The sequence below is a fragment of the Arthrobacter sp. TmtSoilC79 genome, assembly GCF_059739405.1.
Genome location: NZ_AP046051.1, coordinates 1,698,521 through 1,929,206 on the forward strand (window position 1 = coordinate 1,698,521; position 230,686 = coordinate 1,929,206).

General features: G+C 62.6%; 203 protein-coding genes, 6 tRNA genes, 1 other RNA gene and 1 riboswitch (2 of these 211 cut by a window edge). Of the genes, 141 read left to right on the forward strand and 69 right to left on the reverse strand.

Annotated features, from left to right (window positions below; genetic code table 11):
* The 7 genes from glf to AC6JA3_RS07905 all read left to right on the forward strand — a co-directional run.
* Positions 1-344 carry the final stretch of a UDP-galactopyranose mutase gene (gene glf / locus AC6JA3_RS07875; protein WP_347783182.1) on the forward strand. The gene continues 841 nt to the left of window position 1, outside the view, so 344 of the gene's 1,185 nt are visible here — the last part of the coding sequence; the start codon falls outside the window, past its left edge; it ends in the stop codon at positions 342-344.
* Entirely contained in the window at positions 341-2,344 is a 2,004-nt protein-coding gene (locus AC6JA3_RS07880; protein ID WP_026540066.1) for a glycosyltransferase, read from the forward strand. The genes glf and AC6JA3_RS07880 overlap by 4 nt, the downstream gene beginning before the upstream one ends.
* Before the next feature lie 2 nt (positions 2,345-2,346).
* Positions 2,347-3,204 carry an ABC transporter permease gene (locus tag AC6JA3_RS07885; protein WP_026540067.1) on the forward strand — a complete coding sequence of 286 codons (858 nt, stop codon included), beginning with the start codon at positions 2,347-2,349 and terminating at the stop codon, positions 3,202-3,204.
* The gene (locus tag AC6JA3_RS07890) at positions 3,205-3,936 is read left to right on the forward strand and encodes an ABC transporter ATP-binding protein (RefSeq protein ID WP_026540068.1); all 732 of its coding nucleotides are present in this window, start codon (positions 3,205-3,207) and stop codon (positions 3,934-3,936) included.
* A gap of 72 nt (positions 3,937-4,008) precedes the next feature.
* Positions 4,009-6,117 carry a DUF6541 family protein gene (locus AC6JA3_RS07895; RefSeq protein ID WP_347783184.1) on the forward strand — a complete coding sequence of 703 codons (2,109 nt, stop codon included), beginning with the start codon at positions 4,009-4,011 and terminating at the stop codon, positions 6,115-6,117.
* A 2-nt stretch (positions 6,118-6,119) separates the two neighbouring features.
* Positions 6,120-6,605 (forward strand): GtrA family protein, encoded by a 486-nt coding sequence (locus AC6JA3_RS07900; RefSeq protein WP_026540070.1) that lies wholly within the window; start codon positions 6,120-6,122, stop codon positions 6,603-6,605.
* Positions 6,606-6,608: 3 nt separating this feature from the next.
* Positions 6,609-7,565, forward strand: coding sequence for a glycosyltransferase family 2 protein (locus tag AC6JA3_RS07905; protein WP_026540071.1), 957 nt, complete (start codon positions 6,609-6,611; stop codon positions 7,563-7,565).
* 65 nt (positions 7,566-7,630) lie between these two features.
* On the opposite strand, the gene AC6JA3_RS07910 is transcribed toward AC6JA3_RS07905, so the two are convergent.
* On the reverse strand, positions 7,631-10,966 hold the full coding sequence (locus tag AC6JA3_RS07910; RefSeq protein WP_223943351.1) for a chitobiase/beta-hexosaminidase C-terminal domain-containing protein: 3,336 nt from the start codon (positions 10,964-10,966) through the stop codon (positions 7,631-7,633).
* 315 nt (positions 10,967-11,281) lie between these two features.
* On the opposite strand from AC6JA3_RS07910, the gene AC6JA3_RS07915 reads away from it, so the two are divergent.
* The 3 genes from AC6JA3_RS07915 (at position 11,282) to AC6JA3_RS07925 (ending at position 14,269) form a co-directional block, all read left to right on the forward strand.
* Positions 11,282-12,097, forward strand: coding sequence for an Rv1352/Rv1906c domain-containing protein (locus AC6JA3_RS07915; protein WP_051421467.1), 816 nt, complete (start codon positions 11,282-11,284; stop codon positions 12,095-12,097).
* Between the two features lie 185 nt (positions 12,098-12,282).
* Positions 12,283-12,726 carry a hypothetical protein gene (locus tag AC6JA3_RS07920; protein ID WP_223943350.1) on the forward strand — a complete coding sequence of 148 codons (444 nt, stop codon included), beginning with the start codon at positions 12,283-12,285 and terminating at the stop codon, positions 12,724-12,726.
* Positions 12,727-12,922: 196 nt separating this feature from the next.
* Positions 12,923-14,269 carry a hypothetical protein gene (locus AC6JA3_RS07925; RefSeq protein ID WP_026540074.1) on the forward strand — a complete coding sequence of 449 codons (1,347 nt, stop codon included), beginning with the start codon at positions 12,923-12,925 and terminating at the stop codon, positions 14,267-14,269.
* 80 nt (positions 14,270-14,349) lie between these two features.
* Here the strand turns inward: AC6JA3_RS07925 and AC6JA3_RS07930 are convergent, their stop codons facing one another.
* Positions 14,350-16,821 carry a GH25 family lysozyme gene (locus AC6JA3_RS07930; RefSeq protein ID WP_497920067.1) on the reverse strand — a complete coding sequence of 824 codons (2,472 nt, stop codon included), beginning with the start codon at positions 16,819-16,821 and terminating at the stop codon, positions 14,350-14,352.
* A 563-nt stretch (positions 16,822-17,384) separates the two neighbouring features.
* Between AC6JA3_RS07930 and AC6JA3_RS07935 the strand changes: the two genes are divergently transcribed.
* From AC6JA3_RS07935 to AC6JA3_RS08000, 14 genes are all read left to right on the forward strand, one after another.
* Positions 17,385-18,608, forward strand: a complete 1,224-nt coding sequence (locus tag AC6JA3_RS07935) for a TadA family conjugal transfer-associated ATPase (protein ID WP_026540076.1) — start codon at positions 17,385-17,387, stop codon at positions 18,606-18,608.
* The gene (locus AC6JA3_RS07940; RefSeq protein WP_026540077.1) at positions 18,608-19,462 is read left to right on the forward strand and encodes a type II secretion system F family protein; all 855 of its coding nucleotides are present in this window, start codon (positions 18,608-18,610) and stop codon (positions 19,460-19,462) included. The genes AC6JA3_RS07935 and AC6JA3_RS07940 overlap by 1 nt, the downstream gene beginning before the upstream one ends.
* Positions 19,459-20,415 (forward strand): type II secretion system F family protein, encoded by a 957-nt coding sequence (locus tag AC6JA3_RS07945; protein ID WP_026540078.1) that lies wholly within the window; start codon positions 19,459-19,461, stop codon positions 20,413-20,415. The genes AC6JA3_RS07940 and AC6JA3_RS07945 overlap by 4 nt, the downstream gene beginning before the upstream one ends.
* Before the next feature lie 67 nt (positions 20,416-20,482).
* Positions 20,483-20,722: a hypothetical protein gene (locus AC6JA3_RS07950; protein ID WP_026540079.1), complete on the forward strand. Its 240-nt coding sequence runs from the start codon at positions 20,483-20,485 to the stop codon at positions 20,720-20,722.
* A 39-nt stretch (positions 20,723-20,761) separates the two neighbouring features.
* The gene (locus tag AC6JA3_RS07955) at positions 20,762-21,151 is read left to right on the forward strand and encodes a TadE family protein (protein WP_026540080.1); all 390 of its coding nucleotides are present in this window, start codon (positions 20,762-20,764) and stop codon (positions 21,149-21,151) included.
* Positions 21,152-21,275: 124 nt separating this feature from the next.
* Positions 21,276-21,668 (forward strand): hypothetical protein, encoded by a 393-nt coding sequence (locus AC6JA3_RS07960; RefSeq protein ID WP_309803149.1) that lies wholly within the window; start codon positions 21,276-21,278, stop codon positions 21,666-21,668.
* A complete protein-coding gene (locus AC6JA3_RS07965) occupies positions 21,665-22,138 on the forward strand; it encodes a pilus assembly protein TadG-related protein (RefSeq protein WP_223943347.1) in 474 nt (157 codons plus the stop codon). The genes AC6JA3_RS07960 and AC6JA3_RS07965 overlap by 4 nt, the downstream gene beginning before the upstream one ends.
* A 63-nt stretch (positions 22,139-22,201) precedes the next feature.
* Complete coding sequence (gene prfB, locus AC6JA3_RS07970) at positions 22,202-23,320, forward strand: peptide chain release factor 2 (RefSeq protein WP_026540083.1); 1,119 nt, start codon at positions 22,202-22,204, stop codon at positions 23,318-23,320.
* A gap of 239 nt (positions 23,321-23,559) precedes the next feature.
* Positions 23,560-24,324 (forward strand): cell division ATP-binding protein FtsE, encoded by a 765-nt coding sequence (gene ftsE / locus AC6JA3_RS07975; protein WP_026540084.1) that lies wholly within the window; start codon positions 23,560-23,562, stop codon positions 24,322-24,324.
* Positions 24,321-25,235, forward strand: coding sequence for a permease-like cell division protein FtsX (gene ftsX, locus AC6JA3_RS07980; RefSeq protein ID WP_026540085.1), 915 nt, complete (start codon positions 24,321-24,323; stop codon positions 25,233-25,235). Before ftsE ends, ftsX begins: the two co-directional genes overlap by 4 nt.
* Before the next feature lie 55 nt (positions 25,236-25,290).
* Complete coding sequence (locus AC6JA3_RS07985; protein WP_026540086.1) at positions 25,291-26,706, forward strand: M23 family metallopeptidase; 1,416 nt, start codon at positions 25,291-25,293, stop codon at positions 26,704-26,706.
* Positions 26,707-26,781: 75 nt separating this feature from the next.
* On the forward strand, positions 26,782-27,252 hold the full coding sequence (gene smpB / locus AC6JA3_RS07990; RefSeq protein WP_026540087.1) for an SsrA-binding protein SmpB: 471 nt from the start codon (positions 26,782-26,784) through the stop codon (positions 27,250-27,252).
* Between the two features lie 91 nt (positions 27,253-27,343).
* Positions 27,344-27,712, forward strand: a transfer-messenger RNA (tmRNA) gene (gene ssrA / locus AC6JA3_RS07995).
* A 245-nt stretch (positions 27,713-27,957) separates the two neighbouring features.
* Complete coding sequence (locus tag AC6JA3_RS08000; protein WP_347783191.1) at positions 27,958-28,941, forward strand: S1C family serine protease; 984 nt, start codon at positions 27,958-27,960, stop codon at positions 28,939-28,941.
* An 8-nt stretch (positions 28,942-28,949) separates the two neighbouring features.
* Here AC6JA3_RS08000 and AC6JA3_RS08005 read toward each other — a convergent pair whose 3' ends face one another.
* The gene (locus AC6JA3_RS08005) at positions 28,950-29,324 is read right to left on the reverse strand and encodes a hypothetical protein (protein ID WP_223943345.1); all 375 of its coding nucleotides are present in this window, start codon (positions 29,322-29,324) and stop codon (positions 28,950-28,952) included.
* Between the two features lie 37 nt (positions 29,325-29,361).
* Between AC6JA3_RS08005 and AC6JA3_RS08010 the strand changes: the two genes are divergently transcribed.
* Positions 29,362-30,810, forward strand: a complete 1,449-nt coding sequence (locus tag AC6JA3_RS08010; RefSeq protein ID WP_347783193.1) for an MFS transporter — start codon at positions 29,362-29,364, stop codon at positions 30,808-30,810.
* A gap of 50 nt (positions 30,811-30,860) precedes the next feature.
* On the opposite strand, the gene AC6JA3_RS08015 is transcribed toward AC6JA3_RS08010, so the two are convergent.
* From AC6JA3_RS08015 to AC6JA3_RS08045, 7 genes are all read right to left on the reverse strand, one after another.
* Positions 30,861-31,574, reverse strand: coding sequence for a metal-dependent transcriptional regulator (locus AC6JA3_RS08015; protein WP_026540092.1), 714 nt, complete (start codon positions 31,572-31,574; stop codon positions 30,861-30,863).
* A gap of 9 nt (positions 31,575-31,583) precedes the next feature.
* A complete protein-coding gene (locus AC6JA3_RS08020) occupies positions 31,584-32,408 on the reverse strand; it encodes a class I SAM-dependent methyltransferase (RefSeq protein WP_347783647.1) in 825 nt (274 codons plus the stop codon).
* Positions 32,409-32,557: 149 nt separating this feature from the next.
* The gene (locus AC6JA3_RS08025; RefSeq protein WP_026540094.1) at positions 32,558-33,967 is read right to left on the reverse strand and encodes an aminotransferase class V-fold PLP-dependent enzyme; all 1,410 of its coding nucleotides are present in this window, start codon (positions 33,965-33,967) and stop codon (positions 32,558-32,560) included.
* A 31-nt stretch (positions 33,968-33,998) separates the two neighbouring features.
* A riboswitch (SAM riboswitch) is annotated at positions 33,999-34,112 on the reverse strand.
* 182 nt (positions 34,113-34,294) lie between these two features.
* On the reverse strand, positions 34,295-35,107 hold the full coding sequence (hisN, locus tag AC6JA3_RS08030; protein ID WP_026540095.1) for a histidinol-phosphatase: 813 nt from the start codon (positions 35,105-35,107) through the stop codon (positions 34,295-34,297).
* A gap of 54 nt (positions 35,108-35,161) precedes the next feature.
* Entirely contained in the window at positions 35,162-36,277 is a 1,116-nt protein-coding gene (rsgA, locus tag AC6JA3_RS08035) for a ribosome small subunit-dependent GTPase A (RefSeq protein ID WP_026540096.1), read from the reverse strand.
* Between the two features lie 2 nt (positions 36,278-36,279).
* Positions 36,280-37,659, reverse strand: coding sequence for a 3-phosphoshikimate 1-carboxyvinyltransferase (gene aroA, locus AC6JA3_RS08040; RefSeq protein ID WP_347783196.1), 1,380 nt, complete (start codon positions 37,657-37,659; stop codon positions 36,280-36,282).
* Between the two features lie 6 nt (positions 37,660-37,665).
* The gene (locus tag AC6JA3_RS08045) at positions 37,666-38,181 is read right to left on the reverse strand and encodes a DoxX family membrane protein (protein ID WP_026540098.1); all 516 of its coding nucleotides are present in this window, start codon (positions 38,179-38,181) and stop codon (positions 37,666-37,668) included.
* A gap of 181 nt (positions 38,182-38,362) precedes the next feature.
* On the opposite strand from AC6JA3_RS08045, the gene AC6JA3_RS08050 reads away from it, so the two are divergent.
* Both AC6JA3_RS08050 and rsrA read left to right on the forward strand, forming a co-directional pair.
* Positions 38,363-39,157, forward strand: a complete 795-nt coding sequence (locus AC6JA3_RS08050; RefSeq protein ID WP_026540099.1) for a sigma-70 family RNA polymerase sigma factor — start codon at positions 38,363-38,365, stop codon at positions 39,155-39,157.
* Entirely contained in the window at positions 39,154-39,414 is a 261-nt protein-coding gene (gene rsrA / locus AC6JA3_RS08055) for a mycothiol system anti-sigma-R factor (RefSeq protein WP_026540100.1), read from the forward strand. The genes AC6JA3_RS08050 and rsrA overlap by 4 nt, the downstream gene beginning before the upstream one ends.
* A gap of 121 nt (positions 39,415-39,535) precedes the next feature.
* Here rsrA and AC6JA3_RS08060 read toward each other — a convergent pair whose 3' ends face one another.
* From AC6JA3_RS08060 to AC6JA3_RS08085, 6 genes are all read right to left on the reverse strand, one after another.
* Positions 39,536-39,610 carry a 50S ribosomal protein bL37 gene (locus tag AC6JA3_RS08060; protein WP_369299106.1) on the reverse strand — a complete coding sequence of 25 codons (75 nt, stop codon included), beginning with the start codon at positions 39,608-39,610 and terminating at the stop codon, positions 39,536-39,538.
* 113 nt (positions 39,611-39,723) lie between these two features.
* The gene (locus AC6JA3_RS08065; protein ID WP_347783199.1) at positions 39,724-40,338 is read right to left on the reverse strand and encodes a PadR family transcriptional regulator; all 615 of its coding nucleotides are present in this window, start codon (positions 40,336-40,338) and stop codon (positions 39,724-39,726) included.
* Positions 40,338-41,192 (reverse strand): DUF4097 family beta strand repeat-containing protein, encoded by an 855-nt coding sequence (locus AC6JA3_RS08070; RefSeq protein ID WP_223943339.1) that lies wholly within the window; start codon positions 41,190-41,192, stop codon positions 40,338-40,340. The genes AC6JA3_RS08065 and AC6JA3_RS08070 overlap by 1 nt, the downstream gene beginning before the upstream one ends.
* A 73-nt stretch (positions 41,193-41,265) precedes the next feature.
* A complete protein-coding gene (locus tag AC6JA3_RS08075) occupies positions 41,266-42,540 on the reverse strand; it encodes a serine hydrolase domain-containing protein (RefSeq protein ID WP_347783200.1) in 1,275 nt (424 codons plus the stop codon).
* A 2-nt stretch (positions 42,541-42,542) separates the two neighbouring features.
* On the reverse strand, positions 42,543-43,142 hold the full coding sequence (locus AC6JA3_RS08080) for a GDSL-type esterase/lipase family protein (RefSeq protein WP_347783202.1): 600 nt from the start codon (positions 43,140-43,142) through the stop codon (positions 42,543-42,545).
* 139 nt (positions 43,143-43,281) lie between these two features.
* Entirely contained in the window at positions 43,282-47,094 is a 3,813-nt protein-coding gene (locus tag AC6JA3_RS08085) for a multifunctional oxoglutarate decarboxylase/oxoglutarate dehydrogenase thiamine pyrophosphate-binding subunit/dihydrolipoyllysine-residue succinyltransferase subunit (RefSeq protein WP_026540105.1), read from the reverse strand.
* A gap of 489 nt (positions 47,095-47,583) precedes the next feature.
* Between AC6JA3_RS08085 and AC6JA3_RS08090 the strand changes: the two genes are divergently transcribed.
* From AC6JA3_RS08090 to AC6JA3_RS08110, 5 genes are all read left to right on the forward strand, one after another.
* Positions 47,584-48,933, forward strand: coding sequence for a hemolysin family protein (locus AC6JA3_RS08090; RefSeq protein WP_347783204.1), 1,350 nt, complete (start codon positions 47,584-47,586; stop codon positions 48,931-48,933).
* On the forward strand, positions 48,930-50,000 hold the full coding sequence (locus AC6JA3_RS08095; RefSeq protein ID WP_026540107.1) for a hemolysin family protein: 1,071 nt from the start codon (positions 48,930-48,932) through the stop codon (positions 49,998-50,000). The genes AC6JA3_RS08090 and AC6JA3_RS08095 overlap by 4 nt, the downstream gene beginning before the upstream one ends.
* Before the next feature lie 104 nt (positions 50,001-50,104).
* Positions 50,105-51,109, forward strand: a complete 1,005-nt coding sequence (locus tag AC6JA3_RS08100; protein WP_347783206.1) for a metal ABC transporter solute-binding protein, Zn/Mn family — start codon at positions 50,105-50,107, stop codon at positions 51,107-51,109.
* Between the two features lie 135 nt (positions 51,110-51,244).
* Complete coding sequence (locus AC6JA3_RS08105) at positions 51,245-52,078, forward strand: metal ABC transporter ATP-binding protein (protein WP_175493331.1); 834 nt, start codon at positions 51,245-51,247, stop codon at positions 52,076-52,078.
* The gene (locus AC6JA3_RS08110; RefSeq protein WP_091550143.1) at positions 52,079-52,969 is read left to right on the forward strand and encodes a metal ABC transporter permease; all 891 of its coding nucleotides are present in this window, start codon (positions 52,079-52,081) and stop codon (positions 52,967-52,969) included.
* A gap of 11 nt (positions 52,970-52,980) precedes the next feature.
* Here the strand turns inward: AC6JA3_RS08110 and AC6JA3_RS08115 are convergent, their stop codons facing one another.
* Positions 52,981-53,448: a Fur family transcriptional regulator gene (locus AC6JA3_RS08115; RefSeq protein WP_026540111.1), complete on the reverse strand. Its 468-nt coding sequence runs from the start codon at positions 53,446-53,448 to the stop codon at positions 52,981-52,983.
* 94 nt (positions 53,449-53,542) lie between these two features.
* Between AC6JA3_RS08115 and AC6JA3_RS08120 the strand changes: the two genes are divergently transcribed.
* Complete coding sequence (locus tag AC6JA3_RS08120) at positions 53,543-54,196, forward strand: MBL fold metallo-hydrolase (RefSeq protein ID WP_091550145.1); 654 nt, start codon at positions 53,543-53,545, stop codon at positions 54,194-54,196.
* Here AC6JA3_RS08120 and cds1 read toward each other — a convergent pair.
* Positions 54,193-55,275: an L-cysteine desulfhydrase Cds1 gene (cds1, locus tag AC6JA3_RS08125; RefSeq protein WP_347783209.1), complete on the reverse strand. Its 1,083-nt coding sequence runs from the start codon at positions 55,273-55,275 to the stop codon at positions 54,193-54,195. The two genes, AC6JA3_RS08120 and cds1, sit on opposite strands and share 4 nt — an antisense overlap.
* A 74-nt stretch (positions 55,276-55,349) precedes the next feature.
* Here cds1 and AC6JA3_RS08130 point away from each other — a divergent pair, with 74 nt between their 5' ends.
* The 3 genes from AC6JA3_RS08130 to AC6JA3_RS08140 are packed head-to-tail and all read left to right on the forward strand — an operon-like array spanning position 55,350 to position 57,870.
* Positions 55,350-56,297 (forward strand): sulfurtransferase, encoded by a 948-nt coding sequence (locus tag AC6JA3_RS08130; RefSeq protein WP_497920068.1) that lies wholly within the window; start codon positions 55,350-55,352, stop codon positions 56,295-56,297.
* A complete protein-coding gene (locus tag AC6JA3_RS08135; RefSeq protein ID WP_026540114.1) occupies positions 56,297-57,445 on the forward strand; it encodes an NAD(P)-dependent alcohol dehydrogenase in 1,149 nt (382 codons plus the stop codon). The genes AC6JA3_RS08130 and AC6JA3_RS08135 overlap by 1 nt, the downstream gene beginning before the upstream one ends.
* Entirely contained in the window at positions 57,442-57,870 is a 429-nt protein-coding gene (locus AC6JA3_RS08140; protein ID WP_347783211.1) for an HIT family protein, read from the forward strand. The genes AC6JA3_RS08135 and AC6JA3_RS08140 overlap by 4 nt, the downstream gene beginning before the upstream one ends.
* A gap of 60 nt (positions 57,871-57,930) precedes the next feature.
* Here AC6JA3_RS08140 and hrpA read toward each other — a convergent pair whose 3' ends face one another.
* From hrpA to AC6JA3_RS08155, 3 genes are all read right to left on the reverse strand, one after another.
* A complete protein-coding gene (gene hrpA / locus AC6JA3_RS08145) occupies positions 57,931-61,884 on the reverse strand; it encodes an ATP-dependent RNA helicase HrpA (RefSeq protein WP_347783212.1) in 3,954 nt (1,317 codons plus the stop codon).
* A 13-nt stretch (positions 61,885-61,897) separates the two neighbouring features.
* Positions 61,898-62,890: a helix-turn-helix transcriptional regulator gene (locus AC6JA3_RS08150; protein ID WP_026540117.1), complete on the reverse strand. Its 993-nt coding sequence runs from the start codon at positions 62,888-62,890 to the stop codon at positions 61,898-61,900.
* Between the two features lie 155 nt (positions 62,891-63,045).
* Entirely contained in the window at positions 63,046-63,216 is a 171-nt protein-coding gene (locus AC6JA3_RS08155) for a hypothetical protein (RefSeq protein WP_167332875.1), read from the reverse strand.
* 81 nt (positions 63,217-63,297) lie between these two features.
* Here AC6JA3_RS08155 and AC6JA3_RS08160 point away from each other — a divergent pair, with 81 nt between their 5' ends.
* The gene (locus AC6JA3_RS08160) at positions 63,298-64,266 is read left to right on the forward strand and encodes a GlxA family transcriptional regulator (RefSeq protein WP_347783213.1); all 969 of its coding nucleotides are present in this window, start codon (positions 63,298-63,300) and stop codon (positions 64,264-64,266) included.
* A gap of 30 nt (positions 64,267-64,296) precedes the next feature.
* Here AC6JA3_RS08160 and AC6JA3_RS08165 read toward each other — a convergent pair whose 3' ends face one another.
* The 6 genes from AC6JA3_RS08165 to AC6JA3_RS08190 form a co-directional block, all read right to left on the reverse strand.
* Entirely contained in the window at positions 64,297-64,599 is a 303-nt protein-coding gene (locus tag AC6JA3_RS08165) for a protealysin inhibitor emfourin (RefSeq protein ID WP_026540119.1), read from the reverse strand.
* Positions 64,600-64,677: 78 nt separating this feature from the next.
* Complete coding sequence (locus AC6JA3_RS08170) at positions 64,678-65,718, reverse strand: M4 family metallopeptidase (protein WP_035760499.1); 1,041 nt, start codon at positions 65,716-65,718, stop codon at positions 64,678-64,680.
* Between the two features lie 156 nt (positions 65,719-65,874).
* Positions 65,875-65,947: transfer RNA gene (locus AC6JA3_RS08175), tRNA-Arg, on the reverse strand.
* A gap of 118 nt (positions 65,948-66,065) precedes the next feature.
* Complete coding sequence (locus AC6JA3_RS08180; protein WP_223943327.1) at positions 66,066-67,568, reverse strand: FAD-dependent oxidoreductase; 1,503 nt, start codon at positions 67,566-67,568, stop codon at positions 66,066-66,068.
* On the reverse strand, positions 67,565-68,437 hold the full coding sequence (locus AC6JA3_RS08185) for an FAD:protein FMN transferase (protein ID WP_026540122.1): 873 nt from the start codon (positions 68,435-68,437) through the stop codon (positions 67,565-67,567). Before AC6JA3_RS08185 ends, AC6JA3_RS08180 begins: the two co-directional genes overlap by 4 nt.
* Before the next feature lie 4 nt (positions 68,438-68,441).
* Positions 68,442-68,927, reverse strand: a complete 486-nt coding sequence (locus AC6JA3_RS08190; protein ID WP_026540123.1) for an FMN-binding protein — start codon at positions 68,925-68,927, stop codon at positions 68,442-68,444.
* A 217-nt stretch (positions 68,928-69,144) separates the two neighbouring features.
* Between AC6JA3_RS08190 and argS the strand changes: the two genes are divergently transcribed.
* From argS to AC6JA3_RS08315, 25 genes are all read left to right on the forward strand, one after another.
* Positions 69,145-70,809, forward strand: coding sequence for an arginine--tRNA ligase (argS, locus tag AC6JA3_RS08195; protein WP_026540124.1), 1,665 nt, complete (start codon positions 69,145-69,147; stop codon positions 70,807-70,809).
* 4 nt (positions 70,810-70,813) lie between these two features.
* Entirely contained in the window at positions 70,814-72,286 is a 1,473-nt protein-coding gene (lysA, locus tag AC6JA3_RS08200) for a diaminopimelate decarboxylase (protein ID WP_026540125.1), read from the forward strand.
* Positions 72,279-73,595 (forward strand): homoserine dehydrogenase, encoded by a 1,317-nt coding sequence (locus tag AC6JA3_RS08205; RefSeq protein WP_026540126.1) that lies wholly within the window; start codon positions 72,279-72,281, stop codon positions 73,593-73,595. Before lysA ends, AC6JA3_RS08205 begins: the two co-directional genes overlap by 8 nt.
* Positions 73,596-74,699 carry a threonine synthase gene (thrC, locus tag AC6JA3_RS08210; RefSeq protein ID WP_026540127.1) on the forward strand — a complete coding sequence of 368 codons (1,104 nt, stop codon included), beginning with the start codon at positions 73,596-73,598 and terminating at the stop codon, positions 74,697-74,699.
* Between the two features lie 2 nt (positions 74,700-74,701).
* Positions 74,702-75,676 (forward strand): homoserine kinase, encoded by a 975-nt coding sequence (gene thrB, locus AC6JA3_RS08215; protein ID WP_026540128.1) that lies wholly within the window; start codon positions 74,702-74,704, stop codon positions 75,674-75,676.
* A 304-nt stretch (positions 75,677-75,980) separates the two neighbouring features.
* The gene (gene rho, locus AC6JA3_RS08220; protein ID WP_497920070.1) at positions 75,981-78,149 is read left to right on the forward strand and encodes a transcription termination factor Rho; all 2,169 of its coding nucleotides are present in this window, start codon (positions 75,981-75,983) and stop codon (positions 78,147-78,149) included.
* 252 nt (positions 78,150-78,401) lie between these two features.
* Positions 78,402-79,475: a peptide chain release factor 1 gene (gene prfA / locus AC6JA3_RS08225; protein WP_014922181.1), complete on the forward strand. Its 1,074-nt coding sequence runs from the start codon at positions 78,402-78,404 to the stop codon at positions 79,473-79,475.
* A gap of 32 nt (positions 79,476-79,507) precedes the next feature.
* Complete coding sequence (gene prmC / locus AC6JA3_RS08230; protein ID WP_026546118.1) at positions 79,508-80,380, forward strand: peptide chain release factor N(5)-glutamine methyltransferase; 873 nt, start codon at positions 79,508-79,510, stop codon at positions 80,378-80,380.
* 12 nt (positions 80,381-80,392) lie between these two features.
* Positions 80,393-81,319 (forward strand): L-threonylcarbamoyladenylate synthase, encoded by a 927-nt coding sequence (locus AC6JA3_RS08235; protein ID WP_026540131.1) that lies wholly within the window; start codon positions 80,393-80,395, stop codon positions 81,317-81,319.
* On the forward strand, positions 81,316-82,101 hold the full coding sequence (locus AC6JA3_RS08240) for a WecB/TagA/CpsF family glycosyltransferase (protein ID WP_026540132.1): 786 nt from the start codon (positions 81,316-81,318) through the stop codon (positions 82,099-82,101). The genes AC6JA3_RS08235 and AC6JA3_RS08240 overlap by 4 nt, the downstream gene beginning before the upstream one ends.
* On the forward strand, positions 82,102-83,058 hold the full coding sequence (locus AC6JA3_RS08245) for a glycosyltransferase (protein ID WP_026540133.1): 957 nt from the start codon (positions 82,102-82,104) through the stop codon (positions 83,056-83,058).
* A gap of 282 nt (positions 83,059-83,340) precedes the next feature.
* The gene (locus AC6JA3_RS08250) at positions 83,341-84,453 is read left to right on the forward strand and encodes an MraY family glycosyltransferase (protein ID WP_026540134.1); all 1,113 of its coding nucleotides are present in this window, start codon (positions 83,341-83,343) and stop codon (positions 84,451-84,453) included.
* 119 nt (positions 84,454-84,572) lie between these two features.
* Entirely contained in the window at positions 84,573-85,064 is a 492-nt protein-coding gene (locus AC6JA3_RS08255; protein WP_026540135.1) for a Cg1360 family ATP-synthase-associated protein, read from the forward strand.
* Positions 85,051-85,386, forward strand: a complete 336-nt coding sequence (locus AC6JA3_RS08260; protein ID WP_026540136.1) for a hypothetical protein — start codon at positions 85,051-85,053, stop codon at positions 85,384-85,386. The genes AC6JA3_RS08255 and AC6JA3_RS08260 overlap by 14 nt, the downstream gene beginning before the upstream one ends.
* Positions 85,387-85,467: 81 nt before the next feature.
* Positions 85,468-86,268, forward strand: coding sequence for a F0F1 ATP synthase subunit A (gene atpB, locus AC6JA3_RS08265; protein ID WP_026540137.1), 801 nt, complete (start codon positions 85,468-85,470; stop codon positions 86,266-86,268).
* Positions 86,269-86,346: 78 nt separating this feature from the next.
* Positions 86,347-86,550: an ATP synthase F0 subunit C gene (atpE, locus tag AC6JA3_RS08270; protein WP_009356484.1), complete on the forward strand. Its 204-nt coding sequence runs from the start codon at positions 86,347-86,349 to the stop codon at positions 86,548-86,550.
* A gap of 56 nt (positions 86,551-86,606) precedes the next feature.
* Complete coding sequence (locus tag AC6JA3_RS08275) at positions 86,607-87,164, forward strand: F0F1 ATP synthase subunit B (protein ID WP_026540138.1); 558 nt, start codon at positions 86,607-86,609, stop codon at positions 87,162-87,164.
* A complete protein-coding gene (locus AC6JA3_RS08280; protein WP_026540139.1) occupies positions 87,164-87,991 on the forward strand; it encodes a F0F1 ATP synthase subunit delta in 828 nt (275 codons plus the stop codon). The genes AC6JA3_RS08275 and AC6JA3_RS08280 overlap by 1 nt, the downstream gene beginning before the upstream one ends.
* An 85-nt stretch (positions 87,992-88,076) precedes the next feature.
* The gene (gene atpA / locus AC6JA3_RS08285) at positions 88,077-89,714 is read left to right on the forward strand and encodes a F0F1 ATP synthase subunit alpha (RefSeq protein ID WP_026540140.1); all 1,638 of its coding nucleotides are present in this window, start codon (positions 88,077-88,079) and stop codon (positions 89,712-89,714) included.
* Between the two features lie 76 nt (positions 89,715-89,790).
* Positions 89,791-90,681, forward strand: coding sequence for a F0F1 ATP synthase subunit gamma (locus AC6JA3_RS08290; RefSeq protein ID WP_026540141.1), 891 nt, complete (start codon positions 89,791-89,793; stop codon positions 90,679-90,681).
* A gap of 84 nt (positions 90,682-90,765) precedes the next feature.
* Positions 90,766-92,217 carry a F0F1 ATP synthase subunit beta gene (atpD, locus tag AC6JA3_RS08295; RefSeq protein ID WP_026540142.1) on the forward strand — a complete coding sequence of 484 codons (1,452 nt, stop codon included), beginning with the start codon at positions 90,766-90,768 and terminating at the stop codon, positions 92,215-92,217.
* A 1-nt stretch (position 92,218) separates the two neighbouring features.
* Positions 92,219-92,503, forward strand: coding sequence for a F0F1 ATP synthase subunit epsilon (locus AC6JA3_RS08300; protein WP_026540143.1), 285 nt, complete (start codon positions 92,219-92,221; stop codon positions 92,501-92,503).
* A 10-nt stretch (positions 92,504-92,513) separates the two neighbouring features.
* Positions 92,514-92,945, forward strand: a complete 432-nt coding sequence (locus AC6JA3_RS08305) for a DUF2550 domain-containing protein (protein WP_026540144.1) — start codon at positions 92,514-92,516, stop codon at positions 92,943-92,945.
* A gap of 5 nt (positions 92,946-92,950) precedes the next feature.
* Positions 92,951-94,249 carry an alpha/beta hydrolase gene (locus AC6JA3_RS08310; RefSeq protein ID WP_026540145.1) on the forward strand — a complete coding sequence of 433 codons (1,299 nt, stop codon included), beginning with the start codon at positions 92,951-92,953 and terminating at the stop codon, positions 94,247-94,249.
* Positions 94,231-96,747 (forward strand): DUF2156 domain-containing protein, encoded by a 2,517-nt coding sequence (locus tag AC6JA3_RS08315; protein ID WP_026540146.1) that lies wholly within the window; start codon positions 94,231-94,233, stop codon positions 96,745-96,747. Before AC6JA3_RS08310 ends, AC6JA3_RS08315 begins: the two co-directional genes overlap by 19 nt.
* 165 nt (positions 96,748-96,912) lie before the next feature.
* Here the strand turns inward: AC6JA3_RS08315 and AC6JA3_RS08320 are convergent, their stop codons facing one another.
* The 3 genes from AC6JA3_RS08320 to nucS form a co-directional block, all read right to left on the reverse strand.
* Entirely contained in the window at positions 96,913-97,116 is a 204-nt protein-coding gene (locus AC6JA3_RS08320; RefSeq protein WP_018776337.1) for a cold-shock protein, read from the reverse strand.
* 259 nt (positions 97,117-97,375) lie between these two features.
* Positions 97,376-98,629: an N-acetylglucosamine-6-phosphate deacetylase gene (nagA, locus tag AC6JA3_RS08325; protein WP_035760500.1), complete on the reverse strand. Its 1,254-nt coding sequence runs from the start codon at positions 98,627-98,629 to the stop codon at positions 97,376-97,378.
* A 45-nt stretch (positions 98,630-98,674) separates the two neighbouring features.
* The gene (gene nucS / locus AC6JA3_RS08330) at positions 98,675-99,370 is read right to left on the reverse strand and encodes an endonuclease NucS (RefSeq protein ID WP_026540148.1); all 696 of its coding nucleotides are present in this window, start codon (positions 99,368-99,370) and stop codon (positions 98,675-98,677) included.
* 57 nt (positions 99,371-99,427) lie between these two features.
* Here nucS and AC6JA3_RS08335 point away from each other — a divergent pair, with 57 nt between their 5' ends.
* Complete coding sequence (locus tag AC6JA3_RS08335; RefSeq protein WP_026540149.1) at positions 99,428-99,760, forward strand: Rv1322 family protein; 333 nt, start codon at positions 99,428-99,430, stop codon at positions 99,758-99,760.
* An 18-nt stretch (positions 99,761-99,778) separates the two neighbouring features.
* Positions 99,779-100,573 (forward strand): alpha/beta hydrolase, encoded by a 795-nt coding sequence (locus tag AC6JA3_RS08340; RefSeq protein ID WP_026540150.1) that lies wholly within the window; start codon positions 99,779-99,781, stop codon positions 100,571-100,573.
* An 18-nt stretch (positions 100,574-100,591) separates the two neighbouring features.
* On the opposite strand, the gene AC6JA3_RS08345 is transcribed toward AC6JA3_RS08340, so the two are convergent.
* Positions 100,592-101,884, reverse strand: coding sequence for an AI-2E family transporter (locus AC6JA3_RS08345; protein WP_026540151.1), 1,293 nt, complete (start codon positions 101,882-101,884; stop codon positions 100,592-100,594).
* Positions 101,885-102,086: 202 nt separating this feature from the next.
* Here AC6JA3_RS08345 and AC6JA3_RS08350 point away from each other — a divergent pair, with 202 nt between their 5' ends.
* The 8 genes from AC6JA3_RS08350 to AC6JA3_RS08385 all read left to right on the forward strand — a co-directional run bounded on the left by AC6JA3_RS08350 (position 102,087) and on the right by AC6JA3_RS08385 (position 111,653).
* Positions 102,087-103,847, forward strand: coding sequence for a DUF8094 domain-containing protein (locus tag AC6JA3_RS08350; protein ID WP_026540152.1), 1,761 nt, complete (start codon positions 102,087-102,089; stop codon positions 103,845-103,847).
* Positions 103,848-103,884: 37 nt separating this feature from the next.
* On the forward strand, positions 103,885-104,898 hold the full coding sequence (locus AC6JA3_RS08355; RefSeq protein ID WP_026540153.1) for a tetratricopeptide repeat protein: 1,014 nt from the start codon (positions 103,885-103,887) through the stop codon (positions 104,896-104,898).
* Complete coding sequence (locus AC6JA3_RS08360; RefSeq protein WP_026540154.1) at positions 104,898-105,998, forward strand: NADH:flavin oxidoreductase/NADH oxidase; 1,101 nt, start codon at positions 104,898-104,900, stop codon at positions 105,996-105,998. Before AC6JA3_RS08355 ends, AC6JA3_RS08360 begins: the two co-directional genes overlap by 1 nt.
* 40 nt (positions 105,999-106,038) lie before the next feature.
* Entirely contained in the window at positions 106,039-106,995 is a 957-nt protein-coding gene (locus AC6JA3_RS08365) for an ABC transporter ATP-binding protein (RefSeq protein ID WP_035760501.1), read from the forward strand.
* Positions 106,977-108,548 (forward strand): hypothetical protein, encoded by a 1,572-nt coding sequence (locus tag AC6JA3_RS08370; protein WP_026540156.1) that lies wholly within the window; start codon positions 106,977-106,979, stop codon positions 108,546-108,548. The genes AC6JA3_RS08365 and AC6JA3_RS08370 overlap by 19 nt, the downstream gene beginning before the upstream one ends.
* An 87-nt stretch (positions 108,549-108,635) precedes the next feature.
* Positions 108,636-109,418, forward strand: coding sequence for a glucosamine-6-phosphate deaminase (gene nagB / locus AC6JA3_RS08375; protein ID WP_026540157.1), 783 nt, complete (start codon positions 108,636-108,638; stop codon positions 109,416-109,418).
* A gap of 8 nt (positions 109,419-109,426) precedes the next feature.
* Complete coding sequence (locus tag AC6JA3_RS08380; RefSeq protein ID WP_026540158.1) at positions 109,427-109,765, forward strand: DUF3039 domain-containing protein; 339 nt, start codon at positions 109,427-109,429, stop codon at positions 109,763-109,765.
* A 112-nt stretch (positions 109,766-109,877) separates the two neighbouring features.
* On the forward strand, positions 109,878-111,653 hold the full coding sequence (locus AC6JA3_RS08385; protein ID WP_026540159.1) for a DEAD/DEAH box helicase: 1,776 nt from the start codon (positions 109,878-109,880) through the stop codon (positions 111,651-111,653).
* 100 nt (positions 111,654-111,753) lie between these two features.
* On the opposite strand, the gene AC6JA3_RS08390 is transcribed toward AC6JA3_RS08385, so the two are convergent.
* A complete protein-coding gene (locus tag AC6JA3_RS08390; protein ID WP_026540160.1) occupies positions 111,754-112,380 on the reverse strand; it encodes an isochorismatase family protein in 627 nt (208 codons plus the stop codon).
* Positions 112,380-113,708: a nicotinate phosphoribosyltransferase gene (locus AC6JA3_RS08395; protein WP_026540161.1), complete on the reverse strand. Its 1,329-nt coding sequence runs from the start codon at positions 113,706-113,708 to the stop codon at positions 112,380-112,382. Before AC6JA3_RS08395 ends, AC6JA3_RS08390 begins: the two co-directional genes overlap by 1 nt.
* Before the next feature lie 37 nt (positions 113,709-113,745).
* On the opposite strand from AC6JA3_RS08395, the gene clpS reads away from it, so the two are divergent.
* The 6 genes from clpS (at position 113,746) to rdgB (ending at position 118,113) form a co-directional block, all read left to right on the forward strand.
* Positions 113,746-114,108 (forward strand): ATP-dependent Clp protease adapter ClpS, encoded by a 363-nt coding sequence (clpS, locus tag AC6JA3_RS08400; protein ID WP_026540162.1) that lies wholly within the window; start codon positions 113,746-113,748, stop codon positions 114,106-114,108.
* Positions 114,101-114,667 carry a DUF2017 domain-containing protein gene (locus AC6JA3_RS08405; RefSeq protein WP_026540163.1) on the forward strand — a complete coding sequence of 189 codons (567 nt, stop codon included), beginning with the start codon at positions 114,101-114,103 and terminating at the stop codon, positions 114,665-114,667. The genes clpS and AC6JA3_RS08405 overlap by 8 nt, the downstream gene beginning before the upstream one ends.
* A gap of 103 nt (positions 114,668-114,770) precedes the next feature.
* Positions 114,771-115,802, forward strand: a complete 1,032-nt coding sequence (gene murI / locus AC6JA3_RS08410) for a glutamate racemase (protein WP_397334515.1) — start codon at positions 114,771-114,773, stop codon at positions 115,800-115,802.
* The gene (locus tag AC6JA3_RS08415) at positions 115,799-116,596 is read left to right on the forward strand and encodes an MBL fold metallo-hydrolase (RefSeq protein WP_026540165.1); all 798 of its coding nucleotides are present in this window, start codon (positions 115,799-115,801) and stop codon (positions 116,594-116,596) included. Before murI ends, AC6JA3_RS08415 begins: the two co-directional genes overlap by 4 nt.
* A gap of 99 nt (positions 116,597-116,695) precedes the next feature.
* Entirely contained in the window at positions 116,696-117,454 is a 759-nt protein-coding gene (gene rph, locus AC6JA3_RS08420) for a ribonuclease PH (RefSeq protein WP_011775233.1), read from the forward strand.
* A complete protein-coding gene (rdgB, locus tag AC6JA3_RS08425; protein ID WP_347783216.1) occupies positions 117,451-118,113 on the forward strand; it encodes an RdgB/HAM1 family non-canonical purine NTP pyrophosphatase in 663 nt (220 codons plus the stop codon). The genes rph and rdgB overlap by 4 nt, the downstream gene beginning before the upstream one ends.
* A gap of 99 nt (positions 118,114-118,212) precedes the next feature.
* Here rdgB and AC6JA3_RS08430 read toward each other — a convergent pair whose 3' ends face one another.
* Entirely contained in the window at positions 118,213-118,971 is a 759-nt protein-coding gene (locus AC6JA3_RS08430; RefSeq protein ID WP_209320051.1) for a VTT domain-containing protein, read from the reverse strand.
* A gap of 131 nt (positions 118,972-119,102) precedes the next feature.
* Between AC6JA3_RS08430 and AC6JA3_RS08435 the strand changes: the two genes are divergently transcribed.
* The 5 genes from AC6JA3_RS08435 to AC6JA3_RS08455 all read left to right on the forward strand — a co-directional run bounded on the left by AC6JA3_RS08435 (position 119,103) and on the right by AC6JA3_RS08455 (position 122,878).
* Positions 119,103-119,504, forward strand: coding sequence for a GntR family transcriptional regulator (locus AC6JA3_RS08435; protein ID WP_223943312.1), 402 nt, complete (start codon positions 119,103-119,105; stop codon positions 119,502-119,504).
* Positions 119,501-120,433 (forward strand): ABC transporter ATP-binding protein, encoded by a 933-nt coding sequence (locus AC6JA3_RS08440; protein WP_026540169.1) that lies wholly within the window; start codon positions 119,501-119,503, stop codon positions 120,431-120,433. The genes AC6JA3_RS08435 and AC6JA3_RS08440 overlap by 4 nt, the downstream gene beginning before the upstream one ends.
* Positions 120,430-121,116, forward strand: a complete 687-nt coding sequence (locus tag AC6JA3_RS08445) for a hypothetical protein (protein ID WP_091550187.1) — start codon at positions 120,430-120,432, stop codon at positions 121,114-121,116. The genes AC6JA3_RS08440 and AC6JA3_RS08445 overlap by 4 nt, the downstream gene beginning before the upstream one ends.
* A gap of 97 nt (positions 121,117-121,213) precedes the next feature.
* Positions 121,214-122,224 (forward strand): 3'-5' exonuclease, encoded by a 1,011-nt coding sequence (locus AC6JA3_RS08450; RefSeq protein ID WP_347783217.1) that lies wholly within the window; start codon positions 121,214-121,216, stop codon positions 122,222-122,224.
* Between the two features lie 93 nt (positions 122,225-122,317).
* Positions 122,318-122,878, forward strand: coding sequence for a DUF4395 domain-containing protein (locus tag AC6JA3_RS08455; protein ID WP_347783218.1), 561 nt, complete (start codon positions 122,318-122,320; stop codon positions 122,876-122,878).
* Positions 122,879-122,884: 6 nt separating this feature from the next.
* On the opposite strand, the gene AC6JA3_RS08460 is transcribed toward AC6JA3_RS08455, so the two are convergent.
* Complete coding sequence (locus AC6JA3_RS08460; RefSeq protein ID WP_347783219.1) at positions 122,885-123,955, reverse strand: ADP-ribosylglycohydrolase family protein; 1,071 nt, start codon at positions 123,953-123,955, stop codon at positions 122,885-122,887.
* Between the two features lie 83 nt (positions 123,956-124,038).
* Between AC6JA3_RS08460 and AC6JA3_RS08465 the strand changes: the two genes are divergently transcribed.
* The 6 genes from AC6JA3_RS08465 to AC6JA3_RS08490 all read left to right on the forward strand — a co-directional run bounded on the left by AC6JA3_RS08465 (position 124,039) and on the right by AC6JA3_RS08490 (position 131,609).
* Positions 124,039-124,395: a YidH family protein gene (locus tag AC6JA3_RS08465; protein ID WP_026540174.1), complete on the forward strand. Its 357-nt coding sequence runs from the start codon at positions 124,039-124,041 to the stop codon at positions 124,393-124,395.
* Positions 124,396-124,408: 13 nt separating this feature from the next.
* The gene (locus AC6JA3_RS08470; protein WP_026540175.1) at positions 124,409-124,759 is read left to right on the forward strand and encodes a DUF202 domain-containing protein; all 351 of its coding nucleotides are present in this window, start codon (positions 124,409-124,411) and stop codon (positions 124,757-124,759) included.
* Positions 124,760-124,943: 184 nt separating this feature from the next.
* On the forward strand, positions 124,944-125,891 hold the full coding sequence (locus AC6JA3_RS08475) for an aquaporin (RefSeq protein ID WP_347783220.1): 948 nt from the start codon (positions 124,944-124,946) through the stop codon (positions 125,889-125,891).
* Between the two features lie 71 nt (positions 125,892-125,962).
* Positions 125,963-127,135 carry an exonuclease SbcCD subunit D gene (locus AC6JA3_RS08480; protein WP_497920071.1) on the forward strand — a complete coding sequence of 391 codons (1,173 nt, stop codon included), beginning with the start codon at positions 125,963-125,965 and terminating at the stop codon, positions 127,133-127,135.
* Complete coding sequence (locus tag AC6JA3_RS08485) at positions 127,132-130,161, forward strand: AAA family ATPase (RefSeq protein ID WP_497920072.1); 3,030 nt, start codon at positions 127,132-127,134, stop codon at positions 130,159-130,161. Before AC6JA3_RS08480 ends, AC6JA3_RS08485 begins: the two co-directional genes overlap by 4 nt.
* A gap of 86 nt (positions 130,162-130,247) precedes the next feature.
* Positions 130,248-131,609, forward strand: coding sequence for an MFS transporter (locus AC6JA3_RS08490; protein WP_091550199.1), 1,362 nt, complete (start codon positions 130,248-130,250; stop codon positions 131,607-131,609).
* A gap of 6 nt (positions 131,610-131,615) precedes the next feature.
* Here AC6JA3_RS08490 and AC6JA3_RS08495 read toward each other — a convergent pair whose 3' ends face one another.
* The gene (locus tag AC6JA3_RS08495) at positions 131,616-132,593 is read right to left on the reverse strand and encodes an AraC-like ligand-binding domain-containing protein (RefSeq protein ID WP_026540180.1); all 978 of its coding nucleotides are present in this window, start codon (positions 132,591-132,593) and stop codon (positions 131,616-131,618) included.
* A gap of 236 nt (positions 132,594-132,829) precedes the next feature.
* Between AC6JA3_RS08495 and AC6JA3_RS08500 the strand changes: the two genes are divergently transcribed.
* Positions 132,830-134,305 carry an APC family permease gene (locus AC6JA3_RS08500; protein WP_026540181.1) on the forward strand — a complete coding sequence of 492 codons (1,476 nt, stop codon included), beginning with the start codon at positions 132,830-132,832 and terminating at the stop codon, positions 134,303-134,305.
* A 76-nt stretch (positions 134,306-134,381) separates the two neighbouring features.
* Here AC6JA3_RS08500 and AC6JA3_RS08505 read toward each other — a convergent pair whose 3' ends face one another.
* A complete protein-coding gene (locus AC6JA3_RS08505) occupies positions 134,382-135,182 on the reverse strand; it encodes a MoaF C-terminal domain-containing protein (RefSeq protein WP_223943305.1) in 801 nt (266 codons plus the stop codon).
* A gap of 123 nt (positions 135,183-135,305) precedes the next feature.
* Positions 135,306-136,052, reverse strand: a complete 747-nt coding sequence (locus AC6JA3_RS08510) for an IclR family transcriptional regulator (protein ID WP_035760506.1) — start codon at positions 136,050-136,052, stop codon at positions 135,306-135,308.
* A gap of 130 nt (positions 136,053-136,182) precedes the next feature.
* On the opposite strand from AC6JA3_RS08510, the gene AC6JA3_RS08515 reads away from it, so the two are divergent.
* On the forward strand, positions 136,183-137,517 hold the full coding sequence (locus AC6JA3_RS08515; protein ID WP_223943304.1) for an MFS transporter: 1,335 nt from the start codon (positions 136,183-136,185) through the stop codon (positions 137,515-137,517).
* Positions 137,518-137,588: 71 nt separating this feature from the next.
* On the opposite strand, the gene AC6JA3_RS08520 is transcribed toward AC6JA3_RS08515, so the two are convergent.
* Entirely contained in the window at positions 137,589-138,257 is a 669-nt protein-coding gene (locus AC6JA3_RS08520; RefSeq protein WP_347783648.1) for a phosphoribosyltransferase, read from the reverse strand.
* An 86-nt stretch (positions 138,258-138,343) separates the two neighbouring features.
* On the opposite strand from AC6JA3_RS08520, the gene AC6JA3_RS08525 reads away from it, so the two are divergent.
* Positions 138,344-138,757 carry a winged helix DNA-binding protein gene (locus AC6JA3_RS08525; RefSeq protein WP_347783223.1) on the forward strand — a complete coding sequence of 138 codons (414 nt, stop codon included), beginning with the start codon at positions 138,344-138,346 and terminating at the stop codon, positions 138,755-138,757.
* 99 nt (positions 138,758-138,856) lie between these two features.
* Here the strand turns inward: AC6JA3_RS08525 and AC6JA3_RS08530 are convergent, their stop codons facing one another.
* From AC6JA3_RS08530 to AC6JA3_RS08550, 5 genes are all read right to left on the reverse strand, one after another.
* Complete coding sequence (locus AC6JA3_RS08530; RefSeq protein WP_347783224.1) at positions 138,857-139,684, reverse strand: alpha/beta fold hydrolase; 828 nt, start codon at positions 139,682-139,684, stop codon at positions 138,857-138,859.
* Between the two features lie 4 nt (positions 139,685-139,688).
* Entirely contained in the window at positions 139,689-140,018 is a 330-nt protein-coding gene (locus tag AC6JA3_RS08535; protein WP_026540188.1) for a biotin/lipoyl-containing protein, read from the reverse strand.
* The gene (locus tag AC6JA3_RS08540; protein ID WP_347783225.1) at positions 140,011-141,084 is read right to left on the reverse strand and encodes an alpha-ketoacid dehydrogenase subunit beta; all 1,074 of its coding nucleotides are present in this window, start codon (positions 141,082-141,084) and stop codon (positions 140,011-140,013) included. Before AC6JA3_RS08540 ends, AC6JA3_RS08535 begins: the two co-directional genes overlap by 8 nt.
* Entirely contained in the window at positions 141,077-142,129 is a 1,053-nt protein-coding gene (locus AC6JA3_RS08545; RefSeq protein ID WP_051420653.1) for a thiamine pyrophosphate-dependent enzyme, read from the reverse strand. Before AC6JA3_RS08545 ends, AC6JA3_RS08540 begins: the two co-directional genes overlap by 8 nt.
* 137 nt (positions 142,130-142,266) lie before the next feature.
* On the reverse strand, positions 142,267-143,652 hold the full coding sequence (locus tag AC6JA3_RS08550) for an amino acid permease (RefSeq protein WP_347783226.1): 1,386 nt from the start codon (positions 143,650-143,652) through the stop codon (positions 142,267-142,269).
* A 174-nt stretch (positions 143,653-143,826) separates the two neighbouring features.
* Here AC6JA3_RS08550 and AC6JA3_RS08555 point away from each other — a divergent pair, with 174 nt between their 5' ends.
* The 6 genes from AC6JA3_RS08555 (at position 143,827) to AC6JA3_RS08580 (ending at position 150,377) form a co-directional block, all read left to right on the forward strand.
* Positions 143,827-144,300, forward strand: coding sequence for an Lrp/AsnC family transcriptional regulator (locus AC6JA3_RS08555; protein ID WP_026540192.1), 474 nt, complete (start codon positions 143,827-143,829; stop codon positions 144,298-144,300).
* 137 nt (positions 144,301-144,437) lie between these two features.
* A complete protein-coding gene (locus tag AC6JA3_RS08560) occupies positions 144,438-145,148 on the forward strand; it encodes an NUDIX hydrolase (protein WP_026546087.1) in 711 nt (236 codons plus the stop codon).
* Positions 145,145-146,452 (forward strand): quinolinate synthase NadA, encoded by a 1,308-nt coding sequence (nadA, locus tag AC6JA3_RS08565; RefSeq protein ID WP_347783227.1) that lies wholly within the window; start codon positions 145,145-145,147, stop codon positions 146,450-146,452. The genes AC6JA3_RS08560 and nadA overlap by 4 nt, the downstream gene beginning before the upstream one ends.
* Positions 146,453-146,487: 35 nt before the next feature.
* Positions 146,488-148,335, forward strand: a complete 1,848-nt coding sequence (locus AC6JA3_RS08570; protein WP_347783228.1) for an L-aspartate oxidase — start codon at positions 146,488-146,490, stop codon at positions 148,333-148,335.
* On the forward strand, positions 148,328-149,200 hold the full coding sequence (gene nadC / locus AC6JA3_RS08575) for a carboxylating nicotinate-nucleotide diphosphorylase (protein WP_347783229.1): 873 nt from the start codon (positions 148,328-148,330) through the stop codon (positions 149,198-149,200). The genes AC6JA3_RS08570 and nadC overlap by 8 nt, the downstream gene beginning before the upstream one ends.
* Positions 149,201-149,207: 7 nt before the next feature.
* On the forward strand, positions 149,208-150,377 hold the full coding sequence (locus AC6JA3_RS08580; protein ID WP_347783230.1) for a cysteine desulfurase family protein: 1,170 nt from the start codon (positions 149,208-149,210) through the stop codon (positions 150,375-150,377).
* A gap of 54 nt (positions 150,378-150,431) precedes the next feature.
* Here AC6JA3_RS08580 and AC6JA3_RS08585 read toward each other — a convergent pair whose 3' ends face one another.
* The 3 genes from AC6JA3_RS08585 to AC6JA3_RS08595 all read right to left on the reverse strand — a co-directional run bounded on the left by AC6JA3_RS08585 (position 150,432) and on the right by AC6JA3_RS08595 (position 152,510).
* Positions 150,432-150,917 (reverse strand): GtrA family protein, encoded by a 486-nt coding sequence (locus AC6JA3_RS08585; RefSeq protein ID WP_026540198.1) that lies wholly within the window; start codon positions 150,915-150,917, stop codon positions 150,432-150,434.
* Positions 150,918-150,934: 17 nt separating this feature from the next.
* Complete coding sequence (locus AC6JA3_RS08590) at positions 150,935-151,783, reverse strand: fumarylacetoacetate hydrolase family protein (RefSeq protein ID WP_347783231.1); 849 nt, start codon at positions 151,781-151,783, stop codon at positions 150,935-150,937.
* A 121-nt stretch (positions 151,784-151,904) separates the two neighbouring features.
* A complete protein-coding gene (locus AC6JA3_RS08595) occupies positions 151,905-152,510 on the reverse strand; it encodes a DM13 domain-containing protein (RefSeq protein ID WP_347783232.1) in 606 nt (201 codons plus the stop codon).
* A 178-nt stretch (positions 152,511-152,688) separates the two neighbouring features.
* Between AC6JA3_RS08595 and AC6JA3_RS08600 the strand changes: the two genes are divergently transcribed.
* Positions 152,689-153,885: an SLC13 family permease gene (locus AC6JA3_RS08600; RefSeq protein ID WP_026546081.1), complete on the forward strand. Its 1,197-nt coding sequence runs from the start codon at positions 152,689-152,691 to the stop codon at positions 153,883-153,885.
* Here the strand turns inward: AC6JA3_RS08600 and AC6JA3_RS08605 are convergent.
* Positions 153,882-154,550: a DUF1684 domain-containing protein gene (locus tag AC6JA3_RS08605; protein ID WP_347783233.1), complete on the reverse strand. Its 669-nt coding sequence runs from the start codon at positions 154,548-154,550 to the stop codon at positions 153,882-153,884. The genes AC6JA3_RS08600 and AC6JA3_RS08605 overlap by 4 nt on opposite strands.
* A 54-nt stretch (positions 154,551-154,604) precedes the next feature.
* Between AC6JA3_RS08605 and AC6JA3_RS08610 the strand changes: the two genes are divergently transcribed.
* Both AC6JA3_RS08610 and AC6JA3_RS08615 read left to right on the forward strand, forming a co-directional pair.
* The gene (locus AC6JA3_RS08610; RefSeq protein ID WP_347783234.1) at positions 154,605-155,474 is read left to right on the forward strand and encodes a hypothetical protein; all 870 of its coding nucleotides are present in this window, start codon (positions 154,605-154,607) and stop codon (positions 155,472-155,474) included.
* Between the two features lie 71 nt (positions 155,475-155,545).
* Positions 155,546-156,352 (forward strand): transglutaminase-like domain-containing protein, encoded by an 807-nt coding sequence (locus AC6JA3_RS08615; protein WP_026540204.1) that lies wholly within the window; start codon positions 155,546-155,548, stop codon positions 156,350-156,352.
* Here the strand turns inward: AC6JA3_RS08615 and AC6JA3_RS08620 are convergent.
* The 7 genes from AC6JA3_RS08620 to bcp form a co-directional block, all read right to left on the reverse strand.
* Positions 156,349-156,816 (reverse strand): MarR family winged helix-turn-helix transcriptional regulator, encoded by a 468-nt coding sequence (locus tag AC6JA3_RS08620; RefSeq protein WP_347783235.1) that lies wholly within the window; start codon positions 156,814-156,816, stop codon positions 156,349-156,351. The two genes, AC6JA3_RS08615 and AC6JA3_RS08620, sit on opposite strands and share 4 nt — an antisense overlap.
* Positions 156,816-157,940 carry an LLM class flavin-dependent oxidoreductase gene (locus tag AC6JA3_RS08625; RefSeq protein WP_497920073.1) on the reverse strand — a complete coding sequence of 375 codons (1,125 nt, stop codon included), beginning with the start codon at positions 157,938-157,940 and terminating at the stop codon, positions 156,816-156,818. The genes AC6JA3_RS08620 and AC6JA3_RS08625 overlap by 1 nt, the downstream gene beginning before the upstream one ends.
* 148 nt (positions 157,941-158,088) lie before the next feature.
* Complete coding sequence (locus AC6JA3_RS08630) at positions 158,089-161,325, reverse strand: efflux RND transporter permease subunit (RefSeq protein ID WP_347783237.1); 3,237 nt, start codon at positions 161,323-161,325, stop codon at positions 158,089-158,091.
* A 67-nt stretch (positions 161,326-161,392) separates the two neighbouring features.
* On the reverse strand, positions 161,393-162,898 hold the full coding sequence (locus tag AC6JA3_RS08635; RefSeq protein WP_091550236.1) for a malate:quinone oxidoreductase: 1,506 nt from the start codon (positions 162,896-162,898) through the stop codon (positions 161,393-161,395).
* A 79-nt stretch (positions 162,899-162,977) separates the two neighbouring features.
* Positions 162,978-164,645, reverse strand: a complete 1,668-nt coding sequence (locus AC6JA3_RS08640) for an ABC transporter substrate-binding protein (RefSeq protein WP_497920074.1) — start codon at positions 164,643-164,645, stop codon at positions 162,978-162,980.
* 189 nt (positions 164,646-164,834) lie between these two features.
* Positions 164,835-164,916: transfer RNA gene (locus tag AC6JA3_RS08645), tRNA-Leu, on the reverse strand.
* A gap of 54 nt (positions 164,917-164,970) precedes the next feature.
* Positions 164,971-165,444 (reverse strand): thioredoxin-dependent thiol peroxidase, encoded by a 474-nt coding sequence (bcp, locus tag AC6JA3_RS08650; protein WP_347783238.1) that lies wholly within the window; start codon positions 165,442-165,444, stop codon positions 164,971-164,973.
* Between the two features lie 85 nt (positions 165,445-165,529).
* Here bcp and AC6JA3_RS08655 point away from each other — a divergent pair, with 85 nt between their 5' ends.
* The gene (locus AC6JA3_RS08655) at positions 165,530-165,997 is read left to right on the forward strand and encodes a MarR family winged helix-turn-helix transcriptional regulator (RefSeq protein WP_347783239.1); all 468 of its coding nucleotides are present in this window, start codon (positions 165,530-165,532) and stop codon (positions 165,995-165,997) included.
* Positions 165,998-166,100: 103 nt separating this feature from the next.
* Here AC6JA3_RS08655 and AC6JA3_RS08660 read toward each other — a convergent pair.
* The 4 genes from AC6JA3_RS08660 to AC6JA3_RS08675 all read right to left on the reverse strand — a co-directional run bounded on the left by AC6JA3_RS08660 (position 166,101) and on the right by AC6JA3_RS08675 (position 168,881).
* A tRNA-Lys gene (locus AC6JA3_RS08660) sits at positions 166,101-166,176 on the reverse strand.
* A 193-nt stretch (positions 166,177-166,369) separates the two neighbouring features.
* Positions 166,370-166,442, reverse strand: a tRNA-Lys gene (locus AC6JA3_RS08665).
* A 118-nt stretch (positions 166,443-166,560) separates the two neighbouring features.
* Positions 166,561-167,685, reverse strand: coding sequence for a PQQ-dependent sugar dehydrogenase (locus AC6JA3_RS08670; RefSeq protein WP_431768478.1), 1,125 nt, complete (start codon positions 167,683-167,685; stop codon positions 166,561-166,563).
* Positions 167,686-167,738: 53 nt separating this feature from the next.
* Positions 167,739-168,881 carry a sunset domain-containing protein gene (locus AC6JA3_RS08675; RefSeq protein ID WP_497920075.1) on the reverse strand — a complete coding sequence of 381 codons (1,143 nt, stop codon included), beginning with the start codon at positions 168,879-168,881 and terminating at the stop codon, positions 167,739-167,741.
* Between the two features lie 181 nt (positions 168,882-169,062).
* On the opposite strand from AC6JA3_RS08675, the gene AC6JA3_RS08680 reads away from it, so the two are divergent.
* The 9 genes from AC6JA3_RS08680 to metG all read left to right on the forward strand — a co-directional run bounded on the left by AC6JA3_RS08680 (position 169,063) and on the right by metG (position 182,902).
* On the forward strand, positions 169,063-169,995 hold the full coding sequence (locus AC6JA3_RS08680) for a LysR family transcriptional regulator (RefSeq protein ID WP_026540213.1): 933 nt from the start codon (positions 169,063-169,065) through the stop codon (positions 169,993-169,995).
* A 124-nt stretch (positions 169,996-170,119) separates the two neighbouring features.
* Complete coding sequence (gene ilvD / locus AC6JA3_RS08685) at positions 170,120-171,838, forward strand: dihydroxy-acid dehydratase (RefSeq protein WP_223943283.1); 1,719 nt, start codon at positions 170,120-170,122, stop codon at positions 171,836-171,838.
* 294 nt (positions 171,839-172,132) lie between these two features.
* Positions 172,133-174,037: an acetolactate synthase large subunit gene (locus AC6JA3_RS08690; RefSeq protein ID WP_347783242.1), complete on the forward strand. Its 1,905-nt coding sequence runs from the start codon at positions 172,133-172,135 to the stop codon at positions 174,035-174,037.
* A gap of 2 nt (positions 174,038-174,039) precedes the next feature.
* A complete protein-coding gene (ilvN, locus tag AC6JA3_RS08695; RefSeq protein ID WP_021470923.1) occupies positions 174,040-174,552 on the forward strand; it encodes an acetolactate synthase small subunit in 513 nt (170 codons plus the stop codon).
* 67 nt (positions 174,553-174,619) lie between these two features.
* Positions 174,620-175,645, forward strand: a complete 1,026-nt coding sequence (gene ilvC, locus AC6JA3_RS08700) for a ketol-acid reductoisomerase (protein WP_026540216.1) — start codon at positions 174,620-174,622, stop codon at positions 175,643-175,645.
* A 289-nt stretch (positions 175,646-175,934) separates the two neighbouring features.
* Positions 175,935-177,530 (forward strand): phosphoglycerate dehydrogenase, encoded by a 1,596-nt coding sequence (serA, locus tag AC6JA3_RS08705; RefSeq protein ID WP_026540217.1) that lies wholly within the window; start codon positions 175,935-175,937, stop codon positions 177,528-177,530.
* A gap of 215 nt (positions 177,531-177,745) precedes the next feature.
* Positions 177,746-180,556: an FtsX-like permease family protein gene (locus AC6JA3_RS08710; RefSeq protein ID WP_347783243.1), complete on the forward strand. Its 2,811-nt coding sequence runs from the start codon at positions 177,746-177,748 to the stop codon at positions 180,554-180,556.
* The gene (locus AC6JA3_RS08715) at positions 180,553-181,308 is read left to right on the forward strand and encodes an ABC transporter ATP-binding protein (RefSeq protein ID WP_026540219.1); all 756 of its coding nucleotides are present in this window, start codon (positions 180,553-180,555) and stop codon (positions 181,306-181,308) included. The genes AC6JA3_RS08710 and AC6JA3_RS08715 overlap by 4 nt, the downstream gene beginning before the upstream one ends.
* A 34-nt stretch (positions 181,309-181,342) precedes the next feature.
* The gene (metG, locus tag AC6JA3_RS08720) at positions 181,343-182,902 is read left to right on the forward strand and encodes a methionine--tRNA ligase (protein WP_347783244.1); all 1,560 of its coding nucleotides are present in this window, start codon (positions 181,343-181,345) and stop codon (positions 182,900-182,902) included.
* Positions 182,903-183,003: 101 nt separating this feature from the next.
* On the opposite strand, the gene AC6JA3_RS08725 is transcribed toward metG, so the two are convergent.
* From AC6JA3_RS08725 to AC6JA3_RS08740, 4 genes are all read right to left on the reverse strand, one after another.
* The gene (locus tag AC6JA3_RS08725) at positions 183,004-185,472 is read right to left on the reverse strand and encodes an ABC transporter permease (RefSeq protein WP_347783245.1); all 2,469 of its coding nucleotides are present in this window, start codon (positions 185,470-185,472) and stop codon (positions 183,004-183,006) included.
* Positions 185,473-185,474: 2 nt separating this feature from the next.
* Positions 185,475-186,269 (reverse strand): ABC transporter ATP-binding protein, encoded by a 795-nt coding sequence (locus AC6JA3_RS08730; RefSeq protein ID WP_347783246.1) that lies wholly within the window; start codon positions 186,267-186,269, stop codon positions 185,475-185,477.
* 88 nt (positions 186,270-186,357) lie between these two features.
* On the reverse strand, positions 186,358-187,071 hold the full coding sequence (locus tag AC6JA3_RS08735; RefSeq protein WP_497920076.1) for a response regulator: 714 nt from the start codon (positions 187,069-187,071) through the stop codon (positions 186,358-186,360).
* Positions 187,072-187,074: 3 nt separating this feature from the next.
* On the reverse strand, positions 187,075-188,259 hold the full coding sequence (locus AC6JA3_RS08740; RefSeq protein ID WP_026540224.1) for a sensor histidine kinase: 1,185 nt from the start codon (positions 188,257-188,259) through the stop codon (positions 187,075-187,077).
* 124 nt (positions 188,260-188,383) lie between these two features.
* Here AC6JA3_RS08740 and AC6JA3_RS08745 point away from each other — a divergent pair, with 124 nt between their 5' ends.
* The 10 genes from AC6JA3_RS08745 to AC6JA3_RS08790 all read left to right on the forward strand — a co-directional run bounded on the left by AC6JA3_RS08745 (position 188,384) and on the right by AC6JA3_RS08790 (position 199,000).
* Positions 188,384-189,436 carry a 3-isopropylmalate dehydrogenase gene (locus AC6JA3_RS08745; protein ID WP_223943278.1) on the forward strand — a complete coding sequence of 351 codons (1,053 nt, stop codon included), beginning with the start codon at positions 188,384-188,386 and terminating at the stop codon, positions 189,434-189,436.
* A 118-nt stretch (positions 189,437-189,554) separates the two neighbouring features.
* A complete protein-coding gene (locus AC6JA3_RS08750) occupies positions 189,555-190,667 on the forward strand; it encodes a branched-chain amino acid aminotransferase (protein ID WP_347783248.1) in 1,113 nt (370 codons plus the stop codon).
* Between the two features lie 392 nt (positions 190,668-191,059).
* Complete coding sequence (locus AC6JA3_RS08755) at positions 191,060-191,860, forward strand: MBL fold metallo-hydrolase (protein ID WP_347783649.1); 801 nt, start codon at positions 191,060-191,062, stop codon at positions 191,858-191,860.
* Positions 191,861-191,883: 23 nt separating this feature from the next.
* Positions 191,884-192,660, forward strand: a complete 777-nt coding sequence (locus AC6JA3_RS08760; protein WP_011775161.1) for a fumarylacetoacetate hydrolase family protein — start codon at positions 191,884-191,886, stop codon at positions 192,658-192,660.
* 132 nt (positions 192,661-192,792) lie between these two features.
* Complete coding sequence (gltX, locus tag AC6JA3_RS08765; protein WP_347783249.1) at positions 192,793-194,313, forward strand: glutamate--tRNA ligase; 1,521 nt, start codon at positions 192,793-192,795, stop codon at positions 194,311-194,313.
* A gap of 14 nt (positions 194,314-194,327) precedes the next feature.
* Positions 194,328-195,056, forward strand: a complete 729-nt coding sequence (locus AC6JA3_RS08770) for an HAD family hydrolase (protein WP_026546061.1) — start codon at positions 194,328-194,330, stop codon at positions 195,054-195,056.
* Between the two features lie 157 nt (positions 195,057-195,213).
* A tRNA-Gln gene (locus tag AC6JA3_RS08775) sits at positions 195,214-195,285 on the forward strand.
* Between the two features lie 126 nt (positions 195,286-195,411).
* Positions 195,412-195,487 (forward strand) — tRNA-Glu (locus AC6JA3_RS08780).
* 106 nt (positions 195,488-195,593) lie between these two features.
* Positions 195,594-197,375: a dynamin family protein gene (locus AC6JA3_RS08785; protein ID WP_026546060.1), complete on the forward strand. Its 1,782-nt coding sequence runs from the start codon at positions 195,594-195,596 to the stop codon at positions 197,373-197,375.
* Positions 197,372-199,000, forward strand: coding sequence for a GTPase (locus tag AC6JA3_RS08790; protein WP_347783250.1), 1,629 nt, complete (start codon positions 197,372-197,374; stop codon positions 198,998-199,000). Before AC6JA3_RS08785 ends, AC6JA3_RS08790 begins: the two co-directional genes overlap by 4 nt.
* A 56-nt stretch (positions 199,001-199,056) precedes the next feature.
* Here the strand turns inward: AC6JA3_RS08790 and AC6JA3_RS08795 are convergent, their stop codons facing one another.
* Together AC6JA3_RS08795 and AC6JA3_RS08800 are read right to left on the reverse strand one after the other, a co-directional pair.
* A complete protein-coding gene (locus tag AC6JA3_RS08795) occupies positions 199,057-199,593 on the reverse strand; it encodes a DUF1697 domain-containing protein (RefSeq protein ID WP_026546058.1) in 537 nt (178 codons plus the stop codon).
* A gap of 7 nt (positions 199,594-199,600) precedes the next feature.
* Positions 199,601-200,320 carry an IclR family transcriptional regulator gene (locus AC6JA3_RS08800; protein ID WP_014922101.1) on the reverse strand — a complete coding sequence of 240 codons (720 nt, stop codon included), beginning with the start codon at positions 200,318-200,320 and terminating at the stop codon, positions 199,601-199,603.
* A 122-nt stretch (positions 200,321-200,442) separates the two neighbouring features.
* Between AC6JA3_RS08800 and leuC the strand changes: the two genes are divergently transcribed.
* From leuC to AC6JA3_RS08830, 6 genes are all read left to right on the forward strand, one after another.
* Positions 200,443-201,894 (forward strand): 3-isopropylmalate dehydratase large subunit, encoded by a 1,452-nt coding sequence (gene leuC / locus AC6JA3_RS08805; RefSeq protein WP_026540233.1) that lies wholly within the window; start codon positions 200,443-200,445, stop codon positions 201,892-201,894.
* A gap of 10 nt (positions 201,895-201,904) precedes the next feature.
* Positions 201,905-202,513 carry a 3-isopropylmalate dehydratase small subunit gene (leuD, locus tag AC6JA3_RS08810; protein ID WP_026540234.1) on the forward strand — a complete coding sequence of 203 codons (609 nt, stop codon included), beginning with the start codon at positions 201,905-201,907 and terminating at the stop codon, positions 202,511-202,513.
* Positions 202,514-202,722: 209 nt separating this feature from the next.
* Positions 202,723-204,048 (forward strand): UDP-N-acetylglucosamine 1-carboxyvinyltransferase, encoded by a 1,326-nt coding sequence (murA, locus tag AC6JA3_RS08815; protein ID WP_026540235.1) that lies wholly within the window; start codon positions 202,723-202,725, stop codon positions 204,046-204,048.
* A gap of 11 nt (positions 204,049-204,059) precedes the next feature.
* Positions 204,060-204,833 carry a lysophospholipid acyltransferase family protein gene (locus tag AC6JA3_RS08820; RefSeq protein WP_026540236.1) on the forward strand — a complete coding sequence of 258 codons (774 nt, stop codon included), beginning with the start codon at positions 204,060-204,062 and terminating at the stop codon, positions 204,831-204,833.
* Positions 204,830-205,882, forward strand: coding sequence for an NAD(P)H-dependent glycerol-3-phosphate dehydrogenase (locus AC6JA3_RS08825; RefSeq protein WP_026546055.1), 1,053 nt, complete (start codon positions 204,830-204,832; stop codon positions 205,880-205,882). Before AC6JA3_RS08820 ends, AC6JA3_RS08825 begins: the two co-directional genes overlap by 4 nt.
* The gene (locus tag AC6JA3_RS08830; protein WP_026540238.1) at positions 205,882-207,018 is read left to right on the forward strand and encodes a D-alanine--D-alanine ligase family protein; all 1,137 of its coding nucleotides are present in this window, start codon (positions 205,882-205,884) and stop codon (positions 207,016-207,018) included. Before AC6JA3_RS08825 ends, AC6JA3_RS08830 begins: the two co-directional genes overlap by 1 nt.
* A 41-nt stretch (positions 207,019-207,059) precedes the next feature.
* Here the strand turns inward: AC6JA3_RS08830 and AC6JA3_RS08835 are convergent, their stop codons facing one another.
* Positions 207,060-207,569 (reverse strand): DUF3515 domain-containing protein, encoded by a 510-nt coding sequence (locus AC6JA3_RS08835; protein ID WP_091550263.1) that lies wholly within the window; start codon positions 207,567-207,569, stop codon positions 207,060-207,062.
* A gap of 122 nt (positions 207,570-207,691) precedes the next feature.
* Here AC6JA3_RS08835 and AC6JA3_RS08840 point away from each other — a divergent pair, with 122 nt between their 5' ends.
* The 4 genes from AC6JA3_RS08840 to rsmD are packed head-to-tail and all read left to right on the forward strand — an operon-like array spanning position 207,692 to position 212,649.
* Positions 207,692-208,705, forward strand: coding sequence for a thiamine-phosphate kinase (locus AC6JA3_RS08840; RefSeq protein ID WP_091550265.1), 1,014 nt, complete (start codon positions 207,692-207,694; stop codon positions 208,703-208,705).
* A gap of 22 nt (positions 208,706-208,727) precedes the next feature.
* Positions 208,728-209,786 carry a DAK2 domain-containing protein gene (locus AC6JA3_RS08845; protein ID WP_026540241.1) on the forward strand — a complete coding sequence of 353 codons (1,059 nt, stop codon included), beginning with the start codon at positions 208,728-208,730 and terminating at the stop codon, positions 209,784-209,786.
* A complete protein-coding gene (locus AC6JA3_RS08850; RefSeq protein WP_347783251.1) occupies positions 209,776-212,031 on the forward strand; it encodes an ATP-dependent DNA helicase RecG in 2,256 nt (751 codons plus the stop codon). The genes AC6JA3_RS08845 and AC6JA3_RS08850 overlap by 11 nt, the downstream gene beginning before the upstream one ends.
* 51 nt (positions 212,032-212,082) lie before the next feature.
* Positions 212,083-212,649: a 16S rRNA (guanine(966)-N(2))-methyltransferase RsmD gene (rsmD, locus tag AC6JA3_RS08855; RefSeq protein ID WP_026546051.1), complete on the forward strand. Its 567-nt coding sequence runs from the start codon at positions 212,083-212,085 to the stop codon at positions 212,647-212,649.
* Positions 212,650-212,661: 12 nt separating this feature from the next.
* On the opposite strand, the gene AC6JA3_RS08860 is transcribed toward rsmD, so the two are convergent.
* Both AC6JA3_RS08860 and AC6JA3_RS08865 read right to left on the reverse strand, forming a co-directional pair.
* A complete protein-coding gene (locus AC6JA3_RS08860) occupies positions 212,662-213,456 on the reverse strand; it encodes a spermidine synthase (RefSeq protein WP_497920629.1) in 795 nt (264 codons plus the stop codon).
* Entirely contained in the window at positions 213,453-214,718 is a 1,266-nt protein-coding gene (locus tag AC6JA3_RS08865; protein ID WP_347783253.1) for an aminotransferase class I/II-fold pyridoxal phosphate-dependent enzyme, read from the reverse strand. The genes AC6JA3_RS08860 and AC6JA3_RS08865 overlap by 4 nt, the downstream gene beginning before the upstream one ends.
* Positions 214,719-214,753: 35 nt before the next feature.
* Between AC6JA3_RS08865 and coaD the strand changes: the two genes are divergently transcribed.
* The 8 genes from coaD to AC6JA3_RS08905 all read left to right on the forward strand — a co-directional run bounded on the left by coaD (position 214,754) and on the right by AC6JA3_RS08905 (position 221,157).
* Positions 214,754-215,254, forward strand: a complete 501-nt coding sequence (gene coaD / locus AC6JA3_RS08870) for a pantetheine-phosphate adenylyltransferase (protein ID WP_026540246.1) — start codon at positions 214,754-214,756, stop codon at positions 215,252-215,254.
* 166 nt (positions 215,255-215,420) lie between these two features.
* Positions 215,421-215,948 (forward strand): YceD family protein, encoded by a 528-nt coding sequence (locus tag AC6JA3_RS08875; protein ID WP_081733237.1) that lies wholly within the window; start codon positions 215,421-215,423, stop codon positions 215,946-215,948.
* A 33-nt stretch (positions 215,949-215,981) separates the two neighbouring features.
* Positions 215,982-216,185 (forward strand): 50S ribosomal protein L32, encoded by a 204-nt coding sequence (gene rpmF, locus AC6JA3_RS08880; protein ID WP_011775139.1) that lies wholly within the window; start codon positions 215,982-215,984, stop codon positions 216,183-216,185.
* Positions 216,186-216,208: 23 nt separating this feature from the next.
* Complete coding sequence (gene rnc, locus AC6JA3_RS08885; RefSeq protein ID WP_026540247.1) at positions 216,209-216,919, forward strand: ribonuclease III; 711 nt, start codon at positions 216,209-216,211, stop codon at positions 216,917-216,919.
* Between the two features lie 6 nt (positions 216,920-216,925).
* Positions 216,926-217,909 (forward strand): bifunctional DNA-formamidopyrimidine glycosylase/DNA-(apurinic or apyrimidinic site) lyase, encoded by a 984-nt coding sequence (mutM, locus tag AC6JA3_RS08890; RefSeq protein WP_347783254.1) that lies wholly within the window; start codon positions 216,926-216,928, stop codon positions 217,907-217,909.
* Between the two features lie 195 nt (positions 217,910-218,104).
* A complete protein-coding gene (locus tag AC6JA3_RS08895) occupies positions 218,105-218,824 on the forward strand; it encodes a hypothetical protein (RefSeq protein WP_347783255.1) in 720 nt (239 codons plus the stop codon).
* A gap of 84 nt (positions 218,825-218,908) precedes the next feature.
* On the forward strand, positions 218,909-220,132 hold the full coding sequence (locus tag AC6JA3_RS08900; RefSeq protein WP_347783651.1) for an MFS transporter: 1,224 nt from the start codon (positions 218,909-218,911) through the stop codon (positions 220,130-220,132).
* Complete coding sequence (locus AC6JA3_RS08905) at positions 220,129-221,157, forward strand: hypothetical protein (protein ID WP_347783256.1); 1,029 nt, start codon at positions 220,129-220,131, stop codon at positions 221,155-221,157. The genes AC6JA3_RS08900 and AC6JA3_RS08905 overlap by 4 nt, the downstream gene beginning before the upstream one ends.
* A gap of 163 nt (positions 221,158-221,320) precedes the next feature.
* Here AC6JA3_RS08905 and AC6JA3_RS08910 read toward each other — a convergent pair whose 3' ends face one another.
* Entirely contained in the window at positions 221,321-226,204 is a 4,884-nt protein-coding gene (locus tag AC6JA3_RS08910) for a DUF4082 domain-containing protein (RefSeq protein ID WP_347783257.1), read from the reverse strand.
* A 356-nt stretch (positions 226,205-226,560) separates the two neighbouring features.
* Between AC6JA3_RS08910 and smc the strand changes: the two genes are divergently transcribed.
* Both smc and ftsY read left to right on the forward strand, forming a co-directional pair.
* A complete protein-coding gene (gene smc / locus AC6JA3_RS08915; protein ID WP_347783652.1) occupies positions 226,561-230,139 on the forward strand; it encodes a chromosome segregation protein SMC in 3,579 nt (1,192 codons plus the stop codon).
* A 20-nt stretch (positions 230,140-230,159) separates the two neighbouring features.
* On the forward strand, positions 230,160-230,686 hold the 5' portion of the coding sequence (gene ftsY, locus AC6JA3_RS08920; RefSeq protein ID WP_026540254.1) for a signal recognition particle-docking protein FtsY. Its footprint extends 679 nt past the window's final position; only the first 527 of its 1,206 coding nucleotides appear in the window; its start codon is at positions 230,160-230,162; its stop codon lies off the right edge, out of view.

The following is a 230,686-nucleotide window of genomic DNA, read 5'->3' on the forward strand; positions in this document are numbered from 1 at the left end:
ACGCTGATGCAGCTTTCACGCGCATCCACGAGTTCCGCCACTTCCACCCTGAGCGTGACTACACCAAGGACGCAACGGTCATCATGCGCGAGTTCTCACGCTTCGCTGAAAAGGGCGATGAGCCGTACTACCCGGTCAACACCTCTGATGACCGCCAGAAGCTGCTCGCCTACCGTGACCTTGCCCGCGGCGAGAAGTCCGTCCTCTTCGGCGGCCGCTTGGGAACTTACAAGTACCTCGACATGCACATGGCCATTGGCTCTGCCCTTTCCATGTACGACAACAAGATCAAGCCGCACTTCACTGGCGGCGCCAAGCTTGAAAGCGGGGGAGTGGACGCATGACGGCTACTACGAACGAAAGTCAGAAGACTGCGATGACCACCACGGATGACCTGGCACCGGCCAAGGAAAACCTGCGCATAGTTCAGCGTGTTGTTTTCCCCGCCAACCGCGACCTCGACACCCTTCCCCTGTACGTCGACCCGGACACCAGCAAGGTGAAAAAGGAAGATGGCGACAGCAGCGCCGTCGTGCAGGCCGTTGGCATGACGCGGAAGCTGCACCCCGAGGACATCCTGGGCCGTGGTTCCGTGCAGGTCCGCCGAGGCGAGCGGCTCTCCTTCGGCTCCTATTTCAACGCTTTTCCGGCCAGTTACTGGCGGAAGTGGACCGTTGCCACCAAGACAGTCCTGCACCTTGAAACAGAGGGCGAGGGGACGGTCATTGTTTACCGCTCCAACGCACGCGGCGCCTCGCAGCGTGTTGACTCCATCCTCGTTGAGGGCACGGCCAGCAATGACTTTGAGTTGACCTTGGCGCCATTCGGCGACGGTGGCTGGTACTGGTTCGACCTCATCGCCGGCGGCGACGGCATGACACTGAACAGTGCGCACTGGTCGGTTCCGGATGACGGACGCCCCCAGGGCCGCGTGACGCTGGGCGTCACCACGTTCAACCGCGCAGACTACTGCCTCGAGACGATCAAGTCGATCGACGCCGACGCCGGCTTGAGGGAGATCCTCGCCGAGCTGATCATCGTGGACCAAGGCAACAAGAAGGTCGCCGACGAAGCCGGATTCGATGCCGTCGCAGCGTCCATGGGTGACCAGCTCCGGATCATCAACCAGGGCAACCTCGGTGGCTCCGGGGGCTTCGCCCGCAACATGTACGAGATGGTCGTTTCCGACAAGAGCGACTACGTCATGCTGCTTGACGATGACATTGAGCTAGAGACCGAGGGCGTCATGCGCGCCGTGGCGTTCGCTGACCTCTGCCGCAAGCCCACCATTGTTGGTGGCCACATGTTTGACATGTACAACAAGTCAGTACTGCATGCCTACTCCGAGGTAGTGAACTTCTACCGCTTCCTGTGGGGCCCCGTAGAGGGCCTGGGCAACCATGACTTCTCATCTGCCGGCCTGCGGTCCACCCCCCAGCTGCACAGGCGCTGGGATGCTGACTACAACGGCTGGTGGATGTGCCTTATCCCCAAGACCGTGGTGGAGACCATTGGCCTCTCCCTCCCCGTCTTCATCAAGTGGGATGACGCTGAATACTCACTGCGCGCCCGGGCTGCCGGATACCCCACGGTCACTCTCCCCGGTGCAGCGGTCTGGCACGTCTCCTGGGCCGACAAGGACGATTCAGTTGACTGGCAGGCCTACTACCACGAGCGCAACAGGCTCATCGCGACGCTCCTGCACTCACCGTTCCCCAAGGGCGGACGGATCCTGCGCGAAAGCTTGAACACGGATGTCAAGCACTTGGTGTCCATGCAGTATTACCCTGAGCAGGCGCGGATCATGGCCCTGCGTGACGTCCTCGAGGGGCCAGGCAAACTGCACCAGCAGTTGCCCACCACCATGCCCAAACTGCGCGCAATGCGCGAGGAATTCCAGGACTCCCAGGTCAAGACGGATCCAGGGGCCTTCCCGGAGGTCTTCCGTAAGCGTCCGCCCAAGAAACCCCAGTCCTACAAGCAGCCCGGCGCACTTGGCCTGCTGCCCTGGGCTGTGAAGACCGTCCTGAAGCAAACCCTGGCCCCTGTGCGTGACTCCGCCAAGGAGAACCCTGAGGCGCAGGTAGCGCACCAGGATGGAAAATGGTGGAGCCTGGCGCACCTGGACAGCGCCGTCGTGTCCAACGCGGACGGCACGGGAGCTTCCTGGCACCTGCGTGACCCCAAGCTGGCCCGCCAGCTCGTGGTGGAATCGGCAAAACTGCACGCCCAGCTCTTCTCCAATTGGGAGTCCCTGCGTGCGCAGTATCGTGAAGCCCTTCCTGAGATCACGTCGATGGACTCCTGGCGGGAAACCTTTGAAAAGTCGGAGCCCGGCAAGTAGCGATGTCGAACTCCACTGATACGTATGCAGTTCCGGGGGTGGGCGCCGGACTGCTGGACGTCTACCGCCGGCGGTACCTGCTCAAACTGATTGTCCGCAAGGAGCTCCGTGTCCGCTATCGCGGCTCGGTGCTGGGTTTGGCGTGGTCCTACGTCAAGCCGCTGGTCCAGTACGTGGTCCTGTTTTTCGCCTTGGGCATCGTGTTGCGCGTTGGGGACCAAATTCCCAACTACGCGCTTTACATGTTCTCCGGCGTCATTGTGATCAACTTCTTCTCCGAGGCGTTCTCGAACGCCACCCGATCCATCGTGTCGAACGCGGCGCTGGTCAAGAAGATTTATCTTCCGCGTGAGCTGTTCCCAGTGGCCTCCGTATGGGTGGCCGCCGTGCACTTCCTGCCGCAGTTGATCGTTCTGCTGGCCGCAGCCCTCCTTAGCGGATGGCATCCGGACCTCATGCAGCTCTTTGGCGCCCTCCTGGGGTTCGTCATCGTGGCTGTCACGGCTACCGGCCTCGGACTGCTGGCCGGTGCCATCAATGTCTTTTTCCGGGACGCTGAGAACATCGTCGACATGCTGATGATGATCGTCACCTGGACATCGCCGGTTCTGTACGACTGGACCATGATCCGCCGCTTGGCAGCTCCGTGGGTCTTGACGATCTACCAGCTGAACCCCATTACCGTTGCGGTGGAACTGTTCCATTGGGCGTTTTGGTACCCCACCGTCAATCAGCCAGTCGAATTGCCCCCGCACCTCCTGGTGACCGGCTTCATCGGCCTGGGCATGGCGGCGCTGTTCCTTGTTATTGGCCAGATCGTCTTCCGACGGCTCGAGGGCCACTTTGCGCAGGAGGTCTAAATGGGTGCTGCAGTAATCGTCAAGGGCCTGAAGAAGACCTTCAATCTCCGCCATTCGCACTCCTTGAAGGAAACGCTGGTGTGGCTGGTGAAGGGGCGCAAGGGGGACCTCACCAAGAAGTTCGATGCCCTGCATGATGTCAGTTTTGAGATCCAGCCGGGCGAGACCGTGGCGTTGCTGGGCTTCAACGGTTCGGGTAAGTCCACGCTTTTGAAGCTCATTTCCGGAGTCATCCTGCCCGACCAGGGGACTGTACGAACCAAAGGCAGGGTTGCCGGCTTGATCGAGGTAGGCGCCGGTTTCCACCCGGACCTGTCCGGGCGTGAAAATGTCTACCTCAACGCCGCCATCCTGGGTATGACGGAGCAGGAGATCCAAGAGAAGTTCGACGACATCGTCGCCTTTTCCGAGATCGAACAGTTCATCGATACCGAAGTTAAGTTCTATTCCTCGGGGATGTTCCTCCGCCTCGCCTTTGCAGTGGCAGTTCACACCCAGCCGGACATTTTCCTCGTAGATGAAATCCTTGCCGTGGGTGATGAACCTTTCCAGAGGAAGTGCTTGGCGAAAATCAAGCAGCTCTCGGACGAGGGGCGCACTTTGGTTGTGGTCAGCCATGACCTCGACATGATTTCCCGGATCTGCGATCGGGGCGTGGTTTTGTCCTCTGGCACAGTCCAGTTCGAGGGCCCGGCCGATCAAGCTGTGGCGTGGCTGCGGGAACGTAACTAACCGCGTCCAATTGCAAAGAGTCGTCTGTCAACGGATGGCTGGTGGAAGCATCTAAGAAAGGCGATCGTAGGAATGGGTATCGGCCCGCTGCTGTTGTGTGTACTCCTGATCGTTGTGTTGTGGTGGGGTCCAGGCTGGATCCTGGGCGAAGCTTTGGGTGTTCGCCGCGTATTGCTCCCCGTAGTGGCACCGTTGCTGGGAATGGGCGTTTTGACCGTCATCGGTGTCATGGGCAACGCGCTGGGACTGAGCTGGCAGTTGCTTCCGGTGACTGCTGTCCTGCTGGTCCTGTCTGCGCTCCTGTTTGCTGTGAGGATTGCGCTGAGGCGCTATTTCCCGGATAAGTTCGGGGTCCCTGCCCAGCCGCCTGTCTTCGGAAAACAGGGCTTTAAGGGCTCGTGGTGGATCCTCCTCGCCGGCCTGGCCGCCGGCGGTGTTGTTGCGGCGGTCTCATGGATTGTGGGTACCGAAGGCCTCCAGGGGATCAACCAGGACTGGGATATTCCCTGGCACGCCAACATGATCCGGCTAATTTCGGTGAACCACGAATGGGATCCGAGTGTCGCCGGCAACTTTGCCTACTACGACACCACAATTCCTGAGGCTCCGATCCGGAGCTACCCGATTGCCTTCCATGCGGTGTTGTCGCTTTTCTGGCCGATGAGCGGCGTCAGCATCCCGGTATTCCTGAATGTCTTTGTCCTGGTGATGATGGCAGTTCAACTCCCCTTGAGCACCATGGCCTTGACCATGCTGGTCACCCGCCGTCCGGTTGCCCTGGCTGCAGCCGCAGCCGTTTCCGGCTGGTTTACCGTATACCCGTACGATCTCCTCTGGCGTGGGCCGCTGATTCCATTCTTTGCAGGCATGCTGCTGGTGGGCCCGTTTGCCCTGCTTGCAGTCAGAGGGGCAGTGGAACGGCAGAAGTTCTGGATCCCTGGCATAGCCTTCGGAGCGGTAGGACTGATAGCAGTTCATCCTTCGCTCGCCTTCGTGGTGCTCCCCGTACTGATTTTCTGGTTGCTTTCCGCGCTGATCCGCCGCAAGGGCAGGATCCTTGGCATCACCGTTTACCTTGCAGTCTCCGGTGTTCTGGCAGTGGTCCTTGGCTGGCCGATCATCGCCCAGATGCTGAAGGAATCAGAACGCGTCTCCAAGCAGGTTTGGGCCGCGGACACCGACCGCAACGGCGCAATCCAAAACATCATCTTCCTGAACCACGGTTCCATGGCCATGCCGATCCTGACGGCCCTTGTGGCGCTCGGCTGCCTGGCGGTAGTACTCAGAATCCGGATGTGGTGGTACTTCGGTCCTGTCCTGGCTTTCGCTTTCCTCTCGGTCTACACCATGGGAACGGACAACCCGCGCTTCATGACCCTGACAGCCCCGTTCTACGACGACCAATGGCGTATTTTCGGTATCCTCGTCATGCTCCTGGTGCCTCTTGCGGGCTTGGGAGTAGCGCAGCTTGCCGAAGGCATCGCCTGGCTGATTGGAAAGGTGCGCAGCAGGTCGGCTGGCACCACTGCGGATGGGAGCAAAGCCGGTCGCAGGCCAAGCCACGTGGTCACTGCAGTTGCCGCCGCGGCAGTGCTCCTTGTCAGTGGTATTGCGGCCATCCCTTATTTCAAGCAAAACGCCCAACGCATCAACATCAATACCAAGGTGGACGGTGCCACGCTGAGCGCGTCCGAAGTCGGGCTGCTCAGCAAGATGGACCAGTACGTGCCACAGGATGCCACCGTCCTGAACGACTCCTGCGACGGTTCAGTCTGGATGTACGCCCTGGGCAACCGCATGCCCATGATCCGCCACTTCGAAATCCTTCCCACGAACCGCCAGTTGTTGGTGCTTCAAAAGCTCCCCGAGCTTGCCACGGATTCAGAGGTGCGGGACGCAGCCGCTGAATTGGGCATTGAATGGGTGTACATTGCCGATGGCCGGATCCGGGCGTGGGACGAGCCAAAGGCGGGACTGACCCAGCCTGACACCATTCCCTACCTTCAACTTGTTGTCCGGGAAGGCAATGCTGCGCTGTACAAGATCGACTGGTCGCAGCTGCCCGGAGGCAAAGAAGCATTTGACGCCGCTGCCAAGGACCGGCTCCAACTCGATGGTGTCGCGGGGATCCTCGAGAACCGGAACCCCGATGGCATTGCACCGCTAGGAAGGATCTGCTGATTATGAAGGCATTCATCTCCAAGTTCCTGGCGTCCAGCCTGTTCAAGTTCCTCCTGATCGGCGGCCTGAGCTTCCTCCTGGACCTCGGTCTGCTGGCCCTGTGCTACCAGGTCTTCGGATGGCCGCTATGGCTGGCGACCGGCGCAGGCTTCTGGGGCAGCTTCTTCTTCAACTACTTCCTGCAGCGACACTTTGCCTTCAACGGCGGAGGAACAGCTTTGGGCGGCGTCCTCCGCTACTCAGGGCTGCTGGTTTTCAACACCCTCGCCGTGATGGGCATAGTTGAGCTGTTCCAGTTCATCGGTGCCGGATACGTGGTGGGTAAAGTGGTGGCGACCATCGTGACCATGGGATGGAACTACTTTATTTACAAGCACTGGGTCTTCCCGCAAAAGAAGCAAACGGACAGCGGCAGCGAACTCTCAGATGGCCAGTCGGATACCGACGCGCCAACACCGAAACTCACACCAAACAGCAGCGAAGGATAATCGATGTATCGAGGCGTTCGAATTGCCGCGGTAGTACCGGCCTATAAAGAAGAAAACCACATTGCACAGGTCATCGAAACGATGCCTGATTTTGTTGATGACATCGTGATCGTCGATGACTGCAGCCCGGACGATACCTCGGGGGCTGCACGTCGCGCCGACGACGGGAGGGTCACCTTGATCCGCCACGAAGTCAACCAGGGTGTTGGTGGTGCTGTCCTGACGGCGCACAAGGCCGCCATGGAACTGGGGGCCGACATCAACGTGGTAATGGCCGGTGACGCCCAGATGGATCCGGACTACCTGCCCCAGCTCCTTGACCCGGTGGTGGATGGTTACGGATTCGCCAAAGCCAATCGCTTCTTCTCAGGTGAATCATTCGCGGGGATGCCGGGTTACCGGATCTTCGGCAACATTGTGTTGTCCTTCATGACCAAGCTTGCTTCGGGCTACTGGCACATCTTCGACCCGCAGAACGGCTACACGGCCATTCGCACCGAGGTCCTGCGCCGCCTCCCCATGAATAAGGTGGCAGCTCGCTACAGCTTCGAAAACGATCTCCTGATCCACCTCAACATCCTTGATGTACCGATTGTGGACGTTCCGATTCCGGCTGTTTACGGCAACGAAGTCTCCAGCATCAAGCTCCGCAAAGTCATTCCTGAACTTCTTGCCATGCTTTTTGGCGGCTTCTGGCGCCGTATCTGGTGGAAGTACATGGTGTGGTCGTTCTCCGCAGTTGCCCTCCTGCTGATCGCCGGTATTGCCCTCATCGTCATGGGCCTTGTGGCCGGTATCTGGGTGCTTGCAGCAAGCGTTGGATCACCGACGGCGGGATCAGTGATGCTGGCTGTGGTTCCCTTTGTCCTCGGCGTCCAGATGCTGCTGGTCTCCCTGCAATTGGATATCCAGGCAAGCCCGAACAGGCCCACCATGCATCCGATGAAGGAACGAACCTAAGCATGTGCTGAATCAAGGAGGGGCCCGGACGCATAAGCGTCCGGGCCCCTCGTTGTCCCACCTCCCTACGGCAGGGAAGTGAAACCTCCCCAGCCCCAGCCCACCTGGCTGCGGGAGAGCCACCCGGACGTCCCGTTCCCTGGGTACAGGAACAGGTTGCCGCCGGCGTCACGTGCGAGGACGTCATTCTTGCCGTCTCCGTTGAAATCGCCCGGTCCGAGGATTGCGGTCATTCCACTCCAGCCGCTACCGACTTGGACCCGGCTGAGCCAGCCGCCGGTGCCGTTTCCGGGGTAGAGCCAGAGGATCCCCGAGGTGTCACGGGCCAGGACATCGGTCTTGCTGTCGCCGTTGAAGTCACCGGTGCTCAGGATGGCATTCATGGAATTCCATCCGGTGCCGATTTGGGCGCTCGAAGCGAAGCCGCCGGTGCCGTTCCCTCGGTAAAGCCACAGGATTCCGGCAGAGTCCCTGGCGATGACATCGGCCTTTCCGTCGCCGCTGAAGTCGCCCGGTGCCAGTATCAGTGTCATGCCTGCCCAGGCTGTGCCGGCCTGGACCCGGGGCTGGAGGCCTCCTGACCCATTCCCAGGGTAGAGCCACAGGACGCCGTTGGTGTCCCGTGCCAGGACGTCACTGCGTCCGTCACCATTGAAGTCCTTGGTGGGGACGATCGCATTCAATGAGTTCCAGCCTGTGCCGAGCGAGCGCTGGGTCAACCAACCTCCGGCACCGTTGCCCGGGTAGAGCCACAGGGTTCCTGCGTTGTCGCGTGCCACGACGTCGTTCTTTGTATCACCGGTGTAGTCCTTCCAGGTATTCGTCGGCGGTGCAGTCACGGTGTAGGCCTGCGTTGCGATGGCCGAACTGTTGTTCGAGGTGTCAACGGCAAAGTACTTCAGCGTCATGGCAGCGGTCAGCGTGATGGCCGTGGAGTACTTGTTGGCTGCTGTAGCCGTAGGATTCGTGCCGTTGGTAGTGAAGTAGATGCTGGCACCCGCCTCATTTGCCGTCAGGGTGATTTGCTGGTTGGCGGGGTAGCTGCCCGCAGGCGGTGCCACCGTAACCACCGGAGGTGTTGTGTCCAGCACCGTGTAGACCCGTGTGAGTAGTGCGGAGGCATTTCCGTAGGCGTCCACAGCAACGGCTTTCACTGTGGTGTTGCCGGTCAGCACGATCGGGTTGGTGTAGGCAGACGTGCTTCCCGTGGCAGATGTCGCCGGCGTGCTGCCATCGGTGGTGTAGAAGATGCTGCCCGGTTCGCTCGATGACATGGTCACTGGTTGTCCCGAGGCGTATCCTCCAGCGGCCGGCGCCACGGTCAGGGTGGGTGCAGTGTTGTCCAGCACGTAGGTCTGGGTTGCGACGGCCGAGGAGTTTCCTGCCGTATCCCTTGCAAAGTACTTAAGGGTCAGGGAGGTCAAGGGAAGAGGGCCGGAGTACACCGGACTCGACGTCGTAGGCGTCGTACCATCTGTGGTGACGTAAATGGTGGCGGCCTCATTGACGGACAACGTGATGGACTTACCAGCGCCGTAGGTGCCGGCAACCGGATCCGCAGTGACAACCGGCGGAGCCGTGTCGGCGGCAAACACGGTGACGTTCCTCGTGGCAGTAGAGGTGTTTCCTGCGTTGTCCCTTGCTTCAACCGTGAAGCTGACGGGACCGCTTGGAACGTTGGTGTAGGCCTTGGGCGAGGTGCAGGCCGTGTAGGCATTTGAGCCCAGCTTGCACCGGAATCCAGCAATGTCCGTAGCAGTTGAAGCGAAGGTGAATGAGGGCGAGATGCCCACCGTTGCTCCTTCTGCCGGCGAACTGATCGATACCTGGGGTGCGGTCAGATCGGCAGTCACGGTCACAGAGGCGACGGGGCTGACGTTGCCTGCCATGTCCGTGGCCCGAACCCGCAGCACATGTTGACCTGCTGTGGCCAGGCTCAGGACCTGTCCGTTGCTGCAGGCTGTAAAGGCCGTGGTGGAATCCACCGAGCAGGACAGGGTCGAGTCGGTATCTGAAGTGACCCCCAGGACAGGGGAGCCGTTGACGGTTGCGTTGGCAGTAGGTGAGGTGATAACCGGGGCTGCAGGAGCCGTGACGTCGACAGTGAATGCCCGTGATACCGGGAGGCCGGTTGGTGCCGCCCGCACTGAGAACGTGTAGGCCCCGTTGGCCAGAGCCGTGGACGGTGTAAACGTTCCGCCGGTGCACACCTGCCACACCGGCGTCGCGGTGCTCAACTGCAGACTGCATTCAAGCGCGCCGCCCGGAGGTGTTGAGGCTACCGTGAACGTTGGCGTGGAATCGTTGGTGAAGGCGGGGTTGGCAGCCTGGGTTCCGTTTGCCGCCGTCGGACCGCTGACGATGGATGGAACAACGCCTCCCAAGGCGAGCAGCCTGCCGCGTTCAGCGGGCTTCGCGGGGTCCAGCTGTCCCGGGTCTTCCATGACCAGGAGTTTGCCATCACGCATGGTCAGGCCACCGATCTTGCTGAAGCCGAGGGCCCATTGGTTGTTGACGGTGTCCGTGCTCAGGTCAATCCTGGTGATCGTGTCCTTGCCGGCATCAGCTGTGGTTGTTCCACCGCCGGTTCCCGTGTAGAGGACCAGGGGTGATTGCCAGTCGTAGAAGATCGCCGTCGGCTTACCGACGTTATAGAGGGGCGTCGGGACATAGTTGGTCAGGACACCGTCGTCCGGAGCCGTAAATACTGTCAGTCCGGTAGTTTCGGCGACGTACACCACAACATTCCCCGCGCTGTTGCGGTGCGTGGCCGCAAGGCTGAGGGATTTGGAGTTTACCGATGCGATGGATTCGATGCTCGGATGCAGCGCCGTGGGGTCCACGATCTTCACGATCGACCGGGCGTTGGCGAACGAGAGGTAGATATTGCCGTCCGGACCGTCGCTGACGGCGTTAGGCCGCAGGTCGCCGTCAAAGATGGTGAGGGCACCGTCGTATTTGAACAGCCCGCTGCCAGTATTCCAGAGCGCCCGTACGACGTCGGAACTTCCGACGGCGGCATCAGGAATGAATGCGATTTCGTCGCCATTGCCGTGGCTGGCAGGGGAGGGATCGATCATGGCCGGCGTACCGGCCAGGGCCGGACCATTGGCGTGACCTGGAAGTGTCCCGCCCAGGCAGGTGTTTGTTTCCAGTCCACCCGCGGTTGCACCGGATGCCTCTGTTACGCGACAGAATCCTGCGCGTGCATCGGAAACCCACAGGCGTCCGGCAGGATCCACCACAGTGCCGGCAGCATTGGTCAGACCGGTGGCCACAGTTTGCCGTGCTTGGTCCGCAAAAGCCGGGCCCGCCGTCAGCACCCCGGTAAGCGCCGCCGTTGCCAGGCTGGCCGTTGCCAGAATTGCCGTGAGCCTGTTGCGTTGCCGGCTTCCGCCCACCGGGCCTGCTGAAAGGTGACGAGGAGTTTTATGAGCGGTTCTTGAGCGACCGGCGAAGGCAAGACATGCCAAACCAAGCTGAAGAACACTGCGATTGCGCGTGTCCACCGAGGGATCCCCACTTCATTCGGATGCTCCCCAGCTCCGCATGCATTGGTTATTCGCCCCACGCCGTTTCCGGCTGCGTCTACGTACATCTTCCACCAATTTTCACATTTGTCACTACCAAAACCGGAAGATGTCCTCAGCGGGTCCCGGAACCAGTCAGTCTTGACCACGCAACGGGCGCACCCCACGATTGAGGTGGAGGCCATAATGCGCAGACTGTTCCTGATGGCGGTACCCATGGCGTTGGTGCTGGCGGCCTGCACGGTGCCTTCGGCCGGACCAACCGCAGGAACCGGGTCGTCGGCCACCAGCAGTGCAGGCGCCACCGCCGGACCCGGCCAGCCGCCGTCGTCCGCTCCGGCCAGCGGAAACGTCCAGGGCAGCGGTAAACCGCGCGGTGAGGCTCCGCCGGCGGGCGACGACGAACCGGGCCGCTTTTCCTACCGTTGCACGAGCCTTGATGCCTCGCCTGAAGTTCAATTGTCGAGTCTGGCGGAAGTCTGGGCTGCCACCAATTACACGCGATTGGATTCGTGCGAGGTCGCTTTTGCAGCAGACGGGCCCTTTGAACCCACACCCCGGGAAGCCGAAGCGATTTCAACAGCCGGCGCCCAAGGAGGGACGGCTGATGACGCGTTGGCAACCATGCTGGATGTCCTTCGCCTCTGCACCAGGATCAGTGACGAAACGGGTCCCGGGGGATTTGCCGAAGCAGGCAGGGGGCCATTGCTGGCAGCGGCGGAATTCTGTCCGGATGCTCCCCAGGGGAAGATCCTTGCTGCGTGGGCAGAAGGTGGCCGGGTGGGTGATGGATCCTATGTGGCAGGCGAAGACGTGGAGCCGGGGGAGCTGCAGTTGGTGAAACCATCCGATGCGGGCGGCGGATGCACCTGGTCCGTCACCGCTGCCGATGGGTCCGTTGTTGCCAGCGGCAGCCTCATCGAGGCCGGAACCACGGTGGAAGTGCAACCGGGCCAAAAATTCACTAGTGACAAATGCGGAATTTGGGGGAAGATGTACTAAGACGCAGCCGGAAACGGCTTGGGGCGAATAACCAATGCATGCGGAGCTGGGGAGCATCCGAATGAAGTGGGGATCCCTCGGTGAACATGCGCAGGCGCAGTGTTCTTCAACTCGGTGTGGCAAGTCTTGCCCTGGCCGGTTGTTCAGGAACCAAAGTAGATACGTCCCAACCAGCCGCACTCGATATGGCACCAGTCGTTGCGAACGACGACAAAGTTGCCGTTGAGCGTCCAGAACCCTTGATCCGGTACCAATTCACCTGCACGGCGGCCGATGGCAGCCTCATTGGCAAGTTTTCCAGCCTTGAAGAAGTGTGGGCTTCCACCCGGTACATGCACATCACCGACTGCCAAGTGGACTATGTCGGAAGCGGCCCGCACGTCCTGACGCCGGAAGAGCGGGCGGCTGTTAACGCGGCGATTGCCGCAGGAGCTCCGTCCGGACAAGAATCCGCTTTGTGCTTGCTCATCATCAAGGCCTGTACCCGAACGGACCACAGAACGCTGTCAGCTTCACTTGCCGGCTACGGCATACCTGTGGTCAAGGGGGCTTTGACCTTGGCGCCGCTGGCTCCGCAGGCTGCCCAACTCACCAGATGGCTTAAGACGGCGGCGCCTGGCCAGTCCTGAAAACCGGCAGGATCTTCCCACCCCCGGGGGGATTCGTCAGCCGGATTCAGTCCCTTCCAACCACACAAAACTGCGGGATCACATGGTCTAATGAAAGTGGTCTCACGTATTGGCTGTTCAGCGTATCCGGGAAACGAAATTCTGTTGGGAAGCCAACAAAGATTACCCGTTACGCACAATCAAGGAGTGATCTTTTATGGCGTTCAGAATTGGAACTGCAAGCGCTGACATAACGCCGTCGCTGAGCACCAATCCCTACATGGCCGGATATGGTTCAACCGACGGAGGACGGGAGGCCACCAGCAGTTCGCCCTTTGAACCGCTGTATGCGCGGGCGATTCTTATCTGGGAAGACGCCAATCCCCACATCATCATCAGCCTGGATGTCCTGGCGTTGCCACGGGCGATGCATCAACGGATCCGCGACAGGATCATTGACCTTGCTCCATGGTCCAGCAGCGACATCCTGATCCAGGCAACACATACGCACAATGGCCCGGCGCTGATTGATACGCTCCACCCATTCATGGCATATGGGCTTGCAGACCTGGGCTTGGTGCGTTCCTATAGTGCGGACCTTGAAGACACTATTGTGAACCTCGCGCAGGAAGCATTGGACGCGGATGAAACGGCCGTGACCTTCGACTACAAGGTGTCGTCCCAAAATTTCTCCGCCAACCGGGTAGGGCTGCCGTACACCGAAACGGCTGTTCCCATTCTTGTGGCCCGGAGGGGCAACGGAACTCCGGCGGCAGTGATCTTCAGCTATGGGTGCCACCCCATCAGCGCCGGGCTTCGAACACTCTTTGACGGCGACTTTGCCGCGGGAGCCTGCAATTACATCGAAAACCGGAACCCAAATTGCTTTGCGATGTTCATCCAGGGTCCCGCCGGAGACCAGGATCCAGGCGGAGTTCGCAGTTGGCAACTGCGGGACCAGCATGGGGATGCCCTGGGCGCCACCGTGCACACCAATATGCAATCCGCCGGGCGGGCCTTGAGCGGGCCCATGGTTACGCGCTACCAAGAGGTCCAGTTGCCGCTGGACATCACCCCGACAGCAGGCAACCTGGCTGCAGTCCGGGCATCCTACGTAGCCCGCCTTGCCAATCCGAACGGCCAGCCACAGTGGTATCAGCGGCATGCCCAGGTCATGATCGGCCGGATCGACAGCAACAGTTTTGATACATCCGTGCCCTCACCCTTCCAAGTGTGGAAATTCAACGGAAGCCCCCAATTGAAGATCGCCATGATTGGCGGTGAACTCGTCAGCGGGTACGCTGCATATTTCCGTGGACGGAACGGCGGTACCAACGGAATCATTGTTGGCGGATATGCAAATGAATCATGCTGCTACATTCCAAGTAATGAGTTTTTCCCGCCCTTTATGCCGCTTGGCAGTTACGAGGGCGGATGGGAACCTGATTTCCCGGGAATCGCTGGCGGCTCCATGACGGTGTACGGGCATTTGGCACATTTCAAGGCGGGCACCAACGGAGTGGAGACAACGTTGGTCAATGCCATGAATGCCTTGCTCGCCTAGGAAGTGTCTGCATTGATTGCCGAAGCCGGCCCAGGAAATTCCTGGGCCGGCTTCGGCAACTTTATTTGCAGTGCCTCCCGCTACTTGGCGGCGGGCGAGAGAATTGTCAGGCTGCTCCAGCCCGTTCCGATTCTGGTTGGCGTTCCCCAGGACCTGTTGGAGCCCACGGGGTAGTACCGCAATTCCCCGTCGGTGGTCCGGGCGATGATGCCCAATGAGCCCGCTCCTGCGAAACCGCGGATGGCGCCGAAGCCGGAAATCACGTTCCACCCGGTGCCCACAACGCCGGCAGCTTCCTGAATGAAGTTTCCGGTGCCGTTCGAGCGGTACAGCTTGAGATCGCCGGTGCTCGTTTTGGCAAGGAGGTCGGCATTGGAGTCCTTGTCGAAGTCCACCTGCGTGATCTCCATGCCTGTCCATCCGACACCTATGGATATCCCGGTGGAAACGGTTCTTCCCGTGGGGTTGTTGAAGTAGTACAAACGGCCGGTGGCGTCGTACCCGACAATCCCGGGGTGTGCGTCAGCTTTCTTCCACGTACCTACGCTCAGTGTCCAGTCTTTCCAGTTGCTCCCAAGCGAGATCGCCGATCCGAAGCCGCTGCCGTTCCTGCCGGGGTATACCGTCAAGCGGCCATCGGACCATTGCGCCACGATGTCCAGGGCTCCGTCCCCGTTCCAGTCTGTAACGAAGCCTGCTTTCAGGCCCGACCATCCCGTGCCGATGAGGTCTTCCGGCATCAGCGCAGTGGTACCGGTGCCCGGGTAGCGGTAGAGGTTGGCGTCGGGCCTGACTGCCACGATGTCCTCCGGGTCGATGCCCAGGGTCGACTCAACATCAAGTGGCGCACCGCTGATGAGGCTTGCGTCATCCCACCCAACACCGATGAGGCTGCGGGTGTCCCAGGAGCCGGAGTCGGCCGGGTAGTAGTAAAGGTCGCCATTGGATGCCCGGGCGTGGAGTCCCTGGGAATCCGCGCCCTTGAAGTTTGTTGACGAGCTCACTGCCGTCATGCCGCCCCAGCCGGAACCGATGACTCGTCCGGGCTCGCTGATGAAGCTGCCTACGCCGTTGGAGCGGAACAGCCGAAGGGTTCCATCGGTGGTGCGTGTGACGATGTCCTGGTTGCCGTCTCCGTCGAAGTCGATCTGGTTCAGTTGGTGGCCACTGAAGCCGGTCCCGATCAGGACGCCGTTCCCCAATCCGCCGCCGGCAGTGTTCGAGTACCTGTAGAGATTGCCTTGGTAGTCCTGTCCGATCACTCCGGGATAGGCGTCCTTGTAGTTCCACCAGCCCACCGTCAGGGACATTTCCTGCCAGCCGGAACCGACTTGGATGGGCGCGTAGAAAGAACCTCCGGGAGCGCCACGGAAAACCTTAAGAGTCCCATCGGACCACTGGGAGAGGATGTCCTGGACGCCGTCCTGGTTCCAGTCCACTACGTAAAGCGCCTTCGCACCGGACCAACCTGAGCCTATGTTCACTGGCCCGGTGATTCTGCCGGCTCCGTTCGCCGGGAAGGCATCCAGGCGTCCTGCCGCGCTGGTGGTCAGGATGTCCGCAGCGGACTTGATGGAGGGGTTTGAGGGATCCGGGACCCCACGGGCGAAGGTCCGCAGTTGGTCGTAGCTGCCGTTGAAGATGTTCGAATCGCCCTCGAAAGGACCGGTACTGCTGTACTGCCACATGGTGTAGTCGCCCCAACTGACCGGCATGGAGCCAGGAGAGTTGGTGGGGTTGTTCCAATAGGAAGCGATCCATAGGGGGTAGCTGCCGAAGGTGGTATTGCCAACGCACGTGTTCCACCAGTCCGTGGTGCTGTAAATGACCGGGAAGCGGCCGGTAAGGGCCTTGACGGTGTTGCCAAAGTCGGCTGCCCACTGGCCCAACTGCGCTTTGGACATGTCATAGCAGGTGTTGCCGAAGTAGAACCCATTGATGGTCCGCCCTGCGTAGGGGTTGTATTCGATGTCCAGGACAGGTGGGAGGGTGTAGCCGTCATCGGTCCAGCCTCCACCGTTGGCCACGAAATACCGGGCCTGGTCGGCACCCGAGGACCAGTTGGGGATGGCGAAGTGATAGGCGCCGCGCACCATTCCAACGTTGCGGGATCCGTTGTACTGCTGGGTGTAGTTTTCGTTGAGGTAGTAATTGCCTTCCGATGCCTTGACGTACGCCCAACGGGACCCTTGGTTCCATTGGCTTTGCCAATTCACGTTCCCTTGGTGGGCGCTGACATCCTGGCCGGCCACGCCGATGGAGGGCCGCCAGTGGCCGGGGTCCGCTGCCATGGGCACGGCGGCGCTGATGGTGGCCCCTGCTGCACGGGAGCCTGGGGCTCCAGAAGCCTCTTTGCCCTGCTTGGCCGCGAGGACACGGGGAGACCTTTGCCCCATTTCCGCTCCGCCTGCCGGGATGGCGGCACGCATCGCAGCTTTCATCGCTTCTGCGTCAGGTGCGTTGTCGGGCATGGCCTGTTTCCCGGTCGGCTGCTCCCCGGACGCGCTGCCGGATCCGGCCGCGGGAAGCGGCAGTTCAGCGGGTGAAGGCACGACGGCGGGTATCGGCTGCTGCTGCCCCGGCGCCTGTGGCGTCGTCGCGGAGGGTTCACTGCCAGGGCTGGTCGCGGGGGAGGGGCCGTTAACCGGTTGGGGTCCCTGCCCCGGACTTTCTGACTGAGCCTCCGATGGTGGAGCTGGACGCGGTCCGGGGGTCTCCGCCCAAGCCGGTGATCCCAGGCAAGAGCCTGCTGCGAGGGCGATCGTCAGCGCTATGCCGGCCCGGGCCAGCCTGGTGCGGCGGGACGGTTCACTTGAACGTCTTTTCATCTTCATATCCGGCCCTGTACCGCGGCTCAGCGGCGCATGGGGTGGCTTGCGGACAAGCTCCGGGGCGGGCGCTTGCGCATGAGACCAAAGGCCAGCTCCTAACGGGCTTTACCCTAACATCCTGAAACTGGAGTGACTAGTGGGATTGAGGTTGCTGAGGTGACTGCTGATCCTCACTTATCCACATACCTCCTCCACCGGGTTGAAGGGGTGTTGGTGCTCACTTAGCGTGGGTGAGGCGGGAGGCTCCTCTCGTTTTGGGACGCTTTGTGGTGGTTGGGGAAGAAGTGGACGCTGTAACGATTGTTGAGGGAGAAGTCCGGGAGCTTATCCGGCGCAGGGGGCTGGATCCCCTCGAACAGGCCTCGGACGTGAAACTTCTGGTGGAAGCGGCAGTCAATGACTACGACGAGCGGGCGCTGCTGGGTCCACTGCCTTCCCTGGGCCACCTCGAGACAGCCCGCCGGCATATCTTCGACGCCGTCGCCGGTTTCGGACCGCTGCAGCCGCTCCTGGACGACGCCGCCATTGAAGAGGTATGGATCAATGCGCCGCACGAGGTCTTCGTTGCCCGCAACGGCGAATCCGAACTGACAGCCATCAGCCTCACCGAGCAGCAGGTCAGGGACCTTGTGGAAAGAATGCTCAAGAGTTCAGGACGCAGGCTGGACCTGTCCTCGCCGTTCGTCGATGCCGCCCTTCCCGACGGTTCACGGTTGCACGTCGCCATCCCGGACATCACCCGGAAGCACTGGGCGGTCAATATCCGGAAGTTCATTGCACGGGCAAGCCGGCTGGAGCATCTTGTCGAACTTGGAAGCCTCACGCCCCAAGCAGCGCGCTTTCTGGGCGCAGCTGTGGCCAGCGGACTCAACATCCTCGTTTCAGGTGCCACGCAAGCAGGGAAGACAACCATGTTGAACTGCCTGGCGGCGCACATAGGTTCCCGTGAACGTGTGGTCACGGTGGAAGAGATCTTTGAATTGCAACTTCCCTTGCGCGACGTCGTTGGCTTGCAATGCCGGCAACCCAACCTGGAAGGAGAAGGGGAGATCCCACTGCGGCGGTTGGTCAAAGAAGCATTAAGGATGCGTCCGGACCGGTTGGTAGTGGGAGAGGTCCGTGAAGCGGAAAGCCTGGACATGCTCATTGCCCTCAACTCCGGCCTGCCGGGTATGTGCACTGTCCATGCCAATTCAGCCCACGATGCCGTGACCAAGATCTGCACACTCCCGCTCCTGGCGGGGGCAAACATATCCAGTGCCTTCGTGGTGCCCACAGTGGCCTCATGCATCGATCTCGTGGTTCATTGCAGCCGCCATTCAACGGGACGCAGGCAGGTGACCGAGATTCTGTCCCTCGGACGGAGGGTCGAAAACGGAATCATCGAGTCTTCCGGTGTGTTTGGCATGGTTGGTTCACAACTGCTGCCGCGGGCAAACTCCATGCCTTCCGCGGAGAAGTTTGCCCGGGCGGGCTTCGACGTCGCCGCACTGCTGGAACTGAACTGATGGGGTCCCTCCTTGGCATCCTCCTTGGCCTGGGCGTCTTCCTCGTCTGGTGGTCCGCGTGGGCCATGCCGCCGACGGCCCCCAAGGAAAGTGTTCCTGGTCGCCTGGAGCTCCTGCTCACCTCAGCGGGCATCGAAAAAGTGACGGGTGGGGGACTTCTCCTCACCTGCGCCGGCGTCGGTCTTCTGGCGCTGCTGGTCTTCTTTGTCCTCACTGGATCACCGCCGGTGGCCGCCTGCTTCGGCCTCTTTGGTTCGTGGGTTCCCTTCGCTGCGGTCCGTCGGCGGGCGCGCAAGCGCCGGGCAGCGCTCCGGCAATTGTGGCCGGACGTTGTAGACCACTTGCGCTCAGCCATCCGGGCCGGTCTTGCCCTCCCCGAAGCGCTCATCCAACTGGGCTACAAGGGACCGGAGGAACTTCGCCCGCTGTTCCTGGACTTTGGGGCGGACTACAGGTCCGGCGGACAGTTCGAAGCCGCGTTGAACAGGTTGAAAGCACGGCTTGCAGACCCTGTGGCGGACCGCATCATCGAAGCCCTCCGAATGACACGCGAAGTAGGTGGCTCGGATCTGGGGCGGATGCTGGGAACGCTCTCGGGGTTCCTGAGGGATAGTGCACGCACTCGAAGTGAACTCGAAGCCCGCCAGTCATGGACAATCAACGCCGCACGCCTTTCGGTGGCAGCACCATGGATCGTCCTGGTGGTTATGGCAAGCCGACCGGAAGCGATGCAGGCCTATAACTCGGCCACAGGGGTCGTGGTCCTGCTCGGCGGCCTGCTGGTATCAGTCCTCAGCTATTCGGTGATGCTGCGTGTTGGCGCATTGCCCGAGGACCAGCGGGTGTTTCGATGAGCACCAACACTGCGTTCGCCGTGCTCTGCGGGCTGCTTCTTGGGGCGGGCTGCTGGTTGATCCTGGTTCGGTTACCCTTCATGCGCGGGAACAGCTTCTCTGATCGGATCGAGGCCCAACTAAGGTCCAGGAACCTCGAATCGCGGCTGCTCCGTACGGCAACCCACAACCTCACACCTTTTGGGCCGCTGGAAAGGATAGTTCGCCCGATCATCGGTGACGCCGTCAGATACCTGTCGAGGTTCAACGTCGGAACCGCAGCAGTGGCCAAGAGGTTGGCGCGGTCAGGTTCTTCGAAATCCCCCTTGGACTTCCGGGCAGAGCAGCTCCTGTGGGCCGGCGCAGGCTTTGTGGCTGCCCTTGTCCTTGTAGTGGCCAGCGCCGTAGTGGCCAGCGCCGCAGCCGGCCAGTTCAGCCCGCCGTTCCTTCTGGTTTGTGTCATCTCCGGCGCAGCGGGCGGGTACTTGCTCCGCGATTACGTTTTGGGTCAACGCATCAGGAAGCGGGAATCGGCGATGCTCTCAGAATTTCCGAGCCTCGCAGAGTTGATGGCGCTCGCCGTTGCAGCAGGTGAGAGTGCCATGGGAGCAATGGACAGGGTGAGCCGCAGTTCCAGCGGGGAACTCTCTGCAGAATTTGCCTTGGTCCTCGCGGATGCCCGCTCCGGTAAGTCCCTGCCCGAGGCGCTGCAGGCTTTCTCCACCAGGTCGGAGCTGCCGCCCCTGGTCAGGTTCTTTGACGGCCTCGTGGTCGCAGTGGAGAGGGGAACGCCCCTCGCCGATGTCCTCCGGGCCCAGGCCGCGGATGTCCGCGACTCCGCCAAGCGCGAGCTCATGGAGTCGGCAGGCAAAAAGGAGATAGCCATGATGGTGCCCGTTGTGTTCGGGGTGCTCCCGCTCACGGTCATTTTTGCTGCCTTCCCGGCAATTGCCGCCTTCGAAATGATCCTTTGAACGCCCACAACCGCATCTGCCCAAACCACAAATGTATCCGCACCGCACTACTACCCGAACGGAACCCATGAATCACATTGCAGGAAGACTGTCCACAGCTTCGATCCTGGTCCTTGGCTGCATCCCGTGGCTGACGGCGATCACCCTGAGGGCGATACCCCGTCACGAAGACCGTGATCGGGGTGACGTTCCCGGTTGGGTCATGATCACACTGATGTCCGCCATTCTTGTCGCCGGACTTCTTGCCGTTGCCACACCGGCACTGAGCGGGATGTTTGAGCAGGCAATGAGCAAGGTGGGCAAGTAGGGAATGTGGTGCAGCCCCGCCGTTGCTGCATCTTTTGCCATGGATCGGCCGCCGGGAGTCCCGGAAGAGCGCGGCTCAGCCGTTGTGGACTTTGTCTTGGTCGGGGCGTTGCTGACTGTGTTCTTCATGGCGGTCATTCAGCTGACCTTGGTGCTTCATATACGCAACACGCTCATTGACGCCGCGGCTTCCGGCGCGGCTTACGGAGCGCTTGCGGACCGCACGCAGGCCGATGCCCAAGTGCGGACCACTGAACTGATTCAGACGGCGTTGAACAGCGATTACTCGCAGGACGTTTCTTCTTCCATCGTCACTGTCGAGGGCGTTCTTGCCTTGGAGGTGACGGTGAAGGCACCGCTGCCTGTAGTCGGGCTGGTGGGTCCGGGTGGAGTGCTGGAGGTGAAGGGGCATGCGGCGCTCGCGGGCTAAGGCACTCATGAGTGTGCAGGACTCCTTCCTGCGAAGGTTTCGTGAGGCAGTGTGCCGTCCCGTCCCCACGGCTGGGACGGTCTGTGACAGCTGGGCGGCTTTACAGGGACAAAGGGGCAGCGCCGTGGTGGAATTTACGTTCCTGGCGGTACTGCTCATGGTTCCGGTGGTCTACTTTGTCGTCACGGTGGGCCAGATCCAAGGAGGGGCATTTGCGGTGGTAGGGGCTGCCGACCAGGCCGCCAAGGTGTTTGTGAATCGTACGGACGCACAGAGCGCGAGGGCTGCAGCTGAAGACACGGTTCTTCTGGCCATTAAGGACTACGGTCACACAGCGGACGAAGCCGGTGTTGACATCGCATGCGATCGAGTCGACTGCTTGTCTGCAGGAGCGCACGTGACGGTGACCGTTCGTTTGGATATAGCTCTGCCACTGGTGCCATTCGCGGACCCGCTGCAGATGAACGCCGCCCGGCTGAGTGCGTCGTCGACCCAGGTTGTGGGGCAGTACCAGTGACATCGCCCCACCGTCGCGGCTGGTGGCCTCCGACGGGCAAGTCACCGGAAGAAGGCCAGATCGCCGTTCTCATCATCGGCTTCGTTGTGCTGGCGCTCCTTCTGGCAACGGTGGTCATGGCAGTCTCGGCGGTCTACCTGGAGCACAAGAAGCTTTTGTCCCTGGCGGACGGAGCTGCCCTGGCCGCTGCCGGCTCCTTTGTGGTGGCCGATCTGGGAGCCGGGAGCCGGCCCGGCCTTTCGTTGGTGGACGAGCGGGTGCGCGCCGGGGCTGCGTCCTACCTGGCCACCAGTGGCGCTTCTTCCCGTCATGACCGGCTTACGTTGGACGGCCGTACTGGCAGCGAGCCAGGGGGTACGGCCGTAGTGGTGGTCACCGCTGTGGCCCATCCCCCCGTCATCAGTTTCCTCCTGCCCGATGGAATCCTCGTTGAGGCGCGATCTGTAGCCCGGTCATCGCTGAGCCAGTAATGGTCCGGCATGAAAGAACGGGCCGTCGGGGGAGCACGATCGATAGCGTACGCTGGGATGACCATGGCTGAGATAGATTTTCCCGCAGAAATCCGCGCACTTCGCGCAACTTACAGCTCCATCGAGAATGTCACCGATGTTGATGCCCTTAAAGCTGAGATCGCTGAACTGAGCGAGCAAGCCGGAGCCCCGGACCTTTGGGACGACCCGGCTTCCGCCCAGGTGATCACCTCGAGGTTGTCGCACCGCCAGTCCGAAGTTGAGCGTCTTTCCAAGCTCGCTTCCCGGATCGATGATCTGGAAGTCCTGGTGGAACTGGGCCAGGACGAGGGCGACGACGACTCCATGGCAGAGGCTGCAAAGGAGTTGTCGTCCATTCGCAAAGCGCTGGCGGAACTCGAAATCACCACGCTGTTGTCGGGCGAGTACGACGAACGCGAAGCTGTGGTAACCATCCGTGCAGGTGCCGGTGGCGTGGATGCGGCAGATTTCGCCGAAATGCTGATGCGGATGTACCTGCGCTGGGCCGAACGCCACGGGTACCCGACCACCGTGATGGATACTTCCTATGCCGAGGAAGCGGGGCTTAAATCCGCCACGTTCGAGGTCAAGGCTCCGTACGCGTTCGGCACTTTGAGCGTTGAAGCGGGAACACACCGTTTGGTCCGAATCAGCCCGTTCGACAATCAGGGCCGCCGGCAAACGTCCTTCGCGGCAGTGGAAGTCATTCCGTTGATTGAACAGACGGACTCCATTGAAATACCGGACAACGAAATCCGCGTCGACGTCTTCCGCTCCTCGGGGCCAGGTGGCCAGTCGGTCAACACAACTGACTCGGCTGTCCGGTTGACGCACATCCCTACGGGCATTGTGGTCTCGATGCAGAACGAAAAGTCACAGCTTCAGAATCGGGCAGCGGCCATGCGCGTGCTTCAGTCCCGCCTCCTGTTGGTCAAGAAGGAACAACAGGACGCCGAAAAGAAGGCATTGGCCGGGGACGTCAAAGCGTCCTGGGGCGACCAGATGCGCTCCTATGTCCTCAACCCGTACCAGATGGTCAAGGACCTGCGCACGGAGCATGAAGTGGGCAACACCTCGGCTGTGCTTGATGGCGACATCGACGACTTCATAGACGCTGGAATCCGCTGGCGCACCGGCAACCGCAACGCGGCAGCCAACTAGGACCCCGGCAGCCAACCAGGACCCGGCAGCCAAACGGCGAACCAACCTCGGGGATTCCCGGGCCGGCATCCGGTCGTGCCGGGCGCCGGATTCCGCGACACGCCTGCCAAAGCCAGCTAAACCCGGCATGTGCGTGCGTATAGTCGAGTGGCCGGTGCTCTCACTTCCCCCATCGAAAGCCCGCGCTCCGGCTGTTGGACTGGGCGACTATGTCATGTCCGGCGGGGTTCTAAAGGGCCATGATCAGATTTGAGAATGTCACCAAGGTCTACGAGCAGAATGCCCGACCGGCGCTCGACTCTGTCAGCCTTGAGATCAACCGCGGCGAATTCACCTTCCTCGTAGGTGCGTCGGGCTCGGGCAAGTCCACTTTTCTTCGCTTGATCCTGAAGGAAGACAAAGCCTCGTCCGGATCTGTCTACGTTGCCGGGCAGAACGTTGCGAACATTTCGAGCTGGCGTGTACCCAAGCTTCGTCGCGGCATCGGCGTTGTCTTCCAGGATTTCCGGCTGCTCCCGCAGAAGAACGTCTTTGCCAACGTTGCCTTCGCGATGCAGGTCATCGGCAAGAGCCGCTCGATCATCCGCGAAACAGTTCCTGAAGTCCTCAAGACCGTGGGGCTGGAGGGCAAGGAACGCCGCATGCCCCATGAGTTGTCAGGTGGTGAGCAGCAGCGCGTGGCGATCGCCCGCGCCGTCGTGAACCGTCCCGGCATCCTGCTGGCGGACGAACCGACCGGCAACCTGGACCCCATCACCTCGATGGGCATCATGGGGGTCCTGGACAAGATCAATCAGAATGGCACCACCGTGGTCATGGCAACGCACGACGACGACATCGTTAATGAAATGCGCCGCCGCGTGGTGGAGCTCAAGAACGGCAAGGTCATCAGAGACGAAGCCAAGGCGCTCTACACCTCCATGATTCCGGTGGTTGGTGAATCACGCCGCCTGCGGGATGCCAGCGGCGAGGAACTCGACCGTGCACAGGGGGCGCAGCTGTGAGGCTCCTGTTTATCCTCGGGGAAATCGGCAGCGGACTGCGCCGGAACCTTTCCATGGTCATCTCCGTAGTGCTGGTGACCTTTGTTTCCCTCACGTTCGTAGGTGCGGCGGGAATGCTGCAGATGCAGATCACCCAGATGAAGGGCTACTGGTACGACAAAGTCCAGGTGGCCGTTTTCCTCTGCAACGACGGTTCGACGGCGGTCGGCTGCGCTTCCGGTCCGGCCACCAAGGAGCAGCAGGAGAACCTGCAGGCAATGCTCGAATCTCCGGCCGTCAAGCAATACATCAACGATTTCCAGTTTGAATCCCAGGCTGAGGCCTACACACACTTCAAGGAACAGTTCTCGAATTCGCCGATTGTTGACTCAGTCTCCGAGGACCAACTTCCTGCTTCGTTCCGGATCAATATGAAGAACCCGGAAAAGTACCAGATCATCAGTGAGACGTTCTCGTCACAGCCTGGCGTCGAGACGGTGAGCGACCAACGGCAGGTCCTTGAACGCATCTTCTCCTGGATGAATGGGGCGTCTGTGGCTGCGATGGGCGTAGCAGTAGTCATGATCTTCTGCGCGGTCCTGCTGATCACCACAACCATCCGGCTCTCCGCCTTCAGTCGACGGCGGGAAACCGGGATCATGCGGCTTGTCGGTGCTTCCAAGACAGTCATCCAGCTGCCCTTCATCCTGGAGGGCGTAATCGCTGCCGTGGTGGGGGCGGTCCTCGCCTCGGTGACGCTCTGGTTGATGGCGCATTTCTGGCTGAACGGCGAACTGTCGACACAGTTCCTCAACACTCCCTTTATTTCCTCTGCCCAAGTACTGGTGATTGCGCCTGTGCTGATTGCCTTGGGTGCAGGCCTGGCCGGGATATCCTCTCTTTTGACCCTCCGGCGATACTTGAAGGTCTAGCGATGACCGCCAAAGCCCGATCACCCTTCATGCTGACAATCGAAAAGGACTCCTGATGACCGCGTTGGACCCGATCTCCCTGCGCCGGCGGCTCGCGTCGGGCAATGCTCGGATTATGGGTGCCGTGCTCGCAGTGGGCCTGGCTGTCAGCCTCCTGTCGGGCGCTCCCGCTGCCCGGGCCGACAACCTTGAAGACCAGCAAGCCGCGCTTGAAGCCGAAGCTGCAAGGGTCCAGGCATCCCTGGAATTTGTTGATGCCAACATCGCCAAGGCCGCCGGGGACCTCGTAATTTACCAAGGCCGACTTCCCGGTGCCCAGCAGGCTTTGCTTGAAGCGCAGGGACGGGTGGCAAGCGCGGTCAAGGAAGTTGAAGCTTTGGCGGCCAGGGTCGAACTTGCCCAGCAAAACAAGGCCAAGATCACCGAGCAGTTGGAAAGTGATAAGCAGAAGATCACCGACACCAAGAAGCTGATCGGCCAGATAGCGTCCCAGGCGTACAAGTCCGGCGGCGTCCCCACAAACATCGCCCTTCTCTTCGGATCCAGCGAATCGGGTAACCTGACCGAGTCCATGGACTTGGCCGACCAGGCCATGCGCAGCCAGAACGCTGCGATGACCAAGCTGACCCAGCAGAACGCCACCAACGTCAATTCCCAGGCAAGGCTCGTAGCCGTCGAGGAAGAGATCCAGGACCTCAAAGCTAAAGCAGACGCTGCGCTGCAACGCGAGAAATCGGCAAGGGACGAGGCTGCGAACAAGAAGGCTGAAGTCGATAAGCTCATCGAGGACACCACCCGCCTCAACGGGCAGCTGCAAGCGGCAAAGCCGGGAATTGAAGCCAACCTGGCCCGGGTGAAGGCTGAGCAGAACACCGTAGCCGCTGAGATCGTGGAGCGCGACCGGAAACTCAGGGAAGCGTGGGAAGCCGAGCAACGCCGTCTCGCTGAAGAAGCTGCTGCTGCCGCGGCCGCTGCCGCTGCAGCCCAGGGCCGGCCTGCTCCGCCGGAACAGCCCTATGTTCCGCCGGCAGCGGGTTCACCGTCCGCGTTCGGACTGCGTCACCCCTTTGCCAGCTACGTTCCCATCACGTCCGGATTCGGTTGGCGCGCAACGCCCCCAGGGACCATCGACTTTTACGGTACCGGCGGGTACATGCACACGGGCATCGACTTCGGTGCGGCCTGCGGTACTCCCGTCTACGCTGCGGCTGCAGGAGAGGTCTTCAACTCCGGGTGGAACTCGGCCGATGGTGGCGGATGGCGCGTGAAGTTGTCCCACGGAGTGGTCCAGGGGAATTCACTGACCACCATCTACTACCACAACAGCAGCATTGTGGTCTCAAACGGCCAGCGGGTCTCGGCCGGCCAACTTATCGCCTACTCGGGAAGCACCGGCAACTCGACCGGATGCCACGCACACTTCGAAACGTGGTTGAACGGTTCCGCCGTGGATCCCATGAACCTTCTCTAGGGCACCCAACGGCGCGGGGCTGCCTCGCCGCTGGCGTACACTAGTTGAAATCCGCATCTAACAAGGAGTTCTACCGTGCCCAAGGAAAGTGGCCGTAAGGTAGTGGCCACCAATCGGAAGGCCCGGCATAACTACCATGTCCTGGACACCTATGAGGCCGGTATCGCCCTCATGGGAACCGAGGTGAAGTCCCTCCGCGAGGGGCATGCCTCCATGGTGGACGGCTTTTGCACCTTCTACAACGATGAGTTGTGGATGGAAGGTATCCATATCCCTGAGTATCACCAAGGGAGCTGGACGAACCATGCCGCGCGCCGGCGTCGTAAGCTCTTGCTTCATCGCGAGGAATTGGACAAAATCTCGCAGAAGATCCGCGAGTCGGGTTTCACCGTGGTACCGCTCCAGCTCTACTTCCTGGACGGACGGGCCAAAGTGGAAATCGCCATTGCCCGCGGTAAGAAGGACTACGACAAGCGTCAAACCCTGCGTGAACAGCAGGACAAGCGTGAATCGCTGCGTGAACTGCGGGAACGCAACCGCCGGTAGGGAATGTACCGCCGTGTGGATGCGTTATGATGGATAGTCCGAAGGGAACTCGAAGTAATCGAGGCTTCCATCGGGTTTGGTAACAAAATACGGGGATGATCGGTTTCGACGATGTTAGTCGCGACAGGTGAAGCGGGCCGAGGATGCAGAATTATCTCGTAAACGCTGTCTGCAAACCAATAAGTGCCGAATCTAAGCGCACTGACTTCGCTCTCGCTGCCTAAGCAGTAAGACAGTCCGTCAGCCCGGGGTTGCTATCGCCCCGGTTCCTGGCGTCATTTAGATGGCCACTGCTGTTTGCCTTCGTCATTGAGGTAAACGGGACTCTTAGATGACTGGGCCCGGATCAGCCACCTGTTCGCAGGATGGCTGGGGCCGAGAAAATCCGACGCGAACTGCGCCCGGAGAAGCCCTGACAAAACGACATCGGACGGGGGTTCAATTCCCCCCATCTCCACCCCAAGGAAAGCCCTCGGATCCTCGTGATCCGGGGGTTTTCCCATGTCCGGCGCGGGAGCGGGAAGGGGAAGATCCGGAGGCAGAGTCCGGAAGGACAGGACCCGCAGGGAAGTGCCGAACCCTACCCGCTGGATCCCCGTGACCCCGTTCACCCACGGCGTACTGCGCCAAGGACTACGGGCGGAGGAATCCCCGTTGAAGTGGGTAAGCGCCCAAACCGGGCGCAGCGGTGGCAGGAGGCATGCGGTGAACACTGGGCCTGAACTCGAATCACTGGACTCCGGGGAGGAGCCCGCGCTGGATGCCTACTCGAAGATTGTGATCGACGTTGCGGAGTCGGTGACACCCCATGTTGCAGCCATTGAGATGACCAGCACCGGCCGGCGCGGCCGCATCCTCAGGGGCAGCGGCTCTGCCGTGGTCTTTACTGCCGGGGGATACATGCTCACCAACGCCCATGTTGTGTCCGGCATCCGGAGCGGCAGGGCTGTGTTCGCCGACGGCAAGCACTCCGACGTGGAGTTGGTGGGCGCCGATCCGTTGTCCGACCTCGCTGTCATCCGCGGACTGAAATCCACGCCGCCACCGGCACTTTTAGGCAACGCCGATACCTTGCGGGTGGGCCAGTTGGTGATCGCCGTGGGCAACCCGCTTGGTTTGGCAGGCTCGGTGACTGCCGGCGTGGTCAGCGGCCTGGGCAGGTCCATTCCCGTCCGGGCAGGTGAACACCGGCGGGTCATAGAAGATGTTATCCAAACCGACGCCGCCCTTAACCCGGGGAACTCCGGGGGAGCGCTGGCGGATACGCACGGACGCATCGTAGGCATCAACACCGCCGTGGCAGGACTGGGACTCGGCTTGGCGGTCCCCATCAATACCACCACCAGACGGATCATCGAATCCTTGCTGAGGGATGGCCGCGTGCATCGTGCGTACTTGGGGTTGGTGAGTACTCCCATCCCGCTGGACGCCAGTGCCGTGGTCCGGACCGGGCAAAAGGAGGGGTTGCGCGTGGTGGAGGTGCTTCCGGGGTCGCCGGCCGAGATCTCTGGACTCCAGCCCGGAGACATAGTGCTCCGCGCCAAGGGGCGGGCAGTATCGAGTGCAGAGAGCCTGCAGAAGCTGCTTTTCGAGGAAGCGATCGGGGAACCGTTCCCGCTGACGGTCCTCAGGGAGGGCCGGGCCCTTGAACTCCTGGCGGTGCCGTCGGAGATGGAACAGCAGCAATAAGCGGCAGGCTAGGCTTTGCTCTCCGGAACATCAACGACGCCCACAAAACGGCTGCCGACACCTTCATATTCGCTGCGCACTTCGCCCAGGAAGAGCTTGGGGAGGTCACTGTTCCGGTGGGTGCCGCAGTACACGAAGGAAAAGTCCGGCCACCACTTCTTGGGGCGGATAGCCTCGGAATAGCCGCAAACAGCACAGGTCAGATGGACCCAGACAGGGCGTTTACCGGTGCGGTTGGCCCTGGACTGCACCAGCCAAGCCGGCGGATTGTCCTGCATATCGCGCAACTCGGCCTCGGAGAGCCGGGACGGAATACCGTGGCGTTGGGCCATTTCCATCGAAATATCAAGGGCCAATGCGGCATCACGTCTGCTAATCACCATTCAACGATACGGGACTTACCGGGCGTAGGCTGTGCTCATGACTGACGCAGCGCCCTTGCTACCCAGTACGCCGCTCCAAAAGCGCGTGCTGGCGGTAGCTATTGTGGCGTCCTTCATCGCCATCCTTGACGGATTTGTGGTGAATCTCGCACTGCCTGCCATCGGGCGGGAACTGGGCGGCGGCCTGGTCATCCAGCAATGGGTGGTGGATGCTTACCTCCTGACACTGGGCGCCCTGATCCTGGTGGCGGGATCCTTGTCCGATCATTTCGGCAGGGCACGAATACTGGAATGGGGGCTTGCAGGCTTTGCTGCGACCTCGGTTTTGTGCGGCCTGGCCTGGACGGGCGAAGTCCTTGTGGTTTCAAGGGCACTCCAGGGAATTGCCGGCGCACTGTTGGTTCCAAGCTCGTTGGCCATGATCATCACATCCTTCTCCGGGCCTGCCCAATCCAAAGCAATCGGCCAGTGGTCCGGATGGACCAGCGCGGCAGCCATAGTCGGCCCCTTGATTGGCGGAATGGCAGTGGACCTTCTTTCCTGGCGCGTCATCTTCTTCATCAATGTCATCCCCGCCATTGCGATCTGGCCCATGCTGGCCGGCCTCCGCGCATCCGATGCAGCGAGGGACAAGAGCAAACGCATCGACTACCTCGGGGCCTTCCTGGCCATGGTGGGCCTTGGTGGTCCGGTGTTTGCGTTTATCGAGCAAGGCCGGATGGGTTGGGGCAGTGCCCAGGTGTGGGTGCCCCTGGCTGTAGGCATCGTGGCCATGGCCTTGTTCCTGTTCCATGAAGCCAGGACAGATGAGCCGATGCTGCCGCTGAGGTTGTTCGCGATCCGCAATTTTGGCTGGGGCAACCTTGCAACGCTTGCCATCTACGGCGGAATTTCGCTGGGGTTCTTTGTGCTGGGCATCTACCTTCAGCAGGTAGGAGGAATGGCCGCTACGGTTGCGGGGATGGCGTTGCTCCCGGGCACGGTCATCCTGATGATCGGGGCATCCTATTTTGGGGGACTGGCCGGCAAGTACGGTCCCCGTTGGTTCATGACAGCAGGACCTTTGCTGTGTGGTGTGGGTTTCCTGATGTCCCTGTCCATCCAGGAGCCCTTGAACTATTGGACCCAGGTACTGCCCGGGCAGATCGTTTTCGGACTTGGCCTGGCCACCCTGGTGGCGCCGCTGACGGCCGCGATCCTTGGTGCAGTCCCGCCGGCGGAAGCGGGAATCGGTTCGGCAGTAAATAACGCGGTAGCCCGCATCGCCGGGTTGATCACCATCGCCTTTGCCGGGCTGATAGTAGGACCGGTCTTCAGCCGGGAGGGCTTGTACAACGCGCTGTTGGTCACAGCGGCACTGTTCCTGACCGGGGCGGTGGCGTCCGCCGTCGGAATTCGAAACCCTGCCAGGGTCACCGCGCCCGCTGATGAGGGGGAACCGGTGGCAGCACCCGACGACGACGAAGCGGCCGGGCAGCGCGACTGACCTTCCGGAGTGCCCGGGTCAGGCCACGCCAATGCCAATCCCTGTCCAGGTCAGCGGCCCTGGAGGACGCAGCCTTCGTGAACCCCGGCGCTTTGGACCCACAGCGCCGAGGCCACTTCGTCGGCGAGATCGAATTCACGGCCCTTGACCCCGGAACCGATCCGCACCACCAAGGCACCCCCGAATGGTTTGCGTCCCATCACTTCGACCGGGGCGTCCAGTGCAATGTCTTCGGCAGCGAGGTACCTGAGGAGTTCAGGGTTCTCATCGCTGATCCGGGTGATACGGCCCGAATGGCCTTGGTCGAGCTCGATCATGCGGTAAGCGTGCGGAAGATCAACCGAACCGTCTGCCGACGGGATGGGATCTCCGTGCGGATCCCGGACGGGATGGCCCAGTTTGGCGGACATGCGCTCAATGAAGGTATCCGAAACCGCATGCTCCAGCATCTCGGCTTCGTCATGGACCTCGTCCCAGCTATACCCGAGTTCTTCCACCAGGTAGGTCTCGATGAGGCGGTGGCGGCGCACCATGGCCAGTGCAAGCCGCATGCCGGCAGGGGTCAGGCGGATGGCACTGTACGGTTGGTGGTCCACCAGGCCCTGGTCCTTGAGCTTCCGGACCATTTCGGACACGGAAGAATTGGCCACACCAAGGCGCTGGGCAAGCTGGGAGGATGTAATCGGCTTGTCTTGCCACTCCGTATAGGAGTAGATGACCTTGACGTAGTCCTCGATCGAGGAGGAGGGCGTACTGGTCTTCACATCCCAAGCCTACCGTGGAAGGGGTCCGGAGTTCCTGGATGCACGCCACGTCTGGGTCACGTACGGCACCTTGATGGTCTCTTCGGCCACGTATCCGAGGTGCTCGTAGAGGTACCATTCCAGGTTCCCCATCACTTTGGCCCTCGTGGCATCGTTGGCCCGGAGGTAATAGCTCCGGGATTTGGTCAACTCCATGATGTCGTTCGGCGTCAAGGCGTCTTCCCACCGGGTGAAGTGACTTTCCAGGCCGGTGAACTCCGGGCCGACGACTGGCCGGAAGCCAGGCTTGTGGACATCCCCTGCATGCATGATGCGCGAGAGCCGATGTACCCAGGGGACCTCGGTATCCAACTGGTTCCAGATCAGGCCCAAGGTGCCATGCGGCCTCAGGATTCGGGCAATTTCCGTACTCGCTGCGAGCGGTTCGCACCAGTGCCAGGCCTGGGCGACACTGACGACGTCGAATGCTGAGTCCGCCAGTCCGGTTGACTCGGCAGTTCCCTCCAACGCGACGACGTTGGGGTGGGACTTCCGCAGCTGGTCCAGCATGTCGGTGGAAGGATCGACGGCGGCAACGTCCAGTCCGCGCTCCACGAGCAGTGCCGTGAACTTGCCCGTCCCCGCTCCGATGTCTGCGGCTGTCCCGGCTCCTTCGGGAACCAGCCACTCGACGGAGTCCAGGGGATACCCGGGCCGTACGCGATCGTAGTGCTCTCCGCCATCCTGGAAGCTTTGGCCGAATTCATGGCGGCGGTGGGCATGAAGCTTGGGTCCACGTGGTCCGGCCGGTGCGGGAATGGCGGGCCGCCCGTTCGAGGCAGCCGTAGAACGTATCGCCACCAAAGACTCCTTCACAGGCTCGCCAAAAAGGTACCCTACGAATTTACCGCAGCGGACACGACCTGATGCCTCACGTCCGGGAAGCCCACCGGTCCCGATGGAGCGGCTTGCCCCACGGTGATGTCTTAGTCGGCGGTGGCGCTCTAGTCCACGGTGCAGGGAGCGGCACCAGCTGTGCCGGGAGTATTGGGAGCCCACTCGGGGTAGGTGCGGTGGTCATTGGCAGGTACCCAGCGGCCTTCGTCCACCACGTAGTCCCAGCCAAGTCCGTTGTCCTTGAGGTTCTCGATGCCCGCCAGCAGCCTTGTGGCGTCCTCCAGGCGGGAGCCAACGCCAAAGCTTGCACGCAGGGATCCCGAGGGAAGGCCCAGGCGCTTGAGTAACGGGTGGGCGCAGAAGCGGCCGTCCCGGAGGCCAACGCCGTGCTCGGCGGCCAGGTAGGCGGCGACCAAACCGGCGTCGAATCCTTCCACGGAGAAGTTGACGACGCCAATGGTGTCCACGGAGTCGGAGAAGATCCGGTGGACCGTCACTCCGTCAATGGCCTCAAGACCGTCCACCAGGTAGGAGCGGATGGCGGCCTCGTGGGAGTGCCAGGCCTCCTGGTCCAGTCCGGCGAGGACCTGCGTCGCCCGTGCAAGGGTTGCGGCGCCGAGCACGTTGGGGGAGCCGCCCTCGTGACGGGCGGGTCCGGTGGCCCAACTGACGGAGTCCAGTCGGGCTTCACGGACGGCGCCTCCACCGGCCAGGTGCGGGGTGCCGGCGTCGAGCCAGTCCGGACGGCCCACCACTACACCGGCACCGAAGGGCGCGTACAACTTGTGGCCCGAGAAAACGATGTAGTCGACGTCGGCTTCGGTGATGTTGATCCTGCGGTGGGGCGCCAGCTGGGCTGCATCCACCACGATCCTGGCGCCGTACTCATGTGCCAGAGAAGCGAGTTCGGCTATCGGGAGGATCTCACCGGTGACGTTCGAGGCACCGGTGACAGCAAGCAGGCTGACCCCGCCCTGCGCCAACTCGGCACGAAGCTTGTCCAGCGTGGCAGTCAATGTGGAGGCCGCTACCACGCTGCGGTGCGGTACGCCTTGCCAGGGGAGCAGGTTGGCGTGGTGCTCGATGTCCAGGTAGAGGACTTCGCCGGAGAACCGGCCATCGGTCTGCGGAAGGCAGCCGGCCAAAAGGTTCAGGGAATCGGTGGTGTTCCGCGTAAAAATGACGGAATCGTCCGGGCGCCCACCCACGAAGTCGCGCACGATGTTCCGCGAGTTTTCATAGACCGAGGTACTGATCTGTGAAGCATAACCAGCGCCGCGGTGCACGCTGGCGTAGTAGGGCAGGACCTCGTTGAGATATGCAGAGACGATGGTCAGCGCCGGAGCCGATGCTCCATAGTCCAGGTTGGCGTAACGAACGTGGCCGCCTTGGATCAGCGGGGCCTGCAGCTCGGCGCCTGTGACCGCGGCGAGCGGGCGGATTGCAGCAGCTGCCGGTGACGGGGCTTCTTCGACAAAGGAAGGAATGGCGTTGGCATCGAACGTGACGGTACTCATGGGACCTCATTCAAGAGGGACCCCCATAGGGGATCCGCGCTTGCCGCATCCGTTCCGGACCGGCCGGGTCGTCACCCGGGGCACCCCACCGCGAATGGAGGGTTGCCGGCCAGCAAACCGGGGTTTAGCGCTGGCACTCGTGACCTGTAAAAAAGGTTAGGGCACCTCCAGCGGCCCTCCAAAGTCGCCGCGCAATGTTAAGCACTTTGTTACGGCAGGCTTGTAAAACGGAACTTTGACGAAGAAAAAACGGCAGACGCCCACCAAAGGGGGCATCTGCCGTCGAATATTCGCTGAAAGGACCTAAACGTTGCCAGCGGACTGGAACTAGAGGAGATCGTCCAAACCTGGGTTGAGACGCTTGAGTACCTCTGAGTGCAGGATTGAATTGGTCGCCAGTGCGTTGCCGCCGAAAGGGCCGTCCTCGCCTTCAAGGGAGGTAAAGCGGCCACCGGCCTCAGTCACGATCGGGACGAGGGCCGCCATGTCGTAGAGGTTCAGTTCGGGCTCGCAGGCGATGTCCACGGCACCCTCGGCGACGAGGCAGTAGGACCAAAAGTCACCGTAGGCGCGGGTTCGCCAGACGTCCTCCGTCAGTCCAAGGAACTCGTCCAGGTTGCCGCGTTCCTTCCAACCGGACAGGCTCGAGTACGACAACGAGGCATCGGAGAGCTGGGTGACGTTGGAGACCTTCAACCGCGTGGCCGCAGCCAGGGACCGGCCCATGTAGGCACCCATGTCCTTGGCGGCCCACCAGCGCTTGCCCAAGGCGGGGGCGCTGACAACACCCACAACCGGTTCTCCCTCATCAACCAACGCGATCAACGTAGCCCACACCGGTACACCCCGGACAAAGTTCTTGGTGCCATCGATGGGATCAATGATCCAACGGCGCGAGCCATGTCCGGTGCTGCCAAATTCCTCACCCAGGACTGCATCGCGGGGACGCGAACGCGAGAGTTGACCCCGGATGGCTTCCTCGGCCGCTTTGTCAGCGTCAGTGACAGGGGTGAGGTCGGGCTTGGTTTCGATCTTGAGGTCCAAAGCCTTGAAGCGATCCATGGTTTGGGCATCGACGGAATCAGCGAGGACGTGGGCAAGGCGCAGGTCATCGTTGTAGGTGGAAACGGGATGGGTCATGCCACCAAACTATCCTGAAACATTCGCTGCGGGGGGAGGTGAAGCCCCAAACGATCAGTTGACGGTGCCCAGTTCCTTGGTCTCTTTTGCTTCCAACCGTGGGTCCGCACCCAGCAGCCGGCGCAGCGAAGCCAACCGCGCCACACCCGACGGTCCGGCATGGCCCTCGTTCACCCATGAATCCAGTCCACAGTTGATGGCGGTGGCATCGTGCTTGCAGCCCCGTTCGCAAGCCTCGGTTCCAGGCTCGAGATCCGGGAAGGAATGCAGAATCCGGTCCGGATCCACGTGGGCAAGGCCGAAGGACCTGATGCCGGGAGTGTCGATGATCCAGCTGCCGGCCGGGGCGTCGGATAGTTTCAGGGCCAAGGCGGAGGAGGAAGTATGCCGGCCACGGCCTGTGACGGCATTGACGCCGCCGGTGGCCCGCTCTGCCCCCGTCAGGGCATTGACCATGGTGGACTTGCCGACGCCTGAATGGCCGAGCATCACGGTGACTTTTCCGCCGAGGTGGGAGCGCAGCTGCGCTACGGCATCCCTGTCCAGCCGGGCCGAGAGGCCGTCGTCGGATCGGGCGTCGATGCCGCCTGCTTCGGAGTCGGCGGTGCGGCTGATGATCACCGGGAAGTCCAGGCTGAGGTAGTTGGCGAGCAGTTCCGCTGGATCCTTGACATCCGCCTTGGTGATAAGGAGCAACGGCTCAATGCCGGCGTCGTAGGCTGCCACCAGGGCGCGATCGATGAACCCGGTGCGCGGTTCGGGGTTGGCGGCCGCCACCACAATGACCAACTGATCGGCATTGGCCACCACCACCCGTTCGATCGGGTCGGTATCGTCGGCACTGCGGCGCAGGAGGGTCCGCCGTTCTTCCACGCGGACCAGCCTCGCCAGGGTGTCCGGCGATCCGGAGACGTCGCCCACCAAGGCCACGAAGTCCCCAGGTACTACCGGGTTCCGCCGCAATTCGCGGGCACGGGCAGCGATAACGACGCGGGCGTTCGCGGAATCCTCGTCCACAATCGCCCTGTAGCGCCCACGGTCAACGGTGATGATCCGGCCAATAACCGCGTCATCGTAGCTGGGCCGGTCCTTGGTCCTTGGCCTGGACCCTTTTTTGTTGGGTCGGATCCGGACGTCGGACTCATCCCAGGAGCGTGCATCACGGCCCATGGTCAGTTGTTCTCCACCGTGGTGCCGGAGATGGTTCCCACCATTCGGGCCCACATTTCAGGAAACTCCGGCATGGTCTTGGACGTCGTGGCGATGTCTTCGACCTGGACGCCCTCGACGGCGAGGCCCAAGATGGCTCCTGCCGTGGCCATGCGGTGGTCAGCGTAGCTGTGGACGACCCCGGCGTGCAGTGTGGCTGGTCGGATGATGAGGCCATCGGCGGTCTCTTCTGCGTCGCCGCCCAAGGCGTTGATTTCGTTGACCAGTGCTGCGAGCCGGTCTGTTTCGTGGCCACGGAGATGGGCAATTCCGGTCAGCCGCGAGGGGCCATCGGCCAGTGCGCACAAGGCCGCCACCGTGGGCGCGAGTTCACTGGTTTCGTCGAATTCCGAGCCCTTGACCACCGGGCCGCCCGTCACCGTGAGAGTCCCGTTTTCCAGCGTGACGGTGGCTCCCATGGCAGCGAGGATGGACCGCCACATATCGCCGACCTGGGTGGTTCCGGCCGGCCAATTGGGGATGCGGACAGTGCCCTGCGTTGCCAGTGCCGCGGCCAGGAAGGGCCCGGCGTTGGAGAGGTCCTGCTCGATCCTCTGGTCGAACGCCCGGATGGGGCCAGGGGACACCCTCCAATGGTTGGGCACGGAGTCATCAACGCTGACACCAACGCTGCGGAGGACTTCCACGGTCATGGTGATGTGGTCCAGGCTGGGCACGGGCTTGCCGACGTGTTCCAGGTGGAGTCCTTCGGTGAACCGCGCCCCCACCAGCAGCAATGCGGAGACAAACTGCGAGGACGCACTGGCATCGATCACCAAATGGCCGCCCCGGACTTCGCCGGTGCCTTCCACGGTGAAGGGAAGGGCCGACGGCGTCCTTCCGCCCTCTGCTGCAACAGGGACACCGAGGGCAATCAGGGCCTCAATGATGGTTCCCATGGGCCTGTTGCGGGCGTGGGGGTCGCCGTCGAAGACGGTAGCTCCGGCGCGCAAGGCGGCCAGCGGCGGTACGAACCGCATGACGGTACCTGCAAGGCCGCAGTCGATGGCGGTTCCGGCACCACCTGCAATGACGGCAGCAGGCTGCATCGGGGTGATTTCAAGATCCGGTCCGTAGTGGCCATCGCCGGTCACTTCGGTGACGGTGGCCCCCAATTGCCGCAGTGCCTGGATCATCAGGGCTGAGTCACGGGAGTGCAGTGGAGCACGGAGGCGCGATGGACCGTCCGCCAAAGCCGCCAGCACCAGGAATCTGTTGGTCAGCGACTTTGAACCAGGTACCGTCACCGTGGCGTCCACGGGGCCCCTTGCGAAGGGGGCCGGCCAGAGTGGCAACCCGTCGGCTTTGGTAGGTCCGGTGTGTGCGGCGGTGGTACCTGTCATGCTTCCTTATGCTCCAACTGCGTTGTCTACGGCCTTGCGTACTGCTTTGTCCGCGCGTTTGATCTGCTTGCCCGTCACCTTTTTGGCATCGGCGGCCAGGTGCTCCGCCCGCCAGGCGATGCTGGGTCGTCCGTCGGTATCAACCGCGGCCAGCAGCACGCCACCAGTGAGGGAGATGTTCTTCAGCAGCTGGGCCTTGCGGGCGCTGCGGCCTTCCTTGCTGCTGATGTCCGCTGAACGCCATTCCACATAAGAGTTCAGCGCCGAGGTTACTGCCAGCACTGTGGCGGCGAAACGGGAGAGTTTACCCAAACCGAGCAGCGCTCCTGCTCCCAGCTGGGCACCGCCGATGAGGCGTGCAAGGGTTTTTTCGTCCGCCTTGAAAGGCAGGGACTCCGAGGCCCGCCGAAGAACGGGCGAGAGCTGCTTGGCGGTGTCGTCCGCGTTCCTGAGCTTGTCCAGACCTGCTACGACGAAGCTGGACGCGAGCATCGGCCGCGCGAGAAAACGGATAACAGACATGTCTTGCCTCCTGGATGGCTTGCCACACTATTTCAATGAGTGTTGTGTTCAAGGGGTGCAGTCTGCTCTAGTCTTGCACCTTTGCGGAATATTTACCCAGCGGCGGCCGTTGTGAACTAGTGGTGCGGTGGAGACCGGACTGCGGCAAGGTGTTGCCGCCTTGGTGAACGGAGTTGATTTTTTGACTTTGGTTAAGGACCGTGTGGTTCTACCGGAGCACGGGTACGGCCCACAGCCGGATTCCCCGCAGCTGACAGTAGACTTGGCAACGATGAGCACCACGGAACCGGCCGCAGCGGCCATGTACCAGGCGGCCGGCGCGGAAGACGCAGCGGCCGCACCCGACGTCGACGTCGCTTCGGAGACTTCCGAGCAACGGCGGGAGCGCTTCGAGCGTGACGCCATGCAGTATGTGGACCAGTTGTATTCGGCTGCCATGAGGATGGCGCGAAACCCTTCGGATGCGGAGGACCTGGTCCAGGAGGCCTACACCAAGGCGTTCTCGGCTTTCCACCAGTACAAGCCAGGGACCAACCTCAAAGCCTGGCTGTACCGCATCCTGACCAATACCTACATCAACCTTTACCGGAAGCGGCAGCGCGAGCCGCTTCAGTCCAACTCGGACACCATCGAGGATTGGCAGCTGGCCAAGGCAGAGTCGCACACTTCGGCCGGGCTGAGGTCCGCCGAAACAGAGGCTCTGGACCACCTGCCGGACTCGGACGTCAAGAACGCGTTGCAGTCCATACCGGAGGAGTTCCGGCTGGCTGTCTACTTTGCGGACGTCGAGGGCTACGCGTACAAGCAGATATCAGAAATCATGAACACTCCCATCGGCACGGTCATGTCACGGTTGCACCGCGGCAGGAAGATGCTGCGGGACATGCTGGCGGACTACGCCACCGAACGGGGCTTCAGGGCCCAAACCGAAGATCAGGCCGCGGCCGGAAGCAACAATCAGGAGAAAGAGAAATGAGCGACTGCCAGGGATTGGGCGATTGCGACGATACGCGGATGCAGCGGATCTACGAGTACCTAGACGGCGCCTTGACCCGCGAGGACCTCGGAGAGATCAAGCAGCATTTGGACACCTGCGAGGAATGCTCCGAGCAGTATGACCTGGAGTGCCTCATCCGCACCATGGTCAAGCGGTCCTGCACAGAGTCAGCGCCGGAGAACCTCAAGAACTCCATTTTGGACCGGATCCATTCGATCAAGCCGGTAGAAGCCTGACCAAAGCCGCTGGCCAACACCAAAGCCTCTGGCCAACAATGCACGGCCAACGCCAAGGGCCCCGGAAACCTCATGGTTTCCGGGGCCCTCGCTCTTAAGCCTGTGACACTAAGCCGCTGGCTTAGGTGTTGGGACGCTTGCCGTGGTTCGCGCCGCCGCGCTTACGGTCACGACGCTTACGTGCACGCTTGCTCATAGCTGGCCTCCTTCAATGATTGATACTCAATAGAGCTGCCCTCCAGTTTCGCACATCAAGGTGCCGGGTCGCGAACCGGGAGCCGTCCTGCCCAGCCGGAAGCCAGGTCGGCATCAATTCCGCAGGGAATTCCGGATCGAGATACGTGCCTGGTCCAATACCGTGCGCACTGTTTCAAGCGCCAGCGGCGTCAGCGGCTCCGAAGCGCCATGCAGGCGCAACTCCACCCGGATGTCGTCCCTGAATGACTGGACCATCAATTCTGCTTCTTTCAACAGACGTTGGCCGTCGGGGGTGTATCCCGCAGACCTGCCCCGGACGGGCGCGGAGGTTGCAGTGCTGCGCGCCGCCTCGGCGGTGGCAGCGAGGTCCGCCCGCAGCCCCCGCATATTGGTCCTGATGTCTTCGCGCAAGTTGTCGGCGAGCCGCCTGACGGAGGCAGAGATGGTATTTTCGACGTCGGCCACTTCCTCCCGCCGGCCGTTCAGCTCGGCGAGGCCGGCGTCCGTGATGAAGTACTTGGTGCGGCGCCCCTCGGTTTCGGTGGACACCAGCCCTTCTTCCTCCAGTTTCCCCAAGCGTGGATAGATGGTTCCAGCGCTGGGGGAGTATGTGCCGCCAAAACGGTCACCCAAGGCCTTGATCAGTTCGTAGCCGTGCTTGGGGCCGGCTTCCAGCAGCGCCAGCAGGTAAAGGCGCAAGGCGCCGTGTGCAAAGACGGGAGGCATCAGAGGCCGGCTTCCCCGGTGGCCCGCAGGTTGTTCTCCGGTGCCGGTGCCGGTGCTGAGCCGTGCATGATGTAAGTCTTGCCGGAGACCGTGTTGGTGCGCACCACCATGAGTTTCTCGTCGGGGCCAACGATCGTATGCACGTTGCTGCCTGGCTGGGCATACATCATGTCGTCGATCACGACGCTCCCGCTGGCGGATTTTGCCACGATGTCCAGGCCGACGTCGTGGGGAAGCCTGATGGTCAGGTCGCCCGAGACGGAGTTTGCCCCAAGGTCGTTGGTGAAGTCCTGGAGGTCAAAACTGAGGTCACCGCTGACTGTGCTGGCCCTGACGTTCTTAAACTTGCCCGAAGCGGTCACCTCGCCGGAGACGCTCTTGGCGGTCAGGACGCCGTCGTGGTTTCTGACAATGACCTCTCCACTGACGGTGTTCACATGCAGTTCGCCGGTGGTGCCATCTGACATGACGGAGCCGGAGACGGTGTTGAGGCGTGTGCGTCCGCTGATTCCGGAAACCAAGCCGTCGCCGCTGACCGTTCCGGCCTCAACGTCCACACCGGGTGGGAGGGCGATCCCGACCACCACAGAGTTGGTGCTGGTGTTGTTGACAGTGCCCATCAGGTTGCGGAACCAGCCTTGCGGACCCTGTAACTGATGGCGCACTTCAAGCCGGCCGTCCACGAGCGTCACCGTCAGCGGGTCGCCGGTGATTTCAGTGATCTCGATGCGGACGGATGGTTCGTCGTGGGTCATGACGTCGAAGCGGCCTTTGACGATTCCCAGTTTGAGCGAGCGGACGTCGTCCACGTCTATCGTTTGCGGACCCGTTACGGTCCATAGTTCTTCAGACATGATCCCTCCAGATGCGATATATCGCGTTGATGAGATCACGATATATCGCAAGTTCTCCGAAGGCAAGGCCTTGTCAGGGAGCCGATCGATACAACTTGCCGATGAGCGCCCGGGCAATGGTAGTGGCGGGGTCACGCCCGTCGGCCGCCGGCGCCAGATTGGTCCACACCACCAATGACACGGCGTTGACAGGGTCATTGCCCATGAAGGTGTTGAAGCCGGGCAACTCCCCGGTGTGCCCGTACAAGTTGCCAAACTTCGCTATTCCCAGGCCGTACGAGGCACCACCGGGTTTGTCCGGATCGGTGGGGGTGAGGCTCTCAAGACGCTTTTTCTGGAGCTCGGCTCCCAGGAGTTTGCCGTTGACAAGGGCTTCACCCAAAACCTTGAGGTCCCGGGCAGTGGAGATGCCCGATCCGGCGGCCCAAGCCCATGACGGATTGACGTCGGTGACGTCGTTGGGTGCCAAGGTACCCGCGGTCGCCTCCTTCTGCATGTCCTCAGGAAGAGCCGGGGTGGTCATGGTCAGGACGTTGTCGCCGTAGGAATATCCTTGGGGGTGGGGTTCCGGAATGGCGTTGGAGGAAGCCTCGGGAAAAACTGTCCCCTTGAGTCCGAGGGGCTCGAAGATCCGCTCCTTGAAGAGGGTTGCGAGCGGCTTTCCCTCAGTTTTCTCGGCGATCAGGCCCAAGAGGACTGTGTTGGTGTTCGAGTAGTGAAAGCCGCTGCCGGGTGCGAAATACGGTGCGTGGGCGAACGCCAGGGCGAGGAGTTCTTCCGGCTTCCAAACTCTCTGCGGATCCTGGTCCATGGCAGTGTTGAGTTCGAGGGTTTCGGTGTAATTGAACAACCCACTGCGCATGGTCAGCATCTGTTCAAGGGTGATCGCATCCCCGTTGGGAACGTCGGGGCGGTACTTTGATACCGGATCACCCAGAGAAAGCTTGCCTTCCTGCACCAGTTGGAGGACCACCGTCGTGGTCCAGGTTTTGGTCACCGAACCTACCCGGATATGGTCCTCGGGCGTGACCTCGCGTTCAGCACCCCTGGTTCCCGTACCGTAGGACGCCGTGAGCGACCCGCCAGGAGTCTCCAACAGCACTACTGCGCCGGGCGCCAGGACCTCTTTGGCTGCCCGTTCGAATTCCGTCCGCAATGTTCCGGCGTCGAAGGCCTGGAGCGCACCGGAGCCTGAAGTGGCAGCCGATGGGGAAACAGCTGACGAAGCCTGTGACGATGATGACTCAGGGGCCGGTGGACCGGAACTGCAGGAGACTGTGGCCGCCAGGGCCACCGCGGTGACCACTGTGAATGCTGCTCTGGCAGAAACCTGCGTGTTCCGCGTCATGGCTACTCCGGTTGAGCGATATTAAGCCATTGGAACCAGCCACGGTGCAGGACAAGCCACGCTATCAATCCGTAGCCTGCCTGGCCCGGTGTTCCCCCATTGGCTGCGAGGTCCGTCCTCCACTGCTCATGATTGAGCAAGGGAGAGAACGTGTCAACGTAGTGGTGGTTGCGCCGGGTGGTCACATCGGCAAAGGCCGTGTTGAGTTCTGCCAGGCGTTTGTTCCGGACGGGATCCAGCGTGGGAGGCGGTCCCACTACGAAGACCTCCACACTGCTGTGCGAGGCGCCGTCCAGGATGTTGGCAAGGTTCAAACGGCTGCGCGCCGTGGAAAGGCCGAATTCCAGGTCACGGCCCGAAAGTCCGATGACCAGGCGGTTTTCGTGCGTGTCGCTGAAACGCCTCCCGGCTTCGTCCTGCCACCTGGACGCCAAGCCTTCCGTGCCTTCCATGGGGCAGGGGAGCGGGAAACTTTCCACCACGACGGAGTCCTGGGGCGTACGGGCCAGCACTCGTCCGAGCCAACCCAAGGCGCGGGGATCCCCCAGGCCCGCGAGCAGTTCATCTCCTACAGCTGCAATACGCAGCTTCCTGTCTTCCACGGTTACCTCTTCACACTCGTTACGGTCCTTGCACGGTTTACCGGATCATTGGCCGGTTCTGCAACCGGATACCTGTCCCATTAAACAGAACTGCCCGGCCTGAGGGGCGCATTCACTCCTCAGGCCGGGCAGTTTCGCTTTACTTGCGTTCGAATGCCTGCTTGATCAGGGCATCCTGCTCAGCGGCGTGGCGCTTCATGGAACCGGCCGCCGTGGAGGCAGACGCCGGGCGGGAGACCAGGCGGAGCTTGCGGTCAAGTTCCGGTGCCAGGTTCAAGCCCATGAACGGCCAAGGTCCCTGGTTTGCCGGTTCGTCCTGTGCCCAGACGATGTCAGCGTTCGGGTACTTGGCCAGCTCGGCATCAATCTCGGCCTTGGGCAGCGGGTACAGCTGCTCAACGCGGATGATGGCAGTGGACGTGTCACCGGATTTCTGTCGGTTGGACAGGAGGTCGTAGTACAAGCGACCCGAGACCAGGATGACCCGGTCAACGTTTGCCGGCTGTACTTCGGGATCGGCAATGACCGGACGGAATCCGCCAGTGGTGAAATCTTCGACGGCGGATGCGGCGCCCTTGAGCCGGAGCAACTGCTTGGGTGTGAAGATGATCAACGGCTTGCGCGGACGGCTGTAGGCCTGGCGGCGCAACAGGTGGAAGTGCGAGGCAGCAGTCGTGGGGTTGGCCACGATCATGTTGTCCTCGGCGCACATCTGCAGGAAGCGTTCGATGCGGGCGGACGAGTGGTCCGGACCCTGGCCTTCATAGCCGTGCGGAAGCATGAGCACCAGCGAGGAACGCTGGCCCCACTTTTGCTCAGCCGAGGAAATGAACTCGTCAATGATGGTCTGGGCGCCGTTGACGAAGTCGCCGAACTGCGCTTCCCACAGGACCAGGGCGTCGGGGCGTTCCACTGAGTAGCCGTATTCGAAGCCCATTGCTGCGTATTCGGACAGCAGGGAGTCGTAGATCCACAGCTTGGCCTGGTCATCGGAGAGGTTGCCCAGGGGCAGCCACTCGTTGCCGTTGGCGCGGTCGTGGAACACGGCGTGACGCTGCACGAACGTGCCGCGGCGGGAGTCCTGGCCGGCCAGGCGGACGGGTACACCCTCCATGATCAGCGAGCCGAAGGCTGCGATTTCTCCGAAGCCCCAGTCGATGCCGCCCTCACGGGACATCTGCTCACGCTTCTCCAGGAGCTGCTTGAGCTTGGAGTGAACCGTGAAGCCATCCGGAATTTCGAGGTGGGCCTTGCCGATGCGGGCGAGGGTCTCAGCGGAAATGGCAGTTGACGCCGGGGAGTTGGTGCCGAAATCAGCCTGCTGGGCAATGGGACGCTCGATGTCCGAGACCGCAGCGGAATCCGCGGTGATGATCGGGATCGGTGAGGTCTGCGCTGCGTGCGTCTCGGCGAAGACGCGCTCGAGGCGCTCCTGGTAGTCGCGGAGCAACTGCTCTGCTTCTTCCTCGGTGATGTCGCCACGGCCGATCAGGGACTCCGTGTACAGCTTGCGTACGGAGCGCTTGGCTTCGATCAGGTTGTACATGAGCGGCTGGGTCATCGAGGGGTCGTCGCCCTCGTTGTGGCCACGGCGGCGGTAGCAGACCATGTCGATGACAACGTCCTTGTGGAAACGCTGGCGGAACTCGTAGGCGAGCTGTGCAACGCGTACAACTGCCTCGGGGTCATCACCGTTCACGTGGAACACCGGTGCCTGGATCATCTTGGCGACGTCGGTGGAGTACGTGGACGAACGCGATGACGACGGCGCGGTAGTGAAGCCCACCTGGTTGTTGACGATCACGTGGATGGTACCGCCGGTGCGGTAGCCACGCAGCTGCGAGAGGTTGAGGGTTTCAGCCACAACACCCTGGCCGGCAAATGCGGCGTCACCGTGGACCATGATGGGCAGGACGGGGAACGACTCGCCCTGGTCCAGCCGGTCCTGCTTGGCACGGACGATGCCCTCGAGGACGGAGTCCACGGCTTCCAGGTGGGAAGGGTTGGCGGCGAGGTAGACCTTGGTCTGCTTGCCGTTGTCCGAGGTGAAAGTGCCTTCGGTGCCAAGGTGGTACTTGACGTCGCCGGAACCCTGGACCGAGCGGGGGTCCTGGGTACCTTCGAATTCGCGGAATACCTGGGCGTAGGTCTTGCCGGCAATGTTGGTCAGCACATTGAGGCGGCCACGGTGGGCCATGCCAATGGCAACCTCGTCCAGTCCGTCGTCGGCTGCATCAGAGATGACGGCGTCGAGCAGCGGAATCAGCGACTCGCCACCCTCAAGCGAGAAACGCTTCTGGCCGACGAACTTGGTCTGCAGGAACGTCTCGAATGCCTCTGCTGCGTTGAGCTTGGAGACGATGCGCAGCTGCTCTTCGCGGCTCGGCTTGGAGTAGGGGTGCTCCAGCTGGTCCTGGAACCACTTGCGTTCTGCAGGTTCCTGGATGTGCATGTACTCGATGCCCGTGGTGCGGCAGTACGCGTCGCGCAGGACACCAAGGATGTCGCGGAACTTGAGTTGCGGCTTGCCGCCGAATCCGCCGGTGGGCCATTCGCGGTCCAGGTCCCACAGCGTCAGGCCGTAGGTCAGGACGTCCAGGTCCGGGTGCTTGCGCTGGACATACTCCAGGGGATCGGTGTCCGCCATGAGGTGGCCGCGCACGCGGTAGGAGTGGATCAGCTGCTGGATGCGGGCAACCTTGTTGATCTCATCGGCAGGGTCCACCTGGAGATCCGGGCTCCAGCGAACGGGTTCATAAGGAATACGCAGAGCTTCAAAGATCTCGTCGTAGAAGTTCTGCGCGCCCAGCAGGAGCTGGTGGACCAGCTTGAGGAACTCGCCGCTGCCGGCACCCTGGATGACGCGGTGGTCATAGGTGGAAGTCAGCGTGAGGATCTTGCTGATGGCGTTCTGGGCGATGATCTTCTCGCTGGCACCCTGGAACTCAGCCGGGTAGTCAAGGGCGCCGACGCCGATGATGGCGGCCTGGCCCTTGGAGAGGCGGGGCACCGAGTGCACGGTACCGATGCCACCGGGGTTGGTCAGGGAGACCGTGGTGCCGGCGTGGTCGTCTGCGGTCAGCTTGCCGGCGCGGGCACGCTTGATCAGGTCTTCATAGGTGTGCCAGAACTCAGCGAAGTCCATGGTCTCGGCCTTCTTGATGTTGGGAACCATCAAGAGGCGCGTGCCATCGGGCTTGGGCATGTCAATCGCGATGCCGAAGTTGACGTGTGCAGGCTGCACGGCACTGGGCTTGCCATCGATTTCGTCGTAGTAGACGTTCATCGACGGGAACTGGGACAGTGCACGGACAACCGCGTAGCCGATGAGGTGGGTGAAGGAGACCTTGCCACCGCGGGCACGGGCAAGGTTGGAGTTGATGACCACCCGGTTGTCGATCAGGAGCTTGGCGGGAACTGCCCGGACACTGGTGGCGGTAGGTACTTCAAGGCTGGTCACCATGTTGGTGGCGATGGCCTTGGCCGGTCCCCGGAGGACGGAAACTACGTCTTCCTCAGGTGCCGTGGGCGCCTTGTTGCTCTTGGGCAGCTGGGCAGGAATGGGCTGGGCCGTGGTTCCGGCTGCGGGCTTCTTTGAACCGTCCCGGGCAACAGTGGCCGGTGCTTTCTTCGCCGGGGCAGGTGCCGCCGGGGCAGGTGCCGCAGGAGCGGCGGGTTCCGCGGCAGCGGCCGGAGCGGCCGGCGCCGATGCCGGAGCCGCTGCAGCAGGAGCTACTACGGGAAGTACTTGGGTAGGGGGATTGGCAGCTGAGGGAGCTGCGGAGGATCCGTTGGAAGAAGTGCCGTCAGCAGAAGCAAAGGATTCAAAGAGCGGCCACCACTTGGTGTCGACCGAATTCTTATCCTGTTGGTACCGCTCGTACAGTTCGTCAACGAGCCACTCGTTTCCGCCAAATTCCTCTGGTAGACGGTGGCTGGGCTGCTCTGGCACTTGAAATACGCCTCTTCCATGAGTGTTGTTTTCCCGCTGGCCAAAGTTGCTTTTCCGCAACAATGGGCACAGGGTCCGGGTCCCGCGAACTCAGACCCCTGACAGTCTAGTTAGGATCGTTGGTTAACTGCCAATAGTGGTGACCTAAATCATGTTGCGGCTGACTTAGTGGGATGTCCCGGCTTTTGGTCGCGTGGTTAAGCCCGCTGTTGGAGCCGCCGCGGGGCAGGACTGTAGACTGGAACCCTTATGGACAGTAAATCTAGGTGCCGGCCTGGGAACTGTCGGGGGAGCCAAACTGGCAACTCCGCACAGCGTGCCCGTCGAGCCGGCAATACCCGTTCACATGCCCATCACGCGCCGGCCTTCGCTGCCGGTGGTTCTTCGGACCATGCGTCCGCGGGACCCGACCAGCCTCCGCCGGGGCGAATCCCTGCGCTGAAGGCGCCTTCCCCCTTGCACGTGCCCACTCTTGGAGTGATGCACTAAGTGGAATGGATACTTCTCCTCGCCGGCTTTGCTTTGATTCTGGGCACCGGCTTTTTTGTAGCAGTTGAGTTTTCCCTGGTTGCCTTGGACCAGGCGAGCGTACAGCGTGCGGTCGACAACGGTGACCAGGCTGCAGCCCCGTTGCTGAAGTGCCTCAAATCGCTGTCCACCCAACTTTCCAGTTGCCAGCTGGGTATCACCCTGACCACGTTGCTGACCGGCTTCGTCATGGAGCCGTCCCTGGGGCAGCTTCTCGGCGGCCCCCTTGCTTCCCTGGGGCTTTCCCCGGAGGCGGCGCATTCGGTGGCGTTGGTCCTGGCTATGGCTGTGGCCACCCTCTTGTCGATGCTGATCGGCGAATTGGTACCCAAGAATATGGCCATTGCACTTGCCTTTCCCTTGGGAAAGCGCCTGGCCCGCCCGCAACTGGTGTTCACGGCCGTCTTCAAGCCCGCCATCGTGGTGCTGAACGGTTTCTCGAACAAGGTCCTTAATCTGTTTGGCCTTGAAGCCAAGGAAGAGATCTCAGGGGCAAGGACCCCCGCCGAGCTCGCTTCCCTGGTGAGGCGTTCCGCTGAGCTGGGGACCCTGGACGCCGGTACTGCCAACTTTGTTGCCCGAACCCTGAACTTTTCGGGGCGCACGGCAGCTGACGTCATGACACCGCGCATCCGCATGGAAACGATCGACGCCGACCAGCCGGTATCGGACATCCTGGACGCCGCACGGCGCACTGGATACTCAAGGTTCCCGGTGATTGGTGATTCCACTGACGACATCCGCGGCGTAGTCCATGTCAAGAAGGCAGTAGCCGTGCCGGCAGAGCGCCGGGGCAAGCTTGAGGCCGGTGCGATCATGACCGATGTCCTGCAGGTTCCCGAAACCATCCACCTGGATGCACTCCTCGCCGAACTGCGCGAAGGTAACCTCCAGCTCGCGGTGGTACTGGATGAGTACGGCGGAACGGCTGGGATCACTACCCTTGAGGATCTGGTGGAAGAAATCGTGGGCGAGGTCGCTGACGAGCACGACAAAGTCCGCCCGGGAGTGCTTCAGAGCGCGTCCGGCGACTGGTACTTCCCCGGGTTGTTGCGCCCGGATGAGGTGTCCGAGCAGATCCCCAACCTCACGGTTCCTGACGAATCAGCCTACGAAACGGTGGGCGGCTACGTCATGAGCCAGCTTGGCCGTATTGCCCGGACAGGGGACGTCGTGGATGCGGTGGGCGGGACGCTTACTGTGACCAGGATGGATGGGCGAAGGATTGACCGGATCTGTTTCCATCACGTGGAGACGGATCCGTCCAGTCCTGACGACGCAGAGAACCGTCATGAAGCAGGTGCCGTATGAGCGACTGGGTAGGAATTCTCTGGCTCGTCGTTCTCCTGATCGGCAACGCCTTCTTCGTTGGGGCCGAGTTCGCCGTCATGTCCGCGCGCCGGAGCCAGATCGAGCCCTTGGCCGAAGCCGGATCCAAGCGTGCGCAGACAACCCTGCGGGCCATGGAGAATGTCTCGTTGATGCTCGCCTGTGCCCAGCTGGGCATCACGGTTTGCTCACTCCTGATTCTCCAGGTGGCCGAACCTGCCATCCATCATCTGCTGGCAGAACCCCTTGAGCTGGTGGGCGTTCCTGTTGAATTGGCAGACATCATTGCCTTTGCCATTGCTTTGTTGTTTGTCACGTTCCTGCATGTGACCTTCGGGGAGATGGTTCCCAAGAACATCTCAGTCTCCGTGGCCGATAAAGCAGCGCTGCTGTTGGCGCCTCCGTTGATGTTCATTGCGCGCCTGGTGAACCCGATCATTTGGACGCTCAACTGGCTGGCCAACCACATCCTGCGGCTGATGAAGATCGAGCCCAAGGATGAAGTGTCCTCATCGTTCACTTTGGAGGAAGTGCAGTCCATCGTCCAGGAGTCCACACGGCACGGATTGGTGGATGATGAAGCGGGCCTGTTGAGTGGTGCCTTGGAATTCTCAGAGCACACGGCCTCGCACATCATGGTTCCCCTGGACAAGCTGGTGGTGCTGAAAACGGCGTCCACCCCGGTGGACCTGGAGAAGGCGGTCAGCCGCACGGGATTCTCCCGTTTCCCCATGGTGGACGACGACGGCGAGCTCGCCGGGTATCTGCACGTGAAGGACATCCTGTCCATCCCCGATGAGGGGCGCAGGCATCCCATTGCCGAGGGGCGTATCCGTTCCTTTGCCAACTTGGCACCGGATGACGAAATTGAGCAGGCCATGTCGGTCATGCAACGTACCGGTTCCCATCTGGCCCGCGTGATCGGTGCCGGGGGAGAGACCCAGGGTGTCCTGTTCCTTGAGGATGTCATTGAGCAATTGGTCGGCGAGATCCGCGACGCCACCCAGGCGACGGGTATCCGCCGCTATGGAGACCAGCAGGTGAAATAACGGTGTAAGTGGGACGGCGTCGATCGCATGTGATCGGCGCCGTCTCCGTCTAAATAGGAATCATTCCCATCTAGGGCTACACTGAAGTCCGATAGTAGTTGTGTTTGATTCTCATTTTGAGTAGATCCGAGGTCCTTGTGCGTCGTTCCGCCGCCCGCCTGTCCATCGCCGCTTCCGCAGGGATGGCCGCCCTGTTGCTTTCTTCCTGCGCCGGCACCGCGGGTGCCGGGAGTCCTTCCTCATCCTCTGGATCCATTGAAGTGGTCACGTCCACCAACGTCTACGGGGATGTGGTGAAGGCGGTTGGCGGCGACAAGGTCAACGTCAATGCCATCATCACCAAGACCAGCCAGGACCCGCATTCCTATGAGGCAAGCGCCCAGGACAAGCTGGTTATTTCCAAGGCCAAACTGGTGGTGGAGAACGGCGGCGGCTATGACGAGTTCCTTCACAAAATTGCCGATGAGACCAAGGTTGGCCACGACAACATGATTAGCGCCGTGGAAATCTCCGGGCTCGCCCCGGAAGAAGACGCCCACAGCGCCGAATCCCACAGTGAAGAAGGCCATACCCACAACCACGGCGGGTTCAACGAGCACGTCTGGTACAGCCTGGACACCATGGGCAAGCTTGCCGATGCAGTTGCGGCCAAGCTCGGCAGCCTCGACGCGGGATCGGCGGCGACATTCACAGCCAATGCCGAAGCATTCAAGACCAAACTCGCTGACCTCACCGGAAAGCTTGACGCCGTCAAGGCCGCAAATGACCACGCTCCGGTTGCTGTAACGGAACCCGTCCCGTTGTACCTCCTGGAAGCCGCCGGGCTGGAAAACAAGACCCCCGAGGCCTACAGCGCTGCCATTGAAGAGGAATCCGACGTTCCGGCTGCCGTCCTGAAGGAAACCACGGACCTTCTCAGCAACAAATCAGTCCGGTTCCTTGCCTACAACGAGCAGACGGAGGGACCCCAGACCGAAACCGTCAAGCGGGCCGCTGAAGCTGCCGGCGTGCCGGTGGTGAACTTCACCGAGACGCTTCCTGACGGCAAGGATTACCTCCAGTGGATGTCCGACAACGTGGAATCAATTTCCTCCGCTCTCAAGAAGTAGCATTTCCCGACACCCGGGTGCGGTGAAGGGCCCTGTCAACGTCCTAAGATATTCAGGATGGCTGCGGGGCCTTTTGCCTGCCACCAGTACAGCCGTGAACACCAGCGGCGCAATTGACTGCGTTCCCAGCAGCGCATGGATCGAGGACATCTTTTGACACCGGTAGTGAGCCTCCGCGGAGCGAGCCTTCAGTTCGGCAAGAGGACACTGTGGCGGGACCTGGACCTCGACATCAATCCCGGCGAGTTCTTCGCTGTCCTCGGACCCAACGGCAGCGGCAAGACCAGTTTCCTCAAAGTCCTCCTTGGACTGCAGGAGCTGCATTCAGGGACTGTATCCCTGGGCGGCCACCCTGTGGAGCGCGGCAGCAAGCGGATCGGCTATATCCCCCAGCAAAAGTCGTTTGCTCCGGACACCCCCTTGCGTGCACGGGACCTGGTGGGACTGGGGATCGATGGACACCGGTGGGGCATGCGGCTCTCGGCCGGGAAGGTCAATCCGAAAATAGACGAACTGCTGGAACTGGTTGGAGCTTCCGACTACGCCAAAGTGCCTGTGGGCCAACTGTCCGGCGGAGAGCAGCAGCGGCTCAGGGTGGCGCAAGCGTTGGCAACCGAACCGCAGGTGCTCCTGTGCGATGAGCCGTTGCTTTCCTTGGACCTGCACCACCAGCAGGGCGTCAGCTCCCTGATCAACAAGCAATGCCATGAGCGGAACAGTGCAGTGGTTTTCGTGACCCACGAGATCAACCCGGTGATCGACTACGTCGACAGGGTTCTTTACCTCGCCGGCGGCCAGTTCCGCATAGGTGCCCCCAAGGAAGTCATGACGACCGAAGTTCTTTCGGAGCTGTACGACAGCCATGTCGAAGTCATCCATACCAACGGAAGGATCGTCGTCGTCGGACTTCCAGACGCCACCACGCACTTCCATGACGATGCCCATGCAACTGCCGGGGAGGAGTTCTAGTTGGACCTGGAAACCATTCTGCAAACCATCTTCAACTTCGAGAACTACGGCGAGTTGTTGGTCCTGGTCCAGAACTCCATTTGGGCCGGAGCAGTGCTGGGGCTGCTGGGCGGGCTGGTGGGCACCTTCGTGATGAAGCGGGACCTGGCTTTTGCCGTCCACGGCATCTCCGAATTGTCCTTCGCCGGTGCTGCGTTCGCCTTGCTGATCGGTGCCGACATCATCTTTGGATCATTGATCGGCTCGGTGGCTGCCGCTGTCCTGCTGGGATTCATGGGCGTCCGGGCGCGGGATAAGAACTCCATTATTGGTGTCATCATGCCGTTCGGCCTGGGGCTGGGCATTCTGTTCCTGGCACTGTATGAGGGCCGTGCGGCCAACAAGTTCGGCCTGCTGACAGGCCAGATTGTTTCAGTGGACGCCGTTCAGCTGCAGGTCCTTGCCGGAACCGCGGTAGTGGTTATGATTGCCCTGGCGGCAATCTGGCGGCCGCTGAGCTTTGCCAGCGTGGACCCGGAAATGGCTGAGGCCAGGGGAGTTCCGGTCCGGGGGCTGGCCATCGGGTTCATGGTGCTCCTGGGTGTCAGCGTGGCGCTGTCCATCCAGATCGTCGGGGCCCTGCTGGTACTTGCGTTGCTGATTACGCCGGCAGCAGCCGCGCTTCGGGTCACTACCTCGCCACGATTGGTGGTGCTGCTCAGCGTGGTCTTTGCCATGACGGCTACGGTCGGCGGCATCCTCCTGGCCCTGGGCAGCCGGATTCCCATCAGCCCGTACGTCACCACGTTGTCATTCCTGATCTACGTGGTGTGCCGGGTGATCGGCCGGGTCAGGGCCAACAGGGGACTCAACGGCAGGGTCTCCCGCGACCAGCCCGCAGGCGCCCTCTAAGGGGTTCCCGCCTAAAGTGTGCCGGCAGCCTTCCGGGCAGTGCACTCAGGGCATAGGCCGAAAATTTCCACGGTGTGGGCCACCTCGGTAAAGCCGTGTTCGGCAGCGGTTCGTGCCGCCCAGGTCTCGACGGCGGGCGCCTCCACTTCCACGGCCTTGCCACAGTTGCGGCACAGCAGGTGGTGGTGGTGGCCGGTGACGTTGCATCGCCGGTAGACGGCTTCGCCTTCACCGTTGCGCAGGACATCAATCAGCCCGTCATCGGCCAACGATTGAAGAATGCGGTATGCCGTGGCCAGCGATACCGAGATGCCCTTGTTCTGCAGGAGCCGGTACAGTTCCTGGGTGCTGACGAAGTCGTCCAATTCGTCCAGTGCGGCGCTGACGGCCAAGCGCTGCTTGGTAACGCGCTGCTCCTTGACCCCGCTGGTGGCCGGCGCCGAGGGGCCGGTCGTGGCGGAATTGGTGCCGTGTGGCATTGAAGGACTCATTTCCCTGGGGATGCTGGCAAACCCCAATTTTACCAGCAGGGAAGGCTTGGAAACTCTCAGCCGGGGGTCCTAGGCTTTGGTCATGTTGCTCACCAAATACACCCACGCCTGTGTCCGGTTGGAGAAAGACGGGAAGGTCCTGGTCATCGACCCCGGTTCCTTTTCCGAGTCAGGGGAAGCGTTGACGGGTGCCCACGCCGTCCTCATCACGCACGAGCACAACGACCACATTGACCAACCCGCCGTGGTCTCCGCGCTCCGCAGCGACGCCGGGCTTGAAGTCCATGCGCCGGAGGGGGTTGCAGCGGCACTCAGGGAGGAGGGCGACATCGCAGCCCGGGTCCATACCGCCGTGCCGGGTACCGACTTTGAGGCTGCCGGCTTCAGCGTGCGCACGTTCGGAGGCCAGCACGCGGTGATCCATGCGCAGATCCCTGTGGTGGCAAACATCGGATACCTGGTGGATGGGAACGTTTTTCACCCCGGTGACTCGTTCGTGGTCCCGGACGGGATTGACGTCAAGACACTCCTGGTGCCCATCCATGCTCCGTGGTCCAAAGTGGGGGAGGTTGTTGACTTCGTGATTTCTGTCCGGGCACCCCGGGCGTTCCCGGTCCACGATGCTTTGCTCAACGACATCGGAAGAGGCCTGGTTGAAGGCCACGTGACCCGCATTGGCGCCCGTTACGGGACCCGCTATGAGCATCTTGCCCCAGGCAGTTCCGTAGAGGTCTAACCGGTCCACGCACCTGTGTCGTGGAACCGCTCCAAGGTTGCCTCGTGCGGGGTGGGGTCCAGTCCCTTGGCAGCCAGCCACCCGGCGTCGTAATAGCTTCCGGCATAGCGGTCGCCGCCGTCGCACATCAACGAAACGATGCTGCCCCGGCGGCCCTGGGCCACCATCCCTGCCACCAACTGCCAGACGCCCCACAGGTTGGTGCCCGTGGAGGGCCCTGCGTGCAGCCCTGTGAGTTTCCGGAGGTGGCGCATGGCTGCCACGGAGGCGGCGTCCGGAACTTGGATCATGTGGTCGATGACGGCCGGCACGAAGCTCGGCTCGGACCGCGGCCGGCCAATACCCTCGATCCGTGACGGCAAGCCGGTCGCTGCGGCGGCGTCTCCGTCGCGCCATGCCGGGTAGAAGGCGGAGTTTTCCGGGTCCACCACCGCAAGGCGGGTGGGGTAGCGGTTGTATCGCAGGTAGCGGCCGATGGTTGCGCTGGTTCCGCCGGTTCCCGCACCCACCACAATCCACTCCGGGATGGGGTGTTCTTCCAGGGAGAGTTGATCGAAAATCGACTCCGCAATGTTGTTGTTGCCCCGCCAGTCCGTTGCGCGTTCCGCGTGGGTGAACTGGTCCATGTAGTAGCCGCCGGAGGTCCTGGCGGTCTCTTCGGCCACCGCGTAGACCTCCGAGGCGTGGTCCACCAAAAGGCAGGCGCCGCCGAACTCCTCGATCAGGGCGATCTTTTCCGGACTGGTGGTTTTTGTCATCACCGCGATGAAGGGCAAACCGATGAGGCGGGCAAAATAAGCTTCGGACACTGCCGTGCTGCCGCTCGAGGCCTCAACGATGGTGGTTCCCTCGGTGATCCAGCCGTTAACCAGGCCGTAGAGGAACAAGGACCTCGCGAGCCGGTGCTTGAGGCTGCCGGAGCGGTGGGTTGACTCGTCCTTCAGGTACAGCTGGACGCCCCAGTGTTCGGGCAGCGGGACGGCATAAAGGTGCGTGTCCGCCGAACGGTTGTTCTCGGCCTCGATTTTACGGATGGCTTCACTGGCCCATGCCCTGTCCTGAATGCACGAATTGCTCACCGGATAAGCCTAGGCTGGAATCCGGGCGCCGGCGGCAACGCCGGCCCCCTGCGGCAGAAATGAAGGAGAAATCGATGGCCACGCTGATAAGTGCCCCGGAACTGCGGGATCGTCTCGGTTCAGGGGTGCGGACTGTGCTCCTGGATGTCCGGTGGGTGCTCGGCCGGACGGATGGACACAGCGAGTACCTGGCAGCGCACCTTCCCGGCGCCGTGTTCGTGGACCTTCCCACTGAGCTGGCCGATCACGCCGGGCCGGGTTTTGGCCGGCACCCGTTGCCCCCGCCGGAACGGTTCCAGGATGCAGCGCGGCGATGGGGGATCAACGACGGCGACACCGTGGTTGCGTACGACAACAGCGGGAGCATGGCTGCGTCACGTGCTTGGTGGATGTTGCGGAACGCCGGCCTGGAGTCCGTCTACCTGCTCGACGGCGGCCTGGCCGCCTGGCGCACGGCCGGCTACCCCGTTGAGACAGGCGAGGTTAGGCCCGCCGCCGGGAATGTTTCCCTTGGCGAGGGCATGATGCCGGTCATCAGCGAAGCCGAAGCCGGGCAGTGGCACCACCAAGGAGTGTTGCTTGATGCCCGGGCGGGGGAGCGCTACCGGGGCGAAGTGGAACCGATCGATCCACGGGCCGGGCACATTCCCGGCGCCGTGAGCGCCCCCACCACCGAAAACATCTCGGCCGAGGGAAAGTTCCTGCCAGCCGAAGAACTACGCCGCCGCTTTGACGCGCTGGGCCTGGGTGGGGCCTCTGCCGTGGCGGTCTATTGCGGATCCGGCGTAACGGCAAGCCATGAGATCGCCGCGCTGCACATCGCCGGGTACAAGGCCGCCCTCTACCCGGGGTCCTTTTCCCAGTGGTCCACCAACACTGGGAACCCTGTGGCTGTGGGCGGTGAGCCGTTGGAGGAGCCCGCTGATGGTGATGGCCCAACTGGCTCAAGCGGCCCAACCGGTCCAACTGGCTCAACCGGCCCAACTGGCACAAGCAGCGTCGGCGGGAGTAGCGTCGGATAATGACTCCTGGACGACCAGTACCCCCGCCCCTTGCCAAGCCCATCACTCCGGACACCAGCGGAACCGGAAGCGCCACCTTGGCTGCAGCGTACGGTGCCACATCTCCGGACAGCGGCTTGGTGCCCCTGACCGTTGCCCGGCGGGCGCCGACACCTGATGACGTAGAGATCGCGATTGAGTTCTGCGGCTTGTGCCACTCGGATGTCCACGCAACGCGGGGTGAATGGCGGGTTCCGCCGTACCCGCTGGTTCCAGGCCATGAAATTGTTGGCCGGGTAACCCGCGTGGGTTCCGACGTCAAGGAGTTCGCTCCAGGGGACCATGTGGGTGTGGGCTGCATGGTGGATTCCTGCCGGGAATGCGAGAGCTGCCTGGAAGGCCTGGAGCAGTATTGCGAACGGGGCAACGTCGGCACCTACGGGGCAGCGGACCCGCGGCAGGGCGAGGCAATCACCCAAGGCGGCTACTCGACGTCGATCGTAGTGGACCGCCGTTTCGTGTTGCGCGTCCCGGAAAAACTCGACCCCGCAGCTGCAGCTCCTTTGCTGTGCGCCGGGATCACCACCTATTCACCGCTGCGCTACTTCGACGTCGAAGAAGGGGACGCCGTTGGGGTGGTGGGTTTGGGCGGTTTGGGTCACATGGCCGTCAAGATCGCCAAGGCCATGGGTGCGGAGGTTACGGTTTTCACTACCTCCGAGTCCAAATTCGACGCTGCCCGCCAGCTGGGGGCCGATCACGTGGTCCTGTCCAAGGACGCGGACGCCATGGAAGCTGCCAACCGGAGCATTGACGTCATCATTGACACGGTTGCGGCACCGCATGACCTCAACCCCTATTTCCGCACGCTTCGTTTGGACGGCGCACTCTTCCAGCTGGGCCTTCCGGCCGATGACATGCCGCCTGTCAGCCCGGGGCTGCTCATCCGCCGCCGGCTTGCCTATGCAGGTTCGCTGATTGGCGGAATCGAGGAAACACAGGAAATGCTTGACTTCTGTGCTGAACACGGGGTTGCCAGCGACATCGAAGTGGTGCGGGCCGAACAGCTGAACGAGGCCTATGACCGAATGGTGGCCGGCGACGTCAAGTACCGTTTTGTCCTGGACACTTCAACACTCCAGGAACCAGCCGAAAGGGCAGACGCATGAGCACGCTGTTCACCAAGATCATCAACGGGGAGATTCCGGGCCGCTTTGTCTGGAAGGACCAGGACGTAGTGGCGTTCCTGACCATCGCGCCTATCACTCCCGGACACACGCTGGTGGTGCCCCGCGAAGAGGTTGACTCGTGGACCCACGCCAGTCCTGAACTGCTTGCCAAGGTCATGGATGTTGCCCAAAGCATCGGGAAGGTCCAGGAGGAGCTGTTCGACGCCAAACGTGTGGGTGTCCTGATGGAAGGCTTCGAGGTTGACCACCTGCATGTGCACGTGTGGCCTGCCTACTCAACGGCCGACTTCGAAATCCACAACGTGGACAACAACCCGGATCCGGCTGTCATGGACGCCACCGCCGTGAAGCTCCGTGCCGCCCTGCGCTCGGCCGGCCATGGAGACGCCGTCCCACAGGATTGAGGGTCCAACAAAGTTAACCCGGCGGTGCTGAATCGGCACCGCCGGGTTTTTTGTCCCCAGCTAGGCCGGAGCCAAGGCCTGGTTCAGTGCCGTCCGGATACGCTTCTCAGAGACCGAGTAGGCGGTTCCAAGTTCCACTGCAAAGAGGCTCACCCGCAGCTCTTCGATCATCCAGCGCACCCGTGTTAACTCAGTGCCGGCGCGGCGTCCCGGGAGGAGTGCTGAAACGGCGTCGTCGTAGTCGTCCTCGAGCGCCTGCACGACCGCCATGTTGAGTCCATCGCGCTGGACGTTGCCGGGAAGCTTTTCCAGCCGCTTCTCGATCGCCTGCAAGTATCGCGGCAACTGGCTGAGCTGGGCATAGCCCGTCTGTGCCACAAAGCCGGGATGCACCAACTGCTCCAGCTGCGACTTCATGTCATTGAGGGCGCTGATGAGCGGCAGGCTTGCGTTGGACTTCAGCTCCTTCTGGATGCGTCGCGTACTCGCCAGCACTCGTTCGACGACGGCCGTCACCGTGAACACGGTATCGATCAGTTCCGCACGGACCACTTCATACAACGCATCGAAGGACTTCCGGTCCCACGGCAGTTCCTGGGGTGTCAGTTTGTCGATGGCAGCCAGGGCGCAGTCCGCAATCAAAGCACTGACGGATCCGTGCGGGTTTTGGCTGAAGGTCAGTTTCTCCATGTTGCTCAGGTGCTCCAGCACGTAGCGGTCAGGAGGCGGAATCCGCAGGGCCAGCAGCCTGATGACGCCGCCACGCATGGCGGCTTCCTGTTCTGCCTTGGTCTGGAAGACCCGCAGGGCCACAGTGGTTCCTTCGTCAACCACTGCCGGGAAGCCTGTGACGGAGTGGCCCTTGACAGTACGCGTTACCTGCCGTTCCACAGTCCCGAAGTCCCACTCCGTGATGCCGCTGCGTTCAGCCACTGCAGCATCAGTCCGGCTTCCGGAGGCAGCAGTGGCGTCGGGTCCCTGGCCGTTTGCCGTGCGCGCCGCACCGGAAGCCTTGCCGGCTTTGGCAGGTGCGGTAGTGGCCGGGGTAGCGCCAAGGGATTCGGCGATTGCGCGGCGTGTGGCAGGGGCAAGCCTTTCCTGGAGCCCGGCAAGGTCCTTGCCTTCGTCCAGGACCTTCCCCTTGCTGTCCACCACCTTGAAACTCACCCGCAAATGCGATGGCACGGCATCCCAGTTCCAGGAACCGGGGGGAATAACATGCCCACGGAGGCGGCGAAGCACCAGCTCCAAAGACGGCTCCAGCTCATCGGCAGCCGGGTCAAAGTCCGCTTCAAGGGCAGCAGTTGCCTGCCGGGCCACATCAGGGGCAGGGACGAAGTTCTTCCGCACCTGCTTGGGCAGCGACTTGATCAGTGCCGTGACAAGCTCCACGCGCTGGCCAGGTATCTGCCAACGGAACGGGGCATCGTCCAACTGGTTGAGGAACAACACAGGGACCTCGGCGGTGACACCGTCCGATGGGTTGGGGGCAGACCCCGGTGCAACGGGATGGAATTCGTAGCTCAGGGGGAGCTCGAAGCCCTTGTGCAGCCAGGTCTTGGGATAGGCGGAGTCGTCCAAGGCATCGGCGTCCTCGCTGATGAGCAGCGATTGGTCGAAGTCCAGCATTGTGGGATCGGACTGGCGGGCGTCCTTCCACCACTTGTCAAAGTGCCTCTCGGAGACCACTTCCTTGCCCACGCGTGCGTCGTAGAACTCGAACAGCGTTTGGTCGTCCACCAGGATGTCGCGGCGTCGCATGCGCGTCTCGAGTTCTTCGATTTCCTGCAGCAGTGCCCGGTTACGGTGGAAGAACTTGTGGTGGGTTTTCCACTCGCCCTCCACCAGGGCGTGCCGGATGAAAAGTTCGCGCGAGAGTTCAGGATCCACCCGGCCATAGTTGATCCGGCGCTGGGGAATGATCGGCACGCCGTAGAGGGTGACCTTCTCATGGGCCATGACTGCGCCTTGGCGGGAGGACCAGTGGGGTTCGCTGTAAGAGCGCTTCACAAGGTCCGGAGCCACCTGCTCAGCCCACAGGGGATCGAACTTGGCAGCGACCCTGGCCCACAACCGGCTGGTTTCCACCAGTTCAGCTGCCATGACAAAAGTCGGAGACTTCTTGAACAATGCCGAGCCCGGGAAGATGGCGAAGCGGCTGCCCCGCGCCCCGGCATACTCACGCTTGCGCTCATCCAGCAGGCCAATATGGCTCAGGAGTCCCGAGAGCAGGCTGATGTGGATGCCCTCGTAGTTGCCCACGGGATCGGCTTCGCGTTTGTTGTCCAGGGCGATGCCCAAGGGCTTGGCCAGTTGCCTGAGCTGCGTGAAGAGATCCTGCCACTCCCTGACCCGCAAGTAGTTGATGAACTCGTTGCGGCACAATTTCCGGAACTGGGTGGAGGACAACTCGCGCTGCTTCTCCTGGATGTAGTTCCAGAGATTGAGGAAGCCGGTGAAATCGGAGAGCTCGTCCCGGAAGCGCGCGTGCTTTTCCGAGGCCAGTTGCTGCTTGTCCGTTGGCCGTTCACGGGGGTCCTGGATGGTCAGTGCCGCAGCAAGGATCATGACTTCGCGGACACAGCCGCGCTTGCCGGCCTCGACAATCATGCGGCCCAGCCGGGGATCCACCGGCAACTGGGCAAGTTTTTGCCCGACGGCGGTGAGGCCGCTGCCGCTGCGGCCGCCGCCACTGCCGTCACCTGACTTGGGTGAACTCAACGCACCGAGTTCGCGAAGGAGCGTGACGCCGTCGTTGATTGCCCTGGAATCAGGCGGCTCCACGAACGGAAAGTTCTCCACGTCCTTGGGACTGCGGGCCACGCCCATGGCGGTCATCTGGAGGATGACGGCTGCGAGGTTTGTCCGGAGGATTTCCGGATCCGTGAACTGCGGACGCGACTCGAAATCTTCCTCCGAGTACAAACGGATGGCGATGCCCTCGGACACACGCCCGCACCGGCCCGAGCGCTGGCTGGCCGAGGCTTGGGACACCCGCTCGATCGGCAGGCGCTGGACCTTGGTCCGGTGGGAGTAACGGGAAATACGGGCGGTCCCGGTGTCGATCACGTACTTGATCCCCGGGACGGTCAGCGAGGTTTCAGCCACGTTGGTGGCCAGGATGATGCGCCGTTTGCCCCCGGGATTGAAGACCCGGTGTTGCTCCTGAAGGCTCAACCGGGCAAAAAGTGGAAGGACTTCGGTCCCGCTCAGGCGGCGGTTGCTCTGGATACGCCCGTTGATGGCTTCGGCGGCGTCGCGGATTTCGCGCTCACCGGAGAAGAAGATGAGGATATCGCCGGGAGCTTCCTTGGCGAGCTCGTCCACGGCGTCACACACCGCGTCCAGGGGATCCCGGTCCTCTTCGAGTTCATCATCCGAGCTGTCCTCGTCGCCGCCGGCAGGCTGGGACAACGGCCGGTAGCGGATCTCCACCGGATAGGTACGGCCCGAGACCTCGATGATGGGGGCAGGCTCTTCTTCGCTTCCGAAGTGCTTGGCAAAGCGCTGGGGATCGATGGTGGCCGAGGTGATGATGACCTTCAGGTCGGGGCGCTGGGGGAGGATGCGTTTGAGATAGCCCAGGATGAAGTCGATGTTGAGGCTGCGTTCGTGCGCCTCATCAATGATGATGGTGCTGTATTTACGCAGCAGTTTGTCCCGTTGGATCTCCGCGAGGAGGATGCCGTCAGTCATCAGCTTGATCTTGGTGGCCGCACTGACCTCGCCGGTGAAGCGGACCTGGAAGCCCACTTCCTGGCCGATCTCAACCTCCAGCTCAGAGGCAATGCGCTCAGCCACGGTACGGGCCGCCAACCGGCGGGGCTGGGTATGGCCGATCAGGCCCTTGTCTCCAAGGCCAAGTTCGAGGCACATCTTGGGGATCTGGGTGGTCTTGCCCGAGCCGGTCTCGCCGGCGATGATGGTCACCTGGTTGGCGGCGATGGCCGCCATCAGATCCTCGCGGCGCTCGGAGACGGGCAGCTCAGCGGGGTAGGAAATATGAAGTGTCATGGCTGCTGCCAGTCTACTGTGGCTGCGGTTCCGCGTCCGCGTCCTCCGTCACAGTGCCCGCTGCGGCAGAAAGCCGGAAGGAAAGGTGGCGGGCGAAGGACCTGAATTCCTCCGGCTCAAGGATCTCAAAGTCCATGTCCAGGGCGGCAAGATAGGCCGCCGGGGCGGCCAGGTTGTCCCATCCTGAGCGCAGGATGGTTGCTCCCGGACCATCGGCGGTCAGCGTCGCGTACTGCGGGCTGACGACGGCGGCCACCTCCGCCAAGGGCTCGTTAAGCCGCACCACGACGTCAAACCTGTAGGGGGAGCGGGTGATGGACTGCTGCACGTAGGCTGCCAGGTCCTCGGCGGGCAAGGGACGGGGCGTATATCTTTTTCGTTCGGACGGAAGTGAGGCGAAACGGTCGGCGCGGAAGGTCCGCCAGTCTTCCCGGTCCACGTCCCAGGCCACCAGGTACCAGCGCCTTCCTGTGTCGACCAATCTGTAGGGTTCCACGAGCCGGCGTGCAGCCTCGCCTTCGGAGGTGACGTAGTCAAAGGAAATCTGGCGCCGGTCCGAGATCGCCGCTGAAACCACGGTCAGCTGTTGCGGATCAACCGTGGCCGCATTGCTGGGCAAGGTGGTCACCGCTGCTTTCAGCATGGCGAACCTGGGGCGCAGCCTCGATGGCAGCACCTGTTCCAGTTTTGCCAAGGCGCGTACAGAGGCCTCGCCAATCCCGGCTACGGGCCCAGCGGCTACGGAATTCAATCCCAGTGCCACCGCCAGCGCTTCGTTGTCGTCCAACAGCAGCGGCGGCAGTTGTGCGCCCGCTCCCAACTGGTAGCCGCCTGCGATTCCCGGGGATGCATGGATGGGATACCCAAGGTTGCGCAGCTTGTCGATGTCACGGCGCACGGTCCGTTCGGTCACGCCCATGCGGTCAGCGAGTGCCGGTCCCGTCCACTCCCGGCGCACCTGCAACAAGGACAGCAGTTGAAGGAGCCGGGCGGAGGTTTGGATCATGGAAGTGAATCTAGTCCATATGCGGGATGTTGAGCCCTCGCCGCGTGGGCCGGCGAAGGAACGCCCGCCGTTTGGGGAATCTGCGCAGAATTCCGCGAACGGCGGGCGTCGGACGGGTGGTGGGCATGCGAAGAGGTGCAGTTTCCCGGCATGTCCTAGTAAATGCGGGGGTTCCAGTACGGCGTGCTGGGAGCCTCGAAGGCACTCCAGGGTTCCTTGGACTCAATGGGCGGGTTGTGGCCGCGGCCGTCCTTCAACAAGGCTGAGACGGTGGCTGCGACGGAGGTGATAAGGACGATGAAGAGGATGATTCCGAAGATTTCCATGTCTCAAGCCTGCTCCTGTGGAACGCCTGGAAACAGTGGCAGAAATGCCCCATTTAGATAATTTTCTGCCACACTGGAAACATGTTGAAATCAGTGGCAGTGATCGTGGTTCCCAACTTCTCGGTCTTCGAATTCGGCACGGCTTTCGAGGTCTTTGGCATCGACCGGACGGACAGGGGCGCCGGCGTTCCGGCTTTCGACTTCCGGGTGGTTGCACCCGAGCCGGGGGATATCCTCATGAAGTCCGGTCTGTCCCTTCATGTGAACCTCGGCCTCGAAGCAGCAGCCGATGCAGACCTCGTCATCATGGCGCCCTTCGGCCGGGACCAGGAACTCCCGGAGTCAGTACTGGAAACCCTGCGCAATGCCCATGCCAGGGGCGCGTGGGTGATGTCGATTTGCTCAGGCGCCTATGCACTGGCGCGGGCAGGGCTGCTGGACGGACGCCGGTGTACCACCCACTGGCACTACTCGCAGGACCTCGCCAGCCGATACCCCTCGGCGATCGTTGATGAGAACGTCCTCTATGTACAGGACGGGACCATCATCACCAGTGCCGGGACAGCGGCGGGGATCGATGCCTGCCTGCACCTGGTCCGCGTTGAACTGGGAGCCAATGTTGCAGCCGCCATAGCGCGCGACATGGTGGTTCCGCCGCATCGCGATGGTGGTCAGGCCCAGTTCATCGACCGTCCCATGCCCCGCTGCGGGTCCGCGCCCATGGAAGAACTCCTCCGGTGGATGGTGGAACACCTCGACCAGGAACACAGCGTGAACGAGTTGGCGGCCCGCCTCCATATGTCGCCAAGGACCTTCGCCCGGCGCTTCAGGGCCGAGACTGGTACTACTCCAGCCGCCTGGTTGAATTCCCAGCGGGTGCTCAGGGCCCAGGAGCTGTTGGAGAGCACGGAGCTGAACATTGACGAGATCGCCAGGGAAGCGGGATTCGGGCATTCGGTGCTACTCCGCCACCACTTCACGAAGGTGCTGGACACGAGCCCGCAAAGTTACCGGCGCGCGTTCCGGGGCCAGTTGGCGGAGGCTATCTAGGGGCGCCAAGGACCACGGCGGGAGGGGTTTTCAGCGCCTTCCCCCGAGCCGGCCGCGGGACTCGGACCCCTCGGCCTTGGCACACTCCACCAGTTCCTGCCAAGGCCCTGTGACAGCACGGTCCGGGAGGGTTGCGCGCCGCTGGCCTGCCCTGATGGAGTACATGAACCGGTCCGGCTCGTTGGCTGCCCGTGCCTGGCTTTTGGCTTCATCCCAAGGGCAAGCCTCCACCATGGGGACCCATCGTTCCTTGTCATCAGGAGAGACTGCGTCCACGCTCCAGACGCGTGTCATCGCTGCAATTCCCCCACTGCGTTGGACGGTGATCTTCATGGCCGGCTGCTTCTCGTTCGACGTTTTCCGTCAGTCAGCCAGCGGGACCGCACCAAGCCGTCCGGTCCCGCCATCCGACTAAACCTTGACCTTCACAGTCTCCCATGCCTTCAGGACGGCGTCATGCTCTGCCGAGCCTGAACCGAAGAGGTCCACGGCGGTAGCTGCGGTGGTCTTGGCAAATTTGCCAAAGGTGCAGGTCGCCGGGAGTAATCCGCTTGTCAGCGTGCTGTACCAGATCTGTCCGGGCGCCTCCCACGCTGCCCCGCCCAGTTCCGAGGCCACCACGTAGAAAGCCTTGTTGGGGATGCCGGAGTTGATATGCACCCCGCCGTTGTCGGCGCTGGTGCGAACGTAAGTGTCCATGGAATCCGGCTGCGGATCCTTGCCGAGGATGTCGTCATCGTAGGCGGTGCCCGGTGCTTTCATGGAGCGCAAGGCAGCGCCTTGGACCTGGTCGGTGAAGAGGCCTTCGCCGATGAGCCAACTGGCACTCGCCGCAGATTCCTGTTTCAGGTATTGCTCCACGAGGACGCCGAAAACGTCCGACATGGATTCGTTGAGTGCACCGGCCTGGTTCCGGTATGCCAGGTTGGCAGTGTACTGGGTGACACCGTGCGCGAGTTCGTGGCCTATAACGCTGACGGACTTGGTGAAGCGCTGGAAGATCTGTCCGTCACCGTCGCCAAAGACCATCTGGGAGCCGTCCCAGAAGGCGTTGTCATAGAGCTTCCCGTAGTGGACGGTCGCATCAAGGGCCAGGCCGGCGTCGTCGATGGAGTCCCTGCCGAAGATCTCTCCATACAGGCGGTGCGTGCTTCCGAGGCCATCGTAGGCCTCATTGGCAGCGGTGTCCTCTACGGGCTCCGCGCCTTCCTTCCGGACAACCCGGCCGGGCAAGGCCTCTGAAGAACCGGCGTCGTAGATGGTCCGCTTGGGTGGTCCGGGCTTGGCCTGGCGGGCACTGGGCGGAGCCGGGGGAACGGGCGCGGTGCGGATGGCCTGCAGGTTCTTGATGTGCACCAGCGACTCTTTGGCGGCTCTGGCCACGGCCCGCAGCCGTGGCTCGTCCTGGGCGGCAATCTTGCGAAGCATGTACGGCGGTACGATCGAGCACATCACGGCAAACCCCTTTGGCTATCGGAAAGACCAACTGAATTCAGACTAGGAGCAGCCGCAGACAAAATTGCGGTGCATGCCCGGCAAGCCTTGAACTGATAGCGGGTAACCGGCACACAAAAATACCCCGCCAGCGAACTGGCGGGGTATTCGTTGTGCCCTCGATAGGATTCGAACCTACGGCCTTCTGCTCCGGAGGCAGACGCTCTATCCCCTGAGCTACGAGGGCATCCAGGGTTCCCTCCGTTGCCGGTGGGACGTCCTAGAGCTTAGCAGCCACTGAGCCGCAAATGAAAACCCGGCTCTCCGCCCGCAAGCTCTGCCGTGGACCATCTGCTCTCCGGGGATCAATACCCGGCAAATGAATCCACGTGGACACGCCGCGCCCCGGCAGAACGGGCCGCGGCGCGCAGCGAATCGACGCTCGCCGGTGACCCGGAAACGAAGACTTCGCGTTCCCCGATGTCAGGCACCAACTCCTTGAGTCGGGCCGCATCGATCCTGGCGGCGCCGGCGTCGGTCATGAACTCCGGCGGAGCGGAACCGTCGGCCAACCTGGCAATTACCGTGGCCCCTGAGGCCTCCAACTGCTCCACGCCGGCCAGTTCCTCCCGACTTTTGGCGAGGTAGAGAACCACGGTGTCACGTGCCGGCGCATCTGCGGCCAACTGTGAGAGGAAGGGCGTGATACCGATGCCCGCAGCCATCAGCAGGACCGGCCGCCCGGCGTCGTGCGGTAAAAGAAAGTCTCCGCCCACGGCTGTGGCCGAAAGCTTGTCTCCTGGCTGCAAAGCCAGCAGTGCCCGTTTTGCCGTGGACAGCGGCTCGGCGGTCCCGACGCCGAACGTCAGCTCACCAGCCCCCGGGGGGCTTGTGATGCTGAAGACCCGCCTGCGGCCCTTGCCGTCGGAGGCGGAGTGCGGGAGGTTGAGTTCCATGAATTGCCCGGCCTCGAACCGCACAGGGCGCTGCGGCTCAAACCGGAACTCCGTAGTGCCAGGGGTCAGGGCCCTGGCACCTTTGAACGTCAGCTCAACCCCGCCGCGCTGGCCCAGGAAGAACGCCACAAGGTTGCCCAGCAACAACGCCAGTTCGGGGGAGTTGGCGATGAACCCGAAATTATAGGGAACCGCAAAAACAACGCCCACGACGCCGGCAAGCGCCAACTGCTGCCAGCGCCGGGGCGGGAGGGTAAGGGGTTCGGAAAGCATGAAGCCCACGAAGAACAACAGGGGCCGCTGGGCGAAGGACTGCCACAAGGCCTGCCCGAACGTCATGCTGCGGCTCATCAGTTCCACGGTGATAATGCCGGCAGCCACCACCAGGAACACCGTGGCCATGAGCATTTTGCGCGTGCGGTACAGGACAAGCAGCACGCCCGGGACCAGCAGCCAGAGCATGGCCGGGGTTGCAGCCCACCACGTGGCAATGTTCAATCCCGTCAGGCCCGTGACAAACGCGCCGGCCGCGGCAGGATTGAAGATGTGCCGCCCCCGGAATGCCAGCGCGTACTTGGAGACGCTCGCTACCAAGCAGGCCAAGGCAACACCGGTCATGTCCGTTATCCCGAACGCGGGCCAGAACAGGAAATAGAGCAGCAGCCCCGTAATCAGGGAGGACTCCGTGTGCGGCCTGACACGGAAGACGGCGGCCAACAAGCGGTTGGAGGAATAGGTCACCCCAAGGCAGAGCACCAAATGCACCAGCATTTCCGGAAGCCCGAAGGTCAGCCAGCCCAGGACGTTAAGCACCATGCTGTAAGCCACCAGCACGGCCAACACCCATAGGATCAACCGGTACATCGTGAGGCGTCCCAACCACGTATCCACCCGGGACTTAACGGCAATCATGAGAACAGTCTCCCCTCGAAACTCTCCGAAAACGTGGCGGCACCACTGGAGGACACCCTGAGCCAGGCGACATCGAACTCCTCCTGCAAACGGGCCGGTTCAATCATGAACAGTGCAGTAGCCACGGCATCGGCCACCAGCGCGCTCGCAGCCATGGTCCAGGTGGCCACTGTGGTGTGAATGGGTTCGCCGGTGGTCCCGTCCAGGACGTGGTGCAGCCCATCTCCCCAGGCGCGCCGGTTGGAAGCGGAGGCGCAGAGCGCGGAATTGTTCAGTTCAACAGTTCCAATGGCTTGGCCCGGGTTATAGGGATGCTCCAAGGCGACCATCACGGGATGGGTCCCCGAGTGGAGCATGTCGCCGCTCCCATCCACCAGGAAGTCGGAATGACCCTCTGAACGCAGGACCCCACCCAGCAGGTCCACCAGCTGGCCCTTTCCTGCTGCCCCCACGTCCAGGACCACCGGTTCGGTGGCAGCCAGGGAAGTACCAGTCCACTCGAGGACATCTTCCCAGCGTGGCGGGGCCTGGGGACTTCCGGCGGGCACCAGGGAGTACTGGGGATCGTAGCCAAGCCGTTCCAGGCTGCTGCCGATGAGCGGGCTCATGGTTCCCCCGCTGAGCCGATACAGGGTGTCGTAGACCTGATGAAGGGCTGTTGCGTGGCCGGGCAACGTGATCCTGCCCGGCCCACGGGACAGGCCGGACACCAGGGAGTCCGGCCTGAACCGCGAATAGGTCCGGTCATACTCACTGACTGTTTCCAGGAGTTGGTGCCGCACGGCCGGTACCAATGCCTCCGGCGTCGAAACTTCCCAGCGTGTCCCGATGCCGTCAAAGCTGAAGGAGGCCCATTCGGGGTGCGGCATGGTGCTACTTGGCCTGGGACTTGATCTGTTCCACGGCGTCATTGAAGCCGCCGGAGGTCAGGGAGGAGCCGGCCACCTTGGAGACGTTCAGTTCATCGATGTTCTTGCCGACAATCTGTGCCGAGATTCCGCCAGCGAACTCGCCTTGGAACTTCTTGGTGTTGGGGTTTGAGGGGTGGGTGGTGATGTTGACTGCTGAAACTTTGTCACCGGCCAACGTCAATTCCACGCCAACGGTCTCCTGGCCGTTGGGGGAGGTGTACGTGCCGTCGGCGCTGTAGGTACCGTCCTTATAGGTGGATGTTCCCGCCGCGGCTGAGCCGGACGAAGAAGAGGTGGGGCTTGTGGTGCTCGCCTGACCGCCGTTTTCGGCAGCCGGCGTGGATTCGGTGGCCGGCGATTGCGAAGAAGGGGCGCAGCCGGCCACGGCACCGATGAGGGAGAGGCCGGCAAATCCGGCGTAAATGCTCTTGCGGAGTGGCGTAGTCATGGTTCTGCTCGTTTCAACTGGACAAGAATCGGTCTTGGGGCTGGTGCTCGCAGGAGGGCGGACCAGGCCGCCTCCTACGTGTTCACAACGTTGAATTCAGCGTAATGGTTCAGTCTGTGCCACCGGGCTCTCATGGCTGTGCCCCGCCTGTGACGTGACTATCCACATAAGGAACCCCCAATTCCGCGACTTTGCAGGCCCCCGGTAGGCTAGATGCGTGACTCCCGAAGAACTCTCTGCTGCCATATCCGCCTGCCTTAAGGACGCCGTCTCCAGCGGCGAAATCGCCTTGACGGAATCTGCCGTACCCGAATCCGTGCGGGTGGAGCGACCCAAGAACCGGGATCATGGAGACTGGGCCACCAACATCGCCCTCCAGCTCTCCAAGCAGGCAGGCATGAATCCGCGCGAATTCGCCGGTATCCTCAGTAACCACCTGCAAGGCATTCCCGGCGTCAGCGGCGTGGAGATCGCAGGTCCCGGATTCCTCAACATCACTGTGGATGCCGCCACTGCCGGCGCCCTTGCCAAAGCCATTGTCGAGGCCGGAACCAGCTATGGAACCAACCAGGCGCTCGCAGGCCGCGTGGTGAACATGGAGTTCGTTTCGGCGAACCCCACAGGGCCGCTGCACATCGGCCATACCCGTTGGGCCGCACTTGGTGATGCGATTGCCCGTGTCCTGCGTGCTTCCGGCGCCGACGTCACCGCTGAGTACTACATCAACGACGCCGGCTCGCAGATGAACGTCTTCGCCAACTCGGTCCTCTCCCGACTGCACGGCCGCGGAGTGCCCGAGGGCGGATATCCCGGTGAATACATCCGCGAACTTGGCGACGAAGTCCTCAAAGCGCACCCGGACATCCGTGAACTGACGGATGAGGCAGCCCTGCCGGTGATCCGTGCTGCTGCCTATGACGCGCAGATGGCGGATATCAAGACCACCCTGGCGGAATTTGGTGTTCACTTCGATGTCTTCTTCTCGGAGAAGGAACTGCACGACGCCGGTGCGATCGAATCTGCCGTCTCCCGCCTTCGCGAACAGGGCCACGTCTTTGACGACGGCGATGCCGTCTGGCTGCGCACCACGGACTTCGGTGACGACAAAGACCGCGTCATGATCCGCGCCAATGGCGAACCCACCTACTTCGCCGCGGACGCTGCCTACTACCTTTCGAAGAAGGACCGCGGATTTACCGAGAAGATTTACCTTCTCGGCGCGGACCACCACGGATACATCAACCGGCTCAAAGCCATTGCGGCCTGTGCCGGCGATGACCCTGAGGTCAACATCGAGGTCCTCATCGGCCAGTTGGTCTCGGTCAACGGCGCAAAGCTGTCCAAGCGTGCGGGCAACATCATCGAGCTCAAGGACCTTATTTCCTGGCTCGGCAAGGACGCTGTCCGCTACTCCCTGGCGCGTTTCCCCGCCGACTCACCTCTGACGTTGGATCCGGAACTGCTGAAGAAGCACAGCAACGAGAATCCTGTGTTCTATGTCCAGTACGCCCACGCCCGTTCCCGCGGCACAGCACGCAACGCGGCCGAGGCCGGAGTGGAGCGCCAGGTTGATGGCGTGGATGCCTTCGATGCCTCGCTCCTGGATCACCCCACGGAAAACGAGCTCCTTTCCTACCTGGGCAGTTACCCGTCCATCGTGGCCAAGGCCGCCGAGCTGCGCGAGCCACACCGGGTGGCACGCCACCTTGAGGTCATCGCCGGGGCCTATCACCGCTGGTACGACGCCTGCCGGGTATCTCCGCAGGGTGATGATCCCGTCCTGGATGTGAACCGCACCCGGCTTTGGCTCAATGACGCCACCAGCCAGGTACTTGCCAACGGACTCGAACTGCTGGGCGTCTCGGCGCCGGAACGGATGTAGGGCAATGAACACAGCCGCTGATCACGCTTCTCCGCTTGCCCCCGAATGGTTGGCCGTCCCAGGGGACCTCAACGCACTTCAAGCGCCAATGTGGGCTGCCGGGGTTGAAAAGAACGACGCCGGCGAGGTCACCGTTGAAGGCGTCTCCGTCAGTGAGCTCAAGGAGCAGTTCGGAACTCCGCTGTTCGTCATGAGCGAATCGGACTTCCGTGCACGGGCCAGGGCTTTCAAGGATGCCTTCGATGCCGCCTTCGCTGACATCTGCGGGGGAGTGGATGTCTACTATGCAGGAAAGTCCTTCCTGTGCACCGCTGTGGCCAGCTGGGTGGCGGAAGAGGGCCTGCGCCTGGATACGTGTTCCGGAGGCGAACTCGCTGTAGCTGCCCGCGCTGGAATTGATGGCTCCAACCTCGGTTTGCACGGCAACAACAAGTCCGACGTCGAGATCAATCGCGCCCTGGACATGAAGCTGGGCAGGATCGTTGTGGACAGCCTCGACGAACTCGAGCGCGTTGCCAAGATAGCGTCCGGTCGCGGCGAGATTGCCAAGGTCATGCTGCGCCTGACACCCGGCGTGCATGCGCACACCCATGAGTTCATTGCCACCGCGCACGAGGACCAGAAGTTCGGTCTGTCCATGGCTGAGGACTCCACGGAAGAAGCCGGCCTTTCAGCAGCCGAGGAAGCTGTGGCAGCAGCCACCTCCTACCCGGGCATCGAATTGCTGGGCCTGCACTGCCACATCGGCTCGCAGATCTTTGAGCCGGACGGTTTTGCCGTTGCAGCGGAGAAGCTTCTGGGCTTCCTTGCCGCCATGCAAGCCAAGTACTCCATCGTCTTGCCGGAATTGGACCTCGGTGGCGGCTACGGCATCGCCTATACCCCTGTTGACACGCCCCGCCCGCCAGCGGAGATTGCAGAGGCCATGGCCGCCGTCGTGCGTTCGACGTGCGCTGAACTGGACATCAAGCCGCCGCGGATCTCCATCGAACCCGGTCGCGCCATTGTCGGCAGCACCACGTTCACCCTGTATGAAGTGGGCACGCTTAAAACCGTCCGTGTCGACGCCCCAGGGGCTGAAGACGGGCACAAGAACGTTACGCATCCGCGCCGGTATGTGTCGGTGGACGGCGGGATGAGCGATAACGCCCGTCCAGTGCTGTACGACGCGGATTATTCGGCCATTTTGGCCTCGCGTGACTCCTCGGCGGCTCCGCAGCTGTCCCGCGTAGTGGGCAAACATTGCGAGAGCGGCGACATAGTTGTTAGAGATGTATATCTGCCCGCGGATGTGGCAGCCGGTGATTTGCTCGCAGTACCGGGTACCGGCGCCTACTGCTGGGCCCTCTCCAGCAATTACAACTACCTGGCACGGCCTGGCGTTGTCGCTGTACGCGACGGAGCTGCCCGGCTGATTGTCCGCGGGGAAACCGAAGAAGATCTCTTGAACCGCGACATGGGAGTGGCGAATGTCTGAAGTGCGAACCTTGAAGGTGGCCCTGCTGGGCTGTGGCAACGTTGGGGCCCAGGTCGCGCGGATTCTGATTGACGACGCCGAGGCCCTTGCTGCCCGCAGCGGCGCCCGCCTGGAACTGTCCGGGATCGCCGTGCGCACCATCGATGCTCCGCGTGACGTCGAGCTGCCCCGTGAACTCTTTACCACCGATGCCGACACCCTGGTCAAGGATGCCGACCTCGTCATCGAACTGATGGGTGGCATTGAGCCGGCGCGTTCGCTGATCCTGACGGCGATCCAAAACGGCGCCTGCGTTGTCACCGGCAACAAGGCCCTGTTGGCGCAGGACGGACCGACCCTGTACGAAGAGGCCGACAAGGCCGGGGTCCAGTTGTCTTACGAGGCCGCAGTGGCCGGGGCCATCCCCATCCTGCGTCCCATCCGTGACAGCTTGTCCGGCGATCGCATCACCCGGGTCCTCGGCATCGTCAACGGAACCACCAACTTCATCCTTGACCAAATGGACACCACTGGAGCGCAGTTCGCCGACGCCTTGGCCGAAGCCCAGCGCCTCGGTTACGCCGAAGCGGACCCGACTGCCGACGTCGAGGGCCATGACGCAGCAGCCAAGGCGGCCATCCTGGCTTCGCTGTCCTTCCACACCCGTTTCTCCCTGGACGATGTGTACTGCGAAGGCATCACCAAGGTCAGCGCCGCTGATATCGCTTCTGCCAAGGAAGCCGGATTCGTCATCAAACTGCTGGCGATTGCCGAAAAGATCGACTCCTCCGACAACGGCAGTGGCATTTCAGTACGCGTCCATCCCACACTCCTGCCCCGCGAACACCCGCTGGCAGCGGTGCGTGGCGCCTTCAACGCCGTCTTCATCGAGGCAGAGAACGCCGGTGAACTGATGTTCTACGGCCAGGGTGCAGGCGGAACCCCCACGGCCTCTGCCGTTCTGGGTGACCTCGTTTCCGCAGCACGCCGATTGGTCCTGGGCGGTCCCGGCCGCACGGAAACCACCACCGGACACGTCCCGGCCCTGGCCATCGACGCCTCCACCACGAGCTACTACATCGGCTTGGACGTCGCCGACCAGGCCGGTGTTCTGGCCCGGATCGCCCATATCTTTGCGGAAAACGGCGTCTCCATCGAGATCATGCGTCAGACGATCCACCGCGACTCCGGGTCGAACGTGGCCTCGGCTGAGCTCAAGATCGTGACGCACCGTGCATCCGAAGCTGCACTCGCAGCAACCGTCGAGGCCGTCAAGGGCCTGGACGTCATCAATTCTGTGACATCCGTACTGCGGGTAGAAGGAGTCTAAGTGGCTCACCAATGGCGCGGAGTAATCCGCGAATACGCTGATCGCTTGCCTGTAACGGAAGCCACCAAGGTCATTACCCTCGGTGAGGGCGGAACGCCCTTGGTCCACGCCCGGCAGCTCTCCGAGCTCACCGGCTCCGAGGTGTACCTCAAGGTCGAAGGCATGAACCCCACGGGATCCTTCAAGGACCGCGGCATGACCATGGCCATGACAGCGGCAGTTGAAGCCGGAGCCAAGGCAGTGGTCTGCGCTTCCACCGGAAACACCTCCGCCTCTGCAGCTGCCTACGCCACTGCTGCGGGCCTGAAGTGCGCGGTGCTGGTTCCCGAAGGCAAAATCTCCATGGGCAAACTGAGCCAGGCTATCGCCCACGGCGCTACTTTGCTGCAGGTCGACGGCAACTTCGACAACTGCTTGGATATTGCCCGTAAGCTCGGCGAGTCCTACCCGGTATTCCTGGTCAACTCGGTCAACCCTGCCCGCATCCAGGGCCAGAAGACAGGTGCTTTCGAGATTGTCGATTCGCTCGGTGATGCTCCGGACATCCATGTGCTGCCAGTCGGAAATGCCGGCAACATCAGCGCCTACTGGAAGGGCTACAAGGAGTACTCCGCGCCCTTCGAGACCGCCAACGGAACCCTGCCGGCCGTTGCAACCAAGACGCCCATCATGTGGGGTTTCCAGGCTGCAGGCGCGGCGCCGTTCGTCGCCGGACATCCGATCACCGAACCGGACACCATCGCAACCGCCATCCGCATCGGCAACCCGGCGTCCTGGGACACGGCTGTTGCTGCCCGCGACGAATCCGGTGGACTGATTGAGGCCGTCACGGACGAGGAAATCCTTGCAGCCCACCGCTGGCTGTCAGCCAAGGAAGGTGTCTTCGTCGAACCCGGCTCAGCGGCCGGCGTCGCAGGCCTGATCAAGAAGCATGCTGCAGGCGAGGTTCCTTCGGGAAAGACCATCGTCATCACGGTTACCGGTCACGGCCTCAAGGACCCGCAATGGGCTCTCCGCACCGAGGATGGCCATGATGTCCAGCCCGTCAAGGTGCCCAACGACGTCGTCACCGTTGCCGCAGAACTGGGACTGGAAGAAAAATAAGAGTGGAATCAACGCAGCCCACCGCGACTGATCGTGCGTTCGTCGCGGCAGGCCAGCGGCTGACGGTCAAGGTCCCCGGTACAAGCGCCAATCTGGGCCCTGGCTACGACAGCCTTGGCCTGGCCTTGTCTATTTACGACACCTTGACGGTAGAAACCCTGAGCACCGGAGAGCTTGAATTCGAGCTCTCCGGTGAGGGCGCCGAAACCCTTCCCCGGGATTCCAGCCACCTGGTGGTGCGCGCCATTGATCTTGCCTTGGATCGCCTTGGTTACCAGCACTCCGGACTGAAAATCACCGCGGACAATGTCAATCCCCATGGTCGTGGCCTCGGATCATCGGCTTCTGCCGTAGTGGCCGCAGTGACGGCCGCCAATGCCTTGGTGCCGGAGGGATCGCGGAAGGATCGCGACTGGATCCTTCAATTGACCAGCGAGATGGAGGGCCACCCGGACAACGTCGCACCCGCCATTTTCGGCGGACTGGCGCTGTCCTGGCAGGACAGCGAGCAGTACAGCAGTACCAAAGCAGACGTTGCTCCTTCGGTCATCCCGGTAGTCGCAGTCCCGGACTTTGAATTGTCCACGGAGACTGCACGTGGGTTACTCCCCGCTTCAGTGGGCCATCATGCTGCTGCCATGAATTCCGGACGTGCTGCACTGCTGATCCACGCGCTCACCGCGCAGCCGGCCTTTCTGTTGCCCGCTACCGAGGACTACCTCCACCAGAGCTACAGGGCACAGGCCATGCGCCCCAGCGCCGACCTCATCTCGGCTCTTCGTTCTGCCGGCCATGCGGCCGTTGTTTCCGGCGCAGGTCCCACTGTCATGGTGCTGGCCAACGGTCCTGGCGAAGCCGCCGTTGTCGAGGAATTCATTGGGTCCTACACGGAGTCCAACACACCCGGGATTGGCTGGCGCGTGATGACGCTGGCTGTGGACGTTCAAGGTGCTAGAGTGGAAGTGCACCGCCGGTAAAGCCGCGGGCAGTTCCCTGATTTTGGATCTCGGTGTTTCGCCGTACCTTTCGTCAACTGTGCCAACGTTGGTGGTGTCGTCTCTTTCCGGCCTGTCTCAGGTGCCGAGAATTCTCTCTGTTCCCTGAAAAAGCAGCCGGCTGTCCGGGTCACCGGCTCCAGTGATGACGATCAGTATCCGGCCCTGTTGGCCACAATCCATCAGGCACGGCCGAAATCACCGGCTGCAGATCTGAACTGCAGCCCAGAACAAATCATCGCGTCCAGCTCTCGCTCTGGACGCCGTCGAGGGGGAAGGATCCTTCGTGACAGAAACCACTGAGCTGGCTTCAGCTGTGGACACAACATCTTCTGCTGCTGAGTCGTCAACGGCAGCAACCACCAAGAGCAGCGGCCTTGCAGGCCTTAAGCTCGCCCAGCTTCAGGCTCTCGCGAGCCAGCTGGGCATCTCTGGGGGATCGCGGATGCGCAAGGGGGATCTGGTTACCGCCATTTCCGCCCACCGTGCCGGAACTTCCACTACCAAGGCACCTGCCAGGGCCAGTGCCCAGGCAAAGGGTTCCACCTCGGCGGCCAAGGAAGCCCCGGCAGTGGAAACCAAGGCTGCAGCGGAGACCAAGGGCAAGGCTGCCGAAAACCTTGCCGCTGCGGATGCAGCTTCCGAGGCTCCGGCCCAGGATGCTCCCCGCGGACGTGCCCGTGGCCGTAGCCGCCGCGCTACCAGCGACGGTGTCGTAGCCGCTGCTGCACCTGCCGAAAACACGGCTGCGCCTGCTGAAAACGCAGCTGCGCCGGTTGTCGAAGCTCCGGCAACGCCTGAAGCGGGGGAGACCGGCACCGAGCGTCGCCAGCCCCGTACCCGCAACCGCCGCCGCGGCGAAGCTGCTGCAGCACCCGCTGAAGCAGCCGAAGCACCTTCCGCCGAGCAGCGTGAGCAGCGCACCGACCGCGCCGAACAGCGTGAGCAGCGCACCGACCGCGCCGAACAGCGTGAGCAGCGCACCGACCGCGCCGAACAGCGTGAGCAGCGCACCGACCGCACCGAGCAGCCCGATTCGGGCGAGCAGCGCGAACGGCGTGAGAACACCCGCGGCCGTCGTGAAGACACCAACGATGGCGATGACACCGGCAACCGCCGCAACCGCCGCAACCGTCGTGACCGCAACGACCAGAACGACCGCAGCGACCGTCGGGGAGGTCAGGACAGCCGTGACGGAAACACCCGCAGCGACCGCTTCCGCGACCGTAACGAACGTCGCCGTGGCCGCGCGCAGGGACCGGACGTCGACGACGTCGAGGTCACCGAGGACGACGTCCTGCTTCCCGTTGCCGGCATTCTGGACGTCCTGGAGAACTACGCGTTCATCCGTACCTCCGGCTACCTCCCCGGGGCGAACGACGTTTACGTCTCCTTGGCACAGGTCAAGAAGTACAACCTCCGCAAGGGCGACGCCGTTGTCGGCGCCATCCGTGCACCGCGTGACGGCGAAGACCGCAGCCAGCAGTCGGCCCGACAGAAGTTCAACGCACTGGTTCGCGTCACTTCCGTCAATGGCAAGACTCCGGAAGAGCTCAAGGACCGCGTGGAGTTCGCCAAGCTCGTACCGCTGTACCCGTCCGAGCGCCTCCGCCTCGAAACGGACCCCAAGAAGATCGGCCCGCGTGTCATTGACCTCGTGGCCCCGATCGGCAAGGGCCAGCGTGGCCTGATCGTCTCCCCGCCGAAGGCCGGCAAGACGCTCATCCTGCAGTCCATCGCGAACGCCATCACCACCAACAATCCTGAGGTTCACCTCATGATGGTCCTGGTTGACGAACGTCCCGAAGAAGTTACGGACATGCAGCGCACCGTCAAGGGTGAGGTCATTGCTTCCACCTTCGACCGCCCCGCAGATGACCACACCACGGTTGCCGAACTTTCCATCGAACGCGCCAAGCGCCTCGTTGAAATGGGCATGGACGTTGTAGTCCTCCTGGACTCCATGACCCGCCTGGGCCGCGCCTACAACCTGGCAGCACCGGCCTCCGGCCGAATCCTGTCCGGTGGGGTGGACTCCGCAGCCCTGTACCCGCCCAAGCGCTTCTTCGGTGCTGCACGCAACATCGAAAACGGCGGCTCACTGACCATCCTGGCAACGGCCCTCGTCGAGACCGGCTCCAAGATGGACGAAGTGATCTTCGAAGAGTTCAAGGGCACCGGCAACATGGAGCTCCGCCTGTCCCGCCAGCTGGCAGACAAGCGCATCTTCCCGGCCGTGGACGTCAACGCGTCCGGCACGCGCCGCGAAGAGAACCTGCTCTCGCCTGAAGAAGTCAAGATCATGTGGAAGCTGCGCCGCGTCCTTTCGGGCCTGGAGCAGCAGCAGAGCCTTGAGCTGCTGACCAACAAGATCCGGGAGACGCAGAGCAACGTCGAGTTCCTCATGCAGGTTCAGAAGACCACGCTCGGAGCGAAGTCGGACAACGACAAATAGCTGTGCTCTAACCGCTCAAAATATGCCGGCCGCGCCCCTACGCCGGGTAGCTTCCGATCTACGATCGAAAGCTACCCGGCTCCGGCAGGCCCGAAGCCACTCCCTGGCCGGCATATTTTGAGCGGTCCTTGTTTAAGGACTCCGTGGCCCGACACCACGTGAGGTCAGAAACGGCCCAGTGGGCCCAGGATGGGCTGTGCGTGACCCCACGATGCAGTTATTAGACTTGTAGAAGTCGAAAGAGGTTTGAAAATGTTTGAGTCCGTACAGGGATTGCTTGATGAGCATGCTGCCATCCAGGCGCAGCTGAGTGATCCTGCTGTCTATGCCGATCAGTCTGCGGCCCGGAAATTGGGGCGGCGCTCTGCCCAGCTCCAGGGCATCGTGGAGGCTTATAATAAGTGGCGCGGGCTCAATGACGATCTGGAAGCGGCCAAAGAGATGGCCGATGAAGATCCCGAATTCGCTGCCGAAGTTGTGCAACTGGAGGAGCAGATTCCTGCGGCGCAGGAGCGTCTGCGCCGTCTGCTGATTCCTCGTGATCCTGATGATGCCCGCAACGTCATCCTCGAAGTCAAGGGCGGTGAAGGCGGCGACGAAGCTGCTTTGTTCGCCGGCGATCTTCTTCGCATGTACATGCGCTATGCCGAATCACGGGGTTGGAAGACCGAGATGATTTCAGCCACGGAGTCGGATCTTGGTGGCTACAAGGATGTTGCGGTGGCCATTAAGGGAAACTCGAACGATCCCGCACAGGGCGTTTTTGCCCGCCTGAAGTTCGAAGGCGGCGTTCACCGTGTCCAGCGCGTGCCCGTGACCGAATCGCAGGGCCGGATCCACACCTCGGCCGCCGGCGTACTGGTGCTCCCTGAAGTGGACGAGCCCGAAGAGCTCGAAATCAACCAGAACGACCTCAAGATCGATGTCTACCGGTCCTCGGGTCCGGGTGGCCAGTCCGTGAACACCACCGACTCCGCCGTACGCATCACCCACTTGCCCACGGGCATCGTGGTGGCCATGCAGAACGAGAAGTCACAGCTGCAGAACCGTGAAGCAGGCATGCGTGTCCTCCGTGCCCGCCTCCTGGCGCACCAGCAGGAACAAATCGATGCCGCCAACTCGGAGCAGCGCAAGTCGCAGATCCGTACCATGGACCGTTCGGAGCGCATCCGGACCTACAACTTCCCGGAAAACCGTATTGCGGACCACCGCACCGGGTACAAGGCGTACAACCTTGATGCCGTCATGAATGGAGACCTGGAGCCAGTCATCCAGTCGGCCATCGAGGCGGACGAACAAGCACGCCTGGACGCAATCGGCGAATAGCGCCGCGCCCAGATCAACAGCAGAGTAGATCCATGACGTTTTACCAGGGCCAGAGCCTCGCGGACGCAGTTCGCGAGGCCACTGCCGTTCTCTCCGACGCCGGTGTGCCAACACCACGGGTGGATGCAGAATTGCTGGCCGAACACCTCCTCGGCGGAGGACTGGGACGCTTGCGGGCCATGCTTCTGGGTGACACTGCCGCCCCGGATGGCTATGAAGAACTGGTTCGTGAGCGGGCGGGCCGCGTCCCGCTGCAGCACATCACCGGTGTCGCCTATTTCCGGTACCTTGAATTGCGCGTAGGCCCCGGCGTTTTCATACCCCGCCCGGAAACGGAATCGGTGGTCCAGTTGGTCATTGACCGCCTCAAGGGAATGCCGAACCCCAAAGTGGTGGACCTTGGCACCGGATCCGGAGCAATCGCCGGCTCGATTGCCCACGAGGTGCCCGGCGCCGACGTCCATGCGGTGGAATACAGTACTTTCGCGCATGCCTGGGCCGCGAAGAACCTGGAACCACTGGGCGTCACGCTCATACAGGGCGACCTCAGGGATGCGCTGCCCGACCACAACGGAACCTTCGACGTCGTCGTTTCCAATCCCCCCTACATTCCGGCAGAGGCGATTCCCACAGAACCGGAAGTCGCGCTGCACGACCCTCCCGAGGCACTGTACGGTGGGGGAGCGGACGGCATGGAACTCCCGACGGCGGCTGCAGCCTCTGCGGCCCGGCTCCTGAAACCCGGCGGCTACTTCGTGATGGAACACGCCGAAGTCCAGGCAGGCTGGATTGCCGGGATGCTGCAACGCACGGGACGTTGGAATGACGTCACCACACACTTCGACTTGAACGGCAAGGAACGTGCCACCAGCGCGGTGCTGGCAAGCGCCGCCTCTGATGAGTGAAAGAATAGCGCTGTGACCACAACCTACAACTGCACTTCCGATGACCAGCGGGCTGAAGGACTTCAGCACGCCCAGCGTGCCATCAGTGAGAAGAAGTGCATCGTGCTGCCGACGGACACTGTGTACGGCATTGCCGCCGACGCCTTCTCTCCCTTGGCTGTGACCATGTTGCTGGCCTCCAAGGGACGCAGCCGGCAGATGCCTCCTCCTGTCCTGATTCCCAGGATCAACGCCCTGGATGGCCTCGCTACGGACGTCCCTGCCGATGCCCGCGCGCTGGCACAGGCATTTTGGCCGGGCGGGCTGACCTTGATCCTGCACGCGCAACCATCCTTGGATTGGGATCTGGGCGACACCAAGGGCACCGTTGCCCTGCGGATGCCCGATGACCAGATCGCGCTGGAACTTCTGGGGCTCACGGGTCCCTTGGCTGTCTCCTCGGCCAACCGCACCGGCCAGGAGGCAGCGCAGACTGCCTCCGAAGCCCGCATGCAACTGGCCGAATCCGTAGAGGTTTACCTTGAGGGCGGATTCCGGCCCGTGGAAGGTACTGCGGCGCTGCCGTCCACGATTGTGGACGCAACTGCCACCCCGTTCCGCGTAGTGCGCCAGGGAGCCATTCCCCTGGAAAGCCTCCGGGCCATAGTCCCCACCATTCTGGGCTTTGGCGAGACTGTTTCCACCGGCGTTGAGGAACTTTCAGCAGCCGATGCTGTTGCGGCGGCTCCGGAAGCGGAACAGGCTCCGGAAGCAGAAAAGGCTTCCGAAGTGGTTGAGACTCCGGAAGCAGCAGATCAAGCTGTCGTAGAGACTCCGACGGCGGGCGACGCGCCGGCCGAGGTGACCGGGGCCGCCGTCGTCGAAGCCGCACCCGAAGAGGACCCGCTGCCTGCCGGTGATGGGGAACCGCAGGCCACACAAGAAGCCAAATCCGAATGATTCCGGACCGTCAGCGCGTCCCCGTCCTTGACGTCGACGCTACTCCGTTGCGCGTCAATGACCTTATTGATGCCATGGGTGGACTCATTGCTGCGGGAACCACAAGCACGGTGCTCGGCCACAACCTGCACAGCATTACGCTGTTTCATTCCTGCCCCGATGTCCGTGCCCTCTACGGGGAAAGCTCGATCGTCCTCCTTGACGGCGCTCCGGCCACGCTGCTGTGGGGTCTCTCGCGTCGTCGCCGGCTGCCTCCGTTGGATGAGGGGGCCATGGCGTACCGGCTGGGTTCCATGGACTGGATCCCTGAGCTGGGAAAGGTCCCGGGATTGCACAGGGTCGCTGTTGTTGGTGCCGGCCGTGAGGCCAACACCGAGGCTGTTGCCCGTCTGCGGTCCATCATTCCCGGAGCCACAGTGGACGGCATGCCCGGCGAAGGCTGGGACGATGCCCTCGAGGAAGCCGTAGTGGGATGGCTGGGCACCTTCCGGCCGCAACTGGTGTTGATCGGGCTGGGAATGCCGCTTCAGGAGCATGTTCTGCGTCGCAGGCTGAACGAGTTGCCGCCGGCTGTCTATTGCGCTGTCGGCGGGGCGATCGAACAGGTTGCCGGTATCCAGAAACTGGCACCGCGTTGGTTGGGACGCTTGGGGCTCGAATGGGCCTGGCGGCTGGTCCTGCACCCGGACAGGGTTGCCTACAGGGTTTTTGTGGAGCCATGGAAGCTCGCAAGCCTGCTGGTTCGGCGCCGTATTCAACCACCCACGACCAAAGGCAAGTAAATGACGTCCCAAGCTGTCGTGGTCGCCGTTGTGGTGACCTATAACCGCCGCGAACTGCTCCAAACCACGTTGGCCGGCATCGCGGCCGGTACCCGGGTTCCGGACGCCGTCGTCGTGGTTGATAATGCCTCAACAGACGGAACCGCAGGGTTTCTCCGGGACTATCAAGGGCCGCTGGTGACGGACGTGGTTACCCTGGGCACCAATGTGGGCGGAGCCGGCGGGTTTGTGGTCGGCATGGAACGCGCGCTGCTGGATCACGGTGCGGACCACGTCTGGATCATGGACGACGACACGGAACCGCAACCGGCCGCTCTTGCCGAAGCCTTGGAGGTTTCCGCTGCCTATGAGCAGGAAACCGGAGACACGCCGGCCTTCATCGCCAGCCGCGTGGTCTGGACCGATGGCCGGGACCACCCCATGAACCGCATGCGGCCCCGATTGGGTGCCAGCGAGGAAGCACGCAGCGCCGCCGCCCGGGTCGGTGCCACGCAGATCCGCAGTGCTTCCTTTGTGTCAGTGGTGATCCGCGCCGAGGAAATCAGGAAGCATGGGTTGCCGATCGCGGATTACTTCATCTGGAATGACGATCTTGAGTACACCGCAAGGGTCTCGCGCAAGGGAACGGCGCTGACCACCGAAGCGTCGGTGGCCAATCACCACACCAAGGTTTTCGGTGATGCCGGTGCCGACCCCGGACCGCGCTTCTACTATGAGGTTCGGAACAAGCTCTGGGTCTATACACGTTCGCGCGCCCTGGCACCGTGGGAGAAAGTCCTGTTCACCGGCGCGTCGGTGCGCAACTGGACCCGCACCATCGCAGCCTCTCCCAACCGCAAAGTGCTGCTGGGAGGGCTCCTCAAAGGCCTGCGGCACAGCTTCAAAGCACCGCGCTCCAACGCTGAAGTGCTCAAGGGAATTTACGCGTTGCGGGACATTCAGGAGCCGGTCAGCTGACAGCTGCGCAGCCTTGATCCCGGCCGGGCAGGCGGGGACCAACGGCTGTGTCACAGGGGGGTCACGGCCGTTGGCATTAGTATCGTGACTAGAGTCCACAGAAATCCCGCAACATTCGGCACAGCCGGTGCAGGCATGGCGACGGAGTAGTTCCATTTATCCACAGACAGAATTCCACACCTCAAGGTGCCCGGAAACCATCGGCTTTCCCGCGACGCGCCGGCTGCGTCCGCTGGTCGCCGTTTCCGGAACAGAGGGCAGGCAGCTCCCGGGAGCCGCATCATGATCATGTATCTGCTGATGGCACTCACGGCTGCCGTGGTGTCCTATGCGGGAACGTGGGGCGCCCGCGTGGCTGGAAACAAACTGCGCCTGTACCGTCCCATCCGCAGCCGCGACATGCACTCGGCCTTGATTTCCAAGCTCGGGGGGTTGGGGATCTTCGTTGGGTTCTTCGCTGCCCTGGTAGTGGCCAGCAACTCATTCTTTGTCAAGGACATCTTCAGGCACAACGATGCACCTTGGGGGATCCTGGCCGGTGCCGTGGTGATCGTCGCTGTGGGAGTGGCCGATGACATCCTGGACATCCGATGGTGGATCAAACTGCTGGGGCAGGCGGCCGCAGCCTTCATCGTGGCAATCTGGGGCGTCAGAATGTCCGTGGTGCCCTTCATCCCTGAGCCGATATTCCTGGAGTCCGAAGTAGTCCAGATCGTGCTGACTGCCGGGCTGATCGTCACCACAATGAACGCCGTCAACTTCATTGACGGCTTGGACGGACTGGCAGCGGGCGTGGCTATCATTGGCGGCGGCGCCTTCTTCCTCACCGCCTACTGGGTGCACCGGAACAATCCGTCCACGGACAACTCGGACCTCGCCACACTCCTGATGGCCATCCTGGTGGGCAGTTGCATCGGGTTCCTGCCGCACAACTGGTTTCCCGCAAAAATCTTCATGGGTGACTCGGGGGCCATGCTCATCGGCCTGCTCATGGCATCGGCCGGTGTTGTAGCTACGGGACAAATCGGGTCCGGCCTCTATGACCGTGCCAACGGTATCCCCACCATCGTCCCGATTCTGCTGCCCTTCGCTGTCCTGTCCCTTCCCCTTCTCGATTTGGGGATGGCCGTCGTCCGAAGGACGGCCAGGGGGCAATCCCCATGGTCGGCAGACCGCGGGCACCTCCACCACAAGCTGGTGGACCTTGGCTACTCGCACCGCACCGCCGTCGTGATGCTTTACGTCTGGACATGCATCCTGGCTTTTGGCGGCGTCGCATTCGCCGTCTTCCCGTGGCAGATTGTGCTCATCGTGATCATTGCGGCAGCCCTCATCATGGCCGCCGTGACAGCATGGCCCTACTTCACGCGAAACTCGTCGCGGCCGGGGGAGTAGTTATTACTCCTGGTTATCGTCACAGTTCTATCTCATGTAGAATTCTTACTGCGGACAGTCACTCGCCCGTATCCCCACTTTGAGAATATGGCACCTGTGCCACGAGGATTGGTATCCCCATGACATCCAACGCCGAAACCGGACGCCCGTCCGGTAAACGTGGTGTTGGAGTCTCCGGTGAGACACCGAAGCTTTGGCTTAGATTGCTCTTCTTGAGTTCCGCCGCATCTTTGGCCGGACTGGTCATTACGAGCATCGTGGCGGGATTGATCAACGGCAGCAAGGGCGCCTTCTCGGTGGTCTTTGGCGGCGGGCTCGTCATGGCCTTCTTCGCAATAAGTCTCCTGATCGGACACTTCGTTGGGCGCAACAATCCTTCTGGCGCCGTTGGTCTTTTCGTAGCTACGTACTTTGTTAAGGTCGTCGGGTTCGCCATTGTGCTCTTTGCGATCGGCACCCCCGAATGGCTCCACAGTCGGTGGTTCCTCATCGGTGCGGTTGTATCCGTTGTTCTTTGGCAGGCCGCAGAAATCTACGGTTTCAGCAAGGCCCGCCTTCAGATCTACAACGATCCCGAAGAGCAGAAGGGTGGCCCGGATGTCTCCGCGTAAGCGTTATTCTCGCCCGCCTGCGCAAGCCCGGCAACCTGCAAAAGCCAATGAAACGGCGCAAGCCGGGAGCGACGGCGGATACAACGCCGGCATCGCCGTCTTCAGCTACATCGTTGGCGGGATCATTGTCTGGAGTTTGATAGGCTGGGGTCTGGATAATCTGTGGGGGACCCGCTGGATTGTGCTCCTTGGCGCTCTGCTGGGAGCCGCAGGAGGGTTCTATCTTTCCCATATGCACGGCCTCACCAGGCAAAGCTCCTCTTCTGGCGAGAGCAACGCAGACAGCGGTCCGTCCACGGACGGGGACAGTAATGCCAAATAATTTCACATGGAATGCGGATGCGTCCAACGCCGCCGGATTCCAACCAATGCCCAATGATGGACACAGCAGAGAGGAAACGCGTTGATCGCGCTTGCGCTCCCCGCCCAGGATTCGGGGTCATTCACCCCACCCGGAATCGACGAAATGCACCTGCCGGCAATCCTGCCTTGGGGTGCGCACGACGGATTCTCCAAGCAGATGCTGCTGGTGATCCTTTCGGTCGTCATTATCGCTACATTCTTCATCCTCGCTGCACGTAAGCAGCAGCTGGTTCCCGGCAAGCTGCAGTTCGCCGGTGAGATGGCCTACGGCTTCGTCCGTAACAGCATCGCCAAGGACATCATCGGCGGCAAGGACTTCATCAAGTACGTCCCGCTGCTGTTCAGCTTGTTCTTCTTCATTCTGGTGAACAACATCTACGGCGCCATTCCGGTCATCCAGCTCCCGAGCTTCTCGCACGTCGGTGGAGCTTACGTGCTGGCCGGCATCGTGTACTTCACCTGGATCATCATCGGCATCAAGAAGAACGGCCTGAAGTACTTCAAGCTGGCCACCGTTCCTTCAGGGGTTCCGTGGTACATCCTTCCGATTGTTGTACCGATCGAAATCATCTCCAACTTCCTGGTCCGCCCTGTGACGCACAGCCTCCGTCTGTTCGCGACCATGCTGGCCGGCCACTTGATCGTCATGCTCGCCGGATCCGGTATCGAGTATCTGGTCATGCAGGAAAACGTCCTCTTGAAGGGCACCTCGGTTCTGGTCCTCGTAGGCGCCGTCGCCATGTACATGCTTGAAGCTTTGATCATGGCCCTGCAGGCGTACGTGTTTACCCTGCTGACTGCGATCTACATCGAAGGCGCCTTGCACGCCGACAGCCACTAGGCACCAAAAACTTCCCCTGATGGGGATTGAAGTAAACCAAACAACCTGCCACATGGGTGGCATCTTGAAAGGAAAAAAATGGAAGGCAATCTCAACCTCGTAGGTTACGGTCTGTCCGCAATCGGCGGTGGTATCGGTGTGGGTCTCGTATTCGCGGCTTACATCAACGGTGTTGCTCGTCAGCCGGAAGCTCAGCGTGTGCTGCAGCCGATCGCGTTCCTTGGTCTGGCTCTGACCGAAGCTCTCGCCATCCTCGGCCTCGTCTTCGCTTTCGTTCTCTAGTCTTCGGATTTAGAACAAAGCGAATTCCGCAACCGAGTAGATAGGACGGGTGAAATATGAATCAGCTGATCATCTCAGCCGCCACTGAAGGCGAAGAGGCCGCCAACCCTCTCGTTCCCAATGTTTGGGAAATGGGCGTCGTCCTCGTCGGCTTTGCGGTCCTCCTGTACATCGTGGTCAAGTTCATTGTCCCGATGTTCGAGAAGACCTTCGCAGAGCGCGCCGAAGCAATTGAAGGTGGCATTGCAAAGGCCGAAGCGGCCCAGGCGGAAGCTTCTGCAGCTCTTGAAGAGTACAAGCAGCAGCTCACCGATGCCCGCGCCGAAGCCAACCGTATCCGCGAAGAAGCACGCGCCGAAGGCGCCCAGATCCTTGCGGACCTGAAGGCCAAGGCTGCAGCAGAGTCTGCACGGATCACCGAGCAGGCACACGCTGCCATCGAATCGGAGCGCCAGGCAGCTGTTGTCTCGCTTCGTTCCGAGGTAGGCACCCTGGCCACTACGCTGGCCGGCCGCATCGTTGGTGAAGCACTCACCGACGACCAGCGCGCCGCACGCGTTGTGGACCGCTTCCTTGCAGATCTGGAGACCCAGAGCGCAGGTGCAGCTAAGTAATGGCAGGTATATCGAGCGAATCGCTGACCACAGCACTGGCGCAGTTGGAAGCCAAGCTTCCCTTCGCCTCGCTGCAGTTGGCTAAGGACCTCTTCGGAATCCTGGGAACGGTGGACAGCTCGGCTGGCTTGCGCCGCGCCCTGACTGACCCGTCCCGTTCCGGTGACGAGAAGTCGGCGCTGGTCAAGCAGCTGGTTGGCGGAAAAGTCTCCGCTGATGCTGCTGAGATTGCAGGCGGATTGGCCAGCTCGCGCTGGGCATCGGCACGCGATATCGGCGATGCACTCGAGACGCTTGCCGCCACGGTTGTCATTGCCGTAGCTGAAAACAAGTCGGCCGTTTCTGCCTCCGGTATCACGGGGCTGGAAGAGCTGGAAAACGATCTGTTTGCCTTCAACCAGGCCGTCGCCTCCAGCCACGAAGTACAACGTGCTCTGTCTGAGCCGCAGGCATCGCCTGCGGCAAAGATTGCACTGGCTGAGAAGCTTGTTCCTGGCAGCAGCGAGGAAGCAAAGGTTCTCATCAGCCAGGCAGTGACGCAGCCGCGCGGTGTCAAGCCGAGCAAGCTCGTCGAGTCATTCGCCAAGCTTGCAGCCAAGCGTCAGCAGCGCTGGATTGCAACTGTCAGCGTTACCCGTCCGTTGACGGAAACGCAGGCCAGCCGTCTGCAGGCCGGGCTTGACGCCCTGTATGGCCGCGAACTGAAGGTCAACCTCAATGTTGACCCTGCACTGATCGGTGGAATCCGCGTCCAGGTAGGTGACGAAGTGCTCGACGCTTCGGTTATCGCCCGCCTGTCCGAGCTCCGCCGCCAGCTCGCTGGCTAGCGAAGACAAAGCACAACTTAACTGATATAAAACCCGGTCATCGTGAGCAACGATGATCACGAAAACAGGAGAGCAGGGACTGCAGATGGCCGAATTGACCATCAACGCCGACGACGTCCGTAATGCGTTGAACGAGTTCGCGGCGTCCTACGAACCCGGTAACGCAGAGCGCGTAGAGGTTGGTCGTGTGACCACCGCAAGTGACGGCATCGCCCGTGTTGAGGGTCTTCCCTCGGTCATGGCGAACGAGCTGCTTCGCTTCGAAGATGGCACGCTGGGCCTGGCCCAGAACCTTGACGTCCGCGAGATCGGTGTCATTATTCTCGGTGACTTCACCGGTATTGAAGAAGGCCAGGAAGTTCACCGTACCGGTGAGATCCTGTCCGTTCCGGTTGGCGACGCCTTCCTGGGTCGCGTTGTTGACCCGCTGGGCCAGCCGATCGATGACCTCGGCGAGATCAAGGCCGAAGGCACCCGTGCACTGGAACTCCAGGCACCGGGCGTTACCGAGCGCAAGTCGGTTCACGAACCGATGCAGACCGGCCTCAAGGCTATCGACGCCATGATCCCGATCGGCCGCGGCCAGCGTCAGCTGATCATTGGTGACCGCCAGACCGGTAAGACCGCCATCGCAGTGGACACCATCATCAACCAGAAGGCCAACTGGGCTTCCGGGGATGTCACCAAGCAGGTTCGTTGCGTTTACGTTGGTGTCGGCCAGAAGGCTTCCACCATCGCAGCCGTGCGCCAGACCCTTGAGGACCACGGCGCACTGGAGTACACCACCATCGTGGCGTCTCCGGCATCTGACCCCGCCGGCTTCAAGTACCTGGCACCCTACGCAGGCTCGGCCATCGGCCAGCACTGGATGTACGGTGGCAAGCACGTCCTGGTGATCTTCGATGACCTGTCCAAGCAGGCCGAAGCCTACCGCGCCGTGTCCCTGCTGCTGCGTCGTCCGCCGGGACGCGAAGCCTACCCGGGTGACGTCTTCTACTTGCACTCCCGTCTGCTGGAGCGTTGCGCCAAGCTCTCCGACGAGCTCGGTGCAGGCTCGATGACCGGTCTTCCGATCGTCGAAACCAAGGCAAACGACGTCTCCGCTTACATCCCCACCAACGTGATCTCCATCACCGATGGCCAGATCTTCCTCCAGTCGGATCTCTTCAACGCCAACCAGCGTCCTGCTGTTGACGTTGGTGTGTCTGTCTCCCGCGTTGGTGGCGCTGCACAGGTCAAGTCCATGAAGAAGGTCTCCGGTACCTTGAAGCTGGACCTGGCGCAGTACCGCGACATGCAGGCATTCGCCATGTTCGCCTCTGACCTGGATGCTGCTTCCCGTCAGCAGCTGACCCGTGGTGCACGCCTGATGGAACTGCTGAAGCAGGGCCAGTACTCACCGTTCCCGGTTGAGAACCAGGTTGTTTCCATCTGGGCCGGTACCAAGGGTTACCTCGACGACGTTCCGGTTGAGGACATCAGCCGCTTCGAGTCCGAGTTCCTGGAGCACCTTGCGCACAAGTCCTCCATCCTGACCACGCTGGCCCAGACCAACGTCCTGGATGACGACACCGCTGCAGCCTTGACCGAAGCAATCGTTTCCTTCAAGAAGGGCTTCTTCGGAGAAGGCGACAACCACTTGGTTGGCGCCGGCCACGAAGAGCACGCAGCGATCTCCGGCGGCGACGTCGACCAGGAAAAGATCGTCAAGCAGAAGCGCTAGTTCCGATTACCTGCCCTGCCGGGGTCCGAAAGGGCCCCGGCAGGGCAGCAGATCGGGAACATAGGAAAGGATAAGTATGGGAGCCCAGATTCGGGTCTACCGTCAGAAGATCAGCTCGACGACGTCGATGCGCAAGATCTTCAAGGCGATGGAACTGATCGCTACCTCGCGCATCGGTAAGGCCCGCGCCCGCGTAGCAGCTTCACTGCCCTACGCGAACGCGATTACCCGCGCCGTTTCTGCTGTCGCAACTCAGAGCGAAATCGACCACCCGCTGACCACCGAGCCGGAGCAGATCCGCCGCGCCGCAGTCCTGATCATTACATCGGACCGTGGCCTTGCAGGATCGTATTCCGCGAGTGTGCTCAAGCAGGCTGAAGGTCTCACCGAGCTTCTTCACGCAGAAGGCAAGGAAGTCAAGGCATACCTGGTTGGCCGCAAGGCCCAGGCGTACTTCGATTTCCGCAACCGGTCATACACCCGTGTATGGACCGGTGGCACGGACGCCCCGGAATTCGAAACCGCACGGGAAGTCGGAGCTGCACTTCTCGAAGACTTCTCCACTGACTACGAAGAGGGTGGCGTGGATGAGATCCACGTCGTATACACCCGCTTCAAGTCCATGGTGACGCAGGAGCCCACGGTCATCCGTTTGCTCCCGCTCGAGGTCGTCGAAGAGGAAGCAGTTTCGGACTCCGAGCTGCTGCCGTTGTACGAGTTTGAACCGGAAACAGAGCAGGTGCTTGACGCACTGCTTCCGCGTTACATCGAGTCCCGCATCTTCGCAGCCATGCTGCAGGCCGCAGCTTCCGAGCTCGCAGCCCGCCAGCGTGCCATGAAGTCGGCCGGTGACAACGCTACGGATTTGATCAAGAAGTACACGCGCCTTCGCAACACGGCCCGCCAGGCCGAGATTACGCAGGAGCTTTCCGAAATCGTTGCCGGCGCCGACGCCCTCGCGTCCTAGCCTGCACCGGATTCGGCTCGAAGCCGCACCTGCAACAAACAGATAAACTTAACCCCACGCCATCTACTGAGTGAAGTGAGAGAGATGACTGCCACTGCTACCGAACACGTAGCAACGGCCGGTGCCACCGGCCGCATTGCCCGTGTTATTGGTCCGGTTGTCGACGTCGAATTCCCGGCTGACGCAATCCCCTCGATTTACAACGCTCTGACCACTGAGATCACTCTCAACGGCCAGACGAAGACCATCACGTTCGAGACCTCCCAGCACCTGGGTGACAACCTCGTCCGCGCCATCTCCCTGCAGGCAACCGACGGACTCGTCCGCGGTACCACCGTGCAGGACTCCGGTGCTCCGATCTCCGTGCCCGTCGGCGACGGCGTCAAGGGCCACATCTTCAACGTCCTCGGCAAGCCGCTGGACGTCGATGAGTCCGAGATCAAGGCTGACGCCTACTGGCCGATCCACCGCAAGGCTCCGGCCTTCGCCTCCCTCGAGGGCTCCACGGAGATGCTCGAGACCGGCATCAAGGTCATCGACCTTCTCACCCCGTACATCAAGGGTGGAAAGATCGGCCTGTTCGGTGGCGCCGGTGTTGGCAAGACCGTTCTGATCCAGGAAATGATCACCCGTGTTGCCCGCAACTTCGGTGGTACTTCCGTATTCGCCGGCGTTGGCGAGCGTACCCGTGAAGGTAACGACCTCTGGGTTGAAATGGAAGAGGCAGGCGTCCTCAAGGACACCGCCCTTGTGTTCGGCCAGATGGATGAGCCGCCGGGAACGCGTCTGCGCGTGGCCCTGTCGGCCCTGACCATGGCGGAGTACTTCCGCGATGTCCAGAACCAGGACGTGTTGCTCTTCATCGACAACATCTTCCGCTTCACCCAGGCAGGCTCCGAAGTTTCCACGCTGCTCGGCCGTATGCCGTCCGCCGTGGGCTACCAGCCCAACCTTGCTGACGAGATGGGTCTCCTCCAGGAGCGCATCACGTCCACCAAGGGTCACTCCATCACGTCGATGCAGGCCATTTACGTGCCGGCTGATGACTACACCGACCCGGCCCCGGCCACGACCTTCGCACACCTGGACGCGACCACGGAACTTTCCCGTGAAATCGCATCCCGTGGTCTGTACCCGGCCGTTGACCCGCTGACGTCGACCTCCCGCATCCTGGATCCCCAGTACATCGGCAAGGACCACTACAACACGGCTGTCCGTGTTAAGCAGATCCTGCAGAAGAACAAGGAACTCCAGGACATCATCGCCATTCTCGGTGTTGACGAACTCTCTGAAGAGGACAAGATCGTCGTGTCGCGTGCACGTCGTATCCAGCAGTTCCTCTCCCAGAACACCTACACCGCCAAGCAGTTCACCGGCGTCGAGGGCTCCACCGTGTCCATCAAGGACACCGTGGAAGGCTTCACCGCCATCTGCGACGGCGAGCTGGACCACATCGCGGAGCAGGCGTTCTTCAACGTCGGTGGCCTGGATGACGTCGAGCGTCAGTGGGCCAAGATCCAGGAACAGACCAAGTAGTATGGCTGAGCTCGAGGTTGAGATTGTCGCAGCGGACCACTTCGTGTGGTCCGGCGCGGCCAAGATGGTGAAGGCCCGCACCAGCGATGGTGAAATCGGAATCCTGCCGGGCCACTCGCCCCTTCTGGCCATCCTGGCCGAGGGCGAGCTGGCAATCCAGCCGGTTTCCGGTGACCGTATTGCGGTAGTGGTCGACGGCGGGTTCTTCTCCGTTGACAACGATCGCGTGGTCATTGTTGCTGACAACGCCAAATTGGGCGAAGCGGCTACAGCGGGGATCCGATAGCACGACCTTGATGGACGATTCCCTTATTCCGTTCATCGCCCTGGCAACAGCGTTTACGTTGCTGATCATTTCACTGTGCCTGTTCGGGGTGCGCCGCTTCAACCTGCGGCGTGCCCTGGGCACGGTAGACGCCTCCATTTGCATGGCTGGAAACAGCTGGCAGATGGGGGTTTGTCGTTATCAGGACAATGAGCTGGAGTGGTTCCGCTTGATGTCCCTGAGCGTGATCCCCAAGCATAAATTCACACGCAGTTCGCTTGAATTGCTGGGCCGCCGACAACCCACGGAAGACGAACTCGTCAGGGTACAGCCCGGCGTCGTAGTGGTTGAACTGCAGTACGAAGGCTCGAAGTTCATGCTTGCCATGAATTTCGACGCGTATGCAGGCTTGTCATCCTGGCTGGAGGCCGGTCCGGTCGTCGGCGTTGGCACCTGGCGTTAGGCGCCATGGATCTATTTTCCGACCTCAGCCTGGTGGATGGTCCGTTCCTCTGGTTCAGCATCGCTTGCGGTGCTGCCGGCGGGGCGTACCTTCTATGGAGGCGTGGTCGTTCGTGGCCGCTGGTGGTCGTAGCTGCGTTGGCGGTTTCCATCGGCATTGTTGCCCTGGTTCATTGGATCCTGGTGGACCTCATGGCCACCTTTTCGGAGAACCTGCCTTTTGAAACGCTGGCTTGGTCGGTGCCGGCCGTCGCTGCCATCCTCCTCTGTGCAGTTCGCCTTCCCCGCAGCAGGGTCCGGGGGCGCACGTTCAGCGTCCTGGCGATGCTGGGAGTAGTCCTCCTCAGCGCAGTCCAAGTGAATCTCTATTTTGGGCTGAACACTTCGGTAGCAGATTTGCTGGGTACAGCAGTGGCCCGCGTCCAACCATTGGAGGCCGGTCTCCAACGGAGCCCGGGAGCAAAGCCCGGTCCGTTGCCTGCAGCCTGGAAATCACCGGACTCCATGCCGGCGGGCGGGATGCTGCGCAAAGCACAAATTCCAGGAACCATCTCCGGATTTACTGCACGGGATGCGTATATTTATCTTCCCCCTGCCTACCTGACCGATGCCCGCCCTGCGCTGCCTGTGCTGGTCCTGTTTTCCGGGCAACCCGGTGGCCCGGCCGACTGGCTGTCTGGCGGGCAGCTCCGCACGCAGCTGGACCGTTTCGCCGAAGCGCACCATGGAATTGCCCCTGTCACGGTGGTGGTGGATCCCAACGGCTCGAGCAGCGCCAACACCATGTGCATGGATAGCTTGATTGCCCCTGCGGACACCTATCTTTCCCAGGATGTTCCTGCGTGGATCCACTCCACCCTTGACGTTTCGCCTGACCCCAAACAATGGGCAGTAGGTGGTTTCTCGTTCGGAGGCACATGCGCCCTGCAGATGGGTACTGCCCACCCGGAGCTCTTTCCTACAGTGCTGGCGTTTTCCGCGGAACGGGAACCCGCCTTGGCCAAGGATCGCAACAAGACCATTCAGGACTCGTTCGACGGCGATGTGGCGGCTTTCGAGTCCAAGACCCCTTTGGTGCTCCTGCAGGAGCGCAACTTCGCGGGAAACGGCGTCTACCTCACCGCTGGTGAAACCGACCACGAATTCACCGACTACATGCATGAACTCGCAGGGGCGACAAAGACGGCGGGCTTCACAACCGAGGAACATTCCATTCGGCACGCCGGGCATTCCTGGGATGCCGTTGTCCGGGGGATGCCGGGAGCATTGGACTTCCTCGCAGATCGCTGGGGGTTGACGCGGTGAGCCTTGCCATCAACGGTGTGATCAAGCCTGCGTTGCAGCAGGCAGGGAGGCATCTTCGGGCGACGCCGTTCACCCTGGTGGTGCTGGCTTTGTTTGTCATATTGTCCCTTGCCTCCGGCAGCTTCCTGTCGGGTCCACCGGAGCCGTGGCTGGCCTTTGCCGGGGTGTCCCTGGATGGCCTGCGGTCCGGTGAATGGTGGTCCATCTGGACGTCATTGTTCTTCACCACCAACCCCTTGGCTTATGTCACAGCCATCCTGATGTTCCTGTTCCTGCTGGGCCTGGCCGAGCGGCGTCTGGGATCGCTCAGGGCAGCAGGCGTGTTCCTGGGCAGCCAGTTTGCCTGTGTGACCGCTTTCCTCCTGGTCACCCAGGTGGCGCAGTATTCCGATGATGGCTGGTTGTCGCGAATGGCCGATACCCGGCTGATAGGCCCCTATGGCGCGGTTTTGGGCACTGCGCTGGCTGCCAGCGCGCTGCTTCCCACCTTGTGGCAACGGCGTTTGCGCACGGTGGCTATCTCGGTGTCGTTGCTTCTGGTCTTGTATGTTGGCCACGCCGAGACCGTCGTGGGTTTCCTGGGGGCTCTGATCGGCCTTGCCGCGGGGTGGTGGATGCAAAGCAGCAACGGGCATCTTTATCTGCATCGCTCCACGGGCAGGGAGGTCAGGAACCTTCTTGCCTTGACGATGGCAATCTTTGCTGTTGGCCCCATAGTGACCGCAGCTGCCAAGAGTCCTTCCGGTCCCCTCGCGTTGTTGCGCGACGTCATCTTGAATCCCTTGCCTACGTTGAGCCAGCTGGAAAGCAACTGCGGGGGAACCATTGATGTGGCGTGTTTGGAAGTGGGCCGACAGGCCTATACGGGCCCTTTCGGTTTGGCGCTTGCCGTCGTGCCGGTAGTGCTGCTGCTCATTTGTGCTGACGGCATGCGCCGTGGTCGTCGGCTTGCTGTGGGGATTGCGATCAGTGTCCAACTGGTGGTGGTCGCGTTGTCGGCAATTTACCTGGGTCTCTTCGCCGGGATGCCGAGGCTCCAGGGACGTCCGCACGTGCCCATGTTGAACACGGCTGTAGTTCATCTCCTGCCCCTGGTTCTGGTGCCGCTGGTGTTGGCGGTGCTTCTCTTTGCCTACCGCGGCCACTTCCGTGTGGTGTCGTCGGACCGCCTGAGGCGACGGATTTTTTGGCTGGTGGGCTTGACCGGGGCCGGCCTTGGCCTCGCCTATACGCTGGTGTGGCTGGCTTCCGGTGGCATGGACCGCGACGACGGCTTGCTGGGCCTGGCTTCTGAGCTTGCCAGGCAGTATCTTCCGGTCCCGCTACCGGGCGTCTACCGGAAGGTCTTCGCTGAACGTGATGTGGTGGAGGTTTTCCTCTTCTCCTACTCCGGCACTGTTTTCTGGCTGGTGGCACTCGTAGGCGTGTGGATCCTGCTGATTCGTGGGCACCATTCCGGTGGGCTCGATCATCAATCCCGTGAGAGGGCCAGGTCCTTGGTCAAGGCAGGGGGCGACTCCCTGTCGTGGATGGCCCTCTGGGAACCCAACAAGTACTGGTTCAATGCTGAAGGAACCGGGGGAGTGGCGTACCAGGTCCACGGCCATGTGGCCTTGACCATGGCTGGTCCTTTTGGGCCCGCTGTCCACCATCTCGACACTGCCAGGGGCTTCCTCGATTATTGTTCCCAGCAGGCGTTGATACCCTGCCTCTACTCCTGCACCGATGAATTGTGGGCCATGCTCAGCGCGCGCGGTTTCCGCAGGGTCTCGGTGGCCCAGGAAACCCGTCTGCGGATCAGGGACCTTGAGTTCCGCGGCAAGGAATGGCAGAACGTCAGGACATCGCTGAACCGTGCCAGGAAGCTTGGTATCACCGCCATTTGGGGCCGCTACTCCGAACTTCCCCCCGGCGTGCGCTCCCAGATCTCAGAAGTCTCCGAAGAGTGGGCCGCGCAGAAGAAGATCCCGGAAATGGGTTTCACTTTGGGTGGCTTGGACGAAGTCGAGGACGATGACGTCCTTTGCTGCGCCGCTGTGGATGATGCCGGCTTCGTGTACGGGGTCACCAGTTGGCTGCCGGTCCATGAAGATGGCCGGGTAGTCAGTTGGACGTTGGACTTCATGAGGCGCCGGGGTGACTCCTTCCCTGGAGTCATGGAGTTCCTCATTGCCTCCGCCATCCTCCACCTGCGCAGTTCCGTGGAGGTTATCTCGTTGTCGGGCTCGCCTTTGGCCCGGGAAAAGGGCGAAATCGAACAGCAGGCAGAGGGCCTGGCAGGAATTCTTGATGCGGTTGGGCAAGCACTGGAACCAGTTTATGGATTCAGGTCCTTGGCTTCCTTTAAGTCGCGTTTCCAGCCGGAGTACCGAACGCTGTACATGTATTACCAGGACCCGCTGCACCTTCCTGCAATGGGCCGTGCACTCACCCGGGCCTATCTTCCGGGATTGTCCGTACGGCATTCTGCGCGGTTGCTCCGAACCCTTGTTGCCTGAATAGGCAAGGGCCATTCAGAACCGCGGTTTCTGCTTTCTTCACGGTTAGTAACAGCAGTTGTTGGGATATCAGACATTACTGTCCTTAAACACGTTGACCCCGGCATGAAAGCCGGGGTCAACGTGTTTGTTGAATCTGCAACCAGCAGAATTCAACGGGTAAGACTAGACGACGGTAACGCCGGTTGCCTGGGGGCCCTTGGCGCCCTGGCCGATCTCGAACTGAACGCGCTGGTTCTCATCGAGGGTCTTGAATCCGCCGGTCTGGATCTCGGAGTAGTGAACAAAAACGTCCCCATCCGAGTCATCCGGGGTGATGAAGCCGAAGCCCTTTTCAGCGTTGAACCACTTGACGGTTCCCAGTGCCATGTATTTCTCCTCATTGTGGAACATCAGTCCGATACACCTCGTACCGGCTTTGTTACTCCGCGAGAAGACCTTGGATTCCATCCGGGCGGACCCGGATTGGTTTCGCAGGAGCTTCACGCTCGCAACTCGTCTTGCGAGCATGAAAACCACCTACACAAAGACTGCTACAACACTTTCATGTGGCCTGCCGCAGGTCAACGGTCTTTTGGGCAATTCGGGAAAATTTTCGGTAAAAAGAAGGTAACGCAGCAGCAGCGAATTAGCTCTGGGACAACCAGATGCCGTTGCGCATCACGCCGGTGAGTTCCAGGTCCCCGTCGGTAACAACAACGTCTGCGCGCAGTCCGCGGCGCAGTCCGCCAATTTCATCCGAAAGGCCCAGGACAGCTGCGGGTACAGCTGTAGCGGAGCAAATGACATCGGGAAGAGCGACGCCGGCACTTGCCGTTTTGCGAACGACCTCCAGGAGGGTGGCGGTGCCGCCGGCGATGGATCCGGTGGCATCAAGGGTGGCAACGCCGTCGCTGACCGTCACGGGGGAGGGGCCCAGCATGTAGCTGCCATCGGAAAGGCCGGCCGCCGCCATGGAATCGGTCACCAGGACGATGTTGGCCGCTCCCACCAACTGGAAGACCGTGGCCACCATGCTGGGGTCCAGGTGCGTGCCGTCGGCGATGAGTTCCACCACGGCTTTGCCTTCCTGGGCCATTCGAAGGCACGCTGCCACCGGGCCTGGGGCGCGGTGGTGCATCGGGGGCATCCCATTGAAAAGGTGCGTCACGGTGGGAAGCGAGCTGACGCCGTCGAACCCTGCTGATTCCAGCCCCTCGCGGGCGGCAGCCAGCGACGCAGCAGCGGTGGCGTCGTCGCAATCGGTGTGTCCCAGGGACGGGGTCACGCCGTGGGACGTCATCAGGTCAACCAGTGCCGCGGCACCCGGAAGCTCAGGCGCGTAGGTCATGGTGGCCAGCTTGCCGGCTGCGGCGCCGACGAGTTCCTCCATGAGGTCCAGGTCCGGTTCCAGCAAATATTCCGGGTTCTGGGCTCCACAGCGGGCATGGGAAAGGAAGGGGCCTTCGAGATGAATTCCGGCAACAAGGCCTTCATCGGCCAGCTTCACGTACAGCTGGATGCCACGGAGGAGGTCTTCCGGGGGTGCGGTCACCATGCTGGCAAGGAACGTCGTGGTGCCCGAACGGTGCAGGAAATCCACGGCCTGGCGCGCCGAGGCCTCATCTCCGCCAGGAAAATCCCCGCCGTTTCCGCCGTGGCAGTGAACATCCACCAGTCCTGGAATGAGGTAGCTGCCGCTGGGAACTCCAAGCCGGACAGCGCTCTGGAAGCCTTCGAAAGCTGCCGGATCAAAGCCGTCCGCAGGTCCGGCGTAGGCAATCCTGTCGCCTTCAATGGCAACAAGGCCGTCCTGAACCACCTCGCCATCGCTGACGATCGTGCCTTTGATGATCTGGTGGCTCGGCGCGGAAGAAGTGGGCAAGCGATCTGCGGCAGTCATGCTGTTGATTCTAGTGGCCTGCGGCACAGGTGCCTGGGGAAGAGGCTAGAAGAGCCGGGACTCACTGTCATCCACGCCACGCATGGCGTCATAATCGAGCGTTACGCAGGCAATGCCGCGATCGTTCGCCAGGACCTTCGCCTGCGGCTTGATCTGTTGGGCGGCGAAAATGCCACGCACAGGTGCCAGCAGGGGGTCGCGGTTCAACAGCTCCAGGTACCTGGTGAGCTGCTCGACGCCGTCGATGTCGCCGCGTCGCTTCAGTTCTACGGCAACTGTGGCTCCGTTGGCGTCCCGGGCAAGGATATCCACCGGTCCGATCGCCGTGAAGTACTCACGCCGGATGAGCGAGTAGCCGGTTCCGAGTGTCTCGATCTGCTCAGCGAGGAGCCTCTGGAGATCGGCTTCCACTCCGTCCTTGATCAGGCCGGGATCTGTACCGAGCTCGTGCGAGGTGTCGTGCAGTTGCTCGTAGATGTTGATGATCAGGCGGTCATCGGTCTTGGCAGACTGGACGGTCCACTGTTCCACGACGCCTTCCTCTACGTCGGTCTCCTCCGGCGTCGTCACCCGCAGTGTGGCCGGGGGACTCATCCAGTTCAGCGGTTTGTAGGAGCCGCCGTCCGAGTGCACCAGCACGGAGCCATCGGCCTTGACCAGCAGCAGCCGGGTGGCGAGGGGAAGGTGGGCCTTGAGGCGGCCAACGTAATCAACAGAACAACGGGCTATGACGAGTCGCACCCGCTCCACATTACCGTCTCACCATCTGCAACATGGTGGCTGGGGCAGAATGGAAGCATGCCCCGCTCCAACCGACCTCGTCGCAACGCGTCCAGCGCACGCTCCGGCAAGTGGGCCGAGCCGGTACCCGAGATTGACCTGGAACGGGCAAGGGGCGGAATTGCCCGGCGTGAGAGCGCCCCGGATGGTGACTGGATGGTCAGGACCATGACGGCCAAAAAAGCGGAGAAGCAGTACATTTGCCCCGGCTGTTCCACCGCAATCGTCCCAGGCATCGCGCATCTTGTGGTGTGGTCCGACAGCCACCTGTTCGGTCAGGCCGCAGGGCTGGCCGAACGCCGGCACTGGCACACCAATTGCTGGACCGGCAGGACCTACCGCTACCGCTGATTCGCTAGGCTGGGAACCATGACTTTCGACCCCGCCTCGTTCGTATTTACCCCGCAGGCTGCCCCATCGGAGATCCGCGCTTCGACTGTCCTGCCCGCCCGCCGCGAGAATGTGGAGTTCACCACAGAGGACGGCAAGGTGTTGCTGGGCGAGTTGGCACTTCCGGAATCCGGAGAGATCACCGCGACGCTCATTACCCTCCATCCATTGCCGACCCACGGCGGGTTCATGGATTCCCATGTCTACCGGAAGGCCTCCTACAGGCTCCCGGCGCTGGCCGGAGTGGCTGTGCTGAGGTTCAACACGCGCGGCACCCAGTCTCCCCGCGGGACCAGCGATGGAGAATTCGAAGAAGGCATCGGGGAGCGGTACGACGTAGAGGCGGCGGTACGGTTTGCTGTTGAGCGGGGCCTGCCGAACCGTTGGCTGGTCGGTTGGTCCTTTGGCACGGAACTTGCCTTGATGTACGGCGCCGTGCAGCCGGTGGCCTCGGAGATCGAAGGGGCCGTGTTGTTGTCCCCGCCCTTGCACCGGGCCACGGATGTCCACCTGAAGGAGTGGGCGGCATCCGGGAAGCCGCTCACGGTCCTGGTGCCGGAACACGATGACTACCTGCAGCCTGCCGAAGCAGCCCAGCGGTTCAGCCTTGTCCCGCAGGCCCGGCTTGTCGGCGTCGACGGCGCCAAGCACCTGTGGGTGGGGGAGAAGTACGCCGCGCGCGTCCTGAACGAGATCGTCGACGACGTTACTCCAGCAGGTGCCGGCGTGGACGGCCTGCCGCGTGAGTGGGCCGGGCCTGTGGCCAACGCCTAGCCCCCCATTGCGGGGCCGTCAGTGCCGGTCTTGGCGGACGATGAAAACTTCCTTGATCAGCAGCATGATCGCCGCGGCGGTCGGGATGGCGATCAGGGCACCCAGGACACCGAGCAGGCTGCCGCCGGCAATCACCGAGATCACAGCAACGGCGCCGGGGACGGCCACGGCTCGCTGCATGATGCGCGGAGAGATGAAGTACGCCTCGAACTGAAGGTAGGCGAAGTAGGCGATCGCGTAGACCACGGCAGTCTGCCACCCCGCGGTGAGGGAGACCAGGATGACCACGACGGCGGCGATCAGGCCACCTACCAGCGGAATGAAGGCGAGCAGGGCCACCACGAAAGCAAGCAGGACGCTGAACGGGATGCCCAGAATGGTCATCACAATGAAGGCGAAGATGGCGTTCAGGAGGGCAACGCAGGCCTGGCCGATCACGTAGTTGCCCACGGAATCAGTAATGGCCTCGGAAAGGGCCTCCACCCGGGGGCGGCGTGAACGGGGAGCCAGGCGGTATGCCCACTTCTTCATGGAGGGGAGCGCAGCCAGGAAGTAAAGGCTGAGGACCAGCACAATCAGCGAGCCGAACAGGCCGTTGGCAACTGTGGATCCGAAACCAACGACGCCTCCGAAGATGCCGCCCATGGCCTCGGGATCCTTGACGAACTTGTCCAGTTCCGTGGTGATGCGGTCACGGACGCCAAACTGGCTGTCGGCGTTGCGGAAAAAGTCCGAGTCAAGGAACCCGCGGATCCATTCCGGGGCCTGGCGGACAATTTCCGATACCTGCTCAACAATCGTCGGGATCAGGGTGGCGAAGAACCCGGCCACGGCCAGGACGAGGGCCGAAACGGAAATCAGGATGCCCGCAGGGCGGGGAACCCGCCGGGACTCAAGCCAGCGGACCACGGGGTCAAGCCCCAAGGCTATGAAGAGTGCGGCAACAATCCACAGGATGAGCTGGGTGGTATTGCTGGCGATATAGAACACTGCCAACGCAATCCCGACGCCTGCGGTCCCCATGAATCCGACATAGAGCGGGTGCTGGGAGGACATGCGTGGCCCGGGCGCTCCGAAGCCGTGGTCGTCCTCGGAACCGGGCCCCCTGCGGCCTTCTTCGGATTCGTCTTCCGGTGGCATTTCGAACCGGACGCGGGTGCGGGCTCCGGGGATGGGCTGCCTGAGCCTGCGTCCCAAGGCGGCGAGGCGTCCGGTGCGAACCGGAACCGTTGCGGCGGTGCCGTCCGAGGGAGCGTCCACCGCACTTGACCCGGTCTCATCGGAGGGACGGGGCTCCAAGTGGTCTTTCACGCGGTTTTGCTGCCTTTTCACTAGTGGTAAGGGGCTGATTCAGGCGCTAAAGGGCCCGGATATCATGATCATCGCCACACTATCAGGAGCGCGGAATGGCGCTGCAGCGGCGCGGTGGCGGGCTTTTGGCGATGTTGCCCCGATCACCCCGATCTGACTCTCTGATAACAAAACGGTTACCCTTGAAGTTCAACGACCGCTGATGATAGGTGATCCTGTGCGTTTGAAGACTGCAGCCTTGCTGGTGCTGCTGGGCCTGCTGACGATGCTGGCCGGCATTGGCCAGCTGACTTTCTGGGCCCCCTCCGAGACCGTAACCGCCTCGGTTCCCAGTGATACCAAAGCTGCCCCGCTGACGGTGATCGACCAAAAGTTGATCGCCCTCCATGACGGGCCAGTGAAGATCAAGATCCAGGGCGAAGGCAACTTCATGGTCGCCACCGGACGCCCCGACGACGTCGATGCCTGGGTTGGCAAGACCGCCCACACCACCGTGACGGGCGTGTCGGCAGACCAGAAGTCACTTGAGGCAACCTCGGTTGACGGTGAACCAACGGCACCTTCCCCGGCCGGATCGGATCTGTGGGTCAGCACCGAAGACGCCAGTGGCGAGCTGGACTACACCTGGAACCCGCCTGCCGATGGCGAGTGGTCACTGCTGGTAGCCGGAGACGGAACCCAGCCCGCGCCGTCGTCTATTTCCATGACTTTCCCGAACAACGCCACCACCCCTTGGGCCGTGCCGCTGATTGTTCTGGGCATCATCATCATCCTGGTGGGCGCTGCCCTGCCGTTCATAGCCAAGGCCCTGTCCAACCGCCGTAAGGACGGCCAGGACGACGAGCCGCACGATGACGGGGAAGCCACCACCACGCTTCCCGTCCAGTCCGGCTCAAGTGAGGCAAACCGCCGCCGTGGCCCGGAAACCGAAGGTCCTGCACTCCGGGTTACCGCCATCGCTGCTGCGCTGGCAGCGGTCATGGTAGGCGGCACGGCTGTCGCGGCCCAAGCCACCACCACCCCGGAGGCCACCTCCACTTCTTCCGCAGCAGCTCCTGCCGAAGGCGACGGCGGCACTCCAGTCCTCCTGGAATCCCAGCTGCAACGGATCCTCGAACAGGTCGCAAGCACAGTGGATGCTGCTGACGCAGCGAAGGACGCAGCCAAGCTGGCTCCCCGCGTGGACAAGATGGAACTGCAGATCCGCACGCAGAACTACAAAATCCGCACCGCGGTATCGGCTTACGAAGCACGGATGCCCGTGCGGGCCACAAAACTCCAGAGCAGCGTCATCAGCACCAAGCGCGAGTGGCCCCGCACGGTCTTTGCCCTGACCCAGGGCGAAGGCAACGTTGTGCCGCAGGTCCTGACACTGGTCCAGCTCTCGCCGCGCGAAAACTACAAGCTGTGGGGCAGCGCTCCGTTGCAGCCGGGCACCAACTTCCCGTCGTTCCCTGTTCCCCGCGAAGGAACTGAACCAGTACCTGCCGGCGACAACACCGGTTTGGCGTACAGCGGCAACGAGGCTTTGGGCATTCTGGCTGAAATGCTGACCACGCCTGACTCCCCGAACCGCAGCAAGCTTGCTGACGGCCAGGCCTCCCCGTACATCGCCGGTGCTTTGGCTTACCAGGCAGACACCGTGAAGAACGGGACCAGCGCCAACTTCAAGTTCACCCACACCCCGGTGACCAACCAGACCGTGGTGCTGCGCACTGCTGACGGCGGTGCATTGGTGGTGGGACGCCTTGACTTCGCTTTCGAAGGCACGCCCAAGGCGGCTGGGGACAAGCTCCTGCTTGAGGACGATTCCGCCGTCTTTGCAGGCGGAAAGGAAACCACCACGGGTATGGTGCTGAACTTCGCCGAGTCCGTAGCTGTGTACATTCCGCCGGCAGGATCCGCTGATCCCATGAAGCTCGTGGCGGCCACCCGCGGCCTGGTCGGGGCCAGCTTCAAGTAGGCAATTGCGCTGCAGGGCAGCGGCTAGAGTGGATGGTATGAGTTCGCCCGGATACCGACCCACTCCAGCCGCTGCCAGCCAGCTCAACCTTCGCGGCGCCGTAGACCTCTCGTCACTGCGCCGCCCGGCCGCGCCTCCCGCGCCACCGGCCTCCGGCCCAGCCGACGCCGGTTCGCCCGACGCAGGCGCCCCCAACGGTGATGACACCGGCGGCGGTGCCGGCAAGGCACCCCTGAGGGTGGATGCCACAGAAACAAACTTCCAGGACCTGGTGCAGTTGTCAGCCCAGATTCCTATCCTCTTCCTCCTGTGGTCCCGCTATGCGCCGGAATCGCCTGCAGTCCTTGACGCAGCCCAGCGCGTGGTGGAAAGTTACGCCGGCCGGCTGGTACTTGCCGCGGCCGACGTCGACGCCTTTCCCCAACTGGCCCAGGCCTTCCAGGTCCAAGCGGTTCCCACCGCCGTAGCAGTGGTGAAGGGCCAGCCCGTTCCCCTGTTCCAAGGTCCTGCCGACGACGCCCAGATCAAGGACCTCGTGGAGGAACTCCTCAAGGTGGCTGCGGCCAATGGGGTTACCGGAAGCATCGGCGACCCCGGAGACCAGGGCGAAGAGGCTGAGCCTGAGCCTCTCCCGCCCCTGCACCAGGCAGCGATCGACGCGATCGAGGCCGGTGACTATGCCGCGGCGGCAGCCTCTTACAAGCAAGCCCTTTTGGAACAGCCGGCCGACGCCGACGCCAAAGCCGGTCTGGCACAGGTTGAACTGATGGCCCGTTTGGAAAGCCTCTCCGCTCCCGATGCCGAGGCCCTGCGCGATCTTGCCGCCCGGGAACCGGACAACATTGATGCCCAGCTTGCCGTAGCTGACCTTGATGTTTCGGGTGGGCACATCGAGGATGCGTTCAGCCGGATCATTACGTTCATCGGCAGGAATTTCGGCCCGGAACGCGAGACGGCCCGCGTCCGGCTCCTTGAGCTCTTCGAGGTAGTCGGCACCACCGACCAAAGGGTGGCCAAAGCCCGTCAGGGACTGGCGAGGGTTCTCTTCTAGTGCCGTCCGCGCTGTTCTCCCCGCTGCAGCTTCGTTCGCTCTCCATTGCGCACCGTGGGTGGGTTTCGCCCATGTGCCAGTACAGCTGCCGTCCGGAAACCGGTGAGGGCGTACCCAACGACTGGCATCTGATGCACCTGGGTTCTTTCGCCGCCGGGGGTGCCGCTTTGATCATGAGCGAGGCTGCAGCGGTGAACGCTGTGGGCAGGATCAGCCCGTTGGACGCGGGACTGTATTCGGATGAACAGGCTGCGGGATGGGAACGGATTATCGATTTTGTCCATCGGCATGGGGCCGTGGACTGCAGGATCGGGGCCCAGTTGGCCCATGCGGGCCGCAAAGGATCAACGTACTGGCCGTTCGCTGACAAGTCCGGTTCCGTAGCGCCTTCCGACGGCGGGTGGGCCACCGTTGGACCCGGCCCCCAACCCTTCGATGGCTATGCGGCGCCCGAAACCATGAGCGAGGAAGACATCCTCGGCGTGGTGGAGGACTTTGCTGCCGCGGCCTCGCGGGCCGTTTCTGCCGGCTTTGACACGGTGGAGATCCACGGGGCCCACGGATACCTGTTGCACCAGTTCCAAAGCCCCCTCATCAATACCCGCACGGACAGGTGGGGCGGGAGCGAGGACGGCCGGAACAGGCTGATACTCGCCGTGGTGGATGCAGTCCGCAATACCATTCCCGACTCCATGCCGTTGCTGTTGAGAATCTCCGCTACCGACTGGGCGGACGGGGGAGTGGACCCTGCGGCGTCAGCGCGGCTGGCCCAAGCGGCAGCAGCGCGGGGCGTCGACCTCGTGGACGTCTCGTCCGGTGGCGCCGTGGCCCACCAGAAGATCAGGGCTGTGCCCGGCTACCAGGCCGGGTTTGCCGAACAGATCAGGCGCGACGCCGGTGTCCCCACAGCTGCGGTGGGGCTCCTGACCAGTGCTGCCCAAGTTGAGGACATTGTTGCCAACGGCAGGGCGGACGCCGTCTTCATGGCCCGCGCGGCCCTGCGCGATCCCCATTGGTGGTTGAGGGCTGCCTACGAGCTGGGCCATGACATCGCTTGGGTTCCGCAGTACCAGCGGGCCGTCCCCCGCCACGGCTTCTAGAACCGCCACCGGCCCTGCTGCGCGAGGTTAGGCTGGTCACATGACGGAACCACGCCATGAACCCACGCCCACATCCGCGCCGCCGCAGTATGCCGCGCCGGCACATGATCCTGCAGCACAGCGGGAAACTGCAGCACAGCAAGAAACTGCATCACTGACTGAACCCGCGTCACTGAATGACCCTGTAGCACAGCAAGACTCCGCAGCACTGAATGCCCCTGCAGCATCGGGAGCGCCGGCGCCGTTGTCCGCATTGTCCATCCGGGGCCTGGCCAAGCGCTTCGGGGAGAAGATCGCCGTCGATGGCGTCAGCCTGGAAGTGCCGGCCGGATCCTTCTATGGGATGGTCGGCCCCAACGGTGCAGGAAAGACCACCACGTTGTCGATGGCAACCGGGCTGCTCAGGCCGGACTTCGGCACAGCCTTGATCCACGGCGTCGACGTATGGGCCCGCCCGTTGGAAGCCAAGAAGCTCATGGGTGTACTGCCTGACGGTGTACGCCTTTTCGACAGGCTCACCGGCGAGCAACTGGTGACGTACTCCGGTCTCCTTCGCGGCATGGACCGCGAGGTCGTAGGAGCACGTGTTCCTGAGTTGCTGGCTGCCCTCGACCTTGAAGCGGACGCGGGCTCCCTGGTGGTGGACTACTCCGCCGGTATGACGAAGAAGATCGCACTGGCCTCCGCACTCATCCACGCACCGCGGCTCCTGGTCCTTGATGAGCCTTTCGAATCGGTGGACCCTGTCTCGGCCGCCAATATCCGCGGCATCCTGGAGGGTTACGTCTCTTCCGGAGGCACGGTCATTGTTTCCAGCCATGTGATGGACCTCGTGCAGCGCATGTGCAGCCACGTAGCAGTGGTGGCCGGTGGGCGGGTCCTGGCTGCGGGATCCGTGGACGAAGTCCGCGACGGCTCCACGCTGGAGGAACGTTTCGTCCAGTTGGTGGGCGGCGGACACCGAACGGAGGGCCTGGAATGGTTGCGCACCTTCTAAGCCTGAAATGGCGCCTGCTCCTGAATGGGTTCAAGCGCAGTCCGTGGCAGCTGGTGGGCATGGCCCTGGGGCTTCTTTACGCGTTGGGATTGTTGGTCCTCCTGGTTGGAGGCCTCATAGCACTGCGGTGGGCCGATCCTGAGATCGCGCACACCGTAGTGGTATTGGGTGGAGCGGCCACAGTCCTGGGGTGGGCCATCATCCCGCTCGTAGCTTCGGCGGCAGACATGACTTTGGATCCTGCGCGGTTCACAACCTTCGCAATTCCTTCCAAGCAACTGCTGACGGGCCTCGCATTGGCCGGTTTCATCGGAATTCCCGGCCTGGCCACTTTGATTGCCGCGCTGGGAACGGTGGGAACGTGGTGGCGCAGTGTGCCGGCCGTTTCCGGAGCATTGCTGGGCGCCGTCCTGGGTGCCCTGACGTGCATTGTTTTGTCCAAGGTGGTCACGACGGCGACAGCCGGCCTGGCGGCCTCCCGGCGTTTCAAGGATGTCAGCAGCATCATTGTCTTCATTCCCTTGGTCCTGCTGGGTCCGATCATGATGGGCGTGGTGGAAGGTGTTCGCGGCAGCGCCGACTACCTTCCGGTGCTGGCCCGAACGGTGTCCTGGACTCCGCTCGGTGCGGCCTGGTCCCTTGGCGGGGACCTCGAGGCGGGCAATGCGGGTGCGGCGGGACTGAAGTTCCTGATTGCGGCGGCGACCATTGCGGGGCTCCTGCTGTGCTGGCATGTGCTCCTCAAGCGCGCGCTGGTGACGCCCGCATACTCCGGAGGAACGGCCAGGAAGGGCGGAAAGCTGGGCCTGTTCGGCCTGCTCCCCGGCACTCCGTCCGGGGCCGTTGCTGCCAGGGCCCTGATCTACTGGTTGAAGGATCCGAGGTACGCGGCGTCACTGGTGATTGTCCCGATGTTCCCCATCCTCTTCTTCTTCAGCGGCTCGCAGAGCGGCAGCTACGGTTTGCTCATGATTCTTGGGCCGCTGACGGCTTTCGTCATGGCATGGTCCATTTGCGCCGATGTCTCCTACGACAACACGGCATTTGCGCTCCACCTGGCGGCCGGTGTCCGGGGAGTCGATGACAGGCTAGGGCGGGCTTTGGCCTGTCTGGCCATATCCCTTCCGATAGTGCTGATTTTCACGGTGGGGCCCCTCTTTGTGACGGGGGATTGGCAGTGGCTGCCGAACCTCATGGGCCTGTCCCTCGGAACCCTCTTCACGGGCCTGGGTCTGTCTTCGGTGATTTCGGCCCGTTACAACATTGCCGTCCCCTTGCCGGGAGACAGCCCGTTCAAAAAGCCGCCGGGAAACGTGGCCCAGACCCTGGCCGTCCAAGCGGTGGGCATGGGTGTCCTGGCGCTCCTGCTGGTTCCGGAGCTTGCGCTCGTTGCAGTCCAGGCTTTCACCGGTGGGCCGGAGGCTGGTTGGATCAACCTGGTGGCTGGCCCGGTCCTGGGCATCGTACTGTTCGTCGTGGGTGTCCGCCTGGGTGGAAAATGGCTGGATGCACGGGGTCCGGAGATGTTCGCCCAGCTCAGTGTGAACCGTTAGCCGCGTAATAACCATGCCCATAGGTGGGACATGGGATAACGTCTCTGTCAGATAGCTCGAAGACCCTTACCAAGAAAGGCCGTGACGATGGAAGTTGTCATTCTCCCTGGCACCAAGCAGATCGGTGCGCTTGCAGCCGATGCCATTGAAGCGTTGGTCCGCCGCAAGCCCAATGCTGTTCTGGGCCTTGCCACGGGGTCCTCGCCGCTGCCCGTCTATGACGAACTGGCGCGCCGCTACGATGCCGGGGGACTGGACTTCAGCCAGGCCCATGGTTTCGCGCTCGATGAATATGTGGGCTTGGAGGCCGGGCACCCCGAGTCCTACCGCGAGGTGATCCGGCGCGAATTCACCAACCGGGTGAACATCAAGCCGGAGAACGTCCACGGGCCGGACGGTGCTGCCGAGGACCTGGAAGCAGCCTGCCAGGATTATGAGGATGCCATCAAGGCCGTCGGCGGCGTGGACCTCCAGATCCTGGGCGTGGGCACTGACGGGCACATCGGCTTCAACGAGCCAGGATCCTCCCTGGCGTCGCGGACGCGGATCAAGACACTGATCGAGCAGACCCGCAAGGACAACGCCCGCTTCTTCGACAGCATCGATGACGTTCCCCACCATGTGGTGACGCAGGGACTGGGGACGATCATGGATGCCCGGCATGTGGTGCTGGTGGCGACGGGTGCCCAAAAGGCGCAGGCTGTCCGCGATTTCGTCGAAGGCCCCGTGGCGGCGATCTGCGCTGCATCGATCCTCCAGATGCACCCGCACGCAACAATTTTGGTGGATGAGGCAGCCGCGTCATCGCTGAAATTGGCCGATTACTATCGCCACACGTTCGACAACAAGCCGGAGTGGCAGGGCATCTAGACGGTAAGATGTTTGGCATGACTACGCTTCCTCCGGATCCATTCGAAAACGACCCCATGCGCGAGCTTTCCGGAGCCGGAACGTCCACTGCCACCATTGAGCGCGAAGAAACGCGCCAGGAAGTGGAACCCGGCGACCGCGAGCGTTTTTCCCACTATGTCCGCAAGGAAAAGATCATGGAGTCGGCTTTGACCGGCGAGCCGGTCATTGCCTTGTGCGGTAAGGTCTGGACGCCCGGACGTGATCCCCAGAAGTTCCCGGTCTGCCCGGAGTGCAAGGAGATTTACGAAGGCCTCCGCCCCGGCAACGACGGTGGAAACAACGGCGGCCCGGGCAACTCCAAGTAGTGGGTGGGAAGAGAACACAGGTCCCTTCTGATCGTCACAGTTGCCTCCTCCAACCCGGCTTCTTAGCCGGGTTGGAGGCCATGGGCGCTGCCATCAGGCCGGGGGAGCCAGCATGACAGAAACACTTTTCGGCGGCCCATCCCTGCCTCCGGCGTACCCGGAACGGGCCGCCTGGGGCACTGCGCCCAAGCTGCGCGCCTGGCAGCAGGAGGCGCTGGACCTCTACATGACCCGCAACCCCAAAGACTTCCTCGCCGTGGCCACCCCTGGTGCCGGTAAGACTACTTTTGCGTTGCGGATTGCCACCACCTTGCTGGACAGCGGTGTGGTCAACAGGATTACCATCGTTGCCCCTACCGATCACTTGAAGCGTCAGTGGGCTGACGCCGCAGCCAAAGTTGGGATCGCCATCGACCCCAACTTCAAGAACTCCGATGGCCAGCATGGCCGTGGATTTGTTGGCGTCGCAGTGACTTACGCGCAGGTGGCGAGCAAACCCATGTTGCACCGCGCAAAGACCGAAGCGGCGCGTACCCTGGTGATTTTGGATGAAATCCACCACGGCGGTGAAGCGCTCTCCTGGGGCGATGGCCTGCGTGAGGCCTTTGATCCTGCCGCGCGGCGCCTGTCGCTGACCGGTACGCCGTTCCGTTCGGATACTTCGCCCATTCCCTTCGTCGAATACGCCGAGGACCGCGACGGCATCAGGCGTTCAAAGGCCGATTACACCTATGGTTACGGCAATGCCCTGAGGGATCACGTGGTCCGTCCCGTGCTCTTCATGGCCTATTCGGGCCAGATGCGGTGGCGCACCAGTGCAGGCGATGAGATGGCTGCTTCACTGGGTGAAGCAGCTGTCACCAAGGACATCACTTCCCAGGCGTGGCGTACTGCGTTGAACCCCACGGGGGAATGGATCCCCGCCGTTCTCGCCGCGGCCGACAAGCGCCTGGGCGAGGTCAGGCGGACAGTGCCCGACGCCGGTGGCCTGGTTATTGCCACGGACCACGACGACGCCCGGGCCTATGCGGGCCAGCTCAAGAAGATCACAGGCCAGTCGCCCACGGTGATCCTCTCGGACGACTCCAAGGCCTCAAGCAAGATCGAGGAATTCTCTGCTGGGGACCAGCGCTGGATGGTTGCCGTCCGCATGGTGTCCGAAGGCGTTGACGTCCCGCGTCTTTCTGTCGGTGTGTACGCAACCTCAACCTCCACTCCGCTGTTCTTCGCCCAGGCTGTGGGTCGTTTTGTGCGTGCCCGCAAGAGGGGTGAAACGGCGTCGGTCTTCCTTCCGTCGGTGCCGCCGCTGATGATCCTCGCCAACACCATGGAGGCCGAGCGTGACCACGCCCTGGACCGCCCGGAGAAGGATGAGGATGGTCTCTTCAATCCCGAAGAGAACCTCATGGCCGAGGCCAACCGCGAGGACAAGGCATCGGATGAACTGACCAAGGGCAAGTTTGAAGCGCTGGACTCCCAGGCCTCTTTTGACCGCGTCCTTTTTGACGGCGGCGAATTCGGCACGGGTGCGGACATTGGTTCCGATGACGAGCTGGACTTCCTGGGCATTCCCGGGCTCCTGGACGCCGAGCAGGTGGGGACGCTGCTGCGTCAGCGCCAGCACGATCAACAGTCGCGGAAAAAGCGTCAGTCGCCGCTGGCCGCTGCTGCCTCTCCCGCTGTGCCTGACCACCGGATGCTCATGGATCTGCGAAACGAGCTGGCCAAGAACGTCGCCGCCTGGGCTGCCCGAACCGGTACCCCGCATGGGGTTGTCCACACCAAACTTCGTGAAGTGTGTGGCGGTCCGGCGGTCGCCCAAGCCAACGAGGAGCAATTGCAGGCCCGTTTGCGCAAGCTCCAGGATTGGTTCATCGGCAGGAAGTAGCGGAACCGTCATCCCTCAGATACGCCGAAGGGCGCCGCGGTTGCGGCGCCCTTCGGCGTATCTGCTGCGGGCCTTCCGTGTCTGTTCAGAAAGCGGCAGCTCAGTCGCGTTCGACGTCGACGCCGGCTGCTTCCATCTCGTCCAGCGCATCGGTGAGGTCTTCGGCGATTCCGGCCGTAAGGCCCGCGATGACGGTGGTGTTGTAGCCGGCCTGAACGGCGTCAAGTGCAGTTGACTTCACGCAGTAGTCGGTGGCCAGGCCCACCACCACAACGTCCTCGACGTCGTGGCTTTGCAGCCAGTCATCGAGCCCGATCGCATCTTCCTCGAGGACGTCGGCTACGGTTGCGCCGGCCTTCAAGTCTCCGGTAGGGACGTCGTCTTCGGGCGCGAGGACCCCTTCGAAGCCGGAGTAGGCCGCGGTGTATTGTCCCTTGCGGAAATAGGCCTGGATGTACTCGGGGTCGAGGTCTTCGTGCAGTTCCGCGCCCTTTGTCCGGGCGCGGCAGTGCGGAGGCCATGAATCCACCATGTCGGGGTCATCCGAAAAGTGTCCGCCCGGTTCGATGTGCCAGTCCTGGGTGGCAACGATGTGGTCGAAGTGCTGCTGGTTGGCATCAACATACTCGGTGATGGCTCCGGCGATTGCGGCGCCGCCTTCAACGGCCAGGGTACCGCCCTCGCAGAAGTCGTTCTGGACATCAACGATGATCAGGGCACGGGACATCAGTTCTCCTCGTAGACAGTGGGAATGGCGGCCTCGCCGCGCTGGAGGCGGTTGACGACGGCGGGCAGCTCGGCCATGGTGGCCGTGTGCCTCTCCTTGGCGCGGATCACGCCTTCGGGCCCGGTCCATCCCGGGAGGACCTCGCCGTTCTTGACGAATTGGTGCAGAAGTACGCGGTCGTTGCCGTCGTCCTGGGGCCGATGGCCGATGCCCACCACCTCCTGGGTGGCGCGGCCGCGGTCATTGAGTTTGCGCAGGGCGTACTTCCGTCCACCCACGCTGGCTTTGTTCTTTGCGGCCTTGGCCACTGAAATGAACTCGCCGGAATCGTTGGTACGGCTCACCAGTTTGTAGACCATGCTGGCCGTGGGAGCACCGGAACCGGTCACCAGGGACGTGCCCACGCCGTAGGAGTCCACCGGGGCCGACTGGAGGGCAGCGATGGCGAATTCGTCAAGGTCCGAGGTCACCACGATCCTGGTGTTGACGTTGCCCAGGTCATCCAGCAATTGCCGGACCCACTGTGCCTGGGCAATCAGGTCCCCGGAATCCAGGCGGACTGCACCGAGCTTGTCGCCGGCGAGTTCCACGGCAGTGCGCACCGCGGTCTCGACGTCGTAGGTGTCCACCAGCAGCGAGGTCCCGGGTCCGAAGGTCGCGATCTGCGCTTCGAAGGCTTCCCGCTCGGTGTCATGGAGCAAGGTGAAGGAGTGGGCTGCCGTGCCGACCGTCTTGATGCCGTAGCGGCGTCCGGCCTCCAGGTTGGAGGTGCTGGCGAAGCCGGCGATCACGGCGGCGCGCGCTGCCGCCGTCGCCGATTCTTCCTGGGTCCGACGGGAGCCCATCTCGATGCAGGGGCGGGTGCCCGCTGCGGAGGTCATGCGTGAAGCGGCGGAGGCAATGGCACTGTCGTGGTTGAGGACGGACAGGATGTAGGTCTCCAGGATGCAGGCTTCTGCGAAGGTGGATTCGACGATCAGGATGGGGGAGTTGGGGAAATAGGCGTCGCCCTCGGCGTAGCCCCAGATGTCGCCGCTGAACTTGTAGTCTGCCAGATAGTCCAGTGTTTCCTGGTTGACCACTTTGTTCTGCTGGAGGAATGCGAGCTCGGCGTCGCCGAAGCGGAAGTCGGCTATGCCCTCCAGCAGGCGCCCCGTGCCGCCCACCACGCCGTAGCGCCGGCCGTCCGGCAGCCGCCGGGCGAAGGCTTCGAAGACCGAACGACGATGCGCGGCGCCCGAATGCAAGGCGGCCTGAAGCATGGTCAGTTCGTAATGGTCGGTGTACAAGGAAGTTGCGGGGTGGTCCCAGGACGTGGCTCTACTCACGAATTCACTCTAGTGCGAGCCGCCATAGAATGGACAGATGAGCCCCAGCGTTGCGTATGGCACGGACATCGATGAGCGGACCAAAGCTGCAGAGCAGTCCGCCACCGATGTCCTGACCGCCCCTGATATCCCGTGGAACCTTGTGATCTGGAATGATCCGGTGAATCTGATGAGCTACGTGAGCTTTGTCTTCCAGAGTTACTTCGGCTATTCCGAGTCCAAAGCCCACAAGCTGATGATGGAGGTCCACAAAAAGGGCCGCTCCATCGTGGCCCACGGAAGCAAGGAACAAGTGGAGCAGCACGCGGTAGCCATGCACGGTTTTGGCTTGTGGGCCACCGTGGAGAAGGCCGCGAGCGGAAACGAAACACCCGGAAAGGGCGGCCGCCAGCGTGGCTAAGGCATTCAAGTACGGACTCAAGGGCATCACGGGATACCTCGAACCCGCTGAACGGGACCTCTTGCGCGGATTGCTGGACGACGTCATTTCCATGTTGGAGCAGGACGTCAAGGAGAACGAGGACCCCCTGGCGGCCCTCATCGGCCTGGACATGGACGTCAAGCAGCCCAGCGACCGTGCGCTGCTGCGGCTGCTGCCCAACGTCATGAAGGACGACGACGGCGGCTCGCTGGAGTTCCGGCAGCTCACCGAACGCTCGGTGCGGGAAAACAAGATCGGAGCCCTGAGGGCCGCGGCCATGGGGCTGGACAAAGACGACCTGGTCCTGACTCCAGAGGACGCCACGCGGTGGTCCATGGCCCTGAACGACGTCCGCCTGGTCCTCGCCGAACGCCTGGACATCCGCGATGAAGCTGACGCCGAACACATCCACAGCATGCAGGACTGGAGCCAGGCCGAAGACGTGGAAAGTTACCTGGCCCTGGTCTACAACTTCACTACCTGGCTGCAGGAGTCCCTGGTACAGGCCATGATGGCGGCAAGGCAGGGGAAATCCTGATCCGGACGGCCAAGTGCTGCTCCTGCCGTGTGACACATCAGACACGAGGCGGAGACCACAGGTAATGGCCGCACACCAAGGGAAGCCTTATTCTCGAATAATTATGACTTCAGCATCGGGTTCACCAAGCGGCGCCCTGGGCTCTGACGCCCCCATCAGCACGGGGGAACTTGTCGGCACGCGCCCGATCGGCATTTTCGACTCCGGAGTCGGCGGGTTGACCGTTGCGCGCTCCATCATCGACCAGCTTCCCAACGAGTCAATCCTCTACGTAGGTGACACTGCCAACGGCCCTTACGGTCCCCTTCCCATCGCCGAGGTGCGGGCCAATGCTTTGGGCGTGATGGATGAGCTGGTGGATTCGGGCGTGAAGTTGCTGACCATTGCCTGCAACTCCGCCTCCGCCGCCGTGCTCCGGGATGCGCGGGAAAGGTATACGGCCCGCTATGGCATTCCGGTCATCGAGGTCATCCAGCCGGCCGTGCGGCGGGCTGTCGCGGCTACGCGTTCAGGCAGGATCGGCGTCATCGGAACCTCAGCCACTGTTGGGTCCCGTGCCTACGAAGATACTTTCGCTGCTGCTCCTGACCTCACCATCACCTCAGTGGCCTGCCCGGCCTTCGTGAACTTCGTGGAGGCTGGCATCACCACCGGACCTGACCTTCTCGCTGCAGCCAACGAATACCTGGAGCCGCTCAAGGAAGCCGGAGTGGACACAGTGGTCCTCGGATGCACCCACTACCCGTTGCTGACCGGCGTCATCTCCTTCGTCATGGGCGAGGACGTCACGCTGGTTTCCAGTGCCGAGGAAACAGCCAAAGACGTGTACCGCGCCTTGGCCAACCATGGCATCCAGCGGACGGAGCCCACCACGCCAAGCCACGAGTTCATTGCCACTGGAGATGCTGCCCAGTTCGAGACCCTCGCCCGCCGTTTCCTGGGACCGGAGGTCCTCTCGGTGAAGCACGTGGACCATGTGGCGGCGCAGTACCCCACCGGCAGCCTGGCCCGTATTACGCCCGAGATGTTGGAAGCGGCACGCTCCGGAACCGGCCTGTCCCGGCGCTCGTACTTTGTACAGCCGGATCCGGCCGTCAACGCCGGCGCGGGCAACACCCTGGGGCGTGGATTGTGAAACTCACCATTGTGGGCTGCACGGGCTCATTCCCCGGACCCGGTTCCCCGGCGTCGTGTTATTTGGTGACCGCGCATGACGGTGAGCGCGAATGGAAGATCGTCATGGACCTGGGCAGCGGTGCTTTGGGTGCCATCCAGCGTTACACGGATCTGGAAGACATTGACGCAATCTTCCTCACCCACCTCCACCCGGACCACTGCATGGACCTCTGCGGACTCCACGTGGCCGTTCGCTGGAAGCCAGGCGGATGGGGGCGGGACCGGCTCCCGGTCTGGGGACCTGCCGCTACGGCGGACCGGATGGCCACAGCCTATGGCCTGGATTTGGATCCGGGCATGCACGAGGAATTCGACTTTACCCACTGGGCCGAACGGCAACCTGTCACTGTGGGCCCCTTTACGGTGACCCCGTTTGCCGTAAACCACCCGGTGGAAGAGGCCTACGCGTTGCGTGTGACTGCCACCGAGCCCGGCAAGGACGGTGTGGCGGTTACGAAGGTCCTGACGTACTCCGGGGACACCGATTCCTGCCAAGGCCTGGAGGATGCGGCCAAGGGCGCGGACTTGTTCCTGTGTGAAGCGGCGTTCGAGGAAGGCCGGGACGATGACGTCAAGGACGTCCACCTCACCGGCAAGCGTGCGGGGGAGGCAGCAACGAACGCTGCTGCCAGGAGGTTGCTGTTGACCCACATTCCGGTATGGACTTCACAAACCAAGGTCCTGTCCGAGGCGAAACCGGTCTTCGCCGGCGACGTCGCCGTAGCTGTCGCAGGAGTGCATTACACGATCTAGTCGAAGGATCCAGTAGAAGGATCCAGTCGAACGATCCAGCCTGGAAGGCGCCGGCCAGTGCGGGCGCCGGGGGTGTCCGGGCTTGGCTAAGCTTGGAGCATGACTTCTGAAGCTACAGCCACCCCCGTCATCCGTGCCGATGGCCGGACCCCAGACCAATTGCGCCCCATCAGCATCACGCGCGGCTGGTCCAAGCAGGCCGAAGGTTCGGCGCTGATCGAGTTCGGCAACACCCGGGTCCTGTGCACAGCTTCCCTGACCGAGGGCGTGCCGCGCTGGCTTAAGGGCGAAGGCCGCGGCTGGGTCACCGCGGAGTACGCCATGCTGCCCCGGGCTACGAACACCCGATCGGACCGCGAGTCCGTGAAGGGCAAGATCGGCGGCCGTACCCACGAAATCTCACGCCTGATCGGGCGCTCACTGCGCTCGATCATCGACACCAAGGCGTTGGGTGAGAACACCATCGTGCTGGACTGCGACGTCCTGCAGGCCGACGGCGGCACACGCACCGCTGCCATCACGGGTGCTTATGTCGCGCTGGCTGAAGCCATCCGCTTCGCCCGGGAGAACAAGCTGATCGCGCGCAACGCCGAGCCGCTGGTGGACACCATCGCAGCGGTCTCCGTGGGAATCATTGACGGCGTGCCCATGCTGGACCTGCCCTATGTGGAGGACGTCCGGGCCGAGACGGACATGAACGTTGTGGTCACCGGATCCGGAAAGTTCGTCGAGGTCCAGGGCACCGCTGAAGGTGCTCCCTTCGACCGCGACGAATTGAACGCACTGCTGGACCTGGCCCTGCTGGGCACCACGCAGTTGTCAGCCATCCAGCGCGAAACCCTGGCCGAGGCCCCGTGAGCGGCACGGCAGCAACCGCGGCTCCGCGCCTTGTCCTGGCTACCCACAACAAGGGCAAGCTGAGGGAACTCAGGGAGTTGCTGCGGGACCAGGTACCAGGACTCGACGTCGATACCCAGGTGGTGGACGCCGCTGCGGCCGGTGCCCCGGACGTTGCGGAAACCGGCGTCACCTTTGCCGAGAACTCGCTCCTGAAGGCCCGCGCCGTCGCGGAGGCTACGGGTCTGGTCGCGATTGCCGATGATTCCGGCTTGGCCGTCGATGTTCTGGGCGGAGCCCCGGGCATCTTCTCGGCGCGTTGGTCCGGAACCCACGGGAACGACACCGCCAACCTGAACTTGTTGCTGGCCCAGCTCTCTGATGTTCCGGACGACTTCCGTGGAGCTGCGTTTGTTTGTGCTGCCGCTTTGGCTGTGCCGGGTTCCGATGGCATCGCCCATGAAACCGTCGAATACGGCCAGCTCGAAGGGACGCTCCTGCGTGAACCCCGGGGTGAGGGTGGCTTCGGCTACGACCCCGTGCTGCAGCCGGCCGGCATGGACCGCAGCTGTGCAGAACTGAGCCCGGAGGAGAAAAACGCCATCAGCCATCGTGGCCAGGCGTTCCGGGCACTGCTTCCCGCGATCGTCTCGGCTTTGTCCGGCCCCGGTTCGCTGTAAGCTCTGCGTCAGCAAAAAAGGCACCCCGCGGATGCGGGGTGCCTTTTTTGCTGTTCCGGGCTCCAGGCGCGGCCTGTGCCTCGGAGCGGCTGTGAAGCCTCAGTGCTCCTGCTTGCCGCCCTCGTGTTCCTCGATGAACTCCTCCACGGGGTCCCCGCCTTCGGCAGCCGCACGGCGCTTGGCCACGAATCCACGTCCAATCTCAATGAAGATCGGGATGACCGAGATCAGGACGATCACAATGAAGATGATGTCGATGTTGTTTCCGACCCACTCGAACTGGCCAAGCCATGCACCGAGCAGGGTCACTCCGCCGCCCCAAAGGACAGCGCCGATGACGTTGAAGAGGAAGAACTTGCGCTTATCCATCTGCGCAACGCCCACGATGACCGGCACGAAGGTCCGGATGATGGGAACGAAGCGGGCAAGGATCAAGGCCTTGCCACCGTGCTTTTCAAAGAACGCGTGGGCGCTTTCGACGTTTTCCCTCTTGAAAAGCCGTGAATCAGGCTTGTTGAAGATGGCTGGGCCGGCCTTTGACCCTATGAGGTAGCCAGTCTGGTTGCCGATGATCGCAGCGACGATGATCAGGCCGCACATGGCGAAGAGATTGAATTCGATGGCACCGGTGGAGACCAGCAGCCCTGCCGTGAACAGCATGGAATCACCCGGCAGGAAGAAACCCACCAGGAGGCCTGTTTCTGCGAAAACGATGGCGCAGACCAGGAGGATCACCCAGGGTCCCAGCGGTGAATCGCGGAGGAAGACGTCAGGGTTCAGCCAGTCCGGCAGGAACGAAGCCATGGAGGGTTGAACCGGTCCCGCACCCCCGATGGTGGATACGGCAAGGTCGTTTATCGCAGAAAAGATCACCCAACAAGCCTACTTGACGGCCGTCGTCGTGATTTTCCCGGCGCGAGCCTTGACTCCTGCTTCACTGCTTGTATGGTTAGTTACATGAGTAACGAACCAAAGAGGCGGTGGTGCTCATGATCGATGACAGCAAGCCGATCTTCCTTCAGATCGCAGAGCTCATCGAGAACGGAATCGTGGACGGAACCATGGCCGAAGAGTCGCAGGTGCCCTCCACCAACGAGTTTGCTGCCTTCCATCGGATCAACCCGGCGACCGCCGCCAAAGGCGTCAACCTGCTGGTGGATTCAGGAATTCTGTACAAGCGCAGGGGGATAGGGATGTTCGTAGCAACAGGGGCCCGCGCCCAGTTGATAGCGCGCCGCACCGAAGAATTTGTCGAGCAATACGTCAAGCCGCTGGCTTTGGAAGCCCGGAAGCTGGGCATTACGGCCGAGCAGTTGAACACCATGATTGAACGCACCTCCGGGCTTGTACCGGAAACCGGGACAGACAAGGAAAGGAGTGCGGCCCTGTGAACGAGACCATCGTCGAGGCCCGTCACCTGATCAAGCACTACAAAGACCTCAACGCACTGGACAACGTCAACCTCAGCCTCTCCGCGAACCGTATCTACGGCCTGCTGGGGAGAAACGGCGCCGGGAAGACCACGCTGATGTCCATCCTCACCGCCCAGGCCTTTGCCACCTCCGGGGAAGCACTCGTCTTTGGCGCCAGCGCCTATGAAAATGACGCCGTGTTATCCAGGATCTGCTTCATCCGGGAATCGCAGAAGTATCCGGACGATTTCCAGCCCCGCCACGCTTTCCGCTCTGCCGCCCTGTTCTACAAGGACTGGGACCAGGGTTTCGCGGACCGGCTGGCCGAAGACTTCCAGCTTCCCCTCACACGCCGCATCAAGAAGCTCTCACGGGGGCAGTTATCCGCCGTCGGGGTCATCATCGGCCTCGCCTCCCGCGCAGAACTGACCTTCTTCGATGAGCCGTACCTGGGGCTCGACGCCGTTGCCCGGCAATTGTTCTATGACCGCCTGGTTGAGGACTACGCCCGGCACCCGCGAACCATCATCCTCTCCTCCCACCTGATCGATGAGGTAGCAAACCTCCTGGAGCACGTAGTGGTGATCGACCGGGGCCGGATCATCATGGACGCCGATGCCGAGGAGATCCGGGGTTCGGCGGTCACGGTATCCGGTTCTGCCGAAACGGTGGATTCGTTCCTCAGCGGCAGGAAGGTCCTGCACCGCGAAACGCTCGGATCCCTGGCGTCAGTGACCGTGGACGAGGTGTTGGATCACCGCGAACGCACCGAGGCCCGAGAGTTGGGCCTTGAACTGTCGCCGGTTTCCTTGCAGCAGTTGGTGGTGCGAAAGACCATGGCCGGCGCCGACTCTGCAGGGACGCCGAGTGGCGACTTCGCCGATGACACGATGGAGGCACGACGATGAGCAGGACCATGGCAGTTGCCCGGATGCAGCTGATCAACAAGTGGACGTACATCGGGTGGCCGTTGACCATCCTGGCGGCTTCCTTCCTCATGTCGCTGGCCATCTTTGCGCTCATACCCGTCACCGAAGGGAAAAACGGCGGCGGCAGCCAGGCGCCCCTGTGGTACTTCCTGGTCCTGGGAATCCAGAGCATGACCCTGGTGTTCCCGTTTTCCCAAGGACTGAGCATCAGCCGCAAGGCTTTCTATCTGGGAACCCTGGGCTTGTTCTCGCTCATTGCGGTGGGGATGACGGTGCTCTACATGCTCGGTGGCGTCATTGAAAAAGCCACCAATGGCTGGGGTGTCTACGGCTACTTCTTCAACATCCCGTGGGTGACGGACGGTCCGTGGTATTCCACTGCCGCGTTTTTCTTCGTGGTGATGATGTTCATGTTCATCATCGGGTTTTGGTTCGCCACGGTCTTCAAGCGCTGGGGGACCACCGGGACGTTGATCTCGACCCTGGGTACCGGGCTGCTCCTGATTGGTGTGGCCGCCTTGTCCACCTTGCTTCAATGGTGGGGAGCGATTGGGGCCTGGTTTGCCCAGCAGAGCCCCCTGAGCATCAGCGGCTGGGCAGCGCTGCTGTGTGTGGTCCTGGCTGCCGGCTCCTACACAACCCTTCGCAAAGCCACCCCATAGGGGTCAACGTGTAGCGTTCGCCACAATACTGGCCTGGAGAGGCCGCCCCGCCGCGGAAATTGGCAGGGGCGGCCTTTGCCGGCTGTAACCTTGTCCAGTGGCATTGGACTTTACGGCGATCGACTTTGAAACAGCCAACGGCTTCCGGGGGTCGCCGTGTTCGGTGGGCCTGAGCAAAGTCCGCGGCGGAGTCGTGGTGGAAGAAGCGTCCTGGTTGATGCGCCCCCCGGAGAACCACGACCACTTTGAGTTCCACAACACCCGCATCCACGGGATCAGGGCCGAAGACGTTGCCGGCCGTCCACGGTTCGGTGAACTCTTTCCCGAAATCGGTGCGTTCATCGGCAGTGACGTCCTCGCAGCCCACAACGCAGCCTTCGACCTCGGAGTCATCCGTTCCGGCCTCGAAGTATCAGGGCTCGCCGGCCCCGCCTATGACTATGTCTGCACTGTCATGCTTTCCCGGCGCTGCTACTCCCTGGTGTCCAACTCCCTGCCGTACGCCGCGGAAGAAGCCGGGGTGCCCCTGGTCAACCACCACGATGCGGCGGAGGATGCCAGGGCCTGCGCTGGAATCCTGGTGGACATCGCCCTGCGGAACAACGCGAACAGCATCGCCGAACTGTATCTCTCCCTGGGCCTTAACCTTCCCCAGCAGCCGGCGTTCGATCCCTCCCAAGGTCTTTCCAAAGCCACCCGTTCTGCGCTCGCAGCCAGGATGGGAAGCGCTGGTGAAGCTGCGCCGGACCGCGCTGCCGGAGGTCCCAGTGGATGGTCGGCCTGGCCCGAGGAAGGCCCCAATCCCTTACCGAATCCCAGCGCGGAGCCTGGGCACCCCTTGTACGGACAGACTGTGGTTTTCACCGGGGATCTTGCCATCACCCGGCCTGAAGCCAAAGTGCGTGCCGCGGACATGGGAGCCCGGCCCGAGAGCAGGGTGACGGCAAGGACCACCGTGCTGATCGTCGGCGACGGTTTTGTGGCCGGGGACCTGCGTGCCGGTCGACTCACAGGCAAAGCCAAGCGGGTGCTGGAGCTCCATGCCAAGGGCCAACAAATCGAGGTTGTCTCCGAAGGCGAATTCCTGCAGATGGTGGGCGGGGGCTAAGCCCTGACCGCGGAGGGCGGGAATGGACACGGACGTGTTCACACTGCGCAACAATGCTTCCCGCCCGATGAACTGCGCTCCTAGCCTTGGTGGATGACCAAGCTTCCCTTTCGCCCGGCACAGCTGCGTGGGCACGATGATGCTGCAGGGGCAGATTCACACCGCAGGACTGATTGGCGTGCCGTTTTCGCGTTCCCCAATCCCGTGAACGACTACGCTGCCCGCATCACCGCCGGGCTCGTGGTGGTTCTGGCCGGGGCAACACTGGTGACCGGCTGGGGATGGGGCTTGGCGGTACTTGCCACAGGTTTTTGGCTCCGCGTGCTTTTTGGTCCCCGTGTTTCCCCGCTCGCGCTGCTTTCGGTTAAAGTGCTCGCACCCAGGATCGGGCACGTGAAACTCGTTGCCGGCCCGCCCAAGCGCTTTGCCCAAGGCATTGGCGCCGCCTTGACCAGTGCCGCCGTCGTGCTGTACTTCACCGGCCACCAGCTCGCTGCCTGGGTCCTGCTGGCTATTTTGATCGTGGCGGCCTCGCTGGAGGCGTTCGCCGGCTTTTGCCTGGGCTGCGCAATTTTCGGCTTCCTGCAGCGCCGCGGCATCATTCCCGAGGCTGTTTGCGAGGCCTGCAACAACGTGGCGCTCCGCAGCTCATAGCTCCCGTCATCCGGTAGTGACGGCCAGAAGCCTCTCTCCCATGCCACGGATGACCTCGGGGGCTTCCAGGGCGGCGAGCCAGTCGGCAGGGAGGCATTCTTCGCCGTAGAAGGCCCCCAGGATGTTGCCGGCGATGGATCCGGTGGAGTCGCTGTCACCGCTGTGGTTGATGGCAACGGCCACAGCATTGCCGAAGTGCTCCGCTGGTGAAGCGCCATTCGTGGCCAGCACGGAGTACAGTCCGACGGCGAGTGCCTCCTCGGCGACCCAGCCCTCACCGAGCGCTGCGGTGAGCTCTTCGGGCTTCAGGACGGGGGATTGCTGCGACAACTGCAGGGCAGCCTCCAGCCGCTCGCCAAGTTCCGGCGCTTTGGTGGGAACACCGTTTACGTAGCTGAGGGCTGCGGTTGCGGCATCAAGGATGCCGCTTCCGGCCACGATGTTGTGGATCAATAAGCTGAAGGCCGCTGCGCTAAGCCGCGCTGAAGGATGTCCGTGTGTCAATGAAGCAGCGTCGGAACTCAGCTTGTAGACAGCCTCCCGCGGGATGTGGGGGACCAGTCCAAAGGGTGCTGAACGCATCACCGTGCCGCATCCCTTGGAATCAGGATTCACCGGACGGGCTACCGTGCCCATCTCCCCGGTAGCCAGGCCGCTCAGGCAGGCCTTCCCGGGTGCCCTGCGGTGCCGGAGCACTTCCTGGGCATCGATCCACCGGGGTTGGGGTGCGGGTGCGGAGGAGGAAACAGCGACGTCCTGGGTGTTGAGCCACCGCAGGTAGGCAAGCCACAGGCAGGCGATTTCGTCCGCAGCCACGCCATCGTTGGCCCATTCAAGGGCTTCGACCAGGCCGTCAACGGTGTAGAGCGTCATCTGGGTATCGTCCGAGAAGTGGCTGCCGCCGTCGAGCTGTCCAAAGCCAATCAGGCCGGCAGGGCCGTACTTTGCACGGATCGCTTCGATGGATTCAAACTCCACAGCATAGCCAAGGGAATCACCCAGCGCGCCACCCAAAAGTGAGCCATGGACACGGGATTCGAAGGACGGCGCTACACGGGAGGAAGGTTCAACACTCATGCCAGTAACTTACCGTGCCCGCGAACGCCCGCTGATATGGTGGGGAAGCTGCCCGGCACCGATGAAACCTTGGAGGAACCTGCGTGCGTGAACCTGCTTGGCGACGATCCGGCAAGACACCTGATTACCGGTTCTCGCTTGCCAACGAACGCACTTTCCTCGCCTGGATCCGTACCTCCCTGGCCCTGCTTGCCGGCGCCGTAGCAGTTGACCAGCTGGCTCCCAACATCGCGCCGGCTCCGGTCCGGCTGGTCCTTTGCGTCCTTTTGGCATTGGTCGGCGCAGGTTTGGCCGCCTTGTCCTACCGCCGGTGGGGGCACATGGAAGCGGCAATGCGCAACGACCAAGCGCTTCCCTTCTCCCGTGTCATGTTGTTCATGACCATAGTGGTTGCCTTGGCAGCCTTCGCCTTCGCGGTACTGATCCTGGTGGCCCGGTGATAAAGGACATCCCTTGAGTGCCGACGTCCGCGATCCCGGCCTTCAACCGGAGCGGACCACGCTGGCGTGGCGCCGGACCCTGATCTCCCTGGTGGTGGTGGACCTTTTCATTTGGCGGAGTTGGTTGACGTCGGAGCCGTCCACGGGCACCCTTGCCCCCGGGCTCCCGGGGCTTGACTACCAAGGCCTCTGTGCGCTCATGTCAGCTCTTGCCACCGTCGTCCTCGCCTCCGTGGTGTGGATTCGATCACGCCAGCTCCAGGCCGGGAACGCCGCTGCTTCCCCGCAGTTGGTCCTGGTCAGCACCGTGGCCGTGGTGTGCCTTGGTGGAACGGCGATCGCCGCCATAGCTTTGGGCGGCTAAGCTCGAAGGCAGGATTCAGCAACCGCCCAGACTCGGCTGGCACAATGCTCAGAGCTTTGGACTTCCAAACGGCGTACCTGCGCCAAGGATGCGCCGGGCAGCAAGCAGCACTGGACAAGTGCGCGCAGCACGCTTCGGGGCCGGCCGGGACGCCTCCCTGACCAACGTTAAGGACACATTCGACATGACCTCTCCTGTTCAGGCCACTTCCGAACCCCAACCGGGGCTTTTTGCCCGCTTGTCGGCTGAGGCATTGGGATCGATGTTCATTGTGGTGGTGGCGGTGGGAGTCGGGATTTTCTCCAACCCGGGCGGGGCACCTGTCCCGGTTGCCCTGGCGGCAGGCCTGACAGTGACAGTTGCCATGCTGGCCTTCGGGCATGTGTCCGGTGGCCACTTCAATCCGGCCATCACCCTCGGCAACCTGGTAGCGGGCCGGATCCGGGCCATCGCTGCAGTGGCCTACCTGGCGGCCCAGATCGTTGGAAGCATCGCTGGTGCTGCCCTCGTGTACTTCGTGGTGACCACCGTCCCCGTGCTGACGAACGCCCGCGCTGCCTTCGACGTGGTGGCTCCCGGCTTCGGGGAGCACGCGCCGGCCCAAACGCAGATGGCGGGGGTCCTGATGGTTGAAATCCTTGGTTCTGCCCTGCTTGTTGCGGTTTTCCTCGGAGCGACCGCCGGCCGCCGGGCTGTTCCCGCAGTGGCTCCCTTCGCCGTAGGCCTTGCCATGGTGGTGCTGCTCCAGCTGGGGCAGGTCCTGGGCAACCTTCCCTTCAACCCCGCACGGGCAACGGCCCAGGCTTTCTTCAGTTCACCTTGGGCCATTGAGGGCCTGTGGCTCTTCTGGGTGGCACCGCTGATGGGCGCGGCGCTGGCCGGTCTCGTCTTCCGTGGTTTCCAGGGCCTTACCGCCGCCAACGGTGCCGGGACCACGGATGAGCAGGCAGACGCTGCTGACGGAGTCCACGATGAATTCGATACCGACCAGGATGTGACGGTAGAGGCGGCGGAAACCGCTGATGCCAAGGTCCAGGACACTTCGCCGGGCAAGAACACGGTCAGCCCGGCACCTGCCCCTGCTGCCGCCGCAGATGATGCCCGTGATTTCTTCGACGGTAAAAAGGGCTGACTGCCGGACAGGATCGACGCCGGACGGCCCGCCTCCGCTTTATTGTCGGTGCCCCCGGTTAACTTGGGATTATGCGGTTACTTCACACTTCGGATTGGCACCTCGGCCGGTCATTTCACGGCGTTGGCATGCTTGAAGCCCAGCGCGACTTCGTGGACCAATTGGTATCGGTTGTCCAGGCCAAATCCGTTGACGTCGTCCTGATCGCAGGTGATGTCTATGACCGCGCTTTGCCGGGCCTTGACGTGGTGAAACTCCTCGATGATGCCTTGGTCCGGATCTCCCATGCAGGTGCCGCCGTGGTTTTGACCAGCGGCAACCACGACTCCGCCATCCGGTTGGGCTTCGCTTCCCGGCTGTTGGAGCGTGGGGGAGTGCACCTCCGGACCCGGGTTGAGGACCTGGACGTGCCGGTGGTCATGCCATTGGGGCCGGACCCTGGCAGCGGGGACGTGGCCATTTACGGGATTCCCTATCTGGAGCCCCGGCTGGTGGCTGAACGGATGGGCGTCGAAACTGCCAACCACTTCGATGTCACCTTGGAGGCTGTGGAACGCATTCGGCGTGATGTGGAGCGCCGCCGGGAAAACGGACCGGTCCACCCTGTAGTCCTCGCCCACACTTTCGCCAGCGGAGGCATCACCTCGGACAGCGAGAGGGACCTCAGCATCGGCGGACTGGGGGCTGTTCCATTGGATCTTTTTGAGGGCTTCGCCTACACCGCACTGGGGCACCTTCATGGCCGCCAGGAACTTGCGCCGAACGTCCGATACTCAGGTTCGCCGCTGGCCTACTCTTTCTCCGAGGCCAAGCACCGCAAGGGCGCCTGGCTGGTGGACATCGACGCCGACGGTGCAGTGAAGGTCGACGAGGTTTTGTGGGAAGCTCCCAAACCGTTGGCCATCCTGCGCGGCACGCTGGATGACCTGATGGCGTCAGGGGAGCATGCATGGGCGGAAGCTGCTTACTGCCAGATCACGTTGACGGATGTACAACGCCCCGCCCAGGCGATGGAGAGGGTGCGAACCCGTTTCCCCGACACCTTGGTTCTGGCCTTCGACCCCGAAGGCGGCGAAGCCGTGGCCAAGACCAGCTACAGCAGTCGGCTCGCCGAGGCCGAAGACGACCTCGACGTCTGCTGCGGCTTCCTGGAACATGTCCGGGGACGCGCTTCAGGCGAGGCCGAGGAAACCGCCCTCAAGGAAGCCCTTGAAGCTGTGCGATTGGAGGAAGCGGAGCTGTGAGAATCCATCGTTTGGACATCGAAGCCTTCGGTCCCTTTGCCACGCCCCAGCACATCGACTTCGACCAACTGAGTGCCCAGGGCCTCTTCCTGCTGAACGGCGCTACCGGTGCCGGGAAAACCAGCATCCTGGATGCCATCTGTTTTGCCCTCTACGGCTCCGTCCCGGGTGCACGGCAGGAAGGAAAAAGGCTCCGCAGCGACCACGCGGCCCCGGGCGCGGAACCACGCGTGGTGTGTGAGTTCTCCGCTCGTGGAAGGCGTTTCGAAGTAACGCGCTCGCCCGCGTGGGATCGGCCCAGCGCCCGTGGGCGCAACGGCTTCACCACGCAACAGGCCAAGACGCTGCTCCGTGAAAGGGTGAAGGGCACCTGGGAAGAGAAATCCTCCAGGAATGATGAAGTAGGGGCCGAGCTTTCCGACGTCCTGGGAATGGACCGGGAGCAATTCACCAGGGTAGTCATGCTGCCACAAGGTGATTTTGCCGCCTTCCTCCGGTCCAAGGCAGGGGACCGATTGGAACTGCTCCAAAAACTGTTCGGCACCCAGCGCTTTGAAGCTGTTGAGCGCCATCTGGCACGGCAGGCCGTTCTCGCTGCCGGGGCCGTCCAGGAGAACACAGCGGAACTGACCATGCTGTTGGACAGGGTTGCCGCCGAACGGCAACAGCTGGGGACAACCCAGGCCGGGACGGGGGATTCCGAAGGTGCCTCTGCCACCATCGTCGCAGGGCAAGATCCCGAGGAATGGCTGGCCGGGGTTGAGGACGAAGCCACGGCCGAGTGGCAGCGCCGTCAGGACCATGCCGCAGAAGCCGGGTTTTTGGCCACGCGACTCGCAGCCAAAGCCGTGGAAGCACAGGACAAGGCTGCGCGCCACGGGCGTCTCGCCGCTGCGATGCAGCGGCGGGTCCTTTTGGAGTTGGCCGCTCCCCGCGCGCAGGAGAACAGGGAAAGGCTCGGCCGGCATCGGCGTGCCGCCGTTCTTAGCGGCCAATTGGATGCCGTGGATTCGGCAGCCCGCAAAGTCGAGGCTGTCGCTGGGCTAGCGGCCGGTATTCGCGCAAAATTGGACGCAGCCGGTATTGACCCCCAGAACCCTGCCACATCCCTGGAGAGCGTCAAGGCAAGTTGCGCCGTGCTGGAGGCACGTCTTCCCGATGAGCAGCGCCTGGAAGGTATCGCAACACGGCTTTCAGCCAAACGCGCAGCGTCGGCCGAACATGCTGCTGCAGCTGAAGCGGCACGCTCCGCATTGGACCAGCTTCGCGACGAAGCGGCTGATGTGGAGTCGCAGATTACGGTCCTCGAACCTGTAGCAGGGAAGCTGGCAGAGCTGGAAAGGGAAGCTGCGGCGGCCACCGAACTGGTGGAGATTGTGGCCCGCCACGCCACTGCTGCCGAAGATTTGGAGGACATCACCGGGAAACATCTCCGTGCCCGGACCGTATCCCAGGATGCCCGCCAGCAGTGGCTCGATCTGAGGGAGTTGCGCCTTGCCAATGCGGCGGGAGAGCTGGCAGCAGCCTTGGAAGACGGTTCGCCATGTGCCGTATGCGGCAGCACGGACCACCCTAACCCAGCTGCCGCAGTACGTTCGGCCCTCTCGCTCGCCCAGGAAGAGGAAGAGCTGAAGGAGCTTTTCGATACCTGCGAGAAAGCCGAGGCCAAGCTTGCAGAGCAGGTCTCCGCGGCAGCCCAGGTTCTCGCCGGCCTGAAAGCACAAGGAGGCTCTGCGGACGCCGCCGACGCCGGGACGAAGCGTGAGGATGCCAGGAAGGCCCTCTCGGAGGCCCGAAAGGCAGAAGCTTCCTTGGAGGTGCTGCGGAGCCGTCACAAGTCCCTTGACCGGCGCATCGCACTGGTGGAGGAAGAACGCGCCGGCTCCCTCTCGGCCGCTGCCCAGGCAGCTTCCGAGGTGGGGTTGTTCGAGGAACAACTCACTGAACTGGAAACCGAACTCTCCGGCTTGAGGGGTGGCTTCAAGAGCCTGCGCGAAAGGTTGGAGGCCCTGTCGGCTGAACGCACTCTGCTGCAGCAGGCCGCTGATGCTGATCGGGACATCGAAAGCGCAGCACAATCGCAGGCGGATGCCTTTGCCTCCCTTGACCGCGCGTTGCCGGAATCCGGATTCGGGTCTGCGGAGGAAGCACGTCGTGAACTCCTGCCGCCGGCCGATGTTGTTGGCCTTGAAAAGGACCTCACCGATTTCGACGCTGAGTCTTCCCGGCTCGACGAGCTGTTTGCCGGTGAGGACCTGGTCCTGGCCGCGAAGGAAGCGGGCATTGGCGAGCTTCCCCTGCCAGAGGCGGAACTTGACGGCCTGGAACAGTTGGCTGCCGAGGCTGCCGACAAAGCACGTGAGGCCGCCGTTGCAGCAGGGTTGGCTGGAAAGTCGGTCCAAGCTGTTGTCCGGCTCAGGGCTGAGTACGGGGTGCTCGCCCAGTCGGGCAAGGAGCCGCGGAAAAAGGCCCGGCTGCTGGCAGAGTTGGCAGACACGGTGCGGGGAGCCGGTGACAACAGTTACCGGATGAGCCTGAACACGTATGTTCTGGCCGCGCGACTGGAACAAGTGGCCATCGCCGCCTCGGAGCGGCTTGTCGCCATGAGCGATGGCCGATACACGTTGCAGCACACTGACGCCAAGGCAGCACGGGGTGCGAAGTCGGGACTGGGTCTGGAAGTGGTGGATGAGTGGACCGGCCAGCACCGCGACACCTCGACCCTTTCCGGCGGGGAGTCTTTCATGGCCTCGCTGTCCCTTGCCCTCGGCCTTGCCGATGTTGTCCAGCAGGAGGCCGGTGGCGTGGATATTGAGACGCTGTTCGTCGATGAAGGCTTCGGCAGCCTCGACGAGCAAGCACTGGAGCAAGTGATGGATGCTTTGGAAGGACTGCGTGATGGAGGCAGGGTTGTTGGCCTGGTAAGCCACGTGGCCGAGATGAAGCAACGCATCACCAGCCAGGTGCAAGTAGTCAAAGGCCGGCACGGATCCACGGTGCGCATCGCTGAAGCGGTGCCGGCCTAGGACATATCCGATAGACTTAACCCGTTACACCGGGTCGCGCGCATCGGGAGGAGGGACGATGCGCATCCTTTAGCGAACCCGGATTAATGGAAAAATCTTCAGTGGCCTCCCAGCCCCTCCCTTCTGCGACCTCACGCCCATCACGCCTGCCTGGCCGTTTCGCGCGGCTTCCCGAGTTGGCAGGACCTGGTTTCCTGCCCTTGGGCCTCTTCGCCCGGCTTCCCCTGGCCATGCTCACCGTCGGAACCCTGACACTGGTCACCGCCGTCAGCCAGTCCTACGCCATTGGCGGCATGGCTGCCGGGGCTGTTGGCATCGGTTCTGCCCTTGGCGCGCCGGTCCTTGGTTCCCTGGCTGATCGCGCAGGTCAGCGGATAGTGCTTCTCGTGGCCGCGGTCATCAACGCATTGGCTGTTGCCGGATTGCTTGCCGCGGCGTACCTCACCCCGGCCTACGGTTCGGCAGGTGATGCCGCAGTCGTCCTGGTGGCGGCTTTCATGGCCGGTGCGAGCTGCCCGCAGGTTGGTCCGATGGCAAGGGTCCGCTGGATGGCACTGACCACCCGCAACCTTTCCCCCTCGGCCACCAGTGGAAGCAAGAGCGTGGCATCAAACCGTGCCGATCTGGATACCGCGTTGTCCTATGAGGGCACCGCTGACGAAGTGACGTTCGTCCTCGGACCTGCGTTGGTGGGTGTCCTGGCCAGCATGGTGGCGCCGTGGCTGCCACTGGCCCTGGCAGCGGTCATGACCATCACATTGGTGCCGGCTTTCGCCGTCCACCCCAGCCAGCATGCAGTGGTTCCCGCACCCCGCAAGCCGGCGCCCGGCGTCGTGCCTTCCGGTGATGGGGCTGCGCAAACGGGTCCGCAGCGGCGCAACCGTTGGGCTGGAGCAGTAGTGGCCGTTCCGGTCCTTGCCATGGTGTGCATGGGTACCTTTTTCGGGGCGACCCAAAACGCGCTGAGCGCCTATTCAGCGCAGTACGCAACGGCCGAGATCGCAGGTCTTTTGTATGCCGTGATGGGTCTGAGTTCCGCTGTGGCGGCTCTGTCCGTAGCCTTTTGGCCGCAACGGTTCAGCTTGGCCTCCCGTTGGGTCGCGGCTGCACTTGCGATGTCAGCATTGTCGTTCCTGCTCCTGTTGCCCGCCGGTATCTGGCCAATGGTCTTTGTCTTGCTGATCCTGGGTATTCCCGTGGGCCCGGTGATGGTCACCGTGTTCAGCATCGGCGGAGTGGTGGCGCCGGCGGGTCGCATGGCCACAGTCATGACGGCCCTGGCAAGTGGAATCGTTGCAGGTACCGCGTTAGGTGCCTACCTGGCGGGGCAATTGGCCCAGACACAGGGGCCCGGTGCGGCCTTCGTGGTTTCGATGGCAGCCGCGGCGGGCCTTCTGGTGCTCGGCGTCCTGACATCCTTGGTGATGAAAAGCAGGCCTCAGGCGTAACTCCAGCTACCGGGGTTCGCTGCGGTATCCGGTGGGGGAATTCCCGAAAGCTGCGCGGAAGATGCGGCTGAAATGGGCGGCATCGGTGAAGCCCCACCGCGCCGCGATTGCCGTGACAGCTCGATCCGCCAGCACCGGATCCCTGAGGTCCCGCCGGCAACGTTCCAGTCGCCGTTGCCGGATGGAGGACGCCACCGTGGTCCCGATTTCCTGGAAGAGGTCGTGCAGATGCCGCGTGGAAATGTAATGGGCAGCGGCAATGGTCCCGGGGGAGAGCTCGGGGTCACCGAGGTTGGCCTCGATGTAGTCATGGATTCGGCCCAACAGCAGCAGGTGCGGATCCCTCCCTGTCTCGATCAGTTGATCGAGTTCACCGTTGAAAAGCGTGGTGACCAGGTCCAGGGCGTTGTGGACCAACCGGAGCCCGTTGGTGCCGGAGAGGGCTTCGAGGTTATCGGCCAGCTTGACCAGGAAGGGGCTGATGAGTTCGCCCAGGCCCTCATCGCCCGGAATGCGCAAGGCCGTCACATGTCCCATCGCTTCAGCGGGCAAGTCCAGCAGGACGTGCGGGAACATGAGCACCAAAGTGCGGAAGTCGTCGTCGAACGTTAGTTGGTACGGGCGGGAGGTGTCGTAGATGGAGAGATCGCCGGGGAGCAGCACGGCCTCGCGTTCGTCCTGAACCAGGCGGCCCGATCCCGCCAATTGGATGCTGAGTTTGAAGAAGCGTCCTGCTGACTTGGCAATCAGTTCCGGTGTGCGCTGGACAGTGTGGGGACCGGCGGTAATTTCCACTACGGAGATTTGTCCCAGCACGCGTGCCCGCATTGTTCCGTGGAAGGACGCTGCCTGGAACGAGGAACTGACCGGACCCGTTGCCAGCAGTGGCACAAAGGAGGTGGAGATCGCCTTGCTCCACTCCTGGAACGACTCCGCCACGATGGTTTCCACGGTTGCGGGGCCCGTATCAGCCGCGACGGTCATCGAACTCCTTCTAAGTGGCCCGCGGCGCCGCTGCCACTGATGCCGGGAATGCCCGGTTGTGCGGACGTGAGCTTGCCCACGATTCTACACCGGGCGCCCCGTGCGTCCGTGCTTGCGTGCTCCGACAAACACCCTGCCGTGTGAGACAAGTCACGCAGGGACCATGCGGTGGAAGATTGCGGAATGACAGACATCGTGCCGCGCAATCTCCCGTGGCACCGAGGCAGGAGCACACTATGAGCGTGGACAACCCCGTCAAAGGCAAGGCCGCTGGAGCCGTAGGCACCAGGAGGCGTCTGGGCGTACCGGCAGTAACCTTCATGATTATCGCGGCCTCGGCACCGCTGACCGTGCTTGCGGGTGGAGTAACCACCACCTTCGCTGTTACCGGGGTCACCGGTGTCCCACTGTCCTTCCTGATCCTGGGCGCAATCCTGGCTTTGTTCGCTGTCGGTTACGCCGCAATGAGCCGCTACGTCACCAACGCCGGGGCGTTCTACGCCTACATTGCCCAAGGCATTTCCAGGCCGGCTGGTGTGGGGGCATCACTGATTGCCCTCATGGCCTACAACCTTATGCAAGTGGGCATCTACGGCTTGTTCGGCTTCACCGTCTCATCGCTGTTGTCCGCGAGGCTTGGTATCAGCGTGCCGTGGTGGATTCCTGTGCTGGTGTGCATCGCAATCGTCGGATGGCTGGGAGTGAACAGGGTGGATCTGTCCGCCAAGGTGCTGGGCGTCCTGGTCGCCCTGGAGTTCCTGGTGGTCATTGCCTACGACGTCATCAGCCTCGCAGTAGCGCCCGAAGGCATCAGCGCAGCAACCTTCAGCCCCGAAAGCCTGTTCGTTCCCGGGGTTGGAGCAGTCCTCTCCTTCGGTATTGCCGCCTTCATGGGTTTCGAATCCGCGGCCATCTACGGTGAAGAGGCCAAGGACCCCAAACGCACCGTGGCCCGGGCAACCTTCTCGGCCGTTGGCATCATCGCTGTCTTCTACGCAATCTCCGCTTGGGCCATGACCGTAGGCGCCGGCCCCTCCGCTGTGATTGAGGCGGCCACCACCAATGGGCCTGACATGATCTTCGCCTTCCTGGGCACCCATGGCGGCGTCCTGCTCAGCGACATTGCCCAGATCCTCTTTGTCACCAGCCTCTTCGCCGCACTCGTCAGCTTCCACAACGCCGTAGCCCGCTACTTCTTCTCCCTTGGACGAGAGCGTGTCCTGCCGTCGGCGCTGGCCAAGGTGCGGGCCGCCAGCGGGGCACCCTTTGCCGGTTCGCTGGCACAGACGGTAATTGCCGTCGTCGTAACCATTGCCTTTGCCATTGCCGGCTCCGGCTCGGAAATGGGCGAGCTGTATCCCGTCCTGACCATGTTTACCTGGCTCACCAACAGTGGTGCCATGGGGCTTGTGCTGTTGATGGCCGTGGTCTCTGTGGCAGTGATCGGATTCTTCCGCCGCCAGCAGCACGGGGCAAGCCTGTGGGTCAGGGTGATCGCTCCCGGCCTGGGGTTCGTGCTCCTGGCGATCGTCTTTGTGCTCATCATGGCCAACTTCAACGTCTTGCTGGGGCAAACCGAGTCAACGGCCGCCTCGTTTGTCCTGCCGATGCTGGTGCTGCTGCCCGGAGTTGTTGGACTCATCTGGGGCCTGCGTCTCCGGCGCTCGCAGCCTGCACTGTACGCCCGGATCGGCCATGGCTCCGAAGACTGAGAACTGTCGTTGATCCAGAAGGAAGCCCCGGCGGGTGTTTCGCCCGCCGGGGCTTCCTTGTCCTGTTTCCGTGGAGCTAGATTCCCATCGCCGGGTTGAGCCCGGGGCTGTGCCGGCTGATGCTGATCAGCCGGCCGTGGGCGCCGAAAGTGAAGTGCACCGGCGCGATGCCCGCCTCGTCCCAACCGAAGAGGCTGCCGTGGGACCGGATGGCATGGGGATCACGGTGGTCCGCAATGGTCACCGATCCGCACGGTATGACTTTCTCGCGCCACGTGAAGACGAAGATTCCGGGGCGGATCTGAAAGACGGTGTTGGAGTCCGTGTCCGCCAATCCGCGCTCGGGACCTGCCAGGCATTGCCAGGTGTACCAGGTGGGGCTGAGGTAGATGTGCTCATAGGCGTGGGATTCGCTGTAGACCCATTCAACCCGCCGCCCAATGAGTGCGTTGCTTTCTGAAATTTCGGCCCCCGTGGGATGGTGGCCATCGAGCGTCCCGGGGCGGAAATCGTGCTGGACGGCCACACTCGACGCTGTTGCCCTGCCCAGTGCGGCACCAATGTACAGCGCCCTGCCGTGCAGCAGGTCCAGGACCAGGGAAACGGCGAGTCCGGGATCCTGGGTGCTCTGCCATTGGACGTAGTACAGTTCCTCGGCCACCAGGAAGGCCTCATAGGGTGCGGTTCCTGACTGGCCGGCCGCAGCCCACTGAACTTCTTCGTCATCGAAGCTGAACGTCATGGGGCCGCCGTCATTGCTGAGGGAGAACTGCTTTCCTGCCAGGTCCTGCACGGTGGGCGCCTTGTTGGCGTCGAAGCCGGGGGCCAGGCCGTCCAACGGCAGCCAGTTGGAGGTGTCTAGGAGATTCAGGCTCATGGGTTCCTTCTCGGGCTCGAAAGAAGGACCGGACGGCATGTCCGGTCCTTCTTTCGAGTATTCAGTTCCCGTTGCTGCCGGTCTTGTGCTGTGGGGCACGCCACTTGACCTGCAAGGAAAGGTTCAAGCCAGCTGGCTCTCAATGCGTGCCGCACTGGCCGCCAGTGCTTGGCCAACGGCGTCAGGGTCTTGGTCCAGGCGGATATAGACGACGGCGATCGCGGCGGGCCGTCCGCCGGGGACCCTGATGGGGGCGGCAATAGAGGACAGTCCGGCGATGACTTCGTCGTGGCTGGTGGCGTAGCCCAGGCGGCGCGCCTGATGGGCTTCGGGGCGGTAGGGGTTTCCGGCGCCCATCTGCTGCCAGCGTTCTTCGGTCATGGTGGATTGAATGGCGATTCCGGGCGCGCCGGTACTGACCGGGTGGCGGCTTCCGGGGTGCTGGGCCAGCGCAGCGCCGGCGTGCCGCGGTTCAACGGTGACCAGGGTGACGCACTCTTGATGGTCCCAGACGGCCACGAAGGCCGTCATGTGCAAGGTGTTGGCGAGTTGGGTCAGTTCCGGCAGCGCGGCGGTTTGCAGGTTCCGGGAGACGCCACTGGCAAGGACTGCCAGCCCGGGCCCGGGTTGTACCCGCCCGGAGTCATCGCGCACCAGGAGGGAATGGTCCTCCAGGGTCCGGAGAATCCGGTAGGCCACGGAGCGGTGCACCCCGAGCGCTTCGGTGAGCTCGGCAATGGTCAGTGGATGGTCGGCGGCCGCGAGGATCTCCAAGGCGCGGATTCCCCGTGACAAGGTTTGCGACGGCGGTGCTTGTGCCGCCGCTTCCGTTGGAGGGTGGACATCGCTGCGGGGATTCATGCGAACCATCCTATGTTGGTGCGAACTTCCCGAGGGCTGTGCTTTGGGTCACAGAATGTAGTATTCTTTCCTAACTGACCGTTCTGTCGGTTAATGCAAGTCAAACGCCGACCAGTCACTCTCACCCCATGGAGTTCCAATGACCGCAACTTCCACTGTCGACTCCCAGTCAGGACCCAGCAGTAAGCGCGAAGAGCGCCGGGTACTGGCCGGAACGCTGGTAGGCACCACCATTGAGTGGTACGACTTCTTCATCTTCGCCCAACTCACGGCAACACTGTTGGCACCGTTGTTCCTCTCTCCCTTGGAGAAGTCCAACCCCGGAGTCGCCCAGCTCTTGTCGTTCGCCACGATCGGCATCAGCTTCCTGTTCCGTCCCCTCGGGGCATTCGTCGCCGGACACCTCGGCGACAGGATGGGCCGTAAAGCCGTCCTGGTCATGACACTGGTCATGATGGGTGCAGCCACCGCCCTGATCGGCTTGCTGCCCACCTACGCCACCATCGGTGTCTGGGCTCCGGTCCTGCTGATCACGCTCCGCGTGGTCCAGGGCTTCTCCGCAGGCGGTGAGTGGGGCGGTGCCGCGCTCATGGCCGTGGAGCACGCACCGGTCAAAAAGCGCGGACTCTTCGGCGCCTACCCGCAGATCGGTGTGCCCATCGGCATGATCCTGGCCACCGGCCTGCTGTTCATCCTTCAGACGGCCATGTCCAAGGAAGAATTCGCCTCATGGGGATGGCGTGTGCCGTTCCTGCTGTCCGTAGTCCTGATCGTGGTGGGCTACCTCATCCGCCGCGCCGTCGGTGAAAGCCCGGTCTTCAAGGAGATTGCCCAGCGCAAGGCTGAAAGCAAGGCGCCCTTGGGTGAGCTCTTCCGGAAGAACAAGAAGGAAGTTGTTCTCGCCGCGTTGATCTTCATTGCCAACAACGCCGCGGGGTACCTGCTGATTGCCTTCTTCATCTCCTACGCCACACGTACGCTGAAGATGCCCACCCCGCAGGTTCTGCTCGCCACCACCGTTGCCTCGTTCGGCTGGCTCATCTTCACCATGGTGGGTGGCTGGTTGTCGGACAAGATCGGACGCGTCAAGACCTTCCTGATCGGCTATGGATTGGTTTTCGCCTGGATGATTCCAATGTTCGTGTTGATCGATTCCAAGGACATCGTGCTCTACGGAACCGCCCTGTTCGTCCTGACGATCGGCCTGGGTCTGTCCTACGGTCCAATGTCCGCCATGTACGCCGAGATGTTCCCGGCGCAGGTCCGCTACTCCGGCATCTCCATCGGGTACGCCCTGGGTGCCATCCTGGGCGGTGCCTTCGCACCCCTTATCGCCCAGGCTCTCCTGGACTCCACCAAATGGTCCGGTTCGGTGGGCTTGTACATCATGGGGCTGTGCATCATCTCCGCTGTGGGCGTGATCCTCGCCAAGGAAACCCGCGGCCGGCCGCTGGGCTACAGCGTCCACCACTAATTCGGGAAACTGCAAAGCGGGTGCGGTCCACAACGGACCGCACCCGCTTGTGCGTTGGAGAACGACGGCGGCTAGGGGCGCCCGCCGGCCCCGGCACCTTCCAGCCGACTGACGACGTCGGCGTCGGTCAACTGCCCGAAGTGTTCGTAGAAGGCGCCAACAGCATGGAACTTTCCGGGTGTGTGCAATGCCATGACAAAGTCGCAGACCCGGGCCAGCGACGTCGAGGCTTCCAATGAGGCGACAGGCACGGCGGCAATGACCGTGCGTGCCCCGGCTGAACGAACAGCTTCCACGGCCGCCCGCATGGTGGCCCCGGTGGCCAGTCCGTCGTCGGCCAGCACCACCGTCTTTCCGCGAAGATCGTGCCCGGTGCCAGGATAGGCCTGCGCACGCCGGAGCAGCTCGGACCGTTCGTGTGCCTCCACCGCATCCAGCGCGGACTGGGAGATGCCGTGGGCGAGGATAAGTTCCTTCAGTGGCCTGTTGATGATCCTTAGAACATCCCCTTGTGACCACGCCAGGGCGCCGAAGGCGGTCTCGTCGCGGCCGGGGATGCCAAGCTTGCGTACCAGGACGGCACCGTAGGGCAGGTACAACGCGGTTGCTGCCGCAGCGGCCACGGGAACGCCACCGCGGGCCAGGCCCAGCACTATGGTGTCCGGCTGCTCCCGGAGTTGCGGGAGGGCTTCAGCCAGGCGTCGACCGGCTTCCGCGCGGTCCTTGAAACGCATGCCCATCTGCTCCACTTCCACGTAATTCGTTGCCGTTCCAAGCCTACCGTCCAGACCTTGCCCGGCGGCGTATCCGCTGAAAGCATGGGCTTGTGAACAAGCCCATCGGATATTGGATCAAGAGGCTCGACGCCGCGTTGGAGGCCCAGCTGGACAGCATCCTGGGCCGGATCAAGCTCAGCCGGCGTCAGTGGCAAACCCTCAGCGTTCTGTCCGAGGGGGCGATGCTTCCGGACCAGCTGGAGGAAACCTTGCGCCCTTTATGGGGGAACGATATCCGGATGCGGGAGAGGGAACTCGCGGCGTTGGTTGGCCGGGGCATGATCACCATGGTTGATGACCGGCTGGTCCTTAGTGACCGTGGTCGGGAGAAGTTCCATGAAGCCCAGCGGTTTGTTGAAGCCGCCCGAGAGGACCTGTCCATGGGCATCGGGATTGACGAGTACGCCATGGCGTTAAGCGTGCTGGAGCGCATGAGCCTTAACGCGGAGCGGCTGGCGCGCTGATTACGCGGTGGTTGAAGTCGCGCGTGTGGGCACTTCACACCCATGTTTTCCCCAAACATGGGTGTGAAGTGCCAACCCTGCGCAAACTTGTCCCGCGGATCAGACGCCAAGGAACGCGATGGCGGCTTCCTTGAACGCACGGCTGGTGATGACGTTGGTGTGGGTCCGCCCGGGGATCACCAGGGTTTCCACCAGTCCGCCCCGCTTACCGGCAATGGCCGCGAGCTCCGGCATGGTGGCTGCCCGTTCGTCCTTTTCGCCGGCCACCAACAACAGGGGCATATGCGGGGCTGCTTCGGCGGGATCGAAAGGTTCTCCCTTCACGGCTTCGATGAGGGACAACATGGCGAACAGGTTGTTGCTGGGAAGCATTTGCGCCATCCTCAGCAGCCCTGCGGTGGATGCGTCCTCCACAGGCGTGCCGTCGGAGAGGTGCCGCTGGGCGGCCGCGAGGTCGAAGGCAGCCAGAGGATCCGCTGAGCTTGGGCCACCGAGGACGATCCGGTGGACCAGGTCCGGCTGGGTGGCGCCAAATTCCCAGGCCAGCCGTGAACCCAGAGAGTAGCCAATGACGTCCAGTCCCGTGGACGGATCGCCCTCGCGCAGGGGCCGGGCACCGGCGTCGGTCACTATCTGCAGAAGGTCCGCGCGAATGCGGCTGGGCGTATATGAGTCCAGATCCTCCGGGGAATGGCTCCGGCCGTGGCCGGGCAGGTCGACGGCGATCACCTGGCGGCCCGCGTCCTGGAGGGCAGTGATCCAGCCGCTGTCCTCCCAGTTCAGCTTGCTGGAAGAGGAGAAGCCATGGATCAGCAGGACAGGGCGCAAGCCGGCGTCAGTGGCGGATTCATGCACGGCCACGAACAGGCCGGGGTCGGTGCCCTCCACGGTGTGCCGGTGTTGTTCCACGGTGTGCCTGCCGGTCATGGTCTCAGTCCTCATCGAGTACGGCGCTCAGGCGGACCCGGCGCTTGGGTGCTTCGTCCTTCGGAACAGTGCCCACGATCCCGGCGGTGTCGTCCGGAACCTCGAACACGATCAGCGGCTCGCCCACATTGATGGTCTCACCGGGCGCCCCGTGAATACGCACCACTTTACCTGCCTGGGGGCTGGGCAACTCGAGGGCCGATTTGGTGGTCTCAAGCTCCACGATCGCTTGGTTGCGTTCCACCTGCTGGCCGGGTTCAACCAGCCACTCCAGCACAGTTGCTTCGATGAGTCCCTCGCCGAGATCGGGGAGGGGGAACGAAATTTCAGCCACGGCGGTACTCCAGTACGCGTTGGATCCCAAAGAGGATGCGGTCGATGTTGGGGATGTATTCGTCCTCCAGGTCTCCGGAGGGATAGGGCACGTCAAAGCCGGTGACCCGCTCCACCGGCGCCTTGAGCGTTGCGAAACAGCTCTGCGTGATGAGTTGGGCCACCTCGGCGCCAAGTCCGGAAGTCAGCGGCGCTTCATGGACGACGACGGCGCGCCGCGTCTTTCCGACGGACCTCGCCAGGGCCTCTGCATCAATCGGCTTCAACCAGCGCAGGTCCAGGACCTCGACGTCGATCCCGTCCTCGGCGGCCAGTTCAGCAACCTGCAGGCATCGGGACACCATGGCGCCCCATGCCACCAGCGTGAGGTGCTTGCCCTCCCTGGCCACGCGGGCGCCGGTGAGGCTGCTGCCGCCGGAGGTGCCGCCGTCGTGGATTGCCTCACCGGGAGTCGCGGTGGTGACGTCCACCGGCCCCTTTTGCCAGTAGCGCGACTTCGGCTCCATGAAGATCACCGGATCCGGGCGGGTGGCGGCGTACTTGAGCAGGTGGTAGGCGTCGTGCGGGGTAGCGGGGGAGACAACTTTGAGTCCGGGCACATGGGCAAAGAGTGCCTCAAGGCTTTCGCCGTGGTGTTCGGGCGCTCGGATGCCGCCAAAGCTGGGCACGCGCAGGGTAATGGGCATGGGCAATGTGCCCCGGCTGCGGTAGTTCATCCGGGCGATCTGGCAAATGATCTGGTTGATGGCCGGATAGGCGAAGCCATCGAACTGGACCTCGGGAATGGGGTGGAAGCCGGCCATGGCAAGGCCCACGGACATGCCTAAAATGCCCGACTCGGCCAGCGGGGTGTCGAACACCCGGTCCTCGCCGTACTTGGCCTGCAGGCCGTCCGTGATGCGGAAGACGCCTCCCAGCCGGCCGCAGTCCTCTCCGAAAATGATGGTCCTGGCGTTCTCGGCCAGGAGCTCGTCCAATGCCCGGTTGAGGGCCTGTTGCATGGACAGGTGCTCGACGCCGGCTGTGCTGTCCACGTTGGGGTGCAGCCCGGTGATGGTCTCAGACATGTTCGGACTCCTCGCGCCACGCGGTGGCCTGGGATTGAAGGGAGGGGGTGGGCTCCTGGAAGACCATGCTGAACATTTCCGCGCCGGGACGCGCGCCGAGGTCCGCGATGCCGGCGCGGATTGCCTCTTCTTCCTGCTCGGCCAATGACTGGGCCTCGGCGAAGAAGGCCTCATCGGCCACTCCTTCGGCCAGCAGGCGCTGTTTGAAGCGCTCCAGGGGATCCTCGCCGGCGTCCAGGCGTTCCTCCTCCAGGGTGCGGTAGCGGCCGGGGTCGTCCGCTGTGGAGTGAGGGCCGCGCCGGTAGGTCATGGCCTCAATGACCACCGGGCCGTTCCCTGCGCGGCAGTGGGCGAAAGCGGAACGGGTAGCTTCGTAGACGGCTACGACGTCGTTGCCATCTACCTGCAGGGACGGGATGCCGTATCCGGCTGCGCGGGCGGCCACGGAGCCGCCTGCCACCTGGCGTTCGGTGGGGACCGAGATGGCCCACCCGTTGTTCTGCACGAAGAAGACCACGGGGGCCTTGAAGACAGCGGCGAAGTTCATGGCCTCATGGACGTCGCCCTGGGAGGAAGCGCCGTCGCCGAAGTAGGTCATGGCCACCCCCAGTCCGTCTGTTCCCGGGCCGGTGAGGGTCTGGCCGTGGGCCCAGCCGACTGCATGGAGCACGGATCCTGCCACCACTGCCTGAATGGGGGCGAACCGTGATTCCAGGGGGTTGTACATCCCGCCATGCCAGGTGGCTTTGTGGGTGGACATGTAGCCCACCATGTCCAGTCCCATGGCCCGGGCAACGCCCATTTCACGGTATGTGGGGAAAACGAAATCGCGGGTCCGGTCCACGGCATAGCCGCTGCCTACCTGTGCGGCTTCCTGGCCGAGCTCCGGGGCGTAGCCGGGAATGATGCCTTGGCGTTGCCAGGCGACCGCTGAGGTATCCAGGTGCCGGACTGCTGCCATCAAGGTGTACAGCTCACGGAGTTGATGGTGCGTGAGCGGGGCCGCGTCGTCGTCGACGGCGGCCAGCACGGGTTTGGTCGTCATGGTTGTGACCCTAGTCACCGATTGTGGCTGTGCGCAATCAGCACAGTTCAAACGAAACACTTTGTACAAGTTGGGCATAAAAAGAAGTCCTGCACAGTACAAACTGTGCAGGACTTCTTAGTTGTGATGAGCAGGTGTTACTTCGCCGCCGTGCTGTGGCGGGCGGCTTTGGACTTGGCGTTGATAAAGCAGCCGGCGGCGATGGCCAGGATCAGGATGAACGTTCCGATCAGTTGTCCGGCGCTTTCCGGGTTGGCAAAGCCCACCACCAGGATCAGGCCCAGCAGCACAAGTCCCAGAATGGTCAGGAACGGGAATCCCTTCATCCGCAAGGGCAGTTCGGTGCCATCCCGGTCTGCCCTGCGGCGAAGGATGAATTGGGACACCAGGGCAGTTCCCCACACCACCAGGCAGGTGGAGCCCACAAGGTTCAACAGTGCCGGCAGGATCTTCTCCGGGAACAGCAATTCCAGGACCGTGGCGATGAAGCCGAAAGCAACCGAAATTCCGACGGCGGCAACGGGAACCTTTGATCCGCTCAGGCGGGAGAGGAAACGCGGAGCTTCGCCGCGCTCTGAGAGGGAGAAGATCATGCGGGAGGCGCCGTACAGGTTGGCATTCAACGCCGACAGCAGGGCCACCACGGCCACCAGGGTGATGGCTGCACCGGCGCCCGGAATTCCTGCGAGGTCCAGCACTCCGGCGAACGGGGACTTGAGTCCCTCCGAGCCCACAGGCAGGACGGCTGCGATGACGAAGACGGAGCCGATGTAGAAGACCAGGATGCGCCACACCACTGTGCGGATGGCCTTGCCGACGCTGTGGGCGGGGTTCTCGGTTTCTGCTGCGGCAACGCTGACGATCTCGGTGCCACCGAAGGCGAAGATCACCACGAACAAGGCTGCTGCGATTCCGCCGATGCCGCTGGGAGCAAAGTCGCCGAAGGCCGAGAATCCGGGGGAGGGAACGTTCGGGAGCCAGCCGAACAGCAGGGCGGCACCAATGAGCAGGAAGATCACGATGGCAGCGACCTTGAGGATGGCGAACCAGAATTCAAACTCGCCAAAGTTCCGCACGCCCACCAGGTTGATGCCGGTGAAGACCACCATGAACACCAGGGCGAGTATCCACACCGGGATGACGGGCCAGATCGAGAACAGCAGTCCTGCTGCGCCGAGGGCTTCGGCGGCGATGACCACCACCAGTTGGAGCCACCACAGCCAGCCGATGGTTCCGCCGGCAGTCTTGCCCATGGCCTTTTCCGCGTACACAGAGAAAGCGCCGCTGTTGGGGTTGGCTGCCGCCATCTCGCCCAGCGCCCACATGACCAGGATGATCAGGGTGCCGGCGACGAGGTAGGAAATGAGCACTGCCGGACCTGCAGCCTGGACCCCTGCCCCCGAGCCGAGGAAGAGGCCGGCGCCGATCGCACTGCCCAATCCCATCATGGTGAGCTGGCGCGGCTTGAGCGAGTGCCCGAGGCCTGATGTTGGGGCAGGAGCCGCGATGGACTTCGTTGTCATACGTGTCTACCTTCTATGGATTGCATGCTGGTTTGGCGTGTTGGCCTCATGGGCTTGGCACGCAGGCGTCGACGACGCAGCAAGAGCCGTGGAATAATTCTCGCAGTTTGTAAGATACATCACTTTTTGCTGTAGCGATGTGATGGGTACGAATCCCCGGGGACAGGAACTTTGATGCTGGTCGATGCGCTTGATGCAAAAATTGTACGTTTCTTTACTGACTCGCCGCGATCCTCAGTGCTGGAGGCTTCCCGCGTGCTTAAGGTCGCCCGTGCCACGGTGCAGTCCCGGATCGACAGGATGATCGAAAACGGGGTCATCGGATCATGGGTTCCCCAGCCGGACCCCGCCAGCTTTGGGTTTCCGGTGGTGGCGTTCTGTTCGGTCACGATCACCCAGGAGATCGGCCACGACGCCATCATTGAAAGCCTGGGTGCCATCCCGGAAATCATCGAGGTCCACACGGTGACGGGAAACTCGGACCTGATGGTGAGGATCGCAGCACGGTCCAACCCGGACATGCAGCGGGTGCTGGACGCCATGATCGCCACCAAGTCCGTGGTCAGGTGCTCGTCGGTGATTGTCCTGAACAGCCACATCCAGGGCCGCACCCTGCCCCTGATGGAGGCTGCCGCTAAGGCAGTGTGACGTAAAGCATTTTGCCTGCCGCCAGTTGAGCCGTACCATTAGTTCTAGTCAATATGACTTTAACTAGCTTTCCGGTGTACATGACTGTCTGGTGTACACCGAGAGCTCCTGACGGCGATGATGCGAGGTGAAACGCCGTGAACACGAACTCAGCCAATGTCGCCGAGAGGCGGCTCGCACCGCCGTCGTTGGCTATCTCCACGGTGATTTTCGCCCTTCGCCCCAGTGAAAAGTCGGGCCGGCCCACCCTGTGGCTGCCGCTGGTCCGCCGTATCCGTGAGCCGTTCAAGGACATGTGGGCGCTCCCGGGCGGACCGCTGGCCCACGACGAATCCCTCCAGGACGCAGCCTCAAGGAACCTCCGCGAAACCACGGGACTGGCGCCCCATTACCTGGAACAGCTCTACGCCTTTGGCGGACTCCACAGATCGCCCACCCAGCGGGTGGTTTCCATTGTGTACTGGGCGCTGGTGCAACCCACGGAAGCTGCCCTCGCTGACGAGTCCGAGAACGTGCGTTGGTTCCGTGCAGACCGGCTCGGGGAACTGGCCTTCGATCACCAGGCGATCGTCGACTACGCCCTTTGGCGGCTCCGCAACAAGATGGCCTACGGTTCCATCGCCTACCACTTGCTGGGCGAGTTCTTCACTCTCGCCCAAGTCCGCGAAGTTTACGAGGCCGTGCTGGACCGCCCGCTCGATCCCGCAAACTTCCGCAGGCACGTCAAGGCAACACCGGAAATAGAAGAAACCGGTGAATACCTGCAAGGCGGAAAACACCGCCCACCACGCCTCTACCGCTTTACCGGCACCCCAGGCCTCGGGCCAGACAACAGGAGTACACCATGAGCAGCGTCAATACTGCCGTCCAGCTGATCACCCGCGAGGAAGCCGAAAAGGGCCTCTCCCGCGCGGGATCCACGTGCAGCCCCGCACTGGCCAGGGGCCCCTGGGAATATGACCTTGCCGAAGCCCTCGCCGGCGAACCAGCCTACGGCCCCGGCGCTTCAAGCGATGACGTGGCACCGAAAGCCACGCCACGCCAGGGCCAGTTGCCCGAAGAGTACAAAAAGGCCACCGACGCCGAACTGGACGCCCGCATCCGGGCCGCCAAAGCGACTCTCGGGGACCGGGCCGTCATCCTGGGCCACTTCTACCAGCGCGATGAAGTCATCCAGTACGCGGACTTCGTGGGCGACTCGTTCCAGCTGGCCAATGCAGCGCTGACCAAGCCGGACGCCGAAGCCATCATCTTCTGCGGCGTTCACTTCATGGCCGAGACAGCGGACATCCTCTCCACCCCGGCCCAAGCCGTCATCCTGCCGAACCTCGCCGCAGGCTGCTCCATGGCTGACATGGCAGACGAAGACTCAGTGGAAGAATGCTGGGAACAACTTGAGGAAATCTTCGGCACGGAGCCGGACGCGTCCGGACGTGTACCGGTCATTCCGGTCACGTACATGAACTCCTCAGCTGCTTTGAAGGCGTTCTGTGGGCGCAACGGCGGAATCGTGTGCACGTCCTCCAACGCCAAGGTCGTCCTGGAGTGGGCCTTCGAACGCGGTCAGCGGGTCCTGTTCTTCCCCGACCAGCACCTGGGCCGCAACACCGCCAAGGCACTCGGTGTCCCGCTTGAGCAGATGCCCATGTGGAACCCGCGCAAGGAACTCGGCGGCAACGACGAACAGGTCCTCCTGGACTCCCGCGTCATCCTCTGGCACGGCTTCTGCTCAGTCCACAAGCGCTTCAACGTAGGACAGATCGAGAAAGCCCGGCAGGACTTCCCAGGGGTCAACGTGATCGTCCACCCCGAATGCCCCATGAAGGTAGTGGACGCCGCCGACTCCGCCGGTTCCACCGACTTCATCAAGAAAGCCATCGCCGCCGCCACCGAACCCACCACGTTCGCCATCGGCACCGAGATCAACATGGTGAACAGGCTCGCCGCCGAAAACCCGCAGCACACCATCTTCTGCCTCGACCCCGTCATCTGCCCGTGCTCCACCATGTACCGCATCCACCCGGGGTACCTTGCCTGGGTCCTTGAGGAGCTCGTGGAAGGACGAATCGTCAACCGCATCACGGTGGATGAGTCCGTGCAGGACAACGCCAAGATTGCGCTCGAGCGCATGCTGGCAGCCAAGCCGGCCTAGCCCGGCCACACCGGACCAACCGAATCGAGCCCCACATGACAACAGAGAGCCTTGCCCGCGGCCCCGTGCCCCGGCGGCTGGTGGTCGTCGGCAGCGGTATCGCAGGACTGTACTCAGCCCTGCTTGCCGCTGAAGCCGGGGCGGAAGTGGTGTTGCTGACCAAGGGTGCCCTGGCGGACAGCAACACCTACTACGCCCAGGGTGGCATCTCCGCCGTCCTGGACGAACCTGCACCCGGTGATACTGTGGCGGCCCACATCGCCGACACCCTCAAAGCCGGGGCCGGCCACTGCAATGAAGAAGCCGTTCGGGTCCTGTGCACCGAGGCCCGTATGGATATCGCCGGGTTGGGTAGGTTCGGTGTCCAGTTCGACCTCGATGACCAAGGCGATCCCGCCTTGGGCCTGGAAGCTGCCCATTCAGCCCCGCGTATCCTGCACGCCGGGGGAGATGCCACCGGTGCCGGAGTGGCCGCAGCCCTGATCCGGACCGTGCTGGATTTCCAAGCCGCAGGCAAAATCCAGGTCATCGGCCACGCACACGCCACGTCCCTGGCCCTGGGCGGACACCAAGGCAGCCGTGTGGTGGGAGTAAATTTCCTCCACGACGGACGCAGCCTCGGGGTCCATGGCGACTCCGTCCTGCTCGCCACGGGCGGCGCGGGGCAACTGTTCGCCAAAACAACCAATCCCTCTGTTGCAACGGCTGACGGACTTGCGTTGGCATGGCGGGTTGGTGCCGCCGTCGCGGACCTCGAATTCTTCCAGTTCCATCCCACCTGCATGGTGCTGGACAAGGAAGCCAGGGAGGCCGAGGGCAACAACGATCCCTTGCTCATCTCCGAAGCAGTCCGGGGTGAGGGGGCCATCCTGCTCGATGCCGCCGGTCATCGCTTCATGCCGGACTACCACCCCGACGCCGAGCTCGCGCCCAGGGACGTGGTCTCCCGCAGCATCGCCCTTCACCTTGCGAAACTTGGTGACCCCAACGGTCACGTCTACCTGGACGCCACCGTCATTGAGCACCAACGCGGCGGCGGCTTCCTGGCCAGGCGCTTCCCGAACCTCAGTACGCGCACGCGCCAGGCGGGCGTGGACTGGACCCGCGACCTGGTTCCCGTGGCACCGGCTGCCCACTACTGGATGGGTGGGGTGGTGACGGATCTCTACGGCCGGACCTCTGTTCCAGGATTACTCGCTGCCGGTGAGGTGGCTTGTACCGGTGTGCAAGGAGCTAACCGTCTGGCAAGCAACTCCCTGCTCGAGGGGCTGGTGTTTGGGCGGCGGGCTGTTGAGGGGTTTTTTGGTTCGTTTGGTGCCTCGACGGACGGAGTCCCTCTGCGTGCTGACTCGGCCGCGGGCGGCCTCGCTTTTACGCACGCTGCCGGGACCCCGTCAGCCGACCAGAGCGAACGCAGCGCTCACGCGACAACGGCGCTGTCGGGGCCTCCGGCGCCGCTGGATGAGCTGGATGCTGACCTGCCCGCTCCTGTTTCCTGGGAGTTTGAGAGCTTGCCGGGGCCGGGGGCTCGTGAGGCTTCGTTTGCGCGGGCAGGGGTGTTTTCGAGGGGGTCCTTGCGGCGGCTGATGACTGCCAAGGCAGGGGTTTTGCGTGATGGCGCACTGCTGCGGGAGGCCGGTGTGGCGTTGGTTGCCTGGGCTGGAGATGTGCAGCCGTTGAATGTTCCTGATTCCCTCGATGTCCGTGTGCATGAGGACTCGAATTTGTTGTTGGCGGCCCAGCTGCTCGTTCATGCGGCCCGGGAGCGCCGGGAGTCGTTGGGGGCGCACTACCGCAGCGACAGCATGACGGAGCCGGCCGCCGTCGAAGATTTTGACAAGCGTTACACCATGAGCCGGAAAGTGAGCCTCGTCCATGACTAACCTGACCCTCCCCGCAGCGCCCGTGCGGGACATCCTGGAACGGGCGTTCGCGGAGGACGCTCCCAGCGGCGACATCACCTCGCAACTGCTCATCCCCGCCGATGCCCGGGCAACCGCGGTGCTGAATGCGCGCGTCCCCGGCGTCTTCAGCGGCGGCACCGTGTTCCGTGACGCCATGAAGCTCGTTGACCCGGATACCGAGGTAGACCTGCTGCTGGCCGACGGTGAAGCGTTCGACGCCGGGACGCACCTTGCCAGGGTCAGCGGCAGCGCCCGCTCGGTGCTGCTGGCCGAACGCGTCGCATTGAACCTGGTGCAGCGCATGAGCGCCATCGCTACGAAGACCGCGGAATTTGTCCGGCTGGTGGAAGGCACCCGTGCCCGGATCACTGATACCCGCAAGACCACGCCCGGCCTTCGCGTCCTGGAACGTTATGCTGTGCGCTGCGGTGGCGGGGCCAACCACCGCTACAGTCTCTCGGACGCCGTACTGGCCAAGGACAACCACCTGGCCGTCATGACCGGCGGCGACTCCGCAAAACTGACGGAACTGCTGATCGCCGCCAAAGCACAGCTGGGCCACACCACCCACTTTGAGGTCGAAGTGGACCGGGCCGAACAGATCGAACCTGTCCTGGCCGCTGGAGTGGACACCATCATGCTGGACAACTTCACCATCGAGGAACTCCGCGCCGGAGTGAAACAAGTGGACGGCCGCGCCATCGTGGAGGCAAGTGGCAACGTCAACATCGCCACCGTAACGGAAATCGCCGCTGCCGGCGTGGACGTCATCTCCATTGGTGGGTTGACCCACAGCGTGAGCGCCCTGGATCTTGGCCTCGACGTGGTCCTGGAGACAGCCTGAGGCACCCATGATCTTCCTCGACGCCGCAGCCACCACCCCCGTTCGCCGCGAGGCACTTGAGGCCATGTGGCCTTACTTGAGCGGTGAGTTCGGCAACCCCTCCAGCCACCACACCCTGGGCGAAGCCGCAGCAGCTGCGCTCGCCGGAGCCCGTGCAGGTGTCGCGAAGATCCTCAACTGCCGCGCGGGCGAGGTGACTTTCACCTCAGGAGGCACCGAGGCGGACAACCTTGCCGTCAAAGGCATTGCACTGGCCAGGCGGTCCGCTGATCCTTCGCTGAACAGGGTAGTCATCAGCGCAATCGAGCATCCAGCCGTGGAGGAATCGGCGAGGTATCTGGAGCGGGTGCACGGTTTTGTTGTGGACGTCCTTCCCGTGGACTGTGAAGGGCTCGTCTCCATCGAGGGTCTGCGTGCGGTGGCAGGACCGGACACGGCGTTGATCAGCATCATGTACGCGAACAATGAGATCGGAACGGTCCAACCGATCACGGCTCTGGCTGCGGTGGCGCGCGAACACGGAATCCCCTTCCATACCGATGCAGTCCAGGCTGCCGGATGGTTGCCCCTGGACGTCAAAGCGCTCGGGGTGGATGCCCTGAGCCTGTCCGGGCACAAGCTCGGTGCGCCCAAGGGTTCAGGTGTGCTGTTCACCAAGGGCCGGCTCCGGGTGGAACCACTCGTTCACGGCGGGGGACAGGAACGGGGCAGGAGGTCAGGGACGGAGAACGTGGCCGGCGCCGTTGCCTTGTCCACCGCACTGGCGTTGTCAGGTGCCGAGCAGCCGGAACAGGCAGCCAGGGTCTCCGGTCTCAGGGATCAGTTCATCGAACGGGTCGTGGCCGGCGTGCCGGGAGCTGTGGTCACTGGCCACCGGCTGCAGCGTTTGCCATCGGTAGCGTCCTTCTGTTTCCCGGGTACCAGCGGCGAATCGGTTCTGCTTGAACTTGAGCGGCTGGGCGTGGTGTGCTCCAGCGGCTCGGCGTGCGCTGCAGGATCCGATGCCCCCTCGCCCGTGTTGGTGGCCTTGGGAATAGCTCCCGAGACAGCCCAGACGGCAGTCCGTTTCAGTTTCCCTCCAACAGTCACCGGCTCCGAACTGGAGCAGGCCGCGGACGCCGTGGAAACCGCCGTCGGGCGTGTCCGAAACCTTGCCTCCCCTCAAGGCGACAACTGAGGCAGGCTTGCACGGCTGCGCTGCCGGCTGGCCCCACAATGGCTGCACGGCCGGCTATACGTGCCGCGCTCGCCGGAATATCCAATGTCTCAGCAGGGTAAACCGGACCGCAGTGGCCACGAAGCCGGACAGGGTTGTGGTCCACAGCTCTTCGGTAACCGTGGCTTCGGGCCGGAAGAGGTGCAGCAAACCCAGACTGCCACCGGTGATGACCAAGGCGATGGCGATCACCAGGACCCCGCTGAGGTGATCCCGGGTGCGCTTCTTTTTCCCCGTGATCTTGAACGTGAGCCTGCGGTTCAACGCCGTATTCATCAGCGAGGTCACAATCAACGCCACGGCGTTTGCCAGCTGCGGGTCAATCCACGGACGCAACAACGCGTAGATCGCCAGCGAGCTCGCGGTGCAGACCACACCCACCCCGGTAAAGCGGATCAATTGCCGCACTACGGGGTATTTCAGGACCCCACGGTGGCGTATGCGGGGTGGTTTCTGCGGGGGAGACGGGCGTAGCTCAGTGGCGTCCGCAGCTGTCTCCATGGCTTAAGCCTGACACACTACGCCGGAAGATCTTCCCAGGAAGCGCCGGTAACGGGGTTCCGGAGCTCGCCTATTCCCTCAACCCGGCACACCACGGTGTCGCCTGGCTGGATGCGGGCGCACTCGGCGGGGAAGCCCGTCAGCACAAGATCGCCGGGCTGGAGGGTCATGAAAGAGGTCAGGTAAACAAGGATCTCATCCACTTTCCAACCCAGGTCAGCTGAACTGGCGGTCTGAAGTTCATGGCCGTTGTGTACGATCCCGATTTCCAGGTTGGAGACCTCAAGATCCGTGACAATCCATGGGCCGACTGGAGTGAAGGTGTCCTGGCTTTTGGCGCTGATCCAGAGTTCGTCCGTTTTCTGCAGATCCCTTGCCGAGACGTCGTTGCCGATGGTGTAGCCGAGAACCGCCGAACGCGCCGTTTCGGCAGTCAAACCGCGGGCGGGGCGCCTGATGACCACCGTTAGTTCGGCTTCAGGGTCGACGTAGCCCACCGTGGAGTCCAGTTGGATGGCCTCGCCAGGGCCAATCACACTCGAGGCGGCCTTGTGGAATGCCTGGGGCGGCAGGTCGCGGCCCGGCTGGCCTGTGTTGTGCGCCATGCCCAACACATTCACGGGGACGGCCGGTGCCAGGAAAGTGAAGTGGCCTTCCGTGACCGTCGCGCCGGTCTCCCAGCCGTCCCGCGCCGGACTGGCGGTGTTGGCCCGGGATGACGGGAACGGCGAATGGATGACTGTCCACTTCCGGCCGGCATCGGAGCCGAAGTCCGGGGCGTCATTGGCCACGAAGAAGTGCTCATCGGCTGAGAGCGGCGGGACGGGCCGGACACGGGCAATACGACGGGGGAGGCGTGAAGTCATGATGACATCCTACGTCCTCTGATGCGTTGTGCCGGTGTTCCGGACCCGCGTTACCTCTTGTGGCTGTTCTTGTGGCAGTTGCGCGATCATCCGGGATAGGCAGGGGCGGCTTCGCTGCGCCTCAAGCCAGCGGTGCAGATCCGAAAGCTACACTGAAGCGATCGCACCACAGGACTACCGACGTCAGCCCACTGACGTCAGTGCCGGCGGGAATGGCGTAATTGTGGTTTCCATGGGTGGCCTTGATACTGCCGAGGTCCACGTAAGCCCCTGAGCGGTATTTGAACCAGTCACCGCCTGCTTCCAGGCTGCTGAGCCACACCTTGACATCGGGTCCGTCGCTGCTGGCCAGGTTCTCGAGGCGCAGTACGTGGCTGCCGTCGGGCAACGCCAGCAACTGCGCGGAGCCGGTGGTCTCATGCTCCTGGGATTCGAAGGCGCCGCTCTTGAGAATCGCCGGGCTTGGGATGGGGCTGGTGGGCTGGGGGTTGGTGGGCTGGGCGCCGTTGGCTGCGGTGTTCCCAGGTGACGCAGCCGCCGTCCCACCACCCGATGATGTGTTCGCAGGGCCTTCCACAACAGGCAGCGCTTCGTTGACATTGCTGCTGGTGAAAATCCGCCACGGTTGGAAGAGTGCTGCCCCTGCCATCACCGCTGCCAGGACCATCACTGCGATCACTGCGGCAAGAGCCCTGTGGGAGCGAATGAAAATCCGTAGTCGGTTCATGGATCAAGCCTAGGCTTCGGGGGACAGCGCATCGCGTTCCATTGCTTACGGTCCCGTGACGGCTTGTGCCCCGGCTGGGTGTGAATGGATGGGCGTGTTAACGGACGGGTGTGTGAACGGACGGGGAAACCAGAGCGCCTGGGGGAGAATCCCAGGCCCCGGGCTTAGAATCCGATTCATGCGCCTGGCGATCATCGGATTGGTTCTCCTCGTGGCAGGCGGGGTAACCGTTGCCACGGGCGTTCTACCGTGGCACGAAGTAGCCGTCCTGGTAGACCGGGTGGCACCCATCCTGGCGTTCGTCGTTGCCATGACCGTGGTCACCGAGCTCGTCAGTGAGGCAGGGACTTTCCAGTGGATTGCCCGGCGACTCCGGAGATGGGGTCGTGGCCGTGGTGTCCTGTTGTGGTTGTTGCTTGCGCTGTTCGCCGTCCTGAGCACGATCTTCCTGTCGCTGGATACGACGGCGGTCCTGCTGACTCCGGTGGTGGTCACCGTAGCCCGCCAAGCCGGGTTGCCCGTCCTGCCCTCGGCCTTGACCACGGTGTGGCTGGCGAATACGGCGAGTCTGTTGCTGCCGATTTCCAATCTGACGAACCTCCTGGCGCAGCACAATCTGGGTGGCATCAGCCCGGCACAGTTTGCCCGGCTGATGTGGGCTCCGTCCCTGGCGGCAATTGTGGTTCCGTTGGTGTTCGTTGCAGTGGTGTTCCGGCGCGAGCTGCGCAAGACCTACGCCTTGGATTCTGCACGACCCGCCCCAGGGCCAACATCGGCCGCCGCCCCTGATCGGGTGCTGCTGGGTGCCAGCGCCGTGGTCCTGGTTCTCCTCTTGCCGGCTCTGGTGTCCGGTGCGGCGATCTGGATTCCGGCCACCGCCGCAGCCGTGGTGCTGGCGGCGTTTTTCGCCATTCGGCGCCCGAAAGTGCTTAAGGTGACGCTGATTCCGTGGTCGCTGCTGCTTTTTACGTGCGGCCTTTTCCTGGTGGTCGAAGCAACCCAGTACCTTGGCGCCTCCGTGTTGCTTGGGCAGGTGGCAGGGGAAGGAAGCGGCTTCGTCGAACTGCTGAGGTTGGCCATGACAGGTGCGCTTGGATCCAATGTGGTCAACAACCTGCCTGCTTATCTTTTGGCCGAGCCGCTGGCAGGAAGTCCAGTGCGGATGGCTGCACTCTTGATAGGTGTCAATGCAGGACCCCTGATCACGCCATGGGCTTCCCTGGCCACCCTGCTGTGGCACGATCGCCTGGTCCGCATGAACGTGTTGATCAAGTGGAAGGGTTACGCGGTGTTGGGCTTGATCGTGGCCCCGTTGACCATAACGGCGGCCATCGCGGCCCTCGCAGTCGTTGGCCCAGGAGGGGTGTTTGGCTAGCCCAGGTAGAGTTCGCCCACGGGGATGTCTGTGGCCAACCGGTTGTCCGGTCCTGCCAAGGGGCACGCCCAAGCCTCGTTGTAGGCGCAGGAGGGATTGTAGGCAAAGTTGAAATCCAGGATGAACTCCGGTTCACCGGAGGAGCTCCTGGTGCCGTGGAAGGAGCCCTTGACCGTGTCCAACAGGTACCGACCCGCCCCGTAGCTTCCGCCATCCTTGCCAGCGGTTGTGTCACGGAACGGGACAAAGATCCCGCCGCCGTAGCTCCTGAGCCGCCACACTGCCAAAGAGCCCAGTTCATCCAAGTCGAAGGTGCCGATCCTGACAAACGGCACAACGCCGTCGGTGCCTGTCTCAACATTCATTTCCTGCCCGGATCCGTCAGGGAGCAACACCGCGTGCCTGCGGAAGGCGGGGTCGTAGCCAGCCGTACGCAGTCCTGAAAAGGAGGCCTTCATCCCGGCCGTCAGCGCGGATGCCGGATGGGTGGCAAACATCAGGTCCCGCTCCTGGCGCCAGAAAACGTGGGCGTCGAAAGGATTGGTGGCTGCAAGTTGACGCACTTTGTCGTACAGGGCGAACGTCCGCAGGCGCCAGTCGGCTATATCAACCGCTGACATGGTGGGGATGTCGTCCTCGAAATAGTCCTGCTGATCGGGAGCCATACCCACAGCCTAACCCTGTGCGTGTCGCGGTATCGCCGCCGATAGGCTGGGGCCATGATCGGCATTATGAACCTGAAGCGCGTTCCGGTGAAGCTCGCTGCCTTGGTCCTTGCAGGGACGGTCCTGGCCGCAACGGCATCTTGCTCGGCTGAAAACAAGGGACCGCAGGTTACCTCCACGGCAACGTCGAAGCCGAACAGTTCGGAGTCGGGCACGGGGGCGCCGACGGAAAGCACGACGCCGGAGCCTGGTACCGCCGTTGGCTCACCCTCGGCAACACCGGGCCCGGAGGGCCAGGCGGCTTCGTCGGGGGCGGCCGGCGCCACGCCGGGTCCCGCAGCAACGGCGCTTTCATGGAAGACCTATACGGATCCGGCCAAGAGCGTCAGTTTCGAACTGCCCAGGGATTGGATTGCCCAGTCGGTGACTCCCGAGCCGGGTTCTTTGCCGTCAGCAGTAAAGGTCGAAGTCAAGGACGGTGCCGGGAAATACGTTGCCACCCTCCAGACCGGCCTGCCGCCGTCTGCTCCGGTCGATTGCCCGGCCGGACAAGCCCGGCCCTATGTAGTGATCAGCAGCGTACCTTTGGACATTCCGCATGCCGATGGGCCGGACACCATCGATCCACGGGCGGTTTTCCGGGTGATCCAGGGATACAAATTCTTCGGCTCATATGGCATCACCAATACGGTGGCCGGGGCTGACGGGCAATCGTGCGAACTCAGGAACCGGGTGCTGGGACCGGATGGGAAAGGCGACTATTCCTTTGGAGACATCCCCGTGCTCCATGCATATTCTGCCGACGAGAAGGTGGCCCCGGCCAAGTCCTTCGACACTCTTGACCTCGCTGCAAAGTATGCGGTACACGGTTCCGAATTCGCCAATGTCCAGCGGATGCTACTGTCTCTGAAGGTCAATCAATAGTCCAGGCGATTGGCTGGTTCACACATACGGCGGCGTTGGGGGCTGCCCGTCGCAACACACCCCGGAGATCAATGGAACGCAACGTTGCTGCCACGCTCGTTTTCAAGACCGCAGCCAACACCAAAGTAGCCATGGCCATAGCCGTGGCCCAAAATTCCGGCTACGACTCAGTGACCGAAACCCTGTCCATCACGGCGGCAGGTGGGGAGCTTCCCTTTGCCGAACTCAGCGACCACCACGGCGGACGCTTCCACTACCTTGAGTTCACCGAGCCCAGTGAAGTGACCGTGGAGTACAGGGCAACTGTTCACGGCGTTGGCATCCCCGAAACCTCAAATCCCATGGAACTGATCCGCTACGTCCGGCCCAGCAGATATGCGGAGTCGGACAGGCTGCTGCCTACTTCCTATGCCGAGTTCGGAAACCTGCAAGGCGTTGAACTGCTTCAGGCTGTCCGCGACTGGGTCAACGGTGAACTCCGTTACGTCAGCGGTTCTTCGCGGGGCACTGATGGAGCCGTGGAAACGTTGCTGCACCGCAAGGGCGTGTGCCGGGATTTTGCCCATCTGGCGATCGCCCTGCTGCGGGCCAAAGACATTCCCGCGCGGCTCGCGGCTGTGTACGCTCCCGGGCTGAGTCCCATGGATTTCCATGCCGTTGCCGAAGCCTACGTTGACGGCGCCTGGTACATCATCGATCCCACAGGACTTGCTCCGCGCGAATCCATGCTGAGGATCACCGCCGGCCGGGATTCCTCGGACACGGCGTTCCTGTCCACCGTTGGCGGCAGCCTGACGCTGAAGACACTCAAGGTCAGTGCTTCGGTCAATGGCGAGCTCCCGGTGGAAAACCTCCGGGAGCTCGTCAGGCTTCGCTAATGTCCGGCCACCGAGGCGCGGAGTTTTTCGGTCAGGCGGAGCAGTTCGCGCTGTTCTTCGGGTGTGAGGGCGGGCCCCACCAAGTGGGCGATGTCCCTTACATGGTCCCGTCCGATGGCTTTTTGAAGCTCGCTGCCGGTCTCGGTGAGTGAGAGCAGCACTCCGCGGCCGTCGTCGGGGGCTGCCGTCCGCTCCACCAATCCGCGCTTCTCCAGGCGATCCACCAAACGGCTCAGGCTCGACTGGCTCAGCAGAACCTTGTCGTTGATCTCATTGAGCCGCAGCTGGCCGGAAGGGCACTTGGACAACGTGAAAAGGACGTCGTATTCCTTGACGGGCAGGTTCTTGAACGCCGGACCTGACTGCAGTTTCCGCATCACCGCCACCTGGGAGCGGAACAGCGACTCCCAGGTTTCGGCGGCGAGGCGAACGGCGGAGGACCCAGCGCCCGTTGGACCGGACATCAGGCGTCCTGCCCCGCGGCACCTGCAGTAGCGGATTCGCTGACCTTTTCCTCCAGCGAAGCGGCCACGCATGATGCGTGGGTCGGAGCGTCCGGTACGTGGGCGGGCTTCATGGCGGCGTATTCCTTGCGCAGGGCAGGAAGGACTTCCTCGCCAAACAGGTCCAGCTGCTCAAGCACGGTCTTCAGGGGAAGTCCGGCGTGGTCGATCAGGAACAACTGGCGCTGGTAGTCGCCGAAGGCCTCACGGAAAGTCAGCGTCTTTTCGATGACTTCCTGGGGGCTTCCCACGGTCAGGGGCGTTTGGGAGGTGAAGTCTTCCAAGGACGGTCCATGGCCGTAGACCGGTGCGTTGTCGAAGTACGGGCGGAATTCCTTCACCGCGTCCTGGGAGTTCTTCCTCATGAAGAACTGACCGCCGAGTCCCACAATTGCCTGGTCTGCCTTGCCGTGCCCGTAGTGCTCGTAACGCTCACGGTAGAGGCCGATCAGCTGCTGGTAGTGCTCCTTGGGCCAGAAGATGTTGTTGGCGAAGAAGCCATCGCCAAAGTACGCGGCAACTTCCGCGATCTGCGGTGTGCGGATGGAACCGTGCCACACGAACGGGGCGACGCCGTCGAGGGGGCGCGGCGTGGAGGTGAAGTTCTGCAAAGGCGTGCGGAACTTGCCCGACCAGTTGACGGTGTCCTCATCCCACAGCTTGCGGAGCAGGCTGTAGTTCTCAATGGCCAACTCCACGCCGTCCTGGATGTTCTTGCCGAACCAGGGGTAGACCGGTGCAGTGTTGCCGCGGCCAAGGACCAGGTCCACGCGGCCGTCGGAGAGGTGCTGAAGCATCGCGAAGTCTTCGGCAATCTTCACAGGATCGTTGGTGGTGATCAGTGTGGTGGCCGTGGACAGCGTGATGCGCTCGGTCTGGGCAGCGATGTAGGCCAACGTCGTGGTGGGGGAGGAGGAGAAGAACGGCCGGTTGTGGTGCTCGCCAAGGGCATAGACATCCATGCCGATTTCTTCGACCTTTTTGGCGATGGCAACGGAGGCCTTGATGCGTTCGTTCTCCGTGGGTGTGCGGCCCGTGGTGGGGTCAGCTGTGATGTCGCTGACGCTGAATACGCCGATCTGCATGATGTGCCTTTCTCCCTGCCCGAGGTCCCGGGCTCTTTCAACAGTGTACCTCAAACTAGATGCATTTGCATGTATCGATACCTGTAACAGGGCAGGGCCGGGAATTGTTCCCGGCCCTGCATGTCATGGAGTTTGTTGGCTGTGGCTGCTATTCGCCGGGGTTGTGGGCAGCGCGGCGACCCTTGACCCTGGGAATCATCCCGGTGGTCCAATCCTGGAATTCATCGGACGAGCCACCGGCCGTGTTTCCTGTCGGGGCGGATGTTCCGCTTCCGGCTTCAGGTGCCGGCTTCTCCTTCAAGGCCTTGAGCAAGTCTTTCTTTTCCCTGCGTCCCTCCACCAGTTTGTAGAGGACCGGGACCAGCACCAGGGTCAACGCCGTGGAGGAGACCAGGCCGCCGATCACCACGATCGCCAGGGGCTGCGAAATGAAGCCGCCGCCGCCGGTAAGTCCCAGTGCCATGGGCGTCAGTGCGAACACCGTGGCCAACGCCGTCATGAGGATGGGGCGGAGCCGCTGGCGGGCACCGTGAGTAATGGCCTCCGCGACGTTCATACCGGGGCTGCCATCGTGGGGCTTGCGGTACTGGTTGATGAGGTCAATGAGGACAATGGCGTTGGTCACTACGATGCCTACCAGCATCAGCATGCCGATCAGCGAGGGCAGGCCCAGCGGAACACCGGTCACCAGGAGCAGGCCTACCGCTCCCGTTGCCGCGAACGGCACGGAGACCAGCAGGATCAGGGGCTGGATGAGTGACTTGAACGCTGCCACCATGATGACGTACACAATCGCGATGGCTGCCAGCAGTGCCAGGCCCAACTGCCGGAACGACTCCGCCTGCTGGGTGGTCGCACCTCCGATGGTGGCTGTAACCCCGGCCGGAAGTTCCAGGGATGCAAGGCGCTCCTGGACCGCGGCGCTGACGCTGCCCAGGTTGGAACCCGACGGCGTGACAGTCACCCGCGCTGTACGCTGCCCATTGCTGCTGGTGATGGACACAGGAGTATCAACCTGCTCGACGGCGGCGATCGTCTCCAGCGCCACGCCACCCCGGGCTGTGGGGAGCTGGAGCGCCCGCACCGAAGCAATGCTGGTGAACCGGGTGCCCTCTCCGATCTGCACAGGGTAGTCGTTGGTATCGATGCGCACGGTGCCGGCAGGGACGGGGCTGACGGTGGAAGCAAGGAAGGCCCCAACCTGCTCCTCGGTCAATCCGGCGGCCACGGCCTTGGCGCGGTCAACGCGGACCTGGACCACTGATTGCTTGGAGGCCAGGTTGGTGGCTACCTCCGAACTGCCGGGCACTCCTTCCATGGCCTTCACCGTGGCGTCGCTGGCCGTTTGGAGATCGGCGGAGTTCGCTGCCCGGATAGTGATGTCCACCGTGGAAGATGTGCCGAATCCACCTTGCTGGGACCCGACAGTGATCTTTCCCGCCGCGCCTTGGAGCTTGGAGCGGACCTCATCCTGGAGCTTGGCCTGGTTCACTTTCTCATCAGTCACAATGGTGAACGTCGAGTTGGAGGAACCAGTGGAGGTCAGGGCGGCGAAGCCTGTCTGGGCGTTTCCGGAGGTGACCTGCACGTCTTTGATGCCGTTGATGCCCTTGAGGGAATCCTCGATCTTGCTTGCCTCATCGCTGGTGGCCTGCAGGCTCGTGCCGGCTGGAAGCACTTGGCGTACGGTCATGCTGTTCTCGCCGGAGCGGCCCAGCAGGTCAGTGGCCAGGAGCGGTGAAACGGCGACCGTTGCCACAAGGATCAAGGCGGCGGCGGACAACGTGATAACCGGGTGTTTCTGTGTTTTCGCCAGGATTGGAAGATAGCCGCGCTGGAGCCTGCTTCTTTCCTCGGCTTCCCGGGCTTTTGCCGCAGCTTCCCGGAGGGAAGCCTGGGTCGCCGCTCCCTGTGTCGGGGAAGCAAGGAACCAGTAGGCCAGGACCGGCACGATCGTGAGCGAGACCAGCAGTGAGGACAACAGGGCGATGGTCACTGTGAGGGCGAAAGGCCGGAACAGCTCCCCGGCCAGGTCTCCCACAAAGGCAATGGGCAGGAAGACGGCAACGGTGGTCAACGTCGAAGCGGTGATGGCCCCGGCGACTTCCCTGATGGAGGTCAAAATGGCTGTCAGCTTGGCTTCACCGTAACTCAGATGCCGTTTGATGTTCTCGATCACCACGATCGAGTCATCAACCACACGCCCGATCGCAATGGTCAGGGCACCCAAAGTGAGGATGTTCAGGGAATAGCCTGTGGCCGAGATGCCGATGAAGGTGATCAGCAGGGACAGCGGTATCGAAACAGCGGTCACCAAGGTCGATCGTACGGACATGAGGAAAACCAGGATGACGGCCACGGCGAAGCCCAGTCCAAGGAGCCCTTCGGTGGTGAGGTCCTTGATGGACTTCTCAATGAACGGAGCCTGGTCGAAGACCGGTGTGAACGTTGCGTTGTTGCCGAGTTCTTCCTGCATAGGTGCGATGGCGTCCCGCACGGCATGGGAAATCGCCACGGTATCGCCCTCGGGCTTTTTGGTGACGGACAGCGCCAGCGTCGGCTTGCCGTTGGTGCGCGTAATGGAAGTGGCGGCGTCGTCTTCGATGCTGACATCGGCTACCGACCCGATAGTGGCCGCGGTCTTGGCGCCGGCCAGGGGAAGCCCCTTGATGATCTCCAGCGAATCAACCGGACTTCCGAGCTGTAGGGACAGCGTCTTTCCCTGGTCCTCGATGGTGCCCACGGGGACCAAGGTGCCATTGTTCTTCAAAGCGCTGCTGATGGCCTGGATGGACGCTCCAGTGGTGGCCAGATCCGCCGGGCGCGGTTCGATCAGGATGTGCTGGCTGGCTCCACCGGTGACGTCGGCGCCGCGGACGCCGTCGATCTTCTGCAGCCGTGGAACGCTCAACCGCAAGAGGTCCGCGTTGAGTTCGCTCAGCGGTTTGTCCGAGGACACGGCCAGGTAGACAATCGGAAAATCGCTGATGTTCCCGGCAATGGACTGTGGCTCGACGTCGGCCGGCAGAACCCGCTTGGCGTTCGAGATGGCCCGGTCAATCTGGTTGCGTGCCCGGTCAAGGTTGGACCCGTAGGTGAACACCATGGTGATTTGCGAAACACCGTTGCGGGAGGTCGACGTGGTGGACTCCAGCCCCTCAACACTGTTCAGTGCTGTTTCCAGGGGCTGGCTCAATTGCTTGTCCACCACCTCCGGAGAGGCGCCCGGCATCGAGGTCACCACAGTGATCTGCGGGAACTCGATGGACGGTATGAGTTCCTGCTTCAGGGATCCCATGGTGATCACGCCGAACACGGCAGCGAAGACGGTGATCAGCGCGATCAGGGCCCGGTTTCCCAGAGAAAGCTTGGCCAGGCGGAACATTGCATTGACTCCCAGGGTCTACGAAACGATTCGTCTGACGGGAACCGGCCGCAGCCCCGGGTATGGCCTAGCTTTGGACGGCGTTTGCCACTTCGAGTTGCAGCGAACGCGCGGTGCTTGCTTCGAGTTCGGCAGCGAGCTCAGGGTTCTCGTTGAGCTTGACGCCGTAGCCCGGCATCATGTCCTTGAGCTTGGACTGCCAGCCCTTGAAGTTCTTCGGGAAGGACTTCTGGAGCAGTTCGATCATGATTGGTACAGCAGTGGAGGCTCCCGGAGAGGCACCCAGCAATGCGCCAATGGAACCATCGCGGGAGGCAATGACCTCGGTGCCGAACTGCAGGACGCCACCCTTCTGAGGGTGCTTCTTGATGATCTGTACACGCTGGCCGGCCGTGATGAGTTCCCAGTTACCGCCGGCAGCTTCCGGGTAGTACTCGCGCAGGGCCTCAACCTTGGCCTCATGGCGCTTGGCCACCTCTTTGATGAGGTAAGCGGTGAGGTCCATGTTGTCCTTGGCTACAGCCAGCATGGGAATGATGTTTCCCGGCCGGATGGACAAGGGCAGGTCCAGGTAGCTGGAGGTCTTCAGGAAGTTGGTGGAGAAACCGGCGTAAGGGCCGAACAGCAGCGAACGCTTGCCGTCCACGTAGCGGGTGTCCAGGTGCGGTACGGACATGGGCGGCGCTCCTACGGATGCCTGCCCGTACACCTTGGCGCTGTGCTGGGACGTGATGGCGTCGTCCGTGCAGCGGAAGAACTGGCCGGAAACGGGGAAACCGCCGTAGCCCTTGCTCTCGGGAATGCCGGAAGCCTGGAGGAGGTGCAGGGCTCCGCCGCCGGCTCCGACGAAGACGAACTTCGCATGGATCCGGCCGTGCTCGCCGGACTTGTGATGCTTGATGGAAAGGTCCCAGCCGCCACCTGCAGCCCGGTTGATGTTGGTGACGTCGTGGCCGTAATTGACCTCGGCGCCGCTGTCCTGCAGGTAGGTGGTCAGCTCACGTGTCAGGGCGCCGAAATCGACGTCGGTGCCTTCAGCAGCCCGGGTAGCGGCAACCCGTTGCTTACGGTCGCGTCCCTTGACGATCAGGGGCGCCCACTTGGCAATCTGGTCCTGGTCCTCGGTGTATTCCATGCTGCGGAACAGCGTGTTGGGCTTAAGTGCCTCGTACCGGGTCTTGAGGAAGTCCGCGTGGTCGTCGCCAATGACGAAGCTCATGTGCGGAACGGTGTTGATGAAGCCCTTGGGGGAACCGATAACGCTGCTGTCCACGAGGTGGGACCAGAACTGGCGCGAGAGCTGGAACTGCTCGTTGATGTGGAGGGCCTTGGAGGGGTCCACGGAGCCGTCTTTGGCTGCGGGCGAGTAGTTAAGCTCACACAGCGCGGCATGTCCGGTGCCGGCGTTGTTCCACGGTCCGGAGCTCTCAAGCCCCGCTTCGTCGAGTCGTTCGAACAGGGAGATGGTCCAGGTGGGTTCGAGTTGCTTGATGAACGCACCAAGGGTGGCGCTCATGATTCCGCCGCCAATAAGGACGACGTCGGCATGTTGAGTCTTGGAAATGAAGGTCACGATCAATCTCCGTTAGCGGCGGCACTGGCTGTCACAGAATATCCCCGCGCGGACCCAATACTGAAATTGCGGGCAATCGTCAAGGCTTTAAGCGGACGTTCGTGAAAACTTCGTTGAGGACCGGTGAAGCCGGGTAGCTTTCCACCTTGTTGGACAGCGCCAACGCCGAGATGGGGAAGGCGATGGGCACTGCCGGGACCGAGGCTGCGATTTCGGCATTGATGGCCTGGTACTGGGCGTTGCGGTCGTCACCATCAGGCATGGCGCGTGCCCGCTCGATTTTGTGGAATACTTCTGAATCCGCATAGCCGAACTCGGCGCGTTTCTCGCCGAAGAGCGGCCCCAGGAAGTTGTCGGCGTCAGCGTAGGAGCCGTTCCACCCCAGGAGGTGCAGGCCGCGGTCTCCGGCCGACTGGACCCGTTGCAGGTAGCCGCCCTCCCAGTCCACGGGCACCGGCTTGATGTTCAAGCCCACGGCAACCAGCTGGCGGCTGATTTCAGCGTAGATCTTCTCCGGAGTGGGCATGTAGGCGCGGGTGGCATTCAACGGGTAGTAGAACTTGATTTCCTCGCCCTTGTAGCCCGCCTTTTCCAGCAAGGCCTTGGCTTTATCGGGGTTGTACCCCAGGGAGGGGGCATTGTTGTTGAAGCCGCTGAGCTTGGGCGGCACGAACTGCGAGGCTTGGGCCGTGTTGTCGATGAAGAACCGCCGGATCAGTGTTTCTTTATCGACTGCCATTTCGATTGCCTGCCGGACCTCGAGCTTGTCCAACGGGGCTGTTGCCTGGTTGATCCCGAGGTACATCACGGAGAACGGATCGCGCTGGATGATCTGCACGCCCTTCTTTACCAGTTGGTCAAACGTGCTGGGGGTGACCAGGTCGTAGGCATCGATCTTGCCGTCCAAGAGGGCTTGCTGACGCGTTTCGGCGCGGTCGTAGGGAATGAAGTTGATGGTTGCTATCTGGCCGCGGTTGCCCCAGTAGCCCTTGTAGGTGGCCAGGGTGATTTTATTCTCATCCCAGGCACTGAATTCATATGGGCCCGTCCCCACGGGGTGGCTGGCGTAGGCGGACACGGCCTGGCCGTTGAGGGTCTGGTCCAGCACGTTCGCTTTTTGTGCTTCCAGGGCGGTGGGCGAGGAAATGGCGAAGGCGGGAAGGGTCAACGCCTGGAGGAAACCGGTGAAAGGCCGCGTCAGGTTGATCTGGACGTCAGTGGCAGAGACCACTTTGCAGTCTTTGAAGATGGAGAACACGGGTTCGTCCGAGTAAGTCTTGAACACCCCCTGGAAAGAGATCCCGGGAGCTTGTTTCCGGAGCTCGGAGGAAAAGGTGAACCAGCGGTTGAAGTTTGCGCAGACAGCTGCAGCGTCAAGTGGGGTGCCATCGTGGAAGGTTACTGCGGAGCGGAGCGTGAAATCGTAGCTGAGCCCGTTGTTGCTGTCTTTCCACTCCGTGGCCAAAAGGGGAGTGGTCTCACCTGTGGCGCCATCGACGCCCACCAGTCCTTCGAGGACCTGTCGGGTGACCCGGTAGGACTCCGAATCCGCGGTCATGGCGGGATCGAGCCCAAGGGGCATGGAGGCAGTACCGAAGTTAAAGGTGGCAGCAGGCTCTGCGGGAGCTGTACTGCTGGAAGACGAAGACGGCGCAGAGCCCGGCGCTCCTGTGCATGCTGCCAGCCCCAAAACCGCTGCTGCAGCTACGAACTGTACGGTCAGTCGCCGCATTTTGCTGCTTGCCACTCTTGTCCCCTCAAGCCGGTTGGAAGTGCTGTGGCCGGCTTTGCCAGACCGCATTCCAGTCTAGTTGAACGTCCTGAGTGCACTTCCCAGCGCATTTTCAGGAAGCTGTCCCCGCTGCTTGAGGAAAAAACACCCCCGATTGCAAAATCGGGGGTGTTCTGTGTGGTCCATTCACTGCCTTTGATGCTGTGCGCAAGGGGGGACTTGAACCCCCACGCCCGAAGGCACAGGAACCTAAATCCTGCGTGTCTGCCAATTTCACCACTCGCGCCGGCTGATGGCCGGCGCCCCAGGGGCGGCCCGCCATCGGCCTCCAGTGTACCTGCTAGTTGTCCAGCTTGAGGTCCCTGCGGAGCTTGGCAACATGCCCGGTTGCACGCACGTTGTATTGCGCCAGGGACACCTTTCCTTCGGGATCCACCACCACCGTGGACCGGATCAGTCCCATGTAGGTCTTGCCGTAGTTCTTCTTCTCGCCCCAAGCCCCGTAGGCCTCAGCCACAGCATGGTCCTCGTCCGAGAGGAGCGGGAAGGTCAGTTGTTCTTCGGATGCAAACTTCGCCAGTGCTTTGACGGGATCGGGAGAGATGCCAACAACCTCATAGCCTGCAGCCTGCAGTGAAGCCAGGGTGTCGCGGAAGTCACAGGCTTCCTTGGCGCAGCCGGGGGTTGATGCTGCCGGATAGAAATAGACGATGGTTTTGCGTCCGCGGAAGTCCGCCAAGCCAACGCTTTTACCGGATTCATCCAGAAGTGAGAAGTTCGGGGCGACGTCGCCCGGGATAAGTCGTTCTGCCACAATATGCTCCTAGCTGGGGATCGCGATTTCCCAGTTTAGTGGGGTGAAGCCGCACTGGCTCCCCGTCCGCGCATATACTGTCGGCATGCCAGATATGGAGAGATGGCCCACCACCCGATTGCTTTCGACAGCTGCGCGCCTGGTGGAAATCTCGTGGAACGAAAAATTGAAGTCCATCGGCCTTACCCACGCCGGGGTCATAGCCATGCAGGTGCTTGCCGCCAAAGGTGCAATAACGCAGGCAGCATTGGCCGAAGTTGCGCGGGTCAAGGCCCAGACAATGGGTACCACTCTTGCGCGGTTGGAGCTGCACGGGCACATCACGCGCCAGCGCAGCGACTCCGACCGCAGAAGCCACGTGGTGACCCTTACGGATGCCGGCAGTGCAGCGCTTGCCGAAGCGGTAAAGCTTGAGCAGGACGTCCTGTCTCCGGTTGCCGTTGATACTGCACGGTTGCGTGAGGAGCTGAGGATCGTAGTCCGGGGGCTGGCTGGTTTGCCTGCTCCCGAGCCGGAACCCAGCGAAGGCGCAGCTGACGCAGCACAGAACTGACTTACACCAAGGCCCAGGCCGAGGCGTTCCTACCCGGAGCGCCTCGGCCAGGCCAAACAAAAAGGCTCCGGATCGTTTTCACGATCCGGAGCCTTTTTGTTATTGGTGCACCCCCCGGGACTCGAACCCGGAACCCATTGATTAAGAGTCAATTGCTCTGCCAGTTGAGCTAGAGGTGCAGCTGTTGACTAAGTCTTCGATGAATTCGCATTCCTCGTTGAGCTCCGCAACGAGGAATAACTCTACACGAGATTTGGACTGTTCAAAACCAAAAGGAGTGGGGGAGTGATGCATGCCATGACGGGGTGATTCCACGGTGGAAGGAGAAATAAAAAAAGCCCTGGAGTGAAAATCACTCCAGGGCTTCCTTTGTGCACCCCCCGGGACTCGAACCCGGAACCCATTGATTAAGAGTCAATTGCTCTGCCAGTTGAGCTAGAGGTGCAGCTGTTGAATTCGACCAACCTTTGGGGCTTTTGTTTCCCCGGCGATCTCCGCAACGACATGAAACTATACACGAGATCCGCCCAACTGCGAAATCGACCCGTACAGGGTGGCCGGCGCTAGGGCGAGACCCTCAGAATCAGCGCAAAGTCGGGGTTCCGGTTGTTACTGATCACCCACAGGGTGCCGTCGGGGGCCCGGGCAACATCCCTGAGGCGCCCATAATGTCCTGTGAAATAAGCCACAGGTTTTCCTGCCGTCTCTTCGTCGAGCGGCACGCTCCACAGCCGTTGGCCACGAAGGGCACCTGTGTAGGCCACGTTGCCAACAATTTCCAGTCCGCTCGGAGACGCTTCGGACGTTGAAGGCCACACCACCTTGGCATCAATCACGCCGCTCCTGCCCGGAGCTCCGGTCACAGTGGGCCACCCGTAGTTGCCACCCGGGGTGATCAGGTTCAATTCATCATCCACGTCAGGTCCGAACTCGCTGGCCCATAGCCTGCCCTCGTTGTCCCATGCCAGTCCTTGGACGTTCCTGTGCCCGTAGCTGAACACGGGATTGTCGCCGAAGGGATTGCCCGGGGCAGGCCGCCCATCAGGGGTAAGGCGCAGGATCTTGCCGCCCAAAGCGTTGATGTCCTGAGGCTGTTCCCGCCGCTGTGAATCCCCCGTGCCTGCATACAGGAAACCGTCGGGACCAAAGCGGATCCGGCCGCCGTTGTGGGTGGATGCCTTGGAAATTCCGGAGAAGACAACCTCCGGCTCGCCCAGGGACAACGAGCCATCCGGGCCCTGCATCAGCGTCATCCTGGCAATCCGGTTGTCGGTGGCGGAGGTGAAGTACGCATACAGCCAGCGGTCACTGCCGAAGGATGGAGACAACGCAAGGCCCAGGAGGCCGCCTTCACCTCCCGGGTCGACGCCGGGAACCTCACCTACCGTACGGGCCTGCCCGTCCCTGATCGCTTTGACTTGGGCGGAGTCGCGCTCGGACACCACTGCTGTTCCGTCCGGGAGGAAGACCACCGACCACGGCAGCTGCAACCCGACGTCGAGCTTTTCAGTGACGACAGGAGTCCCGGGTCCATCGGGGCTGGAGCTTGCCGGGCTGGAGCTTGGGTTTGGCGTCGCCGCTGTTCCTGGCGCTGACGGGCTGCCCGTACAGCCTGCCAGCACCAGGGCAATGGCACAGGCCGGAAGGAACGCGCGCAAACTGCGTGCTGCCCGTGCCTGCCTGCCCATCGACGTCACCATCAGATCGCTGTAACCCTCAGAAGCCCTGCTGGATAGACCCTTCAGTGCCGGCTGCGCCTGGGAGGCCTGAAGCCGGCGGCCTCAGCGTGGGCCGCCGATTCGAACCACACGTCTGCGGCAACTTCTTCATAGCCTGCGGTGTCTTCGTCGTAGTACGTCATGGCCGTTGCGCTGGCCTTCACGGGGTAGGCGTCGGCCTGAGTGCTGGAGGAGCCTGTTCCGTAGGGGTGGTCGGCGGCGAGGTGACCCGATGTTGCGGGGTCCTCCGCTGCTGCGGACTCGGCGCCCGGCAGGGTGGGGGCGTGGACGTCCGTGTATTCGTGATGGTGGACAGGGGTGCCGGACGAGTCCGTCCAGGACGTTTCCCACTCGGCCTTGTCTGCCGACTCAGACGTCGCTGCAGTGGCATCCTCGCCTGCAGGCTCATTCTTGGCCGCAAGCGCCGAAGCACCGGCTGGATCCGCAGTGCCTGCATCCCAATCGTCAACGTCGCCGGCATCGGCCGAGTGCACCGTTGCGCCGCTGTTGACCGTGTCGCTGTTGACCGTCTCGCTGTTGACTGTGTCGGCGGCGACTATGTCTGAGTTGACTGTTGGTTCTGCCACCACGGGTTCCCCGACCTCCGGTTCCTCCACCACCGGAGCAGCAATGACAGGCTCATCCACAGTGAGGCCAGGCGTGGCGGCTGGCTGCGGTTCCGTGGACATGGCTTCGGGCGAATCCCGGACTTCACCCATGGGGGAGGTGCGATCAGCGCCAGCGCCAGCGTCAGCGTCACTGTCAGTGTCGGTGACAGGGCCAGCGCCAGCGTCAGTCACAGGGCCACTGTCAGTGGACAGCGCGGCGTCGGCCGCACCCTGGTCCCGGCGCGCTTTGAGCTGGGCAGGTTCATCTGCCAGGGACTCGTCCACTGCGGGTGCCGGGTCCTCAAATGGCTCCCCGGATGGCTCCCCGGCGGTGGGACCGCTGCCCTCTGCGGCAGCTTTGCCCAGGTTGGTGACGCCGGCAAGTCCGGCTACTCCCGCCGCTGCTGCGGCCGTATCCGGCAGGGAAGCGGTGTTGGCGGGCTCCATTGCCGCGGGTGCTGGAGTCGAGGAGGAATTACGTGATTTGTTGCGGTTCAATAGCCACCAAATAATGGCAACGACCAACACAATGACAATGACCCAAATTATCCAGTCCATGTGGATGCCCTTCTGCTCACAGGGGTGCAGTTCGTGGTGTTCCTGACGTTACGTGCCTCCCCATGGGCTGTCCAGCGTTTGACCTGCTGTTCCATGGAAATTTGCCGCCCCTGCAGGCCATAATTCCGGCGCCGGAAATGGCTGGAAAGCCAATTCCTCCGGGGTCGCCTAGGCTGGCTGAATGGATTTCAAGAGGCTGCAGATTCTGCGCGAGTTGGCAGACCGGCAAAGCGTCGGTGCCACAGCTGAAGCAATGAATGTCACGGCTTCTGCCGTCTCGCAGCAATTGAAGACACTGCAGGCGGAAATCGGTGTTGTGCTGGTGGAAAAAGTCGGCCGGGGCGTCCAGTTGACCGAAGCTGGATATGCCATGGCGGCCGCTGCTGCGGACATAGCCACTGCAATGGCGCGCGCTGAGTCCACCATCGACACCTACAGGAAAGGCTGGCAGACCCGTGTCTCGGCGGCTTTCTTCCCCAGTGCCGCCGAAATGCTCCTGCCCGGGGTGCTGCATCGGGTATCCGCGGTGGACGGGCTGACTTTTGACGCGTACTTCGAAGACCCGGGAACCGCCCACTTCGCGCCGCTGGTGGCGGACTACGACATTGTCCTGGCCCACAGCGTGGATGGGCCGGACGTATTTGCCCGCCAAGGACTGACGGTTGTCCCGCTGCTCGAAGAGGCCCTGGACGTCGCCATGCCCGCCGGACATCCGCTGGCAGCGAAGGCAGGTTTGAGCCCGGGGGATGTGGTGGACTACCCGTGGATAGGCGTGCCGGAGGGGTTTCCCTTCGACACTGTCCTTCGCCAGATCGAGCTCCATGCAGGCCGCCAAGCCAGGCGCGGCCAGCGGTATCCGGACCTGCGGGTATTGGAAGCGCTGGTGGTCGCCGGCCACGGGATCTGCCTCCTGCCGCGCTATACCGCCCGGGCCAGTGCCCGGCGTGGACTGGTGCTCCGGCCGTTGACGGACGTGAAAGCCAGCAGGAGCATTGTTGCCCTGTCCCGTCAGGAGGTTGCAGCCAGGGGCACCATCGCCATGGTCCTTGACATGCTCAGGAACGAGGCCGCGGCGATCGCCAGGGAGCTCCAGGATGCTCCCGGGCGAACCTGAACCCCCGGACAGCCGGGGGCCGGACCACAAGGGAACGCGCCGGTGTCCTGCAATATTCGGCCGATCCCGCTTAACGCGGCATGGAACAGCGGTGGCTGGGCCTGCGTACCCATAGACTTTGGTCATGAGTGACACTGAGATTGCGACACACACCACGCCGGATATCAAGCCACGCAGCCGGGTGGTCACTGACGGCATCCACGCTGCACCTGCCCGTGGGATGTTCCGTGCAGTGGGCATGGGGGACGACGACTTCGCCAAACCCCAGATCGGCGTCGCCAGTTCCTGGAATGAAATTACCCCCTGCAACCTCTCCCTTAACCGGCTTGCACAAGGCGCCAAGGAAGGCGTCCATGCCGGTGGGGGCTTTCCCATGCAGTTCGGCACGATTTCCGTCTCGGACGGCATTTCCATGGGGCATGAAGGCATGCACTTCTCTCTGGTTTCCCGCGAAGTCATTGCCGACTCCGTGGAAACGGTGATGCAGGCCGAACGGATCGACGGTTCGGTCCTGCTGGCCGGTTGCGACAAATCACTTCCCGGAATGCTGATGGCTGCTGCCCGCCTGGACCTCGCATCGGTGTTCCTCTACGCCGGGTCCATCATGCCCGGCTGGGTCAAGCTTGAGGACGGCTCGGAAAAGGAAGTCACCCTCATCGATGCCTTCGAAGCTGTCGGTGCCTGTGCTGCAGGCAAGATGAGCATGGAAGACCTCACCCGGATCGAAAAAGCCATTTGCCCGGGCGAAGGTGCCTGCGGCGGTATGTACACGGCGAACACCATGGCCTGCATCGGCGAAGCCTTGGGGATGTCCCTTCCGGGTTCGGCCGCCCCGCCTTCGGCAGACCGGCGTCGTGATGACTTCGCCCGTAAGTCCGGGGAAGCGGTGGTGAACCTGCTGCGCCTGGGGATCACAGCCCGCGACATCATGACCAAGAAGGCCTTTGAAAACGCCATTGCGGTAACCATGGCCTTCGGTGGTTCCACCAATGCCGTCCTGCACTTGCTGGCCATTGCCCGCGAGGCAGAAGTCGAGCTGACCCTTGATGACTTCAACCGTATCGGTGACAAAATTCCCCACCTTGGCGACCTGAAGCCTTTTGGCCGCTACGTCATGACCGATGTGGACAAGATTGGCGGCGTTCCCGTCATCATGAAGGCACTGCTCGACGCCGGCCTGCTGCATGGCGACTGCCTCACCGTCACCGGCAAGACCCTCGCCGAGAACCTCGCCTCCATCAACCCGCCGGACCTCGACGGCAAGATCCTCCGGGCGCTGGACAACCCCATCCACAAGACCGGCGGCATCACCATCCTCCACGGCTCCATGGCACCTGAAGGGGCAGTGGTGAAGAGCGCCGGCTTCGACGCCGACGTCTTCGAAGGCACCGCCCGCGTCTTTGAGCGTGAACAAGGCGCCCTCACTGCGCTGGACAACGGCGAAATCCATAAGGGTGACGTGGTGGTGATCCGCTACGAAGGCCCCAAGGGTGGTCCGGGCATGCGCGAGATGCTGGCCATTACCGGCGCCATCAAGGGGGCAGGGCTGGGCAAGGATGTCCTGCTGCTCACCGATGGCCGATTCTCCGGCGGCACAACCGGACTCTGCATTGGCCACGTTGCCCCTGAAGCGGTCGACGGCGGTCCCATCGCCTTTGTGAAGGACGGGGACCGCATCCGCGTCGACATCGCTGCACGCTCGTTCGACCTCCTGGTGGACGAGGCGGAGCTCGAAGCCCGCAAGGAGGGCTGGGAGCCGCTGCCGGCGAAGTTCACCAAGGGTGTCCTTGCCAAGTACGCCAAGCTTGTCCACAGCGCCTCAACGGGGGCGTACTGCGGATAATTCCTGTCTGGGACTCCGGCTGCCGCAGGGCCGCCGGAGTCCGGCAGGCGGACATGGCTGTCCAAATAGTGAGATACGATAGTGGTCAATTGACACGTATCTCACTTAGAGGGAACACTGAACGCATGATCACATTCGTTACCGTCGGCGTCGTCGTCCTTACCAAGCGCGTGGCTTAGCCCGACTGGTAACGAACCGTCACGCGCAAACCCCTCGAAGAGCCGGAAGGCTGAGGGGTTTTTTTATTCCCCCAAGCAAGACCCATCTATTGAAGATCCACTAAGGAAGAGTCCGATGAGCAAAGGATCGCCGATCAGCCCCTCGCTGATGGCTGCAAAGTCCGCTGGAGCCCACAAAGCTCCGGAAAAGGTCGACCGTACGGCTGAGGCCGTCGTCGTCGACGCTGCTGCACCTCTCTCTCCTGTACTTGGGCCGAACACCGTTGTACCCCCAACGGTGATGTCCGGCTCGCAAGCAATTGTCCGCTCGCTCGAAGAACTCGGCGTGGACGATATTTTCGGTTTGCCCGGTGGCGCGATCCTGCCCACCTACGACCCCTTGATGGCCTCCAGCATGAATCACATCCTGGTCCGTCACGAACAGGGAGCCGGCCACGCCGCGCAAGGCTACGCCATGGTTACCGGACGGGTTGGCGTTTGCATCGCCACCTCAGGCCCCGGTGCCACCAACCTCGTTACCGCCATCATGGATGCCCACATGGACTCCGTGCCGATGGTGGCCATCACCGGACAGGTATCCAGCGGAGTCATCGGCACCGATGCCTTCCAGGAAGCTGACATCGTGGGTATCACGATGCCCATCACCAAGCACTCGTTCCTGGTGACGGACCCCAACGACATCCCGCATGTGATGGCCGAGGCATTCCACCTCGCCTCCACGGGTCGTCCGGGCCCGGTCCTGGTGGACATCGCCAAGGACGCCCAGGTGGGCAGGATGACGTTCTCCTGGCCTCCGAAGGTGGACCTGCCGGGCTACCGTCCCGTGGTGCGTGGACACAACAAGCAGGTCCGCGAAGCTGCCAAGCTGATCGCTGCTGCCAGCAAGCCCGTGCTGTACGTCGGCGGCGGCGTGGTCAAGGGCCATGCCTCGGCCGAACTCATGGAACTTGCGCTGGCTACCGGCGCTCCCGTGGTTACCACCTTGATGGCCCGTGGTGCTTTCCCTGATTCGCACCCGCAGCATGTCGGCATGCCCGGTATGCACGGCTCGGTCTCCGCCGTGACCGCACTTCAGCAAGCAGACCTCCTGATCACCCTTGGGGCCCGGTTTGATGACCGCGTGACGGGCGTGCTGAAGACCTTCGCCCCGTTTGCCAAGGTCATCCACGCTGACATCGACCCGGCTGAGATCTCCAAGAACCGCACTGCCGACGTCCCGATCGTTGGTTCGGTCAAGGAGATCATTCCCGAACTCACCGAAGCCGTGAAGACGCAGTTTGAATTGAGCGGAACCCCGGACCTGGATTCCTGGTGGGCCTTCCTCGGCAACTTGCGCGATACGTACCCGCTGGGCTGGACCGAGCCGGAAGACGGACTCACCGCACCGCAGCGCGTCATCAAGCGGATCGGTGAACTCACGGGTCCCGAAGGCATCTACGTTGCCGGCGTGGGCCAGCACCAGATGTGGGCTGCCCAGTTCATCAAGTACGAACGGCCGCACGCCTGGCTGAACTCCGGTGGAGCAGGAACCATGGGATACTCGGTTCCGGCGGCCATGGGTGCCAAGGTCGGTGAACCGGATCGCGTGGTCTGGGCCATCGACGGTGACGGCTGCTTCCAGATGACAAACCAGGAACTGGCCACCTGTGCCATCAACAACATCCCCATCAAGGTGGCCATCATCAACAACTCCTCGCTGGGCATGGTCCGCCAATGGCAGACGCTGTTCTACGAGGGCCGCTACTCCAACACGGACCTGAACACAGGCCACGACACCGTCCGGATTCCGGACTTCGTGAAGCTGGCCGACGCCTACGGTTGCGCTGCACTGCGGTGCGAGCGTGACGAGGACATCGACGCCACCATCCAGAAGGCACTCGAGATCAATGACCGCCCCGTGGTCATCGACTTCGTGGTCAGCCCCAACTCGATGGTGTGGCCCATGGTGCCTTCAGGTGTCAGCAATGACCAGATCCAGGTTGCCCGCAACATGACCCCGGAATGGGAAGAGGAGGACTAGGCATGACCCGCCACACACTGTCCGTTCTGGTAGAAGACAAGCCCGGCGTGCTGACCCGCGTGGCCAGCCTGTTTGCCCGGCGCGCGTTCAACATTAATTCCCTGGCTGTGGGACCCACCGAGGTCCCTGGCATGTCCCGCATGACGGTTGTCGTCGACGCCGACGGCGACCTGATCGAGCAGGTCACCAAGCAGCTCAATAAGTTGGTCAACGTCATCAAGATCGTTGAGCTGACTTCCGAATCTTCCGTACAACGTGACCACATCCTGGTCAAAGTACGTGCGGATGCCGCGACACGCCTGCAGGTTACCCAGGCTGCAGACCTGTTCCGTGCCGCAGTCGTCGACGTGTCCACAGACTCGTTGGTGATCGAGGCAACCGGTACCCCCGAGAAGCTCGCCGCGCTGCTTTCAGTGCTCGAGCCGTTCGGCATCCGTGAAATCGTGCAGTCCGGCACCTTGGCCGTTGGACGGGGATCCCGCTCCATGAGTGACAGGGCGCTCCGCTCCGCGTGAGCAGAACGTCCAGTACCGCAGCACCACAATCAATATCTAAGAAAACCACTCAAGAGGAGTTACGCAAGTGACTGAAATGTTCTACGACGACGACGCAGACCTGTCGATCATCCAGGGCCGCAAAGTAGCCATCGTTGGCTACGGCTCCCAGGGCCACGCCCACGCGCTTAACCTGCGCGATTCCGGCGTCGAGGTTGTTATTGCGCTGAAGGACGGCTCCAAGTCGGCCGCCAAGGCAGAGGACGCCGGCTTCACGGTCAAGAACGTTGCGGACGCCGCCGAATGGGCAGATGTCATCATGATCCTGGCACCGGACCAGCACCAGCGCGCGATCTACAACGACTCCATCAAGGACAAGCTGACCGAGGGCAAGGCACTTGCTTTCGCCCACGGCTTCAACATCCGCTTCGGCTACATCGAGGCTCCGGCCGGCGTTGACGTCATCCTGATCGCACCGAAGGCGCCGGGCCACACGGTTCGCCGCGAATTCGAAGCCGGCCGCGGTATCCCGGACATCATTGCAGTGGAGCAGGACGCCTCAGGCTCGGCCTGGGACCTGGCGAAGTCCTATGCCAAGGCGATCGGTGGTACCCGCGCCGGTGTCATCAAGACCACCTTCACCGAAGAGACCGAAACCGACCTCTTCGGCGAGCAGTCCGTTCTTTGTGGCGGCGTTTCCCAGCTGGTCCAGTACGGCTTTGAAACCCTGACCGAAGCCGGCTACCAGCCGCAGATCGCCTACTTCGAGGTCCTCCACGAGCTCAAGCTCATTGTTGACCTCATGTGGGAGGGCGGCATCGCCAAGCAGCGCTGGAGCGTTTCGGACACCGCAGAGTACGGCGACTACGTCTCCGGCCCGCGCGTCATCACCCCCGAGGTGAAGGAAAACATGAAGGCTGTCCTCGCCGACATCCAGAGCGGTGCGTTCGCCAAGCGCTTCATCGATGACCAGGACAACGGCGGTACCGAGTTCAAGGAACTTCGCGCCAAGGCAGAGCAACACCCGATCGAAGAGGTCGGCCGCGAACTGCGCTCCCTCTTCTCCTGGCAGCAGCAGGACGCTGACTACGTTGAAGGTTCCGCAGCCCGCTGATCCTTCGGCGCCGGCCTAAGGCCTCCGCCACATAACGACGCGCCCGCCCGGTGGACAAAGCCGGGCGGGCGTTGCCGTATCACCGGCATTGCGCCCAGGTTTTCATCAGCGGCCTTGGCTGTGAACTTCTTCACAACGGCCGCCGGCCCGGCCGTAACATCCCCCGCCGGCAGCGGAATCCCGGCCCGTATTCGATATTCTGGGCTGGTCCCGGCGCCGTGCCCCGGGCCACGCATCCGCTCCTTGTCCAGTCCTGTCCCAAAAGTTGTCCAAAGTAAGGTGCCTCCCCGTGTCAGCCAGCAAACCCGTCGTCCTCCTCGCCGAGGAACTTTCGCCCGCCACAGTCGAGGCTTTGGGCCCGGACTTTGAAATCCGACAGACCGACGGCGCAGACCGTTCGCAGCTGCTGTCCGCAATCGCCGACGTCGATGCCATCCTGGTCCGCTCGGCTACCCAGGTGGACGCCGAAGCCATTGCCGCCGCGAAGAACCTGAAGGTCATCGCCCGTGCCGGCGTCGGACTGGACAACGTGGACATCAAGGCCGCCACCCAGGCAGGCGTCATGGTGGTCAACGCCCCGACGTCCAACATCGTCTCCGCAGCCGAGCTGACCGTTGGCCACATCCTCAGCTTGGCACGCCACATTCCGCAGGCGAGCTCCGCGCTGAAGAATGGCGAGTGGAAGCGCTCCAAGTACACGGGCATCGAACTCTTCGAGAAGAAGATCGGCATCATCGGCCTGGGCCGCATCGGTGCCTTGGTCGCAGCGCGCCTGCAGGGCTTCGATACCCAGATCCTGGCGTACGACCCCTACATCACCTCGGCCCGCGCCGCCCAGCTGGGCGTCAAGCTGGTCACCCTGGACGAGCTCCTGGAGAACTCCGACTTCATCACCATCCACATGCCCAAGACGCCCGAAACGGTGGGGATGCTCGGCGCTGATGCTTTCCGCAAGATGAAGGAAACCGCCTACGTGGTCAACGTAGCCCGCGGCGGCCTCGTGGATGAAGAAGCACTCCACATTGCGTTGAAGGAAGGCCAGATTGCCGGAGCCGGCGTTGACGTCTTCGTCAAGGAGCCCAGCACCGACCTGCCGTTCTTCGAGTTCGACAACGTCATCGTGACTCCGCACCTGGGCGCTTCAACGGACGAAGCCCAGGAGAAGGCCGGGGTTTCCGTGGCCAAATCGGTTCGCTTGGCCCTTGCCGGTGAACTGGTGCCCGACGCCGTGAACGTCGCCGGCGGAGTCATCGCCCCGGATGTCCGCCCGGGCATCCCGCTGATTGAAAAGCTGGGCCGCATCTTCACCGCACTGACGCACGCTTCGCTCACCCAGATCGACGTCGAAGTTGCAGGCGAGATTTCCTCGCTGGATGTCAAAGTGCTCGAGCTTGCTGCACTGAAGGGCGTTTTCGCCGATGTGGTCACCGAACAGGTCTCTTACGTCAACGCCCCTGTGATCGCCGAACAGCGCGGCATCAACACCCGCCTGATCACCACTCCGGATGCTGAGGACTACCGCAACGTCCTGACCATCCGTGGTGCCCTCAGCGATGGTTCCCAGATCTCCGTTGCCGGAACCCTCACGGGTCCCAAGCAGGTGGAAAAGCTGGTGGGCGTCAACGGGTACGACGTCGAAATCCCCATCAGCGAGCACTTGGTGGTGGTGGCCTATGCGGACCGTCCCGGCGTTATCGGCACCATCGGACACATCCTGGGCATGAACAACATCAATATCGGCGGCATGCAGGTTGCCCGCCAGACCGAAGGCGGCCAGGTTCTTGCCCTGCTGACCATCGACAGCTCCGTGCCACAGCAGGTCCTGGAAGCCATCAAGGCCGGCATTGGCGCGGACATGGTCCGGGAAGTGGACCTGGAGGACTAGGACTTTACCTGATTTCCATCAGCTGAGTTCGCGTGCCGGCGACACACCTTTGGCACGCTGGAGTGGCCGGTCTGCTTACAATGGCTGGGTCCGGGATTCGGACCCGGCAGCAGGCCGGCCACAACTTTTGCACCTACAGCCCGGTATTCCCTTGTGTCTTTTGAGGAGTTCCGGACTTTGCGTGCGCGCCCGCAATCAAGGTCTCAGGGAGCCCAATGAACGCCGTCCAAAGGTTCATCAGAAGCCGTGTGCTGCTGCTGACCGCGGCCATTTTGATCGTCGCTATGTGCTTGTCCGTCCTCGTCCAAAGCCAGTCGCAGGCTGCTTTGAACAGGACAGTGGATGAGAACTCGCGGGGTCTCTACGACATCCTGGTCCAGGCCAAGCCTGACCAGGACCAAGATGGCGACGGCGGTGCATTGATCCAGCCGGAAATCGCCAACGGCCAGGGCGGGATCAGCTTTGAACAGCTGGAAAAGATCCGCACCATGGGCCAGACGGCGGTTGCCGCCCCCATCAGCCTGGTCTCCCGCGTTTCGCAGAACCTTGAGGCTCCCCGCCTCAACGCCATGGACTACCTCGGCTACAACGCCGGCCTGGCCGGAGCTGTGACAGCGGGGGACCCCTCGGCCATGGATTCCAGCAAATGGCCCGCTGCCGAATCGGTGTTGTCCGATACGCCCAAGAAGTACCGGCTGACCGCCTCGGCCACGAGCTCCGACGGCGTGAACCAGCAAACACTCTTCAAGACCAGCGCAGAGGGCACCCTGGGCAAGGGTCGCTTGATCCAGGAGCAGGCTGCAGGCGGCTCCAACGTCAGGATTGCCGGACCCGAAGGTGAGACCGGGGTCAAGTTCCCGGCTCCCGCGCTTGGCTCCGAGCACAACCTCTTCAACCTCTCCGTAGCGCTGCCACTGGCACCTGAGGTGACCGAGTCCGTCGTCGCGGTTGACCCGGCGGCCGAAAGGGCGCTGCTGGGATCCGCAGGCGACTTCCTGGCGCCCCTCGAGAAGGCCCCGCCGGCTGATGCACGTGACGCCGGAGCAATCGGGCGCCACTTCGAAAGCCTCTTCACCACGGGCCTGAGCATGGACCAGCTGGAGGAGGGCCCCGACTTCCTGGGCGTCAAGCTCAAGTACTGGGCGCCGCTGATGACCCAGTACCAGCAGGCAAAGCGTGACGGGTTGCTGACCGACGATTCCCAGGCGATCCCGCTCATTGTCCGTTCCGGCACCTCCCTTGACCTGCAGTACTCGGTCAAAATCGAAGAACTGGACGCCAGCGGCAAGGTGGTCAACGAGGTCGGCACGGTCACGCGCAGCCTGGACAAGGATTACCTCCCGTTCGTCTCCAAGTCCCCGTTTGCCCTCGAATGGCCAGGCTCCACAGACCACAGCAAGCTGCTGGGAAGCACCGCTTCCTTCAGCCAGGGCCTGTACAACCCGGCAACCTGGAGCGCAGCATTCGCCGCTGCGCCCAAGTACAAGGACGGCGACGAAGCCTCCAATGGTGCCTCGGACAAGAGCGCCACGCCGGGGGACTGGGTGACGGTCAACCGTCTCCCGGAGAAGTCTTCCTTTGGTGCAGCCGTGGACCAGACCCAACGGAAGCCTGTTGATGAGCGCTCCTACCGGGAAGACCTGGAAACGGGCAAGAAGCCGGCGGCACCGCTTCCCATGGTGTACGGCACCTTCGACCCCGCAGCCGTCCAGTCGGCGGCCGGTGATGTCAACAAGCTGCCCCTGGGCGGCTACGACCCCACTCCGATGACCCTCACCAAGGACGCTGAGGGCAAGGACGTCGAGGGTACCGAACTGAAGCCCTCATTGAGTGCTACGGGTCTGGTCAGCCAGTCCGCCGGTGCCATCACCGACTACTACGGCCTCGCCGCAGCCCGCGGCTATGACACCAACGCCGATGTCATTGACGCCATCCGGGTCAAGGCCTCCGCTACCGGTAACTGGAAGACGGCACAGCCCGAGGTGGAGAAACTGGCCACCCAGATCCGCGAGCTCGGACTGGAAGCTACCGTGGTGGCCGGTTCCGCACGCGAGGACGCCAATATCTTCGTCCCCGGCTACAGCAAGGACGACGCCGGCAAGGAATCACCCCTGGGCACCGTCCAGCAGTCGTGGGTCCGCCAGGATGCAGCCGATGCCGTCTCCGGTTCGCTGACCGGTACCAACATCACCCTGCTCTTCCTGACCCTGTTGGGCGCAACGCTCCTGACCGGCGCGTCGACGGTCAGCTACATCAGGCAGCGCCGGAGCGAAGCCGGCATTCTCAGGGCGATGGGCTGGACGCAGAAACGCATCCGGTCCTGGGTCCTTGAAGAATTTGCCGTAGGCGCGGCAGCCCTCGCTGCCGCCGGAGTCATCCTCAGCCTGCTCAGTTGGAACATCGCCACCGTGATCGTTTCAGTGACCATGCTGATCATCTACTGTGGAGCCGCGTGGCTGGCTGCCCAGCAGCTGCGCCACCGCGTGGTGATCGACCAGGAGCCGCAGCACGATGACCGCCTTGTAACGGTGGACTCTCCGTTGACCTTCGCCAACAGGCAACTCACCACCAACCGGTTCAACTCCATCTCCCTTGCGGTGGCGGTAGGTGTGTTCGGGGCTGCAGTAGGTGCCCTGATCGCGCTGCTGATCGATATTCCGCGGGCGGCCGGGGCCAGCGCCCTCAGTGGCCTGGCCGCTGCAAGCATCGCCTTGCCCAGCGTCATCCTGGCAGTCTTCGGAGTAGTGGTTGGCCTGCTGCTGACCCTCGTGACCGGTCGCTTTGAACTCCACGCCAAGCGGGAGTACCTCGGTACGTTGAAGGCCATGGGCTGGAACCCGGACATGCTGGGCCAGGTCCGCTTCTTCGAGAACGCCCTTGTAGGCACGGTGGCACTTCCCCTCGGCGTCCTCGGCGCCCTGGGACTCGGGTTGCTGCTGGCACCCTACGCGGCCCTGTGGGCCGGATTGGCCGGTCTGCTGGCCGTAATTTGCTGGATTCCGATTGCAACGAAAGTAGTCAAATGACTGACAAACTCAACCCCGAGCTGACGGCCACCCCGGAATCCACGGAAGAGTCGCTGCAGACCCGCGCCAACACGATCGTGAAGGCCGCTGACCACGCAACTCCCTTGGAACTGAGCCGCGTGACCATCCATTACGGTGGCGACAAAGGCGGCGCCGAGGAAGTGGACGTCGTCGACGACTTCAACCTCACCCTCCACGCCGGTGAGATGCACTGCATCGCCGGCCGAAGCGGTTCCGGCAAGACGAGCATCCTGACGGTGAGCGCCGGACTGACGCTCCCGACGTCGGGCAAGGTCTTTTGGGAGGGCCTGCCTCTGGAGACCATGGGCGATGACGAAATCGCCGACCGTCGCCGTGCACTCATCGGATATGTGGACCAGGGCGGCGCCTTGATCGACGGCATGAGCGCCCTGGAGAACGTCCTGCTTCCCGCCGTGCCTGACGGCGAAGTGGAGCAGCGGACCGAGATGGCCAAGGACCTCCTGGACCTGGTGGGCCTGGGACGCCGCATGCGCCACCGTCCCGCCCAGCTCTCCGGTGGTGAACGCCAGCGTGTGGCTATTGCCCGTGCCCTGATCCTGGGTACCCGCGTACTGGTGGTGGACGAGCCCACGGCCAGCTTGGACCGGGCCGCGGCCAACCGCATCATCGGGATCCTCAAGGACACCACCAGTGATGGCATCGCCGTGCTGGTGGCCTCCCACGACCACGAACTGGTCCGGCTCAGCGATACGCTGACCGAACTAAACTAAGCTATTTCATCCTAAATAAAGGTAACTTCTTAGAGTGACGTCTCCAGAGAAATCCCCGTTCTACATCACCACCGCAATCAGCTACCCCAACGGCGTGCCGCACATCGGCCACGCCTACGAGGTCATTGCCACCGATGCCATGGCGCGTTTCAAGCGCCTTGACGGCCATGAAGTGTTCTTCATGACCGGGACGGACGAGCACGGACTCAAGATGCAGCAGTCTGCCGAGAAGGAAGGCATCACTGCCAAGGAGCTCGCGGACCGCAACTCGGCGGCGTTCCAGCAGATGAGCAAGGACCTGGGCATCTCCCACGACCGCTTCATCCGCACCACCGATCCCGATCACTATGCCGCTTCCCAAGCCATTTGGAAGAAGATGGAAGCCAACGGCGACATCTACCTGTCCAAGTACGAGGGCTGGTACTCCGTCCGCGACGAGGCGTACTACGTCGAGGACGACACCGTAGTGAAGGATGACGGGCTCCGCTACTCCAAGGAGACTGACACCCTGGTCACCTGGACTGCTGAGGAGAGCTACTTCTTCCGGCTCTCCAACTATCAGGAAAAGCTTCTCGAGCTGTATGAGGCTCAGCCTGAATTCGGCGCACCGCAGTCCCGCTTCAACGAGGTCATCAGCTTCGTCAAGCGTGGTCTTGAGGACTTGTCGATCAGCCGCACCACCTTCGACTGGGGTGTTCCTGTTCCGGGCGATGAGAAGCACGTCATGTACGTCTGGGTTGACGCCCTCACCAACTACCTCACCGGCGTTGGCTACCCGGATATCGAGTCTGAATCCTTCAGGAAGTTCTGGCCCGCTGACGTCCACGTGATCGGAAAGGACATCTCGCGTTTCCATGCCATCTACTGGCCTGCGTTCTTGTTGAGCGCCGGACTGGAGCTGCCACAACGCGTCATGATCCACGGCTTCCTCACCAACAACGGCGTCAAGATGTCCAAGTCCCTCGGCAACGTGGTGGCCCCCCAGGATTTCGTAGCCCAGTACGGGCTGGACCAGTGCCGGTACTTCTTCCTCCGCGAAGTTCCTTTCGGTGCTGACGGCAACTACAACCACGAGGCAATCGTGGGCCGCATGAATTCGGACCTCGCCAACAACTTCGGAAACCTTGCCCAGCGTTCGTTGTCCATGGTGGCGAAGAACTGCGAAGGCAAGGTTCCGGTACCGGGCGCCTTCACTGCCGAGGACACTGCCTTGCTGGCACAGGCGGGGGAGTTGCTGGAGACAGCCCGCTCCGCCTTTGACAAGCAGGAATTCAGCAGGGCGCTCGAAGCCATCTGGACCGTGCTGGGCGACACCAACGCCTACTTTGCCGAGCAGGCCCCGTGGGTCCTGCGGAAGACGGACATCGAGCGTATGAACACGGTCCTGTACGTCACGTTGGAGGTCGTGAGGATCGTAGCGATCCTCGCCCAGCCGGTCATGCCGTCGTCGTCCGCCAAACTGCTTGAGGTGCTCGGCCAGGCCGAAGGTGCGGCCAGGCAGTTCGCCGCAATCGCCACGCCGATCGTTGCGGGCACACAGTTGCCGGCTCCGGCACCGGTCTTCCCCCGCTACGAGGAGCCCGCCGAGGCGTAAACCCTCTCCCACCTAACGGGCATCAATAAGAAACGCTCTCTCACTTCCTGCCGGGAAGTGGGAGAGCGTTTCTTATTTCAGGGGGATATGTGGAAGAGGGTCTAGGCGGTAGCCAGTCCCTCCACCGGGGAAAGTCGCGCCGCCCGCCGGGCCGGGATGACCGAGGCCAGCAGACCTGCCACCACAGCTACGCCAAAGACGGCGGCCAGTTGCAGCCACGGCACGGCCGGAACAACACTCGCTACCCCGCCCAGGGTTGCCTGTGCCCCGAGCCAGCCGTAGACGATGCCCATTCCCGCACCCATGATGGCGGCCACGCCGGCGACCAGTACGGCCTCGATGGCCAGCATTCCGCGGAGCTGGCCTTTGGTGAGGCCCAGCGCCCTTAGGAGCGAGTTCTCCCGGGTCCGTTCCAGGACCGAGAGGGACAAGGTGTTGGCCACCCCGATCAAGGCAATGACTACGGCCACACCCAGCAGCCCGGTGACAACCAACAGCAGCACGTCAATGATGCTGTTGAACGTCACCCGCTCGATGGCGGCCCCACTGACCGTGCGCTCCTGCACACCCAATGCCGCAGCAATGTCCTTCTGAAGGGCCTGCACTCTGTCCGTGGAGACCGAATCATCCAGTTTCACCCACACCATGGAGGCGGTTTCAGGCAGCGGAGAGGCAGGAATGCTGGAACTCTCCACGAACGCCGGAACGTGACGGGTGCGCAGTACCTTGGCATCAAGGGAAACGCTGCCTGCCGCAGTCGCGATGCTGGCAGGTCCTTCCGGAGAGTCCTCGGGAAGATAGAGGGTTCCGGGACCAGGTTTCAGGTTGTTATCGCGCAGGACTTCCGCGGCATCGGCGGCGGAGATGCCGTAAATGGTCTGGCCGCCGTCGGGGGTGGTTGTATCGCTGAGTGTTCCCACCGGCTCCAGCAGGACCGCCGCGCTGACGCCGTCGAGGCCTTTGATCCTCGTCAGGGCCTGATCGTGATCGCCTGAGCCATCCACCGCAGTCTGGGCGGAAAGGTCCACAGGGTAGTTCTCGGCGAGGGTGTCGTTGAACGCCTGCCGCGAGGTGGCCGCTCCGGTCATCATGAGCGAGACCAAGGTGACGCCAATAAGCAGTGCCGCAGCCGTCGCCGAGGTGCGGGCAGGGTTGCGGGTGGCGTTCACAGCCGCGAGCTTGCCCGGCACTCCCGCCGGTGCCGCGAGCCGGCCTGCTACGGCAACAACCGTGGGGATGAACAGCGTGGAGCAAAGGAGAATGCCCACAAACGAGGCAGCGCCGCCCAGCAGGGCAACGCCCAGCGAGACGTTCACGCTGCCGTACACCAGCGCCGCGGCGCCGCCCAGCAGGGCCACCAGCCCCAGGACCAGGCGCACCTTGCCCCGTGCGTTCCGGACGGACGCGTCATCGCTGGGGCGCAGCGCAGCAAGGGGCGCGACGGCGGTGGCCGCCTTTGCGGGAACCAGCGCCGCGACCACAGTCAACACTGTTCCGGCGACCAAGCCGGCAACAATGGCAGACGGTGGGACAGCCAACGTCGCAAAGGCCTGTTCCGGCTGGGTCCTTGCCCAGGCAATCAGCCCGGTCATCAGGCCTGCAGCGGCCAGGACGCCCAGCACCGAGGACAGGAAACCAACCACCAAAGCTTCGAGCATGACCGAGCCGCGGATTTGTCCCCGGCCTGCTCCCAGGCACCGAAGAAGGGCCAGCTCCCTGGTTCTCTGGGCCACCAGAACGGAGAAGGTGTTCGCTACCACCAACGTGGAGACAAGGATGGCCACGCCGGCGAATGCGAGCAGGACTATGGTCAGCTGGTCCTGCCCCGCGCTCAGCATGGCCACAGTGGATGTGACCTTCTCCTGGGCCGTTTCCAGCACAGGAGATGCCGCTCCCGCCGCCTCCATCCGATGGGTGATGTACTCCTTGGCCGCCGCCGCGTCTTCGCCGGACTTGAGTGAAAACTGAACCCCGGCAAACCCGGCTCCGGCGTCCTGCACCGCGTTCAGGACGGCATCGGAGGCCACCAATTGCGCTGCCGAGGAGGAGAAAGGATCATTGGTGGCCTGGATCAGGCCGGTAATGCTGACTTTGGCGGTCTTGACAGGTCCTGCGCCGCGGAGTTCAAGCATGCTCCCCACGGACAGTCCAAGATGCTCAGCGGTCTTGACATCGATCACTGCCTCCGACGCCTTTGACGGCATGGAGCCGCTCTTCAACACAGCGCCCTCCAAAGATGCCGGCGCTGCGTTGCGAAGCCGGCCGTACTGCTCACCGCCGCCGGCTTCGAACATGACATAAGTGGACCGCTCGGCGTAGCTGTCCTCCACTGAAGGGGCGGACACGGCAGCGTCCACAGCTGCCTGGGTGAACGCTTCGCCGTTCCTGGATGATGCAACCAGATCGGCGTTGCGGTACGACTCACCGATGCTGGCGCCCAGGGAGGCATTCGTGCTTGCACCCACCATCAGCGTCGCGGAGAGGAACATGACGGACAACATCACCGCGAGTCCGATGGCGACGAAACGCCGGAAATGCGTCGTCAATTGGGAAACGGCAACACGCAGCATGCTCAGGCCCCCAGTTTGCCGAGGGCTGCCAGGACCGAATCCGCGGTGGGATCATGGATCTCGCCCACCAGCCCGCCGTCGCTCATCAGGACCACGCGGTCGGCATAGCTGGCGGCCACGGGATCGTGGGTAACCATGATGATGGTCTGGCCCATCTCCTGGCTGCTCCGGCGGAGCAATGCCAGCACTTCACCGCCGGCTTTGGAGTCAAGGTTGCCCGTTGGCTCATCGCCGAACACGACGTCGGGACGGGTCAGCAAGGCCCGGGCTACTGCCACGCGTTGCTGTTGCCCGCCGGAAAGCTCGTGCGGGCGGTGCTTGAGCCGGTCCTTCAGGCCCAGGGTGGTGACAACGGTATCCAACCACGCGGCGTCGGCGGTGGTCCCCGCCAAAGCCAGCGGAAGGGTGATGTTCTGCTCGGCCGTCAACGTGGGCACCAAATTGAAGGCCTGGAAAACGAAGCCGATCCTCTCCCTGCGGAGCGCCGTGAGCTGACGGTCGTTCAGGCCCGTCAACTCCGTGCCACCGAGGACAATACGGCCCGAGTCAGCTGTATCAAGGCCGGCAAGGCAATGCATCAACGTGGACTTGCCGGAACCTGAGGGCCCCATGATGGCCGTGAACTTTCCAGCATCAAAGCTCACCGAGACCTTGTTCAGTGCGGTGACAGTGGTATCTGCGCGGCCGTAGCTTTTGCTCAGCTCGTGGGCCTCGACGGCGGGGCGGGCCTGGGCGGCGTCGGAGCCCTTGGGCCGCTCGGTTCCTGACGGGTGGGAGAGGTGCGTGAATGTTGACATGCTTTCACGCTATGTTCTGCCATGGCCCTACAGGATCGGGCCAAGGGCCCATTGTCCGGCGGCGGCACTCATACCCAGGTCGGAGATGCTAGGACCCAGGGGCTACAACGCCGGTCTCATAGGCGATCACCACTACTTGCACCCGGTCCCTGGCCCCCAACTTGGCAAGGATGTGCCCCACATGGGTTTTCACTGTGGCTTCCGAGAGGAACAGCCCCGCGGCGATCTCGGGATTCGACTGTCCTTGGGCGATCAGCTGGAAGACCTCGCGCTCGCGGGTCGTCAGACGCTCGACGGCGGCAGCGTGCACGGACTGCTCCGGCGTCTGTGTCCTCAGCAACGGTGCCACATGGTCCAGCAAACGCCTGGTGGTGGAGGGAGCTATCACCGCATCCCCGCGGAAGACGGTGCGGATGGCTTCCAGTAGTTCTTCGGGTGGGGCATCCTTCAGGAGGAACCCGCTGGCCCCGGCCTGGATGGCTGCCAGCGCGTACTCGTCCAGGTCGAAGGTAGTCAGCACCACTATTTTGACTTCCGCCCGCTGGGAGCCTGAAGGCTGTGCTGCGGCCTGTTCCAGGATGCGGCCGGTTGCCTCGATGCCGTCCATGCCCGGCATCCGGACATCCATGAGGACAACATCGGCGGCGGTGGCTGCCAACGCCTGGACAGCCTCGATCCCGTTACCGGCCTCGGCTACGACCTCAAGGTCCGGCTGGGAATTGATGAGCATTCCAAAACCGGACCGCACCAACTGCTGGTCATCAACGAGCGCCACCCTGATGGGCACAGGAACTTCTGCCATTGCTTAAGCCTCCGAATACGGGATGAATGCAGACACGCGGAAACCGCCGCCCTGTTCCGGGCCTGCTGCCAAGGAACCATCGTAGAGGGAGACTCTCTCGCTCATTCCCAGCAAGCCATTCCCACCGCCAGGTGCCGGCGGATCAGCAGCGGCGCCCCGGCCGTCGTCGAGGATGTCCAACTGCAGGCCCCGGGCCTGCCATGTCAAAGTGACGCCCGCCTTCGCTTGCGGGCCGGCGTGCTTCATGACGTTGGTGAGGGCTTCCTGGATGATGCGGTACGCCGTGAGCTCCGCTCCGGCAGGCAGCGCCCGGCGGGGAACACCGCTCTGTTCAAAAGCAACTTGAAGGGTGGCGGCCCGGAACCCGAGGAGCAGTTCGTCCAGGTCCGAGAGGCGCGGTTGCGGGCGGGTGGGGGAGTCGTCGTCGGAGCGGAGTACTCCCAGCAGCCTGCGCATTTCGCCCAGGGAGTCCCTGCCCGTGGCAGCAATCGTGGCCAGCGCTTCAGTTGCGAGCTCGGGCTTGGCGGCGGCAGCGTACCTGGCTCCATCGGCCTGGGTGATGATCACGGACAAGGAATGCGCCACGATGTCGTGCATTTCGCGGGCAATGTGGGAACGCTCATCCGCGGCGGCCAGTTTCCGTTCCTGCAACTGCTCCACTTCCAGGCGCCGCGTCCTGTCCTCCAACGCCTGGAGTTGGAGCCTGCGTACGCGGGTGAGGTCTCCCAGCGTCCAGCTGACCAGCACCAGCATCCAGATCAGGACGGTGTACAGCGTGCCGATGGTCAGGCCCATGATTCCCGACTCCGCAGTGGTCGAGAACAACCTGGTGGTGAGCATGACGCCGCCAGCGAGGCCGGCAATCAGGACACTCCGGCTGGCCCAGGCAGGCCCGTAGGCCGCGGTGGCGTAGATGACCAAGGGGACGGCGATTTGGCCTGCTACTGGTTCAGCGCCTACAGCCCACTGGATCAGGCACACCAGGATCACGGCGCCGGCCGCCAACTCCGGCCGCGTGCGTCGCCAGGCGAGGGGGAGCAGGAGGCTGCAGGACAACAGTGAGAGCCACGGACGATCAGCAAGGAGGTAGACCGGACCGAAGAGCAGGATCAGCAGGCACGTTGCCGTCAGGTCAACCATGAAGCGGTTGAGCCGGAACCATTCATAAACTGCATGCCTTCTATCCACGCTTAGACTCTATGCGGTGGTTCCCATGGCGGGCATCATGCTGTGGTCTGACTCCACGGCATGGAAGTGTTCGCAGAATGAGACGATTTTGACCAGCATGTGGATTGCTTGGCTAGATAGAGCTATGAGTGCAACGTCCATCAATCTCGCTGTCATCCCTGGCGACGGCATTGGCCCTGAGGTCATCGCCGAAGCCGTCAAGGTCCTCGAAAAGGCCGTAGCCGCCGAAGGCGTTGCCCTTGAACTGACCAACTACAAGCTCGGTGCCCAGCACTGGCTTGAAACAGGCGAGACCCTCCCGGACGAGGTCCTGGCGGACCTTCGCACCCGCGATGCCATCCTCTTCGGCGCTGTGGGAGCGGCCCCGGGTGATACCCGCATCCCCTCTGGCATCATCGAACGCGAGATGCTGCTCAAGCTCCGCTTCAGCCTGGACCACTACGTGAACCTGCGCCCCTCCCGCCTGTACGGCACTGTCGGCAGCCCCTTGGCAAACCCCGGCACGATTGATTTCATCGTGGTCCGCGAGGGCACCGAAGGTCCGTACGTGGGCAATGGCGGGACGTTGCGCGGTGGCACCCCCCACGAGGTCGCTACCGAGGTCTCCCTCAACACGGCCCACGGTGTGGAGCGCGTTGTCCGCGATGCGTTCCGTCGTGCCAACGAGCGCCAGCGTAAGCACGTCACGCTCGTCCACAAGCACAATGTGCTGGTTTTTGCCGGACACCTGTGGAAGCGCACTGTTGAAGCAGTGGCCCAGGAATTCCCCGAGGTCACGCACGACTACCTGCACATCGACGCCGCCACCATTTTCATGGTGACCGACCCCGCGCGCTTCGACGTGATCGTTACCGACAACCTCTTTGGTGACATCCTCACCGACCTCGCCGCAGCCGTGACCGGCGGCATCGGCCTGGCGGCATCGGGCAACATCAACATGGACCGCACAGCGCCGTCAATGTTCGAGCCCGTCCACGGCTCCGCTCCGGATATCGCCGGACAGCAGAAAGCCGATCCCACCGCGGCCATCCTCTCCGCAGTGCTCCTCCTGGACCACCTTGGCTACACCACGGCGGCCCGCAAGATCGAGGCGGCAGTGGTCGCCGACGTCGAAAGCCGCACCGGCGAGCCACGCAGCACAGCTGCCATCGGCGATGCCATCGCGGCCGCACTTTAGGCCCAATACTCAGGCGTAAGCTTGTGTTGAATTATTTACCTGCTTCCCTGGTCCATCGCTGAACCGCACCCTTTTTAGGCCCGGTTCGCCCTGCCAGGTAGCTGACTGTGGAGGAAACATGACTCAGACTGCCCATGGCGTCGAATTCAGCCAGCAGCTTTCGGAAACCCCGAAGTCTGTTGAGGAGCGTGCAGCCATCCTGGCGAACCCAGGCTTCGGCGACTACTTCACCGACCACACCGCCGTCGTCGACTACAAGGTTGACGCCGATGGCAATGGCGGTTGGCAGAATGCCAGGATCGAGCCCTACGGGCCGATCTCCCTGGACCCGTCTGCGGCGGTGCTGCATTACGGCCAGGAAATCTTCGAGGGCCTCAAGGCCTACCGCCACGCAGATGGTTCCGTCTGGACCTTCCGTCCCGAGGCCAACGCAGCACGCTTGAACAAGTCCGCGCGCCGCCTCGCACTGCCTGAGCTGCCCGAGGAGTACTTCCTGGGTGCCATCCGCGAGCTGGTCCAGGCCGACAAGGAATGGGTTCCTTCCGGTGACGGTGAAGCCCTCTACCTGCGTCCGTTCATGATCGCCACGGAGGCGTTCCTTGGTGTGCGTGCTGCCCGTGAAGTGTCCTTCCGCGTCATCGCTTCTCCCGCAGGAAACTACTTCGGCGGCGAACTCAAGCCTGTTTCCATCTGGATCTCCCGCGAATACGCCCGTGCCGGCCGCGGCGGGACCGGTGCTGCCAAGTGCGGTGGCAACTATGCTGCTTCCTTGATCGCGCAGCAGGAAGCCGAAGCGAACGGGTGCAAGCAGGTACTGTTCCTGGACCACTTCAACGACGACGCCGTGGAAGAACTCGGCGGCATGAACGTCTTCTTCGTGATGAAGGACGGCTCGCTGGTCACGCCGGCCCTCAGCGGCACCATCCTGGAAGGCGTCACCCGCATGTCTGTCATCCAGGTGGCCAAGGACATGGGCCGCGAGGTCACCGAGCGCAAGATCACCTTGGATGAGTGGCGCGATGGCGTTGCGTCCGGCGAGATCACCGAGGTCTTCGCTTGCGGCACCGCTGCCGTGATCACTCCGATCGGTGTCCTCAAGGACGCCACCGAATTCATCGGTTCTGAGGACGCGACGGCTGGCGAGACCACCATGGCGATCCGCGAGCAGCTCCTGGGCATCCAGACCGGCAAGGTCGAGGACACCCACGGCTGGCTGACCCGCCTGGTCTAGCTTCCGGAGCATTTCGAAACGCCACGGCACGACGGCGGCCCTTCCCTTGGCCATCAAGCGGAAGGGCCGCCGTTCTGCTTACGCGACGCTCTTGCAGGTCCCCTTGGGTTGGGCGCGACGCTCTTGCAGGTCGCCTTGGTGTGGGCGCGACGCTCTTGCAGGTCCCCTTGGTGTGGGTGCGACGCTCTTGCAGGTCCCCTTGGTGTGGGTGCGACGCTCTTGCAGGTCCCCTTGGTGTGGGTGCGACGCTCTTGCAGGTCCCCTTGGTGTGGGCGCGACGCCCTCACCTATCGGCGGTCGGATGGGGGATGTGAGAGAGGACAGGCCGGTAGGGCGGGGGATGTGAATGAGCATCGGTTCGGTGCCAAGATGGGAGCGTGACTTCTGAATCAATGGCGAACACCGGCAACGCACCAAGCGGCGAGACCTCTCCCCTCCAGCGCAGCAGCGGGCTGACCCGTTTCCGGCTGGCCCCTAACCCGGGACCGATGAGCCTGGACGGCACCAATTCATACGTCATCGGAGCTCCAGGCTCCAGTCGCGTGGCAGTGGTGGACCCCGGGCCCGAAGATGAGCAGCACTTGGCAGCGCTGGCAGCGGCGGGCACTGTGGACGTTGTCCTGATTACTCATCGGCACGCCGACCATACTGAAGCGTCAGCACGCTTCCACGAGCTGACGGGAGCGCCGGTCCGCGCCGTTCTGCCTGAGCACTGCCACGGCGGCGAGCCCCTCAGGGATGGGGAAGTCCTCAATGCAGGGGGCGTGGAAGTCCGCGTTGTTGCCACCCCTGGCCACACATCGGACTCGGTGTGTTTCCATCTTCCCGCCGACGGCCCCCACGGCTCTGTCCTGACCGGCGACACCATCCTGGGACGCGGCACCACAATTTTGGATTATCCCGATGGCAGGTTGGGTGATTACCTTGCAAGCCTGGACAAGCTTGAGGCACTCGGGCCGGCTACCCTCCTTCCCGCGCACGGCCCCGTGCTCCCGGCCCTGGACGATAAGTGCCGGGAGTACAGGGATCACCGTGGTCAGCGCCTCGACCAAATCAGGGCAGCGCTGAAGCAGTTGGGCGGTGGGGCTTCGATCGGGGCAGTCACCGATGCCGTGTACCCCGACGTCGACCCATCAGTGCGGTGGGCGGCAGAGACTTCCGTTGCCGCCCAGTTGGATTACCTCAGAAGCTAAACCCGGACTGTAGGCTTGAGCCCATGCGTATCGCCCGGTTTGTAGTTGATTCTGATCCCCTTTACGGCGTTGTTGAAGGCGAGCCCGGCAGTGAGGAAATCACTGTCATCAACGGCGACCCCTTCTTCAACGGCGTTGAACGTACCCACGTGAAGCACAAGCTCGAGGACGTCCGGCTCCTGGCTCCGATCATTCCCCGCAGCAAGGTCATTGGGGTCGGCCGGAACTTTGCCGAGCACGCTGCTGAACTGGGCAATGAAGTTCCCCAGCAGCCCTTGTTGTTCCTGAAGCCCAATACCTCGGTGATCGGCCCGAACGATCCCATCATCCTCCCGGAGTTCTCGGAAGAAGTTTCCTTCGAAGCGGAGCTGTGCGTGGTCATTGGCCGCATCTGCAAGGACGTCCCTGAGGATCGCGCGGACGACGTCATCTTTGGGTACACGTGCGGCAACGACCTCACTGCCCGCGATGTCCAAAAGACGGATCTCCAGTGGGCGCGCGCCAAGGGTTTCGATACCTCGGCACCGCTGGGCCCGTGGATTGAAACCGAGCTCGACCACGAGGATTTGTCCATCCAGGGACGGCTTAATGGTGAACTTCGCCAGGACGGCAGCACCAACCAGATGATCCGTGGCGTGCGCGAACTCGTCTCGATCGTTTCCCACGCCTTTACCCTGCTCCCCGGCGACGTCATCATGACCGGTACGCCGGCCGGCGTCGGGCTGGTGAGCGAGGGCGATCGCTTCGAAGTGGAGATCGAAGGCATCGGCCGGCTCTCCAATCCGGTGGTTCGCCGCTAGGCTCAAAGCCAGCGGAACCTCAAAACCCAAGGCCCGACGGCGGCACCCGCCTTTCGCACGAAAGGTAGGTGCCGCCGTCGAGCGGTTGGGTCGAAAACCGAGCCGGCGCCAAGCGGTAAAGTTGGACCTACTATGACTACTGCTTCTGCGTCGAACGCTGCCTCCAGCGCTATTCCTGCCGTCAACGCCGACACTCCGGTCCGCGTCCGATTTTGCCCCTCGCCTACGGGGACTCCGCACGTTGGCCTGATCCGTACCGCCCTGTTCAACTGGGCCTACGCACGCCACACCGGCGGCAAATTGATCTTCCGCATCGAGGACACGGACGCCGCCCGTGACAGCGAGGAGAGCTACCACCAACTGCTGGACGCCCTCAAGTGGCTCGGCATCAACTGGGATGAGGGCGTAGAGGTTGGCGGCCCGCACGAGCCGTACCGCCAGTCCCAGCGTGGCGGAATCTACCAGGACGTCATTGCCAAGCTCAAAGCCGGTGGACACGTCTACGAGTCGTATTCCACACCGGAGGAAATCGAGGCCCGCCACAAGGCCGCCGGCCGCGACCCCAAACTGGGCTATGACGGTTTTGACCGGCACCTGACCGAGGAACAGTTGGCGCAGTTCAAGGCTGAAGGCCGGGAGGCTGTCCTTCGCCTCCGCATGCCGGATGAGGACCTGACGTTCAACGACCTTGTCCGTGGCGAGATCACCTTCAAGGCCGGATCCGTGCCCGACTTCGCAGTAGTCCGCGCCAATGGCGCCCCGCTGTACACCCTGGTCAACCCGGTGGACGACGCACTCATGGGCATCACCCACGTCCTGCGCGGCGAGGACCTCCTGAGCTCCACTCCGCGACAGATCGCCCTGTACCGTGCGCTCTACGCGATCGGTGTGGCCGAGTACATGCCCGAGTTCGGTCACCTGCCCTACGTGATGGGCCAGGGCAACAAGAAGCTCTCCAAGCGTGATCCCGAGTCCAGCCTGTTCCTGCACCGGGAGCGCGGCTTCATTCCAGAAGGCCTGTTGAACTACCTCTCACTACTGGGTTGGTCTTTGAGCGCGGACGAGGACATTTTCACCGTGGAGCAACTGGTGGCCAACTTCGACATCCATGATGTCCTGGGCAACCCCGCACGCTTTGACATCAAGAAGGCCGAGGCCATCAACGGTACGCATGTCCGTTTGCTGGCTCCGGAAGACTTCAAGGAACGCCTGGTCCCGTACCTCCGCGCTGCAGGGTTCGTGGGGGAGATCCTTACCCCGCGCCAGGAAGAGATTCTTGCCGAAGCAGCCCCGCTGGTCCAGGAGCGCATCACCCTTCTTGGCGAGGCTCCCGAGATGCTGGCGTTCCTCTTCAAGGCCGACGACGCCATTGACGTGGCGGATGACGCCCGGAAGGGGCTCCCTGCCAATCTGGACGAGGTCCTTGACGCTGCCCTGGCCGCGCTTGAGCCCATCGGGGACTGGACTGCCGAGAACATCCAGACTGCCCTGAAGCAGGCACTCGTGGAAGACCTTGGAATCAAGCCCCGCGCAGCCTTCGGTCCCGTGCGCACTGCCATTTCCGGCCGCCGCATCTCCCCGCCCTTGTTCGAGTCAATGGTGATCCTGGGCAAGGATTCTTCCTTGGCCCGTGTTCGCGCCTTCCGCGGCTAAGGGCGGCACACGTCATGGCGATCGCAAGCTCCTTCGGCACTATCCGCGGTGTCCTCTTCGACATCGATGACACCCTGGTGGACCTCGAGTACGCCATGACCACAGCATTGCGTGACGTCAGCGAACATCTCCTGCCCGGCCTGGACCAGGCCGGGTGGGTGAAGTTCGGCCGCATCTTCACCCACGAGACCACGCACTTCTATGACCGATACCTGGCAGGGGAGCTGACCTTCAACGAGCAGCGCCTGCTTCGCGGCAGGGCTGCCCTGGGTCACTTTGGCGTGGAGCTCGACGACGGCGAGGATGCACAGGCGTGGGTGGCTGAGTACCACCAGCGCCAGACGGCGTATGTGAGGGCCTTTGAAGATGTGGCAGGGGTGCTGGATGCCCTTGATGCCGCGGGTGTCCCTTATGGTGCCGTGAGCAATAACGTGCACGACTACCAGCGGGCCAAACTCGATGGCGCCGGCCTTTCCAGGATCAAGGTCTTGGTGGGAACGGATACGGTGGGCGTGCCCAAGCCGGATCCCGCCATTTACCTTGAGGGTGTGCGTCTGCTCGGCACTGCTCCAGGGGAGACCCTGTATGTCGGCGACAACAGGCTGCTGGACGCCGACGGCGCGACGGCGGCAGGTTTGGTTGGCGTGTGGCTTAACAGGTCAGGAGAGGTAGTGGAAGAGTTCGCGGGCCGGCAAGTGGACTCATTGTCGCGGTTGCTGATGAAGGCTCCGACTGCGGTCTAAGCCCGCTGCCGGGCAGTAAAGAATCGTGTGATGCAGGTAACGGCTTCTCGATTTGTGCAGGTGGCAAGACTCCGGTAGAGTCATTACTCGTGCTGAGGGGCACGGAGGGAAAAGCAGAGGGAAACCGAAGCGCGGAACTCCGGTCCAAAAGTCACTTTGGGATATGGTGTAATTGGCAACACTACGGTTTCTGGTACCGTCATTCTAGGTTCGAGTCCTGGTATCCCAGCTCTGATTATCCGCGTGAATTCGCTGGAAAATCGGAACCTTCGAGTCGCTGAAGCGATTTGGAGAGAAGCTGAATATATGAAATACTCATTCAGCTTGATCACCGGAAACGGTGAATAAAGTGCAAGGCCCCATCGTATAGCGGCCTAGTACGCCGCCCTCTCACGGCGGTAACGCGGGTTCGAATCCCGCTGGGGTCACCACAGAATCCCCCGGAACCACGGTTCCGGGGGATTTCTTTTTGCCTCCGTTATGCACATGGCGCCAGCCGCGCGCCCCGAAGGTGGATCCGGCTGGCATGATGATGCTGTGACCGCAAACGAAGACCCGGCAGCTCTCCGGAAAACCCCCGTAGCCCAAGGCGCGGCAGCCGCCGTCGAGGCCTTGGAAGCTGCGCGTGCCGAATTGGCGCTCACCACCCTTCCACTCGCGATCCAGGATGCTCCCGAGGCCCGTCAATGGATCCGTGAGTCGCTGGCGCAACTCGATGACTACATCATTCCCCGCTACCGCAGCCTCGACGCTCCGCTGCTGGCCGTCGTCGGGGGTTCCACGGGTGCGGGGAAATCCACGCTGGTCAACGCGCTGGTGGGATATCCCGTGACGCGGGCCGGGGCCATCAGGCCAACCACGCGCCAACCCATCCTCCTGCATCATCCCCAGGACGCCGGCTGGTTCGAAGGCCACCGGATCCTTCCCAGCCTTGAGCGCATCCGGGGGACTGTTTCCTCGCGTCCAGTGCCCGCCACCGAGGCAGGCGCGGCTCCGGACGCCCAAGCGATCACCTCCCTGGTACTGGTGGGCCATGACGCTGTGCCTCAGGGCATCGCGCTCCTGGACGCACCTGATGTCGACTCAATTTCCGATGACAACCGCAGGCTTGCCGGGCAGTTGCTCGCCGCGGCGGATCTCTGGGTGTTTGTCACCACCGCCAACCGCTATGCCGATGCCGTTCCCTGGCGGCTGCTCCTGGACGCGGCGTCGCGCGATATCACCGTGGCCGTGGTCCTGGACCGGGTGCCGGCGGCGGCGGAAGAAGAAGTACGGGCAGACCTCAAAGCCATGCTGGACCGGCAGGGGCTTGCCGAGGCAGAGCTCTTTGTCGTGCCGGAAAGCGCCTTGGACGATCTGGGCATGCTCCCGGATGAATCGGTGGCAGCGCTGCGTGAGTGGCTCGCAGCGCTGGCAGCGAATGCGGCGGGCCGGGCGGACGTCGCCCGGCGCACCCTTAATGGAGCCGTCAAAGCCGTCGGCGTCCGGTTGGAGGGCATCGCCGGGGCAGCGTCAGCACAGGATGCTGCTGCGGATGAACTCCGGAAGATGTGCATCCTGGAATATGAAGACGCCCTTTCCCGCATTCTTGAGGCCACCAAGGATGGCGCACTCTTGCGTGGCGAAGTACTGGCCCGGTGGCAGGACTTTGTGGGCACTGGAGAGTTTTTCCGGGCCCTGGAGCAGAATATCGGGCGGATGAGGGACCGTATGGGGGCGTTCTTTCGGGGGGAGCCTGCCCCTGCGGTGAAAGTGGAGACCGCCATCGAGACCGGACTGCAGGCTGTGATCCTGGATGAAGCGACCAACGCAGCAGAGAACGTGGACAGCCGTTGGCGATCCGGATCGGCCGGCCGGCACCTGCTTGGTGCCGATGACCTCTCCGGAACAAGCGAAGGTTTCGATGCAAAATCCGCAGCCGCCATCCGCTCCTGGCAGGAAGGGCTGATGGGGATGATCCGAACCCAAGGGCAGGGAAAGCGAACCCAGGCGCGCTGGTTGTCCTTTGGCGTGAATGGCCTGGGCGCTGCGCTGATGGTAGTGGTGTTCTCCATGACTGCGGGCTTGAGCGGGCTGGAGATCGGCATCGCCGGCGGTACGGCCGTAGTGGGTCAGAAGCTGCTGGAGGCGGTGTTCGGTGAGGATGCCGTGCGTCGCCTTGCACAGCAAGCCCGGGATGACCTGCACACGCAGTGCCAGCGGCTATTGGATGATGAACGGCAGCGTTTCCTGGACCGCCTTGAAGCGGTGCATCCGCGTTCCGGGAACCAGTTGGCCGGACATGCCAAGACCCTGCGCCGCTTGGCAGGAGCCGCATGAGCCGCCACGGCCAAGTCCGCGAGGCCTCCCAGTTGCAGCGCAGGCTGGAGGCCCTTAATACGGCCCGCGAACTCGCAGAAGGCGTGCTTCCGGACGAGAACCTTCAATCGGTCTACGAGGTCTTGGAGCGAGCCACCTCCAGGCGCTCCTTATCGGCCGGACACACGGTGGTGGGATTTTTTGGGGCTACCGGGAGCGGGAAGTCCTCTCTGTTCAATGCCGTGTCAGGAAGCGACCTCGCAACAGCGACGGCGCGGCGACCCACCACATCAGCTCCGTTGGCGGGGATCTGGGGTGTGGACGGCAGCGGTCCGTTGCTTGATTGGCTCGATGTCAAGGAACGCCATGTGCTGCCCCCCGTTGAGGGGTTGGCCGACGCTGACACGGGCCTGGTTCTCATGGATCTTCCGGACTTCGACTCCACCAGGGAGGAAAACCGGGAGATCGCGCAGCGGATGGTGGGCATGGTGGATGTCCTGGTGTGGGTCCTGGACCCGCAAAAGTACGCCGATGCCGCCGTGCACAACGACTTCCTTCAGCCCATGGCTTCCCACGGGGCCGTCACCCTGGTGGTCCTGAACCAGGTGGACAAGCTCAGCGCGGCCGACGCTTCTGCAGTCATGGAGTCCCTGAAAGGCATCCTGGAACGTGACGGTCTGGGCAAGGTGCGTGTGGTCGGTGCATCTGCCGTAACAGGCACCGGCGTACCGGACGTCCGTGCGGCCATCAGGAACGTTGTGGCCCAACGGGAAGCAACAACGCGGAGGCTGGCAGCGGACGTCCTCAAAGCAGGTACGGAATTGGCAATCGCGTCCGGCGACGGTGAAGCCCACGGCATCACAGCGGGCGCCAAGGCGCGGCTGGCATCCGAACTGGCGACGGCGGCAAACGTACCGGTGGTGGTGGACGCGGTCCAAAGGTCCTTCGCCAGGGAATCAGCCCGAAGGACGGGGTGGCCGGTGACGCGTTGGTTGCTGCGGTTCCGCCCGGACCCCTTGCGGAGGCTGAACCTGGGGCGGAAGGACACACGTCCCGAACTCAGCAGGACCTCACTGCCTCCGGCCGGCGCGCCGGAGCGGGCACGCACCGATGCTGCCGTCAGGGATTTCGCGGATGCGGCGTCCGCTGGTGCTCCGGGGCCGTGGCGCGCAGCAATCCGCGCAGCCGCACGCGACGGCAGGGAACAACTGCCCGATGCCTTGGATCAGGCAATTGCCGGCACCGACCTCAAGGCAACACAGCGGCCACTGTGGTGGGTGCTGTTCAACACGCTCCAGTGGCTCGCCTTGGTGCTGGCCGTTGGTGGGCTTGGCTGGCTCGGTGTGCTGGCGGCGCTGGGCTACTTCCAGATGCCCGTGCCGGAGGTGCCGCGGACTGAGGGTTGGCCGTGGCCCACCTTGATGGTGGCCGGGGGAGTGCTGCTGGGAATCGTCCTCGCCATAGCAGGCAGGATTGTGGGCGGATGGGCGGCAAAGGCGCGGGCAGCCCGGGCAGCGAAGAGGTTGAAGGCCGCAGTGGCTGCCGTTGCCGGGCAACGGATCGTGGAACCGGTGGACGTAGAGATCACGCGGCTCAAGGCCTTCAATGCTGCGCTGAAGGTGGCACGTTCTGCCTCGGTGCGTTGAGCTGGAATCGCTGAGTTGGAGTCGCTGACTTGGAATCGTTGAGCCGGAGTCGCTGGCTAAAGGGCTGCTGCTGCATCCCTGACTTTGATGAGGGTGCGCAGGTTCCTGGTGGTAGTGCCGGCTTTGTATCGTGCCTTGGAGGAAAGCTTGCTGAAAGGGCTCTCAAGCGTGCCGCCGGCAGGGGCCAGCCACGCCGACGCCTCCGGGCCCAGGCGCACCTGTTCCACGCTGCCCAGGGCTTCGCCGGCCTCAAAGAGTTCATCGAGCATGGCGGTATCGGAAGCCAGCGTTATGTAGCTGTGCGTGGATTTATCGTCAGCCGGATAGGGGCAGGCATCCACCAGTTCGCCAACGCGCGCTGCTGTGAGCACCACCACCCAGGCGTCGTAGTCGAAGCTCGTTCGCAGGCATTGCTCGAACTGCTTCTTGACTTCCAGGGCGCTGAGTTCACTTTGCAGCACCACGTTTCCGCTGGCCAGAAGGGTCTTGACCTTGGCGAACGGATAATTCTGGAGGGCGGCTTTGAGCTCGGCCATCTTGATGTTGATGCCACCGACGTTGATGCCGCGGAGGAAGACGGCGTAGTTCTCCATGGCGGACCTAGTCGTTGTTCTTCCGCAGCGCCTCGGTCAGCACCCGGGCGGCGTTGCAAACTACTTCGGCGTGCAGGCGGCCCGGCTGGCGGGTCAGCCGCTCAATGGGACCCGAAATCGAGACGGCCGCAATGACCCGGCCGGATGGTCCGCGGACGGGAGCGGAAACCGAGGCGACTCCAGGCTCGCGTTCGCCGAGGCTCTGACCCCAGCCCCGGCGTCGTACTCCCGCCAGTACGGTGGGCGTAAAGCGGGCATTTTGCAGCCCTTCCAGGAGCCTGTCGTGGTCCTCCCATGCCAGCAGCACCTGGGCGGCGGAGCCGGCCTTCATGGACAGCTGCGTGCCAACAGGAATGGTGTCGCGCAAGCCAATGGGGCGTTCGGCTGATGCCACGCAGACACGCCAGTCACCTTGCCTGCGGAAAATCTGGGCGCTTTCACCGGTGGCGTCGCGCAACTGGATGAGGACCGGTCCAGCGGAGGCGATCAGCCTGTCTTCACCGGCGGCCGAGGCCAACTCCACCAGGCGGCTGCCCAGGACGAAGCGTCCTTGGATGTCGCGGCTCACCAGACGGTGATGTACCAGCGCCAGCGCGAGCCGGTGAACCGTGGGCCGGGCAAGGCCCGTAGCCGCTACAAGTTGCGCGAGTGTCGTAGGCCCGGCCTCGAGGGCGTCGAGAACCTGGGCCGCTTTATCAATGACACCGACTCCACTAGAATTGTCCATGTAATGATATTGCCGTCTCAATATCTGAGATGCAAGTTCTTTCGCTGGCCTATATCGCAGCGATGCTGCTTCAGTGGACAAAGAACAACGCAACAAGCCAAACGCAGTGAAGGGAGCAGGCCGTGGGAAAGACACTGGCCGAGAAAGTCTGGGACGCGCACGTAGTGCGCAAAGGTGAAGGCGAAGGAGCCAACGCCCAGCCCGATCTTCTCTTCATCGACCTTCACCTGGTCCACGAAGTGACCTCACCGCAGGCTTTTGAAGGCCTGCGGCTGGCCGGGCGGCCGCTGCGCCGTGTCGACCTCACCATCGCCACCGAGGACCACAACACTCCCACGCTGGACATCGACAAGCCAATTGCCGACCTCACCAGCCGCACCCAGATTGAAACGCTGCGGGCCAACTGCAAGGAATTCGGCGTACGCCTGCACTCCCTGGGTGACAAGGAACAGGGGATCGTGCACGTCGTCGGACCGCAGCTGGGGCTGACCCAGCCGGGCATGACTGTGGTTTGCGGCGACTCCCACACCTCAACGCACGGAGCCTTCGGTGCCTTGGCCATGGGCATCGGCACGTCCGAGGTTGAGCACGTCATGGCAACCCAGACGCTGTCCCTGAAGCCGTTCAAGACCATGGCCATCAACGTTGAAGGAACCCTTCGTCCCGGTGTCACGGCCAAGGACATCATCCTGGCCGTCATTGCCAAGATCGGCACCGGCGGTGGCCAGGGCTATGTCCTGGAATACCGTGGGTCCGCCATCCGGGCACTGTCCATGGACGCCCGCATGACCATCTGCAACATGTCCATCGAGGCCGGTGCCCGGGCAGGCATGGTGGCTCCGGACCAAACCACCTACGACTACATGCAGGGCCGGCCCCATGCGCCCGAGGGCGCAGACTGGGACGCCGCCGTCGAGTACTGGAACACGCTGCACACCGACGAGGACGCGAGGTTCGACGTCGAGGTGGACCTGGACGCCGACACCCTGGAGCCGTTCGTGACCTGGGGTACCAACCCGGGCCAGGGTGTTTCCCTTTCGGCCAAGGTCCCGTCCCCTGAAGACTTCGGCGACGAGAACGCCAAGGCTGCGGCCGAGCGCGCGCTCCAGTACATGGGCCTGGAAGCAGGGACCCCCATGAAGGACATCCGCGTGGACACGGTCTTCCTTGGATCCTGCACCAACTCCCGCATCGAGGACCTCCGCGCCGCTGCGGACATCATCCGCGGCCGTGAGAAGGACCCCCAGGTCCGCATGCTGGTGGTTCCCGGCTCGGCCCGTGTCCGCCTGGAAGCCGAAGCGGAAGGCCTGGACAAGGTCTTCAAGGAATTTGGCGCCGAATGGCGTTTCGCCGGTTGCTCGATGTGCCTGGGCATGAACCCGGACCAACTGGAGCCGGGAGAGCGCTGCGCATCAACGTCCAACCGCAACTTTGAGGGCAGGCAAGGCAAGGGGGGACGCACCCACTTGGTCTCACCTGTTGTCGCTGCGGCCACAGCCGTACGTGGCACGCTGAGCTCGCCGTCGGACCTTGAGTCCGCCACGGCCGGCAGCCTGACCGGAACAGCAGTCTAGGAGGATCATCATGGAAGCATTCACCACCCACACCGGGATCGGCGTGCCGTTGCGCCAGAGCAACGTGGACACCGACCAGATCATTCCTGCCGTCTACCTCAAGCGCATCACGCGAACCGGCTTCGAAGACGCCCTGTTCGCTGCCTGGCGCAAGGATGAGTCATTCATCCTCAACCAAGCCCCGTTCAATGCCGGCTCAGTGCTGGTGGCCGGACCGGACTTCGGAACCGGCTCATCCCGCGAGCACGCTGTCTGGGCGCTGAAGGACTACGGTTTCAAAGCCGTGCTCTCTTCCCGATTTGCCGATATTTTCCGCGGAAACTCCGGCAAGCAGGGTTTGCTCGCCGCACAGGTGGCGCAGGATGACATTGAACTCATCTGGAAGGTCCTGGAGAACGCCCCCGGCACCGAAGTCAAGGTGGACCTGGTCAGCAAAACCGTGGAGTGCGGCAATGTTGTTGCTCCCTTCGATATTGACGACTACACCCGCTGGCGCCTCCTGGAAGGCCTGGATGACATCGGCCTGACCCTGCAGCACGAGGAAGACATCACCGCTTACGAGGCCACGCGGCCTTCCTTCAAACCGAAGACGCTTCCTGCGAAGGTCGAGGCTGGCTAAAGCCTTCAACCAAGGCCGCACAGCGGCAGATTGTGGACCGGTGGGCACCGTGAAGGGCTGCCCGCCGGTCCTTTTTCGTAGAGGGCCTGCTGAGGCCCGGTACGGCCGGCGCAGGGTGCGTCCATTTCGGTTCGGTAACGCAAGCTTCTATGCTTAGCTGGAGCCTTTGTAAGTTTGGGGGGCGAGTAGTCGTGAGGAAACCGGTATAGATGAGTAGTGTTCTGACAATCCGCGGTGGCGTCCCATTAACGGGACGAGTGACCGTTCGCGGTGCCAAGAACCTGGTGCCCAAGGCCATGGTGGCGGCGTTGCTGGGCAGCGAACCATCGGTGCTGAGGAACGTGCCGGAAATCAAGGATGTAGAGGTTGTCACCAGCCTGCTGCAGCTGCACGGAGTGACAGTGGTGAAGGACCCCGTTACGGGTGACCTCACCTTGGATCCCAAGGATGCCAAGACTGCCTCCAGTACGGCCATTGACGCCCATGCCGGGGATTCCCGGATCCCCATCCTGCTGTGCGGGCCCCTGATCCATGCCATCGGGGAGGCCTTCATCCCCGATCTGGGTGGTTGCAAAATCGGGGACAGGCCCATCGATTACCATCTGGATGTGCTCCGCCAGTTCGGTGCCGTGGTGGAAAAGCGCCCGGGCGGGATCCACATCTCCGCACCGCACGGCCTCCATGGAGCCAAAATCTCCCTTCCCTATCCTTCGGTTGGTGCCACCGAGCAGGTGCTGCTGAGCGCAACACGGGCAGAAGGAATCACTGAACTCATCGGGGCTGCAACGGAGCCCGAGATCATCGACCTCATTGCGGTCCTTCAGAAAATGGGCGCCATCATCAGCGTCCAAACCGACCGCACCATCAGGATTGAGGGCGTCAAGGACCTCCGTGGGTACAACCACCGTGCTCTGCCGGACCGCAACGAGTCCGCATCATGGGCCTCGGCTGCATTGGTGACCCGGGGAGACATCTTCGTTGAAGGTGCATCCCAGCGGGACATGATGACTTTCCTGAACACCTACCGCAAAGTCGGTGGCGGGATGGACATCGGAGACGACGGCATCCGCTTCTACCACCAGGGCGGCAAGCTCTCCCCGCTGGTGCTGGAAACGGATGTGCACCCCGGCTTCATGACTGACTGGCAGCAGCCACTGGTAGTGGCACTGACCCAGGCCGAGGGCGTGTCCATCGTGCACGAGACCGTGTATGAGAACCGGTTCGGCTTCACCGAGGCGCTGGCCCGCATGGGAGCAAACATCCAGGTGCACCGTGAGTGCCTGGGCAGTGTGCCGTGCCGGTTCGGTCAGCGGAACTTCCTTCACTCCGCCGTGATTTCAGGACCCACTCCGCTCCGTGGCACCGATATTGATATCCCGGACCTCCGGGGCGGCTTCAGCCACCTCATCGCGGCACTGGCAGCCACCGGCACCTCCAGGGTTACCGGCATCGACATCATTAACCGCGGGTACGAGCGCTTTACCGAGAAGCTGGCCGGCCTGGGTGCCGATTTCGATATCACCACCACCAAGTAGCGGGGGATCCTTTGAAGGAATCGGCCAAGAGCCGTGCCACATTCGTGCTGCTGGCGGGCCTGGCTCGTCCGTTGATGAACCTCGTGATGGCCAAGAAGTGGGAAGGTGTTGAAAACCTTCCCCCGGGTGGTTTCATCGCGGCGCCCAACCACTGCACCGAGATCGATCCCATCGTCATTGGGCACATGGTCTACAACCAGAAGCGGCCACCGCACTTTCTGGCCAAGAAGGGGCTTTTCAAAGTCCCCGTGCTCGGAGCACTGCTGGCAGCCACCAAGCAGATACCTGTTGAACGCTCGACGGCGGGAGCGAACCGTTCGCTGCAAGTCGCCAAGGAGGTAGTGGACGCCGGTGGTGCGATCATCATCTATCCCGAAGGCACCCTGACACGGGATCCCGATCTGTGGCCCATGAAAGGCCACACCGGAGCAGCAAGGCTTGCTCTGCAAACCGGTGCGCCTGTTGTCCCTATGGCGCACTGGGGGGCGCAGGAAGTCTTCCCCCGTTATGCGAAGCGTTTTCACATTTTCCCGCGCAAAACAGTACGGGTCCTGGTCGGGAAGCCGGTTGACCTCAGTGCCTTCGCCGACCGTCCGATGGATCGCGCCACGCTGACTGAGGCAACCGAAGTCATTATGGACGCCATCACGGGCCTGCTGGCGACGCTCCGCAACGAAGACGCTCCTGCTGAACGTTGGGATCCGGCTGTTCACAAACAGTCAAAACATGGCCGTTTCGTCGAGCGCGGAGCCTCCGACGCTCCGGAACCCGAGGAAGGTAAATGACCATTATCCAAAGCCCTGCCCGGACCCCGGACGTCGTGGCGGTTTTGGGTGCCGGATCATGGGGCACCACCTTTGCCAAAATCCTGGCCGACGCCGCGGAGGCCGCCGGCGCTGAACGCAGCATCCGGATCTGGGGCCGCCGTCCCGAGGTTGTGGAACAGATCAATTCACTGCACCGCAACCCGCAGTACCTCAAAGACATTGAGCTTCCGGCTTCCGTCACCGCCTCCACTGACGTGGCGGAGGTGCTCAAAGACGCTGCTTTGGTGGTCCTTGCTGTTCCTGCCCAGTCGTTGCGGCCACAACTGAGCGAGTGGAAGCCCTTGCTGGCCCCCGACGCCGTGGTGGTTTCCCTGATGAAGGGATTGGAGCTGGGCACTGATGCCCGGATGAGCGAAGTCATCGCACAGGAACTGGGGCTTCCTGCCGACCGTGTAGCAGTGGTTTCTGGCCCCAACCTTGCAATGGAGATTGCCCGTGAGCAGCCCACAGCGTCCGTGGTTGCCTGCAGCGATGCCGATACCGCCGCTGCCATAGCGTTGTCCTGCACAGCGCCGTACTTCCGGCCGTACACCAGCACGGATGTGGTGGGTGTTGAGATCGGCGGGATCGTCAAGAACGTCATTGCCCTCGCCGTGGGTATTTGCGAAGGCCGGCAGATGGGTGACAACACCAAGGCTTCGGTCATCACCCGTGGACTTGCGGAAACCTCCCGGCTTGCCCTCGCCCTCGGCGGCGAAGCCCACACCATGGCCGGCCTGGCCGGCCTCGGGGACCTGGTGGCCACCTGTTCATCGGCGTTGTCGCGCAATCACACTGCGGGCCGTTTGCTGGGCGAAGGGCTGACTTTGGAACAGGTCGCAGAACAAATGACCCAGACTGCCGAAGGAATCAAGTCCGGCCCGGCTGTGCACGAACTTGCCGGCAAACTGAACGTTGAAATGCCCATTACGGCAGCCGTGGTAGCGGTGCTGGAAGGCAGAATGTCCGTTGATGACCTGGGACCACGTTTGCTGGCCCGGGCACTGAAGTCCGAAGGCGACTACTGATGGTGACAGATCACTCCACCCCCGCAACCAACCGCCCCCGCGTGGCGGTTCTTTTCGGCGGCCGCTCCAGCGAACATGCCGTCAGTTGCGTCACCGCGGCCGGGGTCATGGGAGCCATCGACAAGAACAAGTACGACGTCATTCCGATCGGCATTGCAAAGTCGGGGCAATGGGTGCTGGCCCCGGCTGACACCAGTGAGTGGTCCCTCAGCGCCGCAGCACTGCCTGAAGTGCCGGCGTCGGAAAAGACCGTGACCCTGGCCGAAGTGGGCGGTGAGCATCAACTGGTCGTTACCGAGCCCAACGCCATTCCCCAGGAGTTGGGCTCCGTGGACGTTGTTTTCCCGCTTCTTCATGGCCCGTGGGGCGAAGACGGAACCATCCAGGGCCTGCTGGAACTTTCCGACACCCGATATGTCGGGGCCGGGGTCCTGGCTTCTGCGGTGGGCATGGACAAACACTTCATGAAGGTGGTCTTCGAGTCCGCCGGACTAAGCGTCGGACCGTACATTGCTGTTACGGACCGGGACTGGCTTACCGACGCCGAGGCCGTCCGTAAGCGCGTGGACAAACTTGGTTTCCCGGTGTTCGTCAAGCCTGCCCGGGCAGGTTCGTCCATGGGAATCTCGAAAGTGGATTCCCTGGAAGGGCTGGACGCCGCGATCGAAGAGGCCCGCAGGCATGACCTGAAACTCGTGATCGAAGCCGGCATTGTGGGCCGTGAGATCGAATGTGCCGTACTCCAAGGACGCGGCACGGACGCGCCCCGGACGTCCATGCCCGGTGAAATCGCGGTGGCAGCAGGAGAGCACCAGTTCTATGACTTCGCTGCCAAGTATGTTGAAGATGGAGCGGCGGCGTTGAGTTGCCCGGCCGATATGCCCGAAGAGGCCATCAGCCGTGTTCGCGAACTTGCTGCCCTGGCATTCGATGCGGTGGGAGCCGAGGGGCTTAGCCGCGTGGACTTCTTCTACACCCCAGCCGGCGAGCTGATCATCAATGAGATCAACACCATGCCGGGATTCACGCCCAAGAGCATGTATCCGCAAATGTGGGCGGCATCCGGGCTGGCTTACGGCGAGTTGATTGACGAATTGATACATCTGGCCCTGAACCGCAAAACGGGTCTGCGCTGACGCGCGGCCTGCTGAACTGACAGGCGGGCCCGCTGACCGCATTACTTACCGGCGGGCAGGTTCTGCAGGTCCTCCTGGCCAACGCATTTGCCGGTTGCCTTGATCTTGCCGACAGCAGCCGCGAGCTCGGTGAGTACGGTTGCGGAGCTGATGTTCGCTGCCTCCAACTTGACCGGATCAATCAGGATCTCGGTGGCAGGTTCGCGGCCAAAGGTGGTCAAGGTGTACACGGGGTCACCTTCTTTGATGACCCAGTCGATGTCGTTGACGCTCACGCAGCGGTCCGTGGTGGGCCCGGGTACGTTCACTCCGCAGCGCAGGATAACCTGCGACGGTTCACCCCATGCCGCAGTGGCCTGGCTGTTGGTCTTGCGCAGTGCGGCATCGCCGATTTGGTCCGGCAGGGCAACCATCATCGGTGCGCAAGCAGGATTGGCGGCGTCTGTGGCGGCCGTGACATCAACGGTGGGTGAACACGCTGTGAGGGCGAGGGTGGCCGCGAGGGCCGAAGATACGCCCAGGGCTGTCCGGCGGAGGGTCTTTCGGTGCATTCATCCAGCCTATCCCGGGCGGGCTCGAGGGCAGATTCCGGTATCGGAGGTCACATTCCCCCCGATGCCGGGGAACCTCCGTATGTCATTATCCTGTCGGTGGATCGCGATAGCGTAGAGCCGTGCCCGCAGAACAGTTGACCGTCCAAGACCTTTCGGAATCAGAGCTCCTCGCCAGGATCTTTCCGCGCCTGAACCACAGCCCGGGCATTCTCCTGGGCCCTGGAGACGATGCTGCCTTGGTAGCGGCCCCGGATGGCCGCAGTTTGATTTCCATCGACACCCAAACCCAGGACCAGGATTTCAGGCTCGAATGGAACAACGGTTACCGGACCACCGGCTACGACGTCGGCTGGAAGGCTGCGGCGCAAAACCTCAGCGACATCAACGCCATGGGCGGCAGCGCCACTTCCCTGGTTGTCAGCCTGACAATGCCCCCGGACACTCCTGTGGTTTGGGTGGAGGCTTTTGCCGACGGTCTCACTGCGGCCATCGTCGGCTTGGGCGCTCCTGATTGTTCCGTTGCCGGGGGAGACCTTGGGCGGGGCCGCGAGCTGTCGGTGACGGTCGCCGTCGTCGGAAGCCTTGGGGGCTTGCCGCCTGTGCTGCGATCCGGGGCCAAACCCGGCGACGTCGTGGCAATTGCGGGGACCTTGGGGAGGGCCGCTGCCGGCTGGGCATTGTTGGAAAGCCGACATCCGATGCAGAGCCTGGATACCGAACTGCAGGCTCTGGTGGAAAACCAGTGCCGCCCCCAGCCCCCTTTGGCAGCGGGACCCTTGGCGGCGCGAGGAGGTGCAACTGCCATGATGGATATTTCCGACGGACTGCTCCGGGACGGCGGCAGGCTCGCTTCGGCCAGCAACGTGACCCTCAACCTTGACCCCGTGGCCTTGGAGATCCATGCCATGCCGCTGGAACCGGCCGCTCTTTTACTGGGTTGCGAGGCGTTGCCCTGGGTCCTTGGCGGGGGAGAGGACCATGGATTGCTGGCCACCTTCCCAGCCGGAATTCAGCTACCGGCGGGGTTCACTGCGATAGGCTCAGTTGAAGCCGTTGTCGAGCCGCCAGGCAGGGGCGTCCGGATTGCCGGGCAAGCTGTTGACACCGTTGGATGGGATCACTTTGCAGACTAAGATCGCCGCGAATGCGCACGCCATGAAACGCTGGCTCGGCAAGGCGGAGGTGGTCCTCGGCAACCACAGCGATCGCCTCAACGCGATCAACATTTTTCCTGTAGCCGACGGCGATACCGGCACCAATCTCTATCTCACAGTCCGTGCCGCGGTTTCCGCCTTGGGCGGCACCGCCCCGGACACCACGGAAACGGGCAACGACGTCGGCGCGGTCCTCTCACGTGCAGGCCAAGCTGCCATGGAGCAGGCCCGGGGCAATTCGGGCACGCTGTTCGCGGTCTTCCTCTGTGCTGCTGCCGAGCCACTGGCCGGTAAATCCCGGCTCAGTGCGCCCTTGCTGGCAACAGCCCTGAACCGGGCCCAGATCCGCGCCTGGTCAGCGCTTAGTGAGCCTGTAGCCGGAACGATGCTCTCGGTCCTGGAAGCGGCATCGGACGCCGCGCAGGCCGTGGACGCCTCGCAGAACGCAGACGACAGCAATCACGCCCTTGGCCTTGCACTCGATGCCGTTGTGGAAGCTGCCTACCAGGCCGTCATCCGTACTGAGGGCGAGCTCGCCCAGCTCCAGGAAGCCCGCGTGGTGGATGCCGGTGGCGTTGGCATGCTGCTGATCCTCGATTGCCTGCGGGCGGCGGTTCTGGGCGAAGAACTCCAGGACGAACTCCTGGACGGTCTTCACGGGTATAAGCTGCAGGACCCGCACATCCACGAGCGTATGCCGGCCGATGATGGTGTGGAGGTCATGTGCACCATCAACCTGTCCCCTTTGAACGCAGCCATCCTGAGGCAGCGTCTTGATGAGATGGGTGATTCGGTCATCATGAGCCAAGTGGGCGGCGCACGGAGCCAGGATGATGATGACGAGGAATCCACGGTTGAAGCCAGCTACCGGTGGAGGGTCCACGTTCACGTTCCGGACCCCGAGCCGGCAGTAGCGCTGATTCGATCCCTGGGGGAGCCCACGGACATCGCTGTCAGCCAGCTGGCCCTGCCCGGCACCGGCGGCCACAGGCCAGCCGAAGCTGAGTCCGGTGACCCGCAGGAGTCCGGCATTACAGGCCAGTCACGGCATGATTACTGAGCTGGAACTTCCCCTCGAGCGCAGGATCGGCAAGAGGTCCGCAGCAGTCATCGAGAAGCACTTGGGGCTCAAAACTACCGGTGCCTTGCTGAACTATTTCCCGCGCCGGTATCTGAGCCGTGGGGAGCTGACGCCCATCAGCAACCTTCCGCTGGATGAAGAAGTCACCCTGATTGCCCGGGTCCTGTCCAACACGTCGCGCCAGATGCGGGCGCGACGCGGCTCCATTACCGACGTCGTGGTGACCGATGAAGCCGGTGGAAGCGGGGCTCCGGGCACCCTGAAAGTCAGCTTCTTCAATGGTTTCAGGGCCAAGGCGGAACTTCAGGTCGGCCGCAGGGCCATGTTCTCCGGCAAAGTGACCCGCTACGGTGGTGCGCTGGGCCTGACCAATCCGGATTTTCTGTTGCTGGATGAGGACCCTGAAGCCGAAGGTTCCATGGACCCGGAAAAGCTTGCCGCCATGCCGATTCCGGTCTACCCGGCAACCGCCAAACTCACCAGCTGGTCAATCCATAAGGTGATCACGGCCCTGCTCCAAACCATGGATCTCGATGCCCTGGAAGATCCGCTTCCTGCAAGCATCGTCCGCAGGGATAGGCTGCTCAGCGTGGCCGAAGCCTACCGCCTGATCCATTCACCGGAGACGGCGAAGGACTGGCAGCGGGCGCAGGAGCGCTTCAGATACCAGGAAGCACTGGTTCTGCAGACAGCCTTGGCCAGGCGGCGGGCCCAGCTCGCAGCGGAGGAAGCCACTGCCCGCCGTCCACGCCCGGACGGATTGCTCAGCAGCTTCGACCGGAACCTGCCGTTCACCCTCACTGCCGGCCAGTCCGCCGTCGGGAAGACGCTCGCTGAAGAACTGGCCCGGGATACACCCATGAACCGGCTGTTGCAGGGGGAAGTAGGGTCTGGAAAGACCATTGTTGCCCTCCGGGCCATGTTGCAGGTTGTCGATGCCGGAGGCCAGGCCGCTTTGCTGGCACCAACCGAAGTTCTGGCCGCCCAGCATTTCCACTCGATCCGCAGGACCTTGGGGGTTTTGGCACGGGACGATGTCTTTGGCGGGGCAGGAATGCTCGGCGGGGACGCCGGGCCGGACTCGGTCCAGGTGACGTTGCTGACAGGCTCCATGCCGACGGCGGTCCGCAGGCAGGCCATGTTGGACGCTGCCTCGGGAAATGCCGGGATCGTCATTGGCACCCATGCCTTGCTTAGTGACAAGACCAGCTTCCAGGACCTTGGCCTGATTGTGGTCGATGAGCAGCACCGTTTCGGCGTGGAACAGCGGGACGCCCTCCGGGCCAAGGCCCAGCGCCCGCCGCATCTGCTGGTCATGACGGCAACCCCTATTCCCCGGACCGTGGCCATGACGGTTTTCGGAGACCTTGAAACTTCGATCCTGGATGAGCTTCCTGCCGGTCGCGCTCCCATCTCCACGCATGTGGTGGGGCTCGCGGAGAACCCCGGCTGGGTGGACCGCATCTGGAAGCGGTCGCGTGAAGAAGTTGAGTCGGGCCATCAGGTGTATGTGGTGTGTCCCAAGATCGGAACGGACGACGACGGCGACTTCAGTCCCGGAGAAGCCGAACCAAGCGACTCTGACCTCTCGGACGAAGGATCCGCGCGCGAGCTCGCATCGGTGGCTGCCGTCGTCGAGAGCCTGCTGCAGGAGCCCTCGCTGTCCGGTGTCCCCGTGGCGCCGCTCCATGGCCGGCAGGACCCTCAGTTGAAGACCGAAACCATGGCGTCGTTCGCGGCCAACCAGGTCAAGGTGCTGGTTTCCACCACCGTCATCGAGGTGGGCGTGGACGTCCACAACGCCACGTTGATGGTGATTCTGGACGCGGACCGTTTCGGAATTTCGCAACTCCACCAGCTCCGCGGCCGTGTTGGCCGTGGCGGACTGCCAGGTACCTGCTTGTTGGTGACCACCTTGGAACCGGGCCACCCGAGTCGTCGACGACTTGAAGCAGTGGCATCCACCACCGATGGTTTTGAGCTTTCCCAGGAAGATTTGAAGCTGCGCCGTGAAGGCGACATCCTCGGGGCCTCGCAATCCGGCGGACGTTCCACACTGAAATTGCTTCGGGTCCTGGAGCATGAGGACATCATTGCCCGCGCACGGACGGACGCCCAAGGCCTTGTTGCAGAGGATCCTGCCCTCCAGCACCAGCCTGGCCTCGCATCAGCAATCGACGAATACTTGAACCCCGAAAAGGAGGCGTTCCTTGAACGTGGCTAGAAATCCAGGTTCCGGCGGCCCACGGGGTGCCTCAGCCCCGGGAGCAGATCTGTGAGCCGGATTATTGCCGGAGTGGGTGGTGGGAACCCGCTGGCCAGTGTCCCTGGTACCGCTACCCGGCCCACCACTGACCGCGTCAAGGAGGCCCTTTTTTCCCGGCTGGAATCTTTGGCAGTCATTGACGACGCCCGGGTCCTTGATCTCTATGCGGGCTCTGGAGCCTTGGGTGTAGAAAGTGCCAGCCGTGGTGCACGCAGCGTGGACCTGGTGGAATTCGATGCCAAAGCCAGCGATGTTTGCCAGCGCAACGCAGACTTGGTCAACCAACTTCTGGGCGGCAAGAAAGTCTCCGTCCACCGATCCAAGGTCGAGTCGTTCCTGGAACGGGTCCGCGAAGGCGGCGTGTGGGACTTGGTCTTCCTTGATCCGCCATACCCCTTGGACGAACCGGCCCTGACCGCGGTGCTGGAAAAGCTGGCGCCGCACTTGGACGAGGGAGCCGTGGTGGTTGTGGAGCGGAGCTCGCGGAGTCCTGAACCGGCCTGGCCTGGGACCATGGACTGTTTCGCCGACAAGAAGTACGGCGAAACCAAGCTGTGGTTTGCCGAGCCGGCCTAGGGGCAGCGGTGCCTAGCCGGCGATCTTGTCCAGGTCCATCCCGGTGAGGACGGTGGCCGGATGCGGGCCGCGGGCCAGCAGCTCTGCTGTCCATTCCGGGGACCATTTCCTGCCAGTGCCCACAAGAATGATGTTTCCGGGGTAGCGGCCTTCAAACATTCCCGTCTCTGCGAAGGCGGCCACATCGGGCATGGCCTGGCGCAAGGCAGTCACCTGGCTCTTCACAAGGGTCAGCGCAGGTTCATCTCCCACGTTGACGATCAGTACCCCGTCAGGGCCCAGGCGTGCTGCAGCTTCTTCGTAGAACTCTTTGCACGCAATATGTTCCGGCGCGTCCGGCCCGGAGAAGATGTCAAGAATCACGACGTCGAAACGCGCCCCGGCGTCCAGCTCCGCCAAGGCCTCGCGCGCGTCGCCGATGTGGGTGGTCAACGTGGTGCCTTGTGGCATGGGAAGTTTGAGGAGCACGAAGTCCAGGAGCTCGCGTTCCAATTCAACGGCGTACTGTGCTGAACCTGGGCGGGTTGCCTGGATATAGCGGGCAAGGGTCAAAGCCCCCGCACCCAGATGCAGGGCACGGATGGGTTCCCCGGGCTCAGCGGCCAAATCCACCACGTGGCCAATCCTGCGCAGGTACTCATAAAAGATCTCCCGCGGGTCAGCCAGGTTGACGTGCGATTGTTCGGCGCCGCCGATGCTGAGAATGAAGCTGCCCTCGATCAGGGTATCGGCGTCGATGGTGGCGTGCTGCCCCGTGGTCCGGAGGTAGCGTGAGGCTACGTGTGGTCCGGGGCCGGTGGTACTCAGAGCCGGTCCCGGAGTGAAGAGAGGCGTTCTGCAGCTTCTTCAAGCACGGCGGTCTTTTTGCAGAAGGCAAAGCGCAGCAGGCTGCGGGTTCGCTCCGCTCCCTCCGGATGGCAGAAGACAGGCACCGGAATTGCTGCCACACCCACCAGCCCAGGCAGCCGCCTGGCGAGGTCCACGGAATCCCTGATGCCCAAGGGGGCCGTGTCCACGTTGATGAAGTACGTGCCGCTGGGGACATGGACGCCGAATCCGGCGGCCCGCAGTCCTTCGGCCAGGATGTCGCGTTTGCTTGCCAGGGTCGAGGCAATGCCGGTGTAGAACTCGTCGGGAAGGCCCAGCCCAACGGCAATGGCACCTTGGAAGGGTGTTCCCGAGCTGTAGGTCAGGAACTGCTTTACTGTGCGCACAGCGGAGACCAGGTGTTCGGGCCCGCTGAGCCAACCGATTTTCCAGCCGGTGAAGGAGAAGGTCTTTCCAGCAGAGGAAATGGTGATGGTCCGGTCCGCTGCTCCCGGAAGGGAAGTGACAGGGATATGGTCCACGCCAAAGGTCAAGTGCTCGTAGACTTCGTCGCTGACAATGATGGCGTCATACCTGGCTGCGAGTTCGACGATCTTTGCAAGGACCTGGCGGGGAAAGACCGCGCCGGTGGGATTATGCGGATTATTCAGCAGGACAACCCGGGTGCGGTTGCTGAAGGACGCTTCAAGGGCCGAAAGGTCGGGGAGGAAATCCGGAGCCAGCAGGGGAGCGGTGACGTGGGTGGCGCCGGCCAAACCAATGATCGCTCCGTAGGAGTCGTAGAACGGCTCGAAGGTCAGAACCTCGTCACCTGGCTGGATGAACGCCAACAGCGAAGCAGCGATCGCTTCTGTCGCGCCAGTGGTGACAAGGACCTCGGTGTCCGGATCCGGGGCCAGCCCGTAGAACCGCTGCTGGTGTGCTGTGATGGCTTCCCTCAAAGCGGGAAGGCCTTTGCCGGGTGCGTATTGGTTGGCCCCCGCGGCAATGGCGGACTGGGCTGCCGCCTTGATCTCGGCGGGGCCATCCTCATCCGGAAACCCTTGGCCGAGGTTGATGGCTCCGGTCGAGACGGCGAGGGTGGTCATCTCCTCGAAGATGGTCACTCCCAACCCTCCCCCGGGGGAGAGGAGGTTGGCTCCGGTTGCTGCCCGCTGCCAGGGTGCCGGGCCGGTGCCCGGGACCTGCCCGGAGCTCGTACCGAGGGAAGGGCTGATGCCTGCGGATGCCATGTCTGCCATGGTATCCCGGCGAAGCTATGGGGTAGGTTCGTCTCATGAGACGAGCGGTATGCCCTGGATCCTTTGACCCTATCCACAATGGACATCTCGAAGTCATCGCCCGGGCTGCGGGCTTGTTTGACGAAGTCATTGTGGCCGTGTCCACCAACTATGCCAAGAAGTACCGGTTCAGCCTGGAAGACCGGATGGAGATGGCACGTGAAACGCTGGCGTCTCTTCGTGGAATCATCGTTGAACCGATGGGTGAAGGTTTGTTGGCTGAGTACTGCCGCCACCGGGGCGTGTCTGCCATCGTCAAAGGCCTCCGCTCATCCTCTGACTTCGACTACGAACTTCCCATGGCTACCATGAACCGCCAGTTGGCCGGCGTCGAAACGGTGTTCCTTCCTGCCGAAGCGCATTACGTCCATTTGTCCTCGACACTCATCAAGGAAGTGAACGTGCTGGGCGGGGATATCTCTGATTTTGTCCCCAAATCGGTGCTCAAACGGCTCCTCGCTGGCGAGCCTGCAACGGAACACCCGCGCAAAGGGTAGTCTTGATGGGTACCTCGCGCCCTTTCGCGGAGTGCCCCAAGCTGAAACCACCGCGCATTCGTGCGCGCCCGGCGTCGGTTTGAGTCCTCAAGCGTGATCAGGCTAAGATGGTACGTCGGTCATATGTTCTACAGGAGTTCTCATTAAGCGAGATGCAAGTTCGCCCTTGGCGCTGGTAGTCAAGGACCTTGGACGCAGTCCAGGGACCATGCGGACACTCAACGAGCATGTACCTGCACCAAGTGACCTTGGTGTGGCGCTCATTGGCGTGAAGGAAGGCTCAGATATTGAGCTGGATCTTCGCCTTGAGGCCGTACACGAAGGAATTCTGGTATCCGGCACCGTTATCGTCGAAGTAACCGGCGAGTGCGGCCGATGCCTGGATCCCCTTGCGTATGACCTTGAAGTCAATGTGCAAGAACTTTTCTTCTATGAAGGCGTTGAGCTTTCGGGCGGAGAAGACGATGAAGAGCAACGTCGAGTCGAGTACGATCTGATCGATCTTGAGCCGGTGTTGCGGGACGCAGTTGTCACTATGCTGCCGTTCCAGCCGGTGTGCCGGGAAGACTGCCAGGGTCTGTGCTCCGAATGTGGAGCGCGCCTGGAAGACGAGCCGGGGCACCACCACGAGGTCATTGACCCTCGCTGGGCTGCCCTAGCTGATCTGGCTAAGACTGACCGGCAAACCGATTAGTAAGTGTTCGTCTAAGAGAGAAATGAGATAGCCGTGGCTGTTCCCAAGCGGAAAATGTCTCGCGCAAATACACGCGCCCGCCGTGCCCAGTGGAAGGCAACTGCCCCCAACTTGGTCAAGACCATCGAAAACGGTCAGGTTACTTACAGCCTGCCGCACCAGGCAAAGGTCGTTACTGACTCTGCCGGCACCGCGCTGTTCCTTGAATACAAGGGCCGCAAGGTCGCAGACGCCTAATCTGCCGTACAGGCTGACTAAGGATGTCTTCAACTGAAGAGCTTCTGAAGCGTCTCGGTGTCTCGATTGACACCGAGACGCTTCGTCTTGCTCTGACACATCGCTCATACGCGTATGAGAACGGCGGGATTCCCACCAACGAGCGCCTTGAGTTCCTCGGCGACTCCATCCTGGGATTCTCCGTCACTGATTCTCTTTACCGTGAGAACCCCACGCTTCCTGAGGGCGAGCTCGCCAAGCGGCGTTCCGCCGTCGTAAGTACGCGTGCGCTGGCCGGGATCGGCCGGGAAATCGGTGTTGGCGAGTTCATCTACCTCGGCCAAGGCGAGAAGCTGACCGACGGTAAGAACAAGGCCTCCATCCTGGCTGACACCATGGAAGCCCTGATCGGCGCCACGTACCTCTCAAACGACATGGAAACCGCACGTCAGCTGGTCATGCGCCTGGTGGGCCCGCTCCTGAAGGATGCCGGAGCCCTCGGTGCCGGGACCGACTGGAAGACGAGCATCCAGGAACTGACTGCCAGCAGGCAACTCGGTGCCATCCACTACGCCGTGGAAGGTTCCGGACCCGATCATGCCCGTACTTTTGAAGCCGTGTTGAATATCGGCGGCACTCCTTATGGTCGTGGCTCCGGTCATTCCAAGAAGGAAGCGGAACAGGAAGCGGCTGCTGATGCCTGGCGCGCGCTGAATGCCTTGGACCCGGCCCCGACCGGACCTGCTTCCACCTGATCCCACATGCCTGAGCTTCCTGAAGTAGAGGTGGTGCGCCGCGGTTTGGCCCGTTGGGTCCGCGGACGTTCCATTACCGGGGTGGACGTCATTGATCCGCGTTCCATCCGAAGGCATGCCCTCGGAACCGAAGACTTCATCGGCAATCTTGAGCATGCCACGGTGCTGGACGTGGTCAGGCGGGGCAAATTCCTTTGGATGCCTCTGGCTGTGACCGGCACGGACGACGCCCCAGGCGACCTCACCGAACCGCCGGCAACCGCGCACCTCCCAAAGGTGGCACTCATGGCCCATCTGGGAATGAGCGGGCAGCTGTTGATGCAGGACCCGGCCGTTCCGGACGAAAAGCACCTCAAAGTCAGGATCAAGCTCAGTCCTGCCGAGGACATGCCGGAGCAGTTGCGGTTCGTTGACCAACGGATTTTCGGTGGCCTGTTCGTGACGTCATTGATCCCCACCTCCGACGGCGGCCCGGGTGGCCTCGGAGAAACGCCCCTGCCTGAGATCGCAGAGGAAGCCGCGCACATCGCACGCGACCCGTTGGATCCCTATTTTTCTTTCGATCTTTTTTATCGAAAAATCAAAAATCGCAGGACGGGCATCAAAAGGGCACTTCTGGACCAGTCGGTCATCTCCGGGATCGGCAACATCTACGCAGATGAAGCGTTGTGGAGTGCCCGGCTTCACTACGCACGGGCCACGGACACCATGCGCCGTGCTGACGCCGGGCGGTTGGTGGATGCCGTCAGGGACGTCATGCAGGCCGCCCTGGCTGCGGGCGGTACAAGTTTCGATTCCTTGTACGTCAATGTCAACGGCGACTCCGGTTATTTCGCCCGCTCGTTGAACGCTTACGGCCGCGCCGGCGAACTATGCGTCCGGTGTGAGGGACTGGGTTTGCACACCGTCATGAAGCGGGAGCAGTTCATGAACCGTTCCTCCTACACCTGCCCGGTGTGTCAGCCCCGGCCCCGGAATGGACGTTGGTAGGGCCAAGACTGTTCCGGAATCCGGATCGCAATGGCAGACTGTCCCCATGAACAGCTTGGCGTTGCGAATCGCCATCGCAATGATCAACGAAAAGGCCAACGCCACCACAATGCGGGTGGCGTCAGTTCTACCTGTGGCCGTTCCTGATTCGGGACCACAGAGCCCCTTCCGCATCGCAGCCGGCCCAGGAATGCCATGATGGCGCGGCGGCTGGTCATAGCGGGTATCTGCCTGGCTGTGTTGATTGCCGCCGTGGCCATTGTGCTCGACCAGCTGGCCAAGCCCGGAGCCACTTCGGCGCAAAGCCCTTCATCGTCCACTTCAAGCCCGGGTACGGGTGCCGGATCCACCGGCACAGGAACGCCCACCTCCGGCAGTTCGGCGTCGGGGGCTGGAAACGGCGGCGCAGAGGGCAGCCCTGCTGCCGGGGGCAGCGGCAACAGCGGTACTGAGGGAAAAACCGGCGAACCCACCGCCAAGCTCCTCGAAGTTCTTCCACCGGTCACCGCCACACCAACGGGTCTGCCGGCACCATCTGCCCCGGCTCCGCTCATCACCGGAGCGCTTCCCCAACCAGGGAGTGTTTCGGGTGAATTGGTGGACGGCTGGCCGGGAGACGTTGTTACGTTGCCTTCCGGAACCACCATTGGCTCTACTTCGGTGTCCACTTCCGGTGACATCCTGCAGCTCACAGCGGATGGCATCGTGGACAAGCCACGGGCCGAGGTCCTTGACTCCTTCCGACAATCGTTGGTCTCTCGTGGCTTTTGGTCCGAAGAGGCCCCTGCTGCGGACGGGTCTGTGGCGGCCCGTTTTGTGCGCGGCACGGACACGGTAACCGTCTCGGTATCCACCACCGGGACGGGCGGCTCGCGCTTCCAACTGTTGGGCAGCCTGCACACGAGGGCGGGATAGGAAATTATGTACATCTCGCTCTCGGACCGCAGCGGCGGTAAACGGAACAAGTCAACGAACAAGTCAACGGCACTGGCAGCGGAAGTGCCGTTCCGTTTGTCCCCCGTCATTTTGTGGCTGGGCATCGTGAGTATGGTGACCGACGTTTCTTCGGAATCCGTCACGGCAATCCTTCCCTTATATGTCACCGGATTCCTCGGACTGTCCACTATTGCCTTCGGTTTCATCGACGGAATCAACCAGGGCGCGAGTGCGATCGTCAGGATTGCGGCCGGGTGGGCGGCGGACCGCAGCGGTCACCCTAAGCGCATAGCACTTGTCGGCTACGGACTATCCATGGTGGCCAGGATTGGTTTCCTTTTTGCCGGTGGTTTTTGGTTCGTTGCGGCGATAGTCACCGGGGACAGGATCGGAAAGGGCATTCGGACGGCCCCACGGGATGCGTTGATCACAGTTTCGGCCCAGCCTGAACATTTGGCACGGTCCTTTGGCGTTCACAGGATGCTGGACAATATTGGGGCTGCAGCCGGGCCGTTGATCGCCTTCTTTGTCCTGTTGATGATTCCCAATGGTTTCAGCACCGTCTTCGTGGTGTCGCTCGCCTTCGCCGTGATAGGCGTTGCCGTCCTGGCATTGGTGGTTCCGGACATCCGTGCTCTTGGCGCCAAGACCACGGAGGGGCTCGACGGCAGGCGGCTCTTCGCCTTTTCCTGGAGCCATTTGAAGGAGCCCGGACTGGGCAAATTGTTGATCGCCGCTGGTCTTCTTGGCTTGGTGACCATCGGTGATGGATTCATCTACCTGGTATTGCAAGCCAGGGATTCGTTCGCCGTGCAGTGGTTTCCGCTGCTGTTCGTCGGCACGAATGTGGTGTTCCTGGCCTTCGCGGTGCCGTTGGGACGGCTGGCTGACAAGGTAGGCAAAGTGCCGGTTTTCGTGGGTGGGCATATCGCTTTGCTGGCAACCTACCTTCTTGCTGCTGTACCTTTCGGGGGCCTGTGGGGCACGGTGGGATGCCTGGTGCTGTTGGGAGCGTTTTACGCTGCAACCGACGGCGTCCTGGCCGCCTTGGCAGGCCAGCTCACCCCCGCAGGAAAACTTGCCACCGGAATTGCCTCAGCACAAACGGTGGTGGCATTGAGCCGCATGGCCGCCTCCGCGGGCTTTGGCGTGCTCTGGTTCGCACTCGGTGCCCCGACAGCGATGCTGCTGGCAAGCGTTCTCCTGGCTTGCGCGGTGCTGGCTGTGGCGGTGATTCTGCGGAGCGCCCGGCCTGCAATACACCAGGACGCAGGCACTGCAGGATGAGTGTGACCCTGGCCGGCAGCAAAACCCGGTGGACCGTCCTCCTGGCCGTGACCGCGCTGGTGCTGGTGGTGGCGGGGATCTATGCTGTGGGCGCCTATCAACGGTTTGAAGAGAGCCGGACCGCAGCTTCCTCCGTGGGAGTCACGGCGGGCCAGTCACTTCCGAACGGTCCCTTTGTCCTTTTCCGCAACACAGCCTCAGGCCAGGGCTATGGCAGTGCGGCCACAGTCGCCCTGTCCGCTCCGGGCGGTCCACGGGCTGTGAGCGAACAGGAATGCGACCGCGTCTATGGGACAGCCCAAAACGTGGTGTGCCTGAAAACCAACCGGGGCTTGGTCACTTCATTTGAAGCCGCAGTCCTGGACCGTGACTGGAACATCCAACGTTCATGGGCTCTCCCTGGCATCCCCAGCAGGGCCAGGCTCAGCGGTGACGGCTCGATGATTGCCACGACGGTCTTTATTACTGGACACTCCTACGCCGCTTCGGGGTTTTCCACGGCCACGGAGATCAGCTTGCCCGGTGGAACGTCCGGGAACCTGGAGGACTTCGCGTTGTTGGTCAACGGCGAGCGCCTGGCAGCAACGGACAGGAACATCTGGGGAGTGACCTTCGCTCCAGGCCAGAGCGACGTCTTCTACGCAACAGCGGCGTCCTCAGGCCGCATTTGGCTGGTTCGGGGAAGCCTGTCCGCCAAGACACTCACAGCCATCCACGACCAAGTGGAATGCCCGTCCATTTCACCTGACGGCACGCGCATCGCTTATAAGAAGAACGACGGCGGCGGGCTGGTTGCCCATTGGAAGGTCGCCGTCCTTGACCTCGCGTCAGGGCAGGAAAGCGTTCTTTCGGAGCAACGCAGCGTGGATGACCAGATCGAATGGCTGGATGGGAAGAACTTGCTTTACGGCTTGCCGGATGACGCAGTGGAAGGTGACAGCAACATCTGGCAACTGGGCACCGAACCAGGCTCGCAACCCAGCCTGTTCATAGCCCATGCGTGGTCCCCAAGCGTTGTGCGCTGAGCCCCACTCGGTGTCGACACCAATAATGGGTAGTTCACCGCCGGGCGGAACTCCTGGCCGCCCGGCTTCGTCCCGTCGTGGTGCGCCGCTGAGAGAGGGTGGCTGTAGTGCGCCGCTGTAGTGGTACCCGCTGTAGAGAGGCGCCTGTGGTGCGCCGGCTGACTCAGCAGGTACCCAACAAGCCGCAGAGGAGTCCGCCTGACTGCGTAGGACTCGGGCTGGGTGAGGGACTCGGTGAAGCAGTTGGCGTGGCCGTCGCCGTTGGCGTAGGAGTAGGAGTAGCGGTGGGGGACGGGGCCGCGGTCTGCTGTGCCGGTGCAGTGGTGGAATACACCACATCAACAAAGTAGTTGGTGGCGTTCCAGGAGTTGGCAGGCATCACACCCCCGGATCCATACCGGTACCGCCCGTTGTTCGGGCCACTGGCTGTGAACACCCCGCTTGTGTAGGTCTGGTTGAAGAAGGCAGAGGTATAGGAGTAGCGGCCATTGGGTGCCCGGTAGGACACCACGTAGGTTTGGCCTGTCACCAACGCCACCGGGGCAGCCAGTGTAGCGGTCTGCCAGCCAGTAGCTGTTTCATTGGTGAAGGTCACCTGCGCCAGGCGCGTACCGGCCGAGTTCCACAGCGAACCTACGTGGGTTCCGGTGTTGCCGGCCCCCTTGTAGAAACGAATCCCCGTCACATTCCCTGCCTGCGAAACACTGAACGCAGTGCCAAGTTCCACCGGCATGAAGTCGCTCGCGGTCACTGTTTGCGGTGTCAGCGAGCCAAAGATCGTTGACAGCTGGACGGTGGGAGCCGCCGTCGTAAATTGCCAGTTGCCGGCCGGGAAGGTTTGCCCCTGCTGGGAGACGACGTTGCCCACGTTGGCCGTAACCACTGTGCTGTTCGGCAGCGCCGCAGTGGGGGTGAACGTGATGGTCCGGTTGTCGGCGGAAAGGGCAGCTGACCCCGCCACGGGGTTGCCGTTGGCTGTCAGGGTGAAAGTCGCTCCCGGGTTGATGGCGGCCGAGAAGGTGATGGAGGGCTTGACGTCCGTTGGGATGCCGGTGGCGCCAGGGGCGGGTACCTGTTCGGTGACTGTCAGCGGCTGCACAGCTGTAGCGAACACCACATCCACCAGGTAACTGGAGGTCGATGATGATGCCGGGAAATCAGTGGTGTAGCTGAAGGCTCCCGAGTCATCGGCGGTGCGCAACGGTCCGCTGGTCAATCCGGCACCAAATCCGCCGGCAGTGTATGAGTACTTGCCCGTGGGAGCCTTATATGCAGCCACGTACTCGGTGTCGGCTTCGATGCTGACCGGTTGGCTGAAAGTGACAGTCTGCCACCCGGTACTTGATTCGTTGGTGAAGGTAGCGGTGGCCAGGAGTTGTCCCGCAGCCGTATAGAGCGATCCCGTGTGGGTGCCTGTGTTGCCGGCCGCTTTATAGAAGCGCACCCCGGTGATCTGCCCGGCAGTATCGCTGGCGAACCGCACACCGAGGGACAACGCAACTCCGTCATTCGCATCAGGGGTGGTGGGTGTCACAGTGTCCTGGTACAGCGTGCACGGACAAGCACCCGGTGTGCGCGGCGCGGGAACCGTTGCGAACGTCCAGGTTCCGCCGGCGGACATGGGTTGACCTGAGACCGAGGTTGCCGTCACTGTCGCCGTGTAGGTGGTACCTGCGGCCAGTGGAGCAGTAGGAGTGAAGGTGACTTTGCGGGTGGCGGAGTCGTAGGCAGTCGTGCCCGCTACGGAGGTCCCGCCGCTCGCTTTCAGCGCCAACCCTACGCTGGACGCCACTGCGGCCTCGGACAGCACAGCGCTCACGGCGGTGTTCAGGGGAACACTCGAAGCGTTCGGCAGCGGCGAGTGTGAGCCGACTGTGAATGCAGGATTCGGCACGGTCACCACCACGTCCACCAGGTAGCTGGCGGTCGATCGTGAAGCGGCGAAGTCACCGCTGTAGGTGTAGGCACCTGCATCAGATGCTGCCCGCAACGGTCCAACACTCATCCCTGACCCAAAGCCGTTGGCTGTGGCCGAGTAGGTACCGGTCAGCGACTTGTAGGAAACGATGTATTCCGTGTTGGCTGCCATCGGGACCGGTTGGCTGAACATCGCTGTCTGCCATCCGGACGCACTTTCATTGGTGAACGCCACTGTCGCCAATTGCTGGCCCGCAGCGGTGTACAGGGCGCCATTGTGGGTGCCTGTGTTCCCGGCGGCCTTGTAGAAGCGGATACCGAGGACTTCACCAGCGGAAACACTGGAGAATCTAACCCCGAGGGTCAAGGGCACGCCTTCACGCAGTTCGGCAATCCCCGGAGTGACCGAGTCATCGAAGAGGCTGCACGGACAAGCGCCCGGAACCGGCAGCGTGGCAGCAGTGGTGAAGGACCACGTTCCGCCTGCCGTGACGCCGCCACCGATCGAATCGGTTCCGGACAACGTCGCCGTATATTGGGTGCTGAATGCCAAGGCGCTCGACGGCGTGAAGGTGGCCCGCCGCGTCGCGGCGTCATACGCCGTCGTTCCTGCAACAGGACCCGAGGACGACTGCAGCGCCAACTGGACGCTGGCCGTAGTGACCGGCTTGGAAAACACAGCGCTTACCTTGGTGTTCACGGACACGCTCGACGACGACGGAATGGGCGTTTGGCCCGAGACGGTCATGGGGGAGCTGTCTACCGTGCTGAAGAGCGCGTCCGCGAAGTAGTTGCCACCGTTGAAGCTGGTGGTGGGGAACCCTGGAGAGGTGCTGTAAACCCCTGCAGGTTCAGCTCCGAAACCACCAGCAACCTTCAAAGGCGCGTCCGTGGAACCGAAGCTCGCCCATTGGTAGTCCTTGGTGGCATAGTGCCCGTTGGGAGCCCAATAGGAGGCGGTATATTTCTGTCCCGCTGCTACAGGCACTGCTTGGCTGAACAAAGCAGTCTGCCAGCCGGATGCAGTTTCATTGGTGAACGTGGCCGTGGCCAGGCGCTCGCCGGTTGCACTCCACAATGATCCGGTGTGCGTGCCTGTGTTGGCGGTGCTCTTGTAAAAGCGGACGCCTGTGATGAAGCCGTCTATTGACGGGGTGAACCGCAGGCCCATTTCATAGGCTCCACCGTCACCGGAGTCTTTGACCACAGGAACCGTTTGGCCAAAAACGCTGTAGGGACCACTGAGGGTCAGGTTCCTGGTGACAGCGGCACCGATGTTGGCGCTGTCGTCGATGGCCCGTGCCTGGATGGTGGCTGTTGAGAAACCCTTTTGTATGTAGGTGTAGCTCCAGCTTTGCTTGCCCGTGGCGGGGTGCCACGTGGTTCCGCCGTCTGTGGAAACTTCGACTCCGGCCACAACGCCGCCTACGTCGGCGGCCGTTCCGGTGACGGTGACGCTGCTGCCTTGTGCCACGGTGGCGGCATTGGCCGGCGTGGAGATGGCGGCGGTGGGCTTGGTGGTGTCGGTGCTGGCTGCTGCAGCCACCAGCCCGGCAGCACGGGTGGCGGGCTGGGCGCCCATGTCGGCGAGGATGTTGACCTGGGCCTGCCTCATGCGGGAATCAGCTGGTGCACCATTACCGTCGTGCTCCTGGTCAAGGCCCCAGGTCCACTGGACGGTGCCTGCGGAGAAGACCAGGGCGCCGCTGCCCGCGCGGTAGAGGGTGAGGTTATGCGTGGTGGTTCCTGCAGCCACCGTGTTCCCGAAGTCCTGGAGATATTGCGGAACGCTGCCTACCGTGGTGGACAACCGGATGAGGCCCGCCGGCCGGAATCCGTTGTCCAGGTCTTCGTCTGATTCGTATCCGACAGTGTGGGGGGCCAGCGCTGCGGAGGAACCGGCAGCCATCGATGCCAGGGTTGTGTTCCGCCAAAGCCTGGTCTTGCCCTCGTCTGCTTTCACTGTGACCGGCAGGTCCGAGAAATTGGACATGTATTGCGTGCCTGTCAGGCCATTCTCGGGCAGGCCGCCTCCATTTGCCTGGGCCGCGAAGCGGGGATCACGCCAGGTGCCTGTCCACTGGGCTGTGGGATCAATCTTTTCGTTGGCCCAGGTTTCCTTGTAACAGGTCAGGGTGCGGTTGGCTGCACCATCCACTGACGAAGGCTCAAACCGTGTCCGCCAGTACATTTCATTGCCCGAAAGGAATTGGAGATTGACCCCCGCATCCCGCGCGGCCGTGACGTTTGCCCGTTGCGGCCCGGACCAATACTCATCGTGGCCGACAGAGAGGAACACCTTGTGGTTCAGCAGTTCGCCGCCGCTGCGGTCAGCATCGAGGCCGCTGATGTAGCTGACGTCGTAGCCGTTCTGTTCCAGGAAGCGCACCATGGGGTATTCATTGGCGAAATAGAAGTCCCGGCCATCGGGTCCACCCCGCGTTGCCACGGGACGGTTGTAGCTGACCTTGTAGGCGCGGCCGTTGACTCCTTGGTAGAAGTCGGCGCCGCCATAGGAGTTGTAGGCCTGCCACGTCTGGTCAGCGGTTTGGAAGATGACGGCAGAACGGTTGCCGTCGTTGCGGACAATGAACGTGATGTGGCTCATGCCGCCGGTATCGGGGCGCCGAAGGACGGCAATGTAGACACCGGACACGGCCGTGGTGGGTACCTGCCACGTTGCCGATACCGCCCACGTGCCGCAGTCATAGATTCCGGTGGCGACATCGGTCCGGCACGCGGGCTGGTTTTGCCGCAGGACCGACGGCGTGACATCGGCAATCTTGCGGGCACCGTTGCCTCCGTACCACCCTGTCCGGTAAATCGCGATGGTGTAGTTGGATGCGTTGGTGTCCACCTTGAAACGGATGGGTTGGCCGACGTTGACGCTGATATCGGTGGAGAATCCCTGGATGCTGTCATCTCCGGCACCGTTGATGTCCCACTCCGAGGGCGGACTTCCGGGTTTGGAGTTCTCACAGACCACTGGATTGACCACGGGGTCGCAGGGTCCCGCTGCGACGGCGGCTGGCACCGCGAGGGGCAGGAGTGAAGCGACCATCGCCAGGATCAAGGGCACTAAGAAGCCCTTGAGGACTTGCTGGGGTCGGTTGGCTGAAGTACCGGGCATCAGAACTCCTGGAGGTGGCGCGCCGAAAATGCGTACATGGGTCCGCGTTTTTCACGCACGGTCCCTGCTTGCCGCTCCCCAGCCAGGGTCAAACCAAGATCTTCAGTTATGAAACACGGGTATTTATCCTTGGCTCGAAGTTCCGAAGATCGGGACCGGATCCAGCTGTAAGTGAACTTCTGCCCACCTTGCAGCCGGATCACCGGAACGAACAGGCCAAGTAGCCCTTGGCAGGAGTGTAGGGGTGTGGCTGGCCGTCCACAAGGAGTTCCGGCAATGGATCCATGAATTTCGCCCAAACGGCAGTAGATTTAGGGGATACATCCGCCCGGGACACCCAGGAGAACCGAAGCGCCTTGCACTTGAAAAGTTTGACTGTCCGAGGATTCAAGTCCTTCGCGTCGGCAACGACGTTCGACTTTGAGCCCGGCGTCACTGCTGTTGTCGGTCCCAACGGATCAGGCAAATCCAACGTGGTTGATGCCCTGGCCTGGGTGATGGGCGAGCAGGGTGCCAAGACGCTGCGTGGCGGCAAGATGGAAGATGTCATCTTCGCCGGAACATCCGGCCGCCCGCCCCTGGGCCGCGCCCATGTGTCATTGACCATTGATAACGCCGACAACGCCTTGCCCATCGAATACAGCGAAGTCACCATCTCCCGGACGCTGTTCCGGACCGGCGGCTCAGAGTATGCCATCAATGGCGCGCCCTGCCGCCTGCTTGATATCCAGGAACTGTTGTCCGATTCCGGCCTGGGCCGGGAGATGCACGTCATTGTGGGACAGGGGCAACTGGACCGGGTCCTCCATGCCACGCCGGAGGACCGTCGGGGCTTCATTGAGGAAGCTGCGGGTATCCTCAAGCACCGCCGCCGCAAGGAAAAAACTGTTCGGAAACTTGAAGCCATGCAGGCAAACCTTGCACGGCTCGGTGACCTCACTGCGGAAATCCGCCGGCAACTGACACCGTTGGGCAAACAGGCCGAAATCGCCCGGCGGGCACAGACGGTCCAGTTCGATGTCAGGGACGCCAAGGCACGCCTCCTGGCCGATGACCTGGTGCAGCTCACTACGAGTCTTGAACAGGATGTTGCCGACGAGGCCGCGTTGAAGGAGCGGCGCCAGGTGGTGGAGGCGGAGCTGGGAACCGGACGCAGGCGACAGGCTGCCTTGGAGCAGCAGGCTGCAGAAGCCACCCCGAAGCTTAACGCCGCGCGTGATCATTGGTACCAGCTCTCCGCCGGCCGGGAGCGCCTGCGTTCCCTGGGCTCGCTGGCTTCTGAACGCCGCCGGCTTCTGGGCTCCTCCGAGGCTCCGCCGGACACCGGCCGGGACCCCGAACAATTGGAACGCCAAGCTGCCCGGGTCCGCGAAGAGGAGTCTGCGCTTCAGCACGACATCCTTGCCAAGCAAGCGGCGCTTCTTGAAGCCACCGTGGCAAAGGACGCCGCCGAGGCCGTGGCCGCGGCGGAGGACAAGAGACTGACCGCCATGTTGCGGGCCGCTGCCGATCGACGGGAAGGGTTGGCCAGGCTTGCAGGCCAGGTAGCTGCTGCCCGGTCCAGGGCCGAGGCCGCCGAAGCCGAACGGGGCCGGCTCAGGGAATCCCTGGCTTCCGGTGACGAACGGCGCCGGAAGGCCCAAAGCGAGTTCGCTGCCCTTGAATCCCAGGTGGCAGGGGTTGAGGACGGCGAAGAAAGCCTTGACGCCGACTACGAAAATGCCAACGACGCCCTGGACGCCGTCCTGGCCGAAATCGAGGAACTGAAGACCGCGGAACGGGAGGCCGTGAGGGAGCGCGATGCCTTGACGGCACGCCGCGACGCCCTCCAGCTTGGGCTCAACCGCAAGGACGGTTCGGCCAGCCTCCTCTCAGCGGAAGGGATTCTGGGGCCTTTGGCTGAGTTGGTGGCTATCGAGCCCGGGTTCGAGGCTGCCATCGCTGCTGCACTGGGCAGTGCCTCGGACGCCCTGGTGGCGGCAAACACCGGCGACGCGCTGGCAGCCATCGCCTCGTTGAAAGAGGGCGACGCCGGCCGTGCGGCACTGCTACTGGCCGACGGAACCGCCGGGGGTACTGAAGCCGGTGCTGAGGTGGCGCTTCCGCCCGGCGGCCGCTGGGCAGCCGACGTCGTGAAGATTTCCGATCCCGCAGCGCAAGGCGCGTTGTCCTTGCTGGTGGGGACCGCCGTCGTCGATGATCTTCGGTCAGCCGCCCAACTGGTCAAGGAACACCATGACCTTAACGCCGTCACGCGTGAGGGCGACATGGTCACCGCCTTGACCGTCACCGGCGGCTCGGCCACAGCACCGTCCCTCCTTGAAGTCCAGGCTGCAGTGGACGACGCCGTTGCCCGCCTTCATGAGGTCACTGCCCGCCTGGAGCGTGGCCGGTTTGTACTGGCCAATGCCCAGTCCCGCCGGGCCGAAGCCCAGGACCGGGCCGACGCTGCCTTGGAGCGCTTGCACGAGTCCGACGCCCGTCTGGCTGCGGTAGCTGAGCGCCTTGGGCACCTCAATTCCGTCCTCCGCAGCGCCGTGGGCGAAAGTGACAGGCTCGCCGCTTCGATGGCAAGGGCCGAGGCAAACATCGCCGAGGCGCAGCTTGACCTTGAGGTCGCCGCGGAGCGGCTCGCCGCCGCCCAGGAAGCTCCCGACGAAGAGCCATCGACGGACCAACGCGACGAACTCGCCGCCCAGGCCAGGGTTGCCCGCTCAGTCGAAACAGAAGCCCGGCTGGCTCTGAGGACCGCAGAAGAGCAACTGGGCGCCATCAGCAACCGGGCAGCATCGCTTGAACGGGCAGCGGCAACGGAAAGGCGTGCCCGCGAAGAGGCTGCCCGCCGTGCGCAGCGGCGGCGTGCCCAGGCACAACGTGCAGCGGCTGTGGCCTCAGCGGTGGAACAGGCACTGCGGTTCATCGATGTCTCCGTGGACGTTGCAGGTTGGGATCGCGATCTGGCAGAGCAGACCCGGGAGCGGCTGGAGGCGGAACTGACCCAGGTCCGGACCAGCAATGAAGCCCTCGCCCGGGAGCTGGCTGAACTGACGGACTCGGTGCACAGGGACGAGATGGCGCGAACACAGCAGCGTCTTCGTATTGAGGCGCTGGAGACGCGTTCCATCGAGGAACTTGGGTTATCCGCGGAGCAACTCGTTGCCGACTATGGCCCCGGGCTCCCTGTTCCTGTGCCCGCCGGAGCAGTCACGGACAAGTGGGCCGAACTCAGGGCACCGGTGGACGAGCACGGCGAGGCCATTGTTGAAGGCATTCCCTTTGTCCGGGCCGAGCAGGAAAAAAGGCTCAAGAAAGCGGAACGCGACCTGGCCGCACTGGGCAAAGTAAACCCACTGGCGCTGGAGGAGTTCGCCGCGCTGGAGGAACGGCACCAGTTCCTCAGCTCCCAGCTCGAGGACCTCAAGTCCAGCCGCAAGGACCTGCTGGACATCATCAAAGAGGTGGACGCGCGTGTGCAGCAGGTCTTCACCGAGGCTTTTGCCGACACTTCGGCCCAGTTCGACCACGTCTTTGCCCGGCTCTTCCCCGGTGGCGAGGGCAAGCTGGTGCTCACGGACCCGGATGACATGCTGACGACGGGAATCGAGGTGGAGGCCAGGCCCGCCGGCAAGAAGATCAAGAGGCTCTCCTTGCTCTCCGGTGGTGAACGGTCCCTGACGGCCGTGGCGCTGCTGGTGGCGATTTTCAAAGCCCGTCCTTCGCCGTTCTATGTGATGGACGAGGTCGAAGCTGCGCTGGACGACACAAACCTGGGCCGGCTCATCACCATCTTCGAAGAATTGCGGGAGTCCAGCCAACTGATCGTGATCACCCACCAGAAGCGAACCATGGAAGTAGCTGACGCCCTATACGGTGTGACAATGCGTGGCGACGGTGTCTCCACTGTCATCAGCCAAAGGCTCGGTGCCGGGGCTTAGCTTTATGAGAAGGTAGGGGTGTGAACGATTTCCTACCCATAATTCTGTCCATTCTCGCTGCCCTTGTGGTGGTCGGCGGACTCGTACCGGTTCTCCTGAAGGCCCGGAAGTCGGGGGCGAAGTACCCCGGCACCCGAGATGCCAACGACCCCCCGCAGTCCTCGGCAGCAGGCGGCGGAACCCTGGTGGAGGACCGCCCGGACGCGGTTAAGGCCCCGGCTCCAACCTTTGACGGAACCGTTGAGGGGGCCGATGTCCCGGACGACGCCGCCGGGCTCGAAACCATCGCCATTGATACGCCCGCGCCGGTGGAGGGCCGCCTGACCCGCCTGCGTGCCCGCCTGGTCAAGTCCAACAGCATCCTGGGCAAGGGCCTCCTTGCGCTGCTCTCGGGCGACAAGATTGATGAAAACGTGTGGGACGAGGTCGAAGAGACCCTCCTGCTGGCCGACCTCGGCACCGAACCCACCCTGCAACTGGTGGACGCCTTGCGTGAGCGCGTCAAGGTCCTCGGTACCCGCAGCCCCGAAGACGTCAAGGCGATGCT

Coding starts and splice junctions, on each gene's coding strand:
- AC6JA3_RS07880 (WP_026540066.1), top strand. CDS start 341: ATGACGGCTACTACGAACGAAAGTCAGAAGACTGCGATGACCACCACG.
- AC6JA3_RS07885 (WP_026540067.1), top strand. CDS start 2,347: ATGTCGAACTCCACTGATACGTATGCAGTTCCGGGGGTGGGCGCCGGA.
- AC6JA3_RS07890 (WP_026540068.1), top strand. CDS start 3,205: ATGGGTGCTGCAGTAATCGTCAAGGGCCTGAAGAAGACCTTCAATCTC.
- AC6JA3_RS07895 (WP_347783184.1), top strand. CDS start 4,009: ATGGGTATCGGCCCGCTGCTGTTGTGTGTACTCCTGATCGTTGTGTTG.
- AC6JA3_RS07900 (WP_026540070.1), top strand. CDS start 6,120: ATGAAGGCATTCATCTCCAAGTTCCTGGCGTCCAGCCTGTTCAAGTTC.
- AC6JA3_RS07905 (WP_026540071.1), top strand. CDS start 6,609: ATGTATCGAGGCGTTCGAATTGCCGCGGTAGTACCGGCCTATAAAGAA.
- AC6JA3_RS07915 (WP_051421467.1), top strand. CDS start 11,282: ATGCGCAGACTGTTCCTGATGGCGGTACCCATGGCGTTGGTGCTGGCG.
- AC6JA3_RS07920 (WP_223943350.1), top strand. CDS start 12,283: ATGGCACCAGTCGTTGCGAACGACGACAAAGTTGCCGTTGAGCGTCCA.
- AC6JA3_RS07925 (WP_026540074.1), top strand. CDS start 12,923: ATGGCGTTCAGAATTGGAACTGCAAGCGCTGACATAACGCCGTCGCTG.
- AC6JA3_RS07940 (WP_026540077.1), top strand. CDS start 18,608: ATGGGGTCCCTCCTTGGCATCCTCCTTGGCCTGGGCGTCTTCCTCGTC.
- AC6JA3_RS07945 (WP_026540078.1), top strand. CDS start 19,459: ATGAGCACCAACACTGCGTTCGCCGTGCTCTGCGGGCTGCTTCTTGGG.
- AC6JA3_RS07950 (WP_026540079.1), top strand. CDS start 20,483: ATGAATCACATTGCAGGAAGACTGTCCACAGCTTCGATCCTGGTCCTT.
- AC6JA3_RS07955 (WP_026540080.1), top strand. CDS start 20,762: ATGGATCGGCCGCCGGGAGTCCCGGAAGAGCGCGGCTCAGCCGTTGTG.
- prfB (WP_026540083.1), top strand. CDS start 22,202: ATGGCTGAGATAGATTTTCCCGCAGAAATCCGCGCACTTCGCGCAACT.
- ftsE (WP_026540084.1), top strand. CDS start 23,560: ATGATCAGATTTGAGAATGTCACCAAGGTCTACGAGCAGAATGCCCGA.
- AC6JA3_RS07985 (WP_026540086.1), top strand. CDS start 25,291: ATGACCGCGTTGGACCCGATCTCCCTGCGCCGGCGGCTCGCGTCGGGC.
- AC6JA3_RS08005 (WP_223943345.1), bottom strand. CDS start 29,324: ATGGTGATTAGCAGACGTGATGCCGCATTGGCCCTTGATATTTCGATG.
- AC6JA3_RS08010 (WP_347783193.1), top strand. CDS start 29,362: ATGACTGACGCAGCGCCCTTGCTACCCAGTACGCCGCTCCAAAAGCGC.
- AC6JA3_RS08025 (WP_026540094.1), bottom strand. CDS start 33,967: ATGAGTACCGTCACGTTCGATGCCAACGCCATTCCTTCCTTTGTCGAA.
- hisN (WP_026540095.1), bottom strand. CDS start 35,107: ATGACCCATCCCGTTTCCACCTACAACGATGACCTGCGCCTTGCCCAC.
- rsgA (WP_026540096.1), bottom strand. CDS start 36,277: ATGGGCCGTGATGCACGCTCCTGGGATGAGTCCGACGTCCGGATCCGA.
- aroA (WP_347783196.1), bottom strand. CDS start 37,659: ATGACAGGTACCACCGCCGCACACACCGGACCTACCAAAGCCGACGGG.
- AC6JA3_RS08045 (WP_026540098.1), bottom strand. CDS start 38,181: ATGTCTGTTATCCGTTTTCTCGCGCGGCCGATGCTCGCGTCCAGCTTC.
- rsrA (WP_026540100.1), top strand. CDS start 39,154: ATGAGCGACTGCCAGGGATTGGGCGATTGCGACGATACGCGGATGCAG.
- AC6JA3_RS08065 (WP_347783199.1), bottom strand. CDS start 40,338: ATGCCTCCCGTCTTTGCACACGGCGCCTTGCGCCTTTACCTGCTGGCG.
- AC6JA3_RS08070 (WP_223943339.1), bottom strand. CDS start 41,192: ATGTCTGAAGAACTATGGACCGTAACGGGTCCGCAAACGATAGACGTG.
- AC6JA3_RS08075 (WP_347783200.1), bottom strand. CDS start 42,540: ATGACGCGGAACACGCAGGTTTCTGCCAGAGCAGCATTCACAGTGGTC.
- AC6JA3_RS08095 (WP_026540107.1), top strand. CDS start 48,930: ATGAGCGACTGGGTAGGAATTCTCTGGCTCGTCGTTCTCCTGATCGGC.
- AC6JA3_RS08105 (WP_175493331.1), top strand. CDS start 51,245: ATGGATCGAGGACATCTTTTGACACCGGTAGTGAGCCTCCGCGGAGCG.
- AC6JA3_RS08115 (WP_026540111.1), bottom strand. CDS start 53,448: ATGCCACACGGCACCAATTCCGCCACGACCGGCCCCTCGGCGCCGGCC.
- AC6JA3_RS08120 (WP_091550145.1), top strand. CDS start 53,543: ATGTTGCTCACCAAATACACCCACGCCTGTGTCCGGTTGGAGAAAGAC.
- AC6JA3_RS08130 (WP_497920068.1), top strand. CDS start 55,350: ATGGCCACGCTGATAAGTGCCCCGGAACTGCGGGATCGTCTCGGTTCA.
- AC6JA3_RS08135 (WP_026540114.1), top strand. CDS start 56,297: ATGACTCCTGGACGACCAGTACCCCCGCCCCTTGCCAAGCCCATCACT.
- AC6JA3_RS08140 (WP_347783211.1), top strand. CDS start 57,442: ATGAGCACGCTGTTCACCAAGATCATCAACGGGGAGATTCCGGGCCGC.
- hrpA (WP_347783212.1), bottom strand. CDS start 61,884: ATGACACTTCATATTTCCTACCCCGCTGAGCTGCCCGTCTCCGAGCGC.
- AC6JA3_RS08150 (WP_026540117.1), bottom strand. CDS start 62,890: ATGATCCAAACCTCCGCCCGGCTCCTTCAACTGCTGTCCTTGTTGCAG.
- AC6JA3_RS08155 (WP_167332875.1), bottom strand. CDS start 63,216: ATGGAAATCTTCGGAATCATCCTCTTCATCGTCCTTATCACCTCCGTC.
- AC6JA3_RS08160 (WP_347783213.1), top strand. CDS start 63,298: ATGTTGAAATCAGTGGCAGTGATCGTGGTTCCCAACTTCTCGGTCTTC.
- AC6JA3_RS08165 (WP_026540119.1), bottom strand. CDS start 64,599: ATGAAGATCACCGTCCAACGCAGTGGGGGAATTGCAGCGATGACACGC.
- AC6JA3_RS08170 (WP_035760499.1), bottom strand. CDS start 65,718: ATGTGCTCGATCGTACCGCCGTACATGCTTCGCAAGATTGCCGCCCAG.
- AC6JA3_RS08180 (WP_223943327.1), bottom strand. CDS start 67,568: ATGATTGCCGTTAAGTCCCGGGTGGATACGTGGTTGGGACGCCTCACG.
- AC6JA3_RS08185 (WP_026540122.1), bottom strand. CDS start 68,437: ATGCCGCACCCCGAATGGGCCTCCTTCAGCTTTGACGGCATCGGGACA.
- AC6JA3_RS08190 (WP_026540123.1), bottom strand. CDS start 68,927: ATGACTACGCCACTCCGCAAGAGCATTTACGCCGGATTTGCCGGCCTC.
- lysA (WP_026540125.1), top strand. CDS start 70,814: ATGAACACAGCCGCTGATCACGCTTCTCCGCTTGCCCCCGAATGGTTG.
- AC6JA3_RS08205 (WP_026540126.1), top strand. CDS start 72,279: ATGTCTGAAGTGCGAACCTTGAAGGTGGCCCTGCTGGGCTGTGGCAAC.
- prfA (WP_014922181.1), top strand. CDS start 78,402: ATGTTTGAGTCCGTACAGGGATTGCTTGATGAGCATGCTGCCATCCAG.
- prmC (WP_026546118.1), top strand. CDS start 79,508: ATGACGTTTTACCAGGGCCAGAGCCTCGCGGACGCAGTTCGCGAGGCC.
- AC6JA3_RS08240 (WP_026540132.1), top strand. CDS start 81,316: ATGATTCCGGACCGTCAGCGCGTCCCCGTCCTTGACGTCGACGCTACT.
- AC6JA3_RS08245 (WP_026540133.1), top strand. CDS start 82,102: ATGACGTCCCAAGCTGTCGTGGTCGCCGTTGTGGTGACCTATAACCGC.
- AC6JA3_RS08250 (WP_026540134.1), top strand. CDS start 83,341: ATGATCATGTATCTGCTGATGGCACTCACGGCTGCCGTGGTGTCCTAT.
- AC6JA3_RS08255 (WP_026540135.1), top strand. CDS start 84,573: ATGACATCCAACGCCGAAACCGGACGCCCGTCCGGTAAACGTGGTGTT.
- AC6JA3_RS08260 (WP_026540136.1), top strand. CDS start 85,051: ATGTCTCCGCGTAAGCGTTATTCTCGCCCGCCTGCGCAAGCCCGGCAA.
- atpE (WP_009356484.1), top strand. CDS start 86,347: ATGGAAGGCAATCTCAACCTCGTAGGTTACGGTCTGTCCGCAATCGGC.
- AC6JA3_RS08275 (WP_026540138.1), top strand. CDS start 86,607: ATGAATCAGCTGATCATCTCAGCCGCCACTGAAGGCGAAGAGGCCGCC.
- AC6JA3_RS08280 (WP_026540139.1), top strand. CDS start 87,164: ATGGCAGGTATATCGAGCGAATCGCTGACCACAGCACTGGCGCAGTTG.
- atpA (WP_026540140.1), top strand. CDS start 88,077: ATGGCCGAATTGACCATCAACGCCGACGACGTCCGTAATGCGTTGAAC.
- AC6JA3_RS08290 (WP_026540141.1), top strand. CDS start 89,791: ATGGGAGCCCAGATTCGGGTCTACCGTCAGAAGATCAGCTCGACGACG.
- atpD (WP_026540142.1), top strand. CDS start 90,766: ATGACTGCCACTGCTACCGAACACGTAGCAACGGCCGGTGCCACCGGC.
- AC6JA3_RS08300 (WP_026540143.1), top strand. CDS start 92,219: ATGGCTGAGCTCGAGGTTGAGATTGTCGCAGCGGACCACTTCGTGTGG.
- AC6JA3_RS08305 (WP_026540144.1), top strand. CDS start 92,514: ATGGACGATTCCCTTATTCCGTTCATCGCCCTGGCAACAGCGTTTACG.
- AC6JA3_RS08310 (WP_026540145.1), top strand. CDS start 92,951: ATGGATCTATTTTCCGACCTCAGCCTGGTGGATGGTCCGTTCCTCTGG.
- AC6JA3_RS08320 (WP_018776337.1), bottom strand. CDS start 97,116: ATGGCACTGGGAACCGTCAAGTGGTTCAACGCTGAAAAGGGCTTCGGC.
- nagA (WP_035760500.1), bottom strand. CDS start 98,629: ATGACTGCCGCAGATCGCTTGCCCACTTCTTCCGCGCCGAGCCACCAG.
- AC6JA3_RS08335 (WP_026540149.1), top strand. CDS start 99,428: ATGCCCCGCTCCAACCGACCTCGTCGCAACGCGTCCAGCGCACGCTCC.
- AC6JA3_RS08340 (WP_026540150.1), top strand. CDS start 99,779: ATGACTTTCGACCCCGCCTCGTTCGTATTTACCCCGCAGGCTGCCCCA.
- AC6JA3_RS08350 (WP_026540152.1), top strand. CDS start 102,087: ATGATAGGTGATCCTGTGCGTTTGAAGACTGCAGCCTTGCTGGTGCTG.
- AC6JA3_RS08355 (WP_026540153.1), top strand. CDS start 103,885: ATGAGTTCGCCCGGATACCGACCCACTCCAGCCGCTGCCAGCCAGCTC.
- AC6JA3_RS08365 (WP_035760501.1), top strand. CDS start 106,039: ATGACGGAACCACGCCATGAACCCACGCCCACATCCGCGCCGCCGCAG.
- AC6JA3_RS08370 (WP_026540156.1), top strand. CDS start 106,977: ATGGTTGCGCACCTTCTAAGCCTGAAATGGCGCCTGCTCCTGAATGGG.
- nagB (WP_026540157.1), top strand. CDS start 108,636: ATGGAAGTTGTCATTCTCCCTGGCACCAAGCAGATCGGTGCGCTTGCA.
- AC6JA3_RS08380 (WP_026540158.1), top strand. CDS start 109,427: ATGTTTGGCATGACTACGCTTCCTCCGGATCCATTCGAAAACGACCCC.
- AC6JA3_RS08385 (WP_026540159.1), top strand. CDS start 109,878: ATGACAGAAACACTTTTCGGCGGCCCATCCCTGCCTCCGGCGTACCCG.
- AC6JA3_RS08390 (WP_026540160.1), bottom strand. CDS start 112,380: ATGTCCCGTGCCCTGATCATCGTTGATGTCCAGAACGACTTCTGCGAG.
- clpS (WP_026540162.1), top strand. CDS start 113,746: ATGAGCCCCAGCGTTGCGTATGGCACGGACATCGATGAGCGGACCAAA.
- murI (WP_397334515.1), top strand. CDS start 114,771: ATGACTTCAGCATCGGGTTCACCAAGCGGCGCCCTGGGCTCTGACGCC.
- rph (WP_011775233.1), top strand. CDS start 116,696: ATGACTTCTGAAGCTACAGCCACCCCCGTCATCCGTGCCGATGGCCGG.
- AC6JA3_RS08435 (WP_223943312.1), top strand. CDS start 119,103: ATGATCGATGACAGCAAGCCGATCTTCCTTCAGATCGCAGAGCTCATC.
- AC6JA3_RS08445 (WP_091550187.1), top strand. CDS start 120,430: ATGAGCAGGACCATGGCAGTTGCCCGGATGCAGCTGATCAACAAGTGG.
- AC6JA3_RS08455 (WP_347783218.1), top strand. CDS start 122,318: ATGACCAAGCTTCCCTTTCGCCCGGCACAGCTGCGTGGGCACGATGAT.
- AC6JA3_RS08460 (WP_347783219.1), bottom strand. CDS start 123,955: ATGAGTGTTGAACCTTCCTCCCGTGTAGCGCCGTCCTTCGAATCCCGT.
- AC6JA3_RS08475 (WP_347783220.1), top strand. CDS start 124,944: ATGACCTCTCCTGTTCAGGCCACTTCCGAACCCCAACCGGGGCTTTTT.
- AC6JA3_RS08480 (WP_497920071.1), top strand. CDS start 125,963: ATGCGGTTACTTCACACTTCGGATTGGCACCTCGGCCGGTCATTTCAC.
- AC6JA3_RS08490 (WP_091550199.1), top strand. CDS start 130,248: ATGGAAAAATCTTCAGTGGCCTCCCAGCCCCTCCCTTCTGCGACCTCA.
- AC6JA3_RS08495 (WP_026540180.1), bottom strand. CDS start 132,593: ATGACCGTCGCGGCTGATACGGGCCCCGCAACCGTGGAAACCATCGTG.
- AC6JA3_RS08500 (WP_026540181.1), top strand. CDS start 132,830: ATGAGCGTGGACAACCCCGTCAAAGGCAAGGCCGCTGGAGCCGTAGGC.
- AC6JA3_RS08505 (WP_223943305.1), bottom strand. CDS start 135,182: ATGAGCCTGAATCTCCTAGACACCTCCAACTGGCTGCCGTTGGACGGC.
- AC6JA3_RS08510 (WP_035760506.1), bottom strand. CDS start 136,052: ATGGTTCGCATGAATCCCCGCAGCGATGTCCACCCTCCAACGGAAGCG.
- AC6JA3_RS08515 (WP_223943304.1), top strand. CDS start 136,183: ATGACCGCAACTTCCACTGTCGACTCCCAGTCAGGACCCAGCAGTAAG.
- AC6JA3_RS08520 (WP_347783648.1), bottom strand. CDS start 138,257: ATGGGCATGCGTTTCAAGGACCGCGCGGAAGCCGGTCGACGCCTGGCT.
- AC6JA3_RS08530 (WP_347783224.1), bottom strand. CDS start 139,684: ATGACCGGCAGGCACACCGTGGAACAACACCGGCACACCGTGGAGGGC.
- AC6JA3_RS08540 (WP_347783225.1), bottom strand. CDS start 141,084: ATGTCTGAGACCATCACCGGGCTGCACCCCAACGTGGACAGCACAGCC.
- AC6JA3_RS08545 (WP_051420653.1), bottom strand. CDS start 142,129: ATGACGACCAAACCCGTGCTGGCCGCCGTCGACGACGACGCGGCCCCG.
- AC6JA3_RS08550 (WP_347783226.1), bottom strand. CDS start 143,652: ATGACAACGAAGTCCATCGCGGCTCCTGCCCCAACATCAGGCCTCGGG.
- AC6JA3_RS08555 (WP_026540192.1), top strand. CDS start 143,827: ATGCTGGTCGATGCGCTTGATGCAAAAATTGTACGTTTCTTTACTGAC.
- nadA (WP_347783227.1), top strand. CDS start 145,145: ATGAGCAGCGTCAATACTGCCGTCCAGCTGATCACCCGCGAGGAAGCC.
- AC6JA3_RS08570 (WP_347783228.1), top strand. CDS start 146,488: ATGACAACAGAGAGCCTTGCCCGCGGCCCCGTGCCCCGGCGGCTGGTG.
- nadC (WP_347783229.1), top strand. CDS start 148,328: ATGACTAACCTGACCCTCCCCGCAGCGCCCGTGCGGGACATCCTGGAA.
- AC6JA3_RS08580 (WP_347783230.1), top strand. CDS start 149,208: ATGATCTTCCTCGACGCCGCAGCCACCACCCCCGTTCGCCGCGAGGCA.
- AC6JA3_RS08585 (WP_026540198.1), bottom strand. CDS start 150,917: ATGGAGACAGCTGCGGACGCCACTGAGCTACGCCCGTCTCCCCCGCAG.
- AC6JA3_RS08590 (WP_347783231.1), bottom strand. CDS start 151,783: ATGACTTCACGCCTCCCCCGTCGTATTGCCCGTGTCCGGCCCGTCCCG.
- AC6JA3_RS08595 (WP_347783232.1), bottom strand. CDS start 152,510: ATGAACCGACTACGGATTTTCATTCGCTCCCACAGGGCTCTTGCCGCA.
- AC6JA3_RS08600 (WP_026546081.1), top strand. CDS start 152,689: ATGCGCCTGGCGATCATCGGATTGGTTCTCCTCGTGGCAGGCGGGGTA.
- AC6JA3_RS08605 (WP_347783233.1), bottom strand. CDS start 154,550: ATGGCTCCCGATCAGCAGGACTATTTCGAGGACGACATCCCCACCATG.
- AC6JA3_RS08610 (WP_347783234.1), top strand. CDS start 154,605: ATGATCGGCATTATGAACCTGAAGCGCGTTCCGGTGAAGCTCGCTGCC.
- AC6JA3_RS08615 (WP_026540204.1), top strand. CDS start 155,546: ATGGAACGCAACGTTGCTGCCACGCTCGTTTTCAAGACCGCAGCCAAC.
- AC6JA3_RS08620 (WP_347783235.1), bottom strand. CDS start 156,816: ATGTCCGGTCCAACGGGCGCTGGGTCCTCCGCCGTTCGCCTCGCCGCC.
- AC6JA3_RS08625 (WP_497920073.1), bottom strand. CDS start 157,940: ATGCAGATCGGCGTATTCAGCGTCAGCGACATCACAGCTGACCCCACC.
- AC6JA3_RS08630 (WP_347783237.1), bottom strand. CDS start 161,325: ATGTTCCGCCTGGCCAAGCTTTCTCTGGGAAACCGGGCCCTGATCGCG.
- AC6JA3_RS08655 (WP_347783239.1), top strand. CDS start 165,530: ATGCCAGATATGGAGAGATGGCCCACCACCCGATTGCTTTCGACAGCT.
- AC6JA3_RS08670 (WP_431768478.1), bottom strand. CDS start 167,685: ATGGGCAGGCAGGCACGGGCAGCACGCAGTTTGCGCGCGTTCCTTCCG.
- AC6JA3_RS08675 (WP_497920075.1), bottom strand. CDS start 168,881: ATGGACTGGATAATTTGGGTCATTGTCATTGTGTTGGTCGTTGCCATT.
- AC6JA3_RS08680 (WP_026540213.1), top strand. CDS start 169,063: ATGGATTTCAAGAGGCTGCAGATTCTGCGCGAGTTGGCAGACCGGCAA.
- ilvD (WP_223943283.1), top strand. CDS start 170,120: ATGAGTGACACTGAGATTGCGACACACACCACGCCGGATATCAAGCCA.
- AC6JA3_RS08690 (WP_347783242.1), top strand. CDS start 172,133: ATGAGCAAAGGATCGCCGATCAGCCCCTCGCTGATGGCTGCAAAGTCC.
- ilvN (WP_021470923.1), top strand. CDS start 174,040: ATGACCCGCCACACACTGTCCGTTCTGGTAGAAGACAAGCCCGGCGTG.
- AC6JA3_RS08710 (WP_347783243.1), top strand. CDS start 177,746: ATGAACGCCGTCCAAAGGTTCATCAGAAGCCGTGTGCTGCTGCTGACC.
- AC6JA3_RS08715 (WP_026540219.1), top strand. CDS start 180,553: ATGACTGACAAACTCAACCCCGAGCTGACGGCCACCCCGGAATCCACG.
- AC6JA3_RS08725 (WP_347783245.1), bottom strand. CDS start 185,472: ATGCTGCGTGTTGCCGTTTCCCAATTGACGACGCATTTCCGGCGTTTC.
- AC6JA3_RS08730 (WP_347783246.1), bottom strand. CDS start 186,269: ATGTCAACATTCACGCACCTCTCCCACCCGTCAGGAACCGAGCGGCCC.
- AC6JA3_RS08735 (WP_497920076.1), bottom strand. CDS start 187,071: ATGGCAGAAGTTCCTGTGCCCATCAGGGTGGCGCTCGTTGATGACCAG.
- AC6JA3_RS08745 (WP_223943278.1), top strand. CDS start 188,384: ATGAGTGCAACGTCCATCAATCTCGCTGTCATCCCTGGCGACGGCATT.
- AC6JA3_RS08750 (WP_347783248.1), top strand. CDS start 189,555: ATGACTCAGACTGCCCATGGCGTCGAATTCAGCCAGCAGCTTTCGGAA.
- AC6JA3_RS08755 (WP_347783649.1), top strand. CDS start 191,060: ATGGCGAACACCGGCAACGCACCAAGCGGCGAGACCTCTCCCCTCCAG.
- AC6JA3_RS08760 (WP_011775161.1), top strand. CDS start 191,884: ATGCGTATCGCCCGGTTTGTAGTTGATTCTGATCCCCTTTACGGCGTT.
- gltX (WP_347783249.1), top strand. CDS start 192,793: ATGACTACTGCTTCTGCGTCGAACGCTGCCTCCAGCGCTATTCCTGCC.
- AC6JA3_RS08770 (WP_026546061.1), top strand. CDS start 194,328: ATGGCGATCGCAAGCTCCTTCGGCACTATCCGCGGTGTCCTCTTCGAC.
- AC6JA3_RS08790 (WP_347783250.1), top strand. CDS start 197,372: ATGAGCCGCCACGGCCAAGTCCGCGAGGCCTCCCAGTTGCAGCGCAGG.
- AC6JA3_RS08795 (WP_026546058.1), bottom strand. CDS start 199,593: ATGGAGAACTACGCCGTCTTCCTCCGCGGCATCAACGTCGGTGGCATC.
- AC6JA3_RS08800 (WP_014922101.1), bottom strand. CDS start 200,320: ATGGACAATTCTAGTGGAGTCGGTGTCATTGATAAAGCGGCCCAGGTT.
- leuD (WP_026540234.1), top strand. CDS start 201,905: ATGGAAGCATTCACCACCCACACCGGGATCGGCGTGCCGTTGCGCCAG.
- murA (WP_026540235.1), top strand. CDS start 202,723: ATGAGTAGTGTTCTGACAATCCGCGGTGGCGTCCCATTAACGGGACGA.
- AC6JA3_RS08825 (WP_026546055.1), top strand. CDS start 204,830: ATGACCATTATCCAAAGCCCTGCCCGGACCCCGGACGTCGTGGCGGTT.
- AC6JA3_RS08830 (WP_026540238.1), top strand. CDS start 205,882: ATGGTGACAGATCACTCCACCCCCGCAACCAACCGCCCCCGCGTGGCG.
- AC6JA3_RS08835 (WP_091550263.1), bottom strand. CDS start 207,569: ATGCACCGAAAGACCCTCCGCCGGACAGCCCTGGGCGTATCTTCGGCC.
- AC6JA3_RS08845 (WP_026540241.1), top strand. CDS start 208,728: ATGAAACGCTGGCTCGGCAAGGCGGAGGTGGTCCTCGGCAACCACAGC.
- AC6JA3_RS08850 (WP_347783251.1), top strand. CDS start 209,776: ATGATTACTGAGCTGGAACTTCCCCTCGAGCGCAGGATCGGCAAGAGG.
- AC6JA3_RS08865 (WP_347783253.1), bottom strand. CDS start 214,718: ATGGCAGACATGGCATCCGCAGGCATCAGCCCTTCCCTCGGTACGAGC.
- coaD (WP_026540246.1), top strand. CDS start 214,754: ATGAGACGAGCGGTATGCCCTGGATCCTTTGACCCTATCCACAATGGA.
- rnc (WP_026540247.1), top strand. CDS start 216,209: ATGTCTTCAACTGAAGAGCTTCTGAAGCGTCTCGGTGTCTCGATTGAC.
- mutM (WP_347783254.1), top strand. CDS start 216,926: ATGCCTGAGCTTCCTGAAGTAGAGGTGGTGCGCCGCGGTTTGGCCCGT.
- AC6JA3_RS08895 (WP_347783255.1), top strand. CDS start 218,105: ATGATGGCGCGGCGGCTGGTCATAGCGGGTATCTGCCTGGCTGTGTTG.
- AC6JA3_RS08905 (WP_347783256.1), top strand. CDS start 220,129: ATGAGTGTGACCCTGGCCGGCAGCAAAACCCGGTGGACCGTCCTCCTG.
- AC6JA3_RS08910 (WP_347783257.1), bottom strand. CDS start 226,204: ATGCCCGGTACTTCAGCCAACCGACCCCAGCAAGTCCTCAAGGGCTTC.